Here is a 230,686-nt window from a genome sequence, read left to right on the forward strand (position 1 = left end):
GGGAGATTCACCACAGAGGCACAGAGAGTTTGCGGGTTGCAGGTTTGCGGGTTGCAGGTTGAAAAGTTTGAACGTTGCAGGTTCCATGTTTGCAGGTCGGCAGGTTGCAGGTTTGAAAGTTGGCAGGTTTGAAAGTTTGCAGGTTGTAGGTTTACAAGTTTGCGGGTTGCAGATCACGCTCCCTGCCAACTGCCAACTGCCGACTGCTTGGTTCTGTGGTTCTGCGGTTCTATTCCCCTTCGTGTCTTCGTGCCTTCGTGGTTACGGTTCTTGGTTCGCGGTTCTGCTGACATTTGGAAACTCAACATTCAGCACTCAACACTCAAAACTTCCCCACAAACTCCCTCTTGACAAAGGCGCGGGCGCTCCGCTATAATCGCCGCATCCCTGCAAACGTCTGCATAACAACCGAGCTAGCCACAGTGCAAACGTCTGCACTGCGCTTCTTGCTATCGTTTTCAGCAAAGGCGGCGCGAGCAGCATGAGCCGTCGCAGCCCGTCAATTGAAGACATTGCGCGGGCGGCGGGCGTCGCCAATTCAACGGTTTCGCGCGCGCTGCGCGACAACCCGCTGATCAGCAGCGACGTGCGCGCCCATATTCAGCAGCTTGCCCGCGAGATGGGTTATACGCCCAATGCCATCGCGCAGAGCTTGCAGAACCGGCGCACGAACACCGTTGGCCTGATTGTCACGTCAATTGCCGACCCATTTTTTGGCGATGTAGCGAAGGGCGTTGAGCAGGGCGCGCAAGCCGCCGGCCTGAGCGTGGTGCTCAGCGCATCGCACAACGACCCGGCGCAAGAGCAGGCGATTATCGAGACGTTCCAGCGGCGGCGGGTGGATGGCATCATCGTGGCCGATTCGCAGATCAGCCGCAACCATGCCGGCCCGCTGGCCCGCGCCGATGTGCCAACCGTGCTGATCAACAGCCAGGCCGAACAGGCTTCGTTGCTGCACTCGGTGGCGGTGGACGACGCATATGGCGCGCAGCTGGCGACCGAGCACCTGCTGCACCTGGGGCATCGCAAGGTTGGCTACATTGGCGTCAGCAACCGCCCGAAATCGAACCGCGATCGCCAGGAAAGCTTTTGTAATGCGCTTGGCGCGGCGGGCGCAGCGCCCCGGCCCGAGCAGATTGTGATCGCTCCGGCCGAAGAAGGGCTGAACGACGACGTCGCAACCGGCCATGCCCTGCTCGCGCCGCTGCTGCATGCCGATGTTACGGCGGTGTTCTGCTACAACGACATGATTGCGATTGGCGTGCTGATGGCCTGCCGCGATGAAGGCATTCGCGTGCCGCACGAGCTGAGCGTGGTGGGCTTTGACGATATCGCGCTGGCGCAGTATGTCACGCCGCCGCTCACAACCATTCACCAGCCCAAAATCGAGCTTGGCCGCCTGGCAATCGAAACGCTCCTGAACCTGGTGGATGAGCGCCCGGCCCAGAATCATGTGGTTCGCCCGACGCTTGTGCAGCGCGCCAGCACTGCGCGCCTGATCTAAACGCAGCCTGCGCTGCCCGCCATGGCCAGGAGCGTGGCACGCTGTTCGGTTCTTTGCAGACGTTTGCATTGATTGTTTCCGACAATCGTTAGCGAGGATGCTTGTGCAACAATACACCGCGCAGAATCTGGTGGTCCACCCTGGCGGCAGCGCCGACCCAGACGTAGTGGTGGAGGTGACGCCAGTGCTGGCGGGCTGGGATTTCATTCATTTTCAGGTGCGCCGCCTCGGGCCGGGCGCGAGCTGGCAGTTCGAAACGGGCGCGCACGAGCTGGCGCTGGTGCCGCTCAGCGGCGTGATCAGCGTCGAATCGAATCGCGGCGCGTGGCCGGCGGTTGGCGGGCGCGCGAATGTCTTCGCCGGGCTGCCGCACGCGCTCTACCTGCCGCGCAACACCACGTTCACCGTGCGCGCCGACGCGCCGGCCGAGTTCGCGGCCGCCTGGGCCGCCGCCGACCAGGATTTCGCGCCCTGCCTCGTCACTCCCGCCGACGTGCCGACCGAGATTCGCGGCGGCGACCACGCCACGCGCCAGATCAATGGCATTCTGCCAGCCGGCTTCCCCTGCCAGCGTCTGGTAGTCGTCGAGGTTTACACCCCCGCCGGCAACTGGTCGAGCTACCCGCCGCACAAGCACGACATCCACAAAACCGGGCCGGACGGCACGGTGCTGGAAGCCGACCTGGAAGAAATCTACTACTACAAAATCGACCGGCCCGGTGGCTTTGCGCTCCAGCGCATCTACACCGAGCCCGAGTCGCCGCTGCACCAAGGCGGCATGCCCATCGACACGGCGCTGGTGCTGCATTCTGATGACGCAGTGGTTGTGCCGGAGGGTCACCACCCCGTGTCGAGCCCGCCCGGCTATACCACCTACTACCTGAATGTGTTGGCCGGCAGCGCGCAATCGCTCGCCAACAGCGAAGATCAGGCCCACGCCTGGGTGAAAGACACCTACGCCGGGCAAGACCCGCGCGTGCCACTCTACCCAATCAACCAGCGCGATAGCCAGAAGTAACACGAGCAGGCCCGAAACCATCTGAAACGTAACCACCAAGACACCAAGACACCAGGAAATTACTGATACCTGCTTGGCAGATGTTGAAGGCTTTCCGTGCAATTTCGCGCCATCATTTCCTGATGGTGAAACGTCGCAGATAGCGTCTGAAAGAATGGTCAAAACTCGGAGTCCTCTGTGTGCTCTGTGGCTCCATAATTCAGCTCAATGAGGCGAAAGCATGACAAAGACGTACGACCTGCTTGCGATGGGGCGCTCCTCGATCGACCTGTACTCCAGCGATATTGGCGCGCCGTTCGAGCAGATCAGCGGCTTCGCGGCCTACGTGGGCGGCTGCCCGCTCAACATCAGCGTGGGCGCGCAGCGGCTGGGGGCACGCGCGGCGCTGCTGACGGCAGTGGGCGAAGACAAGGTGGGCGACTTTGTGCTGCACTTCCTTCACGGCGAACAGGTCGACACCAGCTTCATCCCACGCAAGCCCGGCCACCGCACCAGCGCGGTCATCCTCGGCATCGAGCCGCCCGACCGCTTCCCGCTCACCTACTACCGCGACAATTGCGCCGACATCGAGCTGACAATTGACGATGTGCTCCGTGCGCCAGTGGCCGAAAGTCGCGTGCTGCTGATCTCGGGCACCGGGCTGAGCAAGGAACCAAGCCGCAGCGCGACGCTGTTTGCGGCCGAGCAGGCCCGCGCCGCCGGCACCACCGTTGTGCTCGACATCGACTTTCGCCCTGACCAGTGGCACGATCCGCGCGCCTTTGGCGTGACGCTGCGCGCGGCGATGCGGCTGGTCGATATTGTGCTTGGCACCGAGGACGAGATCAACGCCGCGCTGCTCACCGACCCAAGCCAGATCACCCTAACGCACTCGCAGGTTTCGGACACGCGGGTTGGCGGCGATGTGGACGCGGCAATCGGGCGGGTGCTGGCGCTGGGACCGGGCGTGCTGCTACAAAAGCGCGGCGCCGACGGCTCGCGGGTACATCTCGCCAGCGGCGAGAAGATCGACGCGCCCGGCTTCCCGGTGCAGGTGGCGAATATCCTCGGCGCGGGCGATGCCTTCGCGGCCGGGGCGATCTACGGCCTTGTGCAGGGCTGGGACTGGTATCGCGCGGCGCGGATGGCGAATGCCTGCGGCGCGATTGTGGTGACGCAGCCCGGCTGCGCGAACTTCACGCCAACGCTGGATGAGGCGATGGCGTTTATTGATTCGCACGGCGGCTTCTGAGTCTGGGCGAATTGCATTCGCCCTTTAGCTCTGGGCGAATTGCATTACATGCTGTCTCGTTATTCAACGCAGATTGCTCAGGCCGCAAGGTGCCTTTCCTAAATGCCTACGCCTATTCAACGCAGATTGCTCAGGCCGCAAGGTGCCTTTCCTAAATGCCTACGCCTATTCAACGCAGATTGCTCAGGCCGCAAGGCCGCTGGGGCTCCCGCCCCAGCACCCCGGCCGGGGCTATCGCCCCTGGACCCCGAATTTTAGGTGGCTGTTATTTTCAATGTTGAGCGCTCATGCCTCCGTTGTGCCAAAAGCTGGCAGCTGCTGAAAGAATTATTACTGGTTATACACTTTGCGGAAGGCATGATAACGGGCGCTTTGCTTGATACGAGCACCTTTTGCCGGAGGGGTTTTAGGGGAACCGGCTTCGGTTCCCCTAATCGGGGGCACGGGGGCGAAGCGCCCCGGAAAGAGCCAAAAAGCGGCTCAATTGGGACACGGGGCAAAGTATCCCTCTAAAAAATACGAAACGAAACAATCGGGGCGTGGGGCGCAGCCCTACATATTGGAAGGAGCCAGAATGAGCCAGCCAAGCACGATCCGCCTGACCATGGCGCAGGCGCTGATCGCCTTCCTCAAGCAGCAGCACGTCGCGCGCGATGGCGCGGAGAACCCATTTTTCGCCGGCTGCTTCGGCATCTTCGGCCACGGCAACGTCGCGGGCATCGGGCAGGCGCTCCAGCAGAACCCCGACTTCCGTTTCTACCAGACGCGCAACGAGCAGGCCATGGTGCACAGCGCCACCGCCTACGCCAAGGTGAAAAACCGCCTGCAGGCCTTTGCATGCACCACGTCGATCGGCCCGGGCGCGACCAACATGATTACCGGCGCGGCGACTGCCACTGTCAACCGCCTGCCGGTGCTGCTGCTGCCCGGCGACATCTTTGCGCGGCGGAATGTCGCGCCCGTGCTCCAGCAGATCGAGTCCGAGCTGTCGCAGGATTTTTCAGCGAACGATTGCTTCAAGCCGGTGAGCCGCTACTGGGATCGTATCAACCGCCCCGATCAGCTGCTCACTGCGCTGCCCGAAGCCATGCGCGTGCTCACCAGCCCGGCCGAAACCGGCGCGGTGACGCTGGCGCTGCCGCAGGATGTGCAGACCGAAGCCTTCGACTACCCGGCAGAATTGTTCCGCAAGCGCGTGTGGAACGTCGCCCGCAACCGCCCCGACCGCGCCGCGCTCGAAACCGCTACGCAGTGGATTCGCGCGAGCAAGCAGCCGCTGATTGTGGCGGGCGGCGGCGTGATCTATAGCGAAGCGACTGGCGCGCTGCGTGAGTTTGTCGATGCAACCGGCATCCCCGTGGGCGAGACCATGGCCGGCAAGGGCAGCCTGCCCTTCGACCACGCGCTATGCATGGGCGCGGTTGGCGCGACCGGCACGCTGGCCGCCAACCGTCTCGCGCGCGATGCCGATCTGGTGATTGGCATTGGCACGCGCTATAGCGACTTCACCACCGCCTCGAAGACGGCGTTTCAGAACCCCGATCTGCGCTTTATCAACATCAACGTCACCGGCTTCGACGCCGCCAAGCACAGCGCGCTTGGGCTGTTGGGCGACGCCCGCGCCACGCTGGATGAACTGGCCGCCCTGCTCGGCGGCTGGCATGTCGCGAACGAGTACGAAGCCGCTGCCCGCCGCCTGCACGACGAGTGGGATGCCGAGGTGCAGCGCATCTACGACGTGCGGCTTGCGCCACTGCCCAGCCAGGGCGAGCTGATTGGCGCGGTGAACGAGGGCAGCGACCCCGATGCGATTATGGTCTGCGCGGCGGGCAGCCTGCCGGGCGATCTGCACAAGCTCTGGCGCGCGCGCAGCCCAAAGAACTACCACATGGAATATGGCAACTCGTGCATGGGCTACGAGATCGCGGGCGGGCTGGGCGCAAAAATGGCCGCGCCCGAGCGCGACGTGTATGTGATGGTTGGCGACGGCTCGTACCTGATGCTGGCGCAGGAAATCGTGACTTCGATTCAGGAAGACCGCAAGCTGATCGTCACGCTGTTCGACAACAGCGGCTACAAGAGCATTGGTTCGCTCAGCCGCTCGCTCGGCCAGCAGGGCTTTGGCACGCGCTACGCCTTCCCGCAGAACAATGTGCTGCCCGACGACAGCGCCGACGAAATTGCCGAACTGCCGGTTGATCTGGCCGCCAATGCCGCCAGCCTGGGCGCGCATGTCATCCGCTGCGAGACATACGACGACTTTGTGGCGGCGCTGCAGGCCGCCCGCGACATCGAGCGCACCACGGTGATCTATATTCGCAACGACCGCTTGCAGGGCGTGCCGGGCTACGAAAGCTGGTGGGACGTGCCGGTGGCCGAGGTCAGCGAGAGCGCGAGCGTGCAGGCGCAGCGCGCCGAGTGGGAGCAGATGCGCGCCCGGGAGCGGCTGTTTTAGTCGCCCATTGGCGAGCGGGATTTCACCACGGAGGCGCGGAGACACGGAGTTTAAGAAGAGATTGGGAGACAGGAGGCAAGGAGAAGGCCTGTCTTGTCACCCTTTCGCATACTGCCGACTTGCTGCGTTTTGCGCTGCTGCTGGTTCTCCTGAGCCTGTCGAAGGGGCAGGCTACAACAGATTGACTCAAAAATAGCGTGCCATAAACAGAAAGCATAGATGTATGACTGATTTCAATGTTGCCTTTCTTGGCGCGGGCCGCATGGGCCGCACGCACCTGCGCAACCTCGCCGGCATCCCTGGCGTGCATGTGCGCGCCGTTGCCGACGCCGACCTGGCGAGCGCGCAGGCGGGCGCGGCGCTGGTGCGCGCCGACCGCGCCACCAACGACATTGCCGGCGCGATCGCGGCAGCCGATGTCGACGTGGTGCTGATCTCCACACCCACGCCCACGCACGCCACACTGCTGGAGCAGTGCGCGCAGGCGGGCAAGCCGGTCTGGTGCGAGAAGCCGGTGGCCGCCACGCTGGCCGAAACCGAGCGCGTGCTGGCGAGCGTCGAGGCGGCTGGCATCCCGGCCATGATCGGCTTTATGCGCCGCTTCGACCCCGGCTATGCCGCTGCCCGGCGCGCAATCGACGCGGGCGAGGTTGGCACAATCGAGCGTTTCCGCGCAATCAGCTGCGACTACACCCTGCCGCCGATCGAGTATATTCGCACCAGCGGCGGCATTTTCGTCGACATGAGCGTGCACGACTTCGATCTGGCGCGCTTTCTGGTGGGCGAAGTGGAAGAAGTGAGCGCCTGGGGCGCGGCCCTGATCGACCCGGCCTACACCGAGATGGGCGATGTCGATAGCGCGGTGGCGATGCTGCGCTTCACGAATGGCGCGCTGGGCGTGCTGGAAGCCAGCCGCCGCACGACCTGGGGCTACGACATCCGCACCGAAGTGGCGGGCAGCCGCGCGCGGCTGGTGATCGAGGCGCAGCAGAAAACGCCGCTGCTCAGCTCGCACGGCCTGGGCTACCACGGCGGGCATTTCGAAAGCTTCCCCGACCGCTTCGAGGCCGCCTACCGCAATGAGCTGGCCTACTTCTTCGAGTGCCTGCGCGCGGGCGAACCACCCATGCCCAGCGTCCGCGATGCGCTCGAAACACTGCGCGTGGCGCTGGCCGCGACCAAAAGTTTGCGCGAAGGCCGGCCCGTGCGCGTGAGCGAGATAGCGTGAATTTATCCCCAGATGGCGCAGATGCCTGAGATTATTTTCTACGCACTACGCCCTATGGCTTTGTAGTGCGTAGTGCGTAGCGCCAGTACAGTTTCAGATGGCTGTGATTTGTACTTCTATCTGTGTAATCTGCGGATCGTAAACCCAGCCAGAAAGGGAGCGTGGCGATGCAAGAAATCCGCGTAGGCGTAATTGGCGCGGGCGGCAACACCGTGGCGCGGCACATCCCAAACCTGCAAGCCATCGAAGGCGTCACAATCGCCGCCGTGTGCAACCGCAGCCGCGCCTCGTCGGAGCGCGTGGCCGGGCGCTTTGGCATTGCGCAGGTCTACGAGCACTGGCAGGAGCTGGCCGCCGCGTCCGATCTCGACGCCGTGGTGATCGGCACCTGGCCGTACCTGCACGCTCCCGCCACGCTGGCCGCGCTGGCAGCCGGCAAGCACGTGCTGTGCGAGGCGCGCATGGCCATGAACCTGGCCGAAGCCCGCGCCATGCGCGACGCCGCCCGCGCCCGCCCCAATCTGGTCGCGCAGGTCGTGCCCTCGCCCTACACGCTGCCCGCCGACACAACCGTGCGGCGGCTGCTGGCCGAGGGCTACCTGGGCGAGGTGCTGGCCGCCAGCGTGCGCGATGGCAATCGCTTTCTCGACCGCGACAGCCCGCTGCACTGGCGGCAGGACGCCGACCTGAGTGGCTACAACATACTGAGCCTGGGGATCTGGTACGAGGCGCTGATGCGCTGGATTGGCGAGGCGGCGCGCGTGCAGGCACTTGGCCGCGTGTTTGTGAAGCAGCGCCGCGACGAGCAGGGCGGCCTGCGGGCGGTGCGCGTGCCCGAGCACCTCGACGTGCTGGCCGACATGGTCTGCGGCGCGCAGGCCCACATTCAGGTGTCGGCGGTGACGGGGCATGCCGGCCCGCCCGAGATGTGCCTGTATGGCAGCGACGGCACCCTGCGCTACAGCGAGGGCCAGCTCTGGGGCGGGCGGCGCGACGACGCCGAGCTTGCGCCGATCGCCATTCCCGACAATGAGCGCGGCGGCTGGCGCGTCGAAGACGAGTTCGTTGGCGCGATTCGTGGCGAGGAAGCAGTGAAGTTCACGACTTTCGACACGGGCGTGAAATACATGGCCTTCACCGAAGCGGTTGCGCACAGCGCCGTCACTGGCGCGGCCGTGCCCATCGCGTTATAACGACAGGTTTGAGGGTTGCGTAACCACGAAGGCACGAAGACACGAAGCTTTCGGTATTTATGGCTTCCAGTACGCAAGCTGACGCTTATTTCTTCCACCACGAAGGCCCGAAGGCACGAAGATTTCGGTATCTACGGCTTCCAATATCCAAGCTGACGCTTACCTCATCGCCTTGGTCAATTTTGCGCTACGCGCAAAATTGACCAAGAATAAATCAGAAATACCTTGCTGCCGCAGGCTCATTCGTTTACTGTTGAGTAGCGCAACACACGGAAGTGGAGGTAATCTATGGCAACCGAACAGCTCGCCAACTATATCAACGGCACGTTCCAGCACTCGCAGGCCAGCGAATTCCTCGACGTGCGCAACCCCGCCACCACCGAAACCCTTGTGCGCGTGCCCGTCACGCCGCGCGCCGAGGTGGATGCTGCCGCGCAGGCCGCCCTGGCTGCCTGGGATGGCTGGCGGCGCACGCCCGCGCTGGAACGCATCCAGTACATGTTTCGCCTGAAAAACCTGCTCGAAGAAAACTACAGGGACATCGCCCGCGTGATCACGCAGGAATGCGGCAAAACGCTGGCCGAGGCCGAGGCCGAAATGCGCCGTGGCATCGAGAACGTCGAAGTCGCGTGCGGCATCCCGACCCTGATGCAGGGCTATAACAACGAAGATATCGCGAGCGGCATCGACGAGCACATGATCCGCCAGCCCGTCGGCGTGGTCGCGGCGATCACGCCCTTCAACTTCCCCGGCATGATCCCGCTGTGGTTCCTGCCCTATGCAGTGGCTTGCGGCAACTGCTTCATCCTCAAGCCCTCCGAAAAAGTGCCAATGACCAGCGCCAAGCTGGCCGAAATGATCGACCGCGCCGGCTTCCCGAAGGGCGTGTTTCAGGTGGTAAATGGAAGCAAGGAAACGGTCGACGCCATACTCGATCACCCCGCAATACGCGCAGTGTCGTTTGTTGGCTCAACGGGGGTAGCCCGCTATGTCTACGGTCGCGCCACCGCGAACGGCAAACGCGCCCAATGCCAGGGCGGCGCGAAAAACCCCGTGATCGTCCTGCCCGACGCCGACATGGACATGACGACCAAGATCGTCGCGGATTCCTCGTTCGGCTGCGCGGGCCAGCGCTGCCTGGCCTCTTCCATCGCCATCACCGTGGGCGAGGCGCGCGACATGTTCCGCGAAAGCATTGCCGACGCGGCCAGCTCGCGCAAGGTTGGCTATGGCCTCGATGCCGCCACCGAGATGGGCCCGGTGATCACCGACGAAAGCCGCCAGCGCATTGAGATGCTGATTGGCAAGGGCGCGAGCGAGGGCGCCGACGTGCTGGTGGACGGTCGCGCCCCCTCAATCGCCGGCTACGAGCAGGGCTTCTTCGTGCGCCCCACCATCCTCGACAACGTCGACCCGCGCAGTGAGATTGCGCGCACCGAGATTTTTGGCCCGGTGCTCAGCCTCATGCACGTGAATACTATCGACGACGCGATCGCGCTGGTGAACGAGGGCAACTACGGCAATATGGCCTGTTTGTTCACCAACAGTGGCCCGGCCGCGCGCAAGTTCCGCTACGAAGCGCGCGCGGGCAATATCGGCATCAACGTTGGCGTGGCCGCGCCCATGGCCTTCTTCCCCTTCTCGGGCTGGAAGGACAGCTTCTTTGGCGACCTGCACGCGCAGGGGCGGCACGGCGTCGAGTTCTACACCGAAACCAAGGTCGTCGTCGAGCGCTGGCCGAAGGAGTGGAGTCGCAAATTCTAGGGGTTGGTTTTATGTTGGGGCCTGCGCGGCCCCATACCCCGCGCCAGGATGCGCTTGAGCGAGGGCTACGCGCCTTCGCGCTCTGCGGCAAGAGGCTGCCGCCAGCCTCCTGCACCTCGGGCGCCGGGGCGATGCCCCGGACCCCGTAAAGAGCGTGGTCGGCGTGCAAGATGCTCGTTGTCATGGCTCCGTTATGGGCAAAGCAGGCATCAGACGATCCAGTGCGTGCCAGATTGACGGCCTGCATAAACAACGATTCTTTGCTCGTTCGCTGCCAGCGGTCGACACAACGGAGGCATGATCGCAAGGCATTGCAAACAATACCAGCATCAAATTTGGGGTCCAGGGGCGAAAGCCCCGGCCGGGGTGCTGGGGCGGGAGCCCCGGCGGCCCTGCGGCCCAAGCAAACTGCATTAATGCAAGCGAGGCTTTCAATTTCAGCTGCCAGCTTTTTGGCACAACGGAGGCATGGCCGCAAGGCATTGTAAACAATACCGGCATCAAATTTGGGGTCTGGGGCGATAGCCCCAGTGCCGGGTGCCGGGGCGGCGCGAGCCCCGGCGGCCCTGCGGCCCGAGCAGCCAGCGCTCGATAGCAGTACAGGTAAATATTACAGCAATCGTCTTGTGGCCGGGGCAAACTGCTACAAAAGCCTGCATGGCTTTGAGTGCAAGCTGGCCCTGTGGCCCGAGCAAAAATGAATGGCGAATCGCATTCGCCCACAAAAAGAAGGAAACCCAATGGCACCAGCCATCCATATCGGCAACGCCCCCTGCTCGTGGGGGTCGCTTGAGTTCGAAGGCATGCAAGGCAAATCAATCGGCTACACGCAAATGCTCGACGAGCTGCGCGACACCGGCTACACCGGCAGCGAGCTGGGCGACTGGGGCTTCATGCCCACCGAGCCTGGCCCTCTGCGCGACGAGCTGGCGCGGCGCGGGCTGGCGCTCACTGGCGCCTTTGTGCCCGTGGCCCTGCGCGATCCTGCTGCTCACGCGCCCGGCCAGGCCGACGCGGTCAAGGTTGCGCGCCTGCTGGCGGCGGCCGGCGGCACGCCCGCGCCCTTTCTGGTGCTGGCCGACGCCAATGGCTCCGACCCGGCGCGCACCCAGAATGCCGGCCGCATCACGCCCGCGCAGGGCCTGAGCGACGACGAGTGGCGCACTTTTGCACGTGGCGCCGAGGCGGTGGCGCGGGCGGTGCGCGACGAAACCGGGCTGCGCACGGTGTTTCATCACCACTGCGCCGGCCTTGTCGAAACGCCCGACGAGATCGCGCGCCTGCTCGACCTGACCGACCCTGCGCTGCTCGGGCTGGTGTTCGACACGGGCCACTACGTCTATGGCAGCGGCACTAATGACGGCGCGGGCATTGGCGCGGCGCTCCAGCGCTATGGCGACCGGATCTGGTACATGCACTACAAGGATTGCGAGCCACAGGTGGCCGAGCAGGCCCGCGCCGAAGGCTGGGATTACTTCACCGCTGTGGGGCGGGGCGTGTTTTGCGAGCTGGGGCGCGGCTGCGTGGATTTTGCGGCGGCGACCAAGTGGTTGCGCGCCCGCGACTACAGCGGCTTCGTCACCGTCGAGCAGGATGTTCTGCCCGGCATGGGCGAACCGCGCGCCAGCGCCCAGCGCAACCGCGACTACCTGGCGACGCTCGGTTTGTAGTCTCATATGTGTTCAATATCTTGAAATAGGACGCAGATGAACGCCGACGATCGCTTCATGCACTTCCCTCCGCGCTCTCCGCGTGCATCTGCGTCCAATGCACTCGTACAAATAGCTTTCTAAACACTGGAGCATGCAATGAGCAGTCAGACCCTGAATATTGGCGTGCTGGGCGCGGGCCGAATTGGCCGCGTGCATGCCGCCAACCTCGCCACGCGCATCAGCAGCGCGCGCGTGCTGGCCGTGGCCGACCCAATTGAAGAAGCGGCGCAGCGCTGCGCGCACGATTTCGGCATTCCCGCCGCGCTGACCGACTACCGCGCCGTGCTGGTCAACCCCGACATCGAAGCTGTGCTGATCTGCACCGCCACCGACACGCACGCCCAGATCATCGAGGAAGCTGCGCAGGCCGGCAAGCAGATTTTCTGTGAGAAGCCGATTGCCCTGAGTCTGGCGACCATCGACCGGGCGCTGGCGGCAGTTGAGCGCGCCGGCGTGACGCTGCAGATTGGCTTCAACCGCCGCTTCGACGCCAATTTCCGCCGCGTGCGCCAGGCGATTGTGCAGGGCGAAATTGGCACGCCCGAGCTGCTGCATATCATCAGCCGCGACCCCGCGCCGCCGCCGATTTCGTACATCAAAGTCTCGGGCGGCATTTTTGTCGACATGACGATCCACGACTTCGACATGGCGCGCTTTCTGGTCGGCAGCGAGGTGGATGAAGTCTACGTCGCAGGCGCGGTGATGGTCGACCCGGCGATTGGCGCGGCTGGCGATATCGACACCGCGCTGACGGTGCTGCGTTTCGCGAATGGCGCAATTGGCACGATCGACAACAGCCGCCGCGCCGTGTACGGATACGACCAGCGCGTCGAGGTGTTTGGCAGCGGTGGCGCGATTGCGGTTTCGAACAACTACCCAAACAACACCACCATCAGCGACGCCAGCAGCATCCGGCGCGATCTGCCGCTCAACTTCTTCATGGATCGCTACACCGAGAGTTTTGTTTCCGAGCTGAGCGAGTTTGTGGCAGCGGTGACGAGCGGCGCGCCCGTGCCCGTGACCGGCCGCGATGGCCGCGCCCCGGTGGTAATGGCGCTGGCCGCGCGCAAATCGTACGACGAAGGCCGCCCGGTGAAGCTGAGTGAAGTCGATTTGGCTGCATAGCAAAGGGAAGAAACATCATGCCCATTGTTCAAAGTGTTTCGTGGTGGTGCTTCTCGCCGCGCCTCATGCCGCCCGAGGAGTTTGTGCGCGCTGCCGCCGAGGCGGGCTACTCCGCGCTCGATCTGGTGCCGCCCGAGCACTGGGAGCTGGTGCGCGCCCACGGCCTCACGATCTCGTCGGTGCAGGGCCATATGCCGCTGGAAGTGGGGCTGAACCAGCGCGGCTTGCACGCCCAGCTTGAGCGCGACATCCGCACGCGCCTGGAGCAGGCCGCGCAGTTTGGCATCCCGACCGTGCTGTGTTTCAGCGGCAACCGCAATGGCCTGAGCGACACCGACGGCGCGGCGGCCATGGCCGAGTCGCTCGGGCGGCTTGCGCCCGCCGCCGAGGATGCTGGCGTGACGCTGGTGATCGAGTTGCTGAACAGCAAGGTTGACCACCACGACTACCAGGCCGACCATACCGCCTGGGGCGCGGAGGTGTGCGCCACCGTCGGCTCGCCGCGCATCAAGCTGCTCTACGACATCTACCACATGCAGATCATGGAAGGCGACGTCATCCGCACGATTCGCGATTACCATCAGCACATCGGCCACTACCACACGGCCGGAAATCCTGGCCGCAACGACCTGGACGACGAGCAGGAGCTGTTCTACCCCGCGATCATGCGCGCCATCCGCGACACCGGCTTCAGCGGCTATGTGGCGCACGAGTTCCTGCCCAAAGGCGATCCGAAAGCGGCCCTGCGCGCCGCCTTCGAGCTGTGCGCGCCGCATCTGGGTGGGGGTTAGTGTATTGTTGCGTGCGATTTTCCTGCGCATAGCGCAGGAAAATCGCACACAACAAAAGAAGAGAAAGGGCAAGGCTACAAGCCTTGCCCCTTCTGCGTGAACTGGAAACAAACGCTACTTGCCCACGTTCTCGCGGCTCCACGCTTCCTGCGTGTTCTTCACGGCCTGGTCCTTGACCTCGGGCGCAATCGTCACTTCCTCGTCCTTCAAATCCTGAATGACAATGCCCGGGATGGCCTCGCTGATCTTCACCACAATCGGCGTCAGCTCCTTGAGCGCAGCCAGCGCCATGTTCGCAACACCGTCGTGCTTGAGGGCCAGGCCAGTGGTGTGCAGCATGGTGTAGCCAATCGAGGCCAGGCTCAGCGCGGTGTAGTCGTCGCGCAGCATCTTTGATACCGGGTCGTGGCGAACTTTGTCGTACAGGCCGGCTGCCACACCCGCAATTGCGCTCAGCGTTTCCTTCACTGGGCCACTGGCCTCGCCACCGACGCTGGCAAGCTGCTGCTCGAGCGCGCTGCTCTGGCTTGTAAGCGCGGTTTTGATCGACGTGATCACCGTGCGGGTGCCAATATAAGCGTCGATTCGGTCGTCGCCCAGCTGGCGCTCGATCGCCTCAAGGATGTGCTTGTCCAGCGAAATCATGTCGCTGACATACTGCTGCAAAATGTCCTGATTGTCTCGCATCTCCGATTCCTCTCATTCTAGATGTGCGATGGTTTCTTTCTCCTCGCAGCACATAAGAGCAAGAGGCGTGCCAAAAGTTGTGCATTATATTTGCAGAAGGTTTGCAATTACGCACAGGAATGCTTGCCAGCAGAGTGCGTGTTTGAAGCTACGCACTACGCATTACGCACTATGGCGCCAAAAAGCAGTGCAATGTTTCAGTTATGATGCAGTTGGCTCGGCAGTGGGTGGCGTTTCGGTGGGAAGGGGCGCGAGCGCGGATTCGAGCACATCGCCCATGCGGTCGGCCAGCACGAATGTCAGCTCGGCGCGCACCTCGGGCGGGATCTCGTCGAGGTCGGGCGCGTTGCGCTGCGGCAGGATGACGGTGCGCAGCCCGGCGCGGTGGGCGGCCAGCACTTTTTCCTTCACGCCGCCGATGGGCAGCACCTTGCCGCGCAGTGTGATCTCGCCCGTCATTGCCACGCTGTCGCGCACTGGCCGCCCGCTCAGCAGGGAAACCAGCGCGGTGGCCATGACAGTGCCGGCAGAAGGCCCATCCTTGGGAATCGCGCCGGCCGGCACATGCAGGTGGATGTCGCTGCTGTCGAAGAAGCGCGGGTCGATGCCCAGGCGCTCGGCTTCTGCGCGCACATACGAAAGCGCGGCGCGTGCCGATTCCTGCATCACCTCGCCCAGCTGCCCGGTGACGGCGAAGCCCTTGCCACCCGGCATGCGCGTCGCTTCGATAAAAATAATATCACCGCCCACCGGCGTCCACACCAGCCCGGTGGCAATGCCCGGCCGGTCGATGCGCTCGGACGCCTCGGCGAAGTAGCGCTGGCGGCCCAGGTATTCGCGCGCCTTTTCCGCATCCACAACGATGGGGGATGAAGAGTTGGAGGTAGAGGATGGTGTTTCGGTGCGCGAAGCGATTTCTACCGCGACTTTGCGGCAGAGTGTCGCGATCTCGCGTTCGAGGTTGCGCACGCCCGCCTCGCGGGTGTATTCCTCAATCGCCACTTGCAGCGCCGCGTCGGTGATGTCGGCGTCGGCGGGGGTGAGCGCGTGCTCGTGCATTTGCTCGGGCAAGAGATAGCGCCGGGCGATTTCGAGCTTTTCGCGCAGCGTGTAGCCCGAAAGCTGAATGACCTCCATGCGGTCGAGCAGCGGCGGCGGGATGGTTTGCAGCGTGTTGGCGGTGGCGATAAACATCACCGGCGCGAGGTCCCACGCCACGTCGAGATAATGGTCGCGGAAGGAATTATTCTGCTCGGGGTCGAGCACTTCGAGCAGGGCGGAAGACGGGTCGCCGCGAAAATCCGCGCCGAGCTTGTCGATCTCGTCGAGCATAAACACCGGGTTGTTCACGCCTGCGCGCCGGATGGTCTGGATGATCGTGCCGGGCAGCGCGCCAATGTAGGTGCGGCGGTGCCCGCGAATTTCGGCTTCGTCGCGCACGCCACCCAGCGAAAGGCGAATGAACTCGCGGCCCATTGCGCGCGCGATCGAGCGGCCCAGGCTGGTTTTGCCCACGCCGGGCGGCCCGACAAAGCACAGGATCGCGCCACGCGGGTTGGCCGTCAGGCCCAGGCGCTGCTGGCGCAGCGCACGCACGGCCAGGTATTCGAGAATGCGCGCCTTGATGCGCTCAAGGTCGTAGTGGTCTTCGTCGAGCACGCGCTGGGCGTGCGCAATGTCGAGCTGGTCGTCGCTGTGCTGTTTCCAGGGCAGCGCCAGCAGCGTTTCGAGGTAGGTGCGAATCACGCCATACTCGGCGGCGGCGGGCGGCATCTGCGCCAGCCGGCCCAGCTCGCGCTCGGCCTGCGCCTCGGCTTCGGCGCTCATGCCAGCTTCGGCGACGGCCTGGCGCAGGCGCGCGATCTCGGCGGCATTTTCGTCGCCCTCGCCAAGCTCCTCGCGAATGGCGCGCAGCTGCTCGCGCAGCAGATACTCGCGCTGGTTCTTGTCGATGCCGCTCTGCACCTGCGACTGGATGCGCTGGCCAAGTTGCAGCACACTCAGCTCGCGGGTGAGGATTTCGGTCAGGCGGGCGAGCTTGGCGTGCACGCTGCCGAGCGCGAGGATTTCCTGCCGCTCGGCGACGGTGCTGCGGAACAGCAGCGAGACCGCCAGCAGGTAGACGAGCTGGCGCGGGTCGTCTTCGTTCAGCAGCTGGGTTTGCAGCTCTTCGGAAGGGTTGGGCAGCAGCTGGAGGATCTGCTGGGCCAGGCCGACGAGGTTGCGCATCAGCGCCTGGGTTTCGAGATCGTCGCTGCTTTCGTCGGCCAGCACGCGCACGCGCGCGCGGATGTATGGCTCGGTTTGCAGCACCTCGACGATCTCGATCTTCTCAAGACCCTGCACCGCCACACGCAATGTGTTGTCGGGCAGGCGCAAGAGCCGGTGCACCATCGCCGCCGTGCCGACCTCGTAGTAGTCGCCAGCGGCAATGACGGGCGGGCGCTCCTGCTCGTTTCGCAGCGTCACCAGGCCGATCATCCGCTCGGCCAGCACGGCATCGTCGATCAGCTTGATCGACTGCTCCTGCCCGACCGCCAGCGGGATCACCGTCATGGGGTAGATCACCATATTGAAGAGCGGCAGGATGGCCAGCTCGTCGGGGATGGGCGGCGCGGGCGCGCGCGCCTCGTCGAGCGGCTGTTCATAGAAGTCCTGGTCGTCGCCCTCGCTCATGGGGTTCTCCACCGCGCCGCGCACTGCGCGGGGCGCGCTACAACGGATTCGACGGGGTGATCGCGACCCGGGTAGGCGCCACGCGCGGCAGCTCGACGATCAGAAAGCCGTCGTCGTAGCGGGCGCTGACGCGCTCGATATCAAAGGGCTGGCCGACAAACACCTCGACGGCAAACGCGCCGTAGTTGATGCCCATCTGGCGGTAGCCCAGCGGCGGCTGCTCGTGCTGCTCGGGGCGCTGGCCCTCGATGCGCAGGCCGTGCTCATCGAGCGTAATCGCGATCTCGGCGTCGCGCATTCCGGCCAGCTCCAGGCGCACCACAAAAGCCTGCGCGGTTTCGTAGGCATCGGTGGGCGGCTGCCAGATCTCGTGGCGCGGCGACACCACCAGCAGCGCGCCGGGGCTGGCCCACTGGTGCTGAAATGCGCGTTCGAGCTGCTGTTGCAGGCTGCGCTGATCGCGGCGGCTGGGCGCACGGCGCAGGTAGACCACGCGCTGCATCGCGTTCTCCTTTGGCATTTGGGTACCGAGCGGGCATTATAGCATTGGGGCGGGGTTGAAGGCAATGGGTATAAAAAAACAGGCCGCCGTGCAGCGCCTGCTTTTTGCCGGGGCGAATGCGCGCCTACTCGGCGCTTGATGAGCCAAGCGCGCTGGTGCGGATGGGCAGCAAGGCGCGGGCAACGTCGATCATCTCGTCGATCATAAATGGCTTGGCGATAAAGCGCGAAACACCGGCATTGCGCGCTGCGCGCCGTACTGCGGCGTCGTCATAGGCGGTGAAAATGACTGTCGGCAGGTCGGGCGCTTTTTCCTTCAGCTGCTCGATCATGACAATGCCATTCATGCCGCGCAGGTTATAATCGCTCAGCACCAGGTCGTAGCCCACAGCTCCAGCCCTTCTTCGGCAGAATATGCCTGATCAAGCTGGTAGGGCTGCCCAAAGCCCTGCATTGCGATTGCTATCACGCGCGCAATGCTGCCGTCGTCTTCCACAAGTAATATTCGCAGCGGTCGATTTTCCATACGCTCAGAGCTCTTCACTAGCCCCGCCCAAAAAAGGGGGATGTTTATGGTACCATGCGCCTGGCGCACTTCCAACTAACGATCTCGTCATTTGACGGGCATGGCGATAACAAAAATGCAAGCTGTGGCACGCATGCTGGAGCGGGATGTCGTTCGGCGGCGGTGAAAGTCGATGTGTTTTATAAACGCAAAATTCATCTGTTTTTCGCGCAGCGCCGTATAAGCCATAGCGAGTGTATGTCGTAGCGATACGACCGTTCGGTTGCAGGTTGCAGGCGTGGCGTATTGCATACGCCTGTTGCAGGTTGCAGGTTGAAGGTTGCAGGCGTGGCGTATTGCATACGCCTGTTGAAGGTTGCAGGCGTGGCGTATTGCATACGCCTGTTGCAGCTTACTGGCGACTGCCTACTGCCAACTGTTTGGTTCTCGGTTCTGAGGGAGTTTCTATGCAGATCAACTGGAATACGCGCGACTGGGCCGGCGACGCCCTGCGCATCACCACGCTCGACGCGCACGCGGCCGGCGAGCCGCTGCGGATTGTGACGGGCGGGCTGCCCGGGCTGCCCGGCGCGACGATCCTGGAGCGGCGGCGCTATATGCGCGAGAACCTCGACCATGTGCGGCGCGCGCTGATGTGGGAGCCACGCGGCCACTACGACATGTATGGCTGCGTGCTGACGCCGCCGGTTTCGCCCGAGGCGCATTTTGGCGTGCTGTTTTTGCATAACGAGGGCTACAGCACCATGTGCGGCCACGGCGTGATCGCACTGGTGACCGCGCTGCTCGAAACGGGCGCGTTTCCCGCCGACGGCGCGCGCACTGCCGTAAACCTCGATACCCCCGCCGGGCTGGTGCGTGCCACGGCGCATCTTGGCGCGGGCGGGCGCGTCGAGCGCGTGAGCTTCCTGAATGTCGCGTCGTTTCTGTATGCGCGCGATGTGCCGTTGGACGTGCCGGGCTATGGCGCGCTGCACACCGACGTGGCCTTTGGCGGCGCGTTCTACGCCGTGCTGCCGGCCGAGCGCGTGGGTCTGCATGTCGCGCCCGAGTTTGCGGCGCAGCTTGTCGCGGCTGGCTCGGCCATCACCGCCGCCGTGAATGCCACGCTGCCAATTCGCCACCCGTATGAGCCCGACCTGGGCTTTCTCTACGGCACCATCCTGACCAGCCCGCCCGAAGACCCGGCGCACCACAGCCGCAACGTCTGCATCTTTGCCCACGCCGAGGTCGACCGCTCGCCCACCGGCACGGGCGTCTCGGCGCGGCTGGCGCTCCACGCGGCGCGCGGCGAGCTTGCGCCCGGCGAAGAAATTGTGATCGAAAGCATTCTGGGGCGGCGCAGCGCGTTTCGCGGGCGGGTGGCCGGCGCGGCGCAGGTGGGCGAGTTCGCCGCGATTGTGCCGGAAGTGGCCGGCACGGCCTTCATCACCGGGCGGCACGAATATGTGCTCGACCCGCGCGACGAGCTGGGCCAGGGGTTTTTGCTGGGGCGATAGCACTACAGGAGTCAGGAGTCAGGAGTCAGCAAAATCTTCTGAATACTGGACACTCATCACTATATTCGCGGAGTTCTATGAACCTTGCTCGAAAGCTGGCCGCAGGCTTGTTTCTGCTCTACCTTGCGGTCTTTCCCGGCTCGGCGGTTGTGGTGGCGCTGGATCGCGTGCCGGCCTGGGGCGGCTGGATGGGTGGCGCGCTGCTGCTGGCGCAGGGCGCGGCCGCGCTGTTCTGGCTCGTCGGCTTTTATGGGCGGCGCGGCGCGCTGGCCGGGCTGGCGGTGCTTCTGCTGGCCTGGGGCGTCGAACACCTGGGCGTGCGCAGCGGCTTCCCGTTCGGGCGCTACACCTACACCACCATGCTCCAGCCGCAGCTGTTTGGCGTGGTGCCGCTGCCAATCGCCTGCGCGTGGCTGATGGTGGCGGCGGGCAGCTGGCAGATCGCGGGCGCGGTGGCGCGCACAGAAGCCATGCGCGCGCCGCTGGTGGCGACGCTGGTGCTGCTGCTCGATCTTCAGATCGAAACCGTGGCCACGCGCGTGAATAGCTACTGGACATGGCACGACAGCGGCTGGTATTATGGCGTGCCCGGCGCAAATTTCGTGGCGTGGTGGCTGGTGGGCCTGCTGATGGCGTTCGCGGTGGCGCGCATTCTGCCGCGTGCCGAAGCCGCGCCGCTGCGGGCGGGCCGGCGCTTTCCGCCCAGCGCGGATGGCATCCCGGCGGCGCTGTATATGCTCAGCACGCTGATGTTCACCGTAGTGAACCTGGCGCGTGGCTACCCGCTGGCCGGCCTGATCGGGCTGGGCGTGCTGCTGGGCGCGGCGCTGTGGCTGCTGCCACTGCGCATCCGCGTGCCGCTGCCCGCCCGCGACGCGCGCGAGGCTGAGTAGAAACGCATCCTGAGCCACGCGAAGCGTGTGCCGAGCAGAAACGCATTCTGAGCCACGCGAAGCGTGTATCGAAGGGTGCGTCATTTCCCACTACACACCCTGGAAGGAGCATTGCGATGCGACAAGGCACTGCCAAACTGCCGCTCCATGGCGGCCACGCGCCGCGCTGGCTGTTCGAGCGCATGGTCACGATTTCTGCCGAAGTCGCAAGCTGGATCGTGGCCGAGCACGGCACCGCCGAGCTGTTCCGCCGCCTGTCCGACCCGATCTGGTTTCAGGCGTTTGGCGCGGTGATGGGCATGGACTGGCATTCCAGCGGCGTGACGACCACCGTCTGTGGCGCGCTCAAGCAGGGCATCGCTGGCCGCACGCGCGAGCTGGGCTTTGTGGTGGCGGGCGGCAAGGGCCGCACCTCGCGCGCCACCCCTGGCGAGCTGACCGCCGCTGGCATGTGGATGGGCGTCGACCCCGCGCCCTACATCCAGGCCAGCCGCATGGCCGCGAAAGTCGATAACAACGCCTTGCAGGACGGCTACCAGATCTACCACCACGTCTTTCTGCTCGACCGCGCCGGGCACTGGGCGGTGGTGCAGCAGGGCATGAACGACGCGGCCGGCTATGCGCGGCGCTACCACTGGTTCAGCGACGACGTGCAGAGCTTTGTGAGCGACCCGCACGCAGCCATCGCCAGCGAGACGACCGGCGAGGTTTGGAACCTGGTGGCGGGCGAAAGCGCCGCCGCCCGCGATGTCACGGCGGCGCTGGCGCGCGAGCAGCCCGAGAAGGTCGTGGCCGAGATCGGCAAGATTCGCGAGCTGACGCTGCCCGCGCACCACGACGTCAAAGGTGCAGATGTCGATCCCAAACGGCTGCACCGCATTCTGCTGAAAACCTACGAGCGCCAGCCCGAAGATTTCGCCACGCTGCTCGGCATGGAAGGCGTGGGCGCGCGCACGCTCCGCGCACTAAGCCTGGTGGGCGAGCTGGTGTATGGCGCGCCCGTCAGCATCAAGGACCCGGCGCGCTTCTCGTTTGCGCACGGCGGCAAAGACGGCCACCCCTACCCGGTCGATAAGAAAACCTACGACACGAGCATTGCGACGCTGCAACAGGCCGTGCGCAAGGCCAAAATCGGCCAGCGCGAGCAGATGGATGCTCTGAAGCGGCTGACGCAATGGACCGATGGGGCGAGCTAGCGCCACGACGTTGCCGTGCGAATTTCCCAAAGGATAAAGCGAAGATGGAACCATCGCATGCCCGGCGCGCAGTTGCGGCCGCGCAATCGGCTGCGCGCCGGCTCGGCTTGCAAGCCAACGACTCGGCTATTATCTACAATTCCGACCGCATTGCAGTGCGCCTCATCCCATGCGACACGCTTGCCCGCGTTGCGCCGCAGGCGTGGCGAGACGAGTTTGGGTTCGAAGCGGAAGTTGCGCGCCGCCTTGCCGAAACCGGCAGCCCGGTTGGCGCGCTCGAACCGCTGGCAGGGTCGCGCGTGTATGTGGAAGACGGCTTCGCGCTGACGCTGTGGCGCTACTACGAACCGATGGGAGAAATCGCGCCCGCCGCCTATGCCGACGCGCTCATTCGCCTGCATGCTGGTCTGCGCCAGCTCGATCTGGCAGCGCCGCACGTCAAGACGCGAATTGCTGCCTGGGTTGCCGAGCTTGCCGATCACGCGCAGAACCCAGACCTACCCCACGCTGATCGCGACTTTCTCAACAGTACATTTGCACGATTGCGCGACACAATTGGGCAATGGGACGTTGCGGATCAACTCCTGCACGGCGAGCCACACCCAGGAAACGTGCTCAGCACCAGGAGCGGGCCGCTTTTCATCGACTTCCACACCTGCCAGCGCGGCCCGGTCGAGTACGACATTGCGTTCCTGCCCGAAGACGCTGCGGCGCGCTACCCGGGCGCAAATCACGCTCTGGTTCAGCAGTTTCGCGCCCTGATGTGGGCCGGCTTCACCACCATGCGCTGGCGCGCAGAAGATCAGTTTCCCGACCGGGCTCACTGGAGGATCGAGGGGTTCAGGCTGCTCCGCGCGGCACTGGAACGCGCCTGAGGACTGCCGTGGATTTGGCGCTATGGCGAAACTGTCGGCGCGGTGGTTGGCGCAGGCGACCCCTCGGGCGTAGGCGTGCCAACCGACAGCGGGCGCGGGCGGTCGGGCATGGTGGCGCGCAGGATCTGGCCGCCATTCACCATGTAGATCACCGGGCGCGGGCCGCTGGTATCGACATACAGGCTGGTAAGCTGCTCAAGCTTGAACGGGCTATCGGGCCGGGCGCGGATCTGCTGGATCAGCGCGCCGGTCTTTTTATCGATCTCCAGCACGCGCTGGCTGAAATCGATCAGGAAAATCGACCCGCTGCCCGTGTCGGCGTCGCCCGTCACAAAAAAGCCGGCCGGCGTTGTCAGCGGCGGGTTGATGCCCTGCGGCTTGATTTCATTCTGAAAGGTGCCCGCCTGGAAATGCAGCACGCGGCTGTCCGGCTGCAACAGGTAGACATCGCCGTCGATCGCCAGGTCGAGCGCGTTGTTGGTGCGCTGCCCACCAAAATCCTTGATCCACGGGTCGGGAAACTGGCCGTAGTTGCCGCTGATGTACTTCTGAATTTGGTCGGATGACTCGCCCGCGCCCCAGATGTACAGGTTGCCGGCGTAGTTCACGGCGCGGAAGCGCTCGGGCACGCGGCCCCAGGTTTCGCTGCCGGCCAGCGCGCTGTAGCCCCAGTTCTCGCCATTGCGGAAGTAGAAGGTGAACGGCCCGGCCTCGCCGCTCTGCGCCACCGCCACAATATTATCTTCGCGCCATGCCTGTGCCTTGACCTTGCCCACAACCGTTGGGCCAATCGTCTGGTTTGGGCTGAGCAGCGGCTCCAGCGCGCCGCCATTGCGCGGCATGTGGTAGAGCACGCCGGCATTACTGTCGAGAATATAGATACTGGCGAACGCGGCGGTGTTTGTAATGCCCTGCGGCGGCGGCGGCACTACCACACTGGTGAACAGGCCAGCCGGCGTCGGGTGTTGCGCCACCAGCGAGAGGTCGTCGAAGTAGGTGAGCTTTTGCAGCGCGGCCTGCACGCGCTCGTACTCGCGCTCAAGCTCGTCGTAGCGCTGGCGGTTTTCGAGCGTGGTGGTGATCGTGCCGGCGGAGCGCACGTCGGCCAGCGCGATCGAGGCCGCGTCGAGCAGTTGCGGCGCGCTTTGCTCGTTGGCGTTGCGCAGCGCGCCCACAGCAGTTGCGGCGCGCTCAAGCGTGTCGTTGGCGCGGCGCTGCGCAATGTCGCGCGAAAGGTTAATGCCGTACAGCACGGCAGCCGAAACGATCAGCACCATCACCAGCAGCCACTGCCAGGGAAAGGGCGGCGCCTGGCGGCGGTAGGTGAGCCCGCCACCCCGGCGCGGCAGGGCGCGTGGCGGCGGCCGGCGCAGGCGGCGGCGGCGGTTCATGCTGCCCACCGCGCCGGCAAGCTGCTCGAACGGCTGGGCCATACGTTCGCCAAACGTTTGATCGTTCCCGCGCGAACTTTCGCTATGCGTGCTGTGCGTGCGGCTGTAGCTTGCCGCCATGCCGGGCGTGTCGCTCAGGTCGATGCGCCGCTCGGCGCGCGCCGGGTCGATATAGTCGTCCTCGCCAAGCGTGCGCGACGGCGCGGGCGTTTCGTCTTCGGTTTCGCGCGGCGGGGCTGCGCCCAGCCGTCGGCGGCGCTCGTAGCGCTCCTGCTCAAGCCGCTCGTCCAGGCTTTCACCCAGCTCCAGCGGGGGCATGGTTGGCTGCGGCAGCGGCGGGGCCGTATCGGGCGGCAGCTCGGCCAGCTGCTCGCGGCTGCGGATTTCCTGCTCGTGGCGCTCGACGGCGCGGCGCTGCCGGGTGCGCGTGTTGGTGCCACGCAGCAGCAGCGTGGCGTCGCCCGTGATGCGGCCCGCCCACGCGCCCGCGCGGCGCAGGGCCAGCCGGCCGCGCTCACTCACCCCTGCGCGGCTCAGCGGGTCGGCCTGGGCGGCCGGGCTGAGCATGGGGCGGATCATCACCACCAGGCCGTGCGCGTCGCTGACGGCATTTTCGGCGCATAGCTCGGAAAGCGTGCTGGCAATATCGTCGGTGCCGCTGCCGCGCAGCAGCTGCCGGCCAGTGTCGGCGTCGATCAGGCGGCCAAGCGCCGTGGTGCCAAGCAGCAGCACATCGCCAGGGTTGAGCGTGGCGCGGTAGAATTCCGGCTCGATCGACAGGCTCGCGCCGACCGCGCCCGGCTTGAAGCCCACGCTGCCCGCCGACGAGCCGCCCGGCAGCGGTGGCAGCGGGCGCAGCTTGGTGCCCGCCAGAATATAGGCCTGGGCCGGCTGCACCTGCGCGATATACAGATCGTTGCCCTTCAGCACAGCGCAGCTTACGCCCAGCACGGCGCGCTTAGCTGCCGGCATGTTGAAGTTCTGCTCGTACAGCGCCTTGTTTGCCGCGCTAATCGCCTTGCGCAGGGCCGATGTCACACTGTAGGAGCTGTCGTCGTAGAACAGCCGGCAGATGATCTGCATCGCCATTTTGCAGGCATCGCGCGTGCGGGGCACATCCTGCTCGGCCTCGGCCAGAATGTACAGGTTGCCCTTGCGGCCTTCGGGCGCAAAAAAGCTCGCCGGCACGGTTTCGAGAACCATGTCGCTGCTGGGCTGCTGGATGCCGCTGATCAGGCTAAACTGGCTCGACTGGGCTTGGAACGGGGGCATGGCCTTCTTTCGGGAACTGGCTGAGCGGGGCAATTATACCACGGCGAGTTAGATGGATTTACGATTGACGATTTACGATTTACGATTGGGCGAATGACGAACGATAGCCACGAGATTCACCACAGAGACACAGAGGCACGGAGGTTTTGGGGTTGCGGGTTTACAGGTTTCAGGTTGACCATCGAACGACGACTGACGACTGACGACCGAAAATTCACCACAGAGATATTACGTTGAAGAACGGGTCGGGCCAAGGACTTTGTTTGGGTCAAAGGGCGTTTTATGCTTGAGTACACCATAGACCACGTGCAACAACTTGCGCATCACCGCACCGATGATCACACCCTTGGCTTTGCCGCGCGCTGCCAGCCGTTCCGCAAACGCCTTGAACCCTTCGCATCGTCGCATCGCCACAATTGCCGGCCAGTACAGCGCCGCTCGCACGCTCGCCTTGCCCACTTTCGAGAGGTGTGTTCGCCGCCGCACACTCGTTCCCGATCTGTGCTGCGCCGGTGTTACTCCCGCGTCTGCCGCCAGCGCCTTGGCCGATGTATACGCGTCGATATCGCAGAACTCCCCCCAGCAACTTAGCGGCAGTGATTGTACCTATTCCGACAATCGCCGTGAGAAGCGCAGCTTGCTCGCCCAGGTCACGCTCGTCTTTGAGATGCTGTTTGAGTTGTGCCTCGACGCTTGTGATCTGCTCCTCTACGCTTGCCAGAACCGTTTCAAGCGACGTGCGCACCACCGTGTCGCTGGTATCGCCCAAGCGATTGGACAGTTGCGTGCGCGTTTGGAGCAAGTCGTCGCGATGGCGTGTGAGCGCACGCAAGCGGCGCTGGGCGGCAGAGGGTGGTGTCCAGGCTTCGGGCTGGCATTGCAAGCAGAACAACGCAATGATGCGGCTATCCTGTTTGTCGGTCTTGGTGCGCATCATCTGGCTTTGGGCAAAACCCTTGATACGGGCAGGGTTAACCACACTGACGATGTGCTGAGCATCGGCGAGGAAGGCAGCCAGCGCTTCCCAATAGACATTGGTTGCCTCCATACAGGCATGCACGTGCTCAATGTGCTGGGAGCGAAGCCACTGCTGGAGCTGCTCAAAACCAGCGGAGGTGTTCGGAAACTGCTTGTGGCGACGGTCGCCACCCTCACGCAGCAGGGTGACATCGAAGGTGAGTTTGGCGAGGTCAATGCCGAGAATGTGCATGATAGCTCTCCAAAGGACAAGAAAAAGGAGCTTGTTTCGGACCAGTCTTGAGGCTACGTGCTCGTGGGCACTGGGATCTTACACGGTCTTGTGAAACAAGCGATACGATGCATCGAAAGCCATTCTCTGTGACAGCGTCGAGCGCATCGGTCTTTTGCGGCCTTGAGATGCATCAAGGCATAGGATAGCAGAGCCAAGCCACTTCTGCGAGCCTTCATTGGTCTTTTGTTGACCCGCCCCACTTGGCGGCTTTTTAGACAAGACACAGAGGCACGGAGACCGGGAGACAAGGAGATGGGCAGACACGAGAGGGGAGACAAGGAGATGGGGAGACAAGGAGATGGGGAGTGCGAACAATAGCGTCCTAAGTAGCCCGCGTGTCTCGTGTCTCGTGTCTCGGTTCTATGGTTCAGCGGTTCTGTAGTTTCGTGGTTCAGCGGTTCCGCCCTACGGCAGTCGCACGCGCTCGCCTTCCAGCACCAGCAGGCCATCGCGCGCCAGGCCGGCCATCAGTGTTTCGAGCCAGGGCATGTCGGCGTCGGCGAAATCGGGTTTGAGCGCGCGCCCCAGATCAGGCAGCGCCAGCGACTCGCCCGCCGGCAGGGCGCGCAGCGCGGCAATTGCGCGCCCGCGAAAAAAGCGGTTCGAGCCGGAAAAAGGCTCTTCGCGGCGCTCGGCGACTTTACGCGCGCGCGCTGGTGGGGGCGGCGGCGCGGCCCCAACGCTGAACGCCTGCTCGTCGGCGGCGCGGCGCGCAGCGTAGGCGCGGCACCAGCCCTGCACCGGGCAGCGCCAGCAGGCGGGAGCAGCGGCGGTGCAGAGCAGCGCGCCCAGCTCCATGATCGCCTGGTTCCAGGCCCAGCCCTGCCCGGGCGGCACGGCAGCAGCGGCCAGCGCCAGCAGCTGCGCCTCGCCGGCCACGCCCTGTTCTTCCGGGCCAAGCAGCAGGCGCTGCACCACCCGGCGAATATTTGTGTCGACAAAGCCAACATCCTGCTCGAATGCGAAGCAGGCAATTGCGCCAGCCGTGTAGCGCCCAATGCCCGGCAGCTTCAGCAGGGTGTCGAGGTCGCGTGGGAAAACGCCGCCGTGCTCTTCCAGCACCGCTCGCGCGGCGCGCTGGAGATTGAGCGCGCGGCGGTTGTAGCCCAGCCCGGCCCAGGCGCGAATCACGTCGGCGGTGGGCGCGGCGGCCAGCGCTTCGAGGGTGGGAAACTCGGCCAGAAAGGCGTGAAACTTGGGGATCACCCGGTCGACCTGGGTTTGCTGGAGCATGATCTCCGACACCATGATCGTGTAGGGGTCGCGTGTGTGCCGCCAGGGCAGGTCGCGCCCGCCAGTGGCAAACCAGGCCAGCAGCGCGGCGCGGATGCCTTCCAGATCGGGCGCGGCGCCAGCAGATTCGAAAATTTGTTGCATGGGTGTATTATATCGTAAGAGCACACTATTGTGCCCGCGCCACTGTTTATGCGACTGTCACATTATCGTAATGCATACGGCGGCGCGCGCTCGTATAATGCAACTGTTTGCCGCGCAACGTTCGTGCTTTTTCTTCGCAACTCACGACTTTTGACTTCGCTCACTACTGCTGTGGCATCTGAATCGCTTCAACCTGCGCCCGAAGAACCGTTCGCCAGTGCTCGCCTCGGCACTCCTGCGCCGCGTGGGCAGTTTTTTGGCTGGGCGGGCGTGCTGCTGCTTGGCCCGCTCTTGCTCGCCGCCGCGCCCTTTGCAACCTGGCTGAATATGCCGTGGCTGCACAACCCCCTGTTTCACTTCATCATCGGCTTGCTCGCGGCGGTGGCCGGCGTGGGGCTGGCGCTGCTGGTGCTGCACGTTGCGCGGCGCGCGCGCGATGGCCGGGTGTTTCTGGTTGGGCTGGCGTTTCTGGCCATGGCGAGCATCTTCTTCACGCACGCGGTCTCCACGCCAAATATTCTGATCAGCGGGCGCAACCTGGCCGCATCCTACTCAGCGATGTTCAGCCTCTGGCTGGGCAGCATCTTTTTTGCGCTCAGCGGCCTGAACCTTTCGGCGCACGCCAACGCCCGCCTGATGCGCGCCGCGCGCTGGATTCTGCTGCTCTTTTTCGTTTTCTGGCTCTTCTACAACTGGCTGTTCCTGGCGGTGCTGGTCGAGCCGCCAGTGGCACAAAATCAGCCCGCAGCAGCTGCCTCGGCGGGCGGGCGCGACGACTATGGCGCGGGCTATGGCAGCGAGGCTGCAACCGCTGCCTCGGCGGGCGGGCGCGACGACTATGGCGCGGGCTATGGCAGCGCGCCAGCTGAACCCGCGCACGACATGCCCGCGCCAGCCGATGCAAGCGGCATCACTGCCAGCGCAAGCGATCTGCTGAGCCGCTCGCGCGCGTGGGTGGTGGCAGTGGGCGTGGCCTGCTACCTGTTTGCCGTGCTGCGCCTGGCCCGCCTGTACCGGCAAACGCCGTCGCCATTTGGCCTGGCGCTGGTCTGCGGCGCGGCGCTGTTTGGCGAAGCCCTGCTGACGCAATTCTACGCCGTGGTGTTTAGCCCGCTGTTCTGGCTCTACCATGTGCAGGAATCGTTTGGCTTCGGCATGATCAGCTATGCCGTTCTGGTGGGCTACTGGCGCGGCCACAGCCGCGAAAGCCTGATCGACAGCCTGCTGCTTTCGGGCACGCGCGCGCGCCTGCAAACCGAGTATATCGAAGCGATGGACGCGCTTGTTGACGCGCTGGCACATGGCGACCGCCCAACGCCCGAGCTGCGCGCCATGCTCCGCGAGCGGGTGGGCCTTGCCGAAGGGCAGGTGCAGGTGTTCGAGCGGGCCGCGCGCGCGATTGCCGACGAGCGCCGCCAGCGCAAAGAGCTTGAAGAGCTGAACGCCGCGCTGCGCCAGCTGGAAATGCACAAAACCCAGCTTACGCAGATGGTTGTGCACGACCTGAAGAACCCGCTTACCGCGCTGATCGCCTACCTCGAAGTGCTGAGCATCAGCCAGCTTTCCGACGACCAGCACGAGCTGCTGACGGGCGCGCTGCGCAGCAGCCGCAATCTTTCGGCGCTGATTGGCGACCTGCTCGACATTGCGCGGCTGGAGGAAGGGCAGCTTGAGCTGGAACTGAGCACCTTCGCGGCGCACGACCTGCTGCGCGAGTGCGTCGATTCAATGGAGATCTGGCTGCAGCAGGAGCACAAGAACGTTGAGGTGCGCGCGCCAACCGCGACTCTGCTGCTCGACGCCGACTTGCGGCTGCTGCGGCGCGTGCTGGCAAACCTGCTTTCCAATGCGATCAAGCACACCCCCCCCGGCACGCACATTCGCCTGAGCGCCGAAACCGTGCCGGCGGCGGAAGGCCAGCCGCCAATGGTCGCGATCGATGTGGCCGACGACGGGCCGGGCATCCCGCCCGAAAGGCTGGGCCGCATCTTCGACCGCTTTGGCAGCTTTGCCGAGCCAAAAAACGGCACCCGCCAGGGCAGCACCGGCCTGGGGTTAACGCTGTGCCGGCTGGTGGCTGAGGCCCACGGCGGCGCGGTGACGGTCAGCAGCAGCGTGGGCCAGGGCGCGACCTTCCGCGTGCTGCTGCCCAACCGCGAATTGTCGGCTTGAACCAATATCTTTTCTTTTGAAAGGCAGTCAGGAGCATCAGACCACGAAGGCACGAACGCACGAAGAGGTTCAGGGCACTAAAATCTTGTTACATTCGGGTCTTTGTGGCGATTCGAAAGGCACCAAGTTACCAAGAATTCGAGAGCATTCTACAGCATTCGTCACAATGGATGAGCCGTCAATCTTGTACGCGATAGCTTTCTGATGCCTTAGTGCTGCTGCCGACTGGCTTCTGCTAACTGCCGACTGCTCTAAAGTCCTCCGTGCCTCTGTGTCTCTGTGGTGAACCTTCCGAATAGTCTTGGGCTTAAATCCCCACCACTTCGCCATCGGCTTCGGTGCGGTAGGCGTAGGCCATGCGCGGCGTGTTGAAGGCAAAGCCCGGCCGGCCCTGCGCATCCAGCAGGATGCAGCCGCCCAGCCCGCCCACGCGCCCTGCCAGCACATCCACTGCCGCGCGCGCCGCCGCCATCGGGTCGTGCCCCGCGCCAATCAGGTCGGTGGCGGTTTTCGCCAGCAGCACCTTCATGATCGACTCGCCCCAGCCCGTGGTGGAGCAGCCACCCGTCGCGTTGTCGGCGTACAGGCCCGCGCCAATCAGCGGCGAATCGCCCACGCGGCCGGGTAGCTTGTTGGCGGTGCCGCCGGTCGAAGTGCCAGCCGCCAGCCGCCCCTGGCTGTCGAGCGCGACGCAGCCAACTGTGTCGCTGGGGTGGGCCAGCTTGGGCAAAGCGGCGTCGTCTTTTGTCGCGCCAAACGCATCCTGCGTGCGGTAGCTGCCCTGCTGCTGCAAGGCTTCCCAGCGCAGCCGCTCGCGCTCCACAATCAGCTCAGCCGGGTCGCAGAATGGAATGCCAACCGACTCGGCAAAGCGCTCGGCGCCCTGCGCCACCAGCAGAATCACCTGGCTTTCGAGCACGCGCCGCGCCAGCGCGATCGGGTTGCGCACGCGCCGCACCGCCGCCACCGCGCCCGAGCGCAGCGTGAAGCCATCCATCACCGCCGCATCCAGCTCCACATCACCGTCGCGGTTGAGCACGCTGCCCACGCCCGCGTCAAAGATCGGCGCGTCTTCCAGCACGCGCACCGCCGCTTCAACCGCTTCAAGCGCGCTGCCCCCCGCTTCGAGCACGCGCCAGCCGGCCGCCAGCGCCTGCCGGCAGCCTTCCTGGTGTTCAGCAACTTCAGTATCGGGAATATCCCAGGCCCCGCCGTGGACGATCAGCGCCAATGGCATAGCAACCTCGCTCTTGTGCAGAATGCCGCATTGCAGACACACGTCGGCGGGCGCTATTATAGCAAATCATAGCTGGGGCAGAACTGCGTGGGCCATCAGTTCAAGCGTGTCGGTGTCGTCGAGGTCGAAGCGCTGCCACATCACGCGCTGCGCGCCGAGCGCGGCAAGCTGGCCAAGCTGTTCAACAATTGCGCTGGCGGTGCCGAACAACACGCCCTTGGCCCGCAGCTCGTCGGCCGTGCGCCCGCCGGCGGCAATCTGCTGCTGCACGTCAGCGTCGTCGCGTCCGAGCAGAATGCTGGTCATAAACGAGCGCCGCACACTCGCGTGATCGCGGCCGGCCGCCTGGAGCATGTCGCCGAAGTGGCTGTTCAGCCCGCCAAACTGCTCGACGGCGATGTTGTGCGCGTTCCACTCGTCGGCAAAGCGCGCGGCCAGCGGCAGGGTGCGGCGCAGCCCGTTCCCGCCGATCAGGATGCGCGGGCCGCCCGGTCGCGCTGGGCGCGGCAGCAGCACGGCTTCGTTCAGCTGGAAGTAGCGCCCCGCGAAGCTGCTGGGTGTGTCGCTGCGCAGCAGCCGCGCCACGATTTCCACGCCCTCGGTGAAGCGCGCAAAGCGCTCGGGTAATTCGAGCAGCGGGAAGCCATTGACGGCATGCTCGCGCACCTGCCAGCCCGCGCCCAAGCCTACGGTCAGCCGCCCGCCCGCAAGGTCGTCGACGGCGGCGGCCTGGCGGGCCATGATATTGGGGTGGCGAAACGAAACCGGCGCGACCAGCGGGCCAAACTCGATGCGCTTGGTGTGGCTCGCCAGCCAGGCCAGCGACACCCACAGCTCCAGCGCGTCCTGATCGGGCGGCTCCGGCGGCGTGAGGTGATCGGAGCGATACATCCCGGCGTAGCCCAGCTGCTCGGCGGCCTGCGCCAGCCGCTGCCAGCGCGGCCACGTCAGCCCGGCCTGCCCTTCGATGAATAGCGCCAGCTCCACCGCACCGCTCCATTCGCTTACAGCAGATTGCCTGTGTGTTGAGCCACAGAGGACACAGAGAGACGGAGTACAAAACCGATCTTGATGTTATCTGTACCTCAAAGGTCGCTGCTGGCCTTGCATCAGCCATATATCTGCGTAATCTGCGTAATCTGCGGATGATTCTAGTTCTTTACCGCCTCGCCCGCCATCGCCCCAGTCATAATCGCCACCGCGTCGGACATGCTGAACTCGTGGGGTTTGATCACCGCTACGCGCCGGCCCAGGCGCTGAATATGCACGCGGTCGGCCACTTCAAACACATTCGGCATGTTGTGGCTGATCAGAATCACCGGCAGGCCGCGCTCGCGCACGCGCAGGATCAAATCGAGCACCATGCGCGTTTCCTTCACGCCCAGCGCGGCGGTCGGCTCGTCCATAATCACCACGTGCCGCGCAAAGGCCGCCGAGCGCGCCACCGCCACACCCTGGCGCTGCCCGCCCGAAAGCGTCTCGACCGCCTGCTTCATCGAGCGGATGCCGATCTTGAGATCCTGCATATGGCCGACCGATTCTTCAAGCATGCGGCGCTTGTCGAGCATGCGAAACACCGAGCCAAGAATGCCAGCACGGCGCAGCTCGCGGCCCAGAAACAGGTTCTCGGCAATGTCGAGCGCGGGCGCAACCGCTAAGTCCTGGTACACCGTCTCGATCCCGGCGTGGCGCGCGTCGATTGGGCTGCGGAAATGCACAGGCCTGCCATCCAGCAGAATCTCGCCTTCGTCGGGCGTAATTGCGCCCGAAAGCGCCTTGATCAGCGTGCTCTTGCCCGCGCCATTGTCGCCAATCACCGCCATGATCTCGCCGGGCAGCAGCTCGAAATCGCAGCCATCCATGGCCGTGACCTGGCCGTAGCGCTTGACCAGGCCGCGCGCTTCCAGCACTGGCGTTGGGCGTTGTTCCGTGCTCATTTCTGCCTCCTGCGGGCCAGCTGGTCGACGGTGACGGCAAGAATAACCAGAATACCGGTGATCAGCACCTGATAGATCGACTGAACGCCCATCAGCTGCAAGCCGTTGCGCACAATACCCACGATCAGCGCGCCCACCAGCGTGCCCATCACGCTGCCGCGCCCGCCGAACAGGCTGGTGCCGCCCAGCACCACGGCGGTAATGCTGTCGAGGTTCTCGGTCTGGCCGGCGTTCGGGTCGCCCACGCCGGTGCGCGCCACCAGCAGCAGGCCGGCAATGCCGTAGATAATTGCCGCCGTGGTGTACACAAACAGCAGCATCGACGACACGCGAATACCCGTCAGGCGCGCGGCCTCGGGGTTGTTGCCGATTGCGTAGACATGCCGCCCACCGGCTGTTTCGCGCAGGATGAACCAGGTGACCAGAAACAGCAGAAACATCAGCACCGAGCCGTAGGTCACCGACGTCTGGCCGACCTTAAAGGTATTGCCAAAAAAGGTCAGCGCGTCGGGCAGGCTCGAAACGGTTTCTTCGCGCGAGTAGATGTGTGTCAGCGCAAAGGCAATATTCAGCGTGCCCAGCGTGACAATGAATGGCGGCAGACGCAGCCGCGTGATCAGCGTGCCGTTCAGCAAGCCAAAGGCCGCGCACACCAGCAGGCCGGCCAGCACCGCCACCACTGGCGGCAAGCCATAGGACGTGGCGAATTTCGTGATCACAATCGAGCTAAGCGCCATCACCGCGCCGTTCGAAAGGTCGATGCCCGCCGTGAGAATAACCAGCGTCTGGCCGATCGCCAGCGTGCCAACCACCATCACCTGCTGAACGACCAGCGAGAGGTTTGGCCCGGTCAGGAAGCGATCCGACTGCGAAGAGAAGAAAATGATTGCGATCAGAAGCGCGAGCAGCGGGCCGAGGGTTGAAACAATGTTGCCGCGCATGATCATCGCGCGGGCGCGCTGCAGGCGATCGGCTTCCGCCTGTTGAGTGGTGCTGACATTGCTCATAGCAGATTCCTCAATGAACCGCGCGGCGACAAAACCGGCAGGCCCGATCCGCAGATCGGGCCTGCCTGGCCGGCCGGGCGCCTAGCCCCAGCAGTTCTCGGTGCCGAACTTGGTGTCCTTGCTGTCCACGCCGGTGGCCGCCTTGTCGGTGATCAGCGTCACGCCCGTGTCGGTGTAGCCCGACACTTTGGTGCCCTTGCTGGCGAAATCGTACACCGCGTTGACGCCCAGCTCGGCCATCTTCAGCGGGTACTGCTGCGATGTCGCGACAATCTGGCCGTCGACAACACCCTTCACGCCCTGGCAGCCGCCGTCAACCGAAACGATCAGCACGTCCTTTTCCTTGCCTGCAGCCTTCAGCGCGGTGTAGGCGCCAAACGCGGCCGGCTCGTTGATTGTGTAGACGAGGTTGATGTCGGGGTTCTTCTGGAGGCAGTTTTCCATGGCCGTCTGGCCCTTGGCTTGGTTGCCCTCGGTGTCCTGGCTGCACACTACCTGCGCGTTTTCGGCGTAGGTGCCGGCCTTGGGGTCGACGTTCGGCGTGCCAAAGCCCGAAAGGAAGCCGTTGTGGCGCAGCACGCCAACCGTGATGCCCGGCAGCAGGTCGAGCGTGGCGATCTTGGCGCTGGCGGCCTTGTCGCCCAGCGTGGCCTTGGCATACTGGCCAATCAGCACGCCAGCCTTGAAGTTATCGGTGGCGAACAGGGCGTCGGTCGCGTCCTGCGGATCGGTCGGGGTGTCGAGCGCGATCACCAGCACACCTGCATCGCGCGCCTTCTTGATCGCCGGCACAATCGCCTTGGTGTCGCTCGGGGTGATCAGAATGCCCTTGACGCCAGCCGTCACCATGTTTTCGATTGCGGTGACCTGGCTTTGATTATCGCCATCGGTTTTGCCGGCGGCGGTCATCAGTTTCATGCCCTTGGCATCAGCGGCTTTCTGGGCGCCTTCTTTCATCTTTACGAAGAAGGGGTTGGTATCTGTCTTGGTGATAAGCCCAACGGTGATGTCGCCGCCCGCTGGCGCAGCCGCGCCGCCGCTGGCGCTGGTGGGCGCAGCCGCGCCACCAGTGGGCGCTGCCGAGCTGCCACATGCAGCCAGAAACGCCAGCATTGCGATCACTAACCACGCCGCGCCAACACGCCTTACCCAACGATGGGCCGGGGTCCGATACGCCATGATCGTCCTCCTTGTGCTATTTACTTAAGCCATGACAACGTTGTCAGATTAAATCATGAATCGGGCGACTTGTCAAGCGGCAAAATACCAATTATACTGATTGCAAAGATATTTGTTTTTTGCTTCAGAAGTTGGAGGCAGCCGATGACAACGTTGCCAAAGAAGGAAGAAACCACACGCCGTTTGGCGACCATGCGAGATGTCGCTGCGCTTGCAGGTGTCAGCATAAAAACTGTGTCGCGCGTCGTTAATCAGGAGCCCGGCGTATCGCCCGAGCTGGTAGAACGTGTGATGAATGCAGTGAGGTTGCTGGATTACCACCATAATACCACAGCTAGCAATCTTCGGCGAGCGGATCAGCGCACTTCGACGATTGGATTATTGCTCGACGATGTGTCGAACCCGTTTTCGTCGGCCCTGCACCGCGCAATTGAAGAAGTAGCGCGCGAGCACGATACTTTGCTGCTTGCCAGCAGCAGCGACCAGGATGCCGAGCGCGAAGAAAAAATTGCGCTGACGCTGGCGGCGCGCCGGATCGACGGCCTGATTGTCGTGCCAACTCCGCGCAGCCAGAGTGGCCTGCACCATATCCAGAGCCTGGGCCGGCCAATGGTTTTTGTCGACCGCCCGGCGGTTTTTCACGACGCCGATAGCGTGACTGTCGATAACCGCTATAGCGCCGGCCAGGCGGTGCAGCATATGGCCCGCCACGGGCATCGGCGGATCGCGTTCCTGGGCGATAACCACATGGTCTGGACGGCTTCGGAGCGCTATCTGGGCTATGTCGATGGCATGGCAATCGCGGGTTTGCCGCTCGACGAGGGGATTGTGCGGCAGGATTTGTCGAATATCGAGCTGGCGCAGGCCGCAGCGGAAGAATTGCTGGCAAGCCCAGCTCCGCCTACCGCTTTTTTCACTGGCCAGAACCTGGTTACAATCGGCGCGCTGCGGGCCTTGCAACACCATCATTTGCAGCATCGGGTTGCCTTAGTTGGCTTCGACGATTTCCTGCTGGCCGATCTGCTCGCCCCGGCAATCACGGTGATTGCCCAGGACCCGGCGCAGTTGGGCAAAACTGCTGCCGAGCTGCTTTTTGCGCGCATTGCCGGCGACACCTCCCTGCCGCGCCGCATTGAAGTGCCAACCACGCTGGTTGTGCGCGGCTCGGGCGAAATACCGCTGGTGTAATAGTAGCCAGAACCAAGAACCACGTGGGGTTTAGGGTCTGGGGTTTTGGGGTTGGGCCTGCAACCTGCAACAGAACCGCAGAACCAGGAAACGCAGAACAGCGTCAGGAACCTCGTCCTGAGTAGCGCGCAGCGCGTATCGAAGGGCGAGAATTGCAGAACCAGGAACCAGGGACGAAGGTGTATTGCAATACGCCAAGATTGGCCAGCCGTGCATCTCTGGCCTGATTTTGAGCATAATAGAAGCCGCCTAACCAGCTAAGGTTGGGCGGCTTCTATTATGTGAACTGTTGCGAAGACTTTATGGCGCGTTTCAGTTGTAGGGCGGAAAATGTAGCCGCCTTCTGCATCCTGCCGACTGCAAACTCCAATTATACTGGCGCGTGGTTCAGGCCATCACGGCGTGCGGCAGGCTCGCCAGCGGCGATTGCTGCTCGGCCAGGGCCAGCTGCGCAACCACCAGAAACTTGTGCATCCAGCGGTCGAAGCTGGCGATGGTGTGGGCGCTGGCCCGCCGGGCGAGCGCGGCGCGCGCCTGCGCAATATGGCGCAGCTCGCGCCCGGCCGTCGATGAGTTCATCTGCTGCTGAAGCGTGCGGAGCAGGTGGGTCGAAAAACCATGCTCGCTCAAGATGGCCGCGAGCTGTGGGTGGGCAGCAATGCTTTCGTGCAGCTCACGGGCGTGCGATTGCCAGAGCCTGATTTCACGATGGCGCGGCAGCTTCAGGTTGACTGCGTCAATAAAGGCAGGGTTATCGCGAATCACCCGACGCACGATCTGAAAGCAGCGCCGGTACATGAGGAATGCCCGCTCCTGCACCACGGCATCCATATGCCGCGCCGCCGCCAGCGTACGCTCGCAGTGATGGTGGTGTAAAAGCCTTCTGCTGGCGATCGCCAGCCGCCGGTGGCCATCCTGCAGCACTTTCGCGTCGTAGCCGTGCTTGCTGAGTGCGGCACACGCCGCTTCATCGTGCATGATCATGTCAAAGGCGGTGCGCGCCACACGTAGCCGACGCTCTGGGTGCATGGGGGCTGTATAGGTGCCGAGAAAGCGGCGCAGCGCGCTGTGGGTGCGCGGCATTGCGGCAGCGTGCGGCGGTGAGGGGGAGGTGTGCGGGGCAGAAACAGCTTTTGGGGCGGCAGTACGATGGCGGCGCATGATCATCTCCAGGTACGCGGTGGCAGCGGATACTGCAACAACTCGTATTTTAGCCGCTGGAGGGCGCGCAGGGGAGGTACAGAATGATTGCGTTTGTTTGACAAGATGCAGGCCGCAAACTTACGCACACCTAACGCATGGAATGGAGCAGCTGACGCGCGTATATGGCAACCGAGGCGCCAAATGGCAGCAGCGCGGCATACAGCACTGGCTTGCCGCTGCGCGGGCCGTCGGCCAGGTAGAGCAGCATGGCGGCGGCAAGCGTGAGGGTCGTGGCTTTGCCAGCCGGGTGCGAGGGAATAATTACGGTGCGGCGGCGGAACAGCAGCGCGCTGCCCGCCACAATCGCGGCGTCGCGGGCGAGCAGCAGGCCGGTGGCCCACCACGGAAAGCCGCGCGTGCGCGACAGCGCCACGGCGGTGATGTCGATCATCAGCTTGTCGGCGATTGGGTCGAGCACTTTGCCGAGCGGCGAAACTTCGTCGCGCATGCGCGCCACCGGGCCGTCGAACAGGTCGGTAGCCATTGCCACGCCAAACACCGCCAGCGCGCGCCAGCGGCCTTCTGGCTGATGCAGGTAGCGAATCGCGGCCGGCAGCATCAGCAGGCGCGCCAGCGTGAGCAAATTGGCGGGGTAGGCCAGCTCGCGCAGTTGCGGGGTGTCTTTCATGAATTTAATCCACAGATTGCGCAGATTACGCAGATTGAGTGAATAGCATCATCTGTGTAATCTGCGTAATCTGTGGATATAATCGCTTTAGCTCTCAGCAGCTTGCTTTGGCAGCGATTGTAGCAAGAGTTCGGCCACGTCTTTGCGCGCCAGCGTTTCGTCCACACCCGTGTTCTTGGCAGCATCCTCGAACATGACCATGCAGAAGGGGCAGGCTACCGCAAGCGTCGTCGGCTCAGCCTTCTGCATCTGCTCCAGGCGAATGACGTTGATGCCCTTCTTGCCCCAGCCTTCCATCCAGACATTGCCGCCGCCGCCGCCGCAGCACATGGCGCGCTCGCGGTTCCAGTCGGGCGCTTCCACCAGCTCAAGGCCGGGGATGGCTTGCAGCACGCTGCGTGGCGCATCGTACACGTCGTTGTAGCGGCCGATGTAGCAGGGGTCGTGGTAGGCCACGCGCTGGTCGACCTTTTCGGTGGGCGTGAGCTTGCCGTCGGCCACCAGCTGCGCGAGGAAATCGGTGTGGTGAATGACCTCGTAGTCGATGCCGGCGCGCCCGCCAAACTGGTTGTACTCGTTCTTGATGGTGTTGTAGCAGTGCGCGCAGGTGGTGACCAGCCGCTTGAAGGTGTACTGGCCGAAGGTGCCGACATTGGTTTTCGCCATTTCCTGGAACAGCAGCTCCTCGCCCATGCGGCGGGCCGGGTCGCCGGTGCAGGTTTCTTCCTCGCCCAGCACCGCAAAATCCACGCCCGCGCGCGCGAATAGCTCGATCATGGTGCGGGCCACGCGCTTGGAGCGATCGTCGTAGCTGGGCGCGCAGCCCACCCAGTAGAGCACGTCGACGTTTTCTTTCTCGGCCATGCTTGGCACGTCCAGGCCCTCGGCCCAGGCCATGCGGTCGCGCGCGGGCAGGCGCCAGGGGTTGCCCTGCCGCTCAATCCCTTCGAGCACGCGCTTGACACCGCTTGGAACTTCGCTCTGAATCATGGTCAGGTTGCGCCGGAAGCCAACGATCTCGTCGACATGCTCGATCATGGCCGGGCATTCTTCCATGCAGGCGCGGCAGGTCGTGCAGCTCCACAGCTCGTTCTCGGTGAACAGGCCGTGCTCGTAGAGCGGGATGGTTTCGGGGTCGCCCGTGATGATGCGATACTTCTCGCGCCCGTCGGCGGGCTGGCCAGCTTCGCCCTTTTCGCTGGTGCCGTCGGCCACAACATTCTGGTGCACGCGCGCCACGCTACCGTCGCGCAGCAGGATGGGCTCGCCGCGCATCAGGTCGGCCATCTTGGTAATCAGGAACTTGGGCGACAGCTCGGAACCCGAGGCATAGGCCGGGCATTTGCTCTGGCAGCGCCCGCACTGCATGCACGCGTCGAAGTCGAGCCGCTGCTTCCATGTGAAGTCGGCCAGTGTCGCCAGACCCAGCGCCGGCTCGTCCTTCTCGATCTCGGCTTCCAGATCGGGGATGGGCATGAGCGCGCCTTTGGGCTCGGTGTCGCGGAAAAAGGTGTTGAGCGGCGTGTAGAAAATGTGCTTGAACTTCGAAAAGGGGATGCTGGCGATAAACGCGAAGGTCACCAGCATGTGCGTGTACCAGAACAGGCCGTGCAAGCCGAGCGCGATGCCGCTGCCGCCGCCCAGGCCGATTGCGCGGAAGATCGTTGCCAGGCCGTAGCCAAAGTAGGAGTTGCCGACCCAGGCTTGCTGGTACACCGGGATGTCGCCGATGCTCTGGTTCGCGAGGCGCAAGCCTTCGAGCAGAAAACCGGTGGCAGTGATGTAGAGCAGCGTCGCGAGCACCCACAGGTCGGTCTGGCGGTTGTTCAGCCGGTCGGGTTTGGTCTGGTAGCGCCGCCACGCCGCCCACACCAGGCCGGCCAGAAACACCAGGCCCATGGTGTCGAGGATCAGCTCGTACCACTGGTAGAAGCTGCCCGCCAGGATCTGGCCGGCCTGCGGCCCCATCAGCGGGATGCTGAAATCTTCTTCGACGGCAATAATGTCGGTGCCGATAAACAGCGCCAGAAAGCCAAAAAAGATCAGCGCATGCATGGTGCCGGGCCGCCGGTCTTTCAGCACGCGCTTTTGCCCAAACACCTGCGCAAGCGACTCGACCAGGCGCGCGGGCAGCTCGGAAATGCGCGCGTCGGGCTTGCCGCGCCGCCACCGCGCGACATCGCGCAGCATGCCCCAGGTCATGACGGCCAGGGCTGCCAGCGCGCACAGGTAGAGCGCGAGTGGCGCGAATCCTTCGCCAACATTCCAGTAGATCTGGCGGACTGCTTCCGTCATCGAAGTTCTCCCCAGGGCCAACGGCCTATCGGTTTTGCAGGATACAGGTATACACGGTGCGGTAGGAGGCGAGCAGATAATAGCATTTTTGATGCAGTGCGTCAAACAGAGCGGCCTGTACTTCCCGAAAAGAAGAATTGCTGCGGTGGCGCTTTGCGATGCGCTAGAAAGCTGGCGTAGCCCGATGCGGCCAATGGCGAAGATACGTCATTTCTACGATGCGATTTCTTCACCAGGTGCTATACTTGCGCTCGTACCCACCCTTACACCTCCAAACCTGCCGCATTGTCTTCGTTCTCACCTGCGACGCCCATTTGGGCTGGCCAGGCGTGCGGCCCCACTGTGGGTTTTGTTGGCTGTTTCTTTTGTAGTGAAAGGATTGGCCCGAATGCACCACATCGCCAGGATGCTCCACCTGTCAACTGTCGGCTTGCTGTGTATCGGCACGCTGCTGCTCGCGGCACCGGCCGGCGCTACGCCCGCACGTGTGCCAGCCGCTGCCACAGCACACGCCCCACTTGGCCCGGCCTTTGCCGCCGCTGCGCGTGAGTTTGGCGTGCCCGAGCGCGTGCTGCTCGCGGTTTCGTACAACCTGTCGCGCTGGGATGATCACGCTGGCGCGCCAAGCGTTGCGGGCGGCTATGGCCCCATGCACCTGACACACGTTGACGCCGTGCCGAACTTCGATGCGCGTGGCGACGACGCCCGCGCCGCCCGCACGCCCGCCAGCCAGCCCGGCCTGCACACGCTCGACGCGGCTGCTGCGCTGCTGCGCCTGCCCGCCGACACGCTCAAGCGCGACGCGGCGCAGAATATTCGTGGCGGCGCGGCCCTGCTGGCGCAGCTTGCGCGTGGCGCAGGTGGCGCGCCGCCCGCCAGCGAGGCCGATTGGTACGCGGCAGTGGCGGCCTACAGCTACGCCAGCGACCCGGCCACCGCCGCCGATTTCGCCGACGCGGTGTATGCGACCATCCAGCAGGGCGCGGCGCGCACGCTCGCCAGTGGCGAAACCATCACCCTCGCGCCCGCGAATGTCGTGCCGAACCGCCCGCAAGCCCTGGCCGCAGCCGCCCGCCGCGACCGCACGGTCGATTGCCCGCAGCGCATGCCCTGCGAGTGGGTGCCAGCCGCCTATGTTCCGAACAACCCGGCCGACCCGAGCGACTACGGCAACTACGACCTGGCCAATCGGCCCAAGGACGGGCTGGACATTCGCTACATCGTGATTCACGACACCGAAGTCGATTACGCCACCACGCTCCAGATCTTCCAGAACCCGCTCAACTACGTCAGCACCCACTATGTTGTGCGCTCATCGGATGGGCATGTGGCGCAAATGGTGCGCACGCAGAATGTCGCCTGGCACGCCGGCAACTGGTATGTGAACGGCCACTCAATCGGCATCGAGCACGAAGGCTTTGCGATTGCCGGCGCAGCATGGTACACCGAGGCGATGTACCGCGCTTCGGCGCGGCTGGTGCACTACCTGGCGGTGCGCTACCACATCCCGCTCGACCGGGCGCATATCATCGGGCACGACGACATCCCGCACCCCACGCAGCTTCAGAATGTGATGCACTGGGACCCCGGCCCTTTCTGGGATTGGGCGCACTACATGGAGCTGCTGGGCGCGCCGTTTGACGAAGCGCGCGACCGTGGCAGCAGCCGCGGCGTGGTGACGATTGCGCCCGACTTCGCAGAAAACGTGCAAAGCGTGCTCGATTGCGAGGGCGGCACGACGGTTGCGCCGCAGGCCAGCAACTTCGTCTTCCTGCGCACCGCGCCCAGCACCGACGCGCCTTACGTTGCCAACCCCTACCTGCCCGGCGTCGACCCGCTGTGCGCAAACAACTGGGGCGACAAAGCCGTGGCCGGGCAGCAGTTCTACCGCTTTGCGCGGCAGGGCAGCTGGGACGGCATTTATTTCGGTGGGCAGGAAGCGTGGTTCTACAACCCGGGCCGCCACAACACCGCCACTGGCGCGGGCGTGCTCATCCAGCCGCGCGCGGGTTTGGCGAGCATTCCCGTGTATGGGCGCGCCTACCCCGAGGATGCTGCCTACCCGGCCGGCACCACCCCGCAGGCGGTCGTGCCAATCGGCTCGTACAGCATCCCCGCCGGGCAGCGCTACGTGGCAACCGGGCCATTCAACAGCGCCTACTACTGGGCGCCAACTTACGCGCCCACGCTGGAAGGCTCGGATCATGTGGTGGTGAAGGGCCAAACGCAGTACTACCAGATTTCGTTCAACCACCGCTTTGCGTTTGTGCAGGCTGCCGATGTTGAGGTGGTGAAGTAATCTCTTCGTTGTGTGCGATTTTCCGTGCAAGGCGCGGAAAACGGTATACAAAAAGATCAAAGAAGCTCGGGGCGGCAAGCTGCCCCGAGCTTCTTTGCGCAGAAGAAATTGCTATACTTTGGTGAGCTGCCGCGTGGGCGCGCCCGCGCTGCTGTCGCGCAGCATGGGCGGCTGCGCCTGCGCGGGCGGGTTGAGCGGCAGCGCGATGGTAAACACCGTGCCGCCGCCCTCGCCGGGCGCGACCGAGATCGTGCCGCCGTGCGCCTCGACAATCGCCTTGGTGATCGCCAGCCCCAGGCCCGACGATGTGTCGGAGGTGCTGCGCTGGCGCGATTTATCGGCGCGGTAGAAGCGGTCGAAAATGAACGGCATGTCTTCCGCCGGGATACCGCTGCCGGTGTCGCGCACTTGCAGGTACACGCGTTCGGCGTCGGCCTGCGCGCCCAGCACAATTTCGCCTTCGGTGGTGTAGCGCAGCGCGTTCGAGACGAGATTATTCAGCACCTGCGTCATGCGGTCGGTGTCGACCTCGACCGACGGCAATGCTTCTTCGGCATCGACGCGCAGGCCAATGCCCTGCTCTTCCGCCTGCACGATATACGCCAGCCCGGTGCGCTCCAGCAGCGCGGCGGGGTCCACTGCGCGCCGGTTGATCGGCAGCTCGCCCGCGTCGGCCAGCGAGAGGATGCGCAGGTCGTCGACCAGCCGCTGCAAGTGCTCGACCTCGCCGTGCATGATTGTGTAGAGGCGCGGCGCGCCCTGCAGCCGGCCATCCTGCAGGCCCTCGGTGTAGCCGCGCAGAATGCTGAGCGGCGTGCGCAGGTCGTGCGCGAGGTCGGCAGTCATCTGCTTGCGCAGCTGGCTGGCGCGCGACAGGTCGGCGCTCATCTGGTTGAAGGAATGCGCCAGCTCACCGATCTCGTCGCGCGAGCGCACCACCACCTGCTGGCCAAGCTGGCCGCGCGCCATCGCCTCGGTTGCCAGCGTCAGCTCGCGCACGGGCCGCGTGAGTGTGCGCGCCAGCAGCACGCCCAGGATGAGCGCGATCAGCGCGGCAATACCGGCACTCATCAGCGCCGCCGACGTCACGCGCTCGCGGAACTGCACGTCGGGCGAGGGGCCGTTGGGCCGAAACACTGGCTGCGTGTTCGTGGGCGGGAACAGTGCGTAGCCAACCGTCTGCCCGTTCACCTGAATTGGTGAGCTGTTGGTGCGCCAGTCGGGCGGCAGCGGCACATCCGAGCCGGTTTTGCCACTGTCGAGCACAACCGTGCCGGCCGGGTCGATCAGTTTCATCGAGCGGCTATAGAGGTTCAGCGGCGGCGTATCGGCCAGCATGGTATCGACGCCAGTCCAGCTGTTGTGGCTTTCGTAGTAGCCGGTCAGCGCCTGCACCAGCGCGTCCTGGTCGCGCTGCGACACAAAGCGATCGAACTCGCTGCGGGTGCGCAGGCCAACCAGCACGGCCACCAGGCTCGCGCCAATCGCGCCAATCAGCAGGAATGCCAGCGTGAGTTTTACAGTGAGCGAACGCATGGGAACTCCGTTCAGCGTTGAACTATGCGCCTGCGGGCTTGCGCACCGCAAAGCGGTAGCCCATGCCATAGACGGTATCGACATAGATCGGGTTTTTGGGGTCGGGTTCGATCTTGGTGCGCAGGTTGCGAATATGCACGTCGATCGTGCGCTCGTAGCCCTCGTAGGCCTCGCCCGACACGCGGTCGAGCAGGTCGAGCCGCGAGAATACCTGCCCCGGCGCGGCGATCAGCGTGGCCAGAATGGCAAACTCCGACGGCGTCAGATCGACATAGTGTTCGCCAACCTTCACCGTGCGGCCAGCGCGGTCGAGCACAATATCGGCGGCGCGCAGCAGGTCGGGTTCGGTGGCGGCCTTGGTGCTGCGGCGCAGCACGGCCCGCACGCGCGCAATCAGCTCGCGCACATTGAAGGGCTTGGTGATGTAGTCGTCGGCGCCTAGCTCCAGGCCCAGGATCTTGTCCTGATCTTCGAGCTTGGCGGTGAGCATAATCACCGGTGTTTCGGCCTCTTTGCTGAAGGCGCGCATGAAATCGTAGCCGCCCATCTCGGGCATCATCAGGTCGAGGATGATCAGGTCGGGCTTTTCGACGCGGGCTACATACAGCGCCTCGCGGCCGTGGCCGGCCTCAACGACGCGATAGCCTTCCTGCTCAAGGTAGACGCGAATCAGGTCGCGGAGCTTGGCTTCGTCGTCAACAACCATAATTGTCTGACTCATGGCGTTCCTCGCTGATGATCATGCTTGGTGTTTGTGGCGTGTATTATCGAACCTTCTGGCCCTGGCTGCAACCTGCAACCGCAGAACCGGGAACCACGGAACCGAGAACCAAACAGTTGGCAGTTGGCAGTTGGCAGTTGGCAGTTGGCAGTTGGCAGGGAGTGTGATCTGCAACCCGCAAACCTGCGAACCTGCAACCACAGAACTGAGAACCGCAGAACCGCAGAACCGAGAACCACGGAACCACAGAACCGAGAACCGAGAACCAAACAGTCGGCAGTTGGCAGTTGGCAGGGAGTGTGATCTGCAACCCGCAAACCTGCGAACCTGCAACCTGCCAACTTTCAAACCTGCGAACTCGCAACCTGCCAACTTTCAAACCTGCGAACTCGCAACCTGCCTACGCCGGTGGGGCCTGGGGCTGCGGGCCGCCGCTGCGCGGGTTGTGCCGCGTGAACAGCCGCTTGATGCCCACCACCACGGCGGTGATAACGCCGACAATCACGAGGTTCTTGAGCACTTCCACCAGGCCAAACATGCTGGCCGACTCGTTGTGATCGCCGCCGGGGCCGCGCTGCGGGCGCGCCGCGCTGGTGCTTGTGCTGCTGCCGTCCGTGCTGGTGCTGGCGGCTTGCGCGAACTCGGGCGGCATGTCGCGCTGGGCGCTGGCGGTTGCGCTGCCCGAATGGTTGAGCGCAAACGCGACCCCGACGACAACCAGCGCGGCGGCGAGAATGGCGAGCGTGCGTGCAATGATCTTCATTAGTTGGCCTCTTTCTGGGAAGCGGCGGCGAGCTGCGGGGCGCGGCGGCCAGTGATTGGGGCAATCACGAAGCGCTTGAACATATTCGCGATCCACTGCCAGTGCAGCGCGACATGCAGGCCGACGAGCAGCAGGAACAGGTTCGCGGTGGTTTCGTGAATGCCGCGCCAGCTGCCGCCCAGCGTCGCTGTGATGCCAAGCGCGGGCAGCGCAGAGCGCGAGATCATCAGGCCGCTGAAGATGATGAGCGTCACGTCGATAAAGAGCAGCGCGTTCAGCACATAGTTGACGCGGGCCGACGGCGCGGCCTTGCTGAAAAAGCGCTTGGTTACTTCGACCAGCCACTGCCAGTGCAGCAGCAGGTGCGTGACGATCGCCGCGCCGAACGCGATGCCAAGCCATTCGTGCACCGGCACGCCGCTGAAGCGCGGGGCCATTGCGACCAGAAAGGCGATGAAGATGGCAATATCGACGATCAGGTTGGTTTTATTGCGGCTGGGCTGTGTTGCTGAGGCTTTCATTGCTTTCCCTTGCTTGCTACAGGTGTTTACTTTCAATGGCTGTATGGTAGCAAGAAGGTTTTTAGAGATTGTTAAGAAGCAATGTGGAGAGTGTGTGCGTGGGGAGCGAAGCGGGAAACTGCATGTCACCGCAAAGGGCGCAAAGGACGCAAAGGTGGGAATGAGGACGAATGACGGCGCTTAGTCGTTCGTCCTTCGTCCTTCGTCGGTGGTGGGTGGTTAGCGTTGCGGCGCGGGGGCGGTTGCGTCGGCGGCGTCGGCGCTGGTGGCGGCTGGCGGGCGGCGTGCCCAGCGCAGCAGCGCAAACACGCCAACGCCGGCGATGGCCAGGCCCACCAGCACGCCGCTGAAATCGCTGATAAAGGTGCTTACCGCTTCCCACTGGCTGCCGAACACGTAGCCGAGCGTGCCATACATCAGCAGCCAGGTGAGCTCGCCGGCGGCGGCATAGCCAACAAAGCGCTGGGTGGCATAGCCGCTGCTGCCCGCCACCAGGTTGAGCGGCACGGCGATGGGCGTGAGCACACAGCGCGTGAGGTAGATCGCCAGGCCGCCGCGTTTTTGAAAATAGTCTTCGGCGCGCAGCCAGGCGGGCGAGCCGCCAAAGCGCCGATTGATCGGCCCGCGCAGCAGGCGGCCCATGCCATAGCTCAGCGTATCGCCCACCACCACAAAGACCAGCCCCACCAGCAGCGCCGAAGTCAGATCGAGCACGCCCTGCTGCACAAATGCCCCGCTCGCCAGCACCACAAATGTGCTTGGCACCGGCAAACCCACCGCCGCCAGCATCAGGATCAGCCCGAGCGCAAACGCGCCATAGGTGACGATATAGGTGAGCGCGGAGTCGCTTAGGTCGGAAATGCTCATTATTGCCCCTGATGCGCGTCGAGTGCGCGCTGAACGGCCTGCTCAAAGGCGCGCGGGCCACCTGGGTAGTGCTGCTCGTCGCTCAGCAGGATGAGCGGCTTGGTATCGTTGCCCTCCTGGGGAATGCCAAGCTGCTGGAAAATAAAACTTTCCGGCACGCCGCTGCTGTTGGCAATGTAGCGGATGCTCATCCACGGGCGCACATCGCGCAGGCCCGTAACCACCGGGTTGGCGCGGTATTCGGTGATACCTTTTTTCAGCCGCTCGGCAGCCTCCGAGCGCGCGTCGGTGAACGAATCGTCGATGTGGTAGATCTTCTCGATGTCGCGCAGGGTGCTGTTGGCGTTGCGCTGGTTGTAGGGCACGGCCAGCTCGCTGAAGAGGTATTCTTCCGGCACGGCATAGGCCACCGCCACAAAGCGCACCGTCATCCACGGGCGAATGGCGTCTACGCTGGCGGTGCCGCGATCGAGGCCCTGCTGCTGAATGTAGCGCAGCTGGCGAAACGATTGCACCGAGCGTATTCCATATATTGCCGCCACCGCGAGGCCAATGACGATCACCACAATCGTCACGAGCATGCGCACACGCGGGCGTGCCAGCCATGTTCGAAGCCGTGCGATCATCCCGAGCCTTCCTTATACGATAGAGATGCCCGCCGCTGCATCGCCTGCGGGCACGCGCACGTGCGCAGCTTCATTATACTGTACTTGCCACGGGTATTATGCCACCGGGCCGCCGCCGAGCTGCCCATACGATTGCGGGGCCAGCAGCGAGTAAAGCAGGCCGGTGATCGCACCATACACGAGGTGCTGGATCAGCAGCGATGCGGTTGCGATGGTGAGAATGGCCGGCACAAGCAGTGGCGCAATCGCAAAATAGATAATCCCCCAGACCAGCAGGCCATACAGCGGCCCGGCGACCTCGGGCGTACCCATGCTCGACGGTAATGGCGCCGCCCGCCGCATCAGCAGCGCGAACAGCACGCCCAGCAGCGCGGAGGCCGCCAGATGCAGCGCCACGCCCAGCAGCACCGGGCCAGCTGCAAAACCAGTGGTAGCGGTGGCGCTTGTTCCCAGCAGAATGCTGGCGATCAGCTTGAGCTGGAGCCAGCGCTCCTGGTTCAGTACCATTGTGAGCAGCGCGGCCAGCACCAGCATCGCCGTGCCGCCAGCCAGCCCGGCCAGCGCGCCCGCCAGCGCAGGGCGTGGGTTCCATCTATACGAGCTATGGCGGCAATGCCGCCGGTGTGCCATGTGCAAACTGTTCATTGCCCGCTCCTTTGCGCGCCATGTGCGGCGCGACGCTTCTGGCCGGGCCGCAGCGGTTGCGGTAGTGCCGTGTATAGTGATATCCTAACAGGTGCCTCTTTAGAGATTGTGAAGAAACAATGAGGAGTGTGTGTGGCCTGGCGGCGGCGCTGGCGGTCGCTTTCTTGCTGCATACGGCGGCGTTGATGTGCCGGGCGCAGGTCCGGCCGTAGTATGGAGGTAGCACGAATGGCGGATCTCAATCGTAACGCAACGTCCACCTGGCGCGGCGACCTGAAGAGTGGCGCGGGTGTGGTTTCGACCGAGAGCGGCGCGGTGAAGGATGTGAAGCTGAACTTCGTTTCGCGCTTTGAGAATGGTGGCGGCAGCAACCCCGAGGAGCTGATCGCGGCCGCGCACGCGGGCTGCTACAGCATGGCGCTGGCGAATGGCCTGAGCGGCGACGGGCACGTGCCCGATTATGTCACGACCAAGGCCACGGTAACGCTGCGCACGGGCGCGGGCGGGCCGAAAGTAGCGAAGATTCACCTGGATGTGGAAGGCAAGGTGCCGGGAATCGACGCGGCTACGTTCCAGGCGGCTGCTGAGAAAACCAAGGAAACCTGCCCGATTTCGCGCCTGCTGCTGCCCGGCCTGGAGGAAGTGACGCTGACGGCAACGCTGGCGGAGTAAACCCAGGGCTTCTGTTGCTGGGAAATGACGAAAGACAAAGGACGAATGACCAGCCTGGTCGTTCATCCTTTGTCTTTTGTCATACCAAGTTCGGGTAAAGTCTTGCATTCTGTCATTCTGAACGGAGCGTTCGCGGAGTGAAGAAACTCCTATTCGAAACAGGAAGAGATTCTTCGCTTCGCTCAGTATGACAATCCGTAAGCAATCATCCGTATTCGGTATTACGCACTACGCATTACGCATTAGAGAGCGGAGTGCGTAGTGCGCTATTCCTCTTGGTGTCTTCGTGACTTCGTGGTGAAAACGAGTACGACTCAGCCTAGCGCCTCACCGACTGCCTGCGCCGTGCCGAGTGCTGAGCCAGCCGCCCACGCCCGCGCAAATGCATCGTCGCCCAGCGCGGCGCGCGCCAGCGCCACCGCCCGCTCGTAGGTGGCGCGGGCGGCCGGCGCCGGGCGGCAGCCAATGGAAGTGCGCAATGCCTCGGCCGCACCCCACAGGCGGGCGGCGCGCTCGGGCTCTTCGTCGAGCGCGGCGGCGGTGCCAAGCCCGGCCAGCGCATAGCTTGTGCAGGCGCGGTCGCCCTGCCGCCAGCTATGCGCCAGCCCTTTGCGCAGCCAGCCCGCCGCTTCGTTGGGGCGGCCCAGCCCCAGCAGCGATTCGCCCATCCCCAGCTGCGCCCAGAACACGCCAACATAGTTCTCGCCCACCGGGTAGCCCAAGCTGTCCTGGTGAAGCTGTGCCGCGCGCGCAAAATCGCCACGCAGCTGCGCGACATGCCCCAGGTGGTTGACCGTCCAGAATTGTGTGTCAACCTCGAGCTGGTGCTGCTCGGCGAAAGCCTGGTTTTCGGCCAGCAGCTCTTCGGCGCGGTCGGCATCTTCTTCGAGAATGGCGATGCCAGCCAGGCTATTGAGTGTGTTGCTAATCAGCCAGCTAAATTCTTGCTGGCGAGCGAACACGAGTGCCTCGTTCATGCGCGCCCAGGCCGTGGCGCTGTCGCCCTGCTCGCGCGCTACCCAGCCCAGGCGCTCGGTTACCCAGGCGCGGAAACCTTCGTCCTTTGCCGCCGCTTCGGAAGCGATAGCTCGTTCGAAGTTAGCACGCGCTGCCGCGAAGCTGCCAGTGAGCGAGCGGAAACAGCCAAGCTCGGCACATGCGCTCGCATACAGATCCGACGCTGTATCGTTGCGCGGGTCGCTCAGGGCGCGCTCCAGCGCACTGATGCCTTCCTGCCAGGTGCCATGCCTGTGCCAGAGTGGCACGAGCGCGGTAACGATAAGCTGCAGCGCGGTGATGAGGTCGCCGCCGGCGCGGTTGGTGTGTTCCAGTGCCGCGCGCAAGTTCTCGTACTCGGAGTTGATGCGTGCCTGCCAGGTATCCTCATCTTCCCCCGAACGATTATCCGCCAGCGCCAGGTAGAACTGTGCATGCGCGTCGCGCAGGGCCGGCGCTTCGCCACTCGCTTCCAGCTGCTCGGCCGCGTAGACGCGCACGGTTTCGAGCATGCCGAAACGCGGCTCGCCGTCGGGGTGGGCGCGGCGGCGCAGCAGGCTATGTTCGAGCAGCGTTGCCACGCCCGCGACCACATCGGGCGAAGCGCCATTGCCGCCACAGATCGCCTCGATTGCTGCAAGCGTGCCGCCGCCCACAAACACCCCGAGCCGGCGAAACAGCACCTGCTCAGGTTCGGGCAGCAGCGCGTGGCTCCAGCCAATCGTGTCGCGGATGGTTTGCTGGCGCGCGGGCAGGTCGCGCGGGCCGCCGCTGAGCAGTTGCAGGCGGCTGCTCAGCCGCACGAGCAGCGCAGCTGGCGGAAACAGCTTGATGCGCGCGGCAGCCAGCTCGATCGCCAGCGGCAGGCCATCCAGGCGCGTGCAGATTTCGGCCACGGCGGCGGCATTCTCGGCGTTGAGCTGGAAGCTGGGCTGGGCATCCTGCGCGCGCGCCACGAACAGCGCCACCGCTGCGTAGTGCGCCAGCCGCTCGGCCTGTGTGTCGGTTGTGTCGGGCAGTGCCAGCGGCTCGACGGCAGATTCTTTTTCGCCGCGCAGGCGCAGCGCCGCCCGGCTGGTCGCCAGCACTTTCAGGCCCGGCGCGGCGGCCAGCAGGTTGGCCACCAGCGGCGCACCCGGCAACAGGTGCTCGAAGTTGTCGAGCAGCAGCATGGCGCGGCGCGCGCGCAGCTCGTCTTTCAGCGTTTCGGAAAATGGGCGCACACCAGCCTGCGGCAAGCCCAACGCCAGCGCAATCGCCGCGCCAACCTGATGGTGGTCGTTCACCGGGGCGAGATCGACGAAAAAGACGCCGTCGGGAAATTCGCTTTGCAACCCTGCCGCAATTTCCAGCGCCAAACGAGTTTTGCCCACGCCACCTGGCCCGGTCAGCGTTAGCAGGCGCGTAGTGGGCTGGCGCAGCTGCGCATTCAGGGTGGCAAGCTCGCCGCCGCGCCCGATCAGCTCGGTTGGGGGCAGGGGCAGGGCGTTTGGTGAGAGTGGTGAAATGGCCGGCGCGGTGGCAGGCGCGGCCGCGATTTCAAGCGTGTCGGCGGCGCGCTCGGCGCGGGCGGCTTGAATAAAGGCGGCGCGCTCGTCGGGCGCGATGCCCAGCACCTCGGCCAGCTTCTCGGCCAGCGCACGCGACGGCCGGCGCGCATCGGCCTCGATCTTGCGCACCAGATCGAGCGAGCAGCTTGCGCGCTGCGCCAGATCGGCCTGCGTCAGGTCGAGCGCTTTGCGCCGCCGCCGCAGCCAGTAGCCAAACGAGTGCGTGCGCTCCATAGCCCTCCTGTTCAGGTAGCGATAAAGCTTCTACACCTTCCTGAAGCCGTACACAGCCAGCAGGCAGCCGCCTGGGCGCGAAAGAGCGTGCTGTGGCGCCCCATCCTGGCCTTGCAGAATTTTCCCCGGTGTACTTAGAACGTTTGAAATACACGAATTTGCGGGTTTGTTTGCTGCCGGGCCGCGGTTGCGCCTGTCGTGTTTTTTGTACCAGAAAGTAATACCCGTGGCGCGGCCAATCGTGGTGTCATGAGCGCGTCGATGAAAGGAGTTCGCGAATGCAGAAACGCACAATTTTCACGCGCGCCGCCCATTCCATGCGCCGGTGGAAACGATGGCGAATCAGTTTCGTGCTGGCGCTGGTGCTGCTTGGGGCGGGCGCATATGGTTTCGGCGGGCTGGAACCGGCCGTTGCCTCCTCGCCACGCACAGCCCACGACCCAGCCATGCAAAGTATTGTCGATTACCTGCGGGCGCACACGAATGTTCACACGCCCGTGCCGGTGAGCACGCCTGCCGACGCGGCGCAGCAAGCGGTGATGAGCTATGTGCGCGTGCATTCCGCCCCGACGCCGGAGCCTGCTTCGCTCTGGGAGGCGGCGGCGCAAGCGGTGCGCGAGTATCTGCGCGCCCACAATCCCTAGTGCGCTTTCAGCGCAGGGTTGAGGGTAAGGGAATAGGGATTTGGCGGTTGCAATGCTGGGGTTCTTCCCTAGATTTCCGCATCGCTTTCTTGATACTGCTCAGCGCCGCTGCCGCCCAATCAGGTTTATCTGCTGGCCCGCACGAGCTTCACCGGGTCGCCGGTTTGCACGGTGGCCTCGGCCAGCACGCGCCCGTACAGGCGGCTCCAGCCGGGGTGCAGCTTCTGCGAAATGCGCTTGGAAAGGCCATCGGCGAATGAGCCGGCAATGTTGCTGCACGGCGCGGCATAACTGGTGATCTCAACCAGCAGATCGCCAATCCGCAGCTGGTCGCCTACGGCCAGCTCGCCCCAGTCGATGCCGCTAATCGTCAGGTTTTCGCCAGTGCTGCCCGGCGCGATTGGGTGGCCTTCCGCTTGCAGGGCGGCGATGCGCTCCAGCGAGTACAGCGAAACGGCGCGTTCGGGGCCACCGTGGAAACGCCGGTCGCGCTGCTTGTCGCCGGCGACGCCCTGCGTGCCAATTTGTGTGTTTGGGACAGCATGCTTGGGCACGCCGCCGCGCGGGTTGACATTGATCGAGGCGACATATGCGCCAGTGGGTTCGCTTGCCATGCAATCCTTCTCTGCCTGTGAATGCGCGCTGCTTGTACAACTTTTTCGGAAATCTGCTGCTTGTTATGACGAATGACGAATGGCCAGGGTGGTTTCGTCCTTCGTCTCTCCAATCGGCCCCTACGCCCCGCGCTCGACAGCCGCGCCCGGAAAGCGCGTTTGCAGCTCGGCCAGCAGCCAGTCGAGCGCGGCCGACTGCGCGTCGTTTGCGCCCGCGCCGGTCGGCTCGACGCCAATGCTGAGCGCGTCGTTCACGCCAGCCGACTGTGTGTCGGCCAGAAGCTGGAAGATCGCGCCGGCGCTGTCGATATAATACCCGAAGCGCGCCGTTTCTGCTGCTGCCGCCAGGTCGGATGCGGCCGGGCCAGCTGCCATTTCCACCACAATCCGCTGAACTGCCGCGTCGCCGCGCGCGCTGCCCGGCGCGGTGCTGGCGCTCACATCGCTGAGCGCGGGCGCGGGCACCTCGCGGCCAAGCAGCCCGCCGCGGTAGATGCGCCCCGGCAGCACCGCGCTGGCATCCTCATCATCCGAAAGCACCGCCGGCCCGCCGTCGTCGGGGTCGCTCTGCTTTAGCAGCACGCTGAGCTGCGCGAGCTTGTCATCTTCCTCGCTCAAAGTGACGGGCAGCTGGCCGATCACGATTTTGCTCCAGTCGCCATCGGCCGGGATCTGGCAGTACAGCACGTCGAGGGCATAGGGCATTGCCACCAGGCGGTTGCCTTCGAGTATTTGAATTTCGGCCTTGCCCATGGGCGCGCCCATGCCGTGCGCAATCGCGTAGCGGCAGAACAGGGCGTTCGGGTCGAAGTTGCGGCCGGTGCGTGCGGTGTACAGGTCGTTCAGCACCAGCGTGCGCAGCTCGCGGTCGGCGGGGCTGTGCGGGTCGCCGCTGTACATGTTGCTGGTCAGCTCGCTCAGGCGCGTTACTTTGCCCGTCCAGATCAGCGTGTCGAGGGCGTAGTGCTGGCACGAAATTTTGCCGCCCGGCAAAATATGGTCGGGGCCAATCGGCACGCCAATATCGGTCATGTGGTTGAGGAAGAATTGGTGAAAGGCCTGGTCGGGCCGGAAGCCTTTGACTGGATCGACCGACTGGAACAGCAGCTGCAAGAGCGCGTCGCGCTGCGGGCCACCGGGCGTGGCGCTCAGCTTCTGCACCTGCTCGGGCGTGTCGGGCGCGGCGAAAAACAGGTCGCGCCCATAGGCTTCGACGATCAGCGACTGGCCGTTTACCGTTACCGCGCGCTGCTGGTCGTCTTCGCCCTGGCCGTCGCCGCTGGCGGGCGGCGTGATGACGGCGATGGGCATGCCGGTGCTTTGCGACACGGCTTGTTTCAGCAGCGGCCAGGCGAACGGGCGGGCAGCGCCGGCTGCGCGGTAGGCCAGATCGACCAGGAATTTGCGCAGTTGCTGCGGGGCCGCGAGCGGCTGGGGCGTGGGCGCGGGCACGGCTGGCTCGGCGGGTGGCGGCGTGGGCGGCGGGCCGGCGCTAAACACCTCGGCCACGAAACGCTCCCACGGAAAGCCGGCCGGGTCGGTTTTGCGCTTAGGCGCGATGTCGAGGTGGCGCACCACCTGGCGGCGCGGAATATTATATTTCGACACAAGGTAGCGCACCAGATCCAGCGCGGCGGTGTACTGCGCGGGTGGGTAAGGGTCGCGCCCGTTGTTCAGGTTTTCCAGCTCGATGCCAACCGAAATCGGGTTGCACGACGGCGACACGCGCTTGCCATCGACTGTCCAGCTGCTGGCGCCGGCCTGCCAGGCAATATCTTTATCTTCCACCATCTGCGAAACAACGCCGGCCTTGCTGATGTAATAGTGAATCGAGACGCGGCGGCTTGGTTCGCCACCTCGCCGCAGGTAGTTGTAGTCGCCCGGGCCGCGCGCTGCGGTGGCGTGCATTACAACCATACGGACGCGGCTGGCATTGCCCGGCTCGAAGCTATTGCCGAGCAGACCGACTTTGTTGATCTGCATGCATATTCTCCTGCTAGTGCGAGGCCGATGGCGGAGATGTGGGGTGGGGATGCGAACGACTTAGTATAGCACGCCAAACGGTGGAAAAATGTCGGCGAGCTGATTGCGTTTTAGTGGCGGGTTTGGTGGGAAAGCGTTCGCTCGTGCATTATCAAGAAAGCGATGCGGAAATCAGGGAAGAGTTTCTGCATTGTGGTCACGAAACCCTATTCCCTATTTCCTATTCCCTGCACTGAAAGCGCACTAGAGGTGGGCAACCAGGCTGAGCAGCCAGGATGTGAAGGGCCATAAAGACTGGCTTAGGGCGCGGCGGCTCGGCGCAACTGGCCCAGGCGGTGTGTCGGTTGGCACCGGCGTGTTGGTGGGCGCGGGCGTGTCGGTTGGCACCGGCGTGTTGGTTGGCACCGGCGTGTTGGTTGGCACCGGCGTGTCGGTTGGCACCGGCGTGTTGGTGGGCACGGGCGTGCTGCTTGGCGGCACAGCCGTATTCGTGGGCACGGGCGTGCTGCTTGGCGGCACAGCCGTATTCGTGGGCACCGGCGTGTTGGTGGGCGTATTGGTTGGCGTGCGCGTGTTGGTCGGCGTGCGCGTCGGCGTATTGGTTGGCGTGCGCGTGTTGGTCGGCGTGCGCGTCGGCGTGTTGGTTGGTGTGCGCGTGTTGGTCGGCGTGCGCGTGTTGGTCGGCGTGCGCGTCGGCGTGTTGGTTGGTGTGCGCGTGTTCGTTGGCGTGCGCGTGTTCGTTGGCGTGCGCGTCGGCGTACGCGTGTTGGTTGGCGTGCGCGTGTTCGTTGGCGTGCGCGTGTTCGTTGGCGTAATCGGCAGCGGCGTCTTTGTGGGCTTGGGCGTGCTTGTAGGAGTGTTGGTTGGCGTGCGCGTATTCGTTGGCGTGCGCAGGGGCGTGCCAGTGGGCGAAGGCGTTTTCGCTGGCACACTGGGGGCTTGTGTCGCTGTGCTTGGCGCTGCGGGCGCGGATGTTGGGTTGCGCGGTTGCGCCGTCGAACGGGCTGGCGCGCGGGTGGGCGCTTCGGCAGCGATTGGCGTTGCCTCGGGGCGGCTGTCGTTGCCGGGCTGCCCACCCGGCTGTGCCGGCTGGCTAGCGGGCGTCGCGCTTGGCCGCCGCGCAATTGGGCCAGCACTCCCCGCCGTTGGGCGCGAAGGTGCCAGGGTTGGCGTTTCGGTGGGCAGGGCGGTTGGCTGCGGCAGCACCGCCACCGGCACGATCTCGGGCGTTTCGCGCACAGTCCTCTGCCCGGCGGTGCGGGCGTCGGCGGCGTCGCGCTCGACGGCAACAGCGGCGGCAGGATTGAGCGGCGCAAGCGCAACTGCGGGGGCCTGCCACGCTTCGTAATCGGCCTGAACCTGGGCCAGCAGGCTATGAGGATACACAACACCATAGGGCGAAACCGCCAGCAGCATCCAGCGTGCCAGTATCGCCACACCAACCGCGCCAACGCCCAGCGCAAGGTAGATAAGCAAAAGCAGCGCAATGCGGTCGAGCCGATCACGATATTTGAAGCGAAGCCGCTGCAATTCTGAGTTGATGCGCGCCATCTCGACCGCTACCCTTCATCCCTGCTGCGCTGTGTGCGTGCTGCTGGCCGTGTGTTGCTCATCTTATGCCGCCGTTGCCATGCTTTGGTCGTGCGAAACCGGTGCAACCTGCATATACGGCAAGGTCAGGCTGAAGGTCGTCCCTGCCGGCGAAGTATGTTCGAGCCAGATATGGCCGCCCTGCCGCTCGATCAGCTCGCGCGCGATTGCCAGGCCCAGGCCAATGCCGCGCTCGGCGGAATTGATGCCCTGCGCGCCGCGCGCAAAGCGAGTAAACAGGTGCTCGCAGAAATCGGGGCTGATGCCCGGCCCGGTGTCGGAAACATCGATACGCACGAGTCCGTGCTCGGCGCGCGCGCTTACGGTGACGCTGCCCGCCTCGGTGTAGCGCCGCGCATTATCCAGCAGCTGCTGAATCACAATCCGCAGGTGCTGCTCGTCGGCCAGAATACCGGGCAGGTCGTCGGGCAATTCAAGAACAAGCTCAAGCTCTTTCGCGGCCATGGCCTTGCGAATCGGCCAGATCATTGCATCGAGCAGGTGGCGCAACTCAACTGGCTCAAGCACCATGTGCAGCGTGCCCGATTCAAGCCCCGCAATCGTGATGACATTATTCAGCAGCGCCGTCACCGTCTGGGCGTTTTTGCGCATGGCTTCCAGCAGCGTGCGCTGCTCATCGGGGATGGGGCCGGCCAGGTTGCGCAGCAGCAGCTCGGAGGTGCCGCCAAGCACCATCAGCGGCGTGCGCAGCTCGTGCGAAATGGTGGCGATGAAGTTGGTTTTGGCGCGGTCGACCGCAACTTCGCTGGTGAGGTCTTGCAGCACAAACACATCGCCCAGTGGCGCGCCGTTGTCGCTTTCCACCAGGGCGGAGTTCACGCGCACCACCCGGTCGCCAAGCGTGAACAGGTCGGCTGCGCGGGTGCCACCAAAGGCCAGCGCATTGCTCTCAAACGGCTCAAGTGGCAGCTCGGTGAAATGCTGTGGCAGGGGCTGATCGTCGGGCAGGGCCAGCAGCTGGCGCGTGGCCCGGTTGATAATCATAATATTGCCGTTTGGGTCGCACACCACCACGCCATCGGTGATGCTTTCGACAATCGCGGCGCGCTGGCTGGCTACCGAATCTACCGCCCGGTAGAGGTTCAGCAGGTCGCCAGTCATGTTGTTGAACGATTGCGAGAGCATGCCAACTTCGTCGATGCCCTGCACCTTGCTGCGCCGCCCGAAATCGCCAGCCGAAACTGCCTGCGCGGTGCTCACCAGCTCTTGCAGCGGGCGCGTTATCTGCTGGGCGATGAAGATGCCCAGGCCAATGATCGCCAGCATCAGCACCAGCGTCAGGATCATCAGCGGCCAGCGCACATCGCTCCACGTTCCATTGACATAGTCGCGCGAAAGCGCAACCGAAAGAATGCCAACCACATCGCCGCGCACGCGCAGGGGGGCGTAGGCAAACTGGTACTCGCGCTGGTTCACCGACACAACATCAAAGATCGCCTGCTGCTGATTTTCTTCCAGGCCACGAATGCCATCGATCAGGTCGCGCCGGATGTTCATTTCGGCCAGGCCGTTATTGGCCGGCAGCGTGCTTTCCAGCGCAACGCCATCTTCGGCCTGGTACAGCGCCAGAATGGCAGCTTGCGACTGATCGCGCAGGTCTTGCAGCAGCGTGTCGAGCTGGGTGGCGACGAGGATGCCGCCCACAATCTTGCCATTCTGCACAACGGGTGCGACAGTGAACAGATAGCGCGTCTTGTTGGTGCCAAGCTGAAGCAGGCCGGCATATTTGTCGCCGCGTGCGTCTTGCTGGCCGGCCAGAATGCGCGGCACAAACCACAGCTCCTGCACTGGGCGTTCGGGGTTGCTTATGCGCGCATTGGGCTGGCTGGGCTGGCGCTCCCAGTCGATCAGCGCGCGCCCACTGGTGTCGAACGCGATCATGCGATCGATGCGCTGGCTGCTGCGCTGGCTGCCAATGCGGAAATACGGGTCGAGCGCGCGCTCCAGGCTGGCGCGATCGCTGGCGGCCAGGGCATCGGCCACGGCGGGGGCGTTGGCCTGCGGGTTCGCCTGCGCAAACACAATCACGCGCAGCGACACCAGGTTTTCGCTTTCCTGCTGCACCAGCCGGTCGTTCACGTCGCGCGCGGCCTGGGCAAGCTGGTTGTTCAGCCGTTCCTGGGCGTTGCTGGTAATGAAGAAGAAGGCCACCGCCGAACCGGCCAGCGCCACCACCAGCGTCAGCAGAAGAAAGGGAAGGATGATCTTATATTGCAAATGTGAGCGCAGCTCACGAAACAGGCGCATTGGCAGTACCCCTTTTCCGAGGCACAATCGATATGACTGTAATGTTGAATTTAATGCGGCTGGTAGCGCCAATTTGAGTATAAAGGCTGCACATTGGCGTCGCAATAGAATTAGCCGGGTGCAGGATTACAATTTTTATACATATTCATGGGCTTCTGGCGGCACCGTAACGCCGAAAAGCGGTTTTTGACGGCTTTGGGAAGCGATGAATAAACTGTTGCGTCGGCAGCATGCCCGAAAAAAGGCGCGCTTTTTCTTATGAATAAACGTATGTATTTGTGTCATACGATGCTTTGTCTCAATCTCTGCTGCGCGCGGGCGATTTACGCATGGGGATGCTGTGTTTGGCATGTGGCGCGCTCTCCGCGAACGGCGCGGAAGCGCGCTTATTGAAGAACAGGTTATTTACGAAAATTTGACGATTACATGCAGCCGTGGTATTCTCCGCGACCGTTGGCGGCCATGTGTTGCCACCCACGTATTCTGCAAGCCCAGGAGGTTGCATGCCCCGATCGCCGCATGTGCCATGTTCGCACACCGACGCATCACAACACAGCATTCATCCCACTCTTACGCGAATTCAGTTTCTTCTTTTTCTCTTTGTTCTCGCGCCCGTTCTCGCCTTCGCCGCGCCCGCTGCCCCGGCCTCCGCTGCGCCGTCCCTTTCGCTCCCCATTCCCCCCGGCGAAACCTGGAAGATCATCCAGGGCTATGGCTGTGGCTCGCACAATAGCTGGGATCGCTACTCCCTCGACATGGTGAACGCTGATGGCCGCACATTTGGCGCGCCCGTGCACGCCGCTGCCGATGGCACGATCTGGTCGTGGACCGGGAAAAGCGGCACGCTGATCCTGTCGCACGGCGGCGGGTTCTACACCATGTACACGCATATGGACAGCGCGGTGTCGACCAGGCTCGACCGCGCGGTGAAGCGCGGCGACGTGATTGGCTATGCCGGCGAGCGCGCGGCCCACGGCCTGCCGCACCTGCATTTCACTGCCTTCACCGGCCAGGGCATTGCCGCGAGCGGACGCAAGTCGGTGCCGCTGAGCTTTGCCGAGGGCTACGACCTGCCCGACACTGGCGGCTGCAACCAGCACGGCGGCGAAAAGCTTACCGCCACCGGCGAGCGCGCCGCGCCGATCACACAGGTGCAGTTCCGCACCGCCGCACAGGCCGAGCACTGGTACAACACCGACGAGCGGATCGAGTTCCAGCTGCCCGATGGCGCGCACGCCTTTAGCCAGGGCTGGGATCTTGCGCCGGCCAGCGATACCCCGCAGTTCAGCGACGCAAGCGCGGGCTATGTGCAGGGCGCGTGGGCGGGCGAAGGCTTGCACACGCTGCATGTGCGCTACTGGGATGCGGCCGGCGCTCCGCAGCTGGCCAGCTTCGGCCCGATTGGCTACGACACCACCGCGCCAAGCGCGCCAGCCGCCGCAGGGAAGCAGGTGCTACGCGCCGGCCAGCCGGCGACGCTGCGCTGGGCACCCGCCACCGACAGTGCCTCGGGCGTGGCGGGCTACCGCGTCTACCTCGGTGCCGACCCGAATGGCACTGCCGACGCGCAGGTAGGCGCCCCTGAGCTGGCCGTGCCAGACCTTGCACCGGGCGCGTATGTCCTGCGCGTTCAGGCGCTCGACTACGCCGGCAACGCCAGCGCGTGGGCCACCATCGCAACGGTGGCTGTGGCGAAATAGCGTTCGCGCTGGAAGAAATGTTCATGGCCGCGCCCAGGCAGGTATTGCCCGGGCGCGGCCTTTTTATTAAGTACTCTGGAAAATAAATTTCCTTGTACTCAGCTTCCAGGAAGCTCAAGCCAGTTTTCTTTCAACCTGATACTCAGATAAGCTTCCTGGAAGCTTGCCCGTTGTATGAAGTAACGTATTTTCCAGAGTATTAAGGTTTGTTTACTCCTGCTTGTGGCTTCTTCTCCCGCTCAACCGGCCATGCGCGTATCATCCCTGGTAACCGCAGCAATTCGCGCACAAGCATGCGCCGCGACGGCTTGCGCAGCCATCGGCGCCAGGGAAGGAGCATGGCCATGCGAGTTTCCGATCGAATGAGCGTCCCAGTTCTTTCTATTTCGCCCGAAACAACCCACCACGATGCCCTGCGCCTGATGCAGGAGCAAAGCGTGCATCACCTGCCGGTTGCCGACCTGCGCGGCCAGCTGCTGGGCATTGTGGCCGAGCGCGACCTGCTGCTGGCGGCGGCGCATTATGTTCAGGCCGCGATCGAAGTTTCCGAAATCATGCAGCGCGATGTCGTCGCCGTTACGCCCGAAACGCCGCTCACCGAGGCGGCTGGGCTGATGGTGCGCTATAAAATCGGCGGCTTGCCGGTGCTGAATGCCGAGCTGCAACTGGTGGGTATGATCACCGAAACCGACCTGTTTAGCCTGCTGGTTTCGCTGGTCGAAAGCAGCGATCTGCTGTCGCGCGTGCAGGGGGCGTAGCGCGCTTTGGGGGCAGGGGTTGGCGGATGGGGAGTAGGGATTGGCGGCTCGGCCACGGCAGTAAGTGCGTAGTCGGTTGTCCGTCGTCTGTGGCCATTCAGCAAGGCTGCACGTGCGCAGTTTCACCGAAAACCGGCTGGGCCTGGGGTTTGCCATTGCGCGGTACAATAGCAAGCCCCGGGCTTGGCTGCGCCTGGGCCGATTCGCGCTTGCAGGAGGGTTCCGATGAGCAAGGTTACGCATTTCGCCGCGCAGGGTGCTGCCGCCACACTGCCCTTTTCCGAAGCCGTGCTGGTGGATCGCACGCTCTACCTTTCGGGGCAGCTCGGCACCGACGCGGAGCTTCAGCTGGTGCCCGGTGGCGTCGAGGCCGAAACGCGCCAGACGCTTGAAAATATTCGCGCAGTGCTGGCGCGCCACAGCGCAACGCTCGACAATGTGGTGAAGTGCACGGTGATGATGGCAGATATGGCCGAGTGGCCGGCCATGAATGCGGTGTACCGCACGTTTTTCAGCGCAAAGCTGCCGGCGCGCAGCGCGTTTGGCGCGAATGGGCTGGCGCTGGGCGCGCGGCTGGAAATCGAGGTCATTGCGGTGCTGCCCGAGTAAAAGGTACGCACTAAGTTCCTGGCTTTGTAAAGCGCAGAACGTAGCACAGCATGCCAAATGTTTGGTGTTGGTTGTAGTCGGCAGCCGGCAGTGAGCAGTCACCATCATTACTGCCAACTGGCAACTGCCTACTGCAAGCCAAGCAAAATGCATCGCCCGGCTAGCCCTGCCCCGACGACGGCGGGCCGCCCGGCCCCGAGATCGTCTGCGTAAGCGTCTTCCAGATGTCTTGCACGGTTGTTTGCACCGTCGCAATCGTCTGGCGAATTGGGTCGGGCGACAGGCGCGCGTCGATGCGGGTGCGCGCGTCGTTGAACACTTCGTTGAGCATCTGGTGGGCGTAATCGCCGTGCAGGCGCACAAATTCTTCGACATATACTTCCAGCATCACGTCGCCGTTGGGCGTGGTTTTAGCCTCGGCAAGCATTTGCTGGAGCAGCGCGCGCACGTCGCTGCGGAAATCTTCTGCTGGCATGTTCTTCTCCTTCGGCGTAAGCCGCCGTTCCTGGTAAGACGGGTGCGCGCGCTGGCTTGTTGCAGCCTAGCGGCGCGGCCCGCTCGCCAGCGTCTGGTGGCGGTATTTGCAGTGTTCGCAGTAGGCCACGCGGTAGCCGGCCAGCGTGGCGAATTGCAGCGGGTGGCCGCAGTTCGGGCAGCCCTCGGGGGCGCGGAACTGAACGCCCGGCGCGGCAGGCGCTGGCTCGGCTGGCGCGGCAGAAGCTGCTGGCGCGGCGACGCTGCGCGCCAGATCGGGCGCAACCGGCGTGGCCGGTTGGTCGCCATTGCTGGCACGCCCGCCCGGCCGAAAGCTGAACATCGCGCCCATGCGCTCGACCAGCAGCGCATAATCGACTGCGCCGCGCGAGCGTGGGTCGTACTCGTAGATCGTTTTGCCAAGGGTTGGCGCTTCGGAAAGGCGCACATTCACACGGATCGGCTCGGCCACCAGCGGGCCGAAACGCGCCTTGAGCGCGCCCAGCAGCTCGCCCGACTGGCGCACACGTGGGTCGAACAGCGTGGGAATGATCAGGCGGATGCAGCTACTATTGCCCTTCACGCGGGCCACCTGCGCAAACAGCAGGTCGATGCTCTTGAGCGAGAAATGCTCGATTGCCGTGGGAACGATCACATCGGTGGCGCAGGCCAGCGCATTGGTGCTGAGCGTGGTAAGCGAGCCGCCGCTGTCGATCAGCACCAGGTCGTAGTTCCCATAGATCGGGCGCAGGCTTTGGTCGAGCGCGCGGCTCCAGTCGGCGCGGCGCGCCAGAATGGGCTGAACGTTCAGCAGCGTGTCGTCGGCGGCGAGCAGATCGAGGTTGGGGCGGGCGGCAACCACGCACTCGGCGGCGGCCACACCATCGGCCAGCACGTCGTAGAGCGTGCGGCGCGGGCGCACACCCAGCGCCAGGGACAGGTTGCCCTGCGGGTCGGCATCCACCAGCAGCACGCGCGCGCCTTTCAGCGCAAAACCCGCGCCGATGTTCACCACAGTGGTGGTTTTGCCGATGCCGCCCTTGGCGTTGGCGATCGCGATCACACGGCCCATATGCCCGCTTGTTCTCGGCGTCCTGCCGCTTTGTATCGAGATATTTACTAGTGTATCACAACTGCATAGAGCATGCTTTCTCAGCATTTTACTTTCGTAAGTAATGTGCGTATAATTAGGGGCATCAATTCTGCATGAATTGCGGTGTCCAAGGCGATGCCGAGTTTTACGGAGGAACCCCTGATGTCGGACTCAACAATTACGATGTATGGTACAACCTGGTGTGGCGACTGCCGGCGCGCCAAGCGCGTGTTCGAGCAGCACGAGGTCGCGATTAACTACGTGAATATCGAGGAGAACGAAACTGCACGGCATTATGTCGAGCAGGTGAATAACGGCTACCAGAGCGTGCCAACGATTGTTTTCCCCGATGGCTCGATCCTGGTCGAGCCCTCGACTTCGGCACTGACGCAGAAGCTGGCGACCCTGAAGTAGCCCGTTTTCTCGCGCGCCATACTGGCAACAAGAAAGCTCCTGCACCTGAGCGTAATGCCCGGGCGCAGGAGCTTTCTCGTTGCCAGAACCACGGAACTACGGAACCGCAGAACCGAGAACCGTTGCTGGTTCTTGGTTCTGCGGTTCTCGTACTTGTCTTTTACGCGTTGATGCCCACCGTCAGCTCGATCGTGTAGCCATTGGTGGTATCGCCCGTCACAGTCGCCAGCTGCTTGTCGACGCCATCGCTAAAGATGTTGTCGGTGGCGAGGCTGAGCTGCGACAGATTGCGCACGCTCTGCGAATAGCCATCGGTTGCGTAGACGGTTTCGCACACATCCTGCGGCAGCGCGAGCTGCGAGGTGTGGACGGCATTCGACGAAGCGGTGGCCTTGTCCAGCGACGGGTAGATTTCGAAATGGACGTGCGGCCAGCGCCCCTGGTAGCAGGCCGGGAAGATCGACGTGAATGTGAGCTTGCCGTTGCTGTCGGCGGCCTGCACGCCGCGCAGATAATCTTCGCTGGTGACGCCATTGCTGTAGAGCGAATAGTTGCCGTCACGGTCGCAGTGCCACAGGTAGACGGCGTAGTTCGCCAGCGGCGTGCAGTTGTTGCCGGAATCGACCAGGTTCAGCACAATCGTGGCGGGGATGCCGGCGGCGACGTTCTTGGTGCCCAGGCTGGTGCGAATGTCGCTGCGCACAATTCCCGACAGCGCCAGCGCGTTGAGCGACTGGTTCGAGGCGTTCGAGCCATCGGCCGGGTAGGGGCCAGCCGTCTCCTCGGGAATTTCGCCAACGCAGGCCGCCGCGCTGCTGCCAGTGGCGGTCGCGCTTGTGCTGGCCGCGCCGCTGCTGGCCGCCGTGGGCGAGGTAGAGCCAGACGAGGCGGCGGTTGGTGACGACGACGAAGACGAGCCCGACGTGGCGTTTGCGCCGCAGCCGGCCAGCAGCAGGCCGATGCCAACCGCGCCCATCTTCAGAATTTGTCGGCGCGCAATTGGCGTGCGCGTGAACATGGCCAGGTCGGCCTGCAAACCCAGGTCGTAAATATCGCGATCTTCCACGGGCGTTCCTTTCTCGAACTATTCCTGCCAATTCATCGTGCCAGCGTTCAGTAGCTGGCAAGTATCTGCGATGCGGCTGTCTGTGATAGTGCAAGAATACACGGTCGCTTTGTGGGAATTGTTAAGACGCGGTGTGGAAAGTGTTGGGTTGAGTATAGCAAGCTCTTTTGATTCTTGTGTTGCTGCGCTTGGCCATGCCGAGCGCAGCAACACAAAAAGAAAGCTCGGGGCGGCAAGCCGACCCCGAACTCCCTAACCCCTGCGCTCCAGACGTGCTAAATGCCTTTCGCCAGGTGGTAGTACAGGTCGTTCCAGCGCAGTTCTTTCTTGAAGCCCGCCACCGTGGTGCTGTTGTCGATCAGCAGGTATTCCATGCCGGCCATCTCGGCAAAATCGGCCATATGCTCGGCGGTGAGGTCGTAGCTGTAGCCGGTGTGGTGCGCGCCACCCGCGTAGATCCAGGCGGCGGCGGCAGTCTTCAGGTCGGGCTGGGGCAGCCACAGCGCGCGCGCCACCGGCAGTTTCGGCAGCGGCTCGTCGGTTGGCACTGCGTCGACGGCGTTGACGACCATGCGCAGGCGGTTGCCCATTTCCATCACCGAAACGTTGATCGCCGGGCCGGTTTTCGCGTCGAACACCAGGCGCACCGGGTCGGCCTTGCCGCCGATGCCAAGCGGGTGAACTTCGATGCGCGGCTTGCCGCTCGCAATCGTCGGGCAGATCTCGAGCATGTGCGCGCCAAGCACTTTTTGCCCGCTCGGGCTGAGGTGGTAGGTGTAATCTTCCATGAACGAGGTGCCCTTGGGCAGCCCGGCGGCCATGACCTTCATGGCGCGCACCAGCGCGGATGTCTTCCAGTCGCCTTCGCCCGCGAAGCCATAGCCGTCGGCCATCAGGCGCTGCGGGCCGAGGCCGGGCAATTGCACCAGGCCGTGCAGGTCCTCGAAGGTGGTAGTGAAGCCTTTGAAGCCGCCTTGTTCGAGGAAGCGGCGGATGGCCAGCTCGATCCGGGCGCCTTCGCGCAGCGATTGCGCTTGCGCGCCGCCGGGGCGCAGCGCCTCGACTACCTCGTACTGGTCGCCATACTCTTCGATCAGCGTGTCGACATCCGAGTCGGCAACCTCGTTCAGCACCTTCACCAGATCGCCCACACCGTAGCCGTTCACGCTATAGCCCAGCCGCATCTGCGCGTTGACCTTGTCGCCCTCGGTGACGGCCACTTCGCGCATGTTGTCGCCAAAGCGGGCAAAACGCGCGCCCTGCGCATCGGCCCAGGCGCACGCGGCGCGCGACCACGCGCCCAGGCTAGCCTGTACCTCGGGGTCTTGCCAGTGGCCGACGATCACCTTGCGGTCCAGGCGCATGCGGCTGCCAATAAAGCCAAACTCGCGGTCGCCGTGCGCCGACTGGTTCAGGTTCATGAAGTCCATGTCGATCGACGACCACGGGATGTCCTGGTTGAACTGGGTGTGCAGGTGCGCCAGCGGCTTCTGCAGGGCGCGCAGGCCGGCGATCCACATCTTGGCGGGCGAGAAGGTGTGCATCCAGGCAACAATGCCCACGCAATTCTTGGTGGCGTTGGCCTCCAGCACCAGCTGGTAGATTTCGTCGGGCGTTTTCACCACCGGTTTGAACACCACGCCAACCGGGATGGCGCTGGCCTCGCCCAGGGCGGCGGCAATCGCGCGCGAGTGCTCGGCCACTTGCTCAAGCGTTTCGGGGCCGTACAGGTGCTGGCTGCCAGTGACAAACCAGACCTCGTATTGCGACAGGTCGATTTTCATTGAAACCATCCTTATTTCAAATCACCACAGAGACGCAGAGGGCGCAGAGGTTGTCAGGTTACTATGTTGTGGGTTGTAGGCTCAATCCCAAAACCCCAGACCCTAAACCCTCATGTGGCTCAGCGGTCTGGGCGTATTGCTATACGCCCTTCGTGGCTCAGCGGTCTGGGCGTATTGCTATACGCCCTTCGTGGCTCAGCGCTGCCCGTACACGTTTGTATAGCGGTCGTGCAGCTTCTTCACATCGTCGGGCGCGATTTCGTCGGGCGTGCCGAGCTGCAGCGCATACCAGACCGTGCGCGCCACGTCTTCGGTCATTACGGCGGCCTTGACGGCGGCCTTAGCCGACTTGCCAACGGTGAACACGCCGTGGTTTTTCAGCAGCACCGCCGGCGAGTTGCCGATGTGCTCGATCACCTGCTGGCCGATCTCCTCGCCGCCGATCAGCGCAAAACCAGCGCAGGGGATCGGCCCGCCAAACTCGTCGGCGATAGCGGTGAGGTAGACCGGGATGGGCCGATTGAGCGCGGCGAAGGCGGTGGCGTAGGGCGAGTGCGTGTGCACAATGCCGTTGACGTCGGGGCGGTGGCGGTAGATGTACAGGTGGCTGGCGGTGTCGGAGGACGGCGAGAGCGTGCCTTCAACCACATCGCCCTCCAGGTCGAGCACGACATGATCTTCGGGGCGCAGGTCGTCGTACATCACGCCGCTGGGCTTGATGACCACCAGCCCGGTCTCGGGGTCGCGCGCGCTGACGTTGCCGCCCGTCCAGGTCACCAGACCGTTTTTCGGGAGTTCGAGGTGCAGCTTGTGGAGCTGCTCTTTGAGTGCTTCCAGCATAGTTATTCCTTTTTGCCTGCGGCAGCAAGGTATTTTCGTCTTATTGTGTGGTATTTTCCGCGCTACGCGCGGAAAATACCACACAGCAGGGGAAAGAAGTCGTTATGCCGCTCTACGGAATAGATATCGGTATTTTGTACTTTCGTAGTTTCCGAAACCGCTCGAAACTTCGTGTCTTCGTGCCTTCGTGGTTTCCGAAACCTTTCTAACCTTCGTGCCTTCGTGTCTTCGTGGTTACGTTTATTTCAGCGAATCAACAGCAGCGCGCTCAATTGGCAAGCCCTGCCTGTAGCGCTCCATGAACGCCGCGAAGCCCGCCACGTCGGCGGGGTCGGGCGCGACGGTGGTGCCCTGCTCGCCGGCAAAGACCTTCTCGGACAGGTAGCTCGCCAGCGGCTCGCCAGCCTCCTTGCGCAGCATATAGGCGGCCAGCAGCGCCATGCCCCACGCTCCGCCCTCGCCGGCAGTTTCCATCACCGAAACCGGCACGTTCATCGCCGCCGCCATCATCTTCTGGCCGACCTCGCGCGTCTTGAAGAAGCCGCCGTGGCCGAGGATCTGGTCGATACGCACGTTTTCGCGCTCGAACAGAATGTCGAGGCCGATCTTGAGCGCGCCAAGCGCGGCAAACAAGTGCGTGCGCATAAAGTTCGCCAGCGTGAAGCGACTTTCGGGCGTGCGCACGAACAGCGGGCGGCCCGCTTCCATGTGCGTCAGGTGCTCGCCCGAGATGTAGTTGTAGGCCAGCAGCCCGCCGCCGTCGGCCTCGCCGGCCAGCGCCCGCTGGTAGAGCATTTCGAAAAGCTTCGACTCGCTGATTTCCACGCCCAGCGCCTGCGTAAACTCGTGAAACAGATCGACCCAGGCGTTCAGATCAGATGTGCAGTTGTTGCTGTGCACCATTGCGACGGGCTTGCCAGCCGGGGTCGTGACCATGTCGATCTCGGGGTAGAGCTGCGAGAGCGCTTTTTCCAGCACGATCATGGCGAAGACCGAAGTGCCGGCCGACACGTTGCCGGTGCGCTCGCCCACGCTGTTGGTGGCGACCATGCCAGTGCCGGCGTCGCCCTCGGGTGGGCAGAACGGGATGCCGGCCTGCAAGCCGCCGCTCGGGTCGATCAGGCGCGCGCCTTCGGCGGTGAGCGTGCCAGCCGCCTCGCCAGCCACCAGCACTTTCGGCAGAATGTCGCCTAACTGCCACGCGACCCCGGCATCCTTCAGGCGCGCATTGAACTGCGCCAGCCGCGCCTGATCGTAGTCGTTGGTGGTGCTGTCGATCGGGAACATGCCCGACGCCTCGCCAATGCCCATGACCTTCTCGCCGGTCAGCTTCCAGTGGACATAGCCGGCCAGCGTGGTGAGGTGGGCGATGTCGCTGACGTGCGCCTCGCCGTTGAGAATCGCCTGATCGAGGTGGGCGATGCTCCAGCGCTGCGGGATGTTGAACTGGAACAGCTCGGTGAGCTGCTCGGCGGCCTGGCCGGTGGTGGTGTTGCGCCAGGTGCGAAACGGCGCAAGCAGCTCGCCAGCCGCGTCGAAGGGCAGGTAGCCGTGCATCATGCCGCTGAAGCCGATTGCGCCGACGGTGCGCAGCGGCACGCCATATTGCGCCTGCACATCGCCAGCAAGCTCGCGGTAGCTGGCCTGCAAGCCCGCCCACACCTCGTCGATGTGGTAGGTCCACACGCCGTTTTCGTAGCGGTTTTCCCACTCGTAGCTGCCCGACGCGATTGGCGCGTGGCCCGCGCCCAGCAGCATGGCCTTGATGCGCGTTGAGCCGAACTCAATACCAAGAACCGTCTGGCCGCCCTCGATGGCCTGCCGTGTGTCATTTTGATTCATGGTCAGCTCCGTGCAGCAAAAAACGTTTACAGTTTGCTTTGAAAGAACATATGTGATCATCGCCAAGCGGGAGGTTTGGAGGGCGTCAGCCCTCCAAGAATCTTTCTTTCAGGCGGCTCTTGGCCACGGCTGTGGCCGAGAGCCGCCTGAAAGGAGATTTTCGGGGGCGGCGAGCCGCCCCCGAACCCCCACCGCAAGGTTCTGATGTTGAAAAACGATGCGCTGGCTGGATGCGCAGATTATAGATCGACATGCCCGCCACCAGTGCAACGCGCCCGCGCTTATTTTTGCGGAATATTTGGCACCACCGGCCAGCCCTGATCATCCCATTGCAAATCGCGAATCTGGAGCTTGGGCAGGCCGAAATTCTGGATGTCGTAGGTGTGGTAGATCATGCGGTAGGTGTCGGCGCTGTCTTCGTGGCGCACGGTTTGCCCGCCCGGGCCGCGCAGCAGCGCGTAGTTGCCCAGGATCTTGGTGCCGCCGCCGCCCAGCATCTGCGTGCCGTCTTTGTCGACGTACGGCCCGGTGATCTTTTCCGCCCGCCCAACGCGAATATTGTAGTTGCTGGCCGCGCCCCGGCAGCAGAAATCGAACGACACAAACAGGTAGTAATAGCCCTTGCGCTCGACAATCGAGGGCGCTTCGACGGCGCCGCCGCCACGCGAGGCCAGCGAGTAGAGCTGCGTGTCGGTTTTGTCGAGCATGCCGGTGGCCGCGTCGATCTTCCGCAGCTTGATGCCGCTCCAGTACGAGCCAAACACCATCCACATTCCGCCATCGGCGTCGCTCACCAGGCTGGGATCAATCGCGTTCCAGTCGTTGTTGCTGAACGAGCGCAGCACCATGCCATGATCGACCCACTTGTAATCGGGGCTGGCCGGGTCGAGCGTGGTGTTGGTGGCCAGGCCGATCACGGAGTTGTTCGAGCCAAAAGTCGAGCCGACGTAGTAGAGGTAGAAGGTGCCGTTGACGAGCGCGATGTCGGGCGCCCACAGGTTGGGTGGCCAGCCGCCCAGCTCGCGCGCGACCCACTCGGGGGTGCGCTCGAACACGGTGCCAAGCAGCTCCCACTCGGCCATGTCCTTCGAGCGGCGGATCTGGATGCTGCCGCCGCCGATGCCTTTTTCGTCGCCGGTGGAAAACACATAATAGGCGTCACCCGCGTGGATCAGACAGGGATCATGCGCGCGGGTGTCGCCACGCACGTCGGCCGGGGCGGGAACGGCGGTGGGGCCGCTGCCGCCCGGCAGACCTGCTACGCTGGCGCACGCGGCCAGCCCGAATGTGAGCAGGGTTATGAAGATGGCTTGGCGCGGTTGCACGCGCTACCCCTTGCTGCTGTAGCCAGCCGTTGCCACCACCGTGAACGAGAGCGGCGGCAGGGTCAGGCTGATTTTGCCATTATCCACCGGCACGGTCGCCAGCTCCTTGGTGACGATTGTGTCGGGCTGCTCGAAGGTGTTCACCGCCTTGATGTCGGTGCCGGCGAGCTGATAGACGCCTGTGACGCTGCCGGGGGCCGCGCCGGTCCACGCCACGTCGGTCGTGATCGATTCGGTCTGGCTGCGATTGACAATAAACACTGCGCCGCGATCATTGTCGGCGTCGTAGCTGGCCGAAACGTCGAGCAGCGACATTGCGCCAAACTGCGGCGTGTCGTACTCGGGCGCGCTGGTGAGCGGCTGAAGCGCGACGCCCGAGGCGTGCTGGCCGAACAGCACAAACGGGTAGTAGGTGGTCTGCTTCAGCAAGCCGTCGCGCGTGGTCGTCAGCGGCGAAATCGTGTTGACGATCTGGGCGAGGCAGGCGATCTCAAGGATGTCGCAGCGGCGCAGGAACACGCTCATCCACTGCGCAACCACCAGCGCGTCTTCGAGGTTGTACACCTCTTCGCTCAGCGGCGGCGCAACCTGCCAGTTGCCGCGGCCCGAGCGGTCTTTGTACCAGACATTCCACTCATCCCACGAAAGCTTGACATCATGGTTCGAGCGCAGCTTGGCCTTCACGTAGCGCAGCAGGCCGCCCAGCGTGTCGAGATGCGATTCGAACTGCGCGGCCTGGGCGAGGTAGCTGGCGGTGTCGTTCGTGTCGTTGATGGCGTAGTAGTGCAGCGCAAGGTAGTCAACCTGGTTCCAGCAGTGTTCAAGCACCACGCGATCCCACTCGGGGTAAGTCGGCATGGTGGTGTTGGAAGAACCGCACAGCACCAGCTTCAGGCTGGGATCCTGCCAGCGCATCATTTTGGCGGCTTCGCGGGCCTTGCGCGCATATTCCTCGGCGGAAAGGTGGCCGATCTGCCAGGGGCCGTCCATCTCGTTGCCGACGCACCAGTACTTGACGTTGTGCGGCTCTTTGTAGCCGTGCGCCACGCGCATGTCGGCGTATTTAGTTCCGGCCGGGGCGTTGCAGTATTCCACCAGCGCGGCCGCGTCGGCAATCGTGCCGGTGCCCATGTTCACGCCCAGCATCGGCTCGATGCCGGTGGCGCGGCAGTATTCGATGAACTCGTTCGTGCCGAACTGGTTGGTCTCAATCGACTGCCAGGCCAGCTCGCGGCGGCGCGGGCGCTGATCTTTCGGCCCAACACCGTCGCGCCAGTCGTAGCCGCTGAGCATATTGCCGCCGGGGTAGCGCAGAATGCTGATGCCCATTTCGCGCAGCGCCGCCTGCACGTCGCGGCGAAAGCCCTGCTCGTCGGCCTGGGGCGACTCGGGGTCGTACATGCCGCCATAGACGCAGCGGCCCATGTGCTCGGCAAAGCCGCCAAACAGGAAGGGCGAGATCGCGCCAACCACGCGCTCGTTGTCAAGCGTGATGCGCGCAGAAGAAGAACCCTGGGTCATGTTTCACCTCGTGCTATAGAAGTTTTGAGTCTTGAAACGAAGGGCGTATGCAATACGCCCAGACCAAGGGCGTATGCAATACGCCCAGACCGAGAATCGCCTGAGGGTTTGGGGTTTTGGGATTGAGCCTGCAACCCGCAACCCGCAACCTGCAACCCGCAACCTGCAACCTGACAACCTGCAACCTGACAACCTGACAACCTGCAACCTGCGAACTTTAACCCGGCAGCAGGCGGAAGCGCTGGCAGAAGTTGTTCAGCCAAATCCACTGCTGCGCGCGCGTGCCATTGGCCGACAGGCAGTTTGCGATGTCGATGACCTTGCCGGTGTCGCTGGCAACCAGTCGGATCGTGCCGTCGTTGAGCATATCGAAGCGCCAGAGCTGCGTGGCGTCGCTGCCGCACGTTTGGCGGGTAAGGCCCGCGCTGGAAGCGGCGCGCGTCAGGCAGCCGCCCTCCTGCACGACGTGGTAGTAGCCGTCGGCCTGATGTTCCCACTGCCAGGCCGCGGCGGGCGTGCCGGCCTTGCCCGACTGAACAATGCTGTCGTCGCCCTGCGCTTTCGCCAGCGGTTTGCCGCTATTCACATTGGCGATGGCGAGCGCGCCAAGCGGTTGCAGGCGAAACTGCTGGCAGGCGGTGCCAGCCTTGAACGTGAGCTGTTTCAGCCCGTCGCAGGTGGCGAGTGCGCGGCCACTCACCCGCGCGTCGATGCGCGACCAGCCTTTTTCGGTGTTGGAAATTTTCCACTGCTGGTTGTTTGCGTGCGTCCACGCGCCCAGCTCGATCGCTGCCCCTTCGGCCCGGTCGTCGCCGCCGACGGTGAGCGCGCCGCCGCCAGGGCTGGTGATGTTGGAGTAGCCGTTGCCCAGGTAGGTGATATTCCACTGCTGGCCCGCGCCGTTGTCGCATGCGGCCAGCGCAAGCTCGCCACCCTGCGCGGCCAGGCACTGCCCGCCATCGCGCCCAACCAGCGCGTAGGCCGTGGAGCTAGCTGCCGGCGCGGCGGCCTGCTCGCCCGACGGCACCGGGATCGGCGCGTCGAGTGGGAGTGGGGTGCCGAAGTTGGGCGTGCCGTCGGCATTCCATGTGAAGGGCTGTACGCGGGTGGTGCGCAGGTTGCCGCAGCCGTCGGCCGGCAAGGAGTTGGCGTGGTAGACGATCCAGTTTTCTTTCCCATCGGGCGAGGTGAAGAAGCCGTTGTGGCCGGGCGCGTAGACGTTGTCTTTGTCATTGCGCTCGAACACGGGCTTGTCCTGCTTCTGCCACGATTTCGCGTCCAGCACATCGCCGCCGGCGTAGCGCAGCAGGCCGAGCTTGTAATCCGGCCCCCAGCACGCGCTGGCCGAGTAGATGATAAAGGTGTCGCTGCCGTGCTGCAGCACCTCGGGGCCTTCATTCACATTGCCGGTGGCGCGCTCCCACGGGTAAGTCGGCGTCGAAAGCAGCACGCGCGCGCCGCTGATCGTCCACGGGTCGCTCATGGGCGCGATAAACATGTTCTGGTTGTCGCCAACCCACGACGAAAACAGAAAGTAGAGCTTGTTGTCCGGCATACTCAGGATGCTGCCGTCGATCGCCCAGCCGTTGTTGCTCGGGTCGAAAATCTGCGCCTTGTAGGTGTAAGGGCCGAGCGGATCGGTGCCGGCGCTTTCGAGCACGTGGGTGTGCTGTTTGTCGAGCGTGCCGTCGCTGCCGGCGGTGTAATACAGGTACCAGTGCTTGCCGTTCGGGCCGTCGAGCAGGTGGAACTCGGGCGCCCACATATTGCAGCAGCGCGTCGGCTCGTCATCCGACCATACGACCGCTGGCGCGGCAGTGGCCAGCCCGGCCAGCGTTGGCGATTTCCACATGCGGATGTCGCCAACCTGCGTGGCGGTGAGGTAGTAGTTGCCGTCGTAGTATTGCAGCCACGGGTCGGCGCCATTGGCCTGGTTCAGCGGGTTGAAGAACGTGGCCGGCGCGCTGGCCGGGGCGTTGGTTGGCGCGCTGGCCGGGGCAGCCGTGGGCTGCGGGCTGGCTGGCGCGCTGGCGCAGCCGGCAAGCAGCCAGGCCAGCGCAAACCAGCGAAGATGGCGGGCGAAGTGTCGCATCAGCGCAGCACAATGGTCGCGAGCGAGTGGGCTGGCAGCTCAACCAGCAGGCTGTCACCGTCGTGCGAAACGGCCAGGCTGGCGGGCGCAACCGCATCGGGCGCGTCGGCGGTGTTGGCGGCGCTGGCGCTCGCGCCCGCCAGCAGGGTTGCGCTGGCCTCGGCACCGCGTGCAATCCCGGCGATGCGCACCGTGGCAGCCTGCTCGTGGTGGCGGTTCATCACCGTCACGGCGTAGCCCTCGGCCCCCTGCGAAGCCGTGCCGGTCACGGCCGGGCGACCGTTCGGCAGGCTCCCGCCGCGCGTTGCCTCCACCGGCAGCGCGGTTGCGCCAAGGTGCGGCGCGTGCATGCGCAGGACATGGTAGGTGGGCGTGAGCCACATGCGCGCGCCTTCGGTGTTCACCACCGACTGCAGCACATTCACGATCTGGGCGAGGTTGGCGAGTGTCAGCACCTTGCACTGGCGATGGAAAGCCTCCAGCGCCGCGCCAGCCGCCAGTGCGTCGCGCAGGGTGTTGGCCTGCTCATACGTCACCGGGTCGCGGCTAGTGGCGCTGCCGCGCGGCCCCCACGGGCGCGCCTCGGGGTGCCACACGCCCCACTCATCCAGCGCCAGCCCGATCTGGCGTTTGCCGCCAGTAGCGTCGTTCGCAATCGCGGCGGTGCGCGTAATGAAGTCTTCGGTCTCGTCGGCCTCGGCCAGCAGCCCGTAATACTCGTCGGCGCTGAAGTTGCTTTCTGGCCCGCCATTGATCCAGTAGCGATGGATCGACAGGTGATCGACCAGGCCGAGATGCTTGCCAATCGTTTCGAGCAGGATGGCGTTCCACTCATCTTCCTGGCCGCACACCACCAGCTCGGCAGAAGGATCGACGTGGCGCAGCATGGTTGCGTAGCGCACATACTCGCGGGCGTAGGTCGCCGCCTCGTAGTTGCCGCCGCAGCCCCAGTTCTCGTTGCCCACGCCCCACAGCTTCACGCCATATGGCGCGGCATGACCGTTGGCGGCGCGCTCGCGGGCCAGCTTGGTGCGCACCGCCGAGTTGCAGTATTCCATCCAGTCGCACAGCTCCTGCGGCGTGCCAGTGCCAACATTCCCGGCCAGGTAGGGCTCGGCGCCAAGCTGCTCGCACAGCCACAGAAACTCGTGCGTGCCCAGGCTGTTGTCGTCTTCCACCTGCAGCCCGCACGACATGCCCAGGCGAATCGCGCGCTCTTCCGCCGGGCCAATGCCATCGCGCCAGTGGTAGTGGTCGGCGTAGCAGCCGCCCGGCCAGCGCAGCATCGGCACCGGCAGCGCCTTCAGTGCCGCGAGCACATCGCTGCGGAAGCCATTAGTGTGCGGGATGGACGTGTTCTGGTTGCCAATCCACAGGCCATCGTAGCAGCAGCGGCCCAGGTGCTCGGCGAAATGGCCGTACAGGCGCGGCGAAATCGTGCCAATTGGCGCGTCGGCGCGAACCGTAAGCATGGTTTCCACGGCAGTATTCCTTATAGCGTTAGGTTTACAAACAAAGCTGGCAAATTCAGGGCGCACAAAACCATGCGGTCGTGCCGCCACACTGTGCGCTCAGCGCATCTTCACTTTTCGGGGGCTTTAGCGCCCGCCCATACCGGTCAGCGTAATGCCGGCGATAATCCGGCGCTGGAAAATAATGTACAGAATCAGCGGCGGGGTGGAAGCCAGCGCTGCGGCGGCCATTGTCACGCCGCGCTGCACATAGTTGCCACCGCCCAGCACCTGCAGGCCCACCGGCAGCGTCAGCGTATTGCGATCGCTCAAAATCACCAGCGGCCAGAACAGGTCGTTCCAGTTGCCCAGGAAGGTAAAGATCGCCAGCGCGACCATAGCCGACGACACCAGCGGCAGGCAGATCTGCCAGTACAGGCGGAAGCGCCCGGCACCGTCGACAATCGCGGCTTCCTCAAGCTCTTTCGGGATTGTCTGGAAGTGCTGGCGCAGCAGAAACACACCAAACACATTCGCGCCATGCAGCCAGATCAAGCCGTTGTAGTTGTTCAGCCAGCCCAGGTTGCGCATCAGGATGAAGTTCGGGATGAACGTCACCGCGCCCGGCACCATCAGGCTAATCAGCAGCAGGAAGAAGATGATGTCGCGGCCGGGGAACTGCAGACGCGCATAGGCGTAGGCCGTGAGCGAGCAGACGAACAGCACCAGCGCCGTCACGGAGGTGGCGACAAAAATGCTGTTCAGCAGCCAGCGAAACACTGGCAGCGTCGGGTCGGAAAAGATACGCTGGAAGTTGGCAATCGTTGGCGTTTCGGGGATCCAGCGGATCGGCCAGCGCATCGTCTGCGACTCGGGCGTGAACGCCTGCGAGAACATATACGCGATCGGCATGAGCGTGGCGGCAGCGCCGAGGATCAGCGCGGCGTAAAGCACAATTCGGCCAGGCGAGAAGCGCCCCGCTGCCGGTCGGAACGAACGAGCTGTAGCAGCCATCGGCGGCCTCCTAATACTCAGCTTGGTTGCGCAGCAGCCGGAACTGCAGCAGCGTGATCGCCATCATGATAATCGCCAGCACCACCGCCATCGCCGACGCATAGCCCATACGGAAGAACGACCATGCGGTCTGGAACAGGTAGACCAGCACCGTGCGCGATTCGTGGCCCGGCCCGCCGCCTGTCATGATCAGCGGCTGGCCAAAGACCTGCATCTGCGCCAGGAACTGCGTCACGCCAACAAACAGCATGGTTGGGCGCAGCAGCGGCAGCGTGATGTGCCAGAAGGTCTGGCGGTTGTTTGCGCCGTCGATCTTGGCGGCTTCGTACAGCGATTCGGGGATGCCCTGCAAGCCGGCCAGGAAGGTCAGCATTGGCGCGCCGAACGTCCACCACACGGTGGCAATCGAGATCGCCGGGATAACGATTTTCGCGTCGCCCAGCCACACAATGCGCGGGCCGTGAAACAGGTCGGTGATGTAGTAGTTCAGCAGGCCGCGCGTCGGATCGAACACGCGCTGCATCACCAGCGCCATTGCCGACACCGAGAGGATGACGGGAACGTAGTAGACGGTGCGGAAGAAGTGGCTGCCGAAAATGCGCTGCTTAACGGCCACGGCGGCGGCGAGCGACACCGCGATATTGAGGGCCATGGTCAGCGCCGCGAAGTAGAAGGTGTTAGTCAGCGTTTTCCACCACAGCGGGTCGCTCATCAGGCGGCTGTAGTTTGCAAAGCCGACCCAGGTTTGCGTCTTGGCCATGATCTTCCAATCGTACAGGCTCATACGCAAGCCGAAAACGATCGGCCACAGCAGAAAGACGCAGAAGAAAATCAGGTGCGGCAGAATAAACAGGTAGTTCGGCAGCTGTTTGCGAAGCAGGCGCGCCCGCTTTGCCCGGTCCTGCGTAGCGGTCGCTTCCCGCCCCGCAGAGGTTGTGGTGGCCATCTCCACTCCTTTCATTGGGGGGGTGCGGGGCAGTTGCGCCCCGCACCCGTCGCAAACTCCGGCTTAGCCGCGATCGAGGATCGCCTGCACGGCAGTGTGGGCTTCGTTCATCGCCTGATCGGGCGGGGTGGTGCCCGCCAGCGCGGCGCTGAAGCCGGCCTCGTACGCCGTCACGATCTCGTTGATGGCCTTGTGCGACTGGCCCGGCCGGCCGATTTCGAGGAACTGCGCGGCGGCAGCCTTGCCAGACGGGATCTCCTGCACCTTCGGGCTCTTCTGCACCGAGAGGCGCGCGGGAACCTGGCCCGAGGTAGCCCAGGTCTCGCCATTGTCCGAGAGCCACTTGACCAGATCCTTGCCAGCGGCCAGGTTCGGGTCGGCCACGCCGTTCGGCACCACCAGCATGTGCGAGTCGAAGCGCACTGCCTGCTTGCCATCCGGCGCGAGCGAGTTGATGTACGACGGCTGCACCACAGCCTGGGCGTCGGGGTTGTCCTTGAAGAAGTTCAGGCTCCAGGTGCCGTCCCACATCAGCGCAATCGAGTTGCTCTTGAACAGGTCGGGCGGGCTGGCGATACCGGGCACGGCCGGCGGCGCAACGTGGTGCTTGAAGATCAGGTCGGTCCAGTACTGAACCGCCGCGATCGTCTTGGGATCGTTCACCAGCGAGGTCTTGCCGTCGTCGGTGAACAGGCCGCCGCCAAACTGCCAGATGGTCGAAACCATCGTGAAGCGCTGCCACGAGCTGTGCGTCGCCCACACCTTGACGCGGTCGGGGTTGAAGCCGTCCTCGTCGGGGTGCTTGCCGGCATCGTCGACCACGATCTTCTTGGCCCAGGGGATGAACTCATCGCCGTTCTTTGGCAGGTTGGCCGGGTCGAGGCCAGCGTCCTTGATGACTTTGGTGTTGACCCAGTTCAGCCAGCCGTGGTTGTCGAACGGCACGGCCTGGGTTTTGCCATCGACGGTGATCGCCTCGATCAGCGTGGGGTTGAAGTCGTCCTTCGGCACGACGCCGCCGCTGAAGAACAGCGTATCGGCATCCTGCAGAATGCCCTGGTCGGCGAACTGCTTGATCGCCCAGCTGTGCATAATGCCCACGTCCGGCGGGGTGCCCGCTGCGGTGGCCGTCGGCAGCTTCTGGTAGAACACGCCCCAGTCGCTGAACAGCTCGGAGCTAAGGGTGATGTCGGGCTTGGATGCCGAGTAGGTGCCCAGCATCTGCACGAAGGTCGCGCCGTCGGCGCCGGCCAGGCCGTGCCAGATCGTGACCTTCTGGCCGCCGGTGCCGAGCACGAGCGGCGTGGGGGTGGGAACCTCGGTGGGCAGCGCATTTGCGTCGGGGGCGGCGGTAGCGGCCTCGGCTGCGGGGGCAGTGGCGGCGGCAGGTGCCTCGCCAGCGGCGGTGGCGGCCGGCGCGGGGGCGGCCCCACCGGCAGTCGGGGCGGCGGCATCGGGTGTAGCGCTGCCGCCACAGGCGGCCAGCGCCAGCGTGCCGAAGCCGGCTGCGGCTACGGCCAGAAACTTGCGACGGCTAACCAGGCGTCGCTCGTTTTCATTTTCCATGTGCAGAACTCCTCTGTGCTGATTACTCTACCAAACCGGGTAGAAACTGCCTCAACGTCGTGAGCGGGACATCTGCGAAGCTTGTTTGAACCGACTGAAGTGATCGCTGATCGTGATTACAGGCACACCTCCTTTCTCAGAGGGTACAGGGTGCGCGCTATTTGCTTCGCGTTTCAAACACTGTCACGAAGGCCTGGCCGTTGCCAGGGTCGATCGGCCAGATTTCGATCGTTGGGCCATTGCCGGCGTCGCCGCTCTGCCGGTACACATCAATTGCTTCGGCCGGCCGGTCGATCAGCTTCGGCAGGTTGGTGCAGCCCGCTGTGGCCTGCGTGCCACAGTAGCTCCAGCCCCGCCCCGGCAGCGCCTGCCGGTAGAAGGCGCGAATGGCCTTGGGCGCGCTGGCGATGCGGTAGGTCGTTTGCCGAATATCGACAATCAGCGTTGTGTTGATCTGCTGCGCGCCTTCCGGCAGCGGCGGGTGGCGCCAGCGCTCCCAGAACAGCCCGCCCGCAATCACGGCAGCGACAAGCACCAGCAGGAGCAGGCGCCACCCGCCAAACCACTCGCGCAGGCCGTGGAATGCGCGGCCAAATGTTCCTGCCATAGTCCCTCGCGGTGATGCGCGCTAGCAGCGCACCACGTCGCCGGCCAGCATGCCCGCCAGCAGCGCTGCGCCTTCCCCGGGCACAGCCAGGGCGCTCACGCCCGCGCGCGGCGCGGCGGGCCAGGCTTGCCAGCTCGCATCGCCATCGCGCGAAACAAGCGGCGTGTCGTTCAGCAGCACCAGGATTTCGCCCGTGCCCTGCCCGAGCGGCACAATTGCGTTGATCGCGCCGTCGAGCGCGCCCGCGCCAGGCACCTGCCAGCGCTGCCCCATATCGTCCGAGCGAAACAGCCCCGCGCTTTCGGTTCCCACCAGCAGCGCGCCATCGGCCAGCGCCAGGCTCAGCACGTCGGCAAAGCCGCATGGCAGCTCAAGCGCGCGCCAGCTGCGCCCGGTGTTGGTGCTGCGAAACACGCCACTGCTGGTGCCGGCAAACAGCGTCTGGTCGCTGGCAAAGGTGGGCGAAACCGCCAGCGCCAGCACGCACGGGTCGGTCAGGCCGAAGTTCCAGGCCGCCCAGGTGCGCCCGCCATCGCCCGAGCGAAACACGCCATCTTCCATGGTGCCGGCGAACACCAGCCCGTCGCTGGCAAAATTGGGCGAAACCGCCAGCGCCATCACCAGCGGGGCCGGTTCGGGCAGGGTAATAATTTGCCAGGTTGCGCCGCCATCGCCCGAGCGCAGCACGCCGCCGCTCGCGCCCGCAAACACGGTGCGGTCGCGGCCAAAGGCAGGCGAAAGCGCCACAGAAGTTGCCCCGAGCGGGGCGGCCAGCGCCAGTGTGGCGTAGGCATCCTGCCAGCTTGCGCCGCCATCGTCCGAGCGGCGCAGCCCCGAGTTGCAGGCCGCGAAGCACAGGCCGTCGCGCGCAAACTCGGGCGAGCATGCCAGGGCGTTGACGGTATCGGTTGCGGTTTCAGTCGTCATAGCGCTTCCTTATGGGTGGGTCGACGCGACGGGCGTGCGCGTATGCACCACGGCGTCCACGGTCAGCATCGTTGCCGCGCCCGAAATGGCCGAGCGCAGCGCGATCTTCTGGACTTCGGCCACGTCGAGGATGCCCGCCGCCGCCATGTCGGCCAGCTCGCCGCTGCGTGCATCGAAGCCCTGGCCGGGCGCGGCGCGCTCGACCAGCGCCTGCACAGCCGAGGCATCGTGCCCGGCGTTGGCGGCGATGGTGCGCAGCGGCTCGGCAATCGCGTGCAGAAGGATGCGGAAGGCCGCGCGCTCGTCGGTGTCGGAGCTGGCGGCAATACGCTGGCGCAGCAGCTCGCGGCAGGCCAGCAGCGCCACGCCGCCGCCGGGCAGCACCCCGCCGCGCATGGCGGCGCGCACGAGGCTGGCCGTCTTGCGGGCATTTTCCTGCCGCGCGGTGATCTCGCTCTCGGTGCTGCCGCCAATGATCACCGCCGCCGCGCCGTTCTGGAGCTTGCCAATGCGCTTTTGGAGGGCGGTGCGCTTGGCGTCTTCCTCGGTGGCGTCGAAGGCCGCGCGCAGCTTGCTGATCTGGCGCTGAATGGCGCGCGGGTCGCCTTTCCCGCCAATAATGCCCAGGTACGAGCGATCGGCCCAGGCGCGGCGCGCGTGCCCGAGGTCGTCGGCGCGCAGGGTGCGCAAGGTGTCGCCAGCCGCCTGGATGAGCGGGCGGCCGCCAGTGAGCAAGGCCAGTTCTTCCAGCGCCATGGCCTGCTCGGCCGTGCCAGTGCCGGGCGTTTGCACCGCTGCCACCTGCAGGTTCTTGTGCGCGCGCGCCGCGCCAAGCAGCATTGCAACCGCCTGGTCGGAAAGCTTGTTGGCAACCACCAGCACCGCCGGGTAGTGCTGCTCGAACACAAGATCGAACAAGGGCATCAGCTGGCGGGCGTCGTCAATCTCAAGGTCGGTGAGCAGAATTACTGGCTCGGTCAGCTCGGTGCGGTAGCGCCCCTGATCGGCGACGAGGTGGGGCGAAAGCAGGCCGCCAGCCCAGTAGCTGCCTTCGATATACTGGCGCTCAAGCGCGCGCCCGTGGCCCAGGCGCACATCGACCAAGCCGTGCTCGCCCACAATATCGAAAATTTCGCCCAGCATGCGCGCCAGCTCCTGGTCGAAGCAGAGCGACTCGGCCAGGTGGGCGAGCTGCGCCGCGCCGGCGACGGGCCGGGTTTGCCGGTCTAGCTCTTGCAGCAGCAGCGCCAGGCCGCGCTCGAGGTGGCGGCGCAGCATCAGCGGGTTGCCGCCGGCCGCCACATACGTCAGGCCGCGGCTGTACACTGCCTGAAACAGCACCGCCGCCGTGGCCGTGCCATCGCCAGCGGCTTCCTGCACGCGCCACAGCACATTGCGCAGCAGCATCGCGCCCATGTCGGCCCCGCGATCGGCCAGCTGAATGATGCGGCGGCTGATCAGGCCCGCGCTGTCGAGCAGCTCGGGTGTTTTGGCACGGAAGGTATTTTCAACCGCGACAATGCGCGGGCACGGCCCCAGCGTCGGGCGCACAACGTCGACGATCTGGTTGACGCCACGCTGCATGCGCCGCTGAGCGTGCGGTTCGAAAACAACGCCGGGAAACTCTGGCATGCTCTGCTTCCTTACAGGTGTGTTGCTGGCCGCTGTGCGCAGCAGCCCACGGCAGGGCAACGCCCGCCTGCCGAATGGGCACGCGCGAAAACGCAAGAAAATACGAGCGCTGGGAGGGAATAGTGCTTCAGCATCGGGGCCGGCGGGCAAGCCAGCCACCATTGCAGATCAGATCGCTGGTTCGACTGGTGACGAGCAATCATTGCTCTGCCCCCTCGGTGACGTCGGGCACATGCCGCCGGGCAAACGAGACCCGTGCCGCGTTATGCGGCAAGTATAGACACCTGTGCGCGTATAGTGGCGCAGGTGCAAGCACGAGTAAAATCAGATGAAGTGGTTGCTGATAACAAAAATGATTCTAGCAGAGCCCAATGATTTTGTCAAGTATAATTTTACTATAATTGTCTAGAAGGTTGTTCAACGCAATATCAGGCATTCTAATGCCAATTTGCGGTTTGTGCAGTGCTGTCTAGTTGCATAGTTCCTCGCAGATGGCTAAACAGTACATAAATTTCTACTTGACATTTAGTGTAATCGAGCTATGATTGAGCAACCGAGAAACGCATGTCGTAGCGCATACGTCATTGAACTGCAGATGCTGCCAGGGGTGGTTGCCGCCTGGCTATGCATGTTCTTTCACACAGTACCTCCGTTTCTGTGCGGTTTCCTGCGCTGCTCGATTGCGGACCGCTTCGTGTCACGGCGCAGCGCCTGGCCCTGTGGGAGGGCAGGCACACTTCAGCAGTCTGAAGGTGGCGAATGAGAAAGCGCAAAGCAAGCATGCGCGATGTAGCCGAGCTGGCGAATGTGTCAGTCTCGGCGGTTTCGCTGGTTGTGCGCAACAAACCCGGCGTTGCCGACGAAACGCGCGAGCGCGTGTGGGAAGCGATTGCCCAGCTTGGCTATGTGGTGGCCGAGCCGCAGGACGACGGGCGCGCGCCGGCGGTGGGCCTGCTGATCGAGCGCGGGTCGATGCCCGCCATCCTCGATATTTTCTATGGCGAGGTTATTCGCGGCTTCCAGACCGAGGCGCAGCGCCTGGGCTACCAGGTGGTGCTGCATATGTTTGATCGCGGCGAAGAGCGCTTCGACCGGATGTACAGCAGCCTGGCGAGCGATGTCCAGGGCTTTGTAATCGCGAACGACGGCGACATTACGTCGGCAATGGTCGAGCAGGCGCAGAGTGCGCAGCTGCCTCTGGTGCTGATCGAGAGCTATGTGCAGGGCCAGCACCTGCCCTGCGTGATCGGCGATAACTTCACCGCTGGCTATACCGTCACCCGCCACCTGCTGGCGCAGGGCCACCGCGATATTGCGCTGCTGCGCGGGCTCGACAAATACAGCAGCCTGGTGGATCGCGGGCGCGGCTTCCTGGCCGCAATGGCCGAGGCGCAGGCGCCAATTGTGCCAGAATGGATGCCCCTGCCGACTGGCACACTGTTCCAGCGCGGCTATGCCCAGATGCGCGAGCTGCTGAAGCTGGCCCACCGCCCCACCGCCGTGGTCGCGATCAGCGACAAGACGGCATTTGGCGCGCTGGAGGCTATTCGCGAGGCGGGGCTGCGCATCCCCGACGACATGGCGGTCGCCAGCATCGACGATGTGGCCGAAAGCGCGCACACCCGCCCGCCGCTCACCAGCTACCACATTGCGCGGGCGGATATGGGCGTGCTGGCGATGCAGAAGCTGCACCGCCTGATCGCGGGCGAGCCCGAGCTGCCGGTAAAGAGCCTGGTGTATGGCGAGCTTGTGGTGCGCGAGTCGTGCGGGGCGATGCGCCAGGCCGCCAGCAATGTGGTGCAAGAACCGGCCGACGCAGTGGCGAGCTAGGCCGGGGACGAAAGACCGAGGACGAAGGGCCAAAGCATGATTGGTCGTTCGTCCTTTGTTGTTGGCAGAACCGAGAACCGACCAGTTGGCAGTGGGCAGTTGGCAGTGGGCAGTTGGCAGTGGGCAGTTGGCAGTGGGCAGTTGGCAGTAAGCAGGAGCCATCACCGTGCAAATGTGGAACCTGTAACCTTCTAACCTGCAACCTGCAAACCTTATAGTGGAACCTGTAACCTTCTAACCTGCAACCTGCAAACCTTCTAACCGAACCCCAAAACCTCCGTGCCTCTGTGTCCCTGTGGTGAATTCTTTCGGTCGTCCCCGCGCTACGGGTCGTCGCGGAGGGCGGTTTGCGCCGCGAAGTAGCCGCACAGGCCGTGCACGCCGCCGCCCGGGGGCGTGGCCGACGAGCAGAGATAGATGCCGCGCGCCGCAGTGCGGTAGGGTGTCAGGCTCCATGTTGGCCGCGTAAAGAGCTGCCCGAGGTCTTGCACGCCGCCGTTGATGTCGCCGCCAATGTAGTTCGCGTTATACATCTCCATCGCGGCCGGGCTGAGCACACTCCGCTCAAGAATGCGGTCGCGGAAACCGGGCGCGAAACGCTCGATCTGCGCCTCGATGCGCGCGGTCATGTCGTGGGTGGAGCCGTGGGGGACGTGGCAGTAGGCCCAGGCAGTGTGCTTGCCAGCCGGCGCGCGCGATGGGTCGAACAGGCTGGGCTGTGCCAGCAGCACAAACGGCCGCTCGGCGGGCGCGCTGCCCCACACGGCCCGCTCCGATGCGGCGATCTCGGCCAGGGTGCCGCCGAGGTGCACGGTGGCGGCTTGCGCGCAGGCCGGGTCGCGCCAGGGAATCGGCCCATCCAGCGCCCAATCGAGCTTGAACACGCCCGGGCCGTAGCGGTAGCGCCCGAGCGCCCGCCGGTAGCCAGCGGGCAGCTGCTCCCCGGCGATGCGCAAGAGCTGGCGCGGCGTGATGTCGAGCAGGATGGAGCGGGCGGGCGGCAGCTGCGCCAGCGAATCGACGCGCTCGTCGGTGCGGATCTCGCCGCCGAGGCTGCGCAGGTAGGCGGCGAGCGCATTGGCCAGCGATTGCGACCCGCCACGGGGAATGGGCCAGCCGAAGCGATGACCAAGCGCGATCAGCACCAGCCCGACGGCGGCGCTGGGCATACGCTCAAGCGGCAGAATAGCGTGCGCGGCCATTCCTGCAAACAAGGCCCGCGCTCGTTCGCCCCGGAAGCACGTTTCGGCAAGCATGCGCGCCGGCCACAGCCCGCGCAGCCCAAAGCTGGCCATGCTGAAGGGGTAGCGCGGCCAGCGCAGCGGGGCCAGCGCGCCGTCGGCAATCCGCTCCCAGCGCCGCACCACCGGCGCGACCAGCCGCCAGTAGGCGTCGGCGTCTGCGCCGAGGGCCGCGCCCGTCGCGCCCACGCTGCGGTCGAACAGAATCGCGTCGCCGTCGTCGAGCGGGTGGGCCAGCGGCGCGGGCGAGTAGATCCATTCCAGGCCGTATTCGTGCAGCGGCAGGCTGCGGAAAAACGACGAGCCGACGCCCAGCGGATGCACCGCCGAGCAGATGTCGTGCGTGAAGCCGGGCAGCGTCAGTTCGCCCGAGCGCGTGCCGCCGCCCACGGTCGAGGCGGCTTCGAGCACCAGCACCGAGCGGCCGGCACGCGCCAGCGTGATCGCGGCGGCCAGGCCATTTGGCCCCGCGCCAACAATAATTGCGTCGTAGGATGATCGGTCTGTATCCACAGAACCCCCCTGGAAGTCAGGAGAAAGAATTTGGGCATCAGAAAGCACGGCTGCCTGACATGTGATCTGGCTCGATCCCTTGCTTGCGGCATCAGTATAGCATGGGGCGTGCCGCGCAAGCTGAATCTGCGGGGAATAAGTGAAATAAGCAGGGGCTGGTGGAACAGACGCTTCTTGCATATATTGCCCCCATTCTTGCATATGTTCCCCTGCGTCTGCTCATTATTTCCCCTGACATGCCGGGTATTTCCCTCGGTATGGTGTGCAAGCCCCCTGGTGTGATATATATGCCCCTCGGTATGGTGTGGAAGCCCCCTGGTGTTTTCCCTCACCCCCTAGCCCCCCTCTCCCAGGCCGGGCGAGGCGGAACAGGTAGCGCAATACCCTACTCCCCTCGCCCCTTGTGGAAGAGGCCTGTCCTGAGCGTAGCCGAAGGGGGCCGGGGGTGAGGGCGAAAGGCGTGCTACAATGGCGCGCATCGTGTCCGCCACCAGATGGCAGGCCGCTTGCTTCACAAGGACTGTGCAATGAGTGAATGGACCATTCCCGACGGCGCGATTGTGCCGCGCTCGCTGACCGAGCACGCCGGCAGCACCTTTTTCCTGGCGAACCTGGATGCTGGCGAGCGCGTGCTTGGCGTGGCCGGCCCGGCAGCGTCGAGCTTCAGCGGCGCGCTGGACGAAACGTCCGAAGGCGCGACGCTGTTTCCCTGCACGCCGCGCAATGCCGCCGCGCTGCGCGAGCAACTGCCCTGGCTGCGGCCAGTGGCACTGGGAACCCAAACGTCGTTCGGTTTTGGCGACCGTATGGGGCTGGCGACGCCCGGCCACGTCCAGGCCATGCGCTCCACCGGCGCAGAAACGACCATCGCCGCGATCTACGCCCAGCAATCGGTGCGCGAAAACACCCGCACGGGCCGCACGCCGCTGCAAGTGCTCGACGATGCCATGTGGGCGGTATTTGTCGAGGGCTGGCGCGCGCCGTGGGGCGCGGATGCCGACCACGTCAAGGAGACCACCGACCTGCCGCCCTTTGTGGCGGCCGGCTACACCTTCTTCACCATCGACCCGAGCGACTACGTGGACAATGCCGCGCAGACCGACGCGCCCGACACCCTGCGCGAGAAAGTGGCCGCGCTGCCGTGGGATGCGCTCGGCACCAGCTACGACGCGCTGCGGGAAGAATACTGCGCCGCGCCCATCCAGCTTGGCGATCTGACGGTGGAGTTTCGCGAAACCGACCTGCTGCGCGCCCTGGCGAAATATGGCCGCGCGCTGGCGCACACCGCCGCGATTGCCGAGGCGCTGACCGCGCAGCTTGGCGGCCAGCCCTACGACATCGAGATGTCGGTGGACGAAACCGACACGCCGACGTCGATTCAGGAGCACTACTTTATTGCCCGCCAGCTTCAGGCGCTGGCCGTGCCGGTGGTGAGTCTTGCGCCGCGCTTTGTGGGCAAGTTCCAGAAGGGCGTTGACTACATTGGCGACGTGAACGAATTCGCCGCCGAGTTTGCGCGCCACGCCGCGATCATGCGCCACTTCGGCATCTACAAGCTCAGCATCCACACCGGGTCGGACAAATTCAGCCTGTACCCGGCGATTGCCGAGCACACCGGCGGGCGCGTGCATGTGAAAACCGCCGGCACCAGCTACCTCGAAGCGCTGCGCATCGCCGCCGAGCGCCAGCCCGCGCTGTTCCGCGCCATGCTCGACTATGCGCGCGAGCACTTTGCGCACGACCGCAAAACCTACTTTCTCGACGCGCAGCTTGAAAAGGTGCCGGCCGGCGCAGACGTGGCCGACGCCGACCTGCCCGCGCTGCTCGACCAGTTCGACACGCGCCAGGTGCTGCACGTCTGCTTCGGCTCGATCCTCGACGCCTTTGGCGACGACCTGCGCGCCATGATCGCAGACGACCCCGACGCCTACCGCGCCGGGCTGGAGCGCCACTTCACGCGGCATTTGCAGCCCTTTGTGGGATGATCATACGGGCGTATTGCTATACGCCCCCGAACAACGACAGAAGATTCACCACAGAGACACAGAGGCACGGAGAAGTTGCGGGTTGCAGTTGGCAGTTGGCACTATCTTAAAATCAGCGTGCTGTACGTGATATTCAGTTTGCGCTACGCGCAAACTGAATATCAAATAAAAAATCTTCCTTGCCCGCCGCAGGCGAACACGAAGCGCGCGCATTTTAGCGCGGCCCAAGCGGAGAAATCGCAATGACATCACTCTTTTCGCTGGAAGGAAAAACCGCCATTGTCACGGGCGGCACGGGCGTGCTGGGCGGCGCGATTGCCCGCGGGCTGGCGGCGGCGGGCGCGCGCGTGGGCATCCTCGGGCGGCGCGCCGAGCTGGCCGCGCAGGTGGCCCACTCCATCGAGCAGGCAGGTGGCGCGGCCCTGCCCCTCGCCGCCGACGTGCTCGACCCGGCGCAGCTTGCGGCGGCTCGTGAGCGCGCCCTGGCCGAATGGGGCGGCATCGATATTCTGGTGAACGCGGCCGGCGGCAACATCCCCGCCGCCACCATTGTTGGCGAGCGCAGCTTCTTCGACATGACGCCCGACGCGCTCGATCAGGTGGTGCGCCTGAACTTTCACGGCAGCGTGCTGCCTTCGCAGGTGTTTGGCGCGGCAATGGCCGAGCGCGGCGCGGGCGCGATCATCAACATCTCATCGATGGCCGCGCAGAAGCCGCTTACCCGCGTGCTGGGCTACGCCGCCGCCAAGTCCGCAATCGACAACTTCACGCGCTGGCTGGCGGCCGAGCTGGCGCTGAAATACGGCCCGCGCATGCGCGTCAACGCCATCGCGCCCGGCTTCTTCATTGGCGAGCAGAACCGCTCGCTGCTGCTGAACGACGACAACTCGCTCACCGCGCGCGGCCAGCTAATCATCGACCACACGCCGCTGCGGCGCTTTGGCGAACCCGACGAGCTGGTGGGCGCGGCGGTGTGGCTGGCTAGCGATGCCGCGCGCTTCGTGACTGGCATCGTCGTGCCGGTGGACGGCGGATTCTCGGCGTTTGGCGGGATATAGAGCTATTTACGATTGACGATTTGCGATTTACGATTGCGGCGGGCGACGAGCGAGAGAGTACACCACGGAGGCACGGAGGTACGGAGACGGCGAGACAAGGAGATCGGGAGAGCAAACAATAGCGTCCTGAGTGCGGCGTAGCCGCGTATCGAAGGGCGCCGGAAAATCACCACAGAGACACAGAGGCACGGAGTTTTTGAGAAATGACGACGGGCGACTGACCAACGACGAATGATCATCGTCAACCCGCAACCTGCAACTTTCAAACAGGCGTATACGATACGCCCCGGCGAAAACCTGCAACTTTCAAACAGGCGTATACGATACGCCCCGGCGAAAACCTGCAACTTTCAAACAGGCGTATACGATACGCCCCGGCGAAAACCTGCAACTCAAACCTTCGCGTTCTTTGCGGTTCAAATTCCTGTCGTCGGTCGTCAGTTGTCGGTAGTCTCCATAGAAAACGAGAAAGGCCGAATCAATGCCATCTTCACTAGCCACGCGCCGCTTTGGCAGCAGCGACATCCTCGTCACGCCCCTGTGCGTTGGCTGCGCGCCGCTCGGCAGCATGCCCGACACCTTTGGCTATGGCGTGTCCGTCGAGCAGGCGCTCGATACCCTGCGCGCCGTGTTTAGCAGCCCGATCAACTACATCGACACGGCGGCATCCTACGGCGACGGCGAGAGCGAGCGGCGCATTGGCCTGATGCTGCGCGAGCTGGGCGGTATCCCCGACGGCTATGTGCTTGGCACCAAAGTCGACCGCGACGCGAAGACGGGTGACTTCAGCGGCGATCAGATGAAGCGCTCGCTGGAGCGCAGCCTGCAACTGCTAGGCCTCGACCGCCTACAGATCGTGTTTCTGCACGACCCCGAGCACACCACGTTTGAGAATGTGATGGGGCCGGGCGGCCCGCTCGAAGTGCTGCAGGACTACCAGCGCCAGGGCGTGATCGACCAGCTTGGCGTGGCGGGCGGGCCGGTCGATATGATGATTCGCTATGTCGAAACGGGCGCGTTCGGCTCCATGATCACCCACAACCGCTACACGCTGCTGAACCGCTCGGCCGCGCCACTGCTCGAAGCATCTGCGCAGCGCGGCATGGCGGTGCTGAACGCCGCGCCCTATGGCAGCGGCATTCTGGCGAAAGGGCCTTCGGCCTATGCGCGCTACGCCTACCAGGAGGCAGACGCCACAACACTTCGGCGCGCACAGCATATGGAAGCGGTGTGCAATGAACATGGCGTGCCGCTGGCCGCTGCCGCGCTGCAGTTCTCGCTGCGCGACCCGCGCATCACGTCCACCATTATCGGCATGACCCGCCCTGAGCGCGTGGCGCAAACGGTCGAGCTGGCGCAGCACGCCATTCCCGACGAGCTGTGGCCGCTGCTCGACGCCGAGGGCTACGACGAGAGCGACCCCGAGGCCAATCGGTTCAAGTAGAAATGAGTTGCGGGTTGGCGGGTTGCAGGTTTGCATGTTCAGCAGTGGCGAACGTGTTTCGCCCTGAGACCATCAACCTGCAACCTTCAAACTTGTAACTGCATCAGGGTCTGGGGTCTGGGGTTTTGGGATTGGGCGCCTTGTAACCTGCGAACCTTCCAACCGATCCTCAAAATCTCCGTGCCTCTGTGCCTCCGTGGTGAATTTTTCTCCACGCTTGGGAAGGCAAACCTTCAAACCTGCCAACCTGCAACCTTCAAACCTGCCAACATGAAACAGGGAAATCGATGCAAACAATCATCCTCGATCACCCCGGCTATTTACGACTGGACAGCACGCCCGAGCCAGCCGCGCCCGGCCCCGGCGAGGCGCTGGTGCGCGTGCGGCGCGTCGGCATCTGCGGCACCGACATCCACGCCTTTCACGGGCGGCAGCCATTCTTCAGCTACCCGCGCATTCTCGGCCACGAGCTGGGCGTCGAGCTGCTGGCGCTTGGCCCTGGCACCGAAGGCCCACCACCCGGCGCAATCTGCGCTGTTGAGCCCTACCTGAACTGCGGCACCTGCATCGCCTGCCGGCGCGGCCGAACGAATTGCTGCACGAGCCTGCAGGTGCTTGGCGTACACACCGACGGCGGCATGCGCGAGTGCATCCTCGTGCCGGCCAGCAAGCTTCACGCTTCGGAAAAGCTCTCGCTTGAGCAGCTCGCGCTGGTGGAAACGCTGGGCATTGGCGCGCATGCCGTGCGCCGCGCCGCGCTCGATCCCGGCGAGCAGGTGCTGGTGGTGGGCGCGGGGCCGATTGGCCTGACGGTGATGCAGTTTGCCAGGCTGGCCGGCGCAGAAGTGATCGCGCTCGACATCAGCGCCGAGCGGCTCGCATTTGCGCAGGCGCAGGGCCTGGCCGACCATGCCGTCGTTGCAGGGGCGGATTCCGACGCAGCGATTGGCGCACTTACGCATGGCGACCTGCCGACGGCCGTGTTCGATGCGACTGGCAACGCCGCTTCGATGATGCGCGGCTTCGAGCTGGTGGCGAACGGCGGTCGGCTGATCTTCGTCGGCCTGATGCAGGGCGACATTACTTTCAACGACCCGAACTTCCACCGCCGCGAGATTTCGCTGCTGGCCAGCCGCAACGCCACACCGGGCGATCTGCGCGGCGTGATTGCGCAGATCGAGGCCGGCGCGATCGACACACAGCCGTGGATCACGCACCGCGCCACCAGCGACGAATTTGCCGAGCAGTTCCCGGGCTGGCTCGCGCCCGACACCGGCCTGATCAAAGGCATGCTGCTGTTTGGCGACTCATAGCGTAGGGCCGAACGACTGAGCCGCCGAGAACACAGAGATCACAGAGCAGGAAAATTAAACTCTGTGCTCTCTGTGTGCTCGGTGGCCAATAGCTCGTTCCCGGCAGTAGCCGAAACGCCGAAGCTGTGTCACAATACGGGTGTGGGCGTGTTTCCCGCGCCGCCCGAGTGCCAACCCGAGAGCGCCCGCAGAAAGAAACGCCATGCTTCTCGACCAGCTTCTGCCCGTTGCGCGCGGCGAGCGCCCCGCCGACCTTCTGCTGCGCAATGCGCGCGTCGTCAACGTTTTCACTGGCGAACTCGAAACTAGCGACGTCGCCATTTCTGGCGGCGTGATCGTTGGCATGGGGCCGGGCTACCGCGCCGCGCAGGAGCGCGACCTGGCCGGCCGCGTGCTGGCGCCCGGCTTCATGGACGCGCACATGCACGTGGAAAGCGCGATGGTGCCGCCAGCCGAGTTCGCCCGCGCCGTGGTGCCGCAGGGCACGACCACGGTGGTGATCGACCCGCACGAGATCGCGAATGTCTTCGGCGCGGCCGGCATCGATTACCTGCTCGCGGCGCGCGAAGGAATTCCGCTCGACGTCTTTGTGATGCTGCCCTCCGCCGTTCCGGCTTCGCACATGGAAACCGCTGGCGCGGCGCTCAGTGCCGCCGATCTCGCGCCTTTCATGCAGCACCCGGCCGTGCTTGGCGTTGGCGAAATGATGAATTTCCCCGGCGTGATTGCGGGCGACGCCGAGGTGCTGCGGCGCGCGGCCATTGCTGGCACAAAGCGTGTGGACGGCCATGCGCCCGGCGTGCGCGACCAGGCGCTGAACGCCTACATTCTCGCGGGCGTCGGCTCGGATCACGAGTGCACCACCGTGGCCGAAGCCGAGCAGCGCCTGCGCCGTGGCATGTACCTGATGATCCGCGAAGCCTCGAACGCGCGCAACCTCGCCGCGCTGCTGCCGGCTGTCACGCCCGCAAACAGCCGCCGCTGCCTGCTCGTCACCGACGACCGCACGCCCGCCGATCTGCTCGACGAAGGGCATATCAATTTTCTCGTGCGCAAGGCGATTGGCCTGGGCCTCGACCCGGCAGTTGCCGTGCAGATGGCAACGCTGAATGTGGCCGAATACTTCGGGCTGCGCGGGCGTGGCGCGATTGCGCCCGGCTACCGCGCCGACATGGTCGTGCTGGATGATCTCAGCGCCGATTTCGCAGTGCTGGAAGTGTATCGCGACGGCGCGCTGGTGGCCGCCAACGGGCGACTGCTGGCCGAATCGCGCACCAGTGTGCCGCCGCTGCCGAACTCGGTGCATCTGCCCGCGCTCACAGCCGCCAGCTTCGCCATCCCCGCAGCGGGCGGGCGGGCGCGCATCATTGGCCTGGTGCCCGACCAGATCGTCACGCGGGCGCTCAGCGATGCCGTGCGCGTTGAGAACGGCATGGCCGTGGCCGACCCTGAGCGCGACATTCTCAAGCTCGCGGTGATCGAGCGGCACGGGCGTGGCGGAGCGGTTGGTTTGGGCTTTGTGCAGGGTTTTGGGCTGCGGGAAGGCGCGCTGGCCTCGTCGGTCGCGCACGATTCGCACAACATTATTGCCGTGGGCACGAACGACGCCGATATGCTGGCGGCGGCACAGGCCCTGGCCGACATGCAGGGCGGGCAGGTCGCGGTGGCGGGCGGCACCGTGCTGGCGGCGGTTCCCCTGCCAATTGCCGGGCTGATGAGCGACCAGCCGGTTGAAACCGTGCGCATGGAGGTCGATGCGCTCAACGCCGCAACGCGCGGCCTGGGCTGCCCGCTTCATGCGCCGTTCATGGCGCTGTCGTTTCTGGCGCTGCCGGTCATCCCGTCGCTCAAGCTCACCGATCAGGGCGTGGTCGATGTTGAGCAGTTCGCGCTGGTGCCGCTGTTTGAAGTTAATGAGCGATAATCCACAGATTACGCAGATTACGCAGATGACATACGCTGCGATGAAAGAGGCCGCTAGCGGTTCTCGGTTCTGTGGTTCTCAGTTCTGCGGTTCTATTTTCAGGGAGAATATTCTATGGCGACCTTGCTGCTGAAAAACGCCGCGCTGCTGGCAACCATGGACGACGCCGACACGCGCTACGCCGACGGCGGCATCTTTGTCGACGGGAATGAAATCCGCCAGATCGGCCCGAGCGCCAGCCTGCCCGCCAGCGCCGACACCGTGATCGACGCGCGCAACATGGTCGTGCTGCCGGGCCTGGTGAACACACACCACCACTTCTACCAGACCCTGACGCGCAACATTCCCGCCGCGCAGGACGCCAACCTGTTCACATGGCTGCGCACGCTCTACCCGATCTGGGCCGGCATGACGCCCGAGGCAATTCATGTCAGCACGCAGGTTGCGATTGCCGAGCTGATGCTCTCGGGTTGCACCACCGCCAGCGATCACACCTACATCTGGCCGAACGGCGCGCGCCTCGACGACCAGATCGCGGCGGCGCAGGCGCTGGGTTTCCGCTTTCACGCCGCGCGCGGCTCGATGTCGGTGGGCGAAAGCAAGGGCGGCCTGCCGCCCGACCGCGTGGTCGAGGAGGAAGAATTCATTCTGCGCGACTCGCGCCGCCTGATTGAGGAATATCACGACGCGGCGCGCTTCAGCATGCTGCGCGTGGTGCTGGCGCCCTGCTCGCCCTTCTCGGTTTCGCCCGACCTGATGCGCGAAAGTGTCGCGCTGGCGCGCAGCTATGGCGTGCACTCGCACACGCACCTGGCCGAAACGCAGGACGAGCACACCTACTGCCTGCAAGCCTTTGGGCGCACGCCCGTAGAGCTGGCCGAAGACCTCGGCTGGGTCGGGCCGGACGTGTGGCACGCGCATATGGTCCACCCGTCCGACGCGGAAGTGACGCGCCTGGGCCGCACGCAGACCGGCGTGGCGCACTGCCCAAGCTCGAACATGCGCCTGGCTTCGGGCGTTGCGCCGCTGCGGGCGCTGCAACGCGCCGGCGCGCGCGTGGGCCTGGGCGTGGATGGCTCGGCCTCAAACGACGGCTCGCACATGCTGGCCGAAGCGCGCCAGGCCCTGCTGCTGCATCGTCTCGCCGACGCAATTGGGCCGGCAGCGTACGGGCGCAGCAGCGCCGCCAGCGACCCAAATCAGCCGCCCGCTGCTGCGCCCCTGCTACGGGCGGATGATGCCCTGCGCCTGGCCACGCGTGGGGGCGCGGCCGTGCTCGGCCGCGACGACATTGGCATGCTTGCGCCGGGCATGGCCGCCGACTTCGTGGGCTTCCGCATCGACACGCTCGGTTTCGCGGGCGGCGCCGTGCACGATCCGCTGGCCGCGCTGGTGTTCTGCCAGCCGCCACAGGTCGATCTGAGCGTGATCAATGGGCGCGTGCGCGTGCAGGATGGTCACTTGCTTGGCGTCGATCTGCCCGCGCTGGTGGCGCGCCACAACACGATTGCGCGAGCCCTCGCGCGCGGCGAGCTGCGCTAGCGCAGGGTGACGAAGGACGAAAGACGAATGACCAACCTGTTACTGGTCGTTCGTCTTTCGCCCTTCGACGTTCGGGCGTATCGCATACGCCCTTCGACGTTCGGGCGTATCGCATACGCCCACTCTCCACTAAAAATCTCATAAAAATCTAAAATTTTAATATTGACCCCGCGCGCCTCCCCGCCTATAGTGAGAACACACAACGTCTCTTGGAACACACCCGCCGGCGTGCCCTGTATGCACGTGAGCCACCCTCACGCAGCCGGCAAATGGCATCGCAGCCAAACCCGACGTGAAGGAACCCGTCATGCCTCAGCGCGTCACGCTCGAAGACATTGCGCGCGCGAGCGGCGTATCGCTGGCGACTGTGTCGCTGGTGCTGCGCGACAAGCCCGGCATTCACCCCGAAACGCGCCAGCGCGTGCTCGGTGTTGCCCGCCAGCTTGGCTACCAGCGCAAGATCAGCGACGCCGCGCCCCAGCAGTCGCCGCTGCGCCAGATCGGCGTGCTGATCAAATCGCGCGCCGACGACGAACCGCAGACCAATCCCTTCTACGCGCCCGTGCTGGCCGGCATCGAAACCGCCTGCCGCCGCCAGCAGATCAACATGCTCTACGCCACCGTGCCGGTGGACGCAGATAACTTCCCGCAGGAACTGCCGCGCATGCTTGTCGACGACGCGCTCGACGGCGTGCTGCTGGTGGGCGCGTTTGTCGACAGCACGATTGCGCGCCTGATGCAGCGCCGCGCCATCCCGGCCGTGCTGGTCGATTCCTACGCCGCCGACAACCGCTACGACTCGGTCGTTTCGGATAATTTTCGCGGCGCGTACCAGGCCGCTTCCTACCTGATCCGGCGCGGGCACCAGCACATCGGCCTCGTCGGCACGCTGCCGCACGCCTACCCCAGCATTGAAGAACGACGGCGCGGCTTTTTGCAGGCGCTTGGCGAGCACAAGCTGCCCGGCCCTTACTTCGCCGATTGCCATCTCGGCGACGTGGAAGCCGGAACCGCCGCCGAAGCATTGCTGCGCCGCGCGCCGCAGATCACCGCCGTGTTTTGCGCGAACGACCATGTGGCGGTAGGGGTGGCGCACGCCGCGCGCTGCATGGGCCTGCAGCTGCCGAACGAGCTGTCGATCATCGGCTTCGACGATATCGACCTTTCGGCGCAGGCCCAGCCGCCGCTCACAACCATGCAGGTGGACAAAGTGAACATGGGGCGCATGGCAGTGCAGCTGCTGGCCAACCGCGTCGAGCAGCCCAGCGCCGGCGGCGTGACACTGATGCTGCGCCCAACCCTGATCGAGCGCCAGTCGGTGCACGCGCTTGCCGGGCTGGTGGCGCTGTGAGCGCGGGCGACAGAAGGGCGTATGCAATACGCCCAGACCAAGCACTGCAAGGGCGTATCGCATGCGCTCACCGCAGAACGGTGCGAGAGAAAATACTATGAAACACGCCCGCGCCAACTTGCTCCTTTGCTTCCTGCTCGGCACAATGCTTGCCGCATGCAGCAGCGCGCCCGCAATTGCTCCAACGCCCTCCACCGAATGTCCGGGCGGAGCTACGTGTCCGCCCAGCGCAACTGCAACGCAAAACAACGCCTGTCCGGGCGGACCTACGTGTCCGCCCACGCCCTGCGCACCTACGTGCCCCACCGAATGTCCGGGCGGACCTGCGTGTCCGCCCACGCCCTGCGCACCTGCGTGTCCGCCCACGCCCTGCGCACCTACGTGTCCGCCCAACGCGCCCACCCTCACCCTCAACACCAACACCCTGCCCGCCTACGAAAAGCTCGAACTCACGCTCGACCTGCACACCACCTACCGCAATCCCTTCGACCCGGCCCAGATCGACGTGCAGGCACATTTCACCGGGCCGGATGGGAAAACGCTCACGGTGCCGGGCTTCTTCTGGCAGGATTTCACGAGCGCGCTGGAGGGCGGCAAGGAAGTGCTTGCGCCGCGCGGCCAGCCCGCCTGGAAGGTGCGTTTTTCGCCACCCGCGCCCGGCGCGTGGAGCGTGGTGGTAGACGCGAAAACGCCCGCCGGCAGCGCTCGGAGCACGCCCGCGCAGTTCACCGTCACGGCGGCGCGGCGCCACGGCTCGGTGCGCATCGACCCGCGCGACCCGGCCTACTTCGCGTTTGGCGACGGCACGCCCTTTCTCGCAATTGGCCAGAACGTGGGCTGGTATGGCGCGGGCGGCACCCACGACTACGAGCGCTGGTTCGGGAACATGCACGCGCAGGGCGCAAACTTCGCGCGGCTGTGGATGGCAAGCTGGGCCTTTGGCATCGAGTGGAACGACACCGGGCTGGGCGACTACACCAGGCGGCTCGACCGCGCCTGGCAGCTCGACCGCGCCTTCGAGCTGGCCGAGCAGAACGACATCTACATTATGCTGGCGCTGCTCAACCACGGCGCGTTCAACACTGGCGTGAACCCCGAGTGGGCCAATAACCCCTACAGCGCCGCAAACGGCGGCCCGCTGGCGAAGCCCGAAGAGTTCGCCAGCAACGCCCAGGCGCGCGACCTGTTCAAGCGCCGGCTGCGCTACATTGCGGCGCGCTGGGGCTACAGCCCGAACCTGCTGGCCTGGGAGTGGTGGAACGAGGTCGACTGGACGCCGATGAAAGACACCGCCATCCAGCAGCCGTGGATCAGGGAAATGAGCGCCGAGCTGGCGAAATACGACCCCTACCCGCACCTGCGCACCACCAGCTACGCCGGCAGCGACGACGCGGTGTTCGCCATGCCCGAGATCGACATCGCCCAGCGCCACATCTACAACCCCGCTGACCCGGCCGAGACTTTTGCGCGCGCCATGAAGGAAATGACGCCGCTTGGCAAGCCCGCGCTGGTGGGCGAGTTCGGCACGGGCGCCGATAGCGCCGACGCCACGATCGACCCGCAGGGCGTGCATATTCACAATGGCCTGTGGGCCGGGCTGCTCACCAAAGGCGCGGGCACCGGCATGACGTGGTGGTGGGATTCGTACATCGACCCGCTGAATTTGTACCCGCTGTTTCATGGCGCGGCGGCCTTTTTCCAGGATGAAGACCTGGCCGCAAGTAGCTACAAAACCCGCCGCCCGGTCGTCGCCGGCGCGCCCGCCACACTGCTCCTGCTCGGCGCGCCCGACCGCATGCTTGGCTGGGTGCGCAGCAACGCCTTTTCCTACGATGGCTTGCGGGCGGCCTATTCGAAGGCGCTGCGCCAGGCCATGGCCGAAAAGCGCACGCTCGGCACATTCACGCCCGAGTTTGCGCCGGTGGAAGGGGCAACGTGGAAGCTGAACGGCCTGAACCCCGGCACCTATACCGTCGAATGGTGGGACACCGCTGCTGGCACGGTGATCGCCCGCGACACGCTCGACGTCACCGCCGACGGCGCGACGCTGGCCTTCCCGCCCTTCGCGCGCGACCTCGCCTTCAAAATCAAGCCGGCGTGAGAGACGTAACCACGAAGACCAAAGACACGAAGGTGTGAATAAGGAGAACGTAACCACCAAGGCACCAAGACACCAAGGCTGGGAGAACGAAACCTCGAAGACACGAAGGCACGAAGGTTTGGAGAACGGAACCACGAAGACACGAAGACACGAAGGTTTGAAGAACTGAAGCAAAGATTGCATCAGGCAAACTGAATGTGAAAAAAGTATGTCATCCGAAGTTTCAACGGAGGCATGACAGCACTCCATAACATCTGATACTAGCGCCCTTTGCCGGAAGGGTTTTAGGGAAACCGGCTAGGGTTTCCCTAATCGGGGGCACGGGGGCGAAGCGCCCCGAAAAAAGCAAACAGGCATTGTATCGGGGCACGGGGGCGAAGCGCCCCGAAAAAAGCAAACAGGCATTGTATCGGGGCACGGGGGCGAAGCGCCCCGAAAAGAAAGAGTACAAATGAACCAGCAATCACTCAATGGCGCGTGGCAATTTCGGCAGGCCGGCGACGGCGAATGGCTCCCGGCCACGGTGCCGGGCGGCGTGCACACCGATCTCCTCGCGCTTGGCCGCATCGGCGACCCGTTTGTGGGCGACGAGGAAAAGCGCGTGCAGTGGGTCGCCGAGCGCGATTGGGAATACCGCCACACCTTCACGCCCGACGCGGCCCTGCTTGCCGCGCCGCACATGTTCCTGGTGTGCGATGGCCTCGACACCCTGGCCGAGCTGTGGCTGAACGAGCAGCCGATTGGCCGCGCCGAGAATATGTTCCGCCAGTACCGCTTCGACGTGGCTGGCGCGCTGCGACCCGGCGCGAATGAGCTGCGCGTGCGCTTCACCTCGCCGGTGCGCGCAGCCGCCGAGCGCGATGCCCAGCGCCCCATGATTGTGGTTGGCGACCCGTTTGTGATCCACGGCGGCCCGCACTTGCGCAAAGCGCCCTGCCACTTCGGCTGGGACTGGGGCCCCATGCTGCCGGCAATCGGCGTGTGGCGCGACATCCGCTTGGAAGGCTACGGCGCGGCGCGCATCGATGACGTACACCTGCGCCAGCGCCACGCCGACGGCCGCGTGTCGCTCAGCGTCGGCGTGCGCGCCGAGCGCTGGAGCGATGCGCCACTGCGTGCCACGCTACATCTGACCGCGCCCGATGGCCGCACCCAGAGCGCCGAGATCGCGCTTGATGGCGCGACGGGCACGCTGGAGCTGGATGTCGACCAGCCGCAATTGTGGTGGCCAAACGACCTCGGCGCGCAGCCGCTGTACCAAGCCGAAATGAGTCTCCACGCGGGCGACGAGCTGCTCGACCGCCGCGCCATGCAAGTCGGCTTGCGCACGCTTGAGCTGCGCCGCCAGCCCGACGAATGGGGCGAGTCGTTCACGTTTGTGGTGAATGGCGTGCGCGTGTTCGCCAAGGGCGCAAACTGGATTCCCGCCGATTCCTTCCCCACCCGCGTTGCCGCCCGCGAGTACAAGCAGTTGCTTGGCGCGGCGGCCGAAGCGCACCACACCATGGTGCGCGTGTGGGGCGGCGGCTACTACGAAGATGAAGCCTTCTACGACGCCTGCGACCGCCTCGGGCTGCTGGTGTGGCAGGATTTCATGTTTGCCTGTTCGAGCTACCCGCTCGACGAGCAGCCATTCCTGGACAATGTGGAAATCGAGGTGCAGCAGAATGTCGCCCGCCTGCGGCACCGCGCCTGCATGGCGCTGTGGTGCGGCAACAACGAAATCGAGGGCGCGTGGGTCGAATGGGGCGGCTGGGACACGCCCGCGCACGCCGACCTGAAGGCGGCCTACAACCAGTTCTTCCAGCACACGCTGGCCGCCTGGGTCGCTGCCGCCGACCCCGACCTGCCCTACTGGCCCAGCTCGCCTTCCTCGGGTGGCAACTTCGACAAGCCCGGCGACGGCACGCGCGGCGACATTCACCAGTGGAGCGTGTGGCACCACATGCACCCCTTCGAGCGCTACCGCGACACGCGCGCGCGTTTTATCAGCGAGTTTGGCTTCCAGTCGCTGCCGGGCATGTCCACTGTGGCGCGCTATGCCGCGCCCGAAGACTGGAACCTGACTTCGTACATCATGGAGCACCACCAGCGCAACCTGGCTGGCAACGGCAAAATCATCACCTACACCGCCGCGCACTTTCGCCTGCCGCACGATTTCGCGTCGCTGGCCTACCTGAGCCAGGTGCTGCAGCTCGAAGGCATGCGCATTGGCGTGGAGCACTGGCGGCGCGACCCGATGTGCAGCGGCACGCTGTACTGGCAGCTCAACGACTGCTGGCCGGTCGCGTCGTGGTCGAGCATCGACTATTTTGGGCGCTGGAAAGCATTGCAGTACGGCTCGCGCCGCTTCTTCGCGCCGGTTGCCCTTTCGGTGGAAGAAAGCGCCGACGGTGCCAGCCTGTTTGTGGCGAACGACGGCGCCAAGCCCTGGTTTGGCGAACTGCGCTGGACGCTCGAAACACTGGCCGGCGAGGCGCTGCGCAGCGGGCGTATCCCGGTGCAGGCCGCGCCGCTGGCCACCACAGCGCTCGAAACGCTCGATTTCGCGGCCGAGCTGGCGGGCGATGCGCGCCGCGACGCCGTGCTGGTGTGCGAGCTGTGGTGCGGCGGCGAATGTCGCCAGCGCAGCGTCACGCCCTTCATCCCCAGCAAGCACCTGCGCCTGGCCGCGCCGCAGATCGCCGTCGATATTGATCCGGTCGGCCAGCAGCTGATGATCGAGCTGAAGGCGCGCTCGCTGGCGCGGTTTGTCGAGCTTTCGCTGGAAGGTGCCGACGTGGTGTTCAGCGACAACTATTTCGACCTGCCGGCCGCGCGTTTTGTGGGCGTGGCATGCCCACTGCCGCAGGGCTGGACGATTGAGCAGGCGCGGGCGGCGCTGCGCGTGCGCTCGCTGTGGGATACGTTTGGAGAAGGTGGGCAGGGGTAAGGGATTTTGGATTTACGATTTTCGATTTACGCTCGTGCGCAATCGCCACGATACGCGGCGCTGGGCGCATGCGGCAGGTGCCACCAAGCTACTAGCTGAGTTACGCGGTGTGCTATTGCCGTGGGGCTGAAGCCCTCGGCTCCATTGAGCGAAGGCCACCTTCGTGGCCTTTTGGAGCCCGCCAGCTACCGTTTGTGTGGGCTTTGTACCAGCAGCCCGCGAAGGCGGGCTTTGCCGCAACCTAGCCCGCCCGTTCACGGGCCAGGGCGAACGCGATAACCGGGTTACTTTGTAGCTATTCATTACGGGCTGGGAACCGCGTAAGCGTGTTATTCACAAAACAGAACCGAGGCTGTGTATGCGCGAAATGATTGCCCTGGCCGAGCCAGCCGCTACCACACAAGCCGGCCTGCGCGCCCGGATCGAGCGCGAGCTGCGCGGGAACATCCTGCCCTTCTGGAGCGCGCATGTCGTCGATCATCGCAAGGGCGGATTCTACGGCGCGCTTAGCAACAGCCTCTGCCTGCGCGACGACCAGCCGCGCTCGGCGGTGCTGTGCGCGCGCATCCTGTGGACCTACGCCGAAGCCTACCGCCTGTACCGCCACGCCGGCTATCTCGCCACCGCGCGCCACGCCCTCGATGCGCTGTGCAACCACTTCTGGGATGCGCGCAACGGCGGCGTGCACTGGATGCTCGATCCTTTCAACCGCCCGCTAAGCACGCGCAAACACAGCTACGCCCAGGCATTCGCGATCTACGCGCTGGCCGCCTTTCACCGCGCCACCGGCGACGCCGTGAGCCTGCGCCTGGCGCGCACGCTGTTTGTGCTGCTCGAGCGCCACGCCCACGAGCCGCGCCACGGCGGCTACGTCGAAGGCTGCGCCGGCGACTGGGGCGCGCTGGCCGATATGCGTCTGAGCGACAAGGAGCCAAACTGCCGCAAGTCGATGAATACGCTGCTGCACATGCTGGAAGCCTACACCGCGCTGCTCCATGTCTGGGAACATCCACGTCTGCGCCGCAGGTTGGCCGAGCTGGTGCATATTTTCCTCGACCATGTGATCGACTACGAGACGGCGAGCTTCCATCTGTTCTTCGACGACGCCTGGAATACCCTTCCCGCGCCGCGCTCCTACGGCCACGATATTGAAGGGAGCTGGCTGCTCGTGCGCGCCGCCGAGGCGCTGGGCGACGCGCCCCTGCTGGCGCGCACGCAGGCCGTCGCCGTGCGAATCGCGCAATCGGTGTACGCGGCTGGCCGCGCCCCCGACGGCAGCGTGCGCTACGAAGATGCCGACGCCGACCGGCACTGGTGGGTGCAGGCCGAGGCACTGGTTGGCTTCTACAACGCTTATCAGCTGAGCGGGCAGCCGCACTTCCGCGCCGCCGCCGAAGATGTGTGGGCCTACATCGAAACGCACTTCGTCGATGCGCGCCACGGCGAGTGGTACAAAATCCTCGACCCGCTGGGCCGCCCGCGCGCCACCCACCCCAAGACGGGGCCGTGGGAATGCCCCTACCACCACAGCCGCGCCTGCTACGAGCTGCTCGCGCGCATGCGGTGAGTTGGCAGGTTTGAAGGTTGCTGGTTGCAGGTTTGCAGGTTGCAGGTTGGCAGGTTGCTGGTTGCAGGTTGGCAGGTTGCTGGTTGCAGGTTGCTGGTGCCCAATCCCAAGACCCCAGACCCTAAACCCTTATGCGATTGCAGCTCACTGCCAACTGCCAACTGCCACCTGCGGGCCGCTCCGCTCACGCCGATGCGCGGATGACGACCGAGAGCGCCAGCGGCGACGCCTCATCAAACGCCTCACCCCAGCTCACCGCCAAAATATTCGCGATCACCCGGTCGAGAAAGTGCTGATTGTGGAAGCCAATCGTCGTCAGCGCGGGGACGCTGAACTCGGCCAGCGGAATATCGTCACACCCAATCACCGCAACCTGCTCGGGGATTGCGACCCTGGCATCGGATAGCGCAGCCATAACCGCAAAGGCCACTTCGTCGTTGTAGCAGCAAATCCCGAATGGTGACGCCTGCTGGGCCAGCATCTGCGCAATAGCTGCGCGCGCGCCTTCGCGCGAGGCAGGCACAACCTGCACCAGGGGTGGCGCCAGCCCCAGCTCGGCACATCCCTGCCGCACCCCATCGAGGCGAACCTGCGCCAGCTGCTGCACATCGTGCCGCTCGGTAGAGGCAAACACGATCTGCCGCTGGCCGCGCTGGGCGAGGTAGGTGACCTGGGCCTTCCCCACCGCCTCGCGCGCCGCCGGGTTGCTCATCGAAAGGATCGGGACGCTGAACTGCTGCAAGAACGACGTAACTGCGGCGTCGCGCTCATCCACATACGAAACAATCACCGCCGGGGTCAGGTTGGTCGAAGGGTGCGTGGACTCGTGCGCCGTGTGCCGGCCCACATACCAGATCAGCGTAAAACCCTGCGCATTGAGCCCTGCTTCCAAGTACTTAAGATCGCGCGCCATCCCTGGGTCGACCTGTTCGAACTGAATCACGGCGAGCACAAGGTTGCTGTACCCGGCGCGGAGGATGCGCGCGGCCGCAAAGGGCTGGTAACCCAGCTCGCGCGCGGCGTTGAGCACGCGCTCGCGTGTTTCGTCGGGGATGGTTTGCCGCGGGTCGTTGTTGAGCACGTAGCTCACAGTTGCCCGCGAAACGCCACTCGCCCGCGCGACATCGGCGCTTGTGACGCGGCGCTGCTTGTTTGCCATTATTGCTCCTTGACAACGACCTTCGGTTCCAGTATAGTTGACTTACACGAGTAAGTCAACGCACTCGTATTCTTTTCGGTCGCAACTTACACGTGTAAGCCCAGGAAGAATTCAGGGCCGGGCCGTACAGCAAGACACTGCCTGCCCCAACACTTTTGAATGGAAATTGCCATGAACGCAGAAACACTCGTCGCACTCGAATTGCTCCATGCCCTCCAGCACCGCCGCAGCAAACAGCGCGCCACGCCTGCCGGCAATCAGCAGAATGGCCCATCGGTGCGCGTGCCGGCGCATCAGCAACTGGCCCGACGTCTCCACATGATCGCCCGCCAGCTGCCCACGCGCGGCGAAACCTTCGACTGGCTTGGCCGCCGCCTGATTACCTGGGGCTGGCAGCTGCGCACGCGGCATGGTCTGCCACGGCGGTAGCACAAACGCTGGAAGCATCAGCAAGCATAATGAAGCGAGAAGAACATGGTGCAGGAACAACAAGCGGTCGTTGCCGCGCAGCAGCCAGATCCGCCCATTCACGAACCCGCCGCCCTCGCACTCGCGCTGCCACCGGCTGCGTCGCGCTGGATCGAGCTGGTGCCGCTGGTTCTCGCATTCGGAGGCTTTATTGGCCTTGGCCTGGTGAGCAGCCGCCTCGGTGTGGCCTGGACATATATTCGCGCCACATTCGGCATGCCAATCGATGCCATCAGCGCCTTGCTGATCGCCCAGCTCCTCGGCTCGGTTATGGTCAGCGCCAACAGCGGGCGCCTGACGGCCCGCCTGAATATCGGCGTGATGGCAGCCTGGAGCTGTGGCATCACCGCAGTTGCCTTGGTAGGCTCCAGCGTGGCGCCAGCATGGGCTGTGCTGGTCGTGCTGGGCTGCTTTACCGGCATCGGCGCGGGTTTGATCGAAGCGAGCCTGAACACCTACGCGGCAACGCACTTCAGCCCGCGCTCGATGAACTGGCTGCACGCGAGCTTCGGCGTTGGGGCAACCCTCGGCCTTGCGATCATGACGGCGATTGTGGCGGGCAGCTTTGGCTGGCGGCTGGGATTTCTCATTATTGGAATAATCGAGCTGCTGCTGGCGCTTTGCTTCAGCCTCACGCGCCACCGCTGGCGCAGCCCGGCCCCCGCGCAGCCGCAATCGCCGCGCGCGCCCAGCACGCCCCTGGCCGAGACATTTCGGCTGCCGGCGGCATGGCTTGGCATTCTGTTGTTTGCGGCCTTCACGGGCGCGCAGGTTGGCGCGGGGCAATGGTTTTACACCTTGCTGACCGAACAGCGCGGCGTATCGGCAGCGCTGGCCGGGGCATGGGTGAGCTTTTTCTGGGCCAGCCTGACGATTGGGCGAATTCTGTTTGGCTTCCTGGTGCAGCGCGTGGCACCCACGAAACTTCTTCGGGCAAGCATTGGCGCAGTGCTGGTGGGCACAATTGTATTTTCTCTCAACCTCACGCTCTGGCTGAGCCTGGCAAGCATTTTGCTGCTGGGGCTTGCAATGGCGCCGCTGTATCCACTTCTTACCTCTGCAACGCCCCAATACCTGGGCAAACAGCACGCCGCGAACGGGATTGGGCTTCAGGCGGCGGCGGCTGGGCTGGGCGGCGTGCTGGTAACCAGCCTGCTTGGCGTGCTGGCCGAGACGTTTGGCCTGGCGGCGATTGCGCCGGCACTGGTTGTTGCAGCCGTGATCATGGTGTTCCTGTTTGAGCTGCTTGCCCGCCATATCGCGCGGGAGCTTTAGGCGCAGCTTGCCTTCACCCAAGCGTGGGGAAATTTGAACCGCAAAGAGCGCAAAGAACGCAGAGGTTTTGGGGTTGGCAGGGTCTTTGACGGTTAGAAGGTTGCGGGTTAGAAGGTTGCGGGTTGATGGCCCAATCCCAAAACCCCAGACCCTAAACCCTCATATGGTTCTGCGGTTCTTGGTCTGGGCATATAGCAATACGCCCTTCCTCGCTTCCGCCGCGCAGCACAACTCCCCAAGTGCGTATATAATTTTGCCCCATGCATGGCCGCGCCGCCATTGGCATACGCAGAAACGGGGGAGGAATGCGAACGCTGGATGAACTCAGACCTGCTGACGGAAGCACGCCGCGCACCAACCTGGCGCTGCCACGCAGCAACCGGCTCAACCGCGCGCTGACGCGTGTGAGCGATGCGCCGCTGCGCGAGGGCAACAGCCTGACGCTGCTGCAAAACGGCTCGGAAACCTACGCCGACTGGCTCAGCGCCATTAAGAACGCCAAGCGCTGGGTGCACCTCGAAAACTATATTTTCCAGAACGACGGCATTGGCCAGCGTTTCGCCGAAGCCCTGGCCGAGCGCGCTGCGGCGGGCGTGCGCGTGCGCGTGCTCTACGACTGGTTCGGCTCGCTCGACGTGTCGCGCTCGTTCTGGCGGCACATGCGGCAGAACGGCGTGGATGTGCGCGTGTTCAATCCGCTTGCCTTTACCTCACCCTTCGACGTGGTCAACCGCGATCACCGCAAGCTGCTGGCGGTCGATGGCGAGTACGCTTCGATTGGTGGCGTGTGCATCGCCGACCCCTGGCTCGACAAGTCGCCGGTGACGGGTTTGCCCTACCGCGACACGGCGGTGCGCGTGCTTGGCCCGGCCATTGCCGACATCGAGCGCGCCTTTGCGGATGTGTGGCGCCACGCTGGCACGCCCCTGCCGCCCGACGAACACCCGCCCCACGGCAGCCTGCAGCCCACCGGCAGCGTCTCGGCGCGTGTGATTGTGCAGGAACCCGAGCGCATGCGCATGCTGCGCGTCTTTCAGGTAATGCTCGCCGCCGTCGAAAAGCGCGTATGGCTGGCCGACGCTTACTTCCTGGCCGCCCCGATCCTGCGCGAGGCGCTCATGGCTTCGGCCCGCGATGGCATCGATGTGCGCATTCTGCTGCCTTCCACGAACGACCTGCCCATGGTTGGCGCGCTGTCGCGCTATGGCTACCAGCCGCTGATCGAAGCTGGCGTGCAGATCTGGGAATATGCCGGCCTGATGATGCACGCCAAAACCACCGTCGCCGACGGCTGGTGGTCGAAGGTTGGCTCGACGAATCTGAACGTCACCGGGCTGGAAACAAACTGGGAGATCGACCTGGTGGCCGAGGATTGGGAATTTGGCGCGGCGATGGAGAAGATGTACGAGGAAGACCTTGCGCACGCCCGCGAGATCTGCCTGAGCGGCAAGCGGCGGCTGCGCCCACGCCCCGAGCGCCCCGAAAGCCGCGCCGAGCGGCAGGCCCGCCGCCACCGCACCGACGGGCGAGCAAAGGCCAGCGTGGCGATGGCGCGCGTGGGCGCGGCCATTCAGACGGCCGGCAGCGAGACTTTGAAGAACAACGATCGCACAATTGGCGCGACATTTGGCGGCGCGCTGCTGGCCCTTTCGCTGCTGGCGGCGCGCTGGCCGCGCGTGCTGGCCTGGCCGCTGGCGCTGATTGGCGCGCTTGTCGGCGGCATCAGCCTGTCGCGCGCGATTGCTGGCCCGCAGCCAAAGGGGCGCTCGGTCTTCCGCCACCCCCGGCCCGATTTCCGCCCGCAGACCTGGCGGCTCACGCAGCGACGACCACGCGGGCGCAGGCGCCAGCTCGATCTGGATTAAGCGATGGAATGGCAAAAAATCGGCCCGGTGCTGATCTCGATCCTGCTGATTGTCGTGATCGCGGTGGCGCGTGCCTACTCGCGCACACTGGCCGCCATTGCGGCAACCATGCCGGTGAATATCACGCTGGCGCTGTGGATTGTGGCGAGCGCCGAAGGTGGCCGCGCCGAGGCCATGAGCGATTTCGCCGGCTCGATGGTGCGCGGCATTGCGGCGACGCTGGTGTTTGTGCTGGTGGCCTGGCTGGCCGCGCGCGCCGGCTGGTCGTTTGTGGCGGTGCTGCTGGTGAGCTACGCGGTCTGGGCGGCGGTGCTGGGCGCGCTGTTCTGGTTCACGCGCTAGGGCGCTGGCCGACGAACGACGGAAGAACATAAACCGCAAAGCGCGCGATGGGCTGGCCCCAAAGCCGCTGCGTGGATGCGCACCAAGCTCGCGCGAAAGGTGCATGCGCCATGGGGCAGGGAGCCTTGCGTCAGCTTGGCTAGCGTTCCTGCGTGCCGCGTCTACGCCACCGCAAGGCCGAGCCTGGGGTTCAGGAGCAGTTAAAAACGCTTCTGCAGGCGCTCGCCTGGACCGAAGCCGAGCACCCCGACGCCAGCGTGGAGGTCAGGGGCGGGGATGAACATCCCGATCCTGCGGCGAATCTGGTGCAAGAAAGGGCAACGCCCACTCGTGACGGTTCAGCCACGCTACAGCGGAATGCTGCCGTCGCTTGTGCGACCAGCCTGAGATCATTCGCGGCGATGAAAGCGCGCTAGGGCAGGGGCTTCAGCTCGTGGACGACGATGTGCTGGCTGGCGATTGGGGCGGGCGCGGTGCAGCCGGGCAGCGCGAGATGTTGGGCGGCGTAGCTCCAGTAGCCGAAACCCTGCCAGTTAGCCTGCCAGCTCAGCTGCGAGTCGATTTCGCGCGGGAAGCCCAGCGCAGCGTCGTACTGGATGCGCGTGGCGGCAGCATAGACACACAGGCAACCAGCCGAGGGGTCGTAAAGCGCACACGGCGCAATTGGCGTGCTGGCGCGCTCGGCGGCGCGAAACAGCCAGCCGACCGTCCACAGGTTGGGGTGCTGGCAGCTGTTGTGCAGAATGCCGACAATCGTTTCGCCGCGCACCTCGACGGTCTGGTCGCACGAGTGCCCGGCGATGATGTCGGTGGTGCGCAGGCGGTAGTGTGGCACCGGCGCAGATTGCCAGCGCGCCTGCGCGGCGGCGTAGCGTGTGTCGGGGCCGCAGCCGGCGAGCGCGGCCAGCAGGAAAAGAATGGCGGTGCGTTTGAGCGTCATAGCAGCATAGTGTGCGGATAGGCGTGATTCGCACGCACCCTTCGATACGCGCTGCGCGCTACTCAGGATGCGTCTCTGGTCCCTTACGCGCTGCGCGCTACTCAGGATGCGTCTCTGGTCTGTTCCCTGTTCGTTTCACAAAGATGGAACTGCGAAGCGAATATCACTGTAGCGTTGCGGGTGGCGCTTGTCAACACGGCCGCGAGAAACGCCCCGTTGGGCGGTTATGTGCCGGGATATTGAGCACGACGTTGGCGCTTCGGCACGCGACAGCTTGACATACTGAAACAGATGTACTATTCTACAGCCATCCACGGAACTGCGACCGCACTGGAATGCGATGCGTGCCGCCCGACCACGCACACGGAAGGAAGCCCGCGATGGCACTTGATCTTTCGGCGCTGAGCCGCCAGGTGCGCGCCATGAGCGGCTCGCTGGCGAGCGAGGCCAGCGACAAGCAGGGCCGCCAGACGCTGGCGCTCGGGCGCTACCTTGAGTCGGCCGATGCGCCCGAGCTGTGGGCCGAGGCCGCCGACCTGAGCCGCGAAAACTCGGCCTGGCTGCTGGCCCGCCCGGTCGAGCCGCTGAACACCACCCACGACGCGCCCGCCCGCCCAGCCGAATACGCGCTGATCGCGACCGACGGCTCGCAGATCGATGTCGAGCGGCACGGCATGGCGGCCTGCTATGTGATCAATATCGGGCGGGTGTTTCTGCGCTATGGCCCGCGCGCCAGCGCGCGGCTGACCTCGCGCCCGGCGCTGTATTACCGCGAAGAAGACCTGTATTTGTCCGATGGGGTGCGGCGCGTGGCAATCGAGGGCAACTACCTGAGCTCGCGCCGCGATGTCGAAGAAGGGCAGGCGCTGGTCGAGATGGCCGACGAATTCCTGCCGCGGCCCGCCACGCGCCGCACGCCACGCGATGGCAGCTTCGACGCGCTGATCGACCCGCCGGCCGACGCGCCGCCGCCCGCGATTGCGCTGCAGGATGGCACGCTGGTGCGCTGGACGCTGGCGAATGCCGAGAAGTTTGTGCAGGATCATTTTCTGCAACCCTACCTGCGCTACCTCGACGCGATGCGGGCGCGCGGCGTGCCGGTGGCCTCGTATATCAGCCGGCCGCGCGCGCCCGAGGTGGCTGGCACCATTCGCCTGATGTTCTGCCCGGATGTGGATGTGGCGCAGGGGCGCGGCGCGAAATGCAGCGCGTGCAGCGACGTGGCCGCCAACCGCGAGCCCTCGTGCATGGTCTGCCAGGGGCTCACCGACGCCGACATTCTGGCGGATATGCTGGCCGAGGGGCAGCGCGGCCCGCTGTTCGCCTCGCTTTCGCGCATCAATGTCGAGGCCTATGGCGAGCACCTGATCCACTTCTTCTATATGCGCGTGGGCCGCGAAATTGCGCGGGTGGAAATTCCGCGCTGGGTGGCCGAAGATCGCGCGCAGGTTGACCTGGTGCACGCGCTTGTGTACGACCAGTGCCTGAAAGGGCAGGGCTACCCGGTGGCGCTGGCCCGCGCCCACGAGCAGGCAATAGTGCGCGCGGCAGACCGGCGGGCATTTCTGGGGATTGTGGAAGGCAGCCTGCTGCGCGCCGAGCTGCCCGCCAGCGATTCGCGCAAGCGCGAGAGCAAAGAGCGCCAGGCGCTGTAGGGCGCGGCGACGACCGACGATCGTTCACCACAGAGACACAGAGGCACGGAGATTTAAGGATTTACGATTTACGATTGAGGGCCAACAACCAACAACTTCGTCCTGAACCCAGGGGTACCCCACGCGAAGCGCGTATCGAATGGCGACGACCGAAAATAAACCGCAAAGGACGCAGAGGACGCGAAGAATTGCAGGTTGGCAAGTTCGCGCAAAGTCAACATTCAACATTCAAACTTGCAACCTGCAAACCACCCCTTCACCATGTCACCCCGTCACCCCGTCACCCGCTGAATAGCGCAGCCCAAAGCCAAACGGAAACAGCGGATCGCCAGTATCGAACGGCACATCCGAGCGCTGGCGCAGCACCGCTTCCTGCGAGGACGGCAGCTCGAAGGGCAGCGTGCCGCTCGGTGCGGCGCGACCGAATAGGACATCCAGCAGGGCCGCATCGCTCGCGCCGAAGTTCGCCAGCAGCGCGGCACTGCCCGCCGCCAGCTCAGGAATGATTGCCGGCCGGTCGAGGTAGATATCGACAATCGTTGGCACCTGTGCCATCAGCGCGATCAGGCGGCCCAGCACATCGGGCTTGAAGCGCAGATCGCCGGCGTGGAAGAAACCCTCAAGGAAATTGCCATTGCGCGGGTCGAAGGGTGCCTGCAAGCGCACAATCGCGAAATCGGCCGCGCGCGGGCTGCTCACCACCTCGCCATACTCGCCCGCCACCTCGGGCGCAACGCCTTCGACATAGATGCGCGGCCGGCCAGACAGCGGCAGCACGGGCGCGGCGTCAGCACCATTTTTCAGCAGCACAAAGGCCCGCCGCTGTGCCGCCGCGCCCGCCGCCAGAAAGTCAGCATTGCCCACCACGCGCTCGGCCGCGTCGGGGTCGACATACGGGTTGTCGAACAGGCCCAGGCGGAACTTCTCGCGCAAAATGCGCCGCACCGACACGTCGATGCGCGATTCGGCCACTGCCCCGCCGCGCACCAATTCGACAATCAGCTCAGGACATTCTTCGCCGCCAAACTGGTCGACGCCCGCGTCGAGCGCCTTCTGCACACGCTCCAGCGGCGTGAGGTCTTCAACGCCCCAGGCGCGCGCCGGGAAGGGCTTGCCCATGATTTCGGCGTCGTTGATCAGGCCCCAGTCGGTGCAGACCAGCCCGTCGAAGCCGTAGTGCTCGCGCAGCAGCCCAGTCACGATTTCCTTGCTGAAGCTGAAGCCAACTTCTTCGTACTTCAGGCCAACCGGCATGCCGTAGTAGGGCATGATCTGCGAGGTGCCGGCAGCAAACGCCGCTTCAAATGGCCCCAGGTGGTAGTCGAAGTTGTCGCCGGGGTAGACCTGCTCGCGGCCATATTCGAAGTGTGGGTCTTCGCCGTCCTTTTGCGGGCCGCCGCCGGGGAAGTGCTTGGTCATGCAGGCGACGCTGGCGGGGCCGAGTGTTGCGCCCTGAAAGCCGCGAATGTAGGCGGCGGTTTGCTGCGCGCTGTGCCCGGCGTCTTCGCCAAAGGTGCCGTTGATGCGCGCCCAGCGCGGCTCGGTCGCAAGGTCGGCCATGGGGTGCAGGGCCACGCGAATGCCGACGGCGGTGTACTCCTGGCGGGCGATCTCGCCAAACTGCTCGGTCAGCGCGGCATCGCCAATCGCGCCCAGGCCAATCGGCTCGGGCCACTGCGAGAAGCCGCCCGATGTCAGGCTGACCACCGGGTTGCTCGAAAAGCCGTGGCGCGGGTCGGACGAAACCGTGACCGGGATGCCCAGGCGCGTCGCTTCGGCCAGCGCCTGGATGCGGTTGTGCCACTCGGCGGCCACGCGCGGCGCAGGCAGGCCATGAACATTGAAGTGGTTCATCAGCTTGCTGTTCACCAGGTCTTCGGGCGAGCCGCCAAAGCCCGCCGCCGCAAGCGAGCCGTCGGAGGCCACGCCCAGAATGGTGTGGAACATCAGGCCAGCTTTTTCTTCCAGCGTCATCTGCGCCAGCAGGTCGTCCACGCGCTCGTCAATCGGGCGCGACGGGTCTTCGTAGGGGTCGAGCCGCCCGTTCTTGTTGAGGTCGCGGAAAGCTGCTTGCTTGTTTGTATCCATCGGAAAACCTTTTCATTATGGAGAACAAAGTCACAGCATTGCGGCGTACTTGTTCGCGATTTGGCGAAGCGATCGGACACAGACACACGCGGAGAACACGGATACGCATGCCATGAAGCCATATGTCTGCGCTCGTCGGCGTTTATCTGCGTCCCAGTTCAAGCTATATGAACAGAGGCACTCCGCTTTATTCTTGCATATGCAGCTCGCGGTGCACTTCGATATTCACCACACTCGGGTCGTGCGGGTCGCCGCCCACCACGGCGCTTTCGAGGATTTGGATCGGGCCGAAGCTGTAGGTGCGGGTGTACCAGGTGAGCGTGAAGGTACGCGTGACGCCAAAGGTGTAGTCGCGGCCCTGCCAGCCGTGCGCCACCAGCTGCTTGTAGATATCGGCCTGCCACTCGCTGGTGCGCGTTGGCACGCGGTACGAAACCCGCAGCGCCGTGAAGCTGCGCGAAGTGACGTTTACGCCCACACCGTTGGGCAGCACCAGCGCGCCAACCAGGCTCGCCTGCGAGGCCCACAGCCCGGCAGCGCAGGCGGCCAGCAGGCCAAGCACAAGCACAATCGCGAGCCAGCGGCGCATGGCGTTCCCATGAGTTGCAGGTTTGAAGGTTACAGGTTGGAATGTTTTTATTTACCGCCAAGACACCAGCAGTTAAGAAATTTTTCTTGGTGCCTTGGTGTCTTGGTGGTAAGGTTTCTGCGCTTCCACAGGGCAGCACATTAGCCAGCGGTATCGAAGCCGTTGTCGGCAATCACCTGCCGGTACCACAGCGCGCTGTCTTTCGGGATGCGCTCCTGCGTGTCGTAATCGACCCACACGATACCAAAGCGCTGCGTGTAGCCCTTCGCCCACTCGAAATTGTCCATCAGCGACCAGACGAAATAGCCGGCCAGCGGCACGCCCGCCGCCATGGCGCGGTGGCTGGCGGCAAAATGGTCGCGCAGAAAAGTGCGGCGGCGCTCGTCGTGCACCAGACCATCGGGGCCGGGCGGGTCGGAATAGCTCGCGCCATTCTCGGTGACATACAGCTTGGCTGGCTGGTAATCGGTGTGCAGGCGCACGAGCAGGTGCTCAAGCCCTTCGGGGTAGACTTCCCAGTCCATCTCGGTGCGCGCCAGCTCCTGATTGGGCACGCCACCGCCCTGCTCCAGCGTGCTGGCGCTGATCACCGCGCGGGTGTAGTAGTTCACGCCCAGGAAGTCGGTTGGAACGGCGATGGTGGTCATATCGCCCGACTGCACGAACTCCAGGCCGCCAGCGGGCAAGCGCCCATCGGCCTTGTAGAACTCGACCATGTCGTCGGGGTAGGTCGCGCGGTACAGCGGGTCGAGGAACCAGCGGTTGAAGAAGCCATCGAAGGCGCGCGTGGCGGCCACGTCTTCGGCGCGCTCGGATGCCGAGACGGCCTGCGTGAAGTTGAGCGTAATGCCAACCTCGGCGCCCGGGCTGTTGGCGCGGATCACCGGCACCGCCATGCCGTGCGAAAGCAGGATGTGGTGCGCGGCGGCCAGCGCGGCGTGCCAGTCGTGCAGGCCGGGCGCGTGCTCACCGATCTGGTAGCTCAGCAGGCTGGCGCACCAGGGCTCGTTGTGGGTGATCCAGTGCTTCACCCGGTCGCCAAGCGCGCGCGTGACCACATCGGCGTATTCGACAAACGCCTCGGCGGTGGCGCGCGCCGGCCAGCCGCCCGCGTCCTGCAGCACCTGCGGCAGGTCCCAGTGGTAGAGCGTGGCGAAAGGCGTAATGCCGGCTTCGAGCAGGCCATCGACCAGGCGGCTGTAAAAATCGATGCCGGCCTGGTTCACCGCGCCACGCCCATTGGGCAGAATGCGCGGCCAGGCGATGCTGAAGCGGTAGGCCTGCATGCCCAGCCCCTTCATCAGCGCAATATCGTCCTGCCAGCGGTGGTAGTGATCGCAGGCCACGTCGCCGCTGCTGCCATCGAGAATTTTGCCGGGCGTGTGCGAGAAGCGATCCCAGATCGACTCGCTGCGCCCGTCTTCCTGCGCCGCGCCCTCAATCTGATAGGACGCCGTGGCCGTCCCCCAGACAAAGCCTGTGGGGAAGTGAATCTGTGTCATCGACGTTGCTTTCTACTGTGCTTCGGCGGCTGCGCCCGGGCCAAACAGGTGGCAGCGCACCCAGTGGTCGTTGCCAAGCTGCTCGGTGCCCGGCATCACCTGGCGGCACACGTCCATCACCTTGGGGCAGCGCGCCGCAAACGGGCAGCCGGGCGGCGGGTCGATCAGCGAAGGGATTTCGCCACGCGCTTCGGTTTTGCGCGTTGCCAGGCCGGCGCGCGGGTTGGGCACCGCCGAGAGCAGGAGTTGCGTGTAGGGGTGCGCCGGGTTGTGCATTAGCTCGTCGCTCGCGGCACCCTCGACCATGCGACCCGCGTACATCACAATCGTCTTGTCGCCAATATAGCGCGCGCTGGCGATGTCGTGCGTGATGTAGAGGTAGCCGATGCCGCGCTCTTCCTTCAGGCGCTCCATCAGGTTGAGCACGCCCATGCGGATCGAAACGTCGAGCATGGAGATCGGCTCGTCGGCCAGAATGACCTCGGGGTCGACCGCGAGGGCGCGGGCGATGGCGACGCGCTGGCGCTGCCCGCCCGAAAGCTGGTATGGGAACTTGGTGGCGAAGTCGCTGGCCGGGTTGAGGCCCACGGTCGTCAGCAGGCTCAGCACTTTTTCGCGCAGGTCGTTGCCGCTGCTGGCCTTTTTGTGAATGAGCAGCGGGCGCTCCAGATGGTAGCCGATTGTGTGGGTCGGGTTCAGCGAGCCAAACGGGTCCTGAAAGATCATCTGAACATCGCTGCGGTAGGCGCGCGAGGCGGCGTGCGGCTCGGCCTTGACCATGTCGGTGCCTTTGAAGATGATCTCGCCCGAGGTCGGCGGCATCAGGCGCGCAATCAGGCGCGCGGTGGTGCTTTTGCCGCTGCCCGACTCGCCCACCAGCGCAATCACCTCGCCGCGATGAATGGCAAACGAGGCGTCTTCGAGCGCGTGGACGCTGCGCTTGTCGAACAGGCCGCCCACCGGGAAGCGCTTGGTGAGGTGGCGCACTTCGAGCACCGGGGCCTCGTCGGCGCTGGCCCGGCCTTGGGTTTCTGATGCTGGTGCGGTCATATGTCTAACCTTCTGCGATAGATCAATTCAGTTGGCGTATGCGATACGCCCCGGCGGCAACCTGCAAACCTGCGGCGTATGCGATACGCCCCGGCGGGCGATACGCCCCGGCGGCAACCTGCAAACCTAATACAGATGGCAGGCCACGAAATGGCCGGGCTTAACCTCTTGCAGGCGCGGCACAATTGCGCTGCACTTCTCCATGGCGTGCGGGCAGCGCGGGTGGAAGCGGCAGCCCGACGGCGGCTCGACCATGTCGGGCGGCGCGCCGGGAATGCCCGTGAGCTTCACCTTCGGGCCGGTGATCGACGGGAAGGAGTTCATCAGGCCCTGCGTGTAGGGATGCATCGGGTTCTCGAACAGCTCCTTGGCGGGCGCAAGCTCGACGATCTCGCCAGCGTACATCACGCCAATGCGGTCGGAGAACTCGACCATCAGCGAAAGGTCGTGGGTGATGAACAGGATCGAGAAGCCCATTTTCTCTTTGAGCTGCTCGATCTGCTGCATGATCTCTTTCTGCACCACCACGTCGAGCGCGGTCGTCGGCTCGTCCATGATCATCAGCGGCGGGTTGAGCGCGAGCGCAATCGCAATGACGACGCGCTGGCGCATGCCGCCCGAAAGCTGGTGCGGGTAGGAATCGATGCGCTTGGCCTCGATGCCCACCAGATCGAGCAGGAAGGCGGCGCGGTCGCGGGCTTCCTTTTTGGGCAGGTGCAGGTGCCGGTCGATCACGTCGGTGATCTGTTCGCCCACGGTCAGCACCGGGTTGAGCGCGTTCATGGCGCTCTGGAAGACCATCGAGACCTGGCCCCAGCGGAATTCGTTCAGCTCGTCGTCGTTCATGTCGAGCACGTCGTCGCCACCGAAGCGCACCTGCCCGCCCGTGATCACCGCCGGCGGGTGCAGCAGGCGCATGATCGCGTGGGCAATTGTGCTTTTGCCGCTGCCCGACTCGCCGGCCAGGCCAAACACCTCGCCCGGCGCAAGCGTGAAGGTGACATCGTCCACCGCGCGCACCGGGCCACGCGGCGTCAGGTAGCGCACGCGCAAGTTTTCAACTTCGAGCAGCGGCTTGCCCGGCGCGACCTTACTGGGCGTCGCGGATGACAGGAGTGGCGCGGACACGGCGCCGCTGTTGCTTCTTGAAGACATGGCTCACTTCCTTTTCGGCACGCAGGCGCGGGTTCGTAATCTCGTCCATCGCGTAGTTGATCAGCGAAAGCGCAAATGCCACCAGCGCCACGCACAAGCCCGAGGGGATGATCGTCCACCACGCGCCCACCAGCAGGCCGGCGTTGTTCTGCGCCCAGTAGAGGTTCGTGCCCCAGCTTACATCGCTCACGTTCGTCAGGCCCAGGAAGCTCAGCGCCGTCTCAGCGCCAATCGCATACGTCACCGAGCCGATCATACCGCCGACGATCAGCGAGGTGAGGTTGGGCAGCAGCTCGCGGAAAATAATGCGGAAGTGGTTTTCGCCGCTCACAATCGCTGCCGATGCGAAATCTTTCTCGCGCAGCGAAAGCGTCTGGGCGCGCACCACGCGGGCGGGCCAGGCCCAGCCCACCACCGAGAGCACAAATATGATCGTAAGCAAGCCTGGTTTGAGGAACGAGGCCAGCACCACCAGCAGCGGCAGGCCCGGGATGATCAGCACGACGTTGGTGAAGAGCGACAGCACGTCGTCCACGCGCCCGCCAAAATAGCCGCCAATCATGCCGATCGCCACGCCGACCGCCGTGGTCAGCAGGCCGGTCGCAAAGCCCACTGCCAGTGAGTTGCGCGCGCCCCAGACCGTCTGCCGGAAGACATCTTTGCCCTGGCCTTCGGTGCCAAACCAATGCGTGGCGGAAGGCTCCTGGTGCGGCACATCCACGAACTCGTTCGGGTCGCCGGGCGCAACCAGCGGCGCAAACACGGCTGCGAAAATAAACAGCAGCAGAATGGCGCCGCCAACTGTGGCCTTGGGGTTGCGCAGCAGCGTGCGGAACAAGGTGCGCCGCGCGCGCCCGCTTGGCACGCTGGTTGGCACTGCGGCCATCTGGCCGGCGGGGGTTGGCTGGATATCGACTGGCTGATCTTTTGCCTGCATCTTGGCCTCCCACTAGCGCGCGCGAACGCGCGGGTCGAGCCGCACGTACAGCAAATCAATTATCAAATTGGCCCCCAGCACCGCCAGCGTGATCATCAGGAACAAGCCCTGCATCAGCGGGTAGTCGAGGTTGCTCACGGCTTTGGTGAGCTGGTAGCCCAAACCGGGGTAGGAGAACACCGTTTCGACAATAATCTGGCCGCCCAGCACAAAGCCCAGCGCCATACCAAAGGCGGTGATGTTCGGCAGCAAGGCGTTGCGCGCGGCATAGGCGAACATAATACGGTTTTGTGAAAGGCCCTTGGCCTCGGCCATGGTGATGTAATCTTCGCCAAGCATGTTGATCATGATGTTGCGCATGCCCAGCAGCCAGCCGCCCACCGAAACCACAATAATCGCGCCGGCCGGCAAGATCAGGTGCGAAATAATGCTTTGAATAAAAGGCCAGCTCCAGCCGGGGCGCAGCGTGTCGCTGTAGGCGTGGCGCAGCGGGAACCAGCCGAACTGGAAGCCCAGGAAGTACAGCGCCACCAGCGCCAGCCAGAAGAACGGAAACGAGCCAACGAAGATCAGGATCGGCGGCAGGAAGTTGTCGAGCACGCTGCCGCGCCGCCACGCGCTAAAAATGCCCAGAATATTGCCAAGCAAAAAGCTCACGATCAGGGCCGTGCCGCCGAGCAGCAGCGTCCACAGCAAGCCAGTGGAGATTACGGCAGTGACGGGCGAGGGGAAGGCCGAGATCGAAATGCCGAGGTTGCCGCGCAGCATGCTGCCGACATACTGAACATACTGGACGTAGAGTGGCGCGTCGGTGAGGCCATAGGCCTCGCGCATGGCCTGGATCTGCTCGGGCTGAAGCTGGCCGCGAAAGCGCGCGAAAATGGCAGCGGCCGGGTCGCCCGGCATAAAGCGTGGCAGAAGGAAGTTAATGGTCAGCGAAAGCCAGGCTGCCAGCGCATAAAAGCCGAGCCGGCGGAGGATATACTGCATCCCGCGCTCCTTTCCTCATTGAACGGTCACAGCTGTTAAGAGCGGCGCGCTGTTTGCCAGGCAAGCAGCGCGCCGCACCGAAATGAGCTTACTTGGGCTTGATGCTGGTCATCAGCAGCAACTGCTCGGTCGCGCCGAACGGCGAGCCGACCACATAAGGGTCGTCCTTGCTCGGCCAGCCGGTGAAGCGGGTCGAGTTGTACTCATACCACGCCGGGCCAGGGAACAGCGGCACAGCCGGCGCGTTGTCGGAGAAGAGCTGCTGCAGCTGCTCGGCAACCTTCTTCTGCTCGGCGGCATCCGAGGTGGCGGCAAACTGCGCCAGCAGCTTGTCGGCGTCGGCGCTGCCGAAGCGGTGCCAGTTCTCATCCGAGGTTTCGCCAACCGGCTTGACCTTGGTGGTCGCCATCTGGCCGCGGTAGTAGTTCAGCGGCGTTGCGCCACCGCTCGACCAGCCGATCGACATGTCGAAGTCGCCCTTCTGCACGCGGTCGAACCAGGCGCTGAAGTCGTAGCTCTTCACGGTCGCGTTGATGCCAACGGCCTTCAGGTTCTGCGCCATGATGTTGCAGGCCGACACCCAGTCGCTCCAGCCCGACACCACGTTGATGTCGTAGGTCATCGGCTGGCCGTCCACGGTGCGAATGCCATCGCCGCCCTTGGTCAGGCCGGCCGCATCCAGCATCTTGTTGGCTTCTTCGACGTTCAGCGAGACCCAGCTCTTGCCAGCGTCAGCAATCGACTGGCTCTTGTAGCTCGGGTAGGCGTCGCTCAGGCCGGTCGCGTCGGCGGGCTTGGTGTAGCTGTACATGGCAACCTTCACGATCTGGTCGCGGTTGATCGCCATGCTGATCGCCTTGCGCACGTTCACGTCGCTGAACGGCTTCTTGGTGGTGTTCAGGTAGAGCATCACGGTCGCGCCGGTTGGCGGGAAGAAGTAGCCGTTGGTTTCCGGGTTCTTGGAAACAAAGGTCTTCTCGATGTCGGGGATGAAGTTACCGACCCAGTCGTTCTCGCCGTTGATCGTCGCCAGGTTGGCCTGGTCGTTGCCGGGGTAGGCTGGGAAGCGCAGGCCCTCAACCATCGGCTTGCCGGGCTGCCAGTAGTTCGGGTTCTTGTGAACTTCGTAGATCTGGTTCTGGAAGTTCTTCACCTCGGTGAACGGGCCGGTGCCGACCGGGTTCTCGTTGGTGAAGGTCACCGGGTCGCCGACATCCTTCCACACGTGCTCAGGCACGATGTTCTGACCGACGATGTCGTACAGACCGACGGTGTAGACCTCCTTGAAGGTGAAGTCAACCGCCGTATCGCTGCTGGCGGCAACGCTGTCGAGGTAGGCCCAGGCGTTCTGGCCGCCACCAACCAGGCCCTTGTTGGCCTTCTGCAGGTTGAAGGTGTAGGCAACGTCCTTGGCGGTGAAGGGCTGGCCATCCGACCACTTCACGTCGGTGCGGTAGGTCAGCGTCAGCTTCTTGTTGTCGCTGCTCCACTCATACTTCGTGGCCAGCCACGGCAGCAACTCGCCCTTGATGGTGTTGTAGATCATCGAAGGCTCGTACACGCCGTTAGCCGTCGGGAAGCGATTGTCGGAGACAAACGGGTTGAAGTTGCGCGTCCAGGTGGCCTGCTGCTGGGCCGAAACAGTTACCAGGCCCTCGCCACTGGCGGCCGGCTCAGCGGCAGGCGCAGCAGTGGCTTCGCCCGCTGCGGGGGCAGCGGTGGCTTCGGCGGGGGCGGCCGGGGCTGCTGTGGCCTCGGCGGCCGGGGCGGCCGCGCTGGTGGGCGCTGCGCTGGGCTACGCAGCGGGCTGGCCGCCACACGCGGCAATGACAAGCATCGCTACGACCCAGAAGGGGAGCATCTTGAGCAGAGTTCCGCTTCGTCGGAGATTAAACATCTGTGTTCCTCTCTACGAAATACATTATACGACAACACCGTCCAGTAGAATTTTGCCGTGCCTGGCGTTCACCCCCTTTCGAGGAAAATTCTGGGCTGCCAATTGTTCTACGCGCCTGTGCGCAGCAAAGCCCCGCACGAGTCGCGAATAATGAGCTTGGTGGGCATGCGGCGGAATGTCGGCGTGAAATCCTGCCGTTCGAGCTGGTCAATCAGAATATCGGTAGCGTTCAGGCCAATGTCGCGGATGGGCTGGTGCACGGTGGTGAGCGGCACATCGGCAAAATGCGCGGCCGGCAGATCATCGAAGCTGACGATTGCCATGTCGTGGGGCACGCGCAGCCCGGCCGCACGCAGCGCCCGCATCGCGCCAATTGCCATCAGGTCGCTGGCAATAAACATCGCCGTGGGCGGGTCGGGCAGCTGCAGCAGGCGCTGCATGCCAGCAAAACCGCCATCGGGATGGTAATCGCCTTCGACGATCAGCTCGGGAGCGATCCCAATGCCATGTTCCAGCAAAGCCTGCTTGTAGCCATCGCGCCGCTCCACCCCCGACGAGGTATTCAGCGGGCCGGTGATCGTCCCGATGCGGCGATGCCCAAGCTTCAGAAGGTGCAGCACCGCCTCGCGCGCGCTTTCGCGATTATCGATCTCGATCCAGGAAATATTGCGCAGGTAGGGGTGGCGCTCGCACAGCACAAATGGAATATGATCGCGCAGCAGCATGGGCAGCAGCGGGTCGTCTTCCACCGAAGCCAGCATGATCAGGCCGTCGAACGGGCGGCTGCGCAGCACCTTTCGGTAGAAATCCTGCTCCATATCGGGCGCCACTGCCGAGAGCATCACAAAATAGCCGCGCCGGTTGGCAATGTCGAGCATTCCCTGCATCAGCATGGCAAAGAATGGATCTTCAAACACGCTGCTGGTTTTGTTGGGGAAAAGAAAGCAGAGACTCTGCGTGCGATTGTTGGCGAGGCTGCGCGCCGCTGCGCGGGGCGCATAATTATGGTCGCTGATCACCTGCAGCACGCGCTCGCGCACACTTGCGCGCACGTTTGGGTGCTCATTCAGCACGCGCGATACTGTCGAGCGCGATACCTGTGCAATGGATGCAATTTCTTCGATTGTGAGAGAAGATGGCATTGGAACCGCTTCCAACTATGCAAGCGTACCACAAGCCCGTGAGCCAGGCTATTTCGAGCTGAATAGCACCCAAAATCGAAAGAATGAGCTCATTCGTGTGAACAGCGCAAGAAGCGAAAGTAGTGTCGGCTTTTTGAGTGTGCAACAAAGCTAGCATGCGGGTTTGCCGCTTGCCAGTGGTTTGTGCAACGAAGCAGAATTGGGAGCGCTCTCAAAAGTATAGTTAGTATATGGTCAAAAAATCGCCTTGTCAAGATTGTGTTTTTTTGCGCAGTCGGCTGGCTGGCGGAACTGTTCTTGCCGAAGCAGGCTGTGCCTGTGGTAGCATGCCACGGGGCAAGCGAGATGTGGAGGTTCTTGGCATGGAAACACGCGCAATTGGCAGCCTGCACGTGCCAGTGGTTGGCCTGGGCTGCAACAACTTTGGCCGGCGCCTGAACGCCGAGCAGACCGCTGGGGTGGTGGACGCGGCGCTGGCCGCCGGGGTGACGTTTTTCGACACGGCCGATATTTACGGGCAGGGCCAGAGCGAAGAATACCTGGGCCGCGCGCTCGGCCAGCGCCGCCGCGACGTGCTGATCGCAACGAAATTTGGCAATCGCATGGATGGTGCTGGGCAGGGCGCGCACCCCGACTATATTCACAAAGCCGTGGACGCCAGCCTGCGCCGCCTCGGCACCGACTATATCGACCTCTACCAGCTGCACACGCCCGACACATCCGTGCCAATTGCGGAAACACTGGGCGCGCTCGACGAGCTGGTGCGCGCTGGCAAAGTGCGCGAGATCGGCAGCTCGAACTTTTCGGCCAAGCAGATCGACGCGGCTGAGCAGGCCCGCCCGGCGGAAGCAGCGCGCTTTGTGAGCGTGCAGAACGAGTACAGCCTGCTCAAGCGCGCGCCCGAGGATGGCGTGCTGGCGGCCTGCGAGCGGCTGGGGCTGGCGTTCCTGCCCTACTTTCCGCTGGCGAGTGGCTTGCTCACGGGCAAGTATCGGCGCGGCCAGCCAGCGCCCGAAGGCACGCGACTGGGCGGCCCCGACGCCAAGCCGCTCGACGACGCGCAGCTTGCCACCGTGGAAAAGCTCATCCAGTTTGCCGAGTCGCGCGAGCACACTATTCTGGAGCTTGCCTTTGCGTGGCTGCTCAGCCGCCCGGCCGTCGCGTCGGTAATTGCGGGCGCAACCAAGCCCGAGCAGGTGCGCGCCAATGCGGCTGCGGCCGACTGGCAGCTGAGTGCGGCCGATTTGAGCGAGATCGATGCGGTGCTTGGCAACAGGTAGCGCGATCAGTAAATTCAGTTGAGCCACAGAGCGCACTGAGCGCACTGAGTTTGATTCTCTTGCTCGGTAACCTCGGTGTTCTCTGTGGCCCGATCGTTTTACTCCTCAGCTATAGCATTTCATAGGAAAAAAAACGCGGGCCGAAGCAAAACTTCGGCCCGCGTTTTTGTGCCTGCGAGTGGCGCAGGTTTTAAGCCAGAACTCATTTCCACGCGCCGCTTTTGTGCTATTATTCCAGCACACCAATTGGGAGCGGTTGCAACACAGCGGGGCAAGGCGCCGGTATTCTTCTGGAAAGGATACAACCATGGACGTGAACCGCGTGCAGCTCGGCCAGCCGGCGATTCCAGCGCATATGCGGCTGATGGAGGCGCGTGTCACGCTGGAAGTGCAAAACGCCATGCTCGCTGCCCAGCGCCGCACCGACGCAGAGCTTGAGCACCTGCTGCGCGTGGTGCGCTGTATGCGCCGCAAGCTCACCAACCTCAATGCCTATATCGACCTCGACCTCGAATTGCACCTACGGATTGCCCGCGCCACCCATAACCTCATGCTGGTGGAGCTGCTCGACACCATTCGCCCCGACATGCGCGCCGTGATGTACGATGGCCTGTCGCGCTGCTGGACGATCCAGCAACGCGAGCATATCCAGGGCGTGCACGAGGCGCTAATTCAGCAGATCGGGAACCGCGACGCCGATGCGGCTGGCAAGCTTATGCGCCTGCATTTTTCCGAGGCGATTGTGCGCCTGGGCGGCGCGCTGGCCCCATAAAAAACCAGCGGCGCGCACCTGCGCACCGCCGGCATTGGAACACAGCAAAGAACTACAGATCGAGCGCCTTGCTGGCTGGCTGACGCGCGCGGCTCGCAATCGCATAGGCTACCCCGGCCTCCAGGTTGCTGCGGATCGCAATCTGCGACAGATCGACCCCCAGCTGCACCAGTGTCTGCGCCACCTCCGGCGTAATTCCCACCAGCACTGTCTCCGCACCAAGCAAGCTCACTGCCCGCACTGTCTGGATCAGATTGCCCGCCACCAGGGTATCGATCAGCGAGACGCCGGTTATGTCAATAATAACGGTTCTGGCGCGCTGCTGCTCGACATGCTGAAGCAACGTACTCATCATTTGCTGGCTGCGCTCGCCGGTAATATTGCCAATCAGCGGCATCAGCAGCACGCGATCATGCACGGGCAGCACCGGCATCGAGAGCTGCTGGATGGTTTCGAGCAGCTGGTGCTGCTGCTCGACCATGGCCTGAAGCTCCCCTTTGTTGCGCTGAAGCGCATCCAGGGCGCGCGCGCGCTCGGTGATGTCGGTGCCGATTGCGAACACGCCCACAATCTGTCCTTCGATCACCAGCGGAACGTTGCGCATATGCAGCAGGGTTTTCTGATTGGGCGCTGGCGTTAGCGCCAGCTCATATTCCTGCAGTTCGCCATCAATGGCGCGGCGCAGGTGCTGCGAAAAGCACGCCGTATCGTCGGGCGTGAGCAGCGGAACCAGCCCTTCGCGGCGCAGCGCCGCGACATCGCGCCGCAGAATGCGGCCAGCGGCCAGGTTGGCATCCAGCAGGTTTCCGCTGAGGTCGTATTCCAGCACCGCGTCGGAATGATAGTGCAGCAGCGACTGGTAGCGCGCCGCGCTATCGGCCAGCGCCTGCCCCTGCACGGTGAAGCGCCGGTCGAACAAGGCCGATAGGAGCGTGAAGCCAAGGATCACCAGCGTGCCGCAGACGATTGCGAGCGCCAGCGGCAGCGTGCTCATGCTGCCCGACGCAGGGGTGGCACCGGGGTTGGGCATGAAATGCGCGGCAGCCATGCCGGTGTAGTGCATGCCAACAATCGCAACGCCCATCACGAAGGCGCTGGCAAATTTCAGGCGCTGCCCGCGAATATTGAGCGCCGTGTCGCCGCGAAACTGAAATGCCAGCCAGAGCGCCGCGCATGCCGCGCCGATGGCAATCGCAATCGAGAGGATCACCAGCCCGGCGTTGTAGCTGAGCATGGCGTTCATTTCCATGGCCGCCATGCCAATATAGTGCATTGCGGCAATGCCGCCACCAACCAGCGGGCCACCAATCGCAAGGTGCGCCAGGCGGGGATGTGGCTGGCTCATAGTAAGCAGCGCGCCAGCCGAGGCCAGGATCACCACCAGCAGCGAAAGCGCTACCAGCCCAACATCGTATTCGATCGGCATGCCATCGAGGTGAAAGGCCAGCATGCCAATAAAGTGCATCGCCCAGATGCCCAGGCCCATGGAAAACGCGCCACCGGCAAGCCACAGCCGGCGCGCCAGGCCACGCGCCCATGTCACGCGCCCAGCCAGATCCAGCGCGGTATACGAGGCAATTGTTGCAACAATATAGGAAAGAACTACCAGCCGAAGATCGTAATATCCCGCCATCGCTCCACGCTCCCAGAAACAACCGTTTGGCACATCGCCATGCTGAAGTATATGCCGCCGACGCGGGCGCAGTTATGCCAATCGCGTTACAATTCAGCGGCATTCGGCACTACGGCGCGTATGCGTAGCAGCGCAGTATTACGGTTCTTTGTGGCGGGAAGCGTGAGGTTTTGCGCCAGCGCAGGCGTCAAGCGTTGCCAGCCAAATGCAGCACATAATCGCCATAGCGCAGCTCGCGCGGGTCGTTGGTGGCAATGACGGTGATGCCCCGCAGGCGCTGGCGCTGCACGATCTGCTCAACCACGGCCGCGCCGCGCTCGTCGAGGGTGACGGTGGGCTCGTCGAGCAGGAGGACGGGCGGGCGGTGCAGCAGCGCGTAGGCGTAGCGCAGGCGCTGGGCCATGCCCGAAGAATAGGCCGCCAGCAGGTCGTTGCCGCGCCCGCCCAGGCCCACCTCTTCCAGCAGTTTTTCGAGCGCGGCCGGTGCCAGCCGCAGCCCGCGCACCTGCGCGAAGAACTGCAGATTTTCCAGCGCGGTCAACTCGCGGTAGAGCTGCAAATCGGGCGCAACCCAGCCCACCAGGCCGCGCGCTTGCTCGGGAGCGTAGCGCTGGCCGCCCTGGGTGTAGACGATCGTGCCCGCGCTGGGGCGCTGCAGGCCACACAGCAAGCGCAGCAGTGTGCTTTTGCCAATGCCGTTCTGCCCGGCCACCACCAGCGTTTCGCCCGCATGGAGCGTCAGCGAAACGCCGGCCAGCACGCGCCGCGCGCCATAGCCCGCGCCAATGTTTTCAAGCTCAAGGATGATGTCTTCGGGTGCTTGCATGGGGCGTATTGTAGCGCAGGTTGCGCATAGGGGCGAACAGCACCAAGAAGCAGAATACTTCAAGCCACAGAGAGCACAGAGGACACCGAGTTTTGTTTCTCTACTCAGTGCTCTCTGCGCTCTTTGTGGCTGGCTCTTTGCGCTGTGGAAAGCTTCCTTCACGCAAATTCAACCAAGCTTTAAGTCATCCACAGATTACGCCAGATACGGATGCCATCTGTGTAATCTGTGTCATCTGTGGATGGTTTTCCTACCGCTTGATCGCCACCGGCACGAACAGCTCGGGCACGCCGTCGATGGCGGCCTGACGCGCGGGCGGGCCACCAACGATTGGCTTGGGTGTGGTGGCTGCTGGTGCCGCCGCTGCGGCCGCCGGGCGCGCCCCATTCACCACCGTGCTGGCTGCAATGGTGAAGCGGCTGTTCACCACGGCGCGCACTTCCACCTGGAACAAGGTGTCGTTGGCGGAAGAAGTGAGCGTGACCTTTTCTTCTTGCGTGCCGCTGTTTGCGCTGGCATTCTGGAAGCTGCCATTGCTGAACACCAGCACGTCGATGTCGCCAACCGAGGGCTTGAAGGTGAGCGAGAGGCTCTGGCCGGCGTCGAGCGTGAAGCGGAAGATCGTCGTGTCGTTGCGGTCGATCTCGAAGCTGCGCCCGGTTGGGATGTAGCTGATCACGTCGAAGCCCGGCGTGCGCGAGATATTGCCGGCCTTGTCTTTCACCCACACGAATGCGTAGGCGGTGCCAACCTTCTCGGGCAGCCTGGCGCTGAGCGTGAAGCTGTTGCCGCTGCCGCCGTCGGGCGTGACGCTCTTGAAGTTGCAGTCTTCCTCGACCCAGCGGCGCTCGCGGGTGCTGTACGAGTAGCGCACCACGCAGGCCGCATCAACGCCGCTGCCGCCGGTGTCGGTGGCCTGGAAGCGCACCTTGACCTCGCGCGAGGTAGCGATCTGGTCGTTCGGGTTGAACGGATCGTCGTCGCTGATGCTCACGCTGCCCTCCACAATCACGGGTGCGGCGGTGTCGGGCGCGGGCTTGCTGATCTGCACGCGTCGCCGTGCCGTGTTGTCGCGATCGTTGTCTTCGAGCACAACATCGCCGCTATCGACCTGCACGACAATCGCCACACGCCCGGTGGTATTGGGCACGTTCCATGTCGTCGTTACGCGCGCCTGCCCGAAGTCCTGGTTGAAGTCGTCGGCTGTGATTGTTTCTTCGGCGTTCAGGCCCGGCCCGGTGAACTTCACCGTCAGGCTGCCGCCATTCAGCAGGTCGGCCAGATCGGCCTTGGTGCCAAACAGCGAAACGTTCGCGCCCACAGTAACGCTGGTGCCCTGCACCACGCGCGGCGGGTCGAAGAAAATGTCGTGCCGGTTGACGTACAGGTTGCTTGGGAAGGCCGTTTCGGCGTCGAGCGATTGCAGGAAGGCAACGATCTGGGCCTGCTGCACGCCGCTGATCGAGCTGCGGCCCGGCGCGCGGTGGTTGGTGTCGGCCAGCACGCAGTTCAGCGTTTCGCAGCCGCCGTTGTGGTAGTAGGGCGGCAGCGACCAGATGCCGAGCAGCGAGGGGATGTTGAAGCCATCGCCCTTGCCGTCGCCGTTATGATCCTTGCCCAGCGCGTCTTTGCCATCCTGGGCTTTTTCATTCCCGCCAATGCCGCCGCTGGCGAAGCCAAACGACTTGACGTTGCGCAGCTTCTCGAACAGGAACTGCGCGCCCACCGGGTTGACGCCCGCTGGCGCGGCCGGGTTGGTTTCGGTTGCGATCGTCGCGGCGTCGGGCGGGGGTGCGAAATCGCGGCTGCTGAGCGTCCACTTCGTGCCGCCGTGACAGGTTTGGCAGCCGGCGCGGAAGAACAGCCGCCGCCCGGCAGCGACATCCGAGCTGCTGATGCCGCCAGTCACCTCGGTGTCGTCGAGCGCGCCATTCGGCGTGCGCACGGCAAAGCGCACCCACTCCTTCATGGCGTCGAGCGCGGGCCAGGCGGTGTTGCTGCCCGGCAGCGTGACGGTTTGCTGCGGGCGGCCGGCATTGGGCTTGTTGAAGGCCACAATATCGGTCAGCGCAGTGCTGTCGGGGATGATCAGGCCGTGGTTGGCGTCGAGCGCGCCATCCTTCGGGCCAGGGCCGGAAACGTTGCGGATGTTCAGCTCGAAGTCCTGCACTTCGTCGAAGATCGCCGAGTAGTTCAGCGCGCGCTGGTCGTCGGGGTTGTGCGGGCTCCAGGTAGCATTCAGCGGCACCGATTTGCGCGGGCCGGCGTTGAAGCTCCACACCACGCTGTCGGTCAGGCCGTTGAAGTGGCAGCTTGCGCAGTTCTGCCAGCCCTCGCTCGAAAGCCGGTTGCGCGTGCCATTGTCGAACACGCCGCGCGACGAGAAGAAGATTTCCTTGCCGACGTGAAGCTGTTCTTCCTGCGTGCCGGCGGGCGGCTGCGCAGCGGTAGCCTTGACGGCAATCACTTCGTCGGTGGCGGTGTTGACGACCGAGATATTGCGCGAAACATAGTTCATCACGTAGGCGCGGCCAGCGCATGCGCCGCTATCGCAGATCGTGATGCCAAGCGGGTTCTTGCCCGCGTTCGCGCCGCTGGTTTGCGGGTCGGTCGAGTCGTTCAGGTCGACGTAGCGCGTGGTGGATGCGCCGCCCGTGAAGCTCACCGTGCCGTCGGCGGCGACATTCAGCTTCACCAGCAGGTCGCTGCCCGCCGAGGCGACATACGCCGCGCCCGCGCCAGCCTGATTGGTGAAGGCGATCGCCCACGGGTTGGCGAAGAACAGTTTTTCCTTGCCAGCCTCGGGTGTGCGCGCGCCCAGGTGCAGGTTCAGCGCGCCAGCATCGGCTTCGCCCGTGCCCACGCCGCTGATCTGGTTGAGAAATGCCTGCGTATCCACGTTAAATTTCAGCGGGCCGGTTGGCGATGCCGCGATGTTCGGCAGGTAGGCGCGGCTGCCACGAATCACAACACTTTGCAGCTGGTTCGGGTAGGCCGAGGTATCGGTGTCGCCCACGCCGTCGCCATTCGTGTCGATCTTGAAGCCGGTGATCTGCGGCGCCAGCGTGATCTTGCTGGGCGCGCTCAGCACCGCGCCGGCATTCGCGCCGCCGGTGTTCACATTGAAGCGGCACACGACGCCAACTTTGCCGTTGTCGGTGGCCTGCTTGGGCGCGTTGCCGCCTGTGAACGAGAAGAAGCGCGTCACAAACAGGCGCGTGTTGTCCTGCGTTACGGCCAGGCCGCGCGGCTGGAAGTGGTAGTTCGCGTCGCCGACGTTGTCGCCCGTCACGTCGTTGCAGGCGGTGGTGCGCAGGTTCACTGCACCAATCACCACATTGGTGTCGGTGCGCAGCACGCTGATGGTGTCTTGCGCGCTGTTCGCCACAAACACGCGGTTGCCGTCGGGCGAGATCACAATATTCCACGGCTCGGCGCCAGTGATGATCTCGCCGCCCGGGCCGACGGTGGTGTCGGGCGCGGCGCGAAAGCTGTTCACGCTTGCGTTCGTGATTTTAATGACGGTGATGCTGTTGCCGGCGGCGTTCGCCACATAGGCAAAGGTGTTGTTGGGGTTGAGCGCGATGCTCTGCGGCTCGTCGCCCACCGGGATGTCGCTGATAACCTTGGTATTGTCGCTGGTGCGAAACACCGAGACGGTGTCGCTGTCGGGGTTGACGGCCCACAGCAGCTCGTTGCTGGCAGAAAGTGCGATCGGGCTGGAGTTGGTGGGCTTGTTGAAAACCGCCAGGCCCGGCGCGAGCGTGCGCTCGGAAGCGCCGGCACCGCGCGTGATCGCAAAGGCAATCGCCACAACTAAGTAGGTGGCGAAGCCGCCAATAAACCAGCTTTTTCGTCCGCTCAAAAACCTCATCATGCCTCCTTAGCGCTGGATGTTGCGTGTAATGGCACTAGCGGATCGGGCTAGGATTGATCGGGCCTCCTTTGGTTATGGTGCGCGCACCTGAGCAATGCGCGCAGCTGCGGGGCAAGCACAGCGCCAGTGTAGGCGTGGCGTGTCGTACCGGTATCGTTGCGGGCGCGGGCGCGGCCAACTGGTACGACATTTTGCAAAGCCGCTGTGAAGATTCACCACCAAGACACCAGGACACCAATCCCGCGCGGGGCTGAAGCCGCCGCGCTACCGAGCGACGCCCGCTCAAGCGGGCTTGATGCTGGCTTCCTTCAGCCCGCACAGGCGGGCTTCGTAGTTTGTAGCCCGGTCGTTCACGGCCGGGCGTGGCGTGGGGCTGAAGCCGGAGCGAAGATTCACCACCAAGACACCAGGGCACCAATCCCGCGCGGGGCTGAAGCCGCCGCGCTACCGAGCGACGCCCGCTCAAGCGGGCTTGATGCTGGCTTCCTTCAGCCCGCACAGGCGGGCTTCGTAGTTTGTAGCCCGGTCGTTCACGGCCGGGCGTGGCGCGATTGCCACAATGGCGCATTGGTAGAATCCGGCATTTTGCGCTATCCTACGCGCGTCCGAAACCATCCTCCATTCTCACGTTCCACGCACTGAAGAAGGAGAAGGGAATGAGCCCTACCACCGCGACGTTTGGCCTCGCCGCCTACAGCTTCCCGTGCAGCTGCGGTTTTCTCCGCCGCGACGGGCAGCCGTCCGTGGCCGAGCCGCTGGGGGCGCGCGGGCTGATCGGCCTGGCGCAGCAGTACAACCTGCGCGGCGTCGAGATGCCGCTGGCCAGCACGCTCCCCGATACCGAGCCCGCCACGATCGACGCGCTTCGCGCAACGCTGGAAGAATCGAACCTGACCCTGCTGGTCGACACCGGGCTGGTCGATGTCGATGCGATCAGCGCGCTCCTGCCGCTGGCGCGCCGCGCTGGCGCAGGCATCGTTCGCACCACGCTCAGCAACATCCTCGAAGGTGCGCGCGCAACCATCCCCGGCGGCTGGGCCGCGCACCAGGCCGAGAATGTGCGGCGCGTGGCGGCGCTGCGCCCAGCGCTCGAACAGCACGACATGCGGCTGGCGCTGGAAAACCATCAGGACGTGACATCCGACGATTTGCTGGAACTGTGCGAAGCCGGCGGCCCGCGCGTCGGTGTGACCTTCGACGTCGTCAACCCGCTGGCGGTGGGCGAGGAGCCATTCATCTTTGCGCGCAAGCTCGGCGACCGCATTTTCAACGTGCACCTGAAGGACTACACGATTGTTCCGACCGAATCGGGCTACCTGCTGGTGCGCGCCGCGCTTGGCGAGGGCGTGATCGACTGGGCTGCTATGCGGGCGCTGCTGGCCGAGGTCGCCCCCGACGCGCCGCACCATATCGAGCTGGCGGCGCTGTTCGCCCGCCACATTCGCTTGTTCGAAGATGGCTGGTGGGAAGGCTACCCGCCGCGCGACGCGCGCGATTTGGTGCCCGCGCTGCGCATGATGGCGCGCAACGCCCGCCTGGCCAACGACCCCTGGCAATCGCCGTGGGAGCAGGGCTTGCCCGGCAACGAGGTAAGCATGTGGGAACTCGATCAGTTCGCGCGCAGCGTGCAGCACCTGCGCAGCCTTGAGGAGCAGGCATGAATTTCCCCTTGAATCAGTTCGACCTGAGCGGGCGCGTGGCACTGCTGACCGGCGGCGCGGGCGGGCTGGGCCTGGTGTTCGCGCGGGCGCTGGCTGGCGCGGGCGCAACCGTGGCGCTGCTGGGCCGCCGGCTCGACGCCGCGCAAACCGCAGCCGACGCGATCGCCGCCGAGTTTGGCGGGCGCGCGCTCGCCATCGCCGCCGACGTGACCGACGCCGAGCAGGTGCAGGCGGCGGTTGCCCAGGTGCAGCGCGAGGCTGGCAAGCTCGACATTCTGGTGAACAGCGCGGGCGTGAATTTCCGCAAGCCCACGCTGGAATTCCCGCTGGAAGAATGGCGCCGCCTGATCGACATCAACCTGACCGGCACGTTTCTGTGCTGCCAGGCCGCCGCCCCGCAGATGCTCGAGGCGGGCTGGGGCCGCATTATTAACGTTAGCTCGATGCTGGGGCAGGTGGGCCTGGGCGAGCGGCCGGCCTACACGGCGGCCAAGGGCGGCGTGATTCAGCTGACGCGCACGCTGGCGCTGGAGTGGGCCGCACAGGGCGTGACGGTGAACACGCTTGCGCCCGGCCCGTTCATGACCGAGCTGAACCGCCCGCTAATGAACAACCCGGCCGCGTATCAGGCCTTTGTCGACAAAATCCCGCTGGGCCGCTGGGGCAACCCCGACGAGCTGGGCGGCGCGATGGTGTTTCTGGCGTCCGAGGCGTCGAGCTTTATGACCGGCGCGGTGCTGACAATCGATGGCGGGTGGACCGCCCAGTAGCGAGGTGTGCTATGGCGAAGGGAACGCGCGCGGTGATGCCGCGCCCCTACGAGGTCGAAATCGAGGAGTACGATATTCCCGAGCCAGGGCCGGGCCAGGCGCTGATCGAGAACGAGGCCAGCGCGATTAGCGCCGGCACCGAGCTGGCGGTTTATACGGGCATTCACCAGTGGCTGAACGACCCGACGCGCACATGGCCGCGCTTCCCGTTTGTGCCGGGCTATAGCGGCGTTGGGCGCGTGCTGGCGGTGGGCGAGGGCGTGAACAAGGTTGCGGTTGGCGACCGCGTGATCTACGAGGCCCGCCACGAAACGCACGGCCTGGCGAATATGGCCGGCATCATCACGCCAATCGGGCCGGATGTGTCGGCCAAAGTCGCTGCGTTCGCAGTGCTGGCGCGCTTCCCGCTCACCGCGCTGGTGCAAAGCGGCCCGCTGATCGGCCAGACCGTCGCGGTGTTCGGGCAGGGCCTGATCGGCCAGATCGCGCTGCGCCTGTTTTCGGCGGCCGGTGCCTACCCGCTGATTGGCATCGACCCGGTGGCGCGCCGCCGCGAGCTAGCCGAGCGCACGCCCGGCGTCGTCGCTGTTGACCCGGTGGCGGCCGGCTCGAATGATGGCCTGCGCGTGGTGCTGCGCGAGCTGAATAACGGCCAGCTCCCCGACATTGTGGTGGACGCGACCGGCGTGCCGAATGCGGTGAACGCGGCCATGCACGTCGTGGCCGACGGCGGCAAGGTGGTGATGGTGGGCAGCCCACGCGGCGTGGCCGGCGATGTCGATTTCTACTGGAACCTGCATGGCCGCTCGATCCAGCTGATCGGCGCGCATGGCTCGGCAATCGGCAACGAGCCGCGCGAGAAGTTCCCGTTTGTGCGCGAGCGCGCCATGCGTCTGCTGGTGCACTTCCTCGAAAGCGGCAAGCTCCAGATCGACGACATCATCACGCACTTCATCAACGGCTCGGAGTCCAAGGCCATGTATGACGGCCTGCTGAACCAGCGCGACGACTTTATTGGCGTGGCGATCCACTGGTAGGCGCGAGACGCGGGACGGGAAGACAGGAGACAAGGAGACACGGGACGAGAAAAGCGTCTCGTGTCTCCTTGTTTTGTAGTTTGGCAGAAACGGGCGTATGCGATTCGCCCTTTGAGTTTCATTTTGATGGGCGAAGCCGCGCCTCCAGGCGTGCGATCTCGGCTTTGATCTCGTCGATTTCGATCATTATATGGGGCGGTGTATAGAACCCCTCAAGTGCGGCGCGCTGCTCAAGGTGTTGCAGGCGTTGCCGATGCGTTTGCAGCAACCGGCGGGCATGTTCTGCCTGATTGCGTGGCGAGCCAGCAGGCAAGGGCCTGGCTTCGTCGTTTGCGCCATACGATTTATTGATGTCGCCCATCGCCTGATCGCCCGTTTGTACGCTGCCAACCTGCGCGCTGCCAAAATCAAAGAATGTGTTTGCGCGCGCTTGCTTCGGCTGTGCAATATGCGTCACGAGCAGCGGGCGGTCGCGAGTGTCGCACAGCATAAAACCATCGGGCGGGATGGCTTCCACATACAGCAGCGGGCCAAGCCCGGCGATTGCCAGGTTGCGGCGCAATTGCTCGTTGGCAGAAGCAAGCGGCAGCGTGCCAGCAGCAGTTTGCTCAAGCAGCATTGCAATCTGCTCGACCAGTGGGTCGTTGCTATCGCGCCCAAGTTGCGCGCCAACCAGGTCCAGCCATTGCTGATTCACGGCTTCCTCCTGCTTAAATTGGCATCACCGAAATGCCAATCGGCGTGCTGCTGACGGTATATGTTGTTCGCGCAAAGGTGCCGTTTGCCTGTAGTCGCAATGCCTCCACCGCAACTGGGCCAGCCGGCAATTGACTCTGTGCAGCCTCAAACGCTGTAGCATTTGGTGTCGGCAAGCCGCCCAGCACGAGTACAATATCTCCCACCTGCAATCCCGCCTGCTGCCCTGTGCTGCCCGCCGGCACATCGTAGATATACATCGCGCTTTCGACGCCGAGCGCGCCGGCCTGCGGCGTAAACGCCTGCGCCACCGAGGAATACTGCGCGGCGGTGGGGTCGCTGGCCGCGAACATCGCGCCATACTGCTTAAACGCCGCCACCGACTGCTCGATTGCGCCGAGTTTGCGAAGCGCAATTGCCTTGCCCACCACTTTGTCCCAGGTATCGTCGGGCTTGATCTGGAGCGATTCATCAAGCGCCTGCTGATTACCCCCACGCTGCGCGCCACGTTCCTTCACCAGAGCATCCATGGTATTACTTTCCGCATCAATAGCCGCCAGCAGGCTTTCTTGTGGCATATAGTCGCGTGGCATGAGGTGTTTCATCTGCCCAAAGCGAATGGAGATCTCGTCGTGCGGCATACCCATGCTATCGAGCGCAAGCATGCCCGACAGGTAGGCGAGCTGCGCGCTGCTGGCAAATATGCGCCGCTGGAGATCGATCTCTTTCAGGCGCTCGGCGCGGTCGTTCGCATTGTTAAGATTGGCCAGCCCACTCATACGTTCAAGCAGCGATTGGGTGGTGTCGTGCGCCGCTTTCACATTGCTGTAGAAATCTTGAACCGCTGATGGGTCTGCCTTGCTGTCGATCAGCACCTGCAGCAGCGCCGAGTCTGGCGCGACCGCGAGCGAGCGACTGTTGAATGCCTGCTGCAAACCGCTCACGCGCTGGCGCACATTATTTTCCCACATGCTGGAAACAGCGTTGTTATCGAGCGGATCAGCCAACGCCACCTGAGCGAAATCAACCTGCGCGTCGAGGTTCGACATATTGGTGGCGATATCCGCCGCGAGCGCCAGCCTGGTCTGGTTCAGTCGCTTGCCTTGCCCATTCACATACATAAATAACAGGGTCGCCACCAACACCAGCAACACCGCAATCCCACCCAGGCTGAGCATCAGCCGCCGATTGGTCCGCTTGCTTTCAGGGAACTGGATGGTCAGCTTGAGCACGCCGCCGCCCGCCACATCGCCAATTTCCACCTTGCCAATCTGGCTGCCATCGCCAAAATGGATCATCGTCTGGCCGGCCTCGACACGCCGACCGGCCAGGTATTCCAGCAGGGGGCGCAGCTCGGCATTGGCATTTGCGGGGGCTTGCCCGGTGCGTGACGATTCTTCGAGCAATCGCGCGAGCGTGGGAATGTGTGGGTACAATTCCTGCGGTAATTGCCCATACAACGCTGCCGCAATGTCTTTCTGGCTCATCATTGGCGTGTCTTTCGTGAATGCGCGAATGCTGGAACAGGTGCTTATATATGAAACGCATCAGTCGGCAAAAATCGTACACCAAAATTCGATTTCTCGCCGCATCGGTCTGGCATCCTCCCCGACAATCGGGTACACTGTAGCGCGCAGCCGGAGGCAGTTTTGAGTGTTGAATGTTGAGTGTTGAGTTTTCAGTCACGTGCGGCCGGCACACTTCGAACCTGCAACTCAAAACCTCTGTGTCTCTGTGGTAAATTTTCGTCGTTCGTCATTCGTCCCAATCGTACATCTTCGCGCCCTTTGCGCTCTTTGCGGTGAATATTCTGGTCGTCGCCCTTCGATACGCGGCTAACGTCGCTACTCAGGACGCCAATGGTCGTCGGTTATCCTGCCTGAGCTTGTCGAAGGGTCGGTGGTCGCTTGTCCCAATCGTAAATCTCAAATCGTCAATCGTAAATCTTTGCGCCCTTTGCGCTGAATATTCTGGTCGTCGCCCTTCGATACGCGGCTAACGCCGCTACTCAGGACGCCAATGGTCGTCGGTTATCCTCCCTGAGCTTGTCGAAGGGTCGGTGGTCGCTTGTCCCAATCGTAAATCTCAAATCGTCAATCGTAAATCTTTGCGCTCTTTGCGGTAAAACATTCCGTTTTTCGTCTTCTAAACCTTCGTGTCTTCGTGTCTTCGTGGTTTGGTAAACTTGCGCCGTTCGCCGGTGAGGCGTATGCGATACGCCCCGGCTCCAACCTGCAACCTGCAACCTGCAACCTGCAACCTGCAACCTGTAAACCTGTAAACCCCAAAGGACCTGCCATGACGCGATCCCGCCGCTTTGCCATTCTGGATGAGCGCGACATCAATCGCGAAACCTTTGTCGAGCCCTGGCCCGAGGCCGGCCTGGTCGTCGCCGACAGCCCCTTCGACCCCGCGCCCAGCCTCGTGCTCGAAAACGGGCGCGTGACCGAGCTGGATGGCCGCGCCCGCGCCGACTTCGACGTGCTCGATCAGTTCATCGCCGACCACGCGCTCGACCTGGCGGTGGCCGCCGAGGCGATGGCGACGCCCTCGATTGAGATTGCGCGCATGCTGGCCGACATCAACGTGCCGCGCCAGGATGTGCTGCGCCTGGCGCTTGGCTGCACGCCCGCCAAGCTGGTCGAGATCATGCGCCACATGAACGTGCTGGAGATGATGAACGGCCTCGCGAAGATGCGCGTGCGCCGCCAGCCCGCCAACCAGGCCCACGTCACCAACAAGCGCGAGCACCCCGCCCTGCTGGCCGCCGATGCCGCCGAGGCCGCTGCGCGCGGCTTTGCCGAGGTCGAAACGACCGTGGGCGTGGCGCGCTATGCGCCCTTCAACGCGCTGGCTATTTTGGTTGGCACGCAGACTGGGCGCGGCGGCGTGCTCACTCAATGCTCGGTCGAGGAGTCGCTTGGGCTGCGGCTGGCGATGAAAGGGCTGACAACCTACGCCGAAACGCTTTCCGTCTACGGCACCGAGCGCTCATTTGCCGACGGCGACGACACGCCCTGGTCGAAGGCGTTTCTGGCTTCGGCCTACGCCTCGCGTGGCGTCAAGGTGCGCTTCACCTCTGGGACAGGCTCGGAAGCGCTGATGGGCCACGCCGAAGGCCGCTCGATGCTGTATCTCGAAGCGCGCTGCCTGCTGGTGACGCGTGGTGCGGGCAGCCAGGGCGTGCAGAATGGCTCGATCTCCTGCATCGCCCTGCCCGAGTCGCTGCCGGGCGGCGTGCGCGCCGTGCTGGCCGAAAACCTGCTCGCCGCCATGCTCGGGCTGGAAGTCGCCTCGGGCAACGACGCGCTGGCCTCGCACTCGGCCATCCGCAAAACCGCCAAGCTCATGCTGCAGTTCATTCCCGGCGCGGATTTCATTTTCTCGGGCTACAGCGCCATCCCCAAGCGCGACAACCTGTTCGGCGGCGGGAATTTCGACGCCGAGGATTTCGACGACTATAACGTGCTGCAGCGCGACATGCAGATCGACGGCGGCACGCGCTCGATCACCGAGGAAGAAGCGCTCGCGGTGCGTCGCGAAGGCGCGCGCGCCATCCAGGCCGTCTATGCCGAACTGGGCTTCCCGCCAATCAGCGACACCGAGATCGAGGCCGCCGTGGTCGCGCACGCCAGCGAAGACATGCCAGCCCGCAATGTCGTGGCCGATCTCCAGGCTGCCGACGCATTTCTGGCCGGCGACCAGACCATCCTGGCGGCGGTGGCGGGCTTGCAGCGGCGCGGCTTCGCGCAAGTCGCCGCCAACATTCTCGAAATGGGCCGCCAGCGCGTCGCGGCCGACTACCTCCAGCCAGCCGCGCTGTTCGACCACGAGTTTCGCGTACAGAGCGCGATCAACCAGCCGAACGACTACGTTGGCCCTGGCAGCGGCTACCGCGTGGATGGCCCGCGCTGGGACGAAATTCAGCAGATTCGCCAGCAGCGCTCGCCCCGCGATTTCATTGCCGAGCAGCTTGGCGCACCCGTCGCGCAGCTTGCGCCAATCGGCCCGGCCCGCGCCGGCAGCGCCCGCGAGGTTATTGTGGCGGTCGGGCCGGCCTTTGGCACCGCGCTCACCCGCACCATCGGCGGCATTCCCCACGAAGACGTGCTGGCGGCCATTCTCACCGGCGTCGCCCGCGAAGGGCTGACGGCGCGCATCGTCAAGGTTCACCACACCTCCGACTGCGCGGCAATCGGGCATATTGGCGCGCAGCTCAGCGGCTCGGGCATCGCCATCGGCCTGCAATCGCGTGGCACTACCGTCATTCATAAGCGTGGCCTGGCGCGGCTGAACAACCTCGAGCTGTTCCCGCAATCGCCTAGCCTGACGCTCGCCACCTACGAGCAGATCGGCCGCAACGCCGCCCGCTATGCGCTGGGCCAGCAGCCCACGCCCGTGCCCGTGCAGGTCGACAACTGGGCGCGCCTGCGGCTGATCGTCAAAACCGCTCTGCTGCATCGCCGCGAAACCGAGCAGGTGCGCGACGACCTGCCCGACGAACTGGCCTTCGACTGGGAACCAGACGTGTAAACCTGAATATCATCCACAGATTACGCAGATTATATGTACCCTAATCTGCGTAATCTGCGTAATCTGTGGATAAATTTGGAGATAAAGAATGGCTGAATCACATCCGAACTATCCGCTGATCGATCACGCTGAAGCCCTCGCGGCTGCCAGCGGGCGCGCGCTTCCCGAGGTCACCGTTGATGCCCTGGCGGCAGGCGAACTCAGCATTGCCGACCTGCAAGTCAGCGCCGCGACCTTGCGCGCCCAGGCCGATGTCGCGCGCGCGGCGGGCTACACGCAGCTGGCCGCCAACCTCACGCGCGCCGCTGAGCTTGCCGCCGTGCCTAACGCCGAGGTCCTGCGCATGTACGACATGCTGCGGCCCGGCCGCGCCACCATCGCCGAGCTGGCCGAGCTGGCCGCAACGCTGGAAAACACCTACGCCGCGCCCACATGCGCCGCGCTGGTGCGCGAAGCCGCCGACGCCTACCGCCGCCGCAACCTCGCCCGCCGCTGAGCAGGGTGACGGGGTGAGCGCAGTTGGCAGTCGGCAGGTGGCAGTTGGCAGTGAGCTGCAACCGCATAAGGGTTTAGGGTCTGGGGTCTTGGGATTGGGCACCAGCAACCTGCAACCTGCAACCTGCCAACCTGCAACCTGCAACCTGCAAACCTGCAACTTTCAAATGTTCAAACCTGCAACGCTTCGCGCCCTTTGCGGTGAAATTTCTTTGGTCGTCCATTCCACAGTTGGCAACCAGCAGGAGGCAGTAACCTGCAACTTTCAAACTTGCAACCTGCAAACTACAACTCTCTGTGCCTCCGTGTCTTGTCTAAAAAGCCGCCAAGTGGGGCGGGTCAACAAAAGACCAATGAAGGCTCGCAGAAGTGGCTTGGCTCTGCTATCCTATGCCTTGATGCATCTCAAGGCCGCAAAAGACCGATGCGCTCGACGCTGTCACAGAGAATGGCTTTCGATGCATCGTATCGCTTGTTTCACAAGACCGTGTAAGATCCCAGTGCCCACGAGCACGTAGCCTCAAGACTGGTCCGAAACAAGCTCCTTTTCTTGTCCTTTGGAGAGCTATCATGCACATTCTCGGCATTGACCTCGCCAAACTCACCTTCGATGTCACCCTGCTGCGTGAGGGTGGCGACCGTCGCCACAAGCAGTTTCCGAACACCTCCGCTGGTTTTGAGCAGCTCCAGCAGTGGCTTCGCTCCCAGCACATTGAGCACGTGCATGCCTGTATGGAGGCAACCAATGTCTATTGGGAAGCGCTGGCTGCCTTCCTCGCCGATGCTCAGCACATCGTCAGTGTGGTTAACCCTGCCCGTATCAAGGGTTTTGCCCAAAGCCAGATGATGCGCACCAAGACCGACAAACAGGATAGCCGCATCATTGCGTTGTTCTGCTTGCAATGCCAGCCCGAAGCCTGGACACCACCCTCTGCCGCCCAGCGCCGCTTGCGTGCGCTCACACGCCATCGCGACGACTTGCTCCAAACGCGCACGCAACTGTCCAATCGCTTGGGCGATACCAGCGACACGGTGGTGCGCACGTCGCTTGAAACGGTTCTGGCAAGCGTAGAGGAGCAGATCACAAGCGTCGAGGCACAACTCAAACAGCATCTCAAAGACGAGCGTGACCTGGGCGAGCAAGCTGCGCTTCTCACGGCGATTGTCGGAATAGGTACAATCACTGCCGCTAAGTTGCTGGGGGAGTTCTGCGATATCGACGCGTATACATCGGCCAAGGCGCTGGCGGCAGACGCGGGAGTAACACCGGCGCAGCACAGATCGGGAACGAGTGTGCGGCGGCGAACACACCTCTCGAAAGTGGGCAAGGCGAGCGTGCGAGCGGCGCTGTACTGGCCGGCAATTGTGGCGATGCGACGATGCGAAGGGTTCAAGGCGTTTGCGGAACGGCTGGCAGCGCGCGGCAAAGCCAAGGGTGTGATCATCGGTGCGGTGATGCGCAAGTTGTTGCACGTGGTCTATGGTGTACTCAAGCATAAAACGCCCTTTGACCCAAACAAAGTCCTTGGCCCGACCCGTTCTTCAACGTAATATCTCTGTGGTAAATCTTTTCGTCAGTCGTCCGTTCTTCGGGAAAACAATGACAACACTTTTCACCGTCGGCTATCAGGGCCACTCAATCGAAACATTCCTCGATCTTGTGCAGGCGCATGGCGTCGCCCACATCATCGACGTGCGCGAGCGGCCCTTTAGCCGCAAGCCCGATTTCTCTAAAAAGCGCTTCAGCGCGCGCCTGGCGGATGCGGGCATCGGCTACACGCATCTTGCTGCGCTTGGCACGCCCAAACCGCTGCGCGACGAAGTGCGCCGCACTCACGACTACCCAACATTCTTCGCCGAAATGGATGCACTCATGGCCGCGCAGCCCGAGGCGCTGCACGCCGCGCTCGAACTGGCGCGCGCCCAGCCGGCGGCCGTGCTCTGCTTCGAGGCCAAGCCCGAAGAATGCCACCGCATGTCGGTCGTGCGCGCGATGCAGGGCGTTGCCGCCGAGCCGCTGGAGATTATTCACCTGTAAATCAGCCTTTCGCATCTGTCTCTGCTACCACCGAGACTGTATAGTTGCGGTGCGCGCCGCCGCGCACTTCTTTTCATTCAGCTAAACTGCAAGAAAGAACCACACTATGTCTTCCCCCGAGGTCACCGCCACCCGCCACGACCCGTTCGCCGCGCTGCGCTTTCGCGATTTTCGCCTGCTGATTGGCGGCACCTTTCTCACCGTCGTTGGCGAGCAGATGCTGAATGTCGCGCTGGGCTGGGAGCTGTACGAGCGCACCAGTTCGCCGCTGGTTCTGGGGTTGGTTGGCCTGGTGCAGGTGCTGCCCGTCATCGGCCTGTCGCTCGTGGCCGGCCACGCCGCCGACCGCTTCGACCGCAAGCGCATCGCAGTGCTCACAATGATGGCAGTCGCACTGGGCGCGCTGGGCCTGGCGCTGCTATCGTACCTCAGTGGGCCGCTCGTGCTGATCTTTGGCTGCCTGCTGATCATTGGCGTGGCGCGCGCCTTCCAAAGCCCCGCGCTTTCCTCGCTGATCGCGCAGGTCGTGCCATCCGAGCACTTCAGCAATGCCGCAACCTGGGAAAGCAGCACATGGCAGGCGTCGTCGATCCTCGGCCCGGCGCTGGGTGGCCTGCTGATCGCGCTCCAGCACAGCGCCACCGGCGTTTACGCGCTCGACGCGGTGGTGCTGCTGGTGGTGGCCCTGATGTTTGGGCTGCTGCGCCCGCGCCCGGTGCCGCCGAGCGACGAAAAGCTCTCGACCGAGTCGTTGCTGGCGGGGGCGCGCTTTATCTGGAAAACCAAGATCATCCTGGCATCGATCACGCTCGATATGTTTGCCGTGCTGCTGGGCGGCGCCACCGCGCTGCTGCCAGTCTTCGCGCGCGACATCCTGCATGTCGGTGCGGAGGGCCTGGGCTGGCTGCGCGCCGCGCCCGCGATCGGCGCGATGCTGGCCGGGGTGTCGCTGGCCTTCTTGCCGCCATTTAAGCGTGCCGGCCGCGTGCTGCTGCTGGTGGTGGCCGGCTTTGGCCTGGTCACAATCGTCTTCGGCCTGTCGAAGTCATTCCTGCTCTCGCTGCTGATGCTCGGGCTGCTTGGCGCGCTCGACAACATCAGTGTCGTGATTCGCAGCACCCTCGTGCTCACGCGTACCCCCGACACCATGCGCGGCCGGGTCAATGCGGTGCATTTTGTGTTTATTGGCATCTCGAACGAGCTGGGCGCGTTTGAGTCGGGCGTGGCTGCCGCGCTCTTCGGCACGGTTGGCGCGGTGGTGGGCGGCGGCATCGGCACCATGCTGGTGGTGGCTGCCGTGGCGCTGGCCTGGCCCGAGGTGCGCCGCCTGGGCCGCCTGAACGCGCCCGACGAGTAGAAGCGCAGAGCTGTGGAGCGCAGAGCATGTGAACAAAATCGCCCTGCGCTCCTTCGTCTCTCGCGCTTTCGCCCTACCTTCCCCACGCCCGCCACACCCACAGCCCCACACCCGCCGCCAGCGCCAGCCAGATCACCACAATCACTGCGGCGGCAAGCCAGCTGCGCGGCTTGCTGCCCGCCATGCGCTCGCGTGCCTGCACGCGGCAATCTTCCATAAGCTCGGGCGGGATAAGGCGCAGCGCAATGCTCAGCCCAAGTGGCACCACGATCAGGTCGTCGAGGTAGCCCAGCACTGGCACGAAATCGGGGATCAGGTCGATTGGGCTGAGCGCATAGCCCACGACACAGGCCACGAAAACACGCGCATACCACGGCACACGCGGGTCGCGGCAGGCCAGGTAGAGCGCATAGATTTCGGCTTTGAGATGCCGCGCCCGCTGCTTCAGTTCGTTCAGCACCACGCTCCCATTGCCACGCCTGCCCCGAAACTGCTATGCCTATGAGGACCGGCGTACTATTGCCCACAATGGTTAAAAATTATACACTATTGCGCGGCGGGCTACCTAGCAAAACACTGTTGTCATTGCATCCGACGTTCTACATTGCCCGCTAGCAAGGGAGTTTAGGATATGAAGCATCGTTTGAGCCGCGCTATTCTGTGCGCGGCTTTATCATTTTTTATTGCCAGCACATACCCGAACCCAGCCAGCGCGCAAAACACCGCCGCCCTGCACGAAGTGTTTGTGCCACTGGCGCAATCCTTTACACCGCCGCCCACCCCCGAGCAGCAGGTGCTGGCGCTGATCAATCAGGCCCGGCGCGATAATGGCTGCAATGTTGATCTGGTCATGTCGAGCAAGCTCACCGCCGCCGCCTACAATCACAGCCGCGACATGGCAATCAACAACTACTTCAGCCACACCGGCAGCGACGGCTCGACGATGGTAACGCGCGCGCAGGCAGCAGGCTATTCGTTCAGCTGGCTGGCCGAAAATATCGCGGCAGGCTATTCTACCCCGAAAGATGCGGTCGATGGCTGGATGAACAGCTCCGGCCACCGCGCCAACATTCTCAACTGCAACCTGCGCGAAACGGGCATTGGCTACTACTACGAAGGCGACGACCAGTCGAACGTTCACCTCGACGGTGGCAGCACGGGCGGGCCATACGGCTACTACTGGACACAAGATTTCGGCACGCCATAAGCCAGCCGCATCTCGCAACCAGGCCGGAACATGCTGCAGCATGTTCCGGCTTTGTTATGCTCCAGAACAATGGCACGCTACCTGCACTGGCCCAACGTAGCTTGCAGCCAGATCTGGCTGATTGCTGGAGTGGAGAGAAGCGAGGAACAATGCGGTTCACCAGCGTTGCGATTGCCCTGTGTGCGGCGGCCCTGTGCGCGGCCTGCGGCCAGCCGCCGAGCGCGCCCGCCGAGCCGGCGCAGCTGCCAACCGCCAACATAGCAGTGCCAAGCCCGGCCAGCGCCGCCGAAGCCAGCCCGGGCGCGATCCGCATTCAGGCCAGCGTTCCCACCTCCACCCCCGCGCCAACTACGGCCCCGCCAGGCGCAACACTCGCGCCTGAGCCTACGCTGGCTGAGCTTCCCACTGCGGAGGCGCAGCCCAGCGCCACAAACGAAGACCCAGTGGCAATGCGCGAGGCCATGCTGGTTGTGGAAATAAATCGCATACGCGCCGAGAACAACTTGCCAGCCTACCGCGCCAGTGCCGAGCTAAGCGCCGCCGCACGTGCCCACAGCTGCGACCTCGCTACGCACCATACGATCTCACACGTTTCTTCCGATGGCCGCACTCTCACCGAGCGGCTGGCAGGCAGCACGCCCGCCTGGGAGTGGCCCAGCGAGAGCATCGCGGCCGGCACCGACGACCCGGCAGAAGTTGTGGCGCTGTGGATGGATGAGCCACCCGAGGGCTGGCACCGCCGCAATATTCTCGACCCTGACCAGCAGGAGGTTGGCGCGGGCTACTGCGCATCGCCAGACGACCCAAGCGGCAACCAGTTCTACTGGACAGCCGATTTCTCGCGTCGCGCCGCACCGTAATCATCGCACAGCACAAAGCCGGCGTGGGACGAACCCACGCCGGCTTGTGCTGCAACTGTGTGCGCAATTTACGACTTGTTGCGGTCGTTCTCGCTGCGGTTGCGGAACGGGAAGCCGGTGCGCCGCGCGCCGCCGCCACGCGGGCCAAAGCGCGACTGCTGGCGTGGGTAGCCTTCGCGGTTGCCGCGCCGCTGCTCCTGGCTTGCGCGCTCCTGCCACTCGCGGCTCGGCCCGCGCTTTTCTTCAAACTGCGCGCCAGCCGGCGGCCGCCGATTCCCACGGTTGTCGTTTTCGTCGAAGTTTTCTTCGGGGCGTGGCCCACGCTCGTTGAAGTTCGGCCGATCATCGCGCTGGAAACGATCATCGCGGCGTGGCCCGCGCGGCGAAAAGCCGCCACGGTCGTCGCGGCGTGGCCCACGATCATTGAAGCTCGGCCGGTCATCGCGCCGTGGCCCGCGCTCGTTGAAGCTCGGTCGGTCATCCCGCCGTGGCCCGCCTGGCGAAAAGCCTCCGCGATCATCCCGGCGCGGCCCGCCTGGCGAAAAGCCTCCGCGATCATCCCGGCGTGGCCCGCGCTCGTTGAAGCTCGGTCGGTCATCCCGGCGCGGCCCGCGCTCGTTAAAGCTCGGCCGGTCATCCCGGCGCGGCCCGCGCTCGTTGAAGCTCGGCCGGTCATCCCGCCGTGGCCCGCGTGGCGAAAAACCACCACGGTCGTCCCGGCGCGGCCCGCGCTCGTTGAAGCTCGGTCGGTCATCCCGGCGCGGCCCGCGATCGCCAAAGCTCGGGCGGTCATCCCGGCGCGGCCCGCGCTCGTTGAAGCTCGGCCGGTCATCCCGGCGTGGCCCGCGCTCGCTGAAGCTCGGGCGATCATCCCGGCGTGGCCCGCGCTCGTTGAAGCTCGGTCGCTCGTCTCGTCGCGGCCCACGCTCGTTGAAGCTCGGCCGGTCGTCTCGTCGCGGCCCGCGCTCGTTGAAGCTCGGTCGCTCGTCGCGCTGGAAATTATCATCCCGGCGCGGCCCGCGTGGCGAAAAGCCTCCGCGATCGTCCCGGCGTGGCCCGCGCTCGTTGAAGCTCGGCCGGTCGTCGCGCTGGAAATTATCATCCCGGCGCGGCCCGCGTGGTGAAAAGCCTCCGCGATCAGCTCCTTCGGCGCGCGCTGGGCGCTTGCTGGGGCGCGGTGTACGCACTTCCGGCTCAGGAATGACCGAATCACGGCCGCCAACATGCGACCAGAGCGCCTCAACCTCGGCTTCGGTCAGCGGGCGCCACTCGCCCAGCGGCAGCGCGCCCAGCGCCACCGGCCCTTCACGCACGCGGATCAGGCGCAACACATCGTAGCCCAGCAGGCGCGCAACTTCGCGGATCTGGCGCTTGCGGCCTTCGTGCAGCACCACGCGCACCCACACGCCTTCGTCGCTGCGCTCAAGCACTTCGACCCAGGCAGGCGCGGTGGGTGCATCGTCGAGCATCACACCTGTGCGCCACTCGCGCAGCGCGTCGGCCGAAGGCACATCGTTCAGCAATGCGCGGTATTCTTTCTCAACCTGGAAGCTCGGGTGCGTCAGGCGCTGCGTCAGCTCACCGTCGTCGGTCAGCAGCAGCAAGCCCTCGCTGTCGTAATCGAGCCGGCCAACCGGGAAAAGGCGCACCGGCAGATCAACCATCGACACCACGGTTGGCCGGCCCTGCGGGTCGCTGGCGGTGGACACCACGCCAACCGGCTTGTGGAGAATCACATATGTGCGCGGGTTGATCGCGCCAATCGGCTGGCCATCAACGGTAATCGCGTCTTCCGCAGGGTCGACGCGGGTGCCCGGCACCACCACGACCTTGCCATTCACCGAAACCCGGCCGGCGGCGATCATCTCTTCGCATTCGCGCCGCGAGGCAATGCCAGCGCTGGCCAGCACCTTTTGTAATCGTTCAGCACTCAATTGTTTTGTCCTTAAGTAAGGTTGTGGGGAAAGCTGCACCACGTTCCAGCCCGCATACCTGCGAGCGCGCAGCTTCCTGATCATTGTGGAATTCCGCCCTGATAAAAAGGGGTTACAAGCTCACCACTGCCTGAACGGCATTGCACCATCACGATGCACAGATTGGCCTTCACCTGTTCGAATAATGCGAGTGTGCAGCCTCACGGCTGGTATTGCTGGGCTCAGCTCGCGCTGTGCCCTGGCCGCTATACGGTCGCTGGATGCGGCAAGGGTTCTGGCAAATCGCTCGCGCCAAAACAATGGGGCCACACGCAGTGGAACCTGCCCAGTATACCACATGTTGCAGCCGTTTGATCGGGGAATTTTGCCCTGTTTCTACGCCTCCCACACGCTGCCGAACAGAAACAGCGAGGCAGTGAACAGCGCCACGGTGTAGGCCAGCAGCACTTGCAGCGGCGCGAGGCCGCGCGCCCACGGCGCACCTTCAAGCGCCAGCGCCGTTCCTTTGATCGCGATCACCAGCAGCGGCGCAAGCAGCGGGAACGAGAGCACCGCGAACAGCGCGCCCTTGACGCTGGCGCGCGCAATAATCGCCGCGATCAGCGTGGTGGCGGCCACCAGGCCCAGGCTGCCGGCCAGCAGCAGCGCAATGAACATGCCCACGTTCCCTACCTGCACGCGCAGCAGCACCACAAACAGCCCGGCGGTCAGTGTGTCGAGGAACAGGAGCAGCACAAGGTTGAAGAGCAGCTTGCCAAAGTATACGGCCAGCGGCGGCGCAGACAGGCGCAGCGCGGCGGCAGTGCGCGCTTCTTCTTCTTGCACAAAGGCGCGCGCCAGCCCGGTGAAGGCCGCAAACAGAATAGCCACCCACAGCAGCGCCGCGTGGATCAGCGGCAGGTCGGCGCTGCGGGTGAGCGGGCCAAGCCCCAGGCTCAGCGCCACCACGGTGCTGACGGCAAACAGCGCTACGGCGTTGAGTGCGTAGCGCGTGCGCAGCTCGGCGCGCAGATCTTTGCGGAATACGGCCCACGCCGCTGTGGCGAGGCCGGGCGGGGCGCTGGCAGGTTGGGCTTGTTCGGTTTGTTCGGTCAGCATGGTGCCGATCGTAGCGCAGAATGCCGAAATCGTAAAGCGGCCAAGCTGAGCAAAATGTTAGCTCAGACTCATCTGATCTTTAGGTTTCGGGGCTACAGTGGCCTGGTTCATATCAGAACCCGCCGATTGACGGCGCTCGCAGGATAGACGTTATGAACAGCCCAATGATTCCGTTTACGCTGATCGTGCTCGCGGTGCTGCTGGCCGCGTTTGGGCCGGCGCGGGTTGGCGCGGTCGGCTCGGCGCTGGCGCGCCACGTGCGCGAGGCGCTGGCGCATTTCCAGCGTGGGCGTAGGAATCACCTGCGTGAACCAGGCAAGCGTGTACGGTAGTGTGCTTTCAGCGTGTGGTTTAAGTGTGGGGAATAGGGGTTGGCAATCCCAATACTGATCTTCTTGCCTGATTTCCCTATTCCCCTCTCGATAATGCGCCAGGTATCCAAACAAGCAGGGAGTGCAGCGCCATGCTGCACTCCCTGTTCGCTTTGCCGAATCGCGAGCTAGCGCAGCGCAAAAGTCGCTTGCACATCCACGCTCAGGGTTTGCTCGCCGGCCTGCACCGGCACCGCCGCCCCACCTTCTGCCGCTGCCGCGCGATCCATCATGGGCATGGGCACAGGCGGCGCGCTCACGTTCTCGCTGATCACCAGCACATCGCCCACCGACGCGCCGCCCGCCGTGGCAAGCTGGCTGGCCCGCGCTTTGGCGTCGGCCACCGCAGCCTTACGGGCCTGCTCCATCAGCGCGTTGGTGTCGGCCACGCTGAAGTTGATGCCATAGATACTGTTCGCGCCGGCCTGCACCACCTGATCAAGCAGCGCGCCCGCGCTGTCGAGGTTGCGGATCGTGACGGTCACGGTGTTGCTGACGCGGTAGCCAGTGACTTGCCGGCCATCGGCGCCATACACCGAGGAGATCGAGAAGTTGCTGGTCTGAATGTCCTTGCTTTCGACTTTCAGCTCGGCCAGTTTGGCCTGCAGTGCCTGCGCCTGCGCGCTGTTCTGCGCCAGGGCTTCTTTCGCGCTGGCGGCCTCGGTTTCCACGCCAATCTGCACGGTTGCCGTGTCGGGGCGGGCTTTCACCTCGCCGTGGCCCAGCACCGACACCTGGCGCATGCCCGGCACGCCGGTGCTCGTTTGCGCCGCCGCCGGGCGCGTGTAAAGCAGCGCGCCTAATCCCGCCAGCACGGCCACCACGAGCAGCCCGGCTACCACACCTACCCATGTATTTGTTCGCTGTGTCATTGCATGCCTCCTCAGGGCCTGACAGCCTGCGCACCACGCGCCGACTGGTTATTTGCTTACCCTGAAGACGGCAGCGCCGCCCGATTTGTTCCCGGCCGATCCGCTACGAGAACGAGCTGCTCAGTGCGGGCTGACGATTCTGGCGCAGCAGAATGCCGCCAAACAGCGCCGCGCTCAGCGCGCAGAACGCAAACCACACCCATGTCGACACGCCGGGGCTGAAGCGCGACAGGTGCAGCAGCGAAACCACCAGCACCAGCAGGTTGACAAAGCAATTCGCGATCACAAAGATACGCACACCTTCCCAGCGCGGCTCGCGCGCGGCCAGCCATGCGCAGGCGGCCATGCCCAGCAGAAAGGTGCTGTACAGCTGGCCGAGAATGGCGGGCAGTTCCCACGGCCAGAGCTGCGCGGCCAACCCCGGCAGCGCCAGCAGCACCGCGCCAACAACCCCTGCCACGGCGGCATAGCCAAGAAACACAGTGCGGAAGCGATTCCACCCTGCCTCAGCCGGGTCGCGCCCGCGCACAAGCCAGAGCAGCACACCCACCAGCGCCGGGTCGGCAATGTAGGAAACGAGCCAGCCCCACGGGAAAGGTCGCGGCGGCACAAACTCGCCCAGGCGCGGCAGCGTCACGAGCAGGAGCAGCAGCGTCACCAGCCCAATCTCGATCAGCACAATGCGCGTTTCGGCATAATGACGCGCGCGCAGGCACAGCAGCGCGCTCAGGCAGCCCATGGCGTAGAGCGCGGCAATAAAGCGCGCGTTGAGCGGGCTGGCGTCCCAGGGCATCAGCCGGGGGATGAGGTTGGGCGCGACCACGCCAGCCGCGACAACCAGTGCCTGCACCGTCACCAGCAGAAAGAATGCGCGCAGCCAACCCGGAACGGAGCGATCCATGCCTGGCCTCCTTGCTACAACGATTTCGTGCAGAGGGAGAATAGCCGCGCCGTGTCGTACTGGCGTCGAATGCACGCAGGGCGGCGCAAAGCGGCACGACAAAATACCGCGATGAATCGATGGGTTTATTCCACGCGCGCGATCAGCTCAACAATGCGGAAATCGGGCAGGGTGGCGCGCGCCAGCGCGGGCATGCCGAGGCTGCGCCAGAATGGTTCGGCGGCGAGGCCATTTTGCTGCGCGAGGAACAGCGCCAGCACGGTGCCGTGCGTGACTATCGCCAATCGTCGGCCGGGGTGAGCAAGCAAGGCTGCACGCACGCCAGCGGCAAAACGCTCGCGCGCAGCAATGGCCGTTTCTTCGCCAAACACCAGCTCGTCGGGCCGGGCGAACAGCGCCGCCACCGCGCGCGCAAATTCGTCATCATTCAGCCAGCCAACCTGCTCGCGGGCGTGCTCGTGCAGGCCGGGCGCAACCGTGTGCGGCACGCCCAGCTGCTCCGCAAGCAGCGCGCCGGTTTCGCGCGTCTTTCGCTCCTTGCTGCACACAATCAGCTCAGGAAGATTCGTTTGCTCGGCGCGCATGCGCTCGGCCAGCGCACCGCAGCGCCGCCGCCCAGTTTCGGTGAGCGGCCACTGGCTGGGCGGCTGCCCCGGCGCCGTGCGCGACTGCGAGTGGCGTATAAAGATAATTTCGTTCATTTCGGTTGGCTGGTGCGGCTTTCGCGCCCTGTCTGGGCGGACCTGTCTGGGCGGACCACCGACCTGCGAGGGCTACGCGCCCTCGCGCTCCGCGGTTAGGGGCCGCCGCCGGCCCCTAACAACCCCGCCGTCGGGGCCTTGCCCCGAACCCCATAAAGAGCGTGGCTTGCTTTTGGGAAGTTGTGCTGTCATGCCTCCGTTGTGCCAAAAGCGGGCATCGGACGAGATACGTATGGGTTTACTGGAAAGCGCTCAAACTGGCAAATACTCTATCGGCAGCTGCCAGCGTTCAGCACAACGGAGGCATGAGCACGGACTTTCAACCTATCGACCACATTCTTTTTGGGTTCCAAGGGCGATAGCCCTGGCCGGGGTGCAGGGGCGGGTAGCCCCTGCGGCCGTGCGGCCTGAGCAAACAAGGCGGGGCGGACACGTAGGTCCGCCCAGACAGTGGCTTTGCGGCACAAGTAAACTGGCTTGAAGCCCATACTGCTCAAGCAAACACTCGCCCGCCGCGCAGGCGAAATCACTTTTATGATAAGGTAATGTTTATGGGAGGGCTGCGCGCCCTCGCGCTCCGCGGTTAGGGGCCGCCGCCGGCCCCTAACAACCCCGCCGTCGGGGCCTTGCCCCGAACCCCATAAAGAGCGTGGCTTGCTTTTGGGAAGTTGTGCTGTCATGCCTCCGTTGTGCCAAAAGCGGGCATCGGGCGAGATACGTATGGGTTTACTGGAAAGCGCTCAAACTGGCAAATACTCTATCGGCAGCTGCCAGCGTTCAGCACAACGGAGGCATGAGCACGGACTTTCAACCTATCGACCACATTCTTTTTGGGTTCCAAGGGCGATAGCCCTGGCCGGGGTGCAGGGGCGGGTAGCCCCTGCGGCCGTGCGGCCCGAGCAAACTGCTTTTATAAGCCACTGGCTTGAAATAAGAATCCCTGCGGCCGTGCGGCCCGAGCAAACAAGGCGGGGCGGACACGTAGGTCCGCCCAGACAGTGGCTTTGCGGCACAAGTAAACTGGCTTGAAGCCCATACTGCTCAAGCAAACACACGCCCGCCGCGCAGGCGAAAATGAATACCTACACCCCATCACGAATCGCACGCGCCTGTGCGCGCAAAATATCGATTGGCTGGCTGGGCTGGCCGGGCGCGCGGAAGAACCACACCTCCCAGCCGTTGCAGGGCGCGTCAAGCAGCGCGCGCCCCACTTCGTGGATCGAGCCAAGCAGCGCGCCACACTTGATCTGACCGTTCGCCAGCACCTGCGCCGGGCGCGCGTCGTCGTCGCGGAAGTAGAGCGTCTGGCCGGGCTGAAGCAAGCCCTGCTCAAGCAGCACGCCAAAGGGCAGCCGCGCCTGCGCGCGCTTGCGCGGGAACACAAACAGCTCGCGGGCGAGGTCGCCGGGCTCGATCTGCGCGATGCGCTCGCTCGCAACCTGCACATACTGCGGGTCGCGCTCGATGCCGACCCAGCGGCGGTGCAGCTTCTTCGCCACCGCGCCGCTGGTGCCCGTGCCGAAAAACGGGTCGAGCACCACGTCGCCCGGCTCGGAAGCGGCTGCCAGCACGCGGTAGAGCAGTGCCTCGGGCTTTTGCGTGGCGTGCGCCTTGGTGCCGTTCAGCTTCAGGCGTTCCGCGCCAGTGCAGATCGGCAGCTCCCAGTCGCTGCGCATCTGCAGGCCATCGTTCAGCGCCTTCATCGCCTCGTAGTTGAAGGTGTAGCGCGCACCACGTTCTTTCTGCGCCCAGATCAGCGTCTCGTGGGCGTTGGTGAAGCGCACGCCACGAAAGTTCGGCATGGGGTTGGTTTTCACCCACACCACATCGTTCAAAATCCAGTAGCCCAGGTCCATCAGAATTGCGCCAACGCGGTAGATGTTGTGGTACGAGCCGATCACCCAGAGCGTGCCGGTGTCTTTCAGCACGCGCCGGCAGGCCGCCAGCCACGCGCGCGTAAAGCGGTCGTAGGCCGCGAAATCGTCGAAGCGATCCCACTCGTCGTCCACGGCGTCGACGCGCGTCATGTTTGGGCGCCACAGCTCCTGCTGGAGCTGCAAGTTGTAGGGCGGGTCGGCAAACACAAGGTCGACCGAGCGCTCGGGCAGGGAGTTGAGGATTTCGACGCAATCGCCCTGGTAGATGTGATCGAGCTGCACGGCTGGCTCCTGCTGGGCGGCATTTCGCGATGCGCAGATAGTACCACAGGATGCGGGCGTTTGCGGAAAGCACGGCGCGGCTGTCAGGGCGGTATTGTATCCACAGATTTCGCAGATTATGCAGATACGACCGCATTCGCTACGAATTCACCTATAAAGCACTACGCACTACACAATTTCACGTGTAGTGCGTAGTATTTTGCGATCAGCCGTTATTACACCAACGGCAATCTGCGAAATCTGTGTAATCTGCGGATTATTTCCTCTTACGCCGCCGTATGGCGCGCCAGCGCCTGCCGCAGCGCCGAGGCTGGCTGCGCGCCTACCAGCCGCTCGACCACCTGCCCGCGCCGGAAGATATATAGCGCCGGGATGCCGCTGATGCCGAAGCGCCGCGCGGTGTGCGGGTTCTCGTCTACATTCAGCTTTGCCACCACGGCGCGGCCCGCAAATTCCTCGGCCATGCGCTCCACCGTAGGCGCGACAGCGCGGCACGGCCCGCACCACGCGGCCCAGAAATCCACCAGCACCGGCTTGTCGCTCGTGCCAATAATCCGGTCGAAGTTCGCGTCGGTCAGTGCAATTGGCTGGGCCGCGCGATTGCCACTCGCAGGCGGGTTCGTCGGCGCGGGTTGCGGCACGGGCGCTGCACGCCCCGCAAGCGGCTCGCTCGGGCCGCCGGGCAGCGGCGGGCGCGCGCCACCTTCCGTCAGGTAGCGCAGCCACGCCTCCAGCGCGGCCTCGGGCGCAGCGCCATCGGCCTGCGCGATCGGCTGGCCGCCGCGCACAAATACCAGGCCGGGCAGCTGCGCCACGCCAAAGCGCCGCGCCAGCGCCGGGCTGTCGGCCATGTCGATCCTGGCGATCAGTGCGCGCCCGGCATAGGCCTTCGCCAGGCGGCCAAGCGCCGGCTCAAGCTGCTGGCAGGCCGCGCTGCCCTTGCGCCAGAATACGAGCAGCACGGGAGCCCCGGCGCTCAGCACGCGCTCGATGCTCTGCTCGTTGGTATGAATTGGTGTATCTATTGGCATTCGCTGCTCCTTGTTGTTGCTACCATCTATTCTAGCGAGCGCGCATTAGAATTGCAGCAGCGCAGTATCAGCGAAGTATTAACGTGGGTATTGCTTGTTTCGCCTGCGCGGCGGGCGTCGTTCTTTTATTTGATTTTCTGTCATTACCTGTTTCAAGGCAGTTTGCTCAGACCGCATGGCCACTGTCTGGGCGGACCTGCGTGTCCGCCCCGCCTTGTTTGCTCGGGCCGCATGGCCACTGTCTGGGCGGACCTGCGTGTCCGCCCCGCCTTGTTTGCTTAGGCCGCATGGCCGCAGGCGTTTCTTATTTCAAGCCAGTGGCTTATAAAAAGCAGTTTGCTCAGGCCGCACGGCCGCAGGGGCTGCGCCGCCCCTGCACCCCGCGCTGGGGCTTGCGCCCCAGACCCCAAATTTTAGGTGTTCAGCATATTCGATGTCTATTTGTCATGCCTCCGTTGTGCCAAACAGCTGGCAACTAACAATCAGTCCTGTTGCTGTTTACAACACTTTATATCATCATCCTAACTTTGATTTTCTGATGCCTTGCCTTCATCCACAACGGAGGCATGACAATCCAGTTTTACAAGTGCGTACCACGCTCTTTACGGGGTTCGGGGCAAGGCCCCGACGCCGGGGTTGTCAGGGGCGGGCGGCCGCCCCTGACCGCGGAGCGCGAGGGCGCGCAGCCCTCGCAGGAATGAGAGGCAAGGACAAACATGACCGCGGAGCGCGAGGGCGCGCAGCCCTCGCAGGAATGAGAGGCAAGGACAAACATGACCGCGGAGCGCGAGGGCGCGCAGCCCTCGCAGGAATGAGAGGCAAGGACAAACATGACCGCGGAGCGCGAGGGCGCGCAGCCCTCGCAAATCACTCCCAAAAATCACCTATAATCGCGCCGACGCACACACCAAAGGAGCAAGGAATGTCGGGATTGGTGATAGGCATTGGGCTGATCGCGCTGGTGCTGCTGGTATCGGCGCTGGCCTCGGGCCTGATCGAGCGCGCGCCGCTGTCGTTCCCCATGATTTTCCTCGGGCTGGGCCTGCTGCTCGGCGCGAACGGCCTGGGCGTGCTGCATCTGGATGCGCACGACCCGCTGATCGAAACGGTGGCGATCGTCAGCCTGTCGCTGGTGCTGTTTCTCGACGCCGTCAACCTCCAGGTCGACGAGCTGCGCAGCGATTGGTATGTGCCGGCGCTGGCGCTCGGGCCGGGCACGCTGCTGATCATTGCGGGCGTGGCGCTCGCTGCCGCGCTGCTGGCTGGCACCACGCCGCTGCAGTCGCTCTTGCTTGGCGCCATCCTCGCCTCGACCGACCCGGTGGTGCTGCGCGATATTGTGCGCGACGAGCGCATCCCGCGCTCGGTGCGGCGCGCGCTCGGCATCGAGGCCGGCATGAACGACATTGTGGTGCTGCCGATCGTGCTGATTCTGATCGCGCTGCTCCAGGAGCCGCTGGGCGGCGCGCTGGCGTGGATCATCTTTCTCGCAAAGCTTCTGCTGCTCAGCCCTGCGATTGGTATGCTGGTGGGCGGCGGCGGCGCGTGGCTCATGGGCAAGGCCGACGCGCGCTGGGGTATTCGGCGCGAGTACCAGGCGCTCTATGGCATTGGCCTGGTGCTGGCGGCCTACGCAGCCGGCCAGATGGTGCAGGGCGACGGCTTTCTGGCGGCCTACTTCGGCGGCCTGGCCGTCACGCTGTTCAACGTCTCGCTGTGCGAGTGCTTTCTGGAGTATGGCGAGGTCACGGCCGAGATGGCGATGCTCCTGGCGTTTGTGCTGTTCGGCGCGGTGCTTTCGACATTGCTCGTCACGGTGCCGATTTTGCCCGCGCTGGCGCTGGCCGTGATTGTGATCGGCGTGGTGCGCCCGCTTGGCCTCGGCCTGGTGCTGCGCCGCGCCCGCATGAGCAACACCGCGCGCGGCTTTATTGGCTGGTTCGGCCCGCGCGGCCTTAGCTCGCTGCTGCTGGCGCTGCTGGCCGTGCAGGCGGATGTGCCCGGTGCCGAATATCTCATGGCGCTCACCGGGGCGGTTGTGCTGGTGTCAGTGGTGCTCCACGGCGCGTCGGCAACGCCGCTTTCGGCGTGGTATGGCCGCCGCGTGGCGCGGCAAACGCTTGAAGAAGAGCGCGAGGCCAGTGTGGTTGGGCTGTTCCGCCAGTCGCCCGGCCAGGTGCCACGCATCAGCCCGCCCGACCTGGCTGCGCTGCTGGCGGGCGATGCCCCGCCAACCGTGCTCGATGTGCGCTCGCGCTCGCAGTACGACCAGAGCGACGCGCAGATTCCCGGCAGCGTGCGCGTGCTGGCCGACGATGTCGCAGAGTGGGCAGCCGACGAAGATCGCGCCCGCGCAATTGTCGCCTACTGTACCTGACCGAGCGAAGGCACCAGCGCCCGTGTGGCGCGGCAGCTTCAGTCGCTCGGCTTCACGGCGGCGGCGCTCCAGGGCGGTTTCAACGCCTGGCAGAAGGATTTCCCCGTCGAGCCGAAGCAATAAGCACACAGGCTCGCAGCTCGGTGCCTGCGCGGATTGCTTACGATGGCATGCGGGCAAACGCCGACGGGCACTGATTGATGGGCTTTATTCCGCGTTCTCTGCGCGTGTTTGTGCCTACTCACTTCTTGCTTACGATGGCACGCGGGCAAACGCCGGCAAACGCTGACTGCTGTATTCATTCCGCGCTCTCTGCGTGTGTCTGTGTCCAATCAACCTCAAGAAACAAATTCGCGCACTCAAATTCCTTTATCGCGCGCTCAAATCCTTTTATAGCGCCCACGAGTTTCATTATCGACAGATCAAGGGCGTTTACGCACCGCGCTTGCTCCTTCCCGCGCCACGCCAGCCAGCCAGGCATGGCGCATGAGCCGACCCGCACCCGCGATTCACGGCCACGCGCCCGCGATTCGCACCCTCGCAGCCAACCTATCTGTTCTCGGCACCGCTATATTCAAATTTGAGCGTTCGAATTTCAATATAGCGGCGTCGAATTTGAAATTCGCGGCCTCGAATTTCAAATTTGAGTGCTCAAGACGCAATGCGCGACGGGGCGGCAAGATGTGGTAGTGTAGATTTTTATCGTTAGGTAGGATCACAACAAACGTTTGAAATTTTACGCAAGCCGGGTTATACTGATACCGTTAGCGATCGCACAATAGCAATATGATACTGCTTCATGGCTTCGTTTCGTGAGATCGACATCCCATCTTTCCTCGATACCTCCGCCCATGATTTGACGAAGGATCTGTTTGCACCCTTGCTTTCGCGGGCGGTGCGGTATGATCGCGGTGTGGGCTTTTTTAGTTCTGGTTGGTTGCGCATCAACGCCAAGGGCATGGGGGCGTTTGCGCAAAATAGCGGGCGCGCACGCTGGGTAACAAGCCCGATTCTTGACGAGAATGATTGGGAAGCACTACGTATTGGCGATGCTGCTCGAACTGACTCAATATTGCGCGAAGCCCTCGCACTAAACATTCATGATTTAGCGCAGCAGATAGAGCGCAACACCCTTTCGGCGTTGGCCTGGATGATTGCGGATGAAATACTTACGTTTAAACTAGCCTTGCCGCGCAATAAACTAGAGCAAGGCGATTTTCATGATAAGTTTGGTATTTTCACTGACGCTAATGGCGACCAAGTAAGTTTCAACGGTTCATATAACGATAGCATTCAAGGCACGCGTAATTACGAGTCGATCAAAGTGTTTTGTTCGTGGGAAGCGTCATTCAAACAATTTACGCAAGCCGACGGAGAACGTTTTGAGCGGCTCTGGAATAATTTCGACCCAAATGTTCGCGTCTTTGACCTTCCTGAAGCGGCGCGTGAGCAAATCTTGCAATTACGCGTAGGCGACCGACCATACCCAAAGCCGGAATGGCTTAGCAAACGCTTGCACGAGGCTGATATACAGTACCGCCCTGCACGACCAAACGTCCCCGGCACTGTGGTGCTACGCGATTATCAACTCGAGGCAATCAACGCTTGGTTTGAACACGAATGCCGAGGTTTGCTAGAGATGGCAACCGGCACGGGTAAGACAATCACTGCCTTGGCAGCTTCAGCCAGACTCTACGAGCGCGAAAATCATTTGGCAGTGGTGATTGCCGTCCCATATCAGCATTTAGTCGATCAATGGAATGATGAGGCGCGCGCATTCGGCTATGCGCCAGTTCTTGCCTACCAGAGTAAATCACGCTGGCTCAATGACCTTAACCACCAAATCATGGATTTCAATGCCGGCTACCGGCGTTTCGTTTCTGTGATTGTCACACACGATACCTTTGCCAGCCCTGATTTTCAGCGCAGCCTTGCTCGTCTTCAAGGCCCAGCACTATTGATTGCCGATGAAGCGCATCATCTCGGCGCGGAGCAGCGGCGCCAAGCATACCCTGAAAATATTCCATTTCGGCTCGCACTATCTGCCACACCCGATCGTTGGTTCGACGATATTGGGACGCTGGCACTGCGCGAGTTCTTTGGCGAAACGGTGTTTTCGTTTACGCTTGAACAGGCGATTGGGCTGAGCTTAACGCCATACTACTACCATCCCCATCGCGTCGCGCTTACCGACGATGAGATGGAGCGCTATGCCGAGCTTTCGGCAAAGATTGCGCGCTTGGCGCACCGCGATGATAGCGATGCGCAAGAAGCATTGCGCATGCTGCTGATCAAGCGGGCTGATCTCCTGAATAATGCGGCGAACAAACTCCCAACACTACTCAGTTTAGTTAACCACGCCGACGATGTTGAGTATACACTCTTTTATTGTGCTCCCGGCCACATTGATGCAGTGTTACGCTCACTCGGCATTGAAAAGGGCGTGCGCGTAAAAAACTATACAGTGTATAATTGCCACCACAGTGGAAGTGCACATCACGGGTTCTCGGTTCCTGGTTCTCAATCCTCACACAATCAGGTATAGTGCATTTATGAGTGATTCTGTCTATGCCCAACCATTCGCCCGCTTACGGAGCGATGTAAAGCCCTACTGGCCTGAGGCGACCTTCAATCGTGCCCCGCATAAGCCCATTCTACTGCTAACCATCATGGATTTGATTGCTAACCAGCGTATCAAGTCCAACTTTATTGAGCTTGATGTCGAGTTGAGCGACATATTTGATCTTTACTGGCACAAAGTTTTTGGCGATGAGCGTGATAGCAATATTCTCATGCCATTTTGGCATATGACGAGTGAGGGTTTTTGGCATCTTGTTGCTGTTCCAGGCAAAGAAATAGCACTTGCATCAGTCGGAAAAATCCGATCGTTTCGTCAATATTCACAACTCGCGCTGGGTGCACGATTTGACGACGAGCTTTTTGCATTACTAGAAAAGCCAAGTACACGCGACGAACTACGACGCATCTTGATTGAAAAATATTTCGCGCCAAATTTGCGCCCAGATATTGTACATGTCGGTGTTATAACGTCAGAATCTTTTGAGTATGGCCGCGAACTAATTAATCGCGCAAAAAGGCGTTTTACACTCAAGGAAGCGCCATCAACCGAAACATATATAACAGAAGTACGTTCAGTGGCTTTTCGGCGTGTGGTTATTAGTGCATACAAGCAGACCTGCGCGTTTTGTAACATACGAATCGTTACGCCAGATGGACGCGCAGGGGTCGATGCAGCGCACATTGTACCGTGGAGCCACAGTCACAATGATGACCCACGCAACGGGATAGCGTTGTGTGGACTACACCACTGGAGTTTTGATCAGGGGTTGATAGGAATCAAAGACGATTATCATATTATGGTGTCACCAGTGGTTAGCGTAGAAGAAAATGCAGCTGAAGCGCTGCTCAAACTTGATCATCAGCCAATATATTTACCCATTGACCAAATTCTTCAACCAGCACGTTCAGCTTTAATTTGGCATCGAGAAAATGTCTTCTGGCGCGAAATACCCCCGCGTTTGTTATAAACGGATCAGCCGATTTTCCATCTCTTTCTCTTTTTCGGTTAGGTCTAACTTGAGCGCACGTTTGATTGCAATTGTAGTCAAGGCAATACTGTCATGTGCTTTGCTCATTTTGCCGCGTACCATCGCCCGTCCTTCCCACAATTCCGCGTTAGTTCTTGACCAGTCAATACTGCCAAGTTGGCTTAGTCGGTCACGCCAATCGTTAGGATAATCAGCTATCAAATTTTTCCCAGCCCGTCCAATTGCTATGAGCATTACTGTGTGAGAATGAACATAATTTTCGCGTAGATATGCTGAAGTAGTTTCATCTTGTAAAAGCCTACGCCACTCAGGAATAATTTTCCCCAACTCGTTCCAGAAATCATATGCTATTTTTTCATGCTGTGTCTCTACATCAGCATTTTTGGACAAACCTAGTAAAGATTGAGTAGCTTGATACACACCACTAAGCGTAAACAATGCCGTGGATCTATTCGAGATTGTCGTTTTTTCTAGCTCGACACGTTGTCGAAAAAGCGGTACATCGTCTATTAAGCGACGCACTAGTGCAGCTATATCGCTGCTTTCATACAGAACACGCTCAGAGCGCGATCTCGGAATCTGTACATGGTTCAAGCCGTCAAATAATCGCTCTGATCGATCTAACAAAGCATCAGGGACAAGCATTACTGCAATTGTGTCAGACTGCAAAAAAGCACGCGCTGATAGTACCTGTTGAATGGCAGCACTGCGATGCTGGCCGTGATGAATAATTAAGCGAGCAGTTAATGGTATTTGGATTCGTCCTATTTCGGGAAATTTTTCGTCTAAAGGTTCAAATGTGATATTTTCATCAACAGTAGCAACCAGAGGCGGAAGTATGTAGCTTTCAGGCTGGGAAATTAAGTGGTTTACAATCTCAGTTGTTTTTGCTGCGTTAAGCGCCCGTGATTGGCGCAACTGTGTTGATATTTCACTTTCGCCGAATAAAAATATGCGCGGTATCAATCGCATGGGGCATTGAATAATATAATATTTATGCGAGCCCTGATGCCCTTCTATAGCAATGAATGAGATTGTGCCTAAAGTCATATATAATCCTTTTGGAAGTATAGTGAAAGTGTTTTTACAACTTTTATACTATACCATAATATGCCTAGAATGAAGAAAAGTAGTACATAGATCAAATCAACATTCCCCGCGCCAGCGCTGTGGGCTAACCATGCGCGAGCTTGCCGACGAGCTTGGGTATAAATCCCACGGCTTTATGGCGATCTCGAAAGCGGGCGCAAGCATCCGTCATTGGAGCTGGCCGTGGCGCTCGCGGATTATTTCGGTGTATCGGTGGATCAGCTGGCGCGGGATGAGCTGGAGGTTGAGTGAAAAGATTTTTACTCGGTGCGACCTAACAAGCGCCTGAGTAATTCGCGCTGTTGCTGAAGGAGTGTGCGCTGCTCGTCGCACGCAGGAAGAGCCTGAGCTAAAAGATGCTCTTCTTGCCAATCTTGGCGGGCATACCTTGCCTTCGCAGTGGGTTGCTGTCCGCACGCTTTCCGATCATGTCATTGCTGGAAGTACCTGTTACTCATATCTGCGTTCTCAATGCAGTTTGCGCAGGTGCTCACACTGGTTTTTAGTTTTTCACGCTTATCAGCTAGGACAGTATGCTATACTATTTCATAGTGACACGTCAGTCTCAAACATTATAACAGTGCTGAACATATCTCTGCTCATTTGGTAAGCATGAAATTATATCTCGACACTTGTAGTCTGAACCGTCCGCTCGACGATAAATCACAGGTGCGAATCGCGTTGGAGGCGGAGGCTATTCTAGCCATATTGACGCTATGGGAATCAAATACCGTCATTCTCGTGTCGTCAGAAATATTGCAATTCGAGCTTGCACGCAATCCGCATCCACAACGGCGAGCATTCGTATCCGAAATCTTATCTCGCACAACAATAACAATTGAATTGATTGACTCGATCGAGCAGCGGGCAAAAGAATTAGAAGATCGTGGTTTCAAAGCGCTTGATGCTTTGCACCTTGCTTCCGCAGAAGCTGGTGAGGTCGATTATTTTTGCACTTGCGATGATCGTCTGCTCAAAAAAGCTAAAGCGCAAACCGATCTGCAAATAATCACGGTTTCACCACTTGAACTTGCTCAGGAGATAACGCCATGACAACAACAGCTATGCCGTTAGCTGAACTGACACGCTCCGCCATTCATCTCCTATGTCAGGAAATCGGCGTCGTTAATACTGCGCGATTTCTCAATCAGTTTTCTCTTGGCTATGGAAACTATACAGCTGACCGTGAGCAGTTATTTGAAGCGCTGACTGTTGAAGACATTGCGGCCGAAATCAAGCGCAAACGAGTATCGGAACAATAAAGCAGAACTTTTTACTGCAACCTGTGCAACTGCTCCACGCGCTTTGCTACCAATCCCACTGCGTGTTCCACTTGTTGCGCATCGTTCCCGCGCCCCAGGCCAAAGCGCAGCGATCCATGTGCGCGCTGTTCGCCAAACCCAAGCGCGGTAATGACATGCGAAGGTTCTACCGATGCACTGGTGCAGGCCGAGCCGGTAGCAATTGCCAGCTCTTTCAGGCCGGCAATAAAAGCGCGGCTCTCAATGCCAGGAATATACACATTCAAGTTATGCGGCAGCCGTTCGCTTGGGTGGCCATTGCGCTCGACGCCATCGATTCGCTCGCGTAGCCCTTCCCATAGCATCTCGCTCAGGTCGCGCAGCCGCGCTGCTTCGCATTTCATCTCCTGCTTCGCTAGCTCTGCCGCCGCGCCAAAGCCAACAATCCCCGGCACATTCAATGTGCCCGAACGCAGGCCTCGCTCGTGCCCGCCGCCATAGAACACGGGGGCCAGGCGCACGCGCGGGTTGCTGCGCCGCACATACAGCGCGCCAACGCCCTTTGGCCCATACATCTTGTGCGCCGAAAGCGACAGCAGATCGATCTTCATCTTCTGCACATCGAGCGGCACATAGCCAGACGCCTGCGTCGCATCAGTGTGGAAGAGTACGTCGTGCTCGCGCGCAATTGCGCCGATTTCGGCCAGCGGCGCCAGCGTACCAATCTCATTATTCGCCGCCATAATTGAGATCAGGATCGTCTGCGAGGTTATTGCTGCGCGTAGCTCATCGAGATCGGCGCGGCCATACTGATCCACACCCAGATATGTCACACGCTTGCCAAGCTGCTCCAAACGTTTCGCAGCATCGAGTATCGCCTTGTGCTCGGTCACACAGGTAATGATGTGGTCGCCGCGGTTGGCGTAGCGCTCGGCAACACCAAACAGCGCCAGGTTATCCGACTCGGTCGCACCACTTGTGAAAATAATTTCGTCAGGGCGAGCATTGATGAGTTTCGCAATTTGTTCGCGCGCGCGCTCAACCGCTTGGCTGGCCTGGTAGCCAAACTCGTGATCTTTGCTGGCGGCATTGCCAAATTCTTCGGTAAAGTATGGCAGCATCACATCAAGCACGCGCCGATCAACCGGCGTGGTTGCGTGGTGATCCATGTAGATTGGCAAGCGAAGCATAGGTTGAGCCTTTCGATTATTCCTCGTCGTCGCTTGCAACAGCCGCTAGCTCAAGCGAAGCGTCTTCAGTTTGCAATGCATTTGGCGCAGCAGGCATGCCAACCTTTAAATAGTCAAGCGGTGTTTTCACGCGCTGATACAACATCATCACGCCGCGATTCATATGCGCGCGAAACTGCTCTTCAAAAACCGAACCATCGGTATCTATGCCGTCTTTGGCGCAACGCTCGCGCAGCAAGGCTAAGAACAAACCATCGTATTGCCCGGTTAACGTAGGCCGGTCGATCTCGCGCGAACTATTTTCGGGGTATTTTGCTGGGTCAGGAATGGTCGGATCGTCGAGCGACAAGCAGAAACCAATCCGGCAGAGCAGGTTTGCGGTCAGTGTTGTACGGCCTTTGAGCTGGCGCAAACGCTGATCGGCCTCATCACAAAAACGAAGGCGCGTGAGTTTCATGCCGTCGCCACTTTCTGCTCATCAATCTCAGCAAGCTCCCAGAAATACCCTTCGGCTACATGTGCGCTCGCTTCGGCTACATTGTAATCAAGCCGGTATGTGCGCGAAACAGCTGGTTCCAGTGCCGCAAAAAGCTCTGCGTCAATCTCGGTATCGGTTGAAAGCAGAATAACCTGGTGGCTTGCCTGTGGAAAGTAGCGCTCGATCAAACGCTGGCGATGATCGCTATCAAGCCGGCCAAGCGGCGTGTCGACAATAATTGGCAAGGCCCGTTTCGAAACAATGCGGAGCGCCCATAGCACGGCCACTGCATAAATCTGCTTCTCACCGGCCGAAAGCTGCTCGCGTGGCAGATCGTCGCCTTTATTGTTGTAAAGTGTGGTTTCGAATGTCTTTGGATCAATCGAAACCCGCCGAATATAGTTTCCTTTCCGGCTAAGGCGCCCAAAGCACTCTACGATTTTCTGTTCTAGCTCGGTAATTTTGGCCTGCTGCAGCGCTTCTTCATATTTTTTCAGCGCGCCCTGTGCGCGGCCAGCCAGGCGCAGGCGATACGTAGAATCATCGCTGCGCATCAAGCGCGTATACAGTTCATGCTCGCGCCGCTCAAGATCATCGCGCTTCGCTCGCCATTGCTGAACAACTGTTTCGTGCTGGCGTCGCTGTTGCTCAAGCGCGCCAACCTGGCGGTTGAGTTCGGCCAGCCGCTGCATGATCGGCTGAATCGCTTCTTCGCTTGGCAGTTGCTGAAGCGTCGTTTCGATCTGCGCCAATTCCTGTGTGGCCGTTTCAAACTGCGCGGCGAGCATAGCCATTTCTTTGGGCACAGTTGTGCTGGCCTGGTCAAGCCAGCTCACAAGCCCATAGCGCTCGTTTTTTGAAATATCGTGGCGTATAGCATCATCAGGATCTTCTACACTTGGCCCGCCAAGCTCATTAGCTATCTCGGTAATAGCGTTTGCCAGCCCACCCACAATATACGGAACATGAGTCGAACCAACCCAAATGCCCCCGAGCCATTTGGTATCGTTGGTAAGGCGGCCAAGCAATTGGTCAGCAAAAGTATTTGCCACCGTTCGTATGGCCTGTTGTCGCTCAAGCTGTTCTTCGTGCAGCAGGCGCGTGCGCAATTGCGCGGCCAAATTTGGCACAACCGCAAACGGCAATAGGCCAGCAGCCTGCTCGCTTATAGCTCGCTCATAGCGGCGAAGATCTTCGCGTAATACCTCGGCACGCTGAGCGAATTCTTTTCTTCGCTGGAGAATATTGCCACCCTCGCTTGCCAAAGCTCGTTCTTCTTCTTCCACTTTCCCTTGCTGGAAGAGCAAGTCACGAACGATACCACTAAGCGCTATGTTGGCGCTCTCTAAACCCTCTTCAATCGCCTCACGCTCGGCTTTCAAATCATCGAGCTGTTCTTCCAGGCTGGTATCGCCGGCTCGCTTTTGGCGCGCAACATACACTGCAAGGTCGCCACGGAGCCGGCTGAGCAGGTCAAGCCCAAGCAAGGCGCGTATCGAAGAGCCCAACACGGTGTAATCAGGATCGTCAGCCAGGGCTTGGATTTGTTCGCCATCGAAGAAGAAAAGGTTGGCAAGGCCGGGCGGCAGCAGGTCGTGGAGAAATTGCTCCCATGCCGGGTATTCATGCTCGTCAAGTGCTACGCCATCGCGCCGCACTTCGCGCATTTCCTCAACACCACGGCGCTTGCGCTGCCAGCTGCGCCCTACATCAAAGCGGTGGGTAGTGCCGCTGATGCTATGTACAAAGCTAACCCCAACGCCAGCAAAGGTGTTGTTGAGTGGCGCGCCGATCTGGCGATGAATTCGGCTCAGCAAATAGGTTTCATATTCCTGCCGGCGAACGCCAGCGCCAAGCGCAAATGAGCCATACAGGCACAGCTTCACCGCTTCTAACAGCGTTGTTTTACCCGCGCCATTTTTGCCGCCAATCAGCACAATCGGCCTGTCATTGGCACCAGGCACGATGCGTTGCGGCTGTAAGTCGATGATGTGTTCGCCACTATACTGGCCGAAATTGGTCAGGCGTATTTTGGTAAAGTGCATGCTTATTCCTGCCCAATACCAAGCGCGATACGTCGCTGCTGATGCGTTGACACAGCCTCAATAACTTCGGTTTCGCTCCGCCACTCACTCCGTAGGATCTCATCGACTCGCGCATGCACCGCTGCCCGGCTGCTAGTTCCTTCGTGCTGGCGCTGGCCTTCGATAAGCGCAACCATCAAGTCCAGCGGTACGTCTTCTTCGGCACAAATCTGCGCAAGCAGCGCCCGCTCATCTGCGCCGAAAAGCGCCGCATCATCTTCGGGCCATTGCAGTTGCGCGTCGGGCATCACCTGCTGGCAAATTGCGCGCACACTATCTTCCCAATCTTGCGCCTCAACACGCCACAGGCGGCGGATCTCAAAAAGCTCTTCTGGCGAGATCAGGGTAAGATCCGTTTCGGGGCCATCGCGCTGCACGCTTTTCTGCACGCCCAATAGCTTGCGCAATAATGTTTTGCGGAACTCCAGCGTATATGGCCCACGAATCAGCGTGCCTTGTTTCTTGCGGATTTTGATCTGGCCATCGCGGCGCCGGTAATCGCGGATCTCTTTCTTGCGCTCGGGGTCTTGCGTCTCGGCGAGGAAATCGCGGAAATTGAGCATGGGCTCCATCCACTCTTCGCCGTTATCGATCATCGCCTCCATCGAACGGTCGCGCTCAACCACCGTGCACACCCAGCAGCCAAAACGGCTCCCACCGCACGATGGCGTCGAAAGATCGACCACTAGCGGGCATTCGCCCGATTGCGCGCTGCGATAGAGTGAAGCCAGGTCGCGATTTTCGCCACCCCAGGGTGCGGGAACGCTCAACAAATAGGTCCATACATCATCGGTCGAAAAATCTTCGATCGGCGTATACACGTAAGCCCTTGGAAGTGTTGAATGGCGCGATAGCCGGTGCCCAGTGATTCGGTATTCTTCCATCACTTGCGCGCGCGTTACGCTTTCACTGCGTCGCTGCCCCAAGATCAGAACAACTTCGCCATGTTGCGCAACTTTGCTCAAAATAAATCGGTCAGCTGGCTTGATCTTCATACGCTCGGTACACCAGCGGAATTTGCTGTGTGGCGCCGGGTAGCCGCGACCGATCATATTTACCCAAAAGCTATCGGTCACTTCCGGGGTTAATCTATGGACACTAATCGGCAAACCCTGTTCTTGTGCGCTCTTCCCAATTTTGCCCAGGTTGTCGTTAACATGGTTTACGATTACCGGCGTCTCAACCAGGGTGTCAGTCGCGATGACATAGATTGGCTTGGTCAATCGCTCAGCGGGCAGATCGCGCAGTGCATACCAAATAAGCTGAAGCGAGACGGTTGAGTCTTTACCGCCGCTATAGCCAATGACCCAGGGCATTGAATTGGAAAGATATACCTCGCGAATCTCGGCATACAGCGCTTCCTTACTGCGCCGCTCAAAAATCGATGCATTTGTGTTTTGTGCTGTATCAGTCATACAGATGCTTCCTGTAGTTTCTGCGAAAGAATAACCGGCGGGGCGTTACGTTCCAGGCGTTCTTCCTGTGGGGAAAGAGGCAGGCCGAGGATTTGTTTCAGCGCGCTAGCAGTTCGGGTAATATTATTCCGCGCCTTGCTCATCTGCCCGCCGATCATGGCGCGGCCTTCCCATAGCGCGATATTTGAGCGCGACCAATCAACCGTCGAGAGCCGCTGTAAATATTTTTTCCAATCACGTGGGCGTGCCGCGATTAAGTCAGCACCCGCAATCCCAATTGCTTGCAAAGTCACACTATGCACATGAATATAATCGCGGCGCAATTCTGCACTCGCCACCGAGCGTACCACTCGCTCGTTCCATTCAGGAATAATCGAGCAAAGCTCAGTCCAAAACTCGACGGCAAGCTGCTCTTCACCAGGGGTAATTTCATCCTGAGCAGCTTTGCGTAACAATGCGGCATTCGCATGAAAGATGCCACTTAGGGTAAACAGCTTGATCGAGCGATTCGGGATTGTTGATCGCTCCATATCAGTAAGCCCTTTGAACACAGGAACCTGTGTTGCCACAGTGCGAGCAACCTGGGATAAAGGGTCGCGAAAATCGTAGAGAATGCCTATTGAAGAGCTGGCACGTACTGCGTGGGTATTTAAGTCTGCGAACAATTGTTGGCTGCGTCGTAAGCCGGCATCAACAAAAAAGACAACTGCTAGCGTTTCGTCGGCAAGTTCGGGGCGTTCTTTTAGCGCTTCTTCAATCGCCGCGCGCCGGTGTTGTCCATCATTCACAACAAACGTAGCCGACATAGGAACAACCAACTGACCAATATTGCGTAAGCGGCCTTTTTCGGCATAGGGTTGAAATTCTATTTCACCATTGATCGATGCTGTGATTGCTGAAAAAACATAATCATCAGGGTTGTCGGCTAAATAACGAGCAATTGCAGGAATGCGGGCTCGGTTCAAAACGCGCTGTGCTCGTAACTCCGGCGGTATTTCTTCTTCGTTAAAAAAGAAAATCTTTGGAATGAGACGAAGCGGACACATTGCAACAAAATATTCACGCTGCGCCTGGATGCCACGCAGCGCGGCAAAAGTATAATTGAAACTATCCATCGCTTGCATCCTTCTTTATTCAATTTCGAATCGAACAACCTTGTGGAAGTATGTACCGAGGCGGATGGAAGTATAAATAATACGTGCTGAACAAGGAATGATTATATCAGTCGCCATGAGGGAAGTCAACCTTTAGGTTGTTTAACGATTTTGAGTTAATTGTACTCACACGATAACCGCACAACACCATAGCATTGTGCGGACTATTGTAGTGATGTGTTAAAGGAAAGAAGGTTGACTCGTTTTGAGGAAGAAAATCTTACAATGTAGCACGACAAAGAATAAGGATATTAGGAGACACGATGATCTAGCCGTTAATAAGCTGCATCGCGAATATCTTCAAGTAGCTTTAGCGTCCTAGGCTGCATAGAGCACCCGTCGATCCTGGTTGATCGAGCGTAGCAAGTACGGGTTGCGTACGCTTTTCGCCATCGTCAGGTCGACCTTACGCCCGAGCAATACTTCAAGCCGCGCCTGTAGTTCAAAGAAGCGCGCCATCCAAGGGCCAAGATTGGTGCCGGGTGCAAATTCCACCAGAAGATCCACATCAGAACGCTCAGGATCGAAATCACCTCTCGTCGATGAACCAAAGACATCCAAACGCGTAACATCATACTCAATGCATAGTGCGTGGATCGATTCAAGATGTTGTTCGATCAGATCAAGCATTGCCAATCCTCAATAATTTGCTTTGGAAGCTCGCGTCATTCATGTACAGTGGCTGGGTCATTATATTTGGATAAAGGCACGACTGAAAAAGCATTGCTGCATTACTCAGCCGAGGTGTAGTAGGGGAATAGATCATCGACTGCGATCGACCAGCCCGGCACAGCCGGTTCGGCTTCGGCCTGCTCGCCGCGACGGTACACAGTCGGTGCGGTGGGCGTTTCTGCACGGTAGACGCGAATAATCTCATCGCTCAAGATATCCACATCCCACACAACCAGCGTGCCAGCAGCAAAATAGTCTGCGCGCTTCTCGGCCATCTCGCGCTCGGCGCTGCGGCCATAATCGTGCTCGCTGCGAACTTCCACAGCAAACACCGGGGCACCTTCCAGAAAGCGCATTCCCGTTGATTTTCCAATGTAAAAGGCTGCATCCGGGCTGAACGACGTGCGATGGGGCAGATCGACAATAAAGCCGGCGTTATCGCCAATCGCGTAGCCCGAGCGCGTTCGGCGCGCGTAGTCGCGCAGGCTGGCGTAGATCTCACCAGCTACATAATTGGGAAGAAAACCGGTTGGCGACATCGAAACAATCGTTCCGTCTATTAATTCGGCTTTGCCATGCTCTGCAACACGCGCCAGATCGTCAATTGTAGCAGTCTTGCTCTGTGTCATTCAACACCTCAGCCAGGCGAAACAGCAACCTGATCATTCTCATAATATCACCTATGTGCAAGTCATTCCGTGCAAGCTTTGCGCGCCTACTCGGACGGGATGTAACATAATTGCCAATGTGGCTTCGTCATTCGTCATTTGTCTTTGATCAGAACCAGCAGCGCATTCGCGCAAGGCTGAACTAATCACCCCTCAACAGCGCAGCGTCGTCCTCGGGCAGCGAAGAATTGATGCGAATGCCCGAGGCATTACAAAGCCCGCGCTGCTCAAGCCGAACAGCGCGCTCATGTATTCCAATACCGTCCGCATGTTGATTTTGGAAAGACCGAAGGGCCAGCTAAGGCCTGCCTTGTTGCCTTAGTCAGCCGGTTTACTCAGTGGAACGGCGCATCAAGCAGCTTTGTCGTTCGCATTGGTTTTGGGCATTGTGGCAATCAATGCGCGCAGCACAGCGTTGACAGCCTCAGGCGTGGTGAAGACCTGGGCAATATCTGGATCGAGGATGACCAGCCGCCCACCTTCGGGGATCTTTGGGGCAAAGCGATTGGAGCGGGCTTTTGAGTAATCGAGCTGATACTCCGCTTGCATGTCGTCGTTGGTTTCGTGGTTAGAATCGGGTGTTTTCTTCATAATCGCGTTGCTCCCGTTTCGTTGCGCGCCGAGCACTAATGATCCGAACCACACGTTCCGCCCGCTCCACGAATGCAATAATGAGCAATTCGCCATTGGCAGAATGCCCAATAATGAGTTCGCGTTCCTCTTCTTCAGAATGGGCTTCATCATCGAAAATAACAGCTAACGGATTATCGAACACTGTTTGGGCTGCTTCGAACGAAACTCCATGCTTGGCGAGATTATTTGTCGCCTTCTGGTCATCCCATTCAAACTGTGCTGGCATTTTAGTCTCATCATGCCGACATTTTCTTGTGGCATTATATCCGAAACGTTATGCGTCCCGCAACCAAAACAGATCCCAGGCAATGTATCGCAGCTCGCGAAACTGTTCCGTTCTTTTTGCGGTTGTCTGTAGTCTGTCGTCTTTGGGCAGAACCAGCAGCGCATTCCCGCAAGGCTGAACTAATCACCCCTCAACAGCGCAGCGTCGTCCTCGGGCAGCGAAGGGTTGATGCGAATGCCCGAGCCGATCTCAAAGCCCGCGCGCGTTACCAGGCGCGGGCGCACGCGCACATACCAGTGCAGGTACTCATCCGCGCCACGGCGAATCGACGTGATAATCATCGAGTTGTAGTCGGGGTCATCGAGCGCGTCGCGCAGCCGCACCAGGAAGCTATGCAGCGTCGTCGCCAGGTCGTGCTGCTCGGCCTCGGTGATCTGCTCGAAGTCGGCGTGGTGGCGCTTCGGCACGATCCACGTCTCGAACGGAACTTCGGCGGCATAGGGCACAAACGCCAGGAAGTGCGGCGTCTCCATAATCACGCGCCGCCGGTCGTTCGCCTCGAAGGCCAGCACATCGCAGTAAATACAGCGCCCCCACTCATCGAAATAGCGGCGCGCCTCGTCTTCCTGCCAGCGAATATGGCGCGGAATAATGCCCGTCGCAATCAGCTGCGAGTGCGGGTGCGTCAGCGACGCGCCGGCGCGAGGGCCGTGGTTGCGAAACAGCAGCACCAGCGTGTTGCGCGCATCCTGCCGCATCATCGTATAGCGCGCGCGGTAGGTCGTCAGCACCATATTCATCTCGGGCAAGGTCAGGCTGGCCAGGTCGGCGTTGTGGTGCGGGCTTTCGATAATCACTTCGTGGTGGCCGTAGCCGGGCATATGCAGGTAGAAGCCGTCGGAGATATGCTCGCTTGAGTTTTCGGGCACCAGCGCCGGGTACTTATTTGGCACCACGCGCGTCTGCCAGGCGCCCTGCGTCTGCGGCGGCCACTGCGCGATCACATACGGCAGCATGTGCTCGTTGCCGGGGCAGAACGGGCAATTCGCGGCGAATGTTGGCGTTGCGGGCAGCGCGGGGCGGTTGTCGTGCGGGCGGCGGCCGCGGCTCGGCGCAACAATCACCCATTCTTTGGTAAGTTTATTCTGGCGCAGCTCGTTGCTCATCGGCGGTTCTCCTTCTTCGTGCGGCTGGCATACCAGCCAACTATGCCGCAGAAACGCGCCGCCAGTGTAGCACTTCGCCCCGCGTCCGTGAATATTCGGCTACTGCTCAAATAGCCACAAAGACTCGAAGACACTAAGTTTGCATAGCATCATGTTGCTCTTCGTGCCTTTGAGTCTTCGTGGCAATCGTTCTTTGCCGCCTTATTTATTTGGAAAAAAATGCAGGAGCTACACAACGCCCGCCTGCACCAGCGCGCCATACGCAATTGCAAACCCCGCCGCCGTCACAAACAGTGCGCTCGCCACCGGCAGGGCGCGCAGCAGCCGACCATCGGTGGGGAAGTGCTCGAACAAGCGCCGCGCATACACCAGCAGCAAGCCAATCCCCGTCAGCACGCCCGCCAGCCCCACACTAAACGCCACAATCAGCAGCATCCCAAAGGCCACGCGGTGCAGTGCAATCGCGCTGAGCAGCACCACCAGCGCCGAAGGGCAGGGCAGCAATCCGCCCGAAATACCCAGCGCCAGCAGACTGCGCCAGCTCACCGGCTGGCCATCTGCGCCAGGCGGCATGTGCGTGTGCGTGTGCGGCCCGTGCTCATGGTCGTGCGCGTGGTCGTGATCGTGGTGGTGGTGATCGTGTTCGTGGGAATGATCGTGATCATGCGTATGGTCGTGGTCGTGGTCGTGATCGTGATCATGGTGATGATGATCGTGCTCGTGGCTGGCATGCATGGCTGCGCCGCGCCGGAACAGCCCAAGCAGCCGCGTGCGAAACAGCATGATGCCGATGCCAACTACCATCACGCCGCTCAAAAATTCCAGCCAGGGGTACAATTGCTCGGGCAAGAAGTAGTTCGAGATCCACAGCGTCACAAAGCCCAGCGCAAACACGCCCGCCGTATGCGTGATCGTCGTCGTCAGCCCGAGGAAGACGGCGTGGCGGGCGGTGCCGCGCGCGCCCACCAGGTAGGCCGCCACAATCGTTTTGCCGTGGCCGGGAGTGAGCGCGTGGCCGGCGCCAAGCAACAAGGCCAGCAGCAACGCCAATGCGATCACGGGGGGTGTGAGCTCGGTGGTTGCGATCAAGCTGGCGAACTGGTCGGGTACGCGCGTGCCGGCAGGGGCAGCGGCATTTTGCGCCAGCGCAGGGCTTGCGCTCCCCGCAACAAACGACACGCTCGCCTGCGCTGCACGCACATCCAGCGGGCTGCTGAGCATGTCTTGCGGGTAATTGCGCAGCTCGTCGGTCTGGTCGGTGGCAGGCGCGCTGGCGTCCTTCAGCGCCACGCCAGCGTCGGCGCGCAGCACAATCTCGCGCCAGCCGATCCGCTCGGGGAAATTGCTGTCGCGGTAGCTCAGCGCGACCGGCTGCGACCCTGCCATGGGCGCGGCCAAGTCGAGCTGCAGGCGCTGAGTGAGCAGGCCGCCCTGCCCGGCCGGGTAGCTCAGCTCCTGCGCAACGACATCGAGCGCGGCCGGGCTGCCGTTCACGCTGAGCTGCAGGTTCGCCAGCAGCGCGGGCACTTCCTGCGCCAGGTAGGCGTCGCGCTCGCCGTCGCTGATCTCCCCGTCGCCGTCGCCGTCGATGCGCTGGCGCTCCTGGAAGGCTGGGATCTCGGCCATATCGACGATATAGCGCAGCCGCACCGTATCGCGCCCAACGTCCAGCCGGCTGTACTGGTTGACGGTGAAATTGCCAAGCGGGTGGGCTTCGGCGCGGGCGGGCGCGAGTGCCAGCAGCAGCGCCAGCGCAAGCGGCAGGGAAAGCAGCCATCGTTTCATCGTGTACCTCGATCAGTATTCAAAAGTCAGAAGACAGGAGTCAGTCGGCAGGTGGCAGTATGCAGGTAGCAGTGAACCTTTGAACTACGGAACCACAGAACCGAGAATCTCTGAACTTTCAAACGTGCAACCTGTAAACCTGCAACCCTGCTATCGGCTGGCGGCGGCGCTGAGCGCGGCGAGCGCCTGGCGGGCCTGTGGCGCAAACAAGGGCGAGAAGTGCGGGTTCAGCGCCAGCGCGGCGTCGAGCCACTCGCGCGCGGCGGATGCATCGCCCTGCGCCTGCGCAATCATTCCCGCGTGGAAAAGCAGCGTCGCGTCCTGCGTCTTCAGGCGCAGCGCCTCGTCGGCGTAGCGGCGTGCCTCGGGCAGGTTGCCATTTTTGAACAAGGCCCACGCCAGCGTGTCGGCGGCCTTGATGCCTGGGCGGCGCGCATAGGCTGCCCGCGCCAGCGCCACCGTTGCGTTCGCATCCGCGCCGTGGTCGGCATCGAACAGCGCCAGCTCAAGGTCGGTGTCGACGGCATTCGCCTTAAACAGCTGCTGCATGGCGCGCACCAGATCGTACTGTTTGGCGGCGTCGGCGGGCTTGCCGCTGGCCTGGTACAGCTCGCCCAGGCCAATCACGAATTCGGGCAGGGGCATGCGCGCAATTGCCTGCTGGTAGAGGCCGATTGCCTCGTCGGTTTTGCCCTGCGCGGCGCGCACGCGGGCCAGCCCGGCCTGCGCATACACATAATCGGGCAGGATTTCCAGCGTGCCGTTGTACTGCCGCTCGGCGGCGGCGAGGTCGCCCCGGTTGAAGAAGAGATTGCCAAGCTGCACGCGCACCCAGGCACTGTTTTCGGTGGCCGGGCCGCCGGCCTGTACCGCAGCCCGCATCATCTCCACCGCGCCGTCGAGGTCACCGTGTAATTCACGCGCATACGAGATGCGGCTGAACGAGCTAAGGTCAGGCCGCATGTCGATCATCGTCTGCAAGGTGGCTACGGCCTCGTCGTACATGCCCAGCTCGGTTTGCGCGTCGGCGATGACGCCATACACACGCGGCACGCTCGGGTTCAGCGCGCGGGCCTGCTCGCCCAGGTGCAATGCCTCGCTGAACTGGTGGCGGGCGTTTGCCAGCGTGCCCGCGCCGATCAGCGCCTCGACGTTCTGTGGGTCGCGGCGCAGCGCCTCATCGATCACGGCCTGAGCCTTGCCGTAGAAGGTCGGGTCGCCAGTGTCGCGCGCTTTTTGCAGGTAGGCCGCGCCAAGCACCGCATAGCCCTGCACGTCGGCGGGGTTTTGCTTTACGCGCTGCTGGTAATCCCAGATCAGCTGGTCGGTTTTGTCGACCGGACGCTGGGCGGCTGCGTCGGCCAGGCGCTGCGTGGCGAGGGCGGGCACCTGCGCAGCCGTGTTTGCGCGCCATAACGCGTATGAGCCGCCAGCCGCGAGGGCTATCGCGAGGCCCAGCAGTAGGGCTTTGATTGGTGGTAGGTGCATCTTTTTCCTTCTCTTACTTTCTCAGGGCGCTTCGCCCCCCCTGCCTAGCGAGTGGGCGTATGCTATACGCCCTTGGGGCGGGGCGCTTCGCCCCCCTGCCTTAGCGAGTGGGCGTATGCTATACGCCCTTGGGGCGGGGCGCTTCGCCCCCCCTGCCTTAGCGAGTGGGCGTATGCTATACGCCCTTGGGGCGGGGCGCTTCGCCCCCCCTGCCCCCGATTAGGGAAACCCTGGCCAGTTTCCCTAAAACCCTTCCGGCAAAGGGCGCTGCCTCATTTTCAACGTAAGCCGCTCATGCCCCGATCAAACAAGAGGTTCTTTGCGATTAAATAAATATTTTCAAAAGCACTGAAAGATATTTCTCAAAAGGTTAGTTTGTCTTTTTGCATCGGATCTTGGGTTGCAGATGGGCATATGCCTCAATCATTTCGCTCGGTATCGCGTTCTTTCTGGGGTCCGGGGCAACGCCCCGGCCGCGCGGTCGGGTACCCTCTGGGTGTGGTACGCGGCCGTACCCCTGGCGCGGGTCTGGGGGCGCGCAGCCCCCAGACCACACAGCGTAAGCCTTACTTGATGGCCGGGGTGGATGCGCTGCCCACCTTGTGATGCGTGTGCTCGTAGCCCTGGTGCGGCGTCGCGACATACGGGAAGCTGCTCAGGAAGGGCATGTCGTTCTCGTTTACGCCATCACCGACCGCGTTGTTCGGGCTGTTGTTCGGCAGGCCGAACGCGCCGTTGAGGAACGAGCCGTAGCCATCAGCGACGGCGCGCAGCTCGATGTCGGTCACGTCGTCTTCCAAGCGGCGGCCATTCGGGAAGCCGGCCAGGTCGCCATTCAGCACGCCCAGCACATCACCCTTGCCGACATCGGCGGTTGGCGCGATGCCCACGTTCAGGCGCAGCAGGTCGGCCGGGGTTTTGCCCGTGTAGTTCAGGCCCGGCACGCCCGTGAGCAGAATGAGCGAGAGATCGGTGCGGCCGGTGGTGCGGGCTGGCGCGCCGCCCAGCGAGCCAAGCGCCGTGCCGTAGAGCAGGTTGACAATGCCAGCCAGCTCGGGCGTTTCGTAGTTCTTCAGGAACTGCTTGTCCTTCGCGGGGTCGCTGGCGTTCCAGTAGTCCTTCTTGCCGACGGGGATGATAACTTCGTTGATCAGCGGGTTGCCCAGGCGCGAGACCTGCACGTAGTTGCCGTAGTCGCGGGTGGTGCCGTCGGCGCGCAGCACGCGGTGGCTCATGCGGCTGGCGCTGGCGTAGATACCAAGCGCGGCGGCGGGGTCGTCGGCCTTGGGCTTTTTGCCGGTGCGCGTCAGGTCCTTGATCGGCACCTGGATGGCGATGGTGTGCGTGTTGTAGCCGCCCACGCCATCAACGCCGGGCGCGGTGGCAAGCGGGATCAGGTGCGCGCCGTTGAAGGGCCGCAGGCCGCCCAGATCGAAGATCGAGCCAAGATCGACAAAGAAAGGATCGTCGCGCTGGCCGGCAAAGACCATGGTGTTGTCGGAAATTTTGCGCACGGCAGCGGCGGCCAGGGCTTCGTAGTTGGGCGTCGAGCGCGGGCCAACGTTCACTGGCGGCGTGGGGATGTCGTTGCCGATCTTGCTGGATTTGCCGTTCTTGATGCGTGTTACATCGTAGTACTGCGGCATGTTCCAGTTTTTGTCGTCGAGCGACGAGATCGGGCCGACATTGTACAGGAAGGTGTTCGGGTTGCGCACTTTGGTCTTGAAGCGGAACTGGTAGGTAATATCTTCCTTGCTGTCGCCGCTGTTATCGATCTTGATCTCGTACAGCACGTCGTCGTCGAAGGTGGCGAAGTTCGGGCCACCGGCCGGCTCTTCGAGCGGGATGTAGTTCGCAATGATCGTCACGGTGTCGGGCTTGTCGGGGCTGACGAACGCGTACAGGTCGGTATTGTCGGCGCCCGGGTCCTTGCTGATCAGCGGGGCTTCGCGGTGGCTGGAGGCATAGGTGCCGGCCGGCGCAATTGCGACCAGCATGGCAACAATGCCAAACAGCGCGAAGATCGAGAGAATAGCCTTGCGTCTCACGTGTTAGTGCTCCTTATTGCATGAATACAGAGATCGCGTCAATTTCCCGAGATAAACACCACGAATGTTCAAATACACCTCCTTCTGCGATTGCCACACCGATTTCCGGCAATGCAGCGGCGAAGCTGGCATGTTTGCAGCTTTCCGCGCGCAATAAGCGATGTCACAGGCACGCCGAGGCAGGTATGCACATGTGTATCTGCATACAGTTCTTTGTTGCGGGTACCGTTGGTTGCTTATTGATTTGCTATTGGTGTTGCTCTGTCAGTCTATGCGAAGGACATATCGAATATGGATGTATCGATATAAAAACTCGTGGTTTTTGGCAAAATATAACGAAATTCTTACATAATTAAGAATTAGTAAATAAATTTCATGTTCCTTATACGCATTGTAGTTGTTTGCAATAGCAATTATAACCTCCCCATTTGCGCTATTGTGCATACCACCGCTGTGCTTTCGCCTGCCACAGCAAGGTAGAAACAACCGTTCACAAAGAGGAAACATTGAGTATCGAACTGAAGAGTTGGCAAAAGCACGCCGCTGAAATGCCGGAAAAACAGGGCGCAATTTGGGCAATTTAATCGAAAGTAAGGGTCGTGTACGACATGGTCAAGAGTGCGCTAGGAAGGCCAGGCTACACTAGCGCCATCACACGTGCCGATACACACCTTGATCAACCCGCAAGCCCTGTTTCGTGAACGGCATCGCCACGGGGCCGCGATACCAGAAAGGCAGGTTTTCCATGCTGAATGCGGTAGCGATCACACCATCAAGAAGCCGCAAAGAAGGGAAAAAAGGCGTGGAATCATTGCAACCAACACCGAAGCCCCGAGCGCTTGCCGTGGGCATGCCGTCCGACGAGGAACTCATTGCGCGCGTGTGCTGGCGCGAGGAGCCGGCACTTGGCACAATCTACGATCGCTATCACCGTTTGATTTTCAGCATTGCCCTGCGCGTCGTGGGCGACCGCGACCTGGCCGAGGAAGTGGTGCAGGATGTGTTTCAGGCCGTCTGGGTGTCGGCAAGCAGCTTCCAGCCCGACGGCAGCTTTTCGGCATGGCTGGTGGGTATCGCCCGCCACCGCGCGATCGACGCCACGCGCACGCGGCGCTTTCGGGCACGCGCCCGCGAAGACATGCTCGACGATGCACGCCTCGCGCCCGCTGGTCTGGCGCACGAGGCCGGCACCGACGCGCTGATGCTGCGCACGGTGATGCGTGCGGCGCTGGCGCAACTTCCCCCCGCGCAGCGCCAGGCGATTGAGCTGGGCTACTACGGCGGGCTGACGCACGCGGAGATCGCTGCGCGCCTGGGCGAGCCGGTTGGCACGATCAAGTCGCGCGTGCGGATGGGCCTGCTGAAGCTGCGCGAGCTGCTGGAGAACGAGGGAGCGTAGAGCGAGGGAGCGTAGAGCGAGGGAGCGATGGTTCGAGGAGAGCAACCACCGCATCCTGAGTGGCCACAGGCCGTATCGAAGGATGCGACTGGCGGATTGATAGCACATTCTGAATCCTGACTCCTCGCTCCTGACTCCTGAATCAAAACACGAGACAGGCAAGGCCCATCTCGTGTCTACAGTTCGTGTCACTTGGCCAGTAGACCCAAAGTTATACAAGGCGAACGTTTTACCTTCTATTCCTTCGTGTCTTCGTGCCTTCGTGGTAAAAACATCGGCGTACTTCGGCTGTTCTAGCGCTCTGCGAAGCGCCCCGACACGCTCAGCACCTCGCCGGCAGCGGCGCGCTGGCGCAGCTCGGTGAGCATGGCATCGACTTTCTCGGGCGTGTCGATGTTGCGGTAGTACTCAAGGTTAGCCTGCAGCATCGGCGCGCGGTCGCAGTCGGCCAGGCACTTCACGCGCTGCAGCGTAAACATCTTGTCGTCGGTGGTCTGCTCGGCGACGATGCCCAGCTTCTGCTCAAGCGTATCGACAAGCTGTTCGGCACCAAGGAAGCAGCACGGCACGTCGTCGCAGACCTGCAGCACCCATGTACCAACCTGCCTGCTGTAGAACAGCGTGTAGAAGCCCACGACCTCGAAGACATCGGTTTCGGGCAGACCAAGAATGCCGGCAACCTCGCGGATAGCTTCGTCGGTCAGGTGGCCGTATGCGTCCTGCGCGACATACAGCAGCGGAATGACCGCGCTGCGCGGCTGGGCATAGCGCGACAGAATATCGTCGATCTCAGGGCCGTGTTGTTCTCGCAATGGCATCTGTTATTCCTACGCAAATTGCAGATTGCAGCTAGCGGGTTTCTATCTGCACAAATGTTAGCGGTCGACCTCGCCAAGCACCGGGTCCATCGACGCGATCAGGGCCACCAGGTCGGCCATCAGGCGGCCCTTGGCCGAGTGCGGCAGCGCCTGCAGGTTGATGAACGATGGCGCGCGGAAGTGGCAGCGGTAGGGCTTGGGGCTGCCATCGCTGACGATATACGTGCCAAGCTCGCCGCGCGGCGACTCGATCCCGACATAGGCATCGCCAACCGGCGGCTTGAAGCCCTCGGTCCACAGCTTGAAGTGGTGGATGAGCGACTCCATGCTGTGCGTGATTTCGCTCTTTGGCGGCGGCGAGATCTTGCGGTCGGTGGTGGTGAACGGCCCCGGCCCGATATCTTTCAGGCGCTGAAGGCCCTGGCGGCAGATTTTTACGCTTTCGCGGATCTCGGCCATGCGCACGAGGTAGCGGTCGTAGATATCGCCCTTCCTGGCAATCGGGATATCGAAGTCGTACTGCTCATAGCCCGAGTAGGGCATATCCTTGCGCAAATCCCACGGGATGCCGGCGGCGCGCAGCATCGGCCCGCTGATGCCAAAGGCAATCGCGGCGTCGGCGTCGATCACGCCCACGTCGACGGTGCGCTCAAGCCACACCGGGTTGCCGCTCAGCAGCGATTCGTACTCGTCGGCCGCGCCGGGCATGATGTCGAGAAAGGCCTCAACGGTGGGAATGAAGTCGTCGGGCAGGTCGTAGGCCAGGCCACCCACACGGAAGTAGCTGGTCATCAGGCGCGCGCCCGACACAAGCTCGAAGATGTCGAGAATCTGCTCGCGCTCGCGGAAGGCGTAGAGGAACACGCTCATCGCCGACAGGTCGAGCGCGTGCGTGCCAAGCCACACCAGGTGGCTGGCGATGCGCTGCAGCTCGGTCAGGATGACGCGGCCCGTTTGTGCGCGGGCCGGGATCTCGCAGTTCAGCAGCTTCTCAACCGCCAGCACATAGCTCAGGTTGTTCGACAGCGGCGCGAGGTAGTCCATCCGGTCGGTCAAAACCACCGCTTTCTGGTAGGTCTTGCTTTCCATGGTCTTCTCGATGCCGGTGTGCAGGAAGCCAACGTCGGGCGCGACATTCACCACCGTCTCGCCGTCGAGCTCGACCACCAGGCGCAATACACCGTGGGTGCTGGGGTGGTGCGGGCCCATGTTCAGCACCATGGTATCCTGCTTGCCTTCCAGCGCCGGCTTGGTGATCTCCTGCGGCGAGGGCACGCTATAGGGGTAGGGCAGCGCGAGCGTAGGCGGTTCGGCGGTTGCTGTCATAACGAACCCTTTCGGGAGTTTTGAATTTTAAATTCTCAGTGTTGAGTTAGCCGGTCTTTGACGCGACACATAGCTCAAAACTCGAAATTCAAAATTGAGAATTATTCTTTCGCAAACGGCTTGTGGGCGTAAATCTCGTCCTGGTTGAAGGTGAACGCAACCTCTTCGCCACCCAGCGGCACGTCTTTCCGCAGCGGGTAGCCTTCCCAGTCTTCGGGCATCAGGATGCGCTGCAAGCCCGGGTGGCCCGAAAACGGAATGCCCAGCAGGTCGTAGGTTTCGCGCTCCTGCCAGTTGGCGGTGGCCCACAGGCCCGTGAGCGTTGGCACAGACTCATTTTCGCTCACGCCGACTTTCAGGCAGACGCGGTGGCGGTTCGCGTGCGAGAGCAGGTGGTACACGATCTCGAAGCGGGGCGTGCGGCCAAGGTAATCGACGCCACACAGGTTTTCGAGGAAGTTATAGCTCAGCGCAGGGTCGTCGCGCAGCGCGCGCGCCACCTCGACAATTGCGCCGGGCTTGACGAAAATGCTCAGATCGCCGCGGTACTCGCTGGTGCTGTCAATTGCGTCGGGCAGCGCGCCGCGCAGCCGCTCGATCACCGTTGCGTTATCCATACAACCCCGTTAATGATTTACGATTTACGATTTTGGATTTACGAGTGGAAGGCCCTAATCGTAAATCGGAAATCGCAAATCAAAAATTGCTAGGCAAAAATCTTCTCGCGCTTCTCGAGCGGGCGAACCTCGCCGGTGATGCGCATGCGCTTGACTTTTTCGTGGAGCTGAATGATGCCGTCGATCAGCGCCTCGGGGCGCGGCGGGCAGCCCGCCACATACACATCGACTGGCACAACCTCATCGACGCCCTGGACGATTGCGTAGTTGTTGAACACGCCCGCGCACGATGCGCAGTCGCCCATCGCAATCACCCACTTCGGGTCGCTCATCTGGTCGTACAGGCGGCGCACCACCGGGGCCATCTTGCGCGACACGCGCCCGGCCACGATGATCAGGTCGGCCTGGCGGGGCGAGGCGCGGTTGATCTCCATACCGAAGCGCGAAAGGTCGTAGTTCGCGCCCTGCGAGCCCATCATCTCGATCGCGCAGCAGGCCAGCCCGAACAGGAGCGGCCACATGGCGTTGGTACGGCCCCAGTTCACCACCGTTTCAAGCGAGGTGGTGACAATGCCCATATCGCCGGCTTTTTCTTCTAATCCCATTCGAGTGCCCCTTTTTTCCAGATGTAGATGAAGCCGATCAGCAGGATGAGCATGAAGACGCCGATTTCGATCAGGCCAAACACACCCAGCCGCTTGTAGACAAGCGCGTAGGGGAAGAAAAAGATGACCTCGATATCGAACAGGATGAAGATCATCGCCACGAGGTTGAACTTGATCGGGAAACGCCGCTGGGCCGAGCCGATCGGCTCCATGCCCGACTCATACGGCATCAGCTTGCGCTTGGATGGGCGCTGCGGGCCAAGCACACCCGAGGCCACAATCACAAATACAGCGATGAACGTGGCGACCAGGAACAAGACCAATATCGGCAGGTAATCCGAGAGCATCGCTCAAGCTCCTTGTGGCTGGGATGCGCAGCGCGCTGGCGTGCTGCCCGACCAGGTTCGCAATTGCGCGGGTGCGAGTTTTTGGGTACGCTTTGCGCCCTGCATTATACTCTGTTTGCCACTTGTGTCAAGAAGAACAAAGTTCGGAATAGGGCATCCTGATCGCGGCGCGGGCGCCTGGGTGGCAATAAAAAACGAGGGCGCAAAGGATGCGAACATCCCTTGCGCCCTCGCGCCTTGCCGTGTGCGTGCTTACGCGCTGGCCTCGGCCGTGGCACCGCGGTCGTTCTCGCCGACGCGGCGCAGGCTCAGGCCCATGCGCTGGCGCTGCTTGTCGAGGCTGATGATCTTGGCCGTGACGATCTGGCCCGGCTGGAGCAGATCGCGCGGCTGCGCCTGCGGGTCGACATCCAGCTCGCTGGCATGGATCAAACCCTCGACCGCTTCTTCGATCTGGACGAAGGCACCGAACGGCGCAACATTCGTCACCGGCCCGCTCACAACCTGACCCAGGCTGTAGCGCTGGTCGATCGACTCCCACGGGTTCGACTGCAGGCGGCGCAGGCTCAGGCCAATGCGCTCGCGCTCGGCGTCGATCTCGACGACCATGACCTTCACTTCCTGGCCGGGGGTCAGCACCTCGCGCGGGTGATTGACGCGCTGCCACGACAGCTCGGAAATGTGCGCCAGGCCGTCGGCGCCGCCCAGGTCGATGAACGCGCCGAAGTTCGTCAGCTGGTTCACGCGGCCGGTCAGAATATCGCCGGGCTGCAGCTCGGTGAGCAGCCGGTGCTTCTGCGCCTTGCGCCACTCCTGCGTCGCCGAACGCTCCGAAAGCACCAGGCGGTTGCGCTCGCGGTCGACCTCGATCACCTTCAGCGGGATGGTCTGGCCGACCATGCGCTGCAGCGCCTGCTGGCGCTCTTCCGAGGCGGTGCGGCCGTGGAGCTGCGCGACCTGTGAGGCCGGCACAAAGCCACGGATGCGGTTGAACTGCACCAGCAGACCGCCCTTGTTGTAGCCGATGACCTGGCCCTGGATGATGCCGCCCTCGCCTTGCAGACGCCCGGCCTCTTCCCAGTCCTTCGCGACCTGAACCATGGTCAGCGAAAGCACCAGATCGCCTTCTTTATTCTCGGGATCCTGGACGTAGACCTGGATCGGCGCGCCGACCTTCAGCGTGCTCAGGTACTCATCGCCCATCTGGCGCAGATCCTGCTGCGGAATAACGCCTTCGCGCTTGGTGCCAATCGACACCAGCACGCCGTTATCCTCGATCTGCATCACCACGCCATCGCGCAGCTCACCGCGCTGCGGGCGAGCGTAATCGTACTCGTCGAGCAGCTGAGTCCAGTCAAGATCTTCAACGTCAAACATTTCGTTGCCAGAAGACACCGTCATTCGAGAAACCTCCGAGGTTGTGTTTTGAAATAGCCTGCCGCCCGCTTCACACGACAGTGGCCAATAGCGCCTTCACAAAGCGGAAGAGGCACGCACGAGCGAGGCCGTGAAGCCTGTTGCGGGAAGTTCAACCCCACATGGCGTTGAACAAGCCCTGCTGACGCCCAGTGCCGGTGCCTGCGAAGGCTCCGCGCTGGCCGGCTAGCTCCTGGTGATCTCGTCGTCTTGGCGTGCGAGGTGCGGGAGGTGAGCCGCTAGCGGAGTAAAAATAAGTTTTACACCGGGCGCATTATACTGCAATGGCTAGGGGCTGTCAAATGTTGCGCATCGCTATGCAATGGCCTATACTGCCCCAAAAGTTTTGAGTTCCGGGTGTTGAATTTTGAATTGCGTGCCACTGAACTTAAAACTCAGCATTCAATATTCAAAACTCAGAACTGCTTATGAGCGTGATCTTTGTCTTTCTCGACGGGGTTGGTCTGGCCCCTGCCAGCGCCGATAACCCGCTCGCCAGCGCCGATACGCCCGCGCTCCATGCGCTGCTGGGCGGCCCGCTCACACTGGAGCAGGTCGGGGGATTCATTTCTAGTCCCTATCCCCCATCCCCCATCCCCCATCCCCTCTTCAAGCCAATCGACGCGACGCTGGGCGTGCCGGGCTTGCCGCAAAGCGGCACCGGCCATGTCGCGCTGCTGGCGGGCGTGAATGCCCCCGCGCTGCATGGCCGCCACCAGCCGCACTTCCCGCCCGTCGCGCTGCGCCCGCTGCTGGCCCAGCAGAGTATTTTTCGCAAAGTGACCGAGCGCGGCGGGCGCGCAACCTTTGCCAATGCGTTTGGGCCGGGCTACTGGCAGGCCGTCGCCGCGCGGCGCATCCGCAAGTCGGCCAGCGTAATCGCCGCCGAGGGCGCGGGGCTGCGCTTCCGCGACGGCGCCGATTTGCGCGACGGGCGGGCGGTGTCGTGGGATGTGACGAACGCTGCCATGCGCGCGCGCGAGCCGGGCGTCGAAACGCCGCTCGTTTCGCCGGCCACGGCGGGCGCAAACCTCGCCGCGCTTGCGCACGACCACGAATTCGTGTTCTACGAGAGCTTCCTGCCCGACCTTGCCGGCCACGGGCGGCTGGGCGCCGAGCGCGCCATGCAGGATTCCGCCGGCAAAGAAGCGATTGTTACCGAGCAAGTGCACGCCGCCCTGGCGCTGCTGGATGGCCTGGTTGGCGGCTTGCTGGCGGCGCTGCGCCCGGGCGACACACTGCTCGTCACCAGTGACCACGGCAACATCGAAAGCCTGGCGGCGCCAGCCCACACGCGCAACCCCGTGCCGCTGCTGGTGGCTGGCCCGGGCGCGCCCGCCTTTGCGGATGTTGCGGATATTGCGGGCATCGCGGGGGCTATTCTGGCCGCGCTGTAGTGCGCGCATTGCAGAATATCCATATCCCTCTATAATCTACCCAATCCCAAACGAAAGCCTGCAACCAAGGAAGCGCCCATGCAACGCGTCGGTGTGCTGTACAACCCCTTCTCCGAGGCGTCCACGCGCATCTCGGGCGAAGTGGCCGATTGGCTGAATGCGCGCGGCGTCGCCACCTGGCGCGGCCTCTCGCATGAAGTGCGCGAAGATCCACATAATATCGAAGGGCTCGATCTGCTGATTGCGCTGGGTGGCGACGGCACCGTGCTGCGCGCCGCGCGCCTGGGCATCCCGTATGGCGTGCCGGTGCTGCCAGTGGCGCTGGGTCGCCTGAGTTTCATGGCCGAACTGCGGCCCGAGGAGCTGTTTGACGGCTTGCAGCAGCTGCTGGAAGGCGGCGGCTGGCACGACGAGCGCACGCTGATCGAGGCAACTATTCGCCACGACGGGCATGGCGGCGAAGACGAAACCGTGCTGGCGCTGAACGAAATTCTGGTGGCGCGCGGCGAGATCAACCGCGTGGTAACCATCGAGGTGGAGATCTACAACGCGCCGCTCACGACCTACCACGCCGACGGTATTATCGCCGCGACTGCCACCGGCTCAACCGCCTACGCGCTGGCGGCGGGCGGCCCGATTGTCGACCCGCGCTCGCACGCGCTGGTGCTGGTGCCAATCGCCGCGCACCTCACCAACATCCCCTCGCTGGTGCTGCACGAAGATGCGGTGGTGCGCCTGAATCTGCGCAGCCGCCATGCCGCCGCCTTTTCGGCGGATGGGCGCAGCAGTGTGCCACTCCACGAAGGCGATATTGTGGAAATTCGCCGCGCCCGCCAGACCTGTTTGTTCGCGCGTGTGCACCCGCCCAGCACCTTCTACGCCCGCCTCACGCAGCGCCTGCGCCGGAATGAGTGAGCAAAAATCACGCTTGTTTGGTACGATGAGTTGTCCTATAATCGGTATGTTTATGCAAACCAGCCGCATGTAAAGGATAACGCGCCGTATGGCCCGCCGCAGCAGCGCCTTCCCCGAAAAAATCGCGCACGACCTGATGCAGCGCATTCTGGCCGGCGAATTCGACACCACGAACATCCTGCCATCCGAGCGCGCCCTGCAAGAGTCGTACAGCGTCAGCCGCACGGTTGTGCGCGAGGCGCTGAAGCTGCTGGCGGCGCGCGGCCTGGTGATCACCGGCAGCGGGCAGGGCGCGGTGGTGAGCAAAAATCTGACCGCGCCGGCAATCGACGCGCTGCTGCTGGCGTTTCACCACGCAAATGTGCGCGTGGAAGACCTGCTGAACACGCGCCTGATGATCGAGCCGGAAGTTGCCGCGCTGGCCGCCCAGCACGCCACGCCGCTGCAAATTCGCCGCCTGTATGAGCTAAGTCAGGCCATGGCCGAGCTGGCGAATTCCGACCAGCCAGTGCGCGCCGCAACCCTCAGCTACGACGTGAATGCCCAGTTTCATGGCTTGCTGGCGCAGGCCAGCCAGAACCCAGTGCTGGAAATTCTGATCAACATGCTGGTTGGCATCATCTGGCGGCAACAAAATACCATCGACCTGCGCCAGCCACCCGAGCTGCACACCCAAACCGCCGCCCAGCACGAAGCGATCACCCGCGCCGTCGCCGCGCACGACCCCGAGGCGGCCCGCCGCGCCATGGCCGAGCACCTCTCGACCACGCGCCAGAACCTGGCCAACACCTCCGGCAGCCTCAACAGCCTGATCCAGAATCTCTACACGCCACAGGGCGCGTGAACGCGCAGGGTTGGGGTTTGTGCTCAATCCTTTCGTGTCTTCGCGCCATCGTTCCTACCAACCAGTTCGAGCGATATTTCCCCGCCGTCAGGGCCATGCCAAAATCCCTGAATTCATCCACAGATTACGCAGATTCCGCAGATGAGAGACCTCGTACCAAGTTCGGGTAAACACTTGCATTTTGTCATTCTGAACGGAGCGTCAGCGGAGTGAAGAATCTCTTTTTCATGCAACGAGAGATGCTTCGCTGCACTCAGCATGACAATTCAGAAGTAATCATCCGTATTTGTCATCATATCTGTGTAATCTGCGTAATCTGTGGATCGATCTCGTTCTTATTCCAACGTCGACAGAACCTTTACCTATTTGTCCAAAACGATTGACAAATTTTTCGCCCTCAATTATAGTATGGATTGTCTGACCAGTAACCAGCCCATACCACCATCGCGCAGGCCAGCCCGTCACGGGCGGCCCGCTTGAGTATTCGCTATTCCACGCACCACAGCGCGCCACAACCAGCACCCAAACACCGCACTGTTGCAGTGGATCAATGACGAAACGAATGCCTGGCTGTTGGTGAAGCATCGCGCATCTCTCCACTTTTCGCACCGCGAGCACCCGCCACCATCTGAATCCTGAATAGCTGCCTGGCGCTGCCGGGCACGCGCACGACCGAATCGGCAAGACACGCAGGCGATTCTCTCGCCCTTGCGTTGCTTGAATGCTGGGTTCTCGCTAGCGAAAGGATCTTCACGATGCGGTGTACGGTCTCCCCACGGCGTCACAAATTCCTGGCGGCGCTGACGCTTGTTGCAGCGCTCGTGCTCAGCGCGTGCGGCGGCGCTGCTCCCGCCACCGAGCAGCCCACCAGCGCCCCGGCGGCAGCGCCCACGGCGGCGCCCGCAGCCGAACAGCCCACGGCAGCACCTGCAGCCGAACAGCCAACTGCCGCAGCCGCCGAGCAGCCCACGGCAGCGCCCGCGCCTACAGCCGCCGCTGCCGCCCCCGCTCCGACGCTCGCCCCGCTTCCGCCCCCGGCCGAAGGCACCTTCACCTACTGGGGCGGCCTGATCTTCTCGGAAGAAGCCAACAAAATGCTGGTGGACCGCGTGAAGCAGTGGGGCCAGGAAAAAGGCATTCCGGTTGACGTCGTGATGATCAACCAGAACGAAACCACGCAGCGCGTCTCGGCGGCGATTGAGGCCGGCACCATGCCCGACGCGCTCGACATGGGCCGCGACCTGATGCTGCTGCTCAGCCAGAGCGGCAAGCTTGAAAAGCTCGACGACCTGTATGGCACCATCGGCAGCGCCCACGGCGGCTGGCTGAAATCGGCCGACAGCGCGAACGACCCGAAGGACTTTGGCGGCAGTCGCTACGGCATTCCCTTCGGCACCTCGGGCAACCTGATCAACCGGCGCGCCGACCAGCTCGAGCCAGCCGGCTTCACCGACGCACCCAAAACATGGCAGGAAATCGGGGAGATGGCGCTGAAAGCCCAGAAGCCACCCGAAACCTACGGCATGGGCTTTGCGCTCTCGAATGTGGGCGACGGCAACCTGACCACCTCGATGCTGCAATCGTGGGGCGGGCGCATTGCCGACGACGCCGGCAAGATGTGTACAATCGACAGCCAGCCCACCCGCGATTTCCTCGGCTGGATCACTGACCTCTACAAGCAGGGCGCGTTCCCGCCCGGCGTGACCACCTGGGACGGCGCGGGCGATAATACCGCGTACCAGTCGGGCAACGCCTTGTTCATCGCCAACCCCGGCAGCGTCTACCTTAACCTGGTGAAGAACGACCCCGAGCTGGCGCAGGCAACCAAGTTCTCGGCGCTGCCTTCCGGCCCGAAGATGCAGGTCGCGCCGCAAGGCCCGAACCTGCGCGTCATCCCCACCACCAGCCGCTTCAAAGATCAGGCGAAGGATCTGCTGGCCTACCTGGCCGACGACGCCTTTATGACCGAATACTACGCCAAGGCGATCTATGGCCCGGTGCTGAACAGCCAGACCGGCTTCCCGATCTTCAAGGACGACCCGGTGCATGTGGGCTTGCTCGACCTGGCGCAGAACGGCACGCCGCCCGGCTACCCGGATGTCAACAACGCGGCCTTTGCTGAATACCAGACCAACTTCCTCACGCCGAAAATGATCCAGCGCATCGTAGTCGACAACAAGAGCATCGACGATGCGATCAAGGAAACGCAGGCGGCCTGCCAGGCAATTTACGACAAGTACAAATAGCATATAGGAGCCATGAGACAAGCGGCAGGAGACAAGCAACCCCTTCTCGTATCTCCTTGTCTCTTGTCTCATGGCTTTCAGGTGGTTCATGGCTGAACAAGCCGTTCCTAAAACGCGAGAACGCGCCCGCGCCGGCAACGCGCTCAGCCGCAGTGAGGCGCGGCTTGGCTACATGCTCGTCGCGCCAGTGCTGATCTGTCTGCTGGTGCTGGTGTTCTACCCGTTTGTGTTCGCGATCTGGATCAGCTTCACCGACCGCATGATTGGCCGGCCCGGGCGCTTTATCGGGCTGGCGAACTATGCCTACCTGTTCGGCCAGCCGAGCTTCCGCGCCACCATCCGCAACACGATTGTGCTGGTGGTGGTGGTGCAAGCGCTGAAACTCGTGTTTGGGCTGGGCATTGCCGTGCTGCTCAACCAGCCGATTCGCGGGCGCAATATGTGGCGCGCGCTTATTCTGCTGCCCTGGGCCATGCCCGCCTTTGTCGCCTACCTGACATGGAAGCTGCTCTATGCCCCGCAGGGCGGCGCATTCAACATGATCCTGATCGGCAGCGGGCTTGTGAAAACCCATGTCGATTTCCTCAGCTCGCCGCAGCTTGCCATGCCCAGCGTCATTGTCGCAACCTTCTGGCGCGGCTTTCCCTTCTGGGTGATCTCGTTTCTGGCAGCCATGCAGAACGTGCCTGCCGAGCTGTACGAAGCCGCCGCCATCGATGGCGCGGGCGCGTGGCAGCGCTTCCGCCATATCACGCTGCCGGGCATTCGCCATGTTGTGCTGGTGGTCGTGCTGCTTTCAACCATCTGGACGACCAATGGATTTGAGAATATCTGGCTGCTGACGCAGGGCGGCCCATCCGACGCCACCATGACCTTCCCGGTGCTGGCGTATTTCGGCATGCAAAGCCTGCGCATTGGCGAAGCCTCGGCTGTGTCGGTGGCGATGCTGCCCGTGTTTGCCATGCTGGCCCTGATCGTCGTGCGCCTACTGCAAGAAGATTAACCCAACGGTAGAGTGTGAACGCTTATGATTGGACGCATCAGCACCCCGCAGAAGATCCTGTACTACAGCTTGCTGGCGCTGCTCGCGCTGGTCATTCTGTTCCCGATCTACTATATGATCATCATCTCGCTCAAGCTGCCGCGCGACATTTATCGCCTGCCGTCGCTGCTGCCGCTCAACCCCACGCTGCGCAACTACAGCGACCTGCTGGTTGGCAATAACTTCCTAACCAACATCCTCAACAGCATTATTGTCGCCGGGCTGGCTACGGCGATCTCGGTGGCGGTGAGCTGCATGGCCGCGTACAGCCTGGTACGGCTGAAATATCGCTACCGCACCCTGGCCGGGCGCCTGATTCTACTGGCCTACCTGACGCCTTCGGCACTCTTGTTCATCCCGCTGTCGGTGATCGTTGCGCAGTTGCGGCTCGGCAATACCCTGCACGGCCTGATTTTCGTGTACCTGACCTTTGCCGCGCCGCTCAGCACATGGCTGCTGATGGGCTTCTTCCGCAGCATCCCGGCCGACCTTGAGGAGCAGGCGATGGTCGATGGCGCGACGCGCGTGCAGGCCATGACGCGCGTGCTGCTGCCGCTTTCGACGCCGGGGCTGATTGCAGTGAGTGTGTTTACGTTCACCGGCGCGTGGAACGAGCTGCTGCTGGCACTGATCTTCATCACCTCGCCCGACAAGCAGACCGTGCCGGTGGCGTTGCAATACCTGATCACCGGCGATGTGTTCCGCTGGGGCCTGATCATGGCCGGCTCGGTGGTGGCAGCCGTGCCGGTGATGGTGCTCTACTACCTGGCACAGCGCTTTGTGGTGCAGGGTCTGGCGGCCGGCGCGGTGAAAGGCTAGCACAGCTTGGTTGACATTCGTTTCTCGTTGCTGAGACCAAGGACGAAGGACGAGTGACCAACGTGGCTTCGTCATCCGTCATCCGTCTTTGGTCAGAAACAGAAGCGGACTTCAGCGGCACTACACTCGTTCTCAACAACATACACAACACAGAGGCTTCGATGAGTGACACCATGCGCGTGGCGATCGGCCAGTTCAACGAGCTGACCCATGAGCGCCTGACCTTTGCGCAGCAGCTTGGCGCGAGCGGCGTGCTGCTGAATACTCCCGTCATGCCGACCGAGCAGCGCTGGGAACAGGCCGATCTTGCCTGGTTGCGGCGGCGCTGCGACAGCTACGGGCTGCGGCTAGAAGCGCTTGAGAACGTGCCGGTAAGCTTTTACGAGCGCGCCATGCTTGGGCTCGACGGCCGCGATGAGCAGATTGCGCACTACCAGGCCACCATTCGCAACATGGGCGCGGCCGGCATCACGGTGCTGGGCTACCACTGGATGCCCAACGGCGTGTGGCGCACGCCCGATGCGCGCGGGCGCGGCGGCGCGATTGTCACCGCCTTCGACGAGGCGCTGGTAGATGCGCAGCCGCTGCGGGCCGGCGTGCGCGAGCACCCGCTGGCGGGTGGGCGCAGCTTCAGCGCCGCGCAGATGTGGGACAACTACTGCTACTTTATGGAGCGCGTGCTGCCTGTGGCCGAAGAAGCTGGCGTGCGGCTGGCGCTCCACCCCGACGACCCGCCGCTGCCCGAGCTTGGCGGCATCGCCCGGCTCTTTCACGATTTCGACGGCTTCGAGCGCGCCATGACGACCTTTCGCAGCCCGAATCATGGTCTGGATTTCTGCATGGGCTGCTGGTCGGAAATGGGGCCAGACCCAATCACGGCGATTCGGCATTTTGGCGGTCGCGGCCAGATCGTGTACGTACACCTGCGCGACGTGCAGGGCTGCGTGCCGAAGTTTCAGGAGTGCTTTCTGGGCGAAGGGAATGTCGATGTTGTTGCGGCAGTGCAGGCGCTCAAGCAGGCGAATTTCACCGGCTTTATTATCGACGACCATGTGCCGCGCCTGATCGACGACACCGAATGGTGCCACCGTGGCCGCGCCCACGCAACCGGCTACATTCAGGCGCTGGTCGATGCGGTGAACAAGCTAGGTTAGTGCGCGTGAGCGCGCAGGGGTTAGGGTTTGGGGGTTGGGGGTTGGGAATTGCGATGCGCAACGAGGGCACCCCTGCGCTAAAACCTCGCCTGGAATTGCACTTGCGCAACTCTATTTAGATGAGGAAGCTGGACCTTTACCACGAAGGCACGAAGACACGAAGGGCTCTTCACAATACCACATAATTCTTGGTGCCTTGGTGTCTTGGTGGTTATTTGAAAGGTACTGGGTCTAGGCGTGCTCGTGCAGCAGCGCCACTAACCCCTCGGCGGCAGCGGAAAGCGCCCGCCCGGCGCGGCAGGCATAGTTGTAGGTGCGCGTATCGTCCGCGCCGCGCAGTGGCAGCGCCCGCAGGTTGCCCTGCGCGACCTCGCGCTCGACAGCGATGCCCTGCACCAGCGCTGTGCCCAGCCCGGCCTCGACGCTGCGCTTGATCGCTTCAGTTTCGCCCAGCAGAATCACGTTGTCGCTTTCCATCGCGGCCACGCCCAAAATCCGCTCGACCGAGGCGTGCAGCGCCGAGCCCGGCTCACGCGTGAAGAACACGCGCCCGGCAAGCTCCTCGGCGGGGATGCCATCGCGCGCGGCCCACTCGTCGCCCGGCGCAACAATGACCACAAGCTGATCGTGCCTGAACGGCGTGACATCGAGCTGCGGGTGCACGGCCGGCGAGCCAACCAGCGCCAGCTCAACCGCGCCGCTGGCAACCTGTTCGAGCAGCTCGGCGGTGTTGCCCACACTGATGCGCACCAGCCGCTGCGGATAGAGTGCGCGGTAGCTGCCCAGCAACTCCGGCAGCAGGTAGGTCGCCAGCGCGTGGCCCGCCCCCAGTCGCAGCGTGCGGTCGGCCAGGCCGGCGGCGGCGCGAGCGGCCTCGGTGGCCTCGGCGGCCAGCGCCAGGATCTGCTCGGCGTAGGGCAGCAGCGCCGCGCCGGCCGGCGTCAGGCGCAGCCGCCGCGGCAGCCGCTCGATCAGGGGCGCGCCGATCTGCGCCTCCAGCGTCGCAAGCTGCTGCGAGACGGTCGGCTGCGTGAGGTAAAGGCGCTCGGCTGCATGGGTAAAATTCCCCACCCGCGCCACCGTCGCAAAGATCCGCAGTTTTGAAATATCCATTACTCCCCTCGCCCTTCATTCTGAATGTGCGAGCAAGATTACGCACTACGCACTACGTTTTTAGCATCATAGTGCGTAGTGCGTACATCAGCTTCTGCACATCGACGCCATATAATTTCTATCTATCGCAAAGATTGAATTCATCAGTTTGAATAATGGTACACGTGCCGCTATACTTTGTCTAGCTGGCCGATTGGGCCACAGAAAGGAGACCGGCATGGAATCTGAGCAGATCAAGCGGCGCGTGCAGGAGCAGTTTGGCGCGGTGGCCGAAAGCTATGTTACCAGCGTGAGCCACGCCCACGGCCCCGACCTTGCGCGCATGATTGAGCTGGCGCAGCCGCGCGGCCACGAGCGCATGCTCGACATTGCGACTGGCGGCGGGCATACTGCGCTGGCTTTCGCGCCGCTCGTTGCCGAAGTGGTGGCAACCGACCTGACGCCCGAGATGCTGGCCGCCGCCGAGCGCTTCATCCGCAAGCAGGGTGCAGAAAATGTGCGCTTCGAGCTGGCCGACGCCGAGGCGCTGCCCTTTCCCGACGCGAGCTTCGACCTGGTGACGACGCGAATCGCGCCGCATCACTTCCCGAACCCGGCGCAATATATTCGCGAAGTGGGGCGCGTGCTGCGGCCCGGCGGGCAGTTCGTGCTCGACGACAACATGGCCCCCGAGGACGACGCGCTCGACGCCTTTATGAACCGCTTCGAGCAGTGGCGCGACCCCAGCCATGTGCGCGCCTGCCGCCTGAGCGAGTGGCAGGGCTGGATCGAGGCGGCGGGCATGGAGGTGGCGCACACCGACCCGCTGCGCAGCAAGTCGTTTGGCTTTGCGCCGTGGGTGGAGCGCATGCCAATGCCGCCCGGCGAGCGCGAGCGCTTCGAGGCGTGGCTGCTGGGCGCGCCCGAGGAATGCCGCGAGGCGTTTGGCCTCCGCGTGTCGAATGGTGAAATCACGGCGATTGCGACAATGTACGCGATTGTGCTGGCGCGCAAGCTGGAAGTGCCAGCGTAGGTAGGCTTCAATTGCTGGCAAATATGGATACAAACGACTAGCCACAGAGGGCACCGAGAACACAGAGAAGAAAATTAAACTCGGTGTCCTCTGTGCGCTCTGTGGCCCAAACGATCTATTGTTCGCTGGATGCGCACCCTTCGATAAGCGCTTCGCGCGGAGTACCCTCTGGGTCCAGGATGCGGCTCAGGTTTGCGCCATTCCTTCATTTTCTACACTACCCCAGCAGCAGCGAAACGCTGTAGATCAGCAGGCCGGCCAGGCCGCCCACCAGCGTGCCGTTGATGCGAATGAACTGGAGGTCGCGCCCGATCTGCAATTCGATTTTGCGCGAGGTTGCGTCGGGGTCCCAGCGGCTGACGGTCTGCGCGATCAGGTGGCCGAACTGGTGGCGATATTCGTGGCTGGCATACACCACCACCCGCTCAACGCCGCGCTCGACGCGGGCAGCCAGCGCCTCGTCGCGCTGCAACAGATCGCCAAACTGCTGCACGCCGCGCTCGATTGCGCGCCGCAGCGTCGAGTCGGGGCGCTCGCTCTGCGCCATCAGCGCGGCCTTGATGTCGAGCCAGAGCGAGGCGGAAAAATCGCGCACAATCGGGTTCGCCAGCAGGTCGTCCTTGAGCGCCTCGCCGCGCGCGATTGTCTCGGGGTCGTGCTGCAAACGCTCAATGAAATCGTAGAGCAGCGTGTTGAAGCGCTCGTGAAACGGGTGGTTCGGGTCGGCGCGCACGGCGTCGAGCGTGGTTTCGATCGTGCCAAACAGCCGCTCGGCGATGTGCGAATCGACCGAGCGCGGCAGCCACCACGGCGTTTCCTTGCTGATCTTGATGCGAATCGCTTCTTTATTTTCATCGAGCAGCCGGCCGGTCAGGTTTACCAGCTCATTCACCAGCTCGGTCTGCCGCCGGCCGGCCAGCACCGCCGCCAGCCCACGGCCCAGCAGCGGCGCGGGCTGCACATCGCGCACACGCGTCACTACCGTGTGCTCCACCAGCGCCTGCAGGTCGGCGTCGTTGACGAGCCGCAGGGCGTTGTGCAGCGCAGTGGCGGCGTGGCGGGCAATCTGCTGCTTGAGGTCGGTTTCGCTCAGCGCCACCGCCACGCGCTCGACCACATGCTGCCCGCGCAGGCGGCCCACCAGCACTTCTTCCGACAGGAAATTGTCGGCCACAAAGCGCCCAATGCTCGCGCCAATACTGTCTTTGCGGCGCGGGATGATCGCGGTGTGCGGGATGGGCAGGCCCAGTGGGTGGCGGAACAGCGCCGTGACGGCGAACCAGTCGGCCAGCGCGCCAACCATGGCCGCCTCGGCAAAGGCGCGCACAAAGCCAACCCAGGGGTACTGCCGCTCAAACAGGCGCGCGACCACGAATATCACCGCCACCAGCACCAGCAGCCCGGTGGCGAACCACTTCATGCGATTCAGCTCGCGCTGGCGGTCGCGCTCGATTTGCGATTGCATAGCCAGGATGTGCCTTTCTTCGTATCTCTGCGGCGCGTGCGCCGTGCTGTTTAGACGACCAGATGCGACCGCTTGACGCAGCCAAGCGTCATGCTTGCAAGAACGCAGCCGCCCGCATGCAGCTATAATAGGTGCCGACAAGCGCGAAAGGAGCGAGCATGCCTGCACCCTACGATAGTATTACGTTCGATTGCTATGGAACGTTGATCGACTGGCGACGCGGCATTTCGCGCGCCTTTCTGGACGAAGCCAGCGCGGCGGGCGTGGCCGACGAGCTGGAACTGGATGCCGAGCGCGTGCTGGGCATTTACCACGAGGTCGAACCACAGGTCCAGGCCGAGTCATTCCGATCTTACCGCGCCGTGCTGGCCGAAACCGCGCTGCGCGTGGCTGAGTTTGTTGGTTGGGAAATGGACGCAGCGGCGGCCGAACGCTTTGCCGCCAGCGTACCGAGTTGGCCTCCGTTCGCCGATACCGACGCGGCCTTGCAGCGGCTGGCAGCTGCTGGCTATGCCCTCGGTATTCTTTCGAATGTCGACGACGACCTGCTGGCTGGCACGCTCCAGCACTTCAGCGCACCGTTTGAGCTGATTGTGACGGCTGAGCAGGTGCGCAGCTACAAGCCCGGCCACGCGCACTTCGAAGCGGCGCGCGAGCGCATTGGCGGGCGGCGCTGGCTGCATGCCGCGCAAAGCCTGTTTCACGACATTCGGCCCTGCAACGAGCTGAACCAGCTGGCGGTGTGGGTCAACCGCCTGAACGAAACCCGCGCGCCGGGCGACCCCACGCCGCTGCACACCGTGCCCTCGCTTGCCGCCCTGGCCGATTGGCTGGAAAGCCAGTAGCGCATGTCGTGCAGGTTTGGCACGCCCTAGCCCATTCGAGAGCGAGCCGAGAGCCGTGCCCTACACTCATGCTCGGGTGATGCGCCTGCTGCATGGGGGAGTGGTGACGCGGTGCTGGCAGCGGCGCATTGCCCGTTTGTCTCATCGTTTGCTCATCAAAACCAAACGTAGTATCATATCGTCGCCATTTAGCGCGCACAGAAGCCTAGAAAAGAGGTCGCGATGGCTTTGACAACGCCGCTCGCGCAGGCTGCCAAGCTCTTCCTGGGGCTTTGGATTGCCGGCGTCGTCGTGGCCATGTTCCTCGTCGTGCCCCAGTACGTTGGGCTGGGCGACGCCGGGCGCATCATTATTATGCATGTGCCAACCGCCTGGGTCACCTCGGTGGCGTTTACTGTTTCGGCAGTTTACAGCGCCCTGTACCTGTGGCGGCGCAACCCCGCCCACGATGCCAGCGCAGTTGCCGCGGCCGAAGTTGGCTTTGTGTTCTGCATCCTCGCCACCATTACCGGCGCGATCTTCGCGCAGCTGGTGTGGGGCGTTTTCTGGAACTGGGACCCGCGCGAAACCTCGATCCTGGTGCTGCTGCTGATCTACGCCGCCTATTTCGCGCTGCGCTCGGCCATCGACGACACCGACCGGCGCAGGCGGCTTTCGGCTGCGTACAATATTTTCGCGGCGGTGACCATGCCCTTTCTGCTGTTTGTCGCGCCGCGCGTGGCCGAAAGCTCGCTGCACCCGAACTGCGCATTTATTCAGGGCAGCAAGTGCGACGGCATCACGCTTTCCACGCAGCCCGGTGGCGCAAAGCTCGGCCAGCTCGGCAATTCCGATATTGTGCTCGAGCTGCTCACCCTTGAGCGGCGCGGCGACCTGGCCGTGGCCACCGTGAATGTACGCGGCATGGGCGGGCGCTCGCTGGGCACGCTCGAACCCACGCTGGAGCTGAGCAGCGGCAAGCCCGCCGACCGGCCTTCCTTCCAGGGCGAGCGTTTCACGCTGGCGCTTGAGGCGGCCGACCTCGCCACCGGCAGCGCGCGCCTGAACATGGAAGCGCCCGGCACTGGCCTGCTGAGCAATGGCCGCACGCTGTGGACGTTCCTGGCCTCAATTATTGGCTTCACTGCGCTGTTTTTCTGGATGTATCGCCTGCGCGCCGCCATGCTGATCCTGCACGAGCGGCTGGCGGAGCGGGAGGGAAGCTATGCCGAATTTCCTGCTTGACCCGGGCGTGGCGATCTACGCCGCGCTGGCGGTGGCGCTGGTGGTGTGGCTGGGTATTTTCGCGTTCCTGTGGCGGCTCGACCGCCAGGCGCAGGAATTGCGCCGCCGGCTCGACCAGCCGGCCCGGCCCGAGGCTGCCGCGCCGCGCGCAACCCTAGAGGCGCGCAACGCACATCCACCCGCGCGCGTCGTAACGAATGATGAATAACACGGTTTCATGCGTTTGGCTGCGCGCCAGGCGCGGTTGAAATCTTTTCGAGGAGCAGCTATGGCAACCGCTTCCAGTGATTTTGGCCGGCGCGGCTTCGCGCTCAAGCCGCTGCATATGATCGGTATCGCAATTATTGTGCTGGCGATTGTGCTGGGCTACTATGGCCTCACCAGCGCGCTGCGACCCTACACCACCAGCGTCGCTGAGGCGATGAGCAGCGGGCGCGGCGTGCAGCTGGCTGGCTTCCTGGTGCCCGGTGAGCAGGGCCACTACGACGCCAATAACAATTTCACCTTCCAGATGCAGGATAACACCGGCAAAATCGTGCAGGTGGTCTACCCCAAGGTCAAGCCCGCCAACTTCGAGCAGGCGATCAGCATTGTGGCGATTGGCCACTACGACAGCGCCAACAACGTCTTTCAGGCTGAAGACATGCTGGTGAAATGCCCCTCGAAATACCAGGAGCAGCTCGATCAGTCGCAGGGCTAGGCAACGGGCGAAATTACTTGTTCGCGCTGGCCAGTTCTGCGGTTCAGTAGTTCTGCGGTTCTTTGCGCACATAGCTGCCGAACCACGAAACTACGGAACCAGGAATGTATCCCCCACGATCAGAGGCATAAACCTCACGTTTGGAGCAGCGTATGTACCTCTTTGGCACCATCCTGATCATTTGCGGCATTGTCGCGGCGGCCATCGCCACGGTGAGCTACACGCTGGTGACGCGCGGCAACACTGCCGCGCTGGCCTATGGCCGTGCCGGCACACGCGGCGCGCTCTTTGCGGTGCTGGGGGTGGTGGCGCTGATTATGTACCTGTTCCTGGCGCGCCGCTACGACATCCAGTATGTTTACGACTACAGCTCGGCCGACCTTGAGTTTGGCTTCCGCATGGCCGCGATGTGGGCCGGCCAGCCCGGATCATTTGTGGTGTGGGCACTGTGGGGCCTGCTGGCCGCGCAGCTGCTGGTGCGCCGCACGCGCCACAACGAGCCCTATGTGCTGGCCGTGCTGATGCTGATCCAGGCCGCGCTGCTGGTGTTTATGCTGGTGCGCAACCCCTTCATCCCCTTCACCGACCCGGCGACCGGCGCGCACTCCGTGCCGGCCGACGGCAAAGGGCTGAACGAGCTGCTGCACAACCCCTGGATGATCATCCACCCGCCCATCCTGTTTATTGGCTATGCGCTGATGGCGGTGCCGTTTGCGTTTGCGATTGGCGGGCTGTGGCGGCGCGACTACGACGGCTGGGGGCGCGCTGCGCTGCCGTGGGCGCTGGCGGCATGGTCGTTCCTTGGGCTGGCGCTGCTGCTGGGCGGCTACTGGGCCTACGAAACGCTGAACTGGGGCGGCTACTGGGGCTGGGACCCGGTGGAGAATTCGTCGCTGGTGCCCTGGCTGACAACCACGGCCCTGATCCACACCCTGCTGATTCAGCGCACCAGTGGCGGCATGCGGCGCGCCAATTTCGCGCTGGCCATTCTGACCTATGTGCTGGTGTTCTACGCCACCTTCCTGACGCGCACCGGCGTGCTGTCGTCGTTCTCGGTGCACTCGTTTGTGGCCGAGGGCCTGAAGACGATTATGACCAGCTTTCTGGCGGTGCTGGCGGTGGCGAGCTTTGGCTTTCTGGCGCTGCGCTGGCGCGATATCCCGAGCCGGCCGATTTCGGAGAAGCTGCTTTCGCGCGATAGCTTCTTCGTGCTGCTCTCGCTGGGCCTGATCGTCATTGCCACGGTGGTCTCGATTGGCACCTCCATGCCGGTGATCTCGTCCATTCCGGGCGTCGGCAATGCGCTGCAAAGCTTCTTTGGCGCGGCCTTCGAGTTGGATCGCGGGCAGGCGCTCGACCCGAACGCGCCCGCCTTCACCGATGGTCGCTTCGGTCTGGTGGCGAGCTTCTACCACGCCACCGTGCCGCCGCTGGCAATCATTCTTGTTGTGCTGATGATCATCGGCCCGCTGCTGGGCTGGCGCGACACCAATGTGCGCCACCTGCTGCGCGCACTGCGCTGGCCGGCGCTGGCGGCGGTGCTGGTGGCCTGCATTGGCCTGGTGCTTGGCGCGCGCGACCCGCTGCCGCTGGCCTACCTGGGCCTGGGTGCATTTGCTGCCGGCACAAACATTCTGATGATTATCCGCACTGTCAAGGGCGGCTGGCTGCGCATTGGCGGCTACATGGCGCACGTTGGCCTGGCGGTGCTGCTGGCCGGCGTGGTTGGTTCGAGCTTCTACGCCACGCCCGAGCTGCGCGTCTCGCTGCCGCAGGGCGAGTCGGTCAATGTCTATGGCTACGACATGAGTTTCAGCGACTGGAAGACCAACGAGCAGGGGCGCGGCGTGCTCGACCTGACCCTGACGCGCAATGGCAAGACCTGGAGCGCGCAGCCGAACCTGTATTTCAACCCGCGCATGGGCGCGACCATGGCCACGCCCGCGATCAAGAGCGACCTGTACGAAGATGTGTACATTTCGCCGCAGGAGTACCAGCCGCCGATCGACCGCAACACTGCGCAGCTCAGCGTGGGCGACAAGCGCGACATCGGGCCGTACAGCATCACCTTCCAGGGCTTCGACGCAGTGGAAACGCACGGTGGCAGTGGCGACATTGGGGCCAAGCTGCTGGTGCAGTACGAAGGCAAAGAAAGCACTGTTGTGCCGGTGATCCGGCTGGTGGCGAACGAAACCGACCCGGCCAAAGCCCTGCAGCGCGTTCCGGTCGACCTGCCCGGCGGCAAAACTGCCGTGTTCGAGGATTTCAACCCGCTGCAGCGCTGGGTGGTCGTGCGCGTCACCGGCCTGAACCTGCCAGTCGACTCGGGCAAGGCCGTGGTGACGGTCAGCGTCAAGCCGGGCATTGTGCTGGTGTGGCTGGGCGTGATTATTGGCGTGCTGGGCGGCCTGATTGCGATTGTGCGGCGCACGCTGGAAGGGCGCTGGCAGCCGGGCGGCGCGCGTTCGCGTTTGCCGCGCGGGCTGGGTGTGTTCGCGCGCTTTGTAGGAAGCAAATAGCGACGGGGCCGGGGAAACCGTGTTTCTCTGGCCCCTGTCTGTTTCGATAGAATCATGGCTCAGGACCACTACGAGACCCTGCAAGTCCACCCCCGCGCCGACGCTGCCGCGATCGATGCTGCCTATGCGCGGCTAAGCGAGCGCTACGACCCGGCCAAGCTCGATGGCGCGGCCGACGAATTGCTGGAGCTGGCGCGTGCCCGCCGCGACGCGATCGAGCGCGCCTACGCGGTGCTGCGCGACCCGACCCTGCGCGAGCGCTACGATGCCGAGCAGCGCGCAGCCCAACAGCCGGGTGACAAGCAGCAGGTGGAGGCATCCCCAGTTGTTGGTCGTCAGTCGCCGGTCGTCAACACCGACACACCGCTCGACTACCGCCCGCTGCCGCCCGCCCGCCGCCAGGAGCGTGCCAAAGGCTCCGCTGAGCCAACCCTTGCCCCCAGCATGCCCGGCCGGGCAGCGCCAGCCAGGCCCGCCAGCCGCCTGGCCCAGCGGCTGACGCTGCCAGTGACTCTGGGAGCCGTGCTGGCCCTGATCATCACCGCCAGCTTGTTTGTCACTGGCGGCGGCGGCCCACCCGCGCCCGCGCCAACGCCCACCGTCTCGCAGTTTGACATCTACGAATCGAGCATTCCGCAGGCGCAAGCCTTTGCCGAGCAAAACCCGAAGAACGCGCAAGCCTGGATCGACCTGGGCAATGTGCTGTACGACAGCGCGCAGATCGTGCGCGAGCAAGCCCCCGAAAGCCCGGTCTACCAGCAGCGCCTGGGGCGCTGGCTCCAGGCGACGAATGCCTACAGCGAAGCGCTCGCGCTCGAACCCGACAATGCCCCGGCACGCGCCGACATGGGCGCCAGCTCGTGCTTCTATGGCGCGGGCACCGGCGACCAGAGCTTTGTGCGTCAGGGCCTGGCCGAAGTCGAGCGCGCCGCCAGCGCCGCCCCCGACGACGCCCGCGTGCTGCTGAGCATGGGCCACTGCCTGGTGAGCACCGCGCCGCCCCAGACCGACGAAGCCATCAAAACATGGCAGCGCATCATCGACCGCAACCCCTCTTCGCCACTGGTCGGGCAGGCCCAACTGCTGATCGCAAAGTACAAGACAAAATAGGCTGCTATTTACTTTCCAGCATATACGAGTTGAGGCACAGAGCGCACAGTAGTCATGGAGTTTGGGCTTTGCCATGCCCTTGTGGGTCAACCTGCGTTGCACATTCCTGCGCCGCAGTGCCTTGCTGAACGCACAGAAGATAGCGCTCGGTCACGTCCTGCGCGTGTGCCAGCGCCCGCTCCAGATCTTTGCTATCCAGCGACTGGTTAATTGCGTCGAATAGCCAGTAGGTATCAAGTCGTGCGTCGAGGGTAGCAGCCTCGTCGGGCGACGAGGAGGCTCTGGCTGTTCGGTAGGCGTCGAATACGCTCGCCGCGCCACCAGGCGCATGCTCCTGGAAACTGGCCGACTGCGCAAGCGAACTACGCGCCGGGAAGCCGCCAGCCAGCACCGTCGGCTCCTGGCTGAGAAATTTGAGCCAGCGCCAGCATTGCTCGGCGTGCTGTGTCTTCGCGGAGATAGACAGGCCGATTGGATTCACAATGCCAGCATTAGCCGGCGCGCCACCCGGCAGCGGCGCGAGTGCGGCAGCGAATGCTGCGCGATTCTGTTCTTGAGATAGGTCGGCGCTCAACCACATACCCACCTGCCCGAGTTCCCGCAAGCGCGCAGACTCAGCCTGGTAGGCCAGGTCCACGCCGCCCAGCGATTGGCGGGGCGGCGCGGTATGGAGCAGCGCGGCATAGAAACGTGCTGCGCTGACGACGTTTGGGTCGGTCAGGTTCGCGTGGAGCGTGCCATTGACGCTGTTGGTAGCTTTTGCACCAAACAGGCTGAGAACAAATGCCAGCGTCGCCTGCGGATCGGCGTCGGCAAAGCCATAGCGCGGCAGGTCCCCGCGTGTGTTCGTCAGCTGTTGCGCCGCAAGCAGCATGTCTTCGGGCGTCCAGCCCGCGGCGGGGTACGCCACTCCAACTGCGTCAAAGGCATCGCGGTTATACGCCAGCGCGCGCAGCGACACTGTGTACGGCAGCCCGTACAGGCCCGCGCCCTGACGAAACGGTGCCAGAAAGCCGGGCGGATAATCCTGAAGATTGAATGTCGTGTCGGCGTCGATCAGCGGCTGGAGATCAAGCGTTCCAATGTCGGGCGGTTGGCCAGGCAGCAACGGCGTTGCGAAACAATCGGCTGAGTCGGGCACGTCGCCAGGCTGCGCCCCGCCATCCCCGCCGGCTGGCTCGCTGATCTGAACAAATATATCAGGATTAGCTTGATTAAACGCCTGCCCGAGCCGGCGCAGCCCTTCCTGATCAAAACCCCAGGCGCTAAACGTCAGCGCGCTCGCGCCGGGAGGTGCGCTTTCCGGCAGAGGCGTTGCGACCGACGGAGGGATGTTCGTGGCAGCGGGCGCTGGAAGTTGCGCAAGCTGTTCGCTCAGCCGTGCCTGGGCGTTTTGCAACGCTTGATCGACTGGCTCGTGATTGTCTATGACCGCATGAAGCGCCAGGCTGAGCGCCTCGAAAACCTCGGGCTGTTGCTTGCCAATCGGGATTAGGGATGAGGGGCGGCGCAGCGCGGTTTCGACCGCCTGGCGTGTTTCTGCATCGAAGTTCTTCCAGTAACCAGAACTTTCGGCCAGCGACCGTCGCGGTGGCACTGGCGCGGCTGCCGCTACCGCATACTGAACGCCGAGCGACTGCTGGCTGAGAAACGAAAGCCAGCGCCACGCCTGCTGCGGGTAGCGCGTACCACTGCTCATGATGTAGCCGCCGGGCGCAAGCACCACATCAGAATATGGCAGCGGCAGCGACGGCATGGGCACGGTGCCAATGTCGAATGGAGGAGCAGGCGCGTTCGATGCGTTCGGGCGAAAGTATTGCGGCCACCAGATCGCTGCGTGCTGATCAAAGATTAGCTGATATGGATTGTCGTTCTCGACGGTTCCACGCGCCGAAGGGCTTGTGAGCGCGACTGCCCCGCTCTCAACCAGCGCGCGAACGCGTTCGATCGCTTGCGCGACCTTTGGCTCATCCAGCCGAAACTGTCCCACAGGCGTCGCAAATGGCAGAATCCCGGCGCTCGCTAACTCGCCAAGCAGCGCATAACGCCCATCGCCGCCGTCGAAAAGACCATACACGTCGATCGTATCGCCTTGTTTGCGCGCCAATTGTGTAGCCGCCGCCGCAAGATCTTGCCATGTCCAATCTGGTTGCGGTGGCGGCAAGCCTCGGCTGGCCCACAGTTGCTTGTTATACGCAAGCAGCGGCAGCGGCGCGCTGCGCGGCAGCATAAACAGGCGATTATCCACCGTGAACATATCCAGCGTACCAGGGTACCAGTCATCGCGTGCGAATGTGGCGTCGGCGTCGGCGAGTGGCGCAAGATCGAACAAGCGTCCGCTCGTCATGTCGGCGCGGCTGACGGAATCCACAGCGGCCGTGTCGGCAGCACGCGTCGCCCGCCCAACCACTTCGTTAGAATCGCCATCTGTGCTAATCCCAACCATTTGCACGCGCATGTCGGGGTTTTGCTCGTTGAACGTCGCGACCAATGGCTGATAAAGGGCGCGCTCTGCTGGCGGCACGCCAAAGCCAATCGTCACCACGCCGTCCGAGCGCGTCAGATCGGGCGGCCGCTCGTCGCTTGTACAGGCGGCGAGGAGGCTGGAAAGAAGCAAAAGTGTTATCAGCAGACGGCATATGCCTGCTCGGCGCGAACGAGTATTCTTCATGAAGAACCTTGACGTACAAACAAACTTCACACCACAGTAATGTATCTATCGCTTATTATCACAAGAAAAGAAGTGTTTAGGTATGTTTCAAAGAACACCTGAGCAGCTAAAAGTATAGCAGGCCCAACAATGAATATTTTGCATTACTATATTTCGGTAAACACCCGCTGTGATTCCATGTGTAACACAATTCAGCATTGCTGTTGCGCGCTTAACAACTCCACGTCAAAGGCGACAGCGCGAATAAAATGGCCTCCTGCGGGCGCTCCGCGAATTGGTTAAAATTGCCCCTACACACGGCGGGGCGAATATGTTAAAATGACGGCTGCTTACGTTTCTTATAGTAAACATATGGAAACTTATTACACTCTGCTCGATATTCCGGTGCAGGCAAGCGCCGCCGAGATCGAGACGGCGTATCAGCGCCAGCGCGCACGCTACAGCCCCGAGCGGGTTGCCGAGCTGGGCGAAGAATTCCGGCAGGTGGCCGAATCGCGCAGCAGCGAGCTTGCCAACGCCCACGCCGTGCTCGCCGACCCGGCTCGCCGCCGCGCCTACGACGCCAGCATTGGCGGCGTAGCGCCTTCCGCTCCCCAAGCCGTCCCGCGCCGCACTGGCCTGAGCCGCCGCGAGATCATCATGGCGGCGGGCGGCGCGCTGGTTGGCTTGATTGTCATTGCAATTGTGTGGGTGGTTTCGGGCCAGAACGCCAGCGCCACGCTGCCGCCCGCCGCCAAAGTCGACCGGCCCGCGATTGATTTTGCCCTGCCCGCGATCGACGGCGGGGACGTGCAGCTCAGTGCCTACCGTGGCAAAGTCGTGCTGCTGAACTTCTGGTACACCGGCTGCGCGCCCTGCCGCGAAGAAACACCTGCCCTGCAAGCCGCCTACCAGAAGCTCAACGCCCAGGGCCTGGAGATTGTTGGCGTGAATGTGCGCGACAACGAGCGCAATGGCGCCGACGGCGAAACCGACATTCGTAAATTCATGGCTGATCATAAGGTTACCTACCCGATCGCGCTGGACGCCGGCAGCAAGGTCAACCGCGACTACCAGGTCTATGTGCTGCCCACCAGCGTGATGATCGACCGGGCGGGCAAGGTGCGCTACCTGTTATTCAGCGCCGTGACAGCGAGCGATGTTGAAGCGCTCTTCAATACACTGCAACAAGAAACATCAGCGCAACGCTGATGAAGAAGCGAGGGGTGCATGCAAGAAAGAAAGATTCTCATCGTTGATGATGAAGCGGGCTTGCGCGAGCTCGTGCGCATCAATCTTGAGCACGAGGGCTTCGCGGTGATCCAGGCCGAAAATGGCGCACAGGGCCTGGCGATGGCGCGTGAAGAACTGCCCGATCTTGTGATCATGGACGTGATGATGCCCGAGATGGACGGCTGGGAAGCCTGCCGCCAGCTCCGCGAGTTTTCGCAGGTGCCGGTGCTGATGCTCACCGCCCGCGTGCAGAGCCAGGATATCGTGACCGGCCTCGACAGCGGCGCGGACGACTACCTTGGCAAGCCGTTCAATATGGACGAGCTGATGGCGCGTGTGCGGGCGCTGCTGCGCCGCGTGCCCTCGCCCAACCGCCCGCTTGTGGCCGGCAACGCCGAAATTCAGATCGAAAAGCAGAAGCGCGAGGTGCTGGTGCGCAACGACGCGGTCGACCTCACGCCGACTGAGTACGATCTGCTCTTGCTGCTGGCCGAAAATGCCGGCGCGGTGATGGAGCACGAAACGCTGCTGCGCGGCGTGTGGGGCCAGGAATACACCAAGGACAACGACTACCTGAAGGTTTATATCTGGCATCTGCGCCGCAAGATCGAAATGGACCCGCGCGACCCAAAGCTCCTGCTGACTGAGTGGGGCGTTGGCTATCGCATGGTTCCCTAATCGCACAGAAGGGGCCAGGAGTCAGCAGGCAGGGCAGCGACGCCACGCGCATTCGCCACCCGCTGCTGATTCCTGGCCTTTGATTTTTATTATGACAACAACGACCACAACACCCCGCCGCATTGTCATCAAGCTGGGCACGAACGTGCTCACCGCCGGCACCGATCACCTCCATCGCCCGCGCATGGTCGAGCTGGTACGCCAGATCGCTGAAGCACGCGCCCAGGGCGTCGAGATCGTGCTGGTAAGCTCGGGCGCTGTGGCGGCTGGCCGCGAACGGCTGCAATTCCCGCCGCGCCGCAAAGACCTGCCATTCAAGCAGTTGCTGGCCGCCGTGGGCCAAAGCCGCCTGATGCACATCTACGAGCAGATTTTCGATCTGTACAGCATCCCGGTGGCGCAAACACTGCTCACCCGCGAAGACCTGCGCGACCGCCACCGCTACCTGAACGCGCGCAACACCCTGCTGGCCTGCCTGCTGCATGGCGTTCTGCCGATTATTAACGAAAATGACGTGGTCGCGGTCGACGAAATTCGCCTGGGCGACAACGACACGCTTTCGGCGCTGGTGGCGAACCTGGTGGATGCTGAGCTGCTGCTGATCTTAAGCGACATCGAAGGGCTGTACAGCGCCGACCCACGCCGCGACCCGCAGGCCACGCTCATCCCCGAGGTGCGCGCCATCGACGATGCGATCTACGCGCTGGCAGGCGGCAGCAATACGCGCGGCACGGGCGGCATGACCACCAAAATCCACGCCGCCGATCTGGCGACGCACAGTGGCACGGCTGTCGTCATCACCAGCGGCGCGACGCCGGGCGTGCTGGCGCGGGTGCTGAATGGCGAGCGCTTGGGCACGCGCTTCCCAGCAATTGCCAGCCGCCTGGAAAGCCGCAAGCGCTGGGTGCTGGCCGAAACCGCCCGCCGCAGCCGCGTGATTGCCGACCAGGGCGCGGCGCGGGCGCTCACCGAGGGCGGCAAGAGCCTCTTGCCCGCCGGGGTCGTCGGCGTCGAGGGCGATTTCGAGCGCGGGCAGACGATCCGCATCTACAACAGCGACGGGCAGGAGCTGGCGCGCGGTCTTGCGCAGTATGGAGCGCGCGACCTGCGGCAGATCAAAGGGCTGCGCTCGGCGCAAATTGCCGAAACATTGGGCTACGACTACGGCCCCGAGGTCGTGCATCGCGACGACATGGTGCTCATGTAGGGTTGCAGGTTGGAAGGTTGGAAAGTTGCAGGTTTGCGCCGACGACCGACGAGATATTAAACCGCAAAGAGCGCAAAGGGCGCAAAGATTTATAAATTTACGATTGACGATTGCCGATTAGGACGACCGACGACAGGCGAACGACGGCTGAAGAAAATAATCTATCTGCGTCCTGAGCAGTGGCGTAGCCGCGTATCGAAGGGCGCAAGCGTTAACCGACGACCCAAGTATTCACCGCAAAGAGCGCAAATGGCGCAAAGATTTATAAATTTACGATTGACGATTGACGATTGACGATTAGGACGACCGACGACAGGCGAACGACGGCTGAAGAAAATAATCTATCTGCGTCCTGAGCAGTGGCGTAGCCGCGTATCGAAGGGCGCAAGCACTAACCGGCGACCAAACTATTCACCGCAAAGAGCGCAAATGGCGCAAAGATAGAAATTACTGCCGACTGCCGACTGCCGACTGCCGACTGCTAACTGTCATCTGTTTACTCGCTCTGCGCTCGCAGTTCACTTGCAACCTGTAAACTTATACCAGCCAAACTCAACACTCAGCACTTAAAATTCAACACTTCGCAACAGGAGTTGATATGCTCGACCTGAACGCCATGGGCCAGCGCGCGCGCCGGGCCGCCCGCGCCCTTTCGCTCGCCAGCACCGCGCAGAAAAACGCCGCGCTTGAGGCGCTCGCCGCCGCGCTGACCGAGCGCGCCAGCGATGTGCTCGCCGCTAACGCCATCGACATGGAGCGCGCGCGCGCCGCCGGCACCGCCGCATCGCTGCTCGACCGCATGCTGCTGACCGAGGCGCGCCTGGCCGCGATCGCTGCCGATGTGCGCAAGGTCGCGCAGCTGGACGACCCGGTGGGCGAGCAGTTCGACGCGAGCGTGCTGCCGAATGGCCTGCGCGTGCATCGCCGCCGCGTGCCGCTGGGCGTGGTGGGCGTGATCTACGAGGCCCGCCCGAACGTCACCGTCGACATTGCGGCGCTGTGCCTGAAATCGGGCAATGCGGCGATCCTGCGCGGCGGCAAGGAAATCATGCACTCATGCGCGGCGCTGACCGAAATTATTCGCGATGCGCTCCTCGCCGCCGACCTGCCCGCCGACGCCATGCAGGTGATCGACGACCCCGACCGCGCGCTGGTCGAGCAGCTGCTGCGCCTGGATGCCTATGTTGACGTGATCATTCCGCGCGGCGGCGCGGCGCTCCATACGTTCTGCCGCGAGAAGGCGACCATTCCAGTGATCACCGGCGGCATTGGCGTGTGTCACGTCTATATCGACTCGGCAGCCGACATGGCCAAGGTGGTGCCGATTGTGCGCAACGCCAAAGTGCAGCGCCCAAGTGTCTGCAATGCGCTCGACACCGTGCTGGTGCATCGCAGCGTCGCGCCCGAGGTGCTGCCCGCAATTGCCCGCGACCTGCTTCCTCTGCATGTTGAACTCCGCGCCGACGAGAAGTCGCTGGCGATTTTGCAGACGGCTGGCCTCGCCGCCGAGGGCGTCGTTCCCGCCCAGGCCAGCGACTTCGGCACCGAGTTTATGGCGCTAATTCTTTCGGCACGCGTGGTGGATGGCCTGGACGAAGCGCTCGACCATATTGCGCGCTTTGGCGATCACTCCGACGCGATCATCACCGAGGATCGCGCCGCCGCCGACCAGTTTGTCGCCGCGGTCGATTCGGCCGCCGTGTTTGTAAACGCCTCCACGCGCTTCAACGATGGCGGGCAGTTGGGCCTGGGTGCGGAGATCGCCGTCAGCACGCAGAAGCTGCATGTGCGCGGCCCGATGGCGCTGCGCGAGCTAACGACCTATAAGTGGGTTGTCGAGGGCGACGGGCAGATTCGACCGTAGAAGTGTTGAGTTTTGAATTTTGAGTTTTGAATTGGTGAATGTCATTCAAAACTCAACACTCAACACTCAACATTTACCAAGCATGATTAGCAAAGCAAACGCCGAACACTATACCTGGGGCGAAGTCTGCGATGGCTGGCGGCTGGTCGACCGGCCCGAGCTGAGCGTGATCCACGAGCGCGTGCCGCCCGGCGCGGCCGAGGTGCGCCACTACCACACGCAATCGCGCCAGTTCTTTTTTGTGCTGACCGGCACCGCCACGCTGGAGCTAGGCGGCACGCGCGAGATGCTTGGCCCGGGGCAGGGGCTGGAAGTGCCGCCCGGCGTGCCGCACCAGCTGCTCAACCTTTCCGACGCCGACATCGAGTTTCTTGTCATCTCGCACCCAACGACGCGCGGCGACCGCGTACTCGCGCCTGACGAGGAATAGATTTCACTGCAGAGGCGCAGAGGGTGCGGAGGTTTTGGGATCGCAGGTTTGCAGGTTGCAGGTTGCAAGTTAGAGAGTGCTCATTGCCTCCTGCCTCCTGCCAACTGCCTACTGTTTCGTTCTGCGGTTCTTGGTCTGGGCGTATAGCAATACACCCTTCGTTGGTTCTCGGCTCTGCTGACTCCTGACGTCTGACTCCTGAACAACTATGGACGATTTTCAATCCTATCGCCCGCTGCTGTTCTCCATCGCCTACCGCATGACCGGCAGCGCCAGCGAAGCCGAAGACATCGTGCAGGAAACCTTTCTGCGCGCCCGCGCCGCCGCGCCCGCCGACCTGCGCTCGGCCAAAGCCTACCTCAGCACCATCACCTCGCGCCTCTGCCTCGACTACCTGAAGTCGGCGCGGGCGCAGCGCGAGCAGTACATTGGGCCGTGGCTGCCCGAGCCGCTGCTGACGGTCGATTTTGCGCCCGAGCTGGCCGCCGTCGAGCGGCGCGACACGATCAGCACCGCCTTTCTGGTGCTTCTGGAAGCGCTCAGCCCGCCCGAGCGCGCCGTGTTTCTGCTGCGCGAAGTGTTTGAGTACGAGTATGGCGAAATCGCAGCCATGCTCGGGCTGAGCCAGGCCAACTGCCGCCAGCTCTTTCACCGCGCGCAGACGCGGCTGGCCGAGCGCCGCCCGCGCTTCGAGCCATCGCGCGAGGCGCAGACGCGCCTGGTCGAGCGCTTCATGCGCGCCTGCGGCGAAGGCGATGTTGGCGCGCTGGCCGACGTGCTGGCGCAAGATGTGACCGCATGGTCGGATGGCGGCGGCAAGGTCACAGCGGCGCGCAACCCGATCTACGGGCGCGAAAACGTCATTCGCCTGCTGTTTGGCACGCTGCAAAAGGCCGGAACCATTCGCGCCAGCCTGCTGGAGCTGAACGGCGGCCCGGCCATCCTGCTGTTCAGCGACGACATACTGATCAGCGCCACGACCTTCACGATTGTCGATGGGTGTATTCTGGGCATGCATATTGTGCGCAACCCCGACAAGCTCGGCTACCTCGAACAGCAACTACGCGTGATTGGCGAGTAACAATGCAGCAACTTGGCAAATACCAGCTCCTTGAGCTACTCGGCCAGGGCGGCATGGGCGCAGTCTATCGCTCGTTCCACCCCGTGCTCAGCCAGCCCGTCGCCGTGAAGGTCATGCAGGCTGGCATGGCCGCCGACCCGCAGGCCGGGCCGCGCTTTCTGCGCGAGGCGCAGGTGGTGGCCGGCCTTTCGCACCCCGGCATTGTCAATATTTTCGATGTCGATGTGCAGGATGGCCAGCCCTATATTGTGATGGAGCTGCTGCCCGCTGGCAGCCTGGCTGCGCGCCTGCAATCCGGCCCGCTGCCACTGGCCGAGGCGCTGGCCCTGGCTGCTTCGCTGGCCGACGCACTGGAATATGCCCACGCGCAGGGCTTGGTACACCGCGACCTCAAGCCCGCGAATGTGCTGCTGCGCGCCGATGGCAGCCCGGTGCTGGCCGATTTCGGGCTGGCGCGGCCGGTGCAGCCGAACAGCGCCGCCCAGCTTACCGCCACCGGCGCGGTGATGGGCACGCTGGCGTATATGGCACCCGAGCAGTTCAGCGGCCAGCCCACCGACGCCCGCGCCGACGTGTATGCCTTCGGCGTGATGCTGTACGAAATGCTGACCGGGCAGCTTCCCTTCACCGGCGACTCGGCGCAGATCATGTACGGCCACCTCCAGCAGCCGCCCCCGCCGCTGCGCGTTGCGCGCCCCGACCTGCCCGAATCGATCGAGCAGCTTGTGCTGCGCATGCTCTCGAAAAACCCCGCCTGGCGCCCGCAGCGCATGGCCGACGTTGCCACGGCCCTGCGCGCAATTGCCAGCGGCGCGCCCGCCCCCGCCACCGGCCCGACCATTGCCGTCACGCCGCTGCCGCAGCCCGGTGTCACCACCAGGAATGGGCTGATCCTCGGCCTGGCTGGCGTGGGCATTGTGCTGGTTATCACGGCGGCGGTGCTGCTGTTCGCCCCGGCGCGTGTTTCCGTCACGCCCACGGCCACGCCAAGCGCGCTGCGCCTGCAGCTCACCCCACTCCCAACCTTCGCCGAGTTCGACCCGCCCGCCACGCCCGCGCCCGCCGGCACGGCAGAGCCGCCGCTGGCCGCAGTGCCCGCGCCGCAGCTTGCCAATGCGCAGCAGGTTGGCCCCGAGCCATTCACGATTGGCGGGGTGAGCGTGCGGCGCGACGAGGATTCGGTCTGGTTTTTTGGCGAGCTGCGCAACGACGGTGACGAGCCGCGCGAAAGCATCGAGGTGCGCGTGGTGCTGCGCGACAAATCCGGCGCGGAAGTTGGCAGCAAAAGCGGCTTTGTCGACATGCACTACCTCGAACCGCAGCAGATTGCGCCATTCAGCGTGCTCTTTTCCAAAGACGACGCGCCGCCGCCTTACGATTCGTATGATTTCGAGGTGATCAGCGCCAAGGCCGATTTCCAGCTTGGCTATTCCTACCGCGATCTCGAGCTGGCCGACGTGGCTGCGCGGCGCACCAGCCTCGGCTTTGTCCAGATCAGCGGGCGCGTGCGCAACAGTGGCGCGGCCCCAACACAGTTTGTGGAAGTGATGGCAGTGTTCTACGACGCGGCGGGCAACGTGGTTGGGATCAGCTCGGGCTACGCGCAAACGCCTGGGAAAGAGCCGCTGGCAGCCGGCGCAACGGCGCGCTTTGATATCAGCGGCATTGTGTTTAGCGCGCCGCCGGCACAATATCGCCTGGAGGTGCAGGGCAGCCGGATCAGCTAGGGAAAAAAGCGCCGGCCACGTTCGCGGCTGATCTGCCGTGTGAACGTGGCCGGCGTGTTGTTCGCCCGCCGCCGATGCCGAGATTCTTTGCGCCTAACCAAATACCTCTAGGGCCAAAGGCTCCAAGACGCCAAGATCTGTAGCATCCTGAAACTCTCTGTGCCTTCGAGTCTTCGTGGCAATTCTTGCTGTCCCTTCAATCAGCAATCGGCAATCGTAAATACGCTACCCACCCTTACTCTTCGCGGTGAAGAAATCGACCAGCGCCTGGTAGCTCTTGAGCTGATCCTGCGTGGCGCTTTGCTGCTGGGCCAGCGCCTTCAAACTTTCCGCCGACGCCGCCGCCTGCGCATACTGCTGCGTTTCGCTCAGCACCAGTGTGTAGTTGCGGCGCGCTTCCAGGCTCTGCGGCTGAAGCTGCGTCCATTGCGCAAAGGCTTCCGCCGCGCGCGGCATATCGTCCAGCCGCACCGACATAATCCCCACAAACGACTGCAGCGTGCCATCCTTGGGGTTTTGCGCCACAATCTCCGCGTAGGCGTCGCGCAGTCGGCGCAGTTGGTCGGGCTGGCTGCGCAGGCCATCGGCCAGCTGCGATGCCTGGTTGTCGAGCGCGTGCGGGTTGGCTTTCAGCAGCGCCAGATAGGTATCGACGGCGGCAGCGGTGTTGCCTTGCAGGCGCAATACCTCGCCCTGGCGCAGCGCCGTGTCGGGGTAGTTCGGGTCGAGCCGCTTCGACTCGGCCAGCAGGTCGGTCGCTTGCTGGTAGTAGGTCTGCGCCTCGGCGGTTTTCTGCTGGTTGGCGAGGTAGTTGCCCATCAGCGCGACCGCGCTGGCATACTCGTTCAGGATGGTCACATCCTGCGGCGCGATCTCGTGCCCGCGCTTGTACCAGTCGATCGCCTCGGTCAGCTGCGCGGGGTCCTGGTTGAGCCGGCCAAACCAGAAGTTATGCAGGCGCGCCAGGTTGGCGTAGTGATCCTTGTTCAGCGAGTTGAGCTGCTGGGCGCGTTCAAGCACGGCCTGCGCGTAGCTCATCGTTTCCAGCGGGGTTTGCTGCAACACCGCCTGCTCAGCCGCCTCGATGCTCGGCATGTCCAGCAGGTCGTTGACGCTAGCGTTAGCCTTCGGTTGCCCAAGCTGGCCGTTGTTCTGCTGGCGTTTGATATCGGCAATGCTCATCAGGCTGCGCCCGAGGTTGAGGTAGTAGAAATCCTGGCGTCTTTCCATACCAACCGCGTCGAGGTAGTAGCCCATGCCCAGCAACTGCTGCTCGTAGCCCGAGTTCGGGTTATCGCCAAGCAGCTGGCCCTGCTGAAAGCGCATGTCGGCCAGAATATTGTCGAGGTTTGTGCTCCACACCGCCCACAGCGCCGCCACGGCCACAATGCCATAGATCAGCCAGTTGAGCGGGTTGCTGGCGCTGGCCGAGCCACTGCGGCCACGGGCGGCGCGCGCCTGCGCGGCCCCGCGCGCCACCGCGCCGCCTTGCCGGCGGTTGCCGCTGCGCGCTGGCTGATTCTTGGCGGGCTGCGATGGGGTGGCTTCTGGTGCGGGCTCGGGCGCGGGCACGGCTTCGGCAGCGCCAATTGTGTACTGGCCGGCCAGCGCGCCCGCTACCACAATCACCGCCATCGTCACCCACAGCATCATCAGGCTGGAAACGATTGGAATGCCGGTGAGCCCTTCGACGCTATGGCCCACCACAATTGATATGCCCGCAATGCACAGCACCTGCGTGCGCCAGTTGCCCGAGCGCTGCATGAGCCGCCACGCCAGCACGAAAAAGCTGATGATCACAAAGAGGTAGCTCGCCAGCCCAAGCACGCCCTTGGTCACCAGCTCGTCGAGGTAGGCTTCGTGCGAGCGGTCGGGCGATGCGCCACGCGCCTCGATATTCGCCAGCGCGGGCGGGTAGAATTTGTTGTAGGCCACAAACATGCTCTCGGGGCCCCAGCCGATCACGGCGCGCAGCGGGTCGGACGTAATCAGCCCAATCGCGCCGCCGGCCTTGTCGTCGCCGCGCCAGATCAGGGTGCGCACCAGGCCGGTGCCGGTTTCGGTTTCGAGCAGCGTGCCCATGCGGCCAATATACGGCACCCGCCGCAGGCTTTCGAACATGGGCGCGGTGGAAAGATTGAACGCGGCCAGAAAGCCACCAAGCACGAGCGCCAGCGCCACCCAGCCCACCAGCAGGTTGCGGTAGAGGCCGGCCTGCGCCGCGCCCGACTCGCGCGCGTGGCGAAAGGCGCGCCACAGCAGCAGCGTAAAGAACACAAACAGCGCCGCTGCCGCGCCAATCCACGGCCCACGGCTCTGCGTGTAGAAAATCGTCAGCAGCAGGAAGAACGTGATCACCAGCATGCCCACGCCCTGCAACTGCAACAAGCGGCGCGACGGCGCGGCCCGGCGCGGCAGGGTCATTAGCAAGCCATACGCGCCAACCACCAGCACCAGCGCGCCAATCAGCCAGAACGGCCAGTCGGTGTCGCTGCGGCCCGGGCGCGACTGCGAGATCTGCGCGCCGGAAGCCTGCCCGGCCAGGTAGCTCAGGCCCAGCAGCAGCACAAAGCCCAGCATCAGAATGCCCGGCCACCACATCCCCAGCGTGATGCGCTCGGCGGTATGCGGGCGCAGCGTCGGCAGGATGTAGAGCGCACAGGTGACGATCAGGCCAAACGGGAAGATCCACCAGTAGCGCAGGTCGGGCACGTTCGTGCTTGTGTCAAACGAGCGCACCACCGCGCCGAATTTCGTCACCGCAAACATCAGCAGCAGGCTGCCAAGCACCAGCAGCAGGTAGGCCGCGCCCCACCCAAAATCCGCGCCATCGCCTGGCTCGGCGGCGCGGCGCGCTTCGGCAAAAGCGGTGATGGCGCGATACAGCGCGAACGGCACGATCATCAGCAGGTAGGCCGCAACAAAAATCGAGTTACCCATGGTCGAGGCCACGCGTGAGATCACGTCGCCCTTCCACGGCAGCGGGTCGATCTGGTAGTGCTGCACCAGGCCATAGCCAATCGCCGGCAGGCTGCCCAGCACCGCCACCGTAATCAGGCGCTCAAGCTGCTCGCGGCGGCGCAGGGTCAGCACAATCAGCGTCGCCAGGCCCATATATGCGAGGTTGGTGTAGGTGCCTTGCAGGCGCTGGTACGAGCCCCAGAAGCTGGTTCCGGGCACCACCGAGGTCACGGTGGCGAAAAGGAACACCAGCGCATACAGCACAGTTGGCAGCGCCAGCGGCACGCTTGTGAAGCGCCGCCACCAGCTTGTCCCGGCCGGCGCAGTTCCACTCGGGCGCGCGCCGCGCTCCAGCAGGCGAATGATGCCAGCCGCCGCCATGATCAGCACAATGGCGCGCAGCGAAGTGGCTTTGTCGGGCTCGAAGTGGCGGGAAGAAAGGAGATTGAAGTAGCTGGGGATGAGCACCAGGGCCAGCAGCCAGCCGCCCTCGATCACACGCTCGCACCACGCGGCAATGCTGCTTTGTCGTTGCAAACCGGGGCCTCCTCTATGGGTGACATGCTGACACGGTGAAGGGGCGCGCAAGGGCAGGAAGGGTTGCCACCTGCTCGGCAAGCAGGCAGGGCTTGCGGCGTAGCAAGCTGGGGCCAGAACCTGTCAGCGTGAAAAGCGTAAACACTAATTTGCGGTTGCGACTGGCTCGGCGTCGCGCTGGGCCTGGGTTTTGAAGCCAGCCGCGCGCTCCAGCATTTCCTGCGCGCTGCGGCGGCTGTGGTCGCTGATCGGCACGCCATCGAGCATGGCAGCCAGCTCGTCGGCGCGCTGCTCGTCGCTCAGGCGCTGCACCAGCGTGCGCGTGCGCTCGGCGTCGAACGATTTTGCGATGGCGTAGTGCGAATCGCCAAACGAGGCGACCTGCGGCAGGTGCGTGATGCAGATCACCTGGTGGCGGTCGCTGATGCCCCACAGTTTTTCGCCCACCACATGGCCGGCACGCCCGCCCACGCCCACATCCACTTCGTCGAACACCAGCGTCGGCACGTCGTCCACGCGCGACAGGATGGATTTGAGCGCCAGCAAGAGGCGCGCGCTTTCGCCGCCCGACGCAATGCGCGCCAGCGGTTTGAGCGGCTCGCCGGGGTTGGGCGAGAGCAGAAATTCGATCTTGTCGATGCCGGTTTTGTCGAAGGCCCAGCGCTCGCCGCCCGAGCCATTGCCGTTGGCGGCTTCGTCGATGGCGGGCACGCCATGGGCGTCGGGCTGGCGCTCCAGGCTCACGGCGAAGCGCACATGCGGCATCGCCAGGTCGCGCATCGCGCCCGTCACCGCTGCCGCGAGCTGGTCGCCCATGGCGCGGCGCTTGCGCGAAAGCTCGCCGGCCAGCCGGCCAATCACGCCCAGCAGGCGCGCTTCCTGCTGCTCAAGGTCGGCCAGGTGCTCGGCGCTGTGCGCCAGCCGCTCGATCTCGGCCTCGGCCGAGGCGGCGCGCGTGAGGATCTCGTCAATCGAGCCGTGGTATTTGCGCTGCATATCGCGGATCAGCGTCAGCCGGTCTTCGATTGCGTCAAGGCGCGAGGAGTCGAACTCCATGGCGTCGCGGTAGGCGCGCACCTGCGCCGAAAGGTCTTCGAGCGCATACAGCAACTCGCTGGCCTGCTCGGCCGCGCGCGCCACCTGCGGGTCGAGCCGCGCCAGCTCGCCCAGCGCGTCGTTGACCGTGCCCATGGTTTCGACCATGGGTTTGGCCGGGCGGCGGCCGGCTTCGTCGCCAGCATACAGCAGCGCGTAGGTGGAAGTGACGAGGTCAGTGATACGCGCGCCATTCTGCACCAGCGTGCGCTCTTGCAGCAGCTCGGCTTCTTCGCCCGGGCGCAGCTTGGCCTGCCCAACGTCTTCCAGCAGAAAGCGCAGCTCTTCGATCCGCTCGGCGCGGCTGGCGGCGGCCTTGCGCAGCGCGCTCAGCTCGTCGCGCACGCGGCGCAGCTCGGTCACCTTCTCGGCCACCTGCCCGCGCAGCGGCACCAGCCCGCCATAGCGATCAAGCATGTCGCCGTGCGTGCGGGTGTTGAACAGCGACAGGCCCTCGTGCTGGCCGTGGATGTCGACCAGCCGACCGCCCACTTCGCGCAGCACCGAGGCGTTAACCGCCCGGCCGTTGATGCGCGCCACGCTGCGGCCACTCTCGGCGCTGACTTCGCGCGTCAGAATGACCTGCTCGTCGTCGTCTTCCCAGAGACCATATTCCGAAAGCAGGGGAATAATGTCGCGGCAGTCGGCGATGCTAAACACGCCCTCGACGCGGGCGCGCTCGGAGCCAGCGCGCACAAACGTCGGGTCGACCCGCTCGCCGCGCAGCGAGCCCAGCGCGTCGATAATAATCGACTTGCCCGCGCCGGTTTCGCCCGTGAGCACGTTGAAGCCCGCTTCCAGGCGCAGGCTCAGCCGATCGATGATCGCGAAATCGCGAATATTCAGCTCAAGTAGCATGCGTTATGGTGTAAGTAGCTCATATTTCGTTCAACAGGCACAAATGCCTTGTATCAGCCCGCCGGCCGCGCGCCAGAATTGCACTGTGTGGTTGCCTGCGAGTGTGCGCATTGTACCATAAGGGCAAGGGCGCGGCAATAAATATTCGGTGAGAAAAGGCCGTTTCAGCGCATTAGAATCAGGGAAGCGAACACCTGTTCGGCAAAGATTATATGCGGTTTTCGCGCAGAAAACAACAGGGATCGAGCACAATGCCCGATCCCTGCTTCTGTCCTCTCAGAACAAATTCCGGCTCGTTACGGCGTCACCAGCGGCGGCGTGCCAAAGCGGTAGCCCTGGCCCTGAACTTCCTGAATATAGCCCGGTGCTGTGGCTGGTTCGATCTTGGCGCGCAGGCGCTGCATCGCGCGCACAACCAGGCGTTTCTGCCCACGGTAATGCCGGCCCCACACACTCTCGATAATCTGCTCGGCCGAAATCACCCGGCCAGCGTTCTGCATCAGGAAGTACAGCAGGCGTGCCTCGGTGGCGCGGAGCGTGGTTCGCCGCGCGCCCAGCTTCACCACGCGCGCAATCGGGTCGAGCGAGATTGTGCCATGCTGCAAGGTTGCAACCTCCGATGTTTGTACGCGCCGGCTGCGCACAATGCGGTAGGCCAGCAGCGCCAGCAGAGCCACGCCGCTCAGGATGTACAGCGCCTGCCCCCACCACGTGCTCGTGTCGCTGCCGGCGAACATTCCGTGGATCAGGCCGAGCATAAACACCGCAAAGCTCAGGTAGTGAATGCGCCGCCACCAGCGCCCGCCAACCCACTTGCGCACATAGAAGCTCGCCCACACAACCAGCATCAGGTAGAGCGACATCTTGCCCACCAGGCCGACCCAGAACGCGCGGTAGCTGCCGCCCACCCAGGGCAGCAGTGCTTTCCCCAGGCCGTAGCCCAGCCGTGGCTCGGCCAGCAGGCTGAAGACGTGCGCCAGCGCGAACAGCAAACCCAGCAGGCTGAACTGCTGATGCAGCTCGAGCATTGCTGGCCCGCCCGGCCACATGCGCGTGGACTTCGAGCTGATGGCCAGGCCAAACATCATCGCAAGCCAGAGCGTGACGTAGCTCATCAGCGCGGTAGCGCGCGAAATCGTCAGGAAGGACGGCGGGTTGGCCACAAACGGCAGGGCTACCAGCCACTGCCACAGCGCCGCCATGCTGGGCGCTGCCCAGGTGATTGCAAAGGCCAGAATGGGCTGCCAGATATGCAGCACCGCGCTGATCAGCAGGCCAATCACGGCGGCCAGCAGCAGCGTGCCGACGATATGCAGCGCGTGCGGGATGCGCCAGGGCGAAGCGTTGCCGGTTGCGACTGCCAGCGGCATGCCCATGTTGGGTGCGGGCAGCGCCACAGCAACAGCCTCGGGTGCGGGCACAGGTTCAGTTTGTGTATGTGCAGCGGCTTTGCGGGCATTGGCCTCGCGAATGGCCGCCAAACGTGCAGCTTTATCAGCCGACATGGTGTTGAAGCCTCCTCGTGATGAGAAATTTCCCCGAGCAGATCCAAACCAGGCAACGGCATGGTTGCCGGCCAGATCATTCAAAACGCTTGCGAATGGGTAGTTAGTGGAGCGAGGATGCAGGCGCGCAGGCCGGCGCATTCCCGCCTTCCAGCGACGACAGCAGCGCGGCGAAATCCCAGGATTGGGCGGAGTTGCCCGCCAGTCTGGCAGCGCCAGCGGGTGGGCTTATGGTGGGTTGCATCGCAATCTCGTCGAGCGACACGGTGATGATGCTGGCGATAACGAGTGCCATGGCAGTGGTTGTGATCTTCATGCGCCACGGAGCGCGCTTTGGGCGCTGGGGCGCGCGAGAAGAAACCATTGTCCGTTCCTCCAGATATACTTGGCGGCTACGCAAGCCCAACTGTATCGCGGGCCAGTGCGGGCGTAAACCGGCATTCGCTTCAGTGATACAGCGCGTATCACCTGTGACACGAAAATGTGCCGACATGCTTATACCATGCGGAGGCGGCGGCGGTAAGAGGGTAGAAACCCAGGCCGGGCTAGGGCTTTCTCCTAGGTGAAAACACACGGGTGGCGGCGTGCAAACCACACGCAGCACAGCGTGTTTGCCGCAAAAAACCGCAGGCGGCTGGCTTTGCTCCAGCAGCAGCATATCGCGAATGTTACACTTCGTATCATTCCCCAGCGTAGTGACAGCTTGGCATTTTTCGGATATACTAGCGCAACAGTACTGGTGGCAAAATAATTGGCTTTGGTTCCCGGGTACCATTCAGCGGGCCGCTCGCGCATGGCACCCCGAACACGGGCCATGCGTTGCGCGGCACTTGCCGCCAATACACAAAGCAATCATTCGCCGGGAATGCGAGTTGAGGTGTGGAATGGCAGCAACGCGTGTGTTGGTAGTGGATCCTCACCCCGTATTGGCCGATAGCCTCTCCGCCTCGCTCGATGAAGATGGCAACTTCAGCGCCCAGGCCTGCACCTCCTACCTCGACGTTCCCGGCTGCCTCGATTCCTTCCACCCGGAAATTATTGTCATCAATGTCTACCAGGGCTCAAGCGCCGACGCGCTGCTTGCCTGCCGCGAGATAGCCGCGCTGCCGGGCGAGCATGTGATTGTGCTGATCGCGCCGCGCAGCGTGGTGGCGGGGGAGCTATTTTCGCTCGACGCGCTGGAGGCTGGCGCGGATGGTGTGCTGATCTCGGAAGAGCTTGACCTGGCGAAATTGCGCAAGGCGCTGACCGATGTCGAAGCCGGCCACAGCCTGCTCGATCCCAAGCAGCTGCGCGAAGCGCTGGCGCTGCGCCGCGTCCAGTCGCGTGCCATCCCGGCTGAGCTGGCCGAACTGAGCGAGCTGACGCCGCGCGAGCTTGAGATCGCTGACCTGATTATTGGCGGCAGCTCGACGCTGGAAATTGCCGAGCAGCTGGGCATCAGCGAGCGCACCGTGCAGAATCACATCAGCAACATTCTCACCAAGCTCAATGTTCGCACGCGCGCCGAAGCGATTGCGCTGCTGTACCGCTGGCGGCACGCAGGCGACGCGCCGGCCCGCACTCGCGACGCAGTGGCGTAAATTTTCCCACCAACGCATGGCGGCCAGTGCAGAAGCTTCCGCACTGGCCGCCATGCCGATTTCCTGCCCGCACTACTGGTAGGTTGGCGGCGGGCCGTAGTTCACTGGCGCAGGATCAGCAGCCGCCATACCCTGCTGCACCACCGTCTGCCCGAGCGCGTGCCCGATCACGCACTGCGCGTAGAAGCCGGTGAACAGCGCGCCCACACCACAGGCAATTGCGCCCAGGCCGCCAACAAAGCTGGCCAGGATCGCCACCACCAGCATCATTGCCCACGCGCCGATGCTTTTGCGCACCATCCCAACCACTTCGCCAATGCGCAGCGCCGCGCCCAGGTTGTTCGTGGCAACAAAACGCCCCAGCGCCGCATAAGCGACAATCGCAATCGCAAAGCCCAGCACCAGCATGATCGGCACCAGGCAAATGCCCAGCAGGCCAAACAATGCGCCCACGCGCTCCTGCGCGCGCTGGCTGGACGCCCCGCCACCGGCCAGACCGCCCACGCAGGCAAACAGCAGCGCGATCACCAGGATCGGCAGGCTATACACCAGGCGAATCACCAGATCGTACAGGCCGCGCATCAGGTGCTCGCCAAACTCGCCCCAGCGCGGCAGCGGGCGCGGGTTGCCCTGCGCTACGTTCTGGGCAACTTTCAGCGCGTAGCCCATCACGGCGAGCTGCCCAACCAGCGGGATGAGCGCGATCAGGCCGCCGATCAGGATCTTGCTGACCCACTCCTCATCCTCGAACACGAAGCTAAATGCCTTGCCAATATCCACGAGCTTGCTCCTTCCTTAGCCGCTAAACTCCCGCTCCAGCTCAATCACGCGCACGCGCCGCGTCCACAGGCAGGTGCCGGCCCAGCAATGCTTTTGCTCGCAATATCGTCATTGCGCTGATGTCGGGCAGGTCCTGGCTGGCGTTCACCACGTCGATGGTGCGGCCATGGTAGCTGAACGGGCCAACGTATATATTTACATGATACGCGCGATCGACCGATAAGTCGCGTTTTCCATAGAATGATAATAAGGAAGGAATGGCGCGTGGGCTGGGGCCATTCCGCAGGAAAGAGGCGACACGGCAATGCTACCCGAACAGAACATCGCTTTCGGCGGCGGCGTAGAGCTGCATCGCCGCCAGGTGCGCGTAGAGCAACGCGCTGAGCGCCAGCCAGATCGCGGCGAGCGCCCAGGGCCAGGGCAGCAGCCAGGCGAGGCCGGCCAGCAGCAGCGCGGGCAGGTAGGCCGGCAGCGAGCGCAGGCGCGCCTGCCCGTAGATCGACCGTGCGCGTGGGGCCAGCGCCGCGCGCACCGTGCGCATGTCGAGCGCGTCTTCCGGGCGGCCACTTTCGACAAAGCGCAGGCGGCCAACTGGCGCGATGCTGGCGGCAAACACGCCAAGCTCATACAGCGCCAGCGCGCCAATCAGCACGAATGCCACCACCTGCGTCGCCCCGCCCGCGCCAAGCAGCGCCAGCCCGAGGCACAGAAACAGCAGCCCGCCACCAAAGATCGGCAGCCCGAAGAACAGCATGTCGATCAGCACCGCGAACAGGCCGATCACATAGCGATTGCCCCATTCGCGCCAGGCTGGCAGCGGCGTCGGGAAGCCCTTGCGCGTCGCCTCCAGGCTTTCCATCACCAGGCCCGCAGCCCACGGGTAGCCAATAATCGTGAGCATCAGCGCCCCACCAATCAGGATTTTTCGCCACCACTGCGGGTCGCGGTGGATGTTGGCCAGCGCTGTGCGTAGGTTCATAGGAAGTTGCAGGTTGGCAGGTTACAAGTTAGCAGGTTATAAGACGGCCCAATAGAAATTCACCACGGAGACACAGAGGCACGGAGATGTAAGGATTGACGATTGACGATTGACGACTGAGGCGAACGACGGCGGGATGTTTCACGCAAAGAACGCAAAGAGCGCGAAGGGTTATAAAATTGCAGGTTAGCAAGTTGACAGGTTTGTGCGAACTCAAAACTCAACATTCAACATTCAGAACTTGCAACCTGCCAACTGCATACTGCCGACTGCTGGCGCATGCGCTTCACCCCGTCACCCTTTCACCCCTTCACCTTGCCACCTCCCCGCCTACACGCCGCCTTTGTTCGCCAGCCGTGCGCGGAACTCGTCCCACATCTCGCGCTCGTGGGCGGTGCGGGCCTTGCGCGCCACGTCGAGCGTGTCGTTCGCCAGCTGCCGAATGCCGTCGCGCGAGTCTTCCAGCGTGCCGCGAATGCCCTGGCGCGTGGCCGAGCCCGAGCGCGGCGCGGTCAGGATCACGGTTGCCGCGCCAATGGCCGCGCCAATCGCAAAGCCCAATAGAAAACGTCCCATTGCGTGCTCCTTTTCCTGTATGAGAAGCGGGCTGCGCCAATTTCGAATGTTTGAACGATCACCACCAGGGCACCAAAATTCATCCACAGATTTCGCAGATTACGCAGATTATAGACCTCATATCTATGGAATTTGCATCATCTGTGGATACATCTCGTTCTCATTCCAATGCTGACATTGCCCTGTCGTGGTTCAGAATAATTCTGTGCGCGGCGCCGGGAAGCAAGCTCCACAGCGCCGCGCACATCATACACCAAATTTCCTACGCCCGCGCGTCGATCTCGCCCCGCGCCCGCGCAATGAACGCGTCCAGCGGCATCGCGCCCAGGTCTTCGCCGCTGCGCAGGCGCACCGCCACCGCGCCGGCTTCCTGCTCTTTGCCACCCACCACCAGCATGTATGGCACTTTCTGCAGCTGCGCGCGGCGGATCTTGGCCTGCATGCGATCCTTGCTTTCGTCCAGCTCAACGCGCAGGCCGGCAGCTTCGAGCTTCTGCTTCACTTCGCGGCCATACACGCCGTGCTTTTCATCCGAGATCGGGATGATCTGCGCCTGCACGGGCGCGAGCCATGCCGGGAATGCGCCCGCAAAGTGCTCGATAATCACGCCCAGGAAGCGCTCCGTCGAGCCCGTCACGGCGCGGTGGATGAGCACGGGCGTGTGCGCCTGCCCGTCCTCAGCGATGTACTCCACGCCCAGGCGCGCCGGCTGGATGAAGTCGATCTGGATCGTGGAAAGCTGCCACTCGCGGCCCAGCGCGTCCTTCGCCATGAAGTCGGCCTTCGGGCCATAGAACGCTGCCTCGCCCTCAACCGCCTCGTAGGCTACGCCATTCGTGTCGAGCGCCGTTTTGAGCGCGGCAATCGCCTTCTGCCATTTCTCGTCGTCGCGCACATACTTGCCCTCGGCGGCCGGCAACGAAAGCTGCACGCGGTAATCCGTCATCTGGTAGGCGGCCAGCACCTCGCGAATGAGCTGCAGCGCCAGGCTGAACTCTTCCTGAATCTGGTCTTCCGTGCAAAACACATGGCAGTCGTCCTGCGTCAGCGAGCGCACGCGCGTCAGGCCGCTGAGCGTGCCCGTCGGCTCGTAGCGGTAGAGCGTGGCGAACTCGGCAAAGCGCAGTGGCAACTCGCGGTACGAGTGCACGCCCATTTCCTTGAACAGTGTCATGTGGCTCGGGCAGTTCATCGGCTTGAGCCGGTAGACCACGCCTTCATCTTCCATCGGCGGGAACATGACGTCGGAATAGTTCTCGTAGTGGCCGGATTTGTGGTACAGCGTTTCCTTGACCATGTGGCCCGTCCAGACGTGCTGGTAGCCATAGCGCGTCTGCGTGTCGCGCACAAACTTTTCCATCGTGTAGCGCAGCAACTCGCCTTTGGGCGTGAACAGCGGCAGGCCCGGCCCAACGTCTTCGGAGAAGAAGAACAGCCCCAGCTCTTTGCCGAGCTTGCGGTGATCGCGGCGCTTGGCTTCTTCCAGCCGGAACAGGTAGGCATCCAGCTCGTCCTTGCTGTTCCAGGCCGTGCCGTAGATCCGCTGCAGCATCGGTTTTTCAGAATCGCCGCGCCAGTATGCGCCAGCCACGCTCAGCAGCTTGAAGCCATCCGACGGCACTCCGCCCGTGCTCGCCACATGCGGGCCGCGGCACAGGTCTTCAAACGTGTCGTGCTTATACGTCGAGATCACCGTGTCGCCGTGGTGCGTTTCGCCATACTCGTCGAGGCCATGCGCCAGCCCGTCGATCAATTCAACCTTGTAGGGCTGACTTTTGAACAGCTCGCGCGCGGCGGCGGCGCTGACCTCGCGATACTCGAAGGGGTGGTTTTCCCTGATGATCCGGCGCATGCGCTCCTCGATCGCCGCCAGATCTTCGGGCGTGAGCGAGCGCGGCAGGTCGAAATCGTAGTAGAAGCCATCCTCGATCGGCGGGCCAATCGCGATCTTGCCTTCGGGGAACTCCTCCAGCACGGCCTCGGCCATGATATGCGCGGCCGAGTGGCGTAGTTTGTAATATGGATCTTTGTCGGGTGAAACTGGCATGGCAGGCTCCTTTATTCGATATACGATTGACGATTTTGGATTTATGATTGAGCTGTTTCGCCTAACCCAATCGTAAATAGTTTATTCGCTGGTGACGACGATGGCGCCCTGCTCGACGCGCACCGCCGTGATTGTGCGGCCCTGAATGGCAAGCTGGTCGTTGAGCTGCCGTTCCAGCGAGGCGGTCAGCGAGGGTAGCGACACCACCTGCCCGAGCGGGCCACTCAATGTCGGGGCGACGGCGATGATGCGCCCATCCTGCACGGCCAGCCCAAGCTTGGCGGTGCTGGTCGTTCCAAGCGCGCGCAGGTCGGCCTGCACCTGGCCCGGCACGAAGTGCACGGTGATGCTCTCAATCGGCTTGAAATCGTCGGATCGGCTGGCCAGAAATTCATTCGCCTGCGCCTCGGTCACGCGCACCTCGCCGGAAGGCAGCGCGGCAATAGCGGTCGGCAGGGTGCTTTGCGCGGCCTGATCGACCTGCTGCTGCACATCGCCGTTGTCGCGCAGCTGGCTGCCAATCTGGTCGCCCAGGTAGCGGCTCACCTGCGGGCGCAGAAAGAAGTAGTACAGCACGCCAGCGATCAGCAGCACCCACACCAGCGCCACGAGCGCGGCCAGGCAGCCATTGCCACGGCGGCGTCGCTCGGGCGGGCGGCTTGTTCGGTAACTCATTACATCCCCTTGTGATAACAAAAAACCCTCGCCCCGCGATCGGGACGAAGGCATGCTTCGTGGTTCCACCCAAACTTTATTTCAGTTCAGCGATAGCTGTGCGCAGCACGCGCTACCGAAAACCTGAAATCTCAGGGCCATATAACGGTGGCTGGCCGCGCTGCCTTAGTAGCCGGGGTGTTCAGGCAGCGGCTCGGAGGTGGTATCATCCTGGCTCGGGGCCGGTCGCGCTCGCAGTCGGTGGCGCTTCCTCTCTGGGGGCTGTGGCCAGGCGATGTGTCCTCGTCAAAGCATTTGATATTGCGTGGAATCATAGCACGCGTCTTGCAGATGTCAAGTCGTTCGCAGGGCGGAGATGGCGGCGGGCAGTAGGCAGTAGGCAGTTGGCAGGTTGCAAGTTCTGAATGTTGAATGTTGAATGCTGAGTTTTGAGTTCGCACAAACTTGTCAACCTTCTAACCTGCCAACATATAACTCGATGTCTCCGTGCCTCTGTGGTAAAATTTCTCGTCGTCTCGCCAACCCATACTGTATGACCGAAAGGCGCGCACCAATGGCAAACAACAAGCGGCAACGAAGCCAGGCCCGGGCCAAGCACACGCACCGCTCGCTTAACCGCGCCGCAATCAGCGGCAAGCCCACCGAGGACGAACGGCTGCTCGCCACGCCGCCCGCCCAACCCGAGTTCACCCACTCCGACCCCTGGCGCGTGCTGCGGATCATGGGCGAGTTTGTCGATGGCTTCGACGCGCTGGCCGGGCTGGGCGACGCAGTGACGATCTTTGGCTCAGCGCGCGTGCGCGAGGGCGACGCCATGTACGAGGCGACGGTGGAGACGGCGCGGCTGCTGGGCGAGGCCGGCCTGACGATCATCACGGGCGGCGGGCCGGGCATTATGCAGGCGGGCAACAAGGGCGCGCGCGCCGCTGGCGCGAAGTCGGTGGGCCTGAACATCGAGTTGCCGTTCGAGCAGAACGTCAACCCGTATGTCGATATCGCCATTGAGTTTCGCTACTTCTTTGTGCGCAAGACGATGTTTGTGAAGTATGCGCAGGCCTTTGTGATCTTTCCCGGCGGCTTCGGCACCATGGACGAGCTGTTCGAGGCGCTGACGCTCATCCAGACCGGCAAAGTTCAGAATTTCCCGGTGATCCTGTTTGGCACCGCCTACTGGCAAGGGCTGATCGACTGGCTGCGCGCGACGATGCTGCCCGAGAAGAAGATCGCCGAGCCAGATCTCGACCTGCTGGTGCTGTGCGATTCGCCCGAGGAAGTGCGCGACCTGATCGTTAAATCGATTCGCGAGCGGCGCTGGCGCAGCGAGCACGAGGCCGCCGCCCGCGATGTGACGCGCCAGGTGCTGAGCGAAGAGGATGAGTAGGCGAGGGTTGAATGCTGAGTGTTGAGTTGGCAGAATTCAACCGCAAAGAGCGCAAAGGACGCGGAGCGTGACAAGATGTCGAGATGACAAGGTGAAGGGGTGCCTGTAGGGGCGAAGCTCGCCTGCCCTGAGCGCGGCCTGCAGAACAATTGAACACTCATATGCTGGCGAGAAGGCGTTGCAGCGCGGAAAATTCAACTGCCTACTGCGTCCTGCCGACTGCAAACTGCTGTAAATCTTCGCGCTCTTTGCGTCCTTTGCGGTTCATTACACATTTGTCGCGCGGTCATAACAACCTGCAACCTGCAACTTGCAAACATGTAACCCTCGGTGGTTTGGCTATTCCTACAGCGCGGCGAACAGGTCGACCACGGTGCCATCGGGGTCGGCAACCTGGGCGTAGCGCTGGCCCCAGAAGGCATCCCACGGCTCCTTGTGGCCGCTATACCCCGCCGCGACAATCTGCGAGTACAGGGCGTCCACCTCGGCCGGGCTGTCACATTTGAAGGCCAGCGAGATGCGGTGGCCCACTGGCGCCTGCCAGTTCGGGTAGATGTCGCGCATCATCTGCTCGCTGTCCCACGCGATGCGGTAGCCGTTCGGGGTAGAAACCTCGACGTGCGGCTCGTTGTCCTGCCCGCTGGGAATATCCAGACCAAGCAGACGGTAGAACCCCAGCGCCGCCGCCATATCGCTCACCACAATGCCGATCATATCGGGTTGAACTGCCATTGCTGCCTCCTTCTGCGGGCACCTGCGTGCGGCGCCCGGTGTGATACAAGCGTAGTGTAGCAGAGGAACGGTGACAAGAGTATGTCACCATTTTTCTCCTCTTTTTTGCCTGCGGCAGCAAGGTGTTTTCTATTCTTTTTATGTGCAGTTTTCCGCGCAAAGCGCGGAAAACTGCACATAAGAAAAAGATAAATACCGTGGTTCCCGAACCTGATGAGGGGCTGCCGAAGGCTCAGCATGCCAACTGCGTAACTCCTATAAATAGTGAGAGGTTTTCGCGCTGGGTGCGAAAACCTCTCATCAAACCCACTTTCCTGAACCATACGAAGCAGAAAACTACTCCATCATCACGGCCGGCGCGGGGCCGTTGGTGCGGCGCAGCGGCAGCTCGGGGATGAACAGGGCGATGATGAATGCCAGCAGCACCAGCGGAATGGCGTACCAGTAGAGCTGCGTGACGCTCTCGGTGAAGGCTTGCTTCACGCCCGCGCTGATCTCGCTGCCAAGCTCCATTCCCTGCGCCTGCGCATCGGCCTCGGCGGTGTCGAGCGCGGCGAGCGCCTGCGCCAGCGCCTGCTTGCGCGTGGCTTCGGGCAGCTTGGCCGCCAGCAGCTGGCGCAGCGAGTCGGGCGTCTGCGGGTTCGCGCTCAGCTCCTTGATCGCGGCTGGGTCATTCTCGCCCAGGGCCTTGGTGAGCAGTGCGCGCTGCGCGTCGAAGCGCTGGCTGA

At 63.2% G+C, this 230,686-nt stretch carries 185 protein-coding genes and 1 pseudogene (1 of these 186 cut by a window edge); 82 read left to right on the plus strand and 104 right to left on the minus strand.

What is annotated here, in order from left to right; all coding sequences use genetic code 11:
• Nucleotides 1–481: 481 nt before the first annotated feature.
• The 10 genes from M1P90_RS22810 to M1P90_RS22855 all read left to right on the plus strand — a co-directional run bounded on the left by M1P90_RS22810 (nucleotide 482) and on the right by M1P90_RS22855 (nucleotide 14,021).
• A complete protein-coding gene (locus tag M1P90_RS22810; protein WP_483697733.1) occupies nucleotides 482–1,504 on the plus strand; it encodes a LacI family DNA-binding transcriptional regulator in 1,023 nt (340 codons plus the stop codon).
• Nucleotides 1,505–1,607: 103 nt separating this feature from the next.
• The gene (gene iolB / locus M1P90_RS22815) at nucleotides 1,608–2,522 is read left to right on the plus strand and encodes a 5-deoxy-glucuronate isomerase (protein WP_483697735.1); all 915 of its coding nucleotides are present in this window, start codon (nucleotides 1,608–1,610) and stop codon (nucleotides 2,520–2,522) included.
• A gap of 220 nt (nucleotides 2,523–2,742) precedes the next feature.
• On the plus strand, nucleotides 2,743–3,753 hold the full coding sequence (gene iolC / locus M1P90_RS22820) for a 5-dehydro-2-deoxygluconokinase (protein ID WP_483697736.1): 1,011 nt from the start codon (nucleotides 2,743–2,745) through the stop codon (nucleotides 3,751–3,753).
• A gap of 574 nt (nucleotides 3,754–4,327) precedes the next feature.
• The gene (gene iolD / locus M1P90_RS22825) at nucleotides 4,328–6,208 is read left to right on the plus strand and encodes a 3D-(3,5/4)-trihydroxycyclohexane-1,2-dione acylhydrolase (decyclizing) (protein WP_483697737.1); all 1,881 of its coding nucleotides are present in this window, start codon (nucleotides 4,328–4,330) and stop codon (nucleotides 6,206–6,208) included.
• Nucleotides 6,209–6,431: 223 nt separating this feature from the next.
• Nucleotides 6,432–7,436, plus strand: coding sequence for an inositol 2-dehydrogenase (gene iolG / locus M1P90_RS22830; RefSeq protein ID WP_483697738.1), 1,005 nt, complete (start codon nucleotides 6,432–6,434; stop codon nucleotides 7,434–7,436).
• A 167-nt stretch (nucleotides 7,437–7,603) separates the two neighbouring features.
• Nucleotides 7,604–8,629, plus strand: a complete 1,026-nt coding sequence (locus M1P90_RS22835; protein WP_483697739.1) for a Gfo/Idh/MocA family protein — start codon at nucleotides 7,604–7,606, stop codon at nucleotides 8,627–8,629.
• Nucleotides 8,630–8,917: 288 nt separating this feature from the next.
• Complete coding sequence (locus M1P90_RS22840; RefSeq protein WP_483697740.1) at nucleotides 8,918–10,393, plus strand: CoA-acylating methylmalonate-semialdehyde dehydrogenase; 1,476 nt, start codon at nucleotides 8,918–8,920, stop codon at nucleotides 10,391–10,393.
• A 740-nt stretch (nucleotides 10,394–11,133) separates the two neighbouring features.
• The gene (locus M1P90_RS22845) at nucleotides 11,134–12,063 is read left to right on the plus strand and encodes a TIM barrel protein (RefSeq protein ID WP_483697742.1); all 930 of its coding nucleotides are present in this window, start codon (nucleotides 11,134–11,136) and stop codon (nucleotides 12,061–12,063) included.
• Between the two features lie 138 nt (nucleotides 12,064–12,201).
• Complete coding sequence (gene iolG, locus M1P90_RS22850; RefSeq protein WP_483697743.1) at nucleotides 12,202–13,230, plus strand: inositol 2-dehydrogenase; 1,029 nt, start codon at nucleotides 12,202–12,204, stop codon at nucleotides 13,228–13,230.
• Nucleotides 13,231–13,247: 17 nt separating this feature from the next.
• The gene (locus M1P90_RS22855; protein ID WP_483697744.1) at nucleotides 13,248–14,021 is read left to right on the plus strand and encodes a hydroxypyruvate isomerase family protein; all 774 of its coding nucleotides are present in this window, start codon (nucleotides 13,248–13,250) and stop codon (nucleotides 14,019–14,021) included.
• A 114-nt stretch (nucleotides 14,022–14,135) separates the two neighbouring features.
• On the opposite strand, the gene M1P90_RS22860 is transcribed toward M1P90_RS22855, so the two are convergent.
• The 5 genes from M1P90_RS22860 to M1P90_RS22880 all read right to left on the minus strand — a co-directional run bounded on the left by M1P90_RS22860 (nucleotide 14,136) and on the right by M1P90_RS22880 (nucleotide 18,411).
• A complete protein-coding gene (locus M1P90_RS22860; protein ID WP_483697745.1) occupies nucleotides 14,136–14,708 on the minus strand; it encodes a hypothetical protein in 573 nt (190 codons plus the stop codon).
• A 201-nt stretch (nucleotides 14,709–14,909) separates the two neighbouring features.
• Complete coding sequence (gene lon / locus M1P90_RS22865) at nucleotides 14,910–17,384, minus strand: endopeptidase La (protein ID WP_483697746.1); 2,475 nt, start codon at nucleotides 17,382–17,384, stop codon at nucleotides 14,910–14,912.
• A gap of 37 nt (nucleotides 17,385–17,421) precedes the next feature.
• A complete protein-coding gene (locus M1P90_RS22870) occupies nucleotides 17,422–17,886 on the minus strand; it encodes an Hsp20/alpha crystallin family protein (protein WP_483697747.1) in 465 nt (154 codons plus the stop codon).
• Between the two features lie 124 nt (nucleotides 17,887–18,010).
• On the minus strand, nucleotides 18,011–18,274 hold the full coding sequence (locus M1P90_RS22875) for a response regulator (RefSeq protein ID WP_483697748.1): 264 nt from the start codon (nucleotides 18,272–18,274) through the stop codon (nucleotides 18,011–18,013).
• Nucleotides 18,253–18,411 (minus strand): hypothetical protein, encoded by a 159-nt coding sequence (locus M1P90_RS22880; RefSeq protein WP_483697750.1) that lies wholly within the window; start codon nucleotides 18,409–18,411, stop codon nucleotides 18,253–18,255. Before M1P90_RS22880 ends, M1P90_RS22875 begins: the two co-directional genes overlap by 22 nt.
• A gap of 446 nt (nucleotides 18,412–18,857) precedes the next feature.
• Here M1P90_RS22880 and M1P90_RS22885 point away from each other — a divergent pair, with 446 nt between their 5' ends.
• From M1P90_RS22885 to M1P90_RS22900, 4 genes are all read left to right on the plus strand, one after another.
• Nucleotides 18,858–19,907: a proline racemase family protein gene (locus M1P90_RS22885; protein ID WP_483697751.1), complete on the plus strand. Its 1,050-nt coding sequence runs from the start codon at nucleotides 18,858–18,860 to the stop codon at nucleotides 19,905–19,907.
• 77 nt (nucleotides 19,908–19,984) lie between these two features.
• Complete coding sequence (locus M1P90_RS22890) at nucleotides 19,985–20,800, plus strand: carotenoid biosynthesis protein (RefSeq protein WP_483697754.1); 816 nt, start codon at nucleotides 19,985–19,987, stop codon at nucleotides 20,798–20,800.
• A 116-nt stretch (nucleotides 20,801–20,916) separates the two neighbouring features.
• Complete coding sequence (locus M1P90_RS22895) at nucleotides 20,917–21,996, plus strand: DUF763 domain-containing protein (RefSeq protein ID WP_483697756.1); 1,080 nt, start codon at nucleotides 20,917–20,919, stop codon at nucleotides 21,994–21,996.
• A 44-nt stretch (nucleotides 21,997–22,040) separates the two neighbouring features.
• A complete protein-coding gene (locus M1P90_RS22900) occupies nucleotides 22,041–22,871 on the plus strand; it encodes a phosphotransferase (protein ID WP_483697757.1) in 831 nt (276 codons plus the stop codon).
• Between the two features lie 20 nt (nucleotides 22,872–22,891).
• On the opposite strand, the gene M1P90_RS22905 is transcribed toward M1P90_RS22900, so the two are convergent.
• The 4 genes and pseudogenes from M1P90_RS22905 to M1P90_RS22920 form a co-directional block, all read right to left on the minus strand.
• A complete protein-coding gene (locus M1P90_RS22905; protein WP_483697759.1) occupies nucleotides 22,892–25,534 on the minus strand; it encodes a hypothetical protein in 2,643 nt (880 codons plus the stop codon).
• Between the two features lie 228 nt (nucleotides 25,535–25,762).
• Nucleotides 25,763–26,131 (minus strand): transposase, encoded by a 369-nt coding sequence (locus tag M1P90_RS22910; protein ID WP_483704680.1) that lies wholly within the window; start codon nucleotides 26,129–26,131, stop codon nucleotides 25,763–25,765.
• A gap of 19 nt (nucleotides 26,132–26,150) precedes the next feature.
• Nucleotides 26,151–26,744, minus strand: a pseudogene (locus M1P90_RS22915) (IS110 family RNA-guided transposase); the annotation flags it as partial.
• A 447-nt stretch (nucleotides 26,745–27,191) separates the two neighbouring features.
• Entirely contained in the window at nucleotides 27,192–28,163 is a 972-nt protein-coding gene (locus M1P90_RS22920) for an A/G-specific adenine glycosylase (RefSeq protein WP_483697761.1), read from the minus strand.
• Nucleotides 28,164–28,334: 171 nt separating this feature from the next.
• Here M1P90_RS22920 and M1P90_RS22925 point away from each other — a divergent pair, with 171 nt between their 5' ends.
• Nucleotides 28,335–30,335 (plus strand): ATP-binding protein, encoded by a 2,001-nt coding sequence (locus tag M1P90_RS22925; RefSeq protein WP_483697763.1) that lies wholly within the window; start codon nucleotides 28,335–28,337, stop codon nucleotides 30,333–30,335.
• 307 nt (nucleotides 30,336–30,642) lie between these two features.
• Here the strand turns inward: M1P90_RS22925 and M1P90_RS22930 are convergent, their stop codons facing one another.
• The 5 genes from M1P90_RS22930 to M1P90_RS22950 all read right to left on the minus strand — a co-directional run bounded on the left by M1P90_RS22930 (nucleotide 30,643) and on the right by M1P90_RS22950 (nucleotide 35,695).
• Nucleotides 30,643–31,572: an isoaspartyl peptidase/L-asparaginase family protein gene (locus tag M1P90_RS22930; protein WP_483697764.1), complete on the minus strand. Its 930-nt coding sequence runs from the start codon at nucleotides 31,570–31,572 to the stop codon at nucleotides 30,643–30,645.
• Nucleotides 31,573–31,638: 66 nt separating this feature from the next.
• Entirely contained in the window at nucleotides 31,639–32,559 is a 921-nt protein-coding gene (locus M1P90_RS22935; protein WP_483697765.1) for a TIGR03560 family F420-dependent LLM class oxidoreductase, read from the minus strand.
• Nucleotides 32,560–32,723: 164 nt separating this feature from the next.
• The gene (locus M1P90_RS22940) at nucleotides 32,724–33,509 is read right to left on the minus strand and encodes an ATP-binding cassette domain-containing protein (protein WP_483697766.1); all 786 of its coding nucleotides are present in this window, start codon (nucleotides 33,507–33,509) and stop codon (nucleotides 32,724–32,726) included.
• A complete protein-coding gene (locus M1P90_RS22945) occupies nucleotides 33,506–34,516 on the minus strand; it encodes an ABC transporter permease (protein WP_483697768.1) in 1,011 nt (336 codons plus the stop codon). Before M1P90_RS22945 ends, M1P90_RS22940 begins: the two co-directional genes overlap by 4 nt.
• An 81-nt stretch (nucleotides 34,517–34,597) precedes the next feature.
• Nucleotides 34,598–35,695, minus strand: coding sequence for a substrate-binding domain-containing protein (locus M1P90_RS22950; protein ID WP_483697769.1), 1,098 nt, complete (start codon nucleotides 35,693–35,695; stop codon nucleotides 34,598–34,600).
• Nucleotides 35,696–35,839: 144 nt separating this feature from the next.
• On the opposite strand from M1P90_RS22950, the gene M1P90_RS22955 reads away from it, so the two are divergent.
• Complete coding sequence (locus M1P90_RS22955; protein ID WP_483697770.1) at nucleotides 35,840–36,883, plus strand: LacI family DNA-binding transcriptional regulator; 1,044 nt, start codon at nucleotides 35,840–35,842, stop codon at nucleotides 36,881–36,883.
• A gap of 387 nt (nucleotides 36,884–37,270) precedes the next feature.
• Here the strand turns inward: M1P90_RS22955 and M1P90_RS22960 are convergent, their stop codons facing one another.
• The 3 genes from M1P90_RS22960 to M1P90_RS22970 form a co-directional block, all read right to left on the minus strand.
• The gene (locus M1P90_RS22960) at nucleotides 37,271–38,044 is read right to left on the minus strand and encodes a hypothetical protein (protein WP_483697772.1); all 774 of its coding nucleotides are present in this window, start codon (nucleotides 38,042–38,044) and stop codon (nucleotides 37,271–37,273) included.
• Between the two features lie 130 nt (nucleotides 38,045–38,174).
• A complete protein-coding gene (locus M1P90_RS22965) occupies nucleotides 38,175–38,714 on the minus strand; it encodes a CDP-alcohol phosphatidyltransferase family protein (protein WP_483697774.1) in 540 nt (179 codons plus the stop codon).
• 87 nt (nucleotides 38,715–38,801) lie between these two features.
• Nucleotides 38,802–41,009, minus strand: coding sequence for a heterodisulfide reductase-related iron-sulfur binding cluster (locus M1P90_RS22970; protein ID WP_483697776.1), 2,208 nt, complete (start codon nucleotides 41,007–41,009; stop codon nucleotides 38,802–38,804).
• Between the two features lie 388 nt (nucleotides 41,010–41,397).
• Between M1P90_RS22970 and M1P90_RS22975 the strand changes: the two genes are divergently transcribed.
• Nucleotides 41,398–43,308 (plus strand): N-acetylmuramoyl-L-alanine amidase, encoded by a 1,911-nt coding sequence (locus M1P90_RS22975; RefSeq protein ID WP_483697777.1) that lies wholly within the window; start codon nucleotides 41,398–41,400, stop codon nucleotides 43,306–43,308.
• A 111-nt stretch (nucleotides 43,309–43,419) separates the two neighbouring features.
• Here M1P90_RS22975 and M1P90_RS22980 read toward each other — a convergent pair whose 3' ends face one another.
• The 7 genes from M1P90_RS22980 to M1P90_RS23010 form a co-directional block, all read right to left on the minus strand.
• On the minus strand, nucleotides 43,420–44,844 hold the full coding sequence (locus M1P90_RS22980; RefSeq protein WP_483697778.1) for a sensor histidine kinase: 1,425 nt from the start codon (nucleotides 44,842–44,844) through the stop codon (nucleotides 43,420–43,422).
• A 22-nt stretch (nucleotides 44,845–44,866) separates the two neighbouring features.
• On the minus strand, nucleotides 44,867–45,565 hold the full coding sequence (locus M1P90_RS22985; protein WP_483697779.1) for a response regulator transcription factor: 699 nt from the start codon (nucleotides 45,563–45,565) through the stop codon (nucleotides 44,867–44,869).
• 400 nt (nucleotides 45,566–45,965) lie between these two features.
• Complete coding sequence (locus M1P90_RS22990; protein ID WP_483697781.1) at nucleotides 45,966–46,328, minus strand: hypothetical protein; 363 nt, start codon at nucleotides 46,326–46,328, stop codon at nucleotides 45,966–45,968.
• Nucleotides 46,328–46,849, minus strand: a complete 522-nt coding sequence (locus tag M1P90_RS22995; RefSeq protein WP_483697782.1) for a DUF4405 domain-containing protein — start codon at nucleotides 46,847–46,849, stop codon at nucleotides 46,328–46,330. The genes M1P90_RS22990 and M1P90_RS22995 overlap by 1 nt, the downstream gene beginning before the upstream one ends.
• Before the next feature lie 219 nt (nucleotides 46,850–47,068).
• Nucleotides 47,069–47,716, minus strand: coding sequence for a DedA family protein (locus M1P90_RS23000; RefSeq protein ID WP_483697784.1), 648 nt, complete (start codon nucleotides 47,714–47,716; stop codon nucleotides 47,069–47,071).
• Nucleotides 47,716–48,342, minus strand: coding sequence for a hypothetical protein (locus M1P90_RS23005; RefSeq protein ID WP_483697785.1), 627 nt, complete (start codon nucleotides 48,340–48,342; stop codon nucleotides 47,716–47,718). The genes M1P90_RS23000 and M1P90_RS23005 overlap by 1 nt, the downstream gene beginning before the upstream one ends.
• Nucleotides 48,343–48,438: 96 nt before the next feature.
• Complete coding sequence (locus M1P90_RS23010) at nucleotides 48,439–48,987, minus strand: DUF6789 family protein (RefSeq protein ID WP_483697786.1); 549 nt, start codon at nucleotides 48,985–48,987, stop codon at nucleotides 48,439–48,441.
• A 228-nt stretch (nucleotides 48,988–49,215) separates the two neighbouring features.
• Between M1P90_RS23010 and M1P90_RS23015 the strand changes: the two genes are divergently transcribed.
• Nucleotides 49,216–49,659 carry an OsmC family protein gene (locus M1P90_RS23015; protein WP_483697787.1) on the plus strand — a complete coding sequence of 148 codons (444 nt, stop codon included), beginning with the start codon at nucleotides 49,216–49,218 and terminating at the stop codon, nucleotides 49,657–49,659.
• A gap of 314 nt (nucleotides 49,660–49,973) precedes the next feature.
• On the opposite strand, the gene M1P90_RS23020 is transcribed toward M1P90_RS23015, so the two are convergent.
• Nucleotides 49,974–52,439 (minus strand): ATP-binding protein, encoded by a 2,466-nt coding sequence (locus M1P90_RS23020; RefSeq protein ID WP_483697788.1) that lies wholly within the window; start codon nucleotides 52,437–52,439, stop codon nucleotides 49,974–49,976.
• A 278-nt stretch (nucleotides 52,440–52,717) separates the two neighbouring features.
• On the opposite strand from M1P90_RS23020, the gene M1P90_RS23025 reads away from it, so the two are divergent.
• The gene (locus M1P90_RS23025) at nucleotides 52,718–53,083 is read left to right on the plus strand and encodes a hypothetical protein (protein ID WP_483697789.1); all 366 of its coding nucleotides are present in this window, start codon (nucleotides 52,718–52,720) and stop codon (nucleotides 53,081–53,083) included.
• A gap of 125 nt (nucleotides 53,084–53,208) precedes the next feature.
• Here M1P90_RS23025 and M1P90_RS23030 read toward each other — a convergent pair whose 3' ends face one another.
• The 4 genes from M1P90_RS23030 to M1P90_RS23045 form a co-directional block, all read right to left on the minus strand.
• Nucleotides 53,209–53,697: an MOSC domain-containing protein gene (locus M1P90_RS23030; protein WP_483697790.1), complete on the minus strand. Its 489-nt coding sequence runs from the start codon at nucleotides 53,695–53,697 to the stop codon at nucleotides 53,209–53,211.
• A 120-nt stretch (nucleotides 53,698–53,817) separates the two neighbouring features.
• On the minus strand, nucleotides 53,818–55,680 hold the full coding sequence (locus M1P90_RS23035) for an N-acetylmuramoyl-L-alanine amidase (protein WP_483697791.1): 1,863 nt from the start codon (nucleotides 55,678–55,680) through the stop codon (nucleotides 53,818–53,820).
• Between the two features lie 243 nt (nucleotides 55,681–55,923).
• Nucleotides 55,924–57,231 carry a hypothetical protein gene (locus tag M1P90_RS23040; protein WP_483697793.1) on the minus strand — a complete coding sequence of 436 codons (1,308 nt, stop codon included), beginning with the start codon at nucleotides 57,229–57,231 and terminating at the stop codon, nucleotides 55,924–55,926.
• 63 nt (nucleotides 57,232–57,294) lie between these two features.
• The gene (locus tag M1P90_RS23045; RefSeq protein ID WP_483697794.1) at nucleotides 57,295–59,538 is read right to left on the minus strand and encodes a sensor histidine kinase; all 2,244 of its coding nucleotides are present in this window, start codon (nucleotides 59,536–59,538) and stop codon (nucleotides 57,295–57,297) included.
• A gap of 503 nt (nucleotides 59,539–60,041) precedes the next feature.
• On the opposite strand from M1P90_RS23045, the gene M1P90_RS23050 reads away from it, so the two are divergent.
• The 3 genes from M1P90_RS23050 (at nucleotide 60,042) to M1P90_RS23060 (ending at nucleotide 62,605) form a co-directional block, all read left to right on the plus strand.
• On the plus strand, nucleotides 60,042–61,238 hold the full coding sequence (locus M1P90_RS23050; RefSeq protein WP_483697795.1) for a M23 family metallopeptidase: 1,197 nt from the start codon (nucleotides 60,042–60,044) through the stop codon (nucleotides 61,236–61,238).
• A gap of 344 nt (nucleotides 61,239–61,582) precedes the next feature.
• Nucleotides 61,583–61,996, plus strand: coding sequence for a CBS domain-containing protein (locus M1P90_RS23055; protein WP_483697797.1), 414 nt, complete (start codon nucleotides 61,583–61,585; stop codon nucleotides 61,994–61,996).
• A gap of 225 nt (nucleotides 61,997–62,221) precedes the next feature.
• On the plus strand, nucleotides 62,222–62,605 hold the full coding sequence (locus tag M1P90_RS23060) for a RidA family protein (RefSeq protein WP_483697799.1): 384 nt from the start codon (nucleotides 62,222–62,224) through the stop codon (nucleotides 62,603–62,605).
• A gap of 160 nt (nucleotides 62,606–62,765) precedes the next feature.
• Here the strand turns inward: M1P90_RS23060 and M1P90_RS23065 are convergent, their stop codons facing one another.
• Nucleotides 62,766–63,080: a hypothetical protein gene (locus M1P90_RS23065; protein WP_483697800.1), complete on the minus strand. Its 315-nt coding sequence runs from the start codon at nucleotides 63,078–63,080 to the stop codon at nucleotides 62,766–62,768.
• Nucleotides 63,081–63,146: 66 nt separating this feature from the next.
• A complete protein-coding gene (locus M1P90_RS23070; protein ID WP_483697801.1) occupies nucleotides 63,147–64,151 on the minus strand; it encodes an AAA family ATPase in 1,005 nt (334 codons plus the stop codon).
• Nucleotides 64,152–64,334: 183 nt separating this feature from the next.
• Here M1P90_RS23070 and M1P90_RS23075 point away from each other — a divergent pair, with 183 nt between their 5' ends.
• Nucleotides 64,335–64,586, plus strand: coding sequence for a glutaredoxin family protein (locus tag M1P90_RS23075; RefSeq protein WP_483697802.1), 252 nt, complete (start codon nucleotides 64,335–64,337; stop codon nucleotides 64,584–64,586).
• A 160-nt stretch (nucleotides 64,587–64,746) separates the two neighbouring features.
• Here the strand turns inward: M1P90_RS23075 and M1P90_RS23080 are convergent, their stop codons facing one another.
• The 14 genes from M1P90_RS23080 to groEL all read right to left on the minus strand — a co-directional run bounded on the left by M1P90_RS23080 (nucleotide 64,747) and on the right by groEL (nucleotide 83,199).
• A complete protein-coding gene (locus tag M1P90_RS23080) occupies nucleotides 64,747–65,652 on the minus strand; it encodes an intradiol ring-cleavage dioxygenase (protein WP_483697803.1) in 906 nt (301 codons plus the stop codon).
• A 275-nt stretch (nucleotides 65,653–65,927) separates the two neighbouring features.
• Complete coding sequence (gene araA / locus M1P90_RS23085) at nucleotides 65,928–67,436, minus strand: L-arabinose isomerase (protein ID WP_483697804.1); 1,509 nt, start codon at nucleotides 67,434–67,436, stop codon at nucleotides 65,928–65,930.
• A 195-nt stretch (nucleotides 67,437–67,631) separates the two neighbouring features.
• Entirely contained in the window at nucleotides 67,632–68,276 is a 645-nt protein-coding gene (locus M1P90_RS23090; protein ID WP_483697805.1) for an L-ribulose-5-phosphate 4-epimerase, read from the minus strand.
• A gap of 240 nt (nucleotides 68,277–68,516) precedes the next feature.
• Complete coding sequence (locus tag M1P90_RS23095) at nucleotides 68,517–70,118, minus strand: xylulokinase (RefSeq protein ID WP_483697807.1); 1,602 nt, start codon at nucleotides 70,116–70,118, stop codon at nucleotides 68,517–68,519.
• Nucleotides 70,119–70,399: 281 nt separating this feature from the next.
• A complete protein-coding gene (locus tag M1P90_RS23100) occupies nucleotides 70,400–71,443 on the minus strand; it encodes an arabinan endo-1,5-alpha-L-arabinosidase (RefSeq protein ID WP_483697808.1) in 1,044 nt (347 codons plus the stop codon).
• Nucleotides 71,444–71,446: 3 nt separating this feature from the next.
• Nucleotides 71,447–72,964 carry an arabinosylfuranosidase ArfA gene (gene arfA / locus M1P90_RS23105; protein WP_483697809.1) on the minus strand — a complete coding sequence of 506 codons (1,518 nt, stop codon included), beginning with the start codon at nucleotides 72,962–72,964 and terminating at the stop codon, nucleotides 71,447–71,449.
• 217 nt (nucleotides 72,965–73,181) lie between these two features.
• A complete protein-coding gene (locus M1P90_RS23110) occupies nucleotides 73,182–75,056 on the minus strand; it encodes a family 43 glycosylhydrolase (RefSeq protein ID WP_483697810.1) in 1,875 nt (624 codons plus the stop codon).
• Complete coding sequence (locus M1P90_RS23115; protein ID WP_483704682.1) at nucleotides 75,056–76,528, minus strand: alpha-N-arabinofuranosidase; 1,473 nt, start codon at nucleotides 76,526–76,528, stop codon at nucleotides 75,056–75,058. The genes M1P90_RS23110 and M1P90_RS23115 overlap by 1 nt, the downstream gene beginning before the upstream one ends.
• 126 nt (nucleotides 76,529–76,654) lie before the next feature.
• The gene (locus M1P90_RS23120; RefSeq protein ID WP_483697811.1) at nucleotides 76,655–77,521 is read right to left on the minus strand and encodes a carbohydrate ABC transporter permease; all 867 of its coding nucleotides are present in this window, start codon (nucleotides 77,519–77,521) and stop codon (nucleotides 76,655–76,657) included.
• 10 nt (nucleotides 77,522–77,531) lie between these two features.
• Nucleotides 77,532–78,467 carry a carbohydrate ABC transporter permease gene (locus M1P90_RS23125; protein ID WP_483697813.1) on the minus strand — a complete coding sequence of 312 codons (936 nt, stop codon included), beginning with the start codon at nucleotides 78,465–78,467 and terminating at the stop codon, nucleotides 77,532–77,534.
• A 63-nt stretch (nucleotides 78,468–78,530) separates the two neighbouring features.
• The gene (locus M1P90_RS23130) at nucleotides 78,531–80,033 is read right to left on the minus strand and encodes an extracellular solute-binding protein (RefSeq protein ID WP_483697814.1); all 1,503 of its coding nucleotides are present in this window, start codon (nucleotides 80,031–80,033) and stop codon (nucleotides 78,531–78,533) included.
• Between the two features lie 157 nt (nucleotides 80,034–80,190).
• Entirely contained in the window at nucleotides 80,191–80,640 is a 450-nt protein-coding gene (locus M1P90_RS23135) for a hypothetical protein (RefSeq protein ID WP_483697815.1), read from the minus strand.
• A gap of 21 nt (nucleotides 80,641–80,661) precedes the next feature.
• Nucleotides 80,662–81,567, minus strand: a complete 906-nt coding sequence (locus M1P90_RS23140; protein ID WP_483697816.1) for a hypothetical protein — start codon at nucleotides 81,565–81,567, stop codon at nucleotides 80,662–80,664.
• 9 nt (nucleotides 81,568–81,576) lie between these two features.
• A complete protein-coding gene (gene groEL / locus M1P90_RS23145) occupies nucleotides 81,577–83,199 on the minus strand; it encodes a chaperonin GroEL (RefSeq protein WP_483697817.1) in 1,623 nt (540 codons plus the stop codon).
• Nucleotides 83,200–83,958: 759 nt separating this feature from the next.
• Here groEL and M1P90_RS23150 point away from each other — a divergent pair.
• Nucleotides 83,959–85,029, plus strand: coding sequence for a LacI family DNA-binding transcriptional regulator (locus M1P90_RS23150; RefSeq protein WP_483697818.1), 1,071 nt, complete (start codon nucleotides 83,959–83,961; stop codon nucleotides 85,027–85,029).
• Between the two features lie 323 nt (nucleotides 85,030–85,352).
• On the opposite strand, the gene M1P90_RS23155 is transcribed toward M1P90_RS23150, so the two are convergent.
• Nucleotides 85,353–86,783 (minus strand): phytoene desaturase family protein, encoded by a 1,431-nt coding sequence (locus M1P90_RS23155; protein WP_483697819.1) that lies wholly within the window; start codon nucleotides 86,781–86,783, stop codon nucleotides 85,353–85,355.
• A gap of 527 nt (nucleotides 86,784–87,310) precedes the next feature.
• On the opposite strand from M1P90_RS23155, the gene M1P90_RS23160 reads away from it, so the two are divergent.
• The 10 genes from M1P90_RS23160 (at nucleotide 87,311) to M1P90_RS23205 (ending at nucleotide 104,000) form a co-directional block, all read left to right on the plus strand.
• Complete coding sequence (locus M1P90_RS23160; RefSeq protein WP_483697821.1) at nucleotides 87,311–88,768, plus strand: tagaturonate epimerase family protein; 1,458 nt, start codon at nucleotides 87,311–87,313, stop codon at nucleotides 88,766–88,768.
• A 242-nt stretch (nucleotides 88,769–89,010) separates the two neighbouring features.
• Nucleotides 89,011–89,826 carry an SDR family oxidoreductase gene (locus M1P90_RS23165; protein ID WP_483697822.1) on the plus strand — a complete coding sequence of 272 codons (816 nt, stop codon included), beginning with the start codon at nucleotides 89,011–89,013 and terminating at the stop codon, nucleotides 89,824–89,826.
• A gap of 481 nt (nucleotides 89,827–90,307) precedes the next feature.
• Nucleotides 90,308–91,270 (plus strand): aldo/keto reductase, encoded by a 963-nt coding sequence (locus M1P90_RS23170; RefSeq protein ID WP_483697823.1) that lies wholly within the window; start codon nucleotides 90,308–90,310, stop codon nucleotides 91,268–91,270.
• A gap of 287 nt (nucleotides 91,271–91,557) precedes the next feature.
• On the plus strand, nucleotides 91,558–92,583 hold the full coding sequence (locus tag M1P90_RS23175) for a zinc-binding alcohol dehydrogenase family protein (RefSeq protein ID WP_483697824.1): 1,026 nt from the start codon (nucleotides 91,558–91,560) through the stop codon (nucleotides 92,581–92,583).
• A 202-nt stretch (nucleotides 92,584–92,785) separates the two neighbouring features.
• Nucleotides 92,786–94,507: an adenine deaminase gene (gene ade, locus M1P90_RS23180; protein WP_483697825.1), complete on the plus strand. Its 1,722-nt coding sequence runs from the start codon at nucleotides 92,786–92,788 to the stop codon at nucleotides 94,505–94,507.
• Between the two features lie 114 nt (nucleotides 94,508–94,621).
• Nucleotides 94,622–96,049: an 8-oxoguanine deaminase gene (locus M1P90_RS23185; RefSeq protein WP_483697826.1), complete on the plus strand. Its 1,428-nt coding sequence runs from the start codon at nucleotides 94,622–94,624 to the stop codon at nucleotides 96,047–96,049.
• Nucleotides 96,050–96,356: 307 nt separating this feature from the next.
• A complete protein-coding gene (locus tag M1P90_RS23190; RefSeq protein WP_483697827.1) occupies nucleotides 96,357–97,400 on the plus strand; it encodes a LacI family DNA-binding transcriptional regulator in 1,044 nt (347 codons plus the stop codon).
• A 97-nt stretch (nucleotides 97,401–97,497) separates the two neighbouring features.
• Nucleotides 97,498–99,501 (plus strand): DUF5060 domain-containing protein, encoded by a 2,004-nt coding sequence (locus tag M1P90_RS23195; protein WP_483697828.1) that lies wholly within the window; start codon nucleotides 97,498–97,500, stop codon nucleotides 99,499–99,501.
• A gap of 451 nt (nucleotides 99,502–99,952) precedes the next feature.
• Complete coding sequence (locus M1P90_RS23200; protein WP_483697829.1) at nucleotides 99,953–102,433, plus strand: beta-mannosidase; 2,481 nt, start codon at nucleotides 99,953–99,955, stop codon at nucleotides 102,431–102,433.
• 358 nt (nucleotides 102,434–102,791) lie between these two features.
• Nucleotides 102,792–104,000 carry an AGE family epimerase/isomerase gene (locus M1P90_RS23205; protein WP_483697830.1) on the plus strand — a complete coding sequence of 403 codons (1,209 nt, stop codon included), beginning with the start codon at nucleotides 102,792–102,794 and terminating at the stop codon, nucleotides 103,998–104,000.
• 184 nt (nucleotides 104,001–104,184) lie between these two features.
• On the opposite strand, the gene M1P90_RS23210 is transcribed toward M1P90_RS23205, so the two are convergent.
• Nucleotides 104,185–105,159 carry a LacI family DNA-binding transcriptional regulator gene (locus M1P90_RS23210; RefSeq protein WP_483697832.1) on the minus strand — a complete coding sequence of 325 codons (975 nt, stop codon included), beginning with the start codon at nucleotides 105,157–105,159 and terminating at the stop codon, nucleotides 104,185–104,187.
• Nucleotides 105,160–105,330: 171 nt separating this feature from the next.
• Between M1P90_RS23210 and M1P90_RS23215 the strand changes: the two genes are divergently transcribed.
• The 4 genes from M1P90_RS23215 (at nucleotide 105,331) to M1P90_RS23230 (ending at nucleotide 109,109) form a co-directional block, all read left to right on the plus strand.
• Nucleotides 105,331–105,588 carry a hypothetical protein gene (locus tag M1P90_RS23215; RefSeq protein ID WP_483697833.1) on the plus strand — a complete coding sequence of 86 codons (258 nt, stop codon included), beginning with the start codon at nucleotides 105,331–105,333 and terminating at the stop codon, nucleotides 105,586–105,588.
• A gap of 45 nt (nucleotides 105,589–105,633) precedes the next feature.
• Nucleotides 105,634–106,902 carry an MFS transporter gene (locus tag M1P90_RS23220; protein WP_483697834.1) on the plus strand — a complete coding sequence of 423 codons (1,269 nt, stop codon included), beginning with the start codon at nucleotides 105,634–105,636 and terminating at the stop codon, nucleotides 106,900–106,902.
• 305 nt (nucleotides 106,903–107,207) lie between these two features.
• Complete coding sequence (locus M1P90_RS23225) at nucleotides 107,208–108,767, plus strand: phospholipase D-like domain-containing protein (RefSeq protein ID WP_483697835.1); 1,560 nt, start codon at nucleotides 107,208–107,210, stop codon at nucleotides 108,765–108,767.
• Nucleotides 108,768–108,770: 3 nt separating this feature from the next.
• Nucleotides 108,771–109,109, plus strand: a complete 339-nt coding sequence (locus M1P90_RS23230) for a hypothetical protein (RefSeq protein WP_483697836.1) — start codon at nucleotides 108,771–108,773, stop codon at nucleotides 109,107–109,109.
• A 412-nt stretch (nucleotides 109,110–109,521) separates the two neighbouring features.
• Here the strand turns inward: M1P90_RS23230 and M1P90_RS23235 are convergent, their stop codons facing one another.
• The gene (locus tag M1P90_RS23235; RefSeq protein WP_483697837.1) at nucleotides 109,522–110,049 is read right to left on the minus strand and encodes a hypothetical protein; all 528 of its coding nucleotides are present in this window, start codon (nucleotides 110,047–110,049) and stop codon (nucleotides 109,522–109,524) included.
• A 380-nt stretch (nucleotides 110,050–110,429) separates the two neighbouring features.
• Between M1P90_RS23235 and M1P90_RS23240 the strand changes: the two genes are divergently transcribed.
• Nucleotides 110,430–111,704 carry a DNA double-strand break repair nuclease NurA gene (locus tag M1P90_RS23240; RefSeq protein ID WP_483697838.1) on the plus strand — a complete coding sequence of 425 codons (1,275 nt, stop codon included), beginning with the start codon at nucleotides 110,430–110,432 and terminating at the stop codon, nucleotides 111,702–111,704.
• Nucleotides 111,705–111,968: 264 nt separating this feature from the next.
• Here M1P90_RS23240 and M1P90_RS23245 read toward each other — a convergent pair whose 3' ends face one another.
• The 9 genes from M1P90_RS23245 to M1P90_RS23285 form a co-directional block, all read right to left on the minus strand.
• Complete coding sequence (locus M1P90_RS23245; protein WP_483697840.1) at nucleotides 111,969–113,792, minus strand: glycoside hydrolase family 3 protein; 1,824 nt, start codon at nucleotides 113,790–113,792, stop codon at nucleotides 111,969–111,971.
• Between the two features lie 187 nt (nucleotides 113,793–113,979).
• Nucleotides 113,980–114,381 (minus strand): putative periplasmic lipoprotein, encoded by a 402-nt coding sequence (locus M1P90_RS23250; RefSeq protein ID WP_483697841.1) that lies wholly within the window; start codon nucleotides 114,379–114,381, stop codon nucleotides 113,980–113,982.
• A gap of 140 nt (nucleotides 114,382–114,521) precedes the next feature.
• Complete coding sequence (locus tag M1P90_RS23255; RefSeq protein WP_483697842.1) at nucleotides 114,522–115,883, minus strand: GH1 family beta-glucosidase; 1,362 nt, start codon at nucleotides 115,881–115,883, stop codon at nucleotides 114,522–114,524.
• Nucleotides 115,884–115,895: 12 nt separating this feature from the next.
• Nucleotides 115,896–116,933, minus strand: coding sequence for an ABC transporter ATP-binding protein (locus tag M1P90_RS23260; protein ID WP_483697843.1), 1,038 nt, complete (start codon nucleotides 116,931–116,933; stop codon nucleotides 115,896–115,898).
• Between the two features lie 126 nt (nucleotides 116,934–117,059).
• A complete protein-coding gene (locus M1P90_RS23265) occupies nucleotides 117,060–118,088 on the minus strand; it encodes an ABC transporter ATP-binding protein (protein WP_483697844.1) in 1,029 nt (342 codons plus the stop codon).
• Complete coding sequence (locus tag M1P90_RS23270; RefSeq protein WP_483697846.1) at nucleotides 118,024–119,025, minus strand: ABC transporter permease; 1,002 nt, start codon at nucleotides 119,023–119,025, stop codon at nucleotides 118,024–118,026. The genes M1P90_RS23265 and M1P90_RS23270 overlap by 65 nt, the downstream gene beginning before the upstream one ends.
• Before the next feature lie 12 nt (nucleotides 119,026–119,037).
• The gene (locus M1P90_RS23275; protein ID WP_483697847.1) at nucleotides 119,038–120,015 is read right to left on the minus strand and encodes an ABC transporter permease; all 978 of its coding nucleotides are present in this window, start codon (nucleotides 120,013–120,015) and stop codon (nucleotides 119,038–119,040) included.
• An 88-nt stretch (nucleotides 120,016–120,103) separates the two neighbouring features.
• The gene (locus tag M1P90_RS23280; protein ID WP_483697849.1) at nucleotides 120,104–121,561 is read right to left on the minus strand and encodes an ABC transporter substrate-binding protein; all 1,458 of its coding nucleotides are present in this window, start codon (nucleotides 121,559–121,561) and stop codon (nucleotides 120,104–120,106) included.
• Between the two features lie 458 nt (nucleotides 121,562–122,019).
• The gene (locus tag M1P90_RS23285) at nucleotides 122,020–123,054 is read right to left on the minus strand and encodes a LacI family DNA-binding transcriptional regulator (RefSeq protein ID WP_483697850.1); all 1,035 of its coding nucleotides are present in this window, start codon (nucleotides 123,052–123,054) and stop codon (nucleotides 122,020–122,022) included.
• Between the two features lie 362 nt (nucleotides 123,055–123,416).
• Here M1P90_RS23285 and M1P90_RS23290 point away from each other — a divergent pair, with 362 nt between their 5' ends.
• A complete protein-coding gene (locus tag M1P90_RS23290; protein ID WP_483697851.1) occupies nucleotides 123,417–124,334 on the plus strand; it encodes an aldo/keto reductase in 918 nt (305 codons plus the stop codon).
• 307 nt (nucleotides 124,335–124,641) lie between these two features.
• Nucleotides 124,642–125,106: a FadR/GntR family transcriptional regulator gene (locus tag M1P90_RS23295; RefSeq protein WP_483697852.1), complete on the plus strand. Its 465-nt coding sequence runs from the start codon at nucleotides 124,642–124,644 to the stop codon at nucleotides 125,104–125,106.
• A gap of 52 nt (nucleotides 125,107–125,158) precedes the next feature.
• On the opposite strand, the gene M1P90_RS23300 is transcribed toward M1P90_RS23295, so the two are convergent.
• The 3 genes from M1P90_RS23300 to M1P90_RS23310 all read right to left on the minus strand — a co-directional run bounded on the left by M1P90_RS23300 (nucleotide 125,159) and on the right by M1P90_RS23310 (nucleotide 131,430).
• Nucleotides 125,159–126,739: an MHYT domain-containing protein gene (locus tag M1P90_RS23300; protein WP_483697853.1), complete on the minus strand. Its 1,581-nt coding sequence runs from the start codon at nucleotides 126,737–126,739 to the stop codon at nucleotides 125,159–125,161.
• Nucleotides 126,740–126,926: 187 nt separating this feature from the next.
• On the minus strand, nucleotides 126,927–127,565 hold the full coding sequence (locus M1P90_RS23305) for an ABC transporter ATP-binding protein (protein ID WP_483697855.1): 639 nt from the start codon (nucleotides 127,563–127,565) through the stop codon (nucleotides 126,927–126,929).
• 250 nt (nucleotides 127,566–127,815) lie between these two features.
• Nucleotides 127,816–131,430 carry a beta-propeller fold lactonase family protein gene (locus M1P90_RS23310; RefSeq protein ID WP_483697856.1) on the minus strand — a complete coding sequence of 1,205 codons (3,615 nt, stop codon included), beginning with the start codon at nucleotides 131,428–131,430 and terminating at the stop codon, nucleotides 127,816–127,818.
• Nucleotides 131,431–132,098: 668 nt separating this feature from the next.
• Here M1P90_RS23310 and M1P90_RS23315 point away from each other — a divergent pair.
• From M1P90_RS23315 to M1P90_RS23325, 3 genes are read left to right on the plus strand one after another with little or no spacing between them, the layout of a single operon-like run.
• Nucleotides 132,099–133,103 (plus strand): sugar phosphate isomerase/epimerase family protein, encoded by a 1,005-nt coding sequence (locus tag M1P90_RS23315; RefSeq protein ID WP_483697858.1) that lies wholly within the window; start codon nucleotides 132,099–132,101, stop codon nucleotides 133,101–133,103.
• The gene (locus M1P90_RS23320; RefSeq protein WP_483697860.1) at nucleotides 133,100–133,873 is read left to right on the plus strand and encodes an SDR family NAD(P)-dependent oxidoreductase; all 774 of its coding nucleotides are present in this window, start codon (nucleotides 133,100–133,102) and stop codon (nucleotides 133,871–133,873) included. The genes M1P90_RS23315 and M1P90_RS23320 overlap by 4 nt, the downstream gene beginning before the upstream one ends.
• 11 nt (nucleotides 133,874–133,884) lie before the next feature.
• On the plus strand, nucleotides 133,885–134,910 hold the full coding sequence (locus tag M1P90_RS23325) for a zinc-dependent alcohol dehydrogenase (RefSeq protein ID WP_483697861.1): 1,026 nt from the start codon (nucleotides 133,885–133,887) through the stop codon (nucleotides 134,908–134,910).
• A 118-nt stretch (nucleotides 134,911–135,028) separates the two neighbouring features.
• Here the strand turns inward: M1P90_RS23325 and M1P90_RS23330 are convergent, their stop codons facing one another.
• Nucleotides 135,029–135,607, minus strand: a complete 579-nt coding sequence (locus M1P90_RS23330) for a hypothetical protein (RefSeq protein WP_483697862.1) — start codon at nucleotides 135,605–135,607, stop codon at nucleotides 135,029–135,031.
• Between the two features lie 13 nt (nucleotides 135,608–135,620).
• Nucleotides 135,621–137,096, minus strand: a complete 1,476-nt coding sequence (locus tag M1P90_RS23335; RefSeq protein ID WP_483697863.1) for a hypothetical protein — start codon at nucleotides 137,094–137,096, stop codon at nucleotides 135,621–135,623.
• Between the two features lie 808 nt (nucleotides 137,097–137,904).
• Here M1P90_RS23335 and M1P90_RS23340 point away from each other — a divergent pair.
• From M1P90_RS23340 to M1P90_RS23360, 5 genes are all read left to right on the plus strand, one after another.
• Nucleotides 137,905–140,139 (plus strand): propanediol/glycerol family dehydratase large subunit, encoded by a 2,235-nt coding sequence (locus tag M1P90_RS23340; protein ID WP_483697864.1) that lies wholly within the window; start codon nucleotides 137,905–137,907, stop codon nucleotides 140,137–140,139.
• Between the two features lie 88 nt (nucleotides 140,140–140,227).
• Nucleotides 140,228–140,635, plus strand: a complete 408-nt coding sequence (locus M1P90_RS23345; RefSeq protein ID WP_483697865.1) for a diol dehydratase small subunit — start codon at nucleotides 140,228–140,230, stop codon at nucleotides 140,633–140,635.
• Nucleotides 140,636–141,204: 569 nt separating this feature from the next.
• A complete protein-coding gene (locus M1P90_RS23350; protein ID WP_483697866.1) occupies nucleotides 141,205–142,185 on the plus strand; it encodes an IS110 family RNA-guided transposase in 981 nt (326 codons plus the stop codon).
• 49 nt (nucleotides 142,186–142,234) lie between these two features.
• The gene (locus M1P90_RS23355) at nucleotides 142,235–142,672 is read left to right on the plus strand and encodes a DUF488 domain-containing protein (RefSeq protein WP_483697867.1); all 438 of its coding nucleotides are present in this window, start codon (nucleotides 142,235–142,237) and stop codon (nucleotides 142,670–142,672) included.
• Nucleotides 142,673–142,778: 106 nt separating this feature from the next.
• A complete protein-coding gene (locus tag M1P90_RS23360; RefSeq protein ID WP_483697868.1) occupies nucleotides 142,779–144,029 on the plus strand; it encodes an MFS transporter in 1,251 nt (416 codons plus the stop codon).
• A gap of 73 nt (nucleotides 144,030–144,102) precedes the next feature.
• Here the strand turns inward: M1P90_RS23360 and M1P90_RS23365 are convergent, their stop codons facing one another.
• On the minus strand, nucleotides 144,103–144,489 hold the full coding sequence (locus M1P90_RS23365) for a YkvA family protein (RefSeq protein WP_483697869.1): 387 nt from the start codon (nucleotides 144,487–144,489) through the stop codon (nucleotides 144,103–144,105).
• A gap of 171 nt (nucleotides 144,490–144,660) precedes the next feature.
• Between M1P90_RS23365 and M1P90_RS23370 the strand changes: the two genes are divergently transcribed.
• Nucleotides 144,661–145,236 carry a CAP domain-containing protein gene (locus M1P90_RS23370; RefSeq protein ID WP_483697870.1) on the plus strand — a complete coding sequence of 192 codons (576 nt, stop codon included), beginning with the start codon at nucleotides 144,661–144,663 and terminating at the stop codon, nucleotides 145,234–145,236.
• 149 nt (nucleotides 145,237–145,385) lie between these two features.
• The gene (locus tag M1P90_RS23375; protein ID WP_483697871.1) at nucleotides 145,386–146,096 is read left to right on the plus strand and encodes a CAP domain-containing protein; all 711 of its coding nucleotides are present in this window, start codon (nucleotides 145,386–145,388) and stop codon (nucleotides 146,094–146,096) included.
• A 68-nt stretch (nucleotides 146,097–146,164) separates the two neighbouring features.
• Here M1P90_RS23375 and M1P90_RS23380 read toward each other — a convergent pair whose 3' ends face one another.
• Nucleotides 146,165–148,030, minus strand: coding sequence for a pseudouridine synthase (locus tag M1P90_RS23380; protein WP_483697872.1), 1,866 nt, complete (start codon nucleotides 148,028–148,030; stop codon nucleotides 146,165–146,167).
• A 375-nt stretch (nucleotides 148,031–148,405) separates the two neighbouring features.
• Nucleotides 148,406–149,128 (minus strand): heme exporter protein CcmB, encoded by a 723-nt coding sequence (locus tag M1P90_RS23385; RefSeq protein WP_483697873.1) that lies wholly within the window; start codon nucleotides 149,126–149,128, stop codon nucleotides 148,406–148,408.
• Nucleotides 149,129–149,280: 152 nt separating this feature from the next.
• Here M1P90_RS23385 and M1P90_RS23390 point away from each other — a divergent pair, with 152 nt between their 5' ends.
• On the plus strand, nucleotides 149,281–149,460 hold the full coding sequence (locus M1P90_RS23390; protein ID WP_483697874.1) for a hypothetical protein: 180 nt from the start codon (nucleotides 149,281–149,283) through the stop codon (nucleotides 149,458–149,460).
• 167 nt (nucleotides 149,461–149,627) lie between these two features.
• Here the strand turns inward: M1P90_RS23390 and M1P90_RS23395 are convergent, their stop codons facing one another.
• The 5 genes from M1P90_RS23395 to trxA all read right to left on the minus strand — a co-directional run bounded on the left by M1P90_RS23395 (nucleotide 149,628) and on the right by trxA (nucleotide 155,163).
• Nucleotides 149,628–150,371: an SIMPL domain-containing protein gene (locus M1P90_RS23395; protein WP_483697875.1), complete on the minus strand. Its 744-nt coding sequence runs from the start codon at nucleotides 150,369–150,371 to the stop codon at nucleotides 149,628–149,630.
• Nucleotides 150,372–150,474: 103 nt separating this feature from the next.
• Complete coding sequence (locus tag M1P90_RS23400) at nucleotides 150,475–151,272, minus strand: hypothetical protein (RefSeq protein WP_483697876.1); 798 nt, start codon at nucleotides 151,270–151,272, stop codon at nucleotides 150,475–150,477.
• Between the two features lie 125 nt (nucleotides 151,273–151,397).
• Nucleotides 151,398–151,973 carry a histidine phosphatase family protein gene (locus M1P90_RS23405; RefSeq protein WP_483697877.1) on the minus strand — a complete coding sequence of 192 codons (576 nt, stop codon included), beginning with the start codon at nucleotides 151,971–151,973 and terminating at the stop codon, nucleotides 151,398–151,400.
• Nucleotides 151,974–153,055: 1,082 nt separating this feature from the next.
• Nucleotides 153,056–154,132, minus strand: a complete 1,077-nt coding sequence (locus M1P90_RS23410; protein WP_483697878.1) for a DNA methyltransferase — start codon at nucleotides 154,130–154,132, stop codon at nucleotides 153,056–153,058.
• A gap of 266 nt (nucleotides 154,133–154,398) precedes the next feature.
• Nucleotides 154,399–155,163: a thioredoxin gene (gene trxA / locus M1P90_RS23415; RefSeq protein ID WP_483697880.1), complete on the minus strand. Its 765-nt coding sequence runs from the start codon at nucleotides 155,161–155,163 to the stop codon at nucleotides 154,399–154,401.
• Nucleotides 155,164–156,085: 922 nt separating this feature from the next.
• Between trxA and M1P90_RS23420 the strand changes: the two genes are divergently transcribed.
• The 3 genes from M1P90_RS23420 (at nucleotide 156,086) to M1P90_RS23430 (ending at nucleotide 161,088) form a co-directional block, all read left to right on the plus strand.
• Entirely contained in the window at nucleotides 156,086–157,540 is a 1,455-nt protein-coding gene (locus M1P90_RS23420) for a cation:proton antiporter (protein WP_483697881.1), read from the plus strand.
• Nucleotides 157,541–158,339: 799 nt separating this feature from the next.
• On the plus strand, nucleotides 158,340–160,085 hold the full coding sequence (locus M1P90_RS23425; RefSeq protein ID WP_483697882.1) for a DEAD/DEAH box helicase family protein: 1,746 nt from the start codon (nucleotides 158,340–158,342) through the stop codon (nucleotides 160,083–160,085).
• A 7-nt stretch (nucleotides 160,086–160,092) separates the two neighbouring features.
• The gene (locus tag M1P90_RS23430) at nucleotides 160,093–161,088 is read left to right on the plus strand and encodes an HNH endonuclease (protein ID WP_483697883.1); all 996 of its coding nucleotides are present in this window, start codon (nucleotides 160,093–160,095) and stop codon (nucleotides 161,086–161,088) included.
• Here M1P90_RS23430 and dndB (M1P90_RS23435) read toward each other — a convergent pair.
• Nucleotides 161,083–162,159 carry a DNA sulfur modification protein DndB gene (gene dndB / locus M1P90_RS23435; protein ID WP_483697884.1) on the minus strand — a complete coding sequence of 359 codons (1,077 nt, stop codon included), beginning with the start codon at nucleotides 162,157–162,159 and terminating at the stop codon, nucleotides 161,083–161,085. The two genes, M1P90_RS23430 and dndB (M1P90_RS23435), sit on opposite strands and share 6 nt — an antisense overlap.
• A gap of 162 nt (nucleotides 162,160–162,321) precedes the next feature.
• Between dndB (M1P90_RS23435) and M1P90_RS23440 the strand changes: the two genes are divergently transcribed.
• The 3 genes from M1P90_RS23440 to M1P90_RS23450 all read left to right on the plus strand — a co-directional run bounded on the left by M1P90_RS23440 (nucleotide 162,322) and on the right by M1P90_RS23450 (nucleotide 163,460).
• Nucleotides 162,322–162,450, plus strand: coding sequence for a helix-turn-helix transcriptional regulator (locus M1P90_RS23440; protein ID WP_483704684.1), 129 nt, complete (start codon nucleotides 162,322–162,324; stop codon nucleotides 162,448–162,450).
• Between the two features lie 360 nt (nucleotides 162,451–162,810).
• The gene (locus M1P90_RS23445) at nucleotides 162,811–163,251 is read left to right on the plus strand and encodes a PIN domain-containing protein (RefSeq protein WP_483697885.1); all 441 of its coding nucleotides are present in this window, start codon (nucleotides 162,811–162,813) and stop codon (nucleotides 163,249–163,251) included.
• Nucleotides 163,248–163,460, plus strand: a complete 213-nt coding sequence (locus tag M1P90_RS23450; protein WP_483697886.1) for a hypothetical protein — start codon at nucleotides 163,248–163,250, stop codon at nucleotides 163,458–163,460. Before M1P90_RS23445 ends, M1P90_RS23450 begins: the two co-directional genes overlap by 4 nt.
• Before the next feature lie 11 nt (nucleotides 163,461–163,471).
• Here the strand turns inward: M1P90_RS23450 and M1P90_RS23455 are convergent, their stop codons facing one another.
• From M1P90_RS23455 to M1P90_RS23515, 13 genes are all read right to left on the minus strand, one after another.
• Nucleotides 163,472–164,629, minus strand: a complete 1,158-nt coding sequence (locus M1P90_RS23455) for a cysteine desulfurase family protein (protein ID WP_483697887.1) — start codon at nucleotides 164,627–164,629, stop codon at nucleotides 163,472–163,474.
• A 16-nt stretch (nucleotides 164,630–164,645) separates the two neighbouring features.
• Nucleotides 164,646–165,086, minus strand: a complete 441-nt coding sequence (gene dndE / locus M1P90_RS23460; RefSeq protein WP_483697889.1) for a DNA sulfur modification protein DndE — start codon at nucleotides 165,084–165,086, stop codon at nucleotides 164,646–164,648.
• On the minus strand, nucleotides 165,083–167,152 hold the full coding sequence (gene dndD / locus M1P90_RS23465; protein WP_483697890.1) for a DNA sulfur modification protein DndD: 2,070 nt from the start codon (nucleotides 167,150–167,152) through the stop codon (nucleotides 165,083–165,085). The genes dndE and dndD overlap by 4 nt, the downstream gene beginning before the upstream one ends.
• A gap of 2 nt (nucleotides 167,153–167,154) precedes the next feature.
• Nucleotides 167,155–168,606 (minus strand): DNA phosphorothioation system sulfurtransferase DndC, encoded by a 1,452-nt coding sequence (dndC, locus tag M1P90_RS23470; RefSeq protein WP_483697891.1) that lies wholly within the window; start codon nucleotides 168,604–168,606, stop codon nucleotides 167,155–167,157.
• Nucleotides 168,603–169,721: a DNA sulfur modification protein DndB gene (gene dndB / locus M1P90_RS23475; protein WP_483697892.1), complete on the minus strand. Its 1,119-nt coding sequence runs from the start codon at nucleotides 169,719–169,721 to the stop codon at nucleotides 168,603–168,605. Before dndB (M1P90_RS23475) ends, dndC begins: the two co-directional genes overlap by 4 nt.
• A 357-nt stretch (nucleotides 169,722–170,078) precedes the next feature.
• Nucleotides 170,079–170,390, minus strand: a complete 312-nt coding sequence (locus M1P90_RS23480) for a nucleotidyltransferase family protein (protein ID WP_483697893.1) — start codon at nucleotides 170,388–170,390, stop codon at nucleotides 170,079–170,081.
• Nucleotides 170,391–170,491: 101 nt separating this feature from the next.
• The gene (locus tag M1P90_RS23485) at nucleotides 170,492–171,061 is read right to left on the minus strand and encodes a Uma2 family endonuclease (protein WP_483697894.1); all 570 of its coding nucleotides are present in this window, start codon (nucleotides 171,059–171,061) and stop codon (nucleotides 170,492–170,494) included.
• Nucleotides 171,062–171,451: 390 nt separating this feature from the next.
• The gene (locus M1P90_RS23490) at nucleotides 171,452–171,691 is read right to left on the minus strand and encodes a hypothetical protein (protein ID WP_483697895.1); all 240 of its coding nucleotides are present in this window, start codon (nucleotides 171,689–171,691) and stop codon (nucleotides 171,452–171,454) included.
• Complete coding sequence (locus M1P90_RS23495; protein ID WP_483697896.1) at nucleotides 171,669–171,959, minus strand: BrnT family toxin; 291 nt, start codon at nucleotides 171,957–171,959, stop codon at nucleotides 171,669–171,671. The genes M1P90_RS23490 and M1P90_RS23495 overlap by 23 nt, the downstream gene beginning before the upstream one ends.
• Before the next feature lie 179 nt (nucleotides 171,960–172,138).
• The gene (gene galT, locus M1P90_RS23500) at nucleotides 172,139–173,125 is read right to left on the minus strand and encodes a galactose-1-phosphate uridylyltransferase (protein WP_483697897.1); all 987 of its coding nucleotides are present in this window, start codon (nucleotides 173,123–173,125) and stop codon (nucleotides 172,139–172,141) included.
• A 228-nt stretch (nucleotides 173,126–173,353) separates the two neighbouring features.
• Nucleotides 173,354–174,910: a nickel/cobalt transporter gene (locus M1P90_RS23505; RefSeq protein ID WP_483697898.1), complete on the minus strand. Its 1,557-nt coding sequence runs from the start codon at nucleotides 174,908–174,910 to the stop codon at nucleotides 173,354–173,356.
• 150 nt (nucleotides 174,911–175,060) lie between these two features.
• On the minus strand, nucleotides 175,061–176,398 hold the full coding sequence (locus tag M1P90_RS23510; protein ID WP_483697899.1) for a tetratricopeptide repeat protein: 1,338 nt from the start codon (nucleotides 176,396–176,398) through the stop codon (nucleotides 175,061–175,063).
• Between the two features lie 566 nt (nucleotides 176,399–176,964).
• The gene (locus M1P90_RS23515) at nucleotides 176,965–178,446 is read right to left on the minus strand and encodes a DUF4331 domain-containing protein (RefSeq protein WP_483697901.1); all 1,482 of its coding nucleotides are present in this window, start codon (nucleotides 178,444–178,446) and stop codon (nucleotides 176,965–176,967) included.
• Nucleotides 178,447–179,248: 802 nt separating this feature from the next.
• On the opposite strand from M1P90_RS23515, the gene M1P90_RS23520 reads away from it, so the two are divergent.
• Entirely contained in the window at nucleotides 179,249–179,845 is a 597-nt protein-coding gene (locus M1P90_RS23520; RefSeq protein WP_483697902.1) for an RNA polymerase sigma factor, read from the plus strand.
• 293 nt (nucleotides 179,846–180,138) lie between these two features.
• Here M1P90_RS23520 and M1P90_RS23525 read toward each other — a convergent pair whose 3' ends face one another.
• From M1P90_RS23525 to M1P90_RS23550, 6 genes are all read right to left on the minus strand, one after another.
• Nucleotides 180,139–180,663 carry a complex I 24 kDa subunit family protein gene (locus M1P90_RS23525; protein ID WP_483697904.1) on the minus strand — a complete coding sequence of 175 codons (525 nt, stop codon included), beginning with the start codon at nucleotides 180,661–180,663 and terminating at the stop codon, nucleotides 180,139–180,141.
• Nucleotides 180,664–180,720: 57 nt separating this feature from the next.
• Nucleotides 180,721–181,989, minus strand: coding sequence for an NADH dehydrogenase (quinone) subunit D (gene nuoD, locus M1P90_RS23530; protein WP_483697905.1), 1,269 nt, complete (start codon nucleotides 181,987–181,989; stop codon nucleotides 180,721–180,723).
• Between the two features lie 101 nt (nucleotides 181,990–182,090).
• The gene (locus tag M1P90_RS23535) at nucleotides 182,091–182,606 is read right to left on the minus strand and encodes an NADH-quinone oxidoreductase subunit C (RefSeq protein ID WP_483697906.1); all 516 of its coding nucleotides are present in this window, start codon (nucleotides 182,604–182,606) and stop codon (nucleotides 182,091–182,093) included.
• Nucleotides 182,607–182,695: 89 nt separating this feature from the next.
• On the minus strand, nucleotides 182,696–183,211 hold the full coding sequence (locus M1P90_RS23540) for an NADH-quinone oxidoreductase subunit B (RefSeq protein WP_483697908.1): 516 nt from the start codon (nucleotides 183,209–183,211) through the stop codon (nucleotides 182,696–182,698).
• Nucleotides 183,202–183,558, minus strand: coding sequence for an NADH-quinone oxidoreductase subunit A (locus M1P90_RS23545; protein WP_483697910.1), 357 nt, complete (start codon nucleotides 183,556–183,558; stop codon nucleotides 183,202–183,204). The genes M1P90_RS23540 and M1P90_RS23545 overlap by 10 nt, the downstream gene beginning before the upstream one ends.
• Before the next feature lie 252 nt (nucleotides 183,559–183,810).
• Nucleotides 183,811–184,959 (minus strand): 30S ribosomal protein S1, encoded by a 1,149-nt coding sequence (locus M1P90_RS23550; RefSeq protein WP_483697911.1) that lies wholly within the window; start codon nucleotides 184,957–184,959, stop codon nucleotides 183,811–183,813.
• Nucleotides 184,960–185,402: 443 nt separating this feature from the next.
• Between M1P90_RS23550 and M1P90_RS23555 the strand changes: the two genes are divergently transcribed.
• The 7 genes from M1P90_RS23555 (at nucleotide 185,403) to M1P90_RS23585 (ending at nucleotide 193,391) form a co-directional block, all read left to right on the plus strand.
• On the plus strand, nucleotides 185,403–186,371 hold the full coding sequence (locus M1P90_RS23555; protein WP_483697912.1) for a metalloenzyme: 969 nt from the start codon (nucleotides 185,403–185,405) through the stop codon (nucleotides 186,369–186,371).
• Nucleotides 186,372–186,449: 78 nt separating this feature from the next.
• Nucleotides 186,450–187,286, plus strand: a complete 837-nt coding sequence (locus M1P90_RS23560; RefSeq protein ID WP_483697913.1) for an NAD(+)/NADH kinase — start codon at nucleotides 186,450–186,452, stop codon at nucleotides 187,284–187,286.
• 88 nt (nucleotides 187,287–187,374) lie between these two features.
• On the plus strand, nucleotides 187,375–188,130 hold the full coding sequence (locus M1P90_RS23565; RefSeq protein ID WP_483697915.1) for a FadR/GntR family transcriptional regulator: 756 nt from the start codon (nucleotides 187,375–187,377) through the stop codon (nucleotides 188,128–188,130).
• A 755-nt stretch (nucleotides 188,131–188,885) separates the two neighbouring features.
• Nucleotides 188,886–190,376, plus strand: a complete 1,491-nt coding sequence (locus tag M1P90_RS23570) for an ABC transporter substrate-binding protein (RefSeq protein ID WP_483697916.1) — start codon at nucleotides 188,886–188,888, stop codon at nucleotides 190,374–190,376.
• Nucleotides 190,377–190,464: 88 nt separating this feature from the next.
• Nucleotides 190,465–191,379: a carbohydrate ABC transporter permease gene (locus M1P90_RS23575; RefSeq protein ID WP_483697917.1), complete on the plus strand. Its 915-nt coding sequence runs from the start codon at nucleotides 190,465–190,467 to the stop codon at nucleotides 191,377–191,379.
• Nucleotides 191,380–191,403: 24 nt separating this feature from the next.
• Nucleotides 191,404–192,237 (plus strand): carbohydrate ABC transporter permease, encoded by an 834-nt coding sequence (locus tag M1P90_RS23580; protein WP_483697918.1) that lies wholly within the window; start codon nucleotides 191,404–191,406, stop codon nucleotides 192,235–192,237.
• A 161-nt stretch (nucleotides 192,238–192,398) separates the two neighbouring features.
• Nucleotides 192,399–193,391 (plus strand): mannonate dehydratase, encoded by a 993-nt coding sequence (locus tag M1P90_RS23585; protein ID WP_483697919.1) that lies wholly within the window; start codon nucleotides 192,399–192,401, stop codon nucleotides 193,389–193,391.
• 231 nt (nucleotides 193,392–193,622) lie between these two features.
• On the opposite strand, the gene M1P90_RS23590 is transcribed toward M1P90_RS23585, so the two are convergent.
• Nucleotides 193,623–194,504, minus strand: a complete 882-nt coding sequence (locus M1P90_RS23590) for a LysR substrate-binding domain-containing protein (protein WP_483697920.1) — start codon at nucleotides 194,502–194,504, stop codon at nucleotides 193,623–193,625.
• Between the two features lie 217 nt (nucleotides 194,505–194,721).
• Here M1P90_RS23590 and M1P90_RS23595 point away from each other — a divergent pair, with 217 nt between their 5' ends.
• Nucleotides 194,722–195,516 carry a class I SAM-dependent methyltransferase gene (locus tag M1P90_RS23595; RefSeq protein ID WP_483697921.1) on the plus strand — a complete coding sequence of 265 codons (795 nt, stop codon included), beginning with the start codon at nucleotides 194,722–194,724 and terminating at the stop codon, nucleotides 195,514–195,516.
• Between the two features lie 217 nt (nucleotides 195,517–195,733).
• Here M1P90_RS23595 and M1P90_RS23600 read toward each other — a convergent pair whose 3' ends face one another.
• Complete coding sequence (locus M1P90_RS23600; protein ID WP_483697922.1) at nucleotides 195,734–196,981, minus strand: DUF445 domain-containing protein; 1,248 nt, start codon at nucleotides 196,979–196,981, stop codon at nucleotides 195,734–195,736.
• A gap of 158 nt (nucleotides 196,982–197,139) precedes the next feature.
• Between M1P90_RS23600 and M1P90_RS23605 the strand changes: the two genes are divergently transcribed.
• The 6 genes from M1P90_RS23605 to M1P90_RS23630 all read left to right on the plus strand — a co-directional run bounded on the left by M1P90_RS23605 (nucleotide 197,140) and on the right by M1P90_RS23630 (nucleotide 203,379).
• Nucleotides 197,140–197,826, plus strand: coding sequence for an HAD-IA family hydrolase (locus M1P90_RS23605; protein ID WP_483697923.1), 687 nt, complete (start codon nucleotides 197,140–197,142; stop codon nucleotides 197,824–197,826).
• A gap of 222 nt (nucleotides 197,827–198,048) precedes the next feature.
• Nucleotides 198,049–199,050 carry a cytochrome c biogenesis protein gene (locus M1P90_RS23610; RefSeq protein WP_483697924.1) on the plus strand — a complete coding sequence of 334 codons (1,002 nt, stop codon included), beginning with the start codon at nucleotides 198,049–198,051 and terminating at the stop codon, nucleotides 199,048–199,050.
• Nucleotides 199,031–199,258, plus strand: a complete 228-nt coding sequence (locus M1P90_RS23615; protein ID WP_483697925.1) for a CcmD family protein — start codon at nucleotides 199,031–199,033, stop codon at nucleotides 199,256–199,258. Before M1P90_RS23610 ends, M1P90_RS23615 begins: the two co-directional genes overlap by 20 nt.
• Before the next feature lie 60 nt (nucleotides 199,259–199,318).
• Nucleotides 199,319–199,750, plus strand: a complete 432-nt coding sequence (locus M1P90_RS23620; protein WP_483697926.1) for a cytochrome c maturation protein CcmE domain-containing protein — start codon at nucleotides 199,319–199,321, stop codon at nucleotides 199,748–199,750.
• A gap of 152 nt (nucleotides 199,751–199,902) precedes the next feature.
• Nucleotides 199,903–202,269 (plus strand): heme lyase CcmF/NrfE family subunit, encoded by a 2,367-nt coding sequence (locus M1P90_RS23625; protein ID WP_483697927.1) that lies wholly within the window; start codon nucleotides 199,903–199,905, stop codon nucleotides 202,267–202,269.
• Between the two features lie 54 nt (nucleotides 202,270–202,323).
• Nucleotides 202,324–203,379, plus strand: a complete 1,056-nt coding sequence (locus M1P90_RS23630; protein WP_483697928.1) for a J domain-containing protein — start codon at nucleotides 202,324–202,326, stop codon at nucleotides 203,377–203,379.
• 52 nt (nucleotides 203,380–203,431) lie between these two features.
• Here the strand turns inward: M1P90_RS23630 and M1P90_RS23635 are convergent, their stop codons facing one another.
• Nucleotides 203,432–205,996 carry an ABC transporter substrate-binding protein gene (locus M1P90_RS23635; protein ID WP_483697930.1) on the minus strand — a complete coding sequence of 855 codons (2,565 nt, stop codon included), beginning with the start codon at nucleotides 205,994–205,996 and terminating at the stop codon, nucleotides 203,432–203,434.
• A 405-nt stretch (nucleotides 205,997–206,401) separates the two neighbouring features.
• On the opposite strand from M1P90_RS23635, the gene M1P90_RS23640 reads away from it, so the two are divergent.
• From M1P90_RS23640 to M1P90_RS23670, 7 genes are all read left to right on the plus strand, one after another.
• Nucleotides 206,402–207,241 carry a redoxin domain-containing protein gene (locus M1P90_RS23640; protein WP_483697931.1) on the plus strand — a complete coding sequence of 280 codons (840 nt, stop codon included), beginning with the start codon at nucleotides 206,402–206,404 and terminating at the stop codon, nucleotides 207,239–207,241.
• A gap of 18 nt (nucleotides 207,242–207,259) precedes the next feature.
• Nucleotides 207,260–207,940 (plus strand): response regulator transcription factor, encoded by a 681-nt coding sequence (locus M1P90_RS23645; protein ID WP_483697932.1) that lies wholly within the window; start codon nucleotides 207,260–207,262, stop codon nucleotides 207,938–207,940.
• Between the two features lie 91 nt (nucleotides 207,941–208,031).
• A complete protein-coding gene (gene proB / locus M1P90_RS23650) occupies nucleotides 208,032–209,147 on the plus strand; it encodes a glutamate 5-kinase (RefSeq protein ID WP_483697933.1) in 1,116 nt (371 codons plus the stop codon).
• 598 nt (nucleotides 209,148–209,745) lie between these two features.
• The gene (locus M1P90_RS23655; protein WP_483697934.1) at nucleotides 209,746–211,011 is read left to right on the plus strand and encodes a glutamate-5-semialdehyde dehydrogenase; all 1,266 of its coding nucleotides are present in this window, start codon (nucleotides 209,746–209,748) and stop codon (nucleotides 211,009–211,011) included.
• Between the two features lie 82 nt (nucleotides 211,012–211,093).
• On the plus strand, nucleotides 211,094–211,441 hold the full coding sequence (locus M1P90_RS23660) for a cupin domain-containing protein (protein WP_483697935.1): 348 nt from the start codon (nucleotides 211,094–211,096) through the stop codon (nucleotides 211,439–211,441).
• A 208-nt stretch (nucleotides 211,442–211,649) separates the two neighbouring features.
• A complete protein-coding gene (locus tag M1P90_RS23665; protein WP_483697936.1) occupies nucleotides 211,650–212,522 on the plus strand; it encodes an RNA polymerase sigma-70 factor in 873 nt (290 codons plus the stop codon).
• Between the two features lie 2 nt (nucleotides 212,523–212,524).
• Nucleotides 212,525–214,249, plus strand: a complete 1,725-nt coding sequence (locus tag M1P90_RS23670; protein WP_483697937.1) for a protein kinase domain-containing protein — start codon at nucleotides 212,525–212,527, stop codon at nucleotides 214,247–214,249.
• 225 nt (nucleotides 214,250–214,474) lie between these two features.
• Here M1P90_RS23670 and M1P90_RS23675 read toward each other — a convergent pair whose 3' ends face one another.
• The 4 genes from M1P90_RS23675 to M1P90_RS23690 all read right to left on the minus strand — a co-directional run bounded on the left by M1P90_RS23675 (nucleotide 214,475) and on the right by M1P90_RS23690 (nucleotide 221,569).
• Nucleotides 214,475–217,747, minus strand: a complete 3,273-nt coding sequence (locus M1P90_RS23675; RefSeq protein WP_483697939.1) for a hypothetical protein — start codon at nucleotides 217,745–217,747, stop codon at nucleotides 214,475–214,477.
• Between the two features lie 144 nt (nucleotides 217,748–217,891).
• Nucleotides 217,892–219,700, minus strand: coding sequence for a DNA repair protein RecN (gene recN / locus M1P90_RS23680; protein WP_483697940.1), 1,809 nt, complete (start codon nucleotides 219,698–219,700; stop codon nucleotides 217,892–217,894).
• Between the two features lie 296 nt (nucleotides 219,701–219,996).
• Entirely contained in the window at nucleotides 219,997–221,205 is a 1,209-nt protein-coding gene (locus M1P90_RS23685) for a winged helix-turn-helix domain-containing protein (RefSeq protein ID WP_483697941.1), read from the minus strand.
• Between the two features lie 103 nt (nucleotides 221,206–221,308).
• A complete protein-coding gene (locus M1P90_RS23690) occupies nucleotides 221,309–221,569 on the minus strand; it encodes a hypothetical protein (protein ID WP_483697943.1) in 261 nt (86 codons plus the stop codon).
• A gap of 520 nt (nucleotides 221,570–222,089) precedes the next feature.
• Here M1P90_RS23690 and M1P90_RS23695 point away from each other — a divergent pair.
• Nucleotides 222,090–222,788, plus strand: a complete 699-nt coding sequence (locus M1P90_RS23695; RefSeq protein WP_483697944.1) for a LuxR C-terminal-related transcriptional regulator — start codon at nucleotides 222,090–222,092, stop codon at nucleotides 222,786–222,788.
• Between the two features lie 72 nt (nucleotides 222,789–222,860).
• Here the strand turns inward: M1P90_RS23695 and M1P90_RS23700 are convergent, their stop codons facing one another.
• From M1P90_RS23700 to M1P90_RS23720, 5 genes are all read right to left on the minus strand, one after another.
• The gene (locus M1P90_RS23700; RefSeq protein ID WP_483697945.1) at nucleotides 222,861–223,568 is read right to left on the minus strand and encodes a DUF4013 domain-containing protein; all 708 of its coding nucleotides are present in this window, start codon (nucleotides 223,566–223,568) and stop codon (nucleotides 222,861–222,863) included.
• A gap of 307 nt (nucleotides 223,569–223,875) precedes the next feature.
• Nucleotides 223,876–224,547: a DUF4013 domain-containing protein gene (locus M1P90_RS23705; RefSeq protein ID WP_483697946.1), complete on the minus strand. Its 672-nt coding sequence runs from the start codon at nucleotides 224,545–224,547 to the stop codon at nucleotides 223,876–223,878.
• Nucleotides 224,548–224,877: 330 nt separating this feature from the next.
• Nucleotides 224,878–225,123: a YtxH domain-containing protein gene (locus M1P90_RS23710; protein ID WP_483697947.1), complete on the minus strand. Its 246-nt coding sequence runs from the start codon at nucleotides 225,121–225,123 to the stop codon at nucleotides 224,878–224,880.
• Between the two features lie 262 nt (nucleotides 225,124–225,385).
• Nucleotides 225,386–227,170: a threonine--tRNA ligase gene (gene thrS, locus M1P90_RS23715; protein ID WP_483697948.1), complete on the minus strand. Its 1,785-nt coding sequence runs from the start codon at nucleotides 227,168–227,170 to the stop codon at nucleotides 225,386–225,388.
• Nucleotides 227,171–227,251: 81 nt separating this feature from the next.
• Entirely contained in the window at nucleotides 227,252–227,845 is a 594-nt protein-coding gene (locus M1P90_RS23720; protein ID WP_483697949.1) for a hypothetical protein, read from the minus strand.
• Nucleotides 227,846–228,398: 553 nt separating this feature from the next.
• Between M1P90_RS23720 and M1P90_RS23725 the strand changes: the two genes are divergently transcribed.
• Nucleotides 228,399–229,226: an LOG family protein gene (locus tag M1P90_RS23725; protein WP_483697950.1), complete on the plus strand. Its 828-nt coding sequence runs from the start codon at nucleotides 228,399–228,401 to the stop codon at nucleotides 229,224–229,226.
• A gap of 345 nt (nucleotides 229,227–229,571) precedes the next feature.
• Here M1P90_RS23725 and M1P90_RS23730 read toward each other — a convergent pair whose 3' ends face one another.
• On the minus strand, nucleotides 229,572–229,958 hold the full coding sequence (locus M1P90_RS23730; protein WP_483697951.1) for a VOC family protein: 387 nt from the start codon (nucleotides 229,956–229,958) through the stop codon (nucleotides 229,572–229,574).
• Between the two features lie 336 nt (nucleotides 229,959–230,294).
• On the minus strand, nucleotides 230,295–230,686 hold the 3' portion of the coding sequence (locus M1P90_RS23735; protein ID WP_483697952.1) for an MDR family MFS transporter. It continues 1,462 nt past the right edge of the window; 392 of the gene's 1,854 nt are visible here — the last part of the coding sequence; its start codon lies off the right edge, out of view; the stop codon is at nucleotides 230,295–230,297.

The sequence above is a fragment of the Kouleothrix sp. 19917 genome (assembly GCF_057073505.1).

Excerpts from the sequence above, each read along its gene's own strand:
- M1P90_RS22810 (WP_483697733.1), top strand. The coding sequence starts at position 482 with ATGAGCCGTCGCAGCCCGTCAATTGAAGACATTGCGCGGGCGGCGGGC.
- iolC (WP_483697736.1), top strand. The coding sequence starts at position 2,743 with ATGACAAAGACGTACGACCTGCTTGCGATGGGGCGCTCCTCGATCGAC.
- iolD (WP_483697737.1), top strand. The coding sequence starts at position 4,328 with ATGAGCCAGCCAAGCACGATCCGCCTGACCATGGCGCAGGCGCTGATC.
- iolG (WP_483697738.1), top strand. The coding sequence starts at position 6,432 with ATGACTGATTTCAATGTTGCCTTTCTTGGCGCGGGCCGCATGGGCCGC.
- M1P90_RS22835 (WP_483697739.1), top strand. The coding sequence starts at position 7,604 with ATGCAAGAAATCCGCGTAGGCGTAATTGGCGCGGGCGGCAACACCGTG.
- M1P90_RS22840 (WP_483697740.1), top strand. The coding sequence starts at position 8,918 with ATGGCAACCGAACAGCTCGCCAACTATATCAACGGCACGTTCCAGCAC.
- M1P90_RS22845 (WP_483697742.1), top strand. The coding sequence starts at position 11,134 with ATGGCACCAGCCATCCATATCGGCAACGCCCCCTGCTCGTGGGGGTCG.
- iolG (WP_483697743.1), top strand. The coding sequence starts at position 12,202 with ATGAGCAGTCAGACCCTGAATATTGGCGTGCTGGGCGCGGGCCGAATT.
- M1P90_RS22855 (WP_483697744.1), top strand. The coding sequence starts at position 13,248 with ATGCCCATTGTTCAAAGTGTTTCGTGGTGGTGCTTCTCGCCGCGCCTC.
- M1P90_RS22860 (WP_483697745.1), bottom strand. The coding sequence starts at position 14,708 with ATGCGAGACAATCAGGACATTTTGCAGCAGTATGTCAGCGACATGATT.
- lon (WP_483697746.1), bottom strand. The coding sequence starts at position 17,384 with ATGAGCGAGGGCGACGACCAGGACTTCTATGAACAGCCGCTCGACGAG.
- M1P90_RS22870 (WP_483697747.1), bottom strand. The coding sequence starts at position 17,886 with ATGCAGCGCGTGGTCTACCTGCGCCGTGCGCCCAGCCGCCGCGATCAG.
- M1P90_RS22880 (WP_483697750.1), bottom strand. The coding sequence starts at position 18,411 with ATGGAAAATCGACCGCTGCGAATATTACTTGTGGAAGACGACGGCAGC.
- M1P90_RS22885 (WP_483697751.1), top strand. The coding sequence starts at position 18,858 with ATGCAGATCAACTGGAATACGCGCGACTGGGCCGGCGACGCCCTGCGC.
- M1P90_RS22890 (WP_483697754.1), top strand. The coding sequence starts at position 19,985 with ATGAACCTTGCTCGAAAGCTGGCCGCAGGCTTGTTTCTGCTCTACCTT.
- M1P90_RS22895 (WP_483697756.1), top strand. The coding sequence starts at position 20,917 with ATGCGACAAGGCACTGCCAAACTGCCGCTCCATGGCGGCCACGCGCCG.
- M1P90_RS22900 (WP_483697757.1), top strand. The coding sequence starts at position 22,041 with ATGGAACCATCGCATGCCCGGCGCGCAGTTGCGGCCGCGCAATCGGCT.
- M1P90_RS22905 (WP_483697759.1), bottom strand. The coding sequence starts at position 25,534 with ATGCCCCCGTTCCAAGCCCAGTCGAGCCAGTTTAGCCTGATCAGCGGC.
- M1P90_RS22920 (WP_483697761.1), bottom strand. The coding sequence starts at position 28,163 with ATGCAACAAATTTTCGAATCTGCTGGCGCCGCGCCCGATCTGGAAGGC.
- M1P90_RS22930 (WP_483697764.1), bottom strand. The coding sequence starts at position 31,572 with ATGCCATTGGCGCTGATCGTCCACGGCGGGGCCTGGGATATTCCCGAT.
- M1P90_RS22940 (WP_483697766.1), bottom strand. The coding sequence starts at position 33,509 with ATGAGCACGGAACAACGCCCAACGCCAGTGCTGGAAGCGCGCGGCCTG.
- M1P90_RS22945 (WP_483697768.1), bottom strand. The coding sequence starts at position 34,516 with ATGAGCAATGTCAGCACCACTCAACAGGCGGAAGCCGATCGCCTGCAG.
- M1P90_RS22950 (WP_483697769.1), bottom strand. The coding sequence starts at position 35,695 with ATGGCGTATCGGACCCCGGCCCATCGTTGGGTAAGGCGTGTTGGCGCG.
- M1P90_RS22955 (WP_483697770.1), top strand. The coding sequence starts at position 35,840 with ATGACAACGTTGCCAAAGAAGGAAGAAACCACACGCCGTTTGGCGACC.
- M1P90_RS22960 (WP_483697772.1), bottom strand. The coding sequence starts at position 38,044 with ATGCGCCGCCATCGTACTGCCGCCCCAAAAGCTGTTTCTGCCCCGCAC.
- M1P90_RS22965 (WP_483697774.1), bottom strand. The coding sequence starts at position 38,714 with ATGAAAGACACCCCGCAACTGCGCGAGCTGGCCTACCCCGCCAATTTG.
- M1P90_RS22970 (WP_483697776.1), bottom strand. The coding sequence starts at position 41,009 with ATGACGGAAGCAGTCCGCCAGATCTACTGGAATGTTGGCGAAGGATTC.
- M1P90_RS22975 (WP_483697777.1), top strand. The coding sequence starts at position 41,398 with ATGCACCACATCGCCAGGATGCTCCACCTGTCAACTGTCGGCTTGCTG.
- M1P90_RS22980 (WP_483697778.1), bottom strand. The coding sequence starts at position 44,844 with ATGCGTTCGCTCACTGTAAAACTCACGCTGGCATTCCTGCTGATTGGC.
- M1P90_RS22985 (WP_483697779.1), bottom strand. The coding sequence starts at position 45,565 with ATGAGTCAGACAATTATGGTTGTTGACGACGAAGCCAAGCTCCGCGAC.
- M1P90_RS22990 (WP_483697781.1), bottom strand. The coding sequence starts at position 46,328 with ATGAAGATCATTGCACGCACGCTCGCCATTCTCGCCGCCGCGCTGGTT.
- M1P90_RS22995 (WP_483697782.1), bottom strand. The coding sequence starts at position 46,849 with ATGAAAGCCTCAGCAACACAGCCCAGCCGCAATAAAACCAACCTGATC.
- M1P90_RS23000 (WP_483697784.1), bottom strand. The coding sequence starts at position 47,716 with ATGAGCATTTCCGACCTAAGCGACTCCGCGCTCACCTATATCGTCACC.
- M1P90_RS23005 (WP_483697785.1), bottom strand. The coding sequence starts at position 48,342 with ATGATCGCACGGCTTCGAACATGGCTGGCACGCCCGCGTGTGCGCATG.
- M1P90_RS23010 (WP_483697786.1), bottom strand. The coding sequence starts at position 48,987 with ATGAACAGTTTGCACATGGCACACCGGCGGCATTGCCGCCATAGCTCG.
- M1P90_RS23015 (WP_483697787.1), top strand. The coding sequence starts at position 49,216 with ATGGCGGATCTCAATCGTAACGCAACGTCCACCTGGCGCGGCGACCTG.
- M1P90_RS23020 (WP_483697788.1), bottom strand. The coding sequence starts at position 52,439 with ATGGAGCGCACGCACTCGTTTGGCTACTGGCTGCGGCGGCGGCGCAAA.
- M1P90_RS23025 (WP_483697789.1), top strand. The coding sequence starts at position 52,718 with ATGCAGAAACGCACAATTTTCACGCGCGCCGCCCATTCCATGCGCCGG.
- M1P90_RS23030 (WP_483697790.1), bottom strand. The coding sequence starts at position 53,697 with ATGGCAAGCGAACCCACTGGCGCATATGTCGCCTCGATCAATGTCAAC.
- M1P90_RS23035 (WP_483697791.1), bottom strand. The coding sequence starts at position 55,680 with ATGCAGATCAACAAAGTCGGTCTGCTCGGCAATAGCTTCGAGCCGGGC.
- M1P90_RS23040 (WP_483697793.1), bottom strand. The coding sequence starts at position 57,231 with ATGGCGCGCATCAACTCAGAATTGCAGCGGCTTCGCTTCAAATATCGT.
- M1P90_RS23045 (WP_483697794.1), bottom strand. The coding sequence starts at position 59,538 with ATGCGCCTGTTTCGTGAGCTGCGCTCACATTTGCAATATAAGATCATC.
- M1P90_RS23050 (WP_483697795.1), top strand. The coding sequence starts at position 60,042 with ATGCCCCGATCGCCGCATGTGCCATGTTCGCACACCGACGCATCACAA.
- M1P90_RS23055 (WP_483697797.1), top strand. The coding sequence starts at position 61,583 with ATGCGAGTTTCCGATCGAATGAGCGTCCCAGTTCTTTCTATTTCGCCC.
- M1P90_RS23060 (WP_483697799.1), top strand. The coding sequence starts at position 62,222 with ATGAGCAAGGTTACGCATTTCGCCGCGCAGGGTGCTGCCGCCACACTG.
- M1P90_RS23065 (WP_483697800.1), bottom strand. The coding sequence starts at position 63,080 with ATGCCAGCAGAAGATTTCCGCAGCGACGTGCGCGCGCTGCTCCAGCAA.
- M1P90_RS23070 (WP_483697801.1), bottom strand. The coding sequence starts at position 64,151 with ATGGGCCGTGTGATCGCGATCGCCAACGCCAAGGGCGGCATCGGCAAA.
- M1P90_RS23075 (WP_483697802.1), top strand. The coding sequence starts at position 64,335 with ATGTCGGACTCAACAATTACGATGTATGGTACAACCTGGTGTGGCGAC.
- araA (WP_483697804.1), bottom strand. The coding sequence starts at position 67,436 with ATGAAAATCGACCTGTCGCAATACGAGGTCTGGTTTGTCACTGGCAGC.
- M1P90_RS23090 (WP_483697805.1), bottom strand. The coding sequence starts at position 68,276 with ATGCTGGAAGCACTCAAAGAGCAGCTCCACAAGCTGCACCTCGAACTC.
- M1P90_RS23095 (WP_483697807.1), bottom strand. The coding sequence starts at position 70,118 with ATGAATCAAAATGACACACGGCAGGCCATCGAGGGCGGCCAGACGGTT.
- arfA (WP_483697809.1), bottom strand. The coding sequence starts at position 72,964 with ATGACCCAGGGTTCTTCTTCTGCGCGCATCACGCTTGACAACGAGCGC.
- M1P90_RS23110 (WP_483697810.1), bottom strand. The coding sequence starts at position 75,056 with ATGCGACACTTCGCCCGCCATCTTCGCTGGTTTGCGCTGGCCTGGCTG.
- M1P90_RS23115 (WP_483704682.1), bottom strand. The coding sequence starts at position 76,528 with ATGCTTACGGTTCGCGCCGACGCGCCAATTGGCACGATTTCGCCGCGC.
- M1P90_RS23120 (WP_483697811.1), bottom strand. The coding sequence starts at position 77,521 with ATGGCTGCTACAGCTCGTTCGTTCCGACCGGCAGCGGGGCGCTTCTCG.
- M1P90_RS23125 (WP_483697813.1), bottom strand. The coding sequence starts at position 78,467 with ATGGCCACCACAACCTCTGCGGGGCGGGAAGCGACCGCTACGCAGGAC.
- M1P90_RS23130 (WP_483697814.1), bottom strand. The coding sequence starts at position 80,033 with ATGGAAAATGAAAACGAGCGACGCCTGGTTAGCCGTCGCAAGTTTCTG.
- M1P90_RS23135 (WP_483697815.1), bottom strand. The coding sequence starts at position 80,640 with ATGGCAGGAACATTTGGCCGCGCATTCCACGGCCTGCGCGAGTGGTTT.
- M1P90_RS23140 (WP_483697816.1), bottom strand. The coding sequence starts at position 81,567 with ATGACGACTGAAACCGCAACCGATACCGTCAACGCCCTGGCATGCTCG.
- groEL (WP_483697817.1), bottom strand. The coding sequence starts at position 83,199 with ATGCCAGAGTTTCCCGGCGTTGTTTTCGAACCGCACGCTCAGCGGCGC.
- M1P90_RS23150 (WP_483697818.1), top strand. The coding sequence starts at position 83,959 with ATGAGAAAGCGCAAAGCAAGCATGCGCGATGTAGCCGAGCTGGCGAAT.
- M1P90_RS23160 (WP_483697821.1), top strand. The coding sequence starts at position 87,311 with ATGAGTGAATGGACCATTCCCGACGGCGCGATTGTGCCGCGCTCGCTG.
- M1P90_RS23165 (WP_483697822.1), top strand. The coding sequence starts at position 89,011 with ATGACATCACTCTTTTCGCTGGAAGGAAAAACCGCCATTGTCACGGGC.
- M1P90_RS23170 (WP_483697823.1), top strand. The coding sequence starts at position 90,308 with ATGCCATCTTCACTAGCCACGCGCCGCTTTGGCAGCAGCGACATCCTC.
- M1P90_RS23175 (WP_483697824.1), top strand. The coding sequence starts at position 91,558 with ATGCAAACAATCATCCTCGATCACCCCGGCTATTTACGACTGGACAGC.
- ade (WP_483697825.1), top strand. The coding sequence starts at position 92,786 with ATGCTTCTCGACCAGCTTCTGCCCGTTGCGCGCGGCGAGCGCCCCGCC.
- M1P90_RS23185 (WP_483697826.1), top strand. The coding sequence starts at position 94,622 with ATGGCGACCTTGCTGCTGAAAAACGCCGCGCTGCTGGCAACCATGGAC.
- M1P90_RS23190 (WP_483697827.1), top strand. The coding sequence starts at position 96,357 with ATGCCTCAGCGCGTCACGCTCGAAGACATTGCGCGCGCGAGCGGCGTA.
- M1P90_RS23195 (WP_483697828.1), top strand. The coding sequence starts at position 97,498 with ATGAAACACGCCCGCGCCAACTTGCTCCTTTGCTTCCTGCTCGGCACA.
- M1P90_RS23200 (WP_483697829.1), top strand. The coding sequence starts at position 99,953 with ATGAACCAGCAATCACTCAATGGCGCGTGGCAATTTCGGCAGGCCGGC.
- M1P90_RS23205 (WP_483697830.1), top strand. The coding sequence starts at position 102,792 with ATGCGCGAAATGATTGCCCTGGCCGAGCCAGCCGCTACCACACAAGCC.
- M1P90_RS23210 (WP_483697832.1), bottom strand. The coding sequence starts at position 105,159 with ATGGCAAACAAGCAGCGCCGCGTCACAAGCGCCGATGTCGCGCGGGCG.
- M1P90_RS23215 (WP_483697833.1), top strand. The coding sequence starts at position 105,331 with ATGAACGCAGAAACACTCGTCGCACTCGAATTGCTCCATGCCCTCCAG.
- M1P90_RS23220 (WP_483697834.1), top strand. The coding sequence starts at position 105,634 with ATGGTGCAGGAACAACAAGCGGTCGTTGCCGCGCAGCAGCCAGATCCG.
- M1P90_RS23225 (WP_483697835.1), top strand. The coding sequence starts at position 107,208 with ATGCGAACGCTGGATGAACTCAGACCTGCTGACGGAAGCACGCCGCGC.
- M1P90_RS23230 (WP_483697836.1), top strand. The coding sequence starts at position 108,771 with ATGGAATGGCAAAAAATCGGCCCGGTGCTGATCTCGATCCTGCTGATT.
- M1P90_RS23235 (WP_483697837.1), bottom strand. The coding sequence starts at position 110,049 with ATGACGCTCAAACGCACCGCCATTCTTTTCCTGCTGGCCGCGCTCGCC.
- M1P90_RS23240 (WP_483697838.1), top strand. The coding sequence starts at position 110,430 with ATGGCACTTGATCTTTCGGCGCTGAGCCGCCAGGTGCGCGCCATGAGC.
- M1P90_RS23245 (WP_483697840.1), bottom strand. The coding sequence starts at position 113,792 with ATGGATACAAACAAGCAAGCAGCTTTCCGCGACCTCAACAAGAACGGG.
- M1P90_RS23250 (WP_483697841.1), bottom strand. The coding sequence starts at position 114,381 with ATGCGCCGCTGGCTCGCGATTGTGCTTGTGCTTGGCCTGCTGGCCGCC.
- M1P90_RS23255 (WP_483697842.1), bottom strand. The coding sequence starts at position 115,883 with ATGACACAGATTCACTTCCCCACAGGCTTTGTCTGGGGGACGGCCACG.
- M1P90_RS23260 (WP_483697843.1), bottom strand. The coding sequence starts at position 116,933 with ATGACCGCACCAGCATCAGAAACCCAAGGCCGGGCCAGCGCCGACGAG.
- M1P90_RS23265 (WP_483697844.1), bottom strand. The coding sequence starts at position 118,088 with ATGTCTTCAAGAAGCAACAGCGGCGCCGTGTCCGCGCCACTCCTGTCA.
- M1P90_RS23270 (WP_483697846.1), bottom strand. The coding sequence starts at position 119,025 with ATGCAGGCAAAAGATCAGCCAGTCGATATCCAGCCAACCCCCGCCGGC.
- M1P90_RS23275 (WP_483697847.1), bottom strand. The coding sequence starts at position 120,015 with ATGCAGTATATCCTCCGCCGGCTCGGCTTTTATGCGCTGGCAGCCTGG.
- M1P90_RS23280 (WP_483697849.1), bottom strand. The coding sequence starts at position 121,561 with ATGATCTACAACACCATCAAGGGCGAGTTGCTGCCGTGGCTGGCCACG.
- M1P90_RS23285 (WP_483697850.1), bottom strand. The coding sequence starts at position 123,054 with ATGCCATCTTCTCTCACAATCGAAGAAATTGCATCCATTGCACAGGTA.
- M1P90_RS23290 (WP_483697851.1), top strand. The coding sequence starts at position 123,417 with ATGGAAACACGCGCAATTGGCAGCCTGCACGTGCCAGTGGTTGGCCTG.
- M1P90_RS23295 (WP_483697852.1), top strand. The coding sequence starts at position 124,642 with ATGGACGTGAACCGCGTGCAGCTCGGCCAGCCGGCGATTCCAGCGCAT.
- M1P90_RS23300 (WP_483697853.1), bottom strand. The coding sequence starts at position 126,739 with ATGGCGGGATATTACGATCTTCGGCTGGTAGTTCTTTCCTATATTGTT.
- M1P90_RS23305 (WP_483697855.1), bottom strand. The coding sequence starts at position 127,565 with ATGCAAGCACCCGAAGACATCATCCTTGAGCTTGAAAACATTGGCGCG.
- M1P90_RS23315 (WP_483697858.1), top strand. The coding sequence starts at position 132,099 with ATGAGCCCTACCACCGCGACGTTTGGCCTCGCCGCCTACAGCTTCCCG.
- M1P90_RS23320 (WP_483697860.1), top strand. The coding sequence starts at position 133,100 with ATGAATTTCCCCTTGAATCAGTTCGACCTGAGCGGGCGCGTGGCACTG.
- M1P90_RS23325 (WP_483697861.1), top strand. The coding sequence starts at position 133,885 with ATGGCGAAGGGAACGCGCGCGGTGATGCCGCGCCCCTACGAGGTCGAA.
- M1P90_RS23335 (WP_483697863.1), bottom strand. The coding sequence starts at position 137,096 with ATGATGAGCCAGAAAGACATTGCGGCAGCGTTGTATGGGCAATTACCG.
- M1P90_RS23340 (WP_483697864.1), top strand. The coding sequence starts at position 137,905 with ATGACGCGATCCCGCCGCTTTGCCATTCTGGATGAGCGCGACATCAAT.
- M1P90_RS23345 (WP_483697865.1), top strand. The coding sequence starts at position 140,228 with ATGGCTGAATCACATCCGAACTATCCGCTGATCGATCACGCTGAAGCC.
- M1P90_RS23350 (WP_483697866.1), top strand. The coding sequence starts at position 141,205 with ATGCACATTCTCGGCATTGACCTCGCCAAACTCACCTTCGATGTCACC.
- M1P90_RS23355 (WP_483697867.1), top strand. The coding sequence starts at position 142,235 with ATGACAACACTTTTCACCGTCGGCTATCAGGGCCACTCAATCGAAACA.
- M1P90_RS23360 (WP_483697868.1), top strand. The coding sequence starts at position 142,779 with ATGTCTTCCCCCGAGGTCACCGCCACCCGCCACGACCCGTTCGCCGCG.
- M1P90_RS23370 (WP_483697870.1), top strand. The coding sequence starts at position 144,661 with ATGAAGCATCGTTTGAGCCGCGCTATTCTGTGCGCGGCTTTATCATTT.
- M1P90_RS23375 (WP_483697871.1), top strand. The coding sequence starts at position 145,386 with ATGCGGTTCACCAGCGTTGCGATTGCCCTGTGTGCGGCGGCCCTGTGC.
- M1P90_RS23385 (WP_483697873.1), bottom strand. The coding sequence starts at position 149,128 with ATGCTGACCGAACAAACCGAACAAGCCCAACCTGCCAGCGCCCCGCCC.
- M1P90_RS23390 (WP_483697874.1), top strand. The coding sequence starts at position 149,281 with ATGAACAGCCCAATGATTCCGTTTACGCTGATCGTGCTCGCGGTGCTG.
- M1P90_RS23395 (WP_483697875.1), bottom strand. The coding sequence starts at position 150,371 with ATGACACAGCGAACAAATACATGGGTAGGTGTGGTAGCCGGGCTGCTC.
- M1P90_RS23400 (WP_483697876.1), bottom strand. The coding sequence starts at position 151,272 with ATGGATCGCTCCGTTCCGGGTTGGCTGCGCGCATTCTTTCTGCTGGTG.
- M1P90_RS23405 (WP_483697877.1), bottom strand. The coding sequence starts at position 151,973 with ATGAACGAAATTATCTTTATACGCCACTCGCAGTCGCGCACGGCGCCG.
- trxA (WP_483697880.1), bottom strand. The coding sequence starts at position 155,163 with ATGCCAATAGATACACCAATTCATACCAACGAGCAGAGCATCGAGCGC.
- M1P90_RS23420 (WP_483697881.1), top strand. The coding sequence starts at position 156,086 with ATGTCGGGATTGGTGATAGGCATTGGGCTGATCGCGCTGGTGCTGCTG.
- M1P90_RS23425 (WP_483697882.1), top strand. The coding sequence starts at position 158,340 with ATGGCTTCGTTTCGTGAGATCGACATCCCATCTTTCCTCGATACCTCC.
- M1P90_RS23430 (WP_483697883.1), top strand. The coding sequence starts at position 160,093 with ATGAGTGATTCTGTCTATGCCCAACCATTCGCCCGCTTACGGAGCGAT.
- dndB (WP_483697884.1), bottom strand. The coding sequence starts at position 162,159 with ATGACTTTAGGCACAATCTCATTCATTGCTATAGAAGGGCATCAGGGC.
- M1P90_RS23445 (WP_483697885.1), top strand. The coding sequence starts at position 162,811 with ATGAAATTATATCTCGACACTTGTAGTCTGAACCGTCCGCTCGACGAT.
- M1P90_RS23450 (WP_483697886.1), top strand. The coding sequence starts at position 163,248 with ATGACAACAACAGCTATGCCGTTAGCTGAACTGACACGCTCCGCCATT.
- M1P90_RS23455 (WP_483697887.1), bottom strand. The coding sequence starts at position 164,629 with ATGCTTCGCTTGCCAATCTACATGGATCACCACGCAACCACGCCGGTT.
- dndE (WP_483697889.1), bottom strand. The coding sequence starts at position 165,086 with ATGAAACTCACGCGCCTTCGTTTTTGTGATGAGGCCGATCAGCGTTTG.
- dndD (WP_483697890.1), bottom strand. The coding sequence starts at position 167,152 with ATGCACTTTACCAAAATACGCCTGACCAATTTCGGCCAGTATAGTGGC.
- dndC (WP_483697891.1), bottom strand. The coding sequence starts at position 168,606 with ATGACTGATACAGCACAAAACACAAATGCATCGATTTTTGAGCGGCGC.
- dndB (WP_483697892.1), bottom strand. The coding sequence starts at position 169,721 with ATGGATAGTTTCAATTATACTTTTGCCGCGCTGCGTGGCATCCAGGCG.
- M1P90_RS23480 (WP_483697893.1), bottom strand. The coding sequence starts at position 170,390 with ATGCTTGATCTGATCGAACAACATCTTGAATCGATCCACGCACTATGC.
- M1P90_RS23485 (WP_483697894.1), bottom strand. The coding sequence starts at position 171,061 with ATGACACAGAGCAAGACTGCTACAATTGACGATCTGGCGCGTGTTGCA.
- M1P90_RS23490 (WP_483697895.1), bottom strand. The coding sequence starts at position 171,691 with ATGAAGAAAACACCCGATTCTAACCACGAAACCAACGACGACATGCAA.
- M1P90_RS23495 (WP_483697896.1), bottom strand. The coding sequence starts at position 171,959 with ATGCCAGCACAGTTTGAATGGGATGACCAGAAGGCGACAAATAATCTC.
- galT (WP_483697897.1), bottom strand. The coding sequence starts at position 173,125 with ATGAGCAACGAGCTGCGCCAGAATAAACTTACCAAAGAATGGGTGATT.
- M1P90_RS23505 (WP_483697898.1), bottom strand. The coding sequence starts at position 174,910 with ATGAAACGATGGCTGCTTTCCCTGCCGCTTGCGCTGGCGCTGCTGCTG.
- M1P90_RS23510 (WP_483697899.1), bottom strand. The coding sequence starts at position 176,398 with ATGCACCTACCACCAATCAAAGCCCTACTGCTGGGCCTCGCGATAGCC.
- M1P90_RS23525 (WP_483697904.1), bottom strand. The coding sequence starts at position 180,663 with ATGCCATTGCGAGAACAACACGGCCCTGAGATCGACGATATTCTGTCG.
- nuoD (WP_483697905.1), bottom strand. The coding sequence starts at position 181,989 with ATGACAGCAACCGCCGAACCGCCTACGCTCGCGCTGCCCTACCCCTAT.
- M1P90_RS23535 (WP_483697906.1), bottom strand. The coding sequence starts at position 182,606 with ATGGATAACGCAACGGTGATCGAGCGGCTGCGCGGCGCGCTGCCCGAC.
- M1P90_RS23540 (WP_483697908.1), bottom strand. The coding sequence starts at position 183,211 with ATGGGATTAGAAGAAAAAGCCGGCGATATGGGCATTGTCACCACCTCG.
- M1P90_RS23545 (WP_483697910.1), bottom strand. The coding sequence starts at position 183,558 with ATGCTCTCGGATTACCTGCCGATATTGGTCTTGTTCCTGGTCGCCACG.
- M1P90_RS23550 (WP_483697911.1), bottom strand. The coding sequence starts at position 184,959 with ATGACGGTGTCTTCTGGCAACGAAATGTTTGACGTTGAAGATCTTGAC.
- M1P90_RS23555 (WP_483697912.1), top strand. The coding sequence starts at position 185,403 with ATGAGCGTGATCTTTGTCTTTCTCGACGGGGTTGGTCTGGCCCCTGCC.
- M1P90_RS23560 (WP_483697913.1), top strand. The coding sequence starts at position 186,450 with ATGCAACGCGTCGGTGTGCTGTACAACCCCTTCTCCGAGGCGTCCACG.
- M1P90_RS23565 (WP_483697915.1), top strand. The coding sequence starts at position 187,375 with ATGGCCCGCCGCAGCAGCGCCTTCCCCGAAAAAATCGCGCACGACCTG.
- M1P90_RS23570 (WP_483697916.1), top strand. The coding sequence starts at position 188,886 with ATGCGGTGTACGGTCTCCCCACGGCGTCACAAATTCCTGGCGGCGCTG.
- M1P90_RS23575 (WP_483697917.1), top strand. The coding sequence starts at position 190,465 with ATGGCTGAACAAGCCGTTCCTAAAACGCGAGAACGCGCCCGCGCCGGC.
- M1P90_RS23580 (WP_483697918.1), top strand. The coding sequence starts at position 191,404 with ATGATTGGACGCATCAGCACCCCGCAGAAGATCCTGTACTACAGCTTG.
- M1P90_RS23585 (WP_483697919.1), top strand. The coding sequence starts at position 192,399 with ATGAGTGACACCATGCGCGTGGCGATCGGCCAGTTCAACGAGCTGACC.
- M1P90_RS23590 (WP_483697920.1), bottom strand. The coding sequence starts at position 194,504 with ATGGATATTTCAAAACTGCGGATCTTTGCGACGGTGGCGCGGGTGGGG.
- M1P90_RS23595 (WP_483697921.1), top strand. The coding sequence starts at position 194,722 with ATGGAATCTGAGCAGATCAAGCGGCGCGTGCAGGAGCAGTTTGGCGCG.
- M1P90_RS23600 (WP_483697922.1), bottom strand. The coding sequence starts at position 196,981 with ATGCAATCGCAAATCGAGCGCGACCGCCAGCGCGAGCTGAATCGCATG.
- M1P90_RS23605 (WP_483697923.1), top strand. The coding sequence starts at position 197,140 with ATGCCTGCACCCTACGATAGTATTACGTTCGATTGCTATGGAACGTTG.
- M1P90_RS23610 (WP_483697924.1), top strand. The coding sequence starts at position 198,049 with ATGGCTTTGACAACGCCGCTCGCGCAGGCTGCCAAGCTCTTCCTGGGG.
- M1P90_RS23615 (WP_483697925.1), top strand. The coding sequence starts at position 199,031 with ATGCCGAATTTCCTGCTTGACCCGGGCGTGGCGATCTACGCCGCGCTG.
- M1P90_RS23620 (WP_483697926.1), top strand. The coding sequence starts at position 199,319 with ATGGCAACCGCTTCCAGTGATTTTGGCCGGCGCGGCTTCGCGCTCAAG.
- M1P90_RS23625 (WP_483697927.1), top strand. The coding sequence starts at position 199,903 with ATGTACCTCTTTGGCACCATCCTGATCATTTGCGGCATTGTCGCGGCG.
- M1P90_RS23630 (WP_483697928.1), top strand. The coding sequence starts at position 202,324 with ATGGCTCAGGACCACTACGAGACCCTGCAAGTCCACCCCCGCGCCGAC.
- M1P90_RS23640 (WP_483697931.1), top strand. The coding sequence starts at position 206,402 with ATGGAAACTTATTACACTCTGCTCGATATTCCGGTGCAGGCAAGCGCC.
- M1P90_RS23645 (WP_483697932.1), top strand. The coding sequence starts at position 207,260 with ATGCAAGAAAGAAAGATTCTCATCGTTGATGATGAAGCGGGCTTGCGC.
- proB (WP_483697933.1), top strand. The coding sequence starts at position 208,032 with ATGACAACAACGACCACAACACCCCGCCGCATTGTCATCAAGCTGGGC.
- M1P90_RS23655 (WP_483697934.1), top strand. The coding sequence starts at position 209,746 with ATGCTCGACCTGAACGCCATGGGCCAGCGCGCGCGCCGGGCCGCCCGC.
- M1P90_RS23660 (WP_483697935.1), top strand. The coding sequence starts at position 211,094 with ATGATTAGCAAAGCAAACGCCGAACACTATACCTGGGGCGAAGTCTGC.
- M1P90_RS23665 (WP_483697936.1), top strand. The coding sequence starts at position 211,650 with ATGGACGATTTTCAATCCTATCGCCCGCTGCTGTTCTCCATCGCCTAC.
- M1P90_RS23670 (WP_483697937.1), top strand. The coding sequence starts at position 212,525 with ATGCAGCAACTTGGCAAATACCAGCTCCTTGAGCTACTCGGCCAGGGC.
- recN (WP_483697940.1), bottom strand. The coding sequence starts at position 219,700 with ATGCTACTTGAGCTGAATATTCGCGATTTCGCGATCATCGATCGGCTG.
- M1P90_RS23685 (WP_483697941.1), bottom strand. The coding sequence starts at position 221,205 with ATGTCGGCTGATAAAGCTGCACGTTTGGCGGCCATTCGCGAGGCCAAT.
- M1P90_RS23690 (WP_483697943.1), bottom strand. The coding sequence starts at position 221,569 with ATGGTTTCTTCTCGCGCGCCCCAGCGCCCAAAGCGCGCTCCGTGGCGC.
- M1P90_RS23695 (WP_483697944.1), top strand. The coding sequence starts at position 222,090 with ATGGCAGCAACGCGTGTGTTGGTAGTGGATCCTCACCCCGTATTGGCC.
- M1P90_RS23705 (WP_483697946.1), bottom strand. The coding sequence starts at position 224,547 with ATGAACCTACGCACAGCGCTGGCCAACATCCACCGCGACCCGCAGTGG.
- M1P90_RS23710 (WP_483697947.1), bottom strand. The coding sequence starts at position 225,123 with ATGGGACGTTTTCTATTGGGCTTTGCGATTGGCGCGGCCATTGGCGCG.
- thrS (WP_483697948.1), bottom strand. The coding sequence starts at position 227,170 with ATGCCAGTTTCACCCGACAAAGATCCATATTACAAACTACGCCACTCG.
- M1P90_RS23720 (WP_483697949.1), bottom strand. The coding sequence starts at position 227,845 with ATGAGTTACCGAACAAGCCGCCCGCCCGAGCGACGCCGCCGTGGCAAT.
- M1P90_RS23725 (WP_483697950.1), top strand. The coding sequence starts at position 228,399 with ATGGCAAACAACAAGCGGCAACGAAGCCAGGCCCGGGCCAAGCACACG.
- M1P90_RS23730 (WP_483697951.1), bottom strand. The coding sequence starts at position 229,958 with ATGGCAGTTCAACCCGATATGATCGGCATTGTGGTGAGCGATATGGCG.